Source organism: Wenyingzhuangia heitensis (genome assembly GCF_011762155.1).
GTDB classification, from domain to species: domain Bacteria; phylum Bacteroidota; class Bacteroidia; order Flavobacteriales; family Flavobacteriaceae; genus Wenyingzhuangia; species Wenyingzhuangia heitensis.
On sequence record NZ_JAASQL010000002.1, the window covers coordinates 115,344 to 346,029 of the forward strand.

Here is a 230,686-nt window from a genome sequence, read left to right on the forward strand (position 1 = left end):
CTATATATTCTTGAGCTTCTACTTCGGTAATTACTCCATTTTTTAAGTCTTCTTCTATAAAAATATCTAAAAACGTAGATACGTTTCCTAAAGACATAGCAGCACCATCTTGTTCTTTAACAGCTGCTAAATAAGCCATGTAAGTCCATTGTACAGCTTCTCTTGCATTTTGAGCAGGACGGCTTAAATCTAAATCATAATGATTCCCCATTACAATCATATCCTTTAGAGCTTTAATTTGCTCTGCAACTTCTTCTCTTAAACGAATTGTTGCATCGCACATAGGACCTGTTATGTTCTCTAAATCTAATTTTTTATCGTTAATTAATTTCTCAATTCCAAATAGAGCTACTCTTCGGTAATCTCCAATTACTCTACCACGAGCATAGTTATCAGGTAAACCTGTTAAAAAACCTAAAGATCTAAATTTTTTAATTTCAGCATTATAAGCATCAAACACACCATCGTTATGTGTTTTAACATATTTACTAAATAGGTTTTGTATGTTTTTACTAGGTTCTAAGCCATGTTCTTGTAATGCTTTTAAAACTACTTTATAACCTCCAAAAGGTTTCATAGCTCTTTTTAGTAATTCGTCTGTCTGTAAACCTACAATTACTTCATTTTCTTTATCAATATATCCCGCTTTAAAGTTAGCAATTCCAGATATAGTTTCGGTATCTATAGAACGTACACCGTTATTTTGTCTTTCCTCTTGGGTAGCAATTTTACAAACTTCCCATAGTTTTTTTGTTTTCTTACTCGGTTCAACTAAAAATTCATCAGTTCCATAATAAGGAGTAATGTTTTTGTATACAAATTCTTTTACACTGACGACATTTTTGTCTAGACTTGGTTTTACTTCTAAAGTTTTCATAGTATATATAATTAGTTGATTTCTATACATCAAATATAATAACTATTAGTTTAATAAAATACCTTTTTATCTTTTAATATTGAATTTTTACTAAAATATCAATGTTTTTGAGTCTTATATTATTGATTGTTGATAGATAGCAGTTTTTAATGAGTTATTTTTTAAAAACAACATTTATTATTGATTATTTATAACAATAGGTTATTTTTTGTTTATTTGGAATAAATAAAAATAACTTATATTTGTTGTTTATATTCATAAAAATTAAAAGAATGAACACACCAATTGGATTGTTTTTTGGATCAGATACGGGAATTACCGAAGAGCTTACACAAGATATTGTAGATGCTTTTGATGATGTTGAAGTGAAAGAAATATCAGAGGCATCGGCCAGTGATTTTGATCAATTTAGTTTTATCCTTTTAGGTTTATCTACTTGGTACGATGGAGATTTACAAAGCGATTGGGAAACCTTTTTTGATGAGTTTAAAACCATTGACTTTACAGGAAAAAAAGTGGCTATATATGGTTTAGGAGATCAAATAGGTTATGCAGAGTATTTTATTGATGGAGTAGGGATGTTGGCTGAAGTAATTTTAGAAAACGGAGGAGAGGTTATTGGTAAGTGGCCTGTAGAAGGGTATAGACACACAGAGTCTAAAGCAATAATTCCTAACGATAAAGATTATTTTTATGGTTTGGCTCTAGACAATGATAATGAGTCTGATTTAAATGAGGAAAGAATAGAAAAGTGGATTGCAATTGTAAAGCAGGCTATCTAATTTAGTGTGTTGGTATAGAAAAATAAAAGGTTGTGCCCTTGTTCATTTCACTTTCTACCCATAATTTACCTTTGTGTTTAAGGATCATTTCTTTGGTAACGCACAAGCCTAAACCTGATCCTGTTTCTCCGTTGGTTCCAACGGTACTATGGTTAGATTTAGGATTGACAAGTATTGTTTTTTTTCTTTTTTCAGGAATACCAACTCCATAATCCGCAATAGAAAATATAGTTTCAGTATCTTGATTTTTAACATCAATCTTTATAGTGCTGTTATTGTAAGAAAATTTAATTGCGTTGCTTAGTATGTTTCGCAATGCAATTCCTAAGGCATTTTCATTAAAACTAATTTTTAATGTTGCATTAACGTTTAAAATTATAAGAATATTTTTTTTAATAGCACTTGCTTGTAATTGTTGGGTTATTTTTTGAATGAAACTTAAAACATTTAGTGGTGTTTGATTGTATCTTATTGAAGCTGTGTTAGAAGCCCAATCAATCAAATCATTTGTCATTGTGTAGGCTGTTTTAGCTGAGTTCTTTATGATATGGGCATATTCTTCGGCAGTTTCAAAATCTTTGTTTTTAAGACTGTTTATTAATAATTCAGAAAAACCGATCAATGCATTAAAAGGAGTTTTTAAATCGTGAGCAATAATTCCTAAAATTCTTAATTTATTTCTGTTGGCTTCTTTTAGTTCAGTATTAGAATTGATAATATTTGTTATGTCCGAAAAAATAGCAATTGCAGCAATAATTTTATTGTTTTTAGAAATGGGGTGTGTGTAGGTTAAAGCCCATTTTTTGACAGAGTTATCAAACTCTACTAAAACTTGTTCTCCACAAACAAATTCACCTGTTGTTAGAGATCTAACAATTGGCATTTCGTCAAAACTATATAATTTCCCGTTAGGGTAATATGCCTTACAAGATTCTATCTTCATCTTGTTTGTTAGGGGGGCTTTGTCTCCTGTAAAATTCCAAGCAGCTTTATTTGCATATACAATTTCGACTTTTGGGGCGGTGGCGATAATTATTGCAGTAGGTGACTGTTCTATAATTGCATTATGAATAAAATCAGAATTTAGAAGATTTTGGATATTATTTGTTTCCATCATCTTTCTTTTATATTAAAAATATAATTTACTTACTTATGTGTCTGTAATTTAGCTTTTTATTTTTGGAAACAGATTATTTTAAACCAAAAAAAAGCCTATCAAATTAATGATAGGCTTTTAATTAAACTTTATAGTAAAGGAATCAAATTAGATAACTTGTACGTTTACTGCGTTTAATCCTTTACGACCTTCTTCAACGTCATAAGAAACTTTGTCTCCTTCTGCAATTTCATCAGTTAATCCGTTAATGTGAACAAACACATCTCTACTTCCATCTTCTGGAGTGATAAAACCATAACCTTTTGAATCGTTGAAAAACTTTACTGTACCGTTACTCATAATAATAAATGTATATTTTTAAAGACCGCAAGGTAGTTTAAATTAATTATTCAATACTATAAAATCTTATTTATTTTAAAATATAATTATTTGATAGTCATATGGTTGTTAAGACAACCTACTTTTATAATCGTTATAATTGAATTTACGTAGCGTTTTAAGGGTTTGTTCCTTTGTCCAAATGCAAATATCAGGATGTTTTACACCGTTAAACAGAGTTGTTTTTACCATTGTATAATGAATCATATCTTTAAATATAACAACATCTCCTACATTTAACGGAGTTTCAAAAGCATATTCTTCCATAAAATCTCCTGCCAAACAACTTGTTCCCCCCAATCGATAAACATATTTACTGTTTTCTGTTGGATAAGAAGCTCCTTCAACTTTAGGTCTGTAAGGCATTTCTAAAGTATCTGGCATGTGAGCTGTAAAAGAAATATCTAACAAAGCAGTGGTAACTCCTCTACTAGGTACAATATCTAATACCTGAGAGGTTAACACTCCTGTTTCCCATGCAAAAGCACTACCTGGCTCTAATAAAATATGAATGTTGTATTTTTCTTTAAATGCTCTTAATAGGTTGATTAAATGTTCTGTGTCATAGCCTTTACGAGTCATTAAATGACCACCACCCATATTGATCCATTTGATTTGATGTAAATAGTCACCAAAACGTGTTTCTAATGCAAGTAGCGTTTTTTCTAAACTATAAGAGTCAGACTCACACAACACATGGAAATGTAATCCTTCTACACCTTTAGGTAAAACTTGGGGCATAAAATCTTTTAAGACTCCTAATCTAGATTTTGGAGAACTAGGATTGTATAAATCTACCTCCACGTCACTTTGTTCTGGATTGATTCTGATTCCGCAAGAAATTTTATGACCAGCCGTTAAAGTTTGTTCATAATATTTGTTGAACTGTGCTACAGAGTTGAATACAATATGTGAACTGTAACTCATCAATTCCGCAAACTCCTCAGGAACATAGGCAGCAGCATAAGTATGTGCTTTGGTTTTCATTTCTTCAAAACACAAACGAGCTTCGTATAAAGAGCTTGCGGTTGCTCCTTTAATATATTCACGAACAATAGGAAAAGCTCCCCACATGGCAAAGCCTTTAAAAGCCAATATAATTTCTATTCCAGCCCTATCTTGTACATCTTTTATCAAAGCTAAATTGTTACGTAACAATTGCTCATCTAGTACATATGCAGAGTTGGGGATTTTGTTGTAATCTATCATAAAATTAAAAAAGGTAGTAAGTATCTGTTTAAAGAAGTACTTACTACCTATATATTATAGTGTGTTGAATACTTATTATAATTCTAAATCACCGTTAATTTCTTCTTGCCAAGGCAAACCGTATTGACCAATCAATTCCATAAATGGGTCTGGATTGAATTCTTCTACATTGTAAACTCCTGGTTTTCTCCATTTACCGGTTAAAAACATCATAGCTCCTAACATAGCAGGTACTCCGGTAGTAAATGATACTCCTTGTGAAGAAGTTTCTTCAAAAGCATCTTGATGTTTACAGTTGTTCCAAACGTAATAGGTTTTTTCTTGTCCGTCTTTAATACCTTTAATTCTACAACCAATAGAAGTTTCTCCTGTATAACCATCCGCCAATTCTTCTGGTTTAGGTAAGGTTTCTTTTAAAAACTGTAAAGGAACAATTTCTACTCCTTTATATAGAATAGGCTCAATACTAGCCATACCAATGTTCTGAATGACACGTAAGTGTGTTAAATATTCATCACCAAAAGTCATCCAGAAACGAGCACGTTTTAAGGTTGGAAAGTTTTTAACCAATGATTCTAATTCCTCATGATAAATAACATAAGAATTTTTAGGACCAATGTTTGGATAATTCAACGCTTGTTTAATTTCATGCGGCTGTGTTTCTACCCACTGTCCATTTTCCCAATAACGTCCTTTTTGAGTTACCTCACGGATGTTAATCTCAGGATTAAAGTTGGTCGCAAATGCTTTACCATGATCTCCTGCATTACAATCTACAATATCTAAATAATGAATTTCATCAAAGTGATGTTTTGCAGCATAAGCAGTATATATACTAGTTACACCAGGGTCAAAACCACAACCTAAAATAGCTGTTAATCCCTTTTCTTTAAACTTCTCCTGATAAGCCCACTGCCAGCTATACTCAAACTTAGCCTCATCTTTAGGCTCATAGTTCGCAGTATCTAAATAGTTAACACCTGTTTCTAAACAAGCATCCATAATGGTTAAATCCTGATAAGGCAATGCAACGTTGATTACTAATTCAGGTTGAAACTCATTAAATAACGCAACCAATTCTGGTACGCTATCAGCATCCACTTGTGCGGTTTGTATTGTTCTGTTCTTAATTAAAGCAGCAATTGCATCACATTTAGATTTTGTTCTGCTTGCTAACATAATTTCAGAAAAAACTTCTGGAGAAGCAGCACACTTTTGTGCAACAACGCTACCAACTCCACCAGCACCAATGATTAAAACTTTAGACATTTTTAATGTTGTTAAATTGATTTATAATTTTGCGCAAATGTAATTTTTTTTTCAAACTACGCTTAAAAATAGTCATTTTTTTTTGATGAAAAAACGATTGTTATTTTATTGATAATCAATTGATAATTACTTTAACTGAATAGTTAATTTTTTGTTTCTTTTTTGATAAGTATAAACAGTGTAATCACACAAAAATAAAGCAATGTATTTTGCAATATAAACACCAATTAATAACGGGATAAAAAGAGCAAAACCATTGTCTACAATATTACACGTTAAAAATAATGCTGTTAAAGGTGCGTGTATTGCAGCACTTAGCATAGCGGCAGCTCCTATTAAGGCAAAGTTTAAAACAATTAATTGGCTGTTAAAAAAATGGTTGCAAAATAAGGCAACAAATATTCCTAAAACAGCACCTGTTACAATGCTAGGTGCAAAAACACCACCATCACCACCAGCACCTAAAGTTAAAGAAGCTACAATGGGTTTAAAAAAAACAAAGGCAATTAAGGATAGCATAAAACCAACCGATAGAGTTTTGTATTCTTGATGGGTTAATAGTTCTGGAATTGCATGATAGCTATCTCCATAAAAAGCAGGGAATATAAAAATAGCCAATCCTAATAATAGGGCTCCTGTGTTTACTCGAATAAAATTGTTTTTTATTTTTTCAAATTTAGCTTTGATAAAAATGACAGATTTGGTAAAAAACACAGCAATGATAGCCGCTATAATACTCAATAAAATCATATAAGGGATAGCTTGGTAATTCCATGTAAATACTTCAAAATTAAAAAGTTTTTGACGATCAAATAAGGCAACAAATATTTGTGCGATTGAAATAGAAATGGCACAACTTAAAAATAAGGTTTTATTTATTTTGCGTGAAATTACTTCTATAGCAAATAAAAATCCTGCAATAGGACTTCCAAATAAAGTTGTAATACCCGCTGCAACACCTGCACAAATTAATTCAGTTTTATAAGCATTGGCTACTTTCTCTTTTTTGTAAATAGTACTGCCAACTGCTGCCGTTGCAACTACGGTAGAAACCTCTATTCCTGTAGATCCTCCAAATACTACGGTTAAAAATCCATTTATATAATGTGAGGGTATTTTGTAAAAAGGGAGTTCGTCTTTTCTGTCTTCAAGGGTGTTAAAAATCTCTTTGATTCCTTTGTTTTGTTTTCCTTTAAAAAAATATTTTCTAATAAAGTAAATAAGAGTAATTCCTATAGAGGGTAGAAAAAAATATAAAAAAGAAATGTGTTCTGTTTTTTCAATTATATTTTCTTCAAAATATGCGGTTCCCTTTTTTAGGGTAATCCCTAATAGTGTTGCTAGTATACCTACCCAAAAAGAGTTTAGAATTAAGTTGTAATATCCTTTTCTAATGACTTTTTTTCTCATAATTAAAATAAAATTTTAAGGCTGTAAAGGTATAAGAATTAAAGAATATTAGATAGATATAGTAAAAACTTATATAGTAATATGTAGATTGTTTTAACTGAATTTGGTGTGTTTAAAACGGTTAATACAAGCTTGTTTAGGACTATGTTTTACATTAGATAAGCTCAGTATAAAACTTTCTTGTCAGTCTCTGAGCCTATCTAAGATTAGTTTTTGAAGGAGAAATTAATCAATATATCTTTTGGTTAGATCTCCATAAGCATCAATTCTACGATCTCTAAAGAAAGGCCAAATTCTTCTAACATCTTCTGTTTTTTGCTTGTCAATAGTAATTACTTTATTTATTTCATCTTTTTGATTTGCTTCCCAAAGAATTTCTCCTTGTGGCCCTGTTATAAAACTAGTTCCCCAAAACTCAATTCCTTTGGTAACGTTGGTCCAATCTTTTTCAAAACCAACACGATTCACAGAAATCACAGGCAATCCGTTGGCAACAGAGTGTCCTCTTTGAGAAATCATCCAAGCATCACGTTGACGAGTTTTTTCTTCATCAGTATCAGTACTTTCGTAACCAATAGCGGTTGGGTAAATTAAAACTTCGGCACCTGCCATTGCCATTAATCTAGCAGCTTCTGGATACCATTGATCCCAACAAATTAAAACACCTAATTTACCTACAGATGTTTGTATAGGGGTAAAGCCTAAATCGCCAGGAGTAAAGTAAAATTTTTCGTAATAAGCAGGATCGTCCGGAATGTGCATTTTTCTATATCTACCAGCTTCTGTACCATCTTTTTCAAAAACTACAGCTGTATTATGGTAAATTCCAGGAGCTCTTTTTTCGAACAAAGAGGTTACTAAAACAATATTTAATTCTTTAGCAATAGCAGAAAATTGATTGTAAGAAGAACCAGGAAAAGGTTCTGCCCATTCAAACATTTCTACTTCTTCGGCTTGACAGAAATATATACCTGTGTGTAATTCTTGTAAAACGACTAATTCAGCACCGTTTTTAACACATTGCTTAATTCCTGCAATAGATTTATTGATATTATCTTGTTTGTTTGTTGTGCAAGATTGTTGAACAATTCCAACGTTTAATTTACTCATGATGATATGTTAAATACTAAAATAAAAATACTAAGAAATATTTAATTTTACTTGTTTTGGGTACTGCATACTAATGCAATGTAAAGACCCGTGTTGATCTATTAATGGCTTACAATCTAATCCAATTACTTTTCTAGTTGGAAAAATAGATTGAATAATAGCTAAAGCTTCTTTGTCTTGTGAAACGTTATAGGTAGGAACTAAGACTCCTCCATTTACGATTAAAAAGTTAGCATAGGTTGCGGGTATACGGTCTCCATCACTATCAAAACAAGCATCTGGCCAAGGCAGAGCAATTAATTGATAAGGTTGGTTATTTGCATTGGTGAATGTTTTTAATTGAGTCTCCATTTTTTGCAAAGCTTCAAAATGCTGGTCATTTTGGTCATCGCATTTCACGTAAGCAATAGTGTTTGGATCACATAATCTTGCCAAGGTATCAATATGAGAATCAGTGTCGTCTCCAGCCAAATATCCATGATCTAACCATAGAATTTTTTTGAGTCCTAAAGTTTGTTTTAAAAAAGTTTCAATTTGATTTTTATCAAGGTTTGGATTACGAAATTTAGACAATAAGCATTCGCTTGTTGTTAACAATGTTCCTTCTCCGTCAGATTCTATAGCTCCACCTTCTAAAACAAAATCGAGAGATTGAATCGTTAATTTATTAAAAACAGAATTAGCTAAATTTTGTGTGATTTTGTTGTCTAAATCGGCTCTGAACTTTTGTCCCCAACCGTTAAATGTAAAATCTAACAAGGTAGGTTTATCATCTTCTAAAATAGTAATAGCAGCATGATCTCTTGCCCAAGTATCATTAGACATAATTTCTGCAAAATGAATAGGATATGTTGTCTTTTTATAAAAATGTTTTTGAACAATTTTAGTGTCAAAACAACCTACCAGAACAGGTTGAAAATTAGCTGTAGCTTCAATAATATTTATAAAACAAATAACTACTTTGTTGTACATATAAGCCCAGTCACTCTCTGGGTGTGGAAAGGTAAATTGTACAAAACTTTGTGGTTCCCATTCGGCAGGAAACCGTTTGTTTTTTAGCATGATTTAAAATGAATAATAACCGAGCAAATGTAATTGTTTTTACTAATGATTATTTATTTTTTACATAAATAAGTTTGTGTCTGCTTTTAGGAGTTTCTCGTCTCTCAATTTCAAACTCATCAATAGCATCCATCATTGGAGTCAGTTTTTCAAAACCATAGTTTCTAGAATCAAAACTGGGTCTTTTTTTCTGAATTAAACTTCCTACATCTCCTAAGAAAGCCCAACCATCATCATCAGAAACATCAGAAATAGTACTCTTTATCAATTTGATGATTTTTGGAGTAATAACTTCGTGTTCTTCTTTGTTGCTTTTTGTATTGTTGGTTTCTTTTTTGTCTTTTCTTAAAACTTCTATATAAATAAATTTATCACAGGCAACAATAAACGGAGTGGGGGTCTTTTTTTCACCAATTCCTATTACCAACATAGCTGCTTCTCTAAGTCTGGTTGCTAATTTTGTAAAGTCACTATCGCTAGAAACCAAACAAAATCCATCTACTTTTTCAGAATATAGAATGTCCATAGCATCAATAATCATGGCAGAATCTGTTGCGTTTTTACCAGAAGTATATGCGTATTGTTGAATAGGAGTAATCGCATTTTCTAGTAATACTTCTTTCCAGCTACCTAAATTTGGTTTGGTCCAATCTCCATAAATTCTTTTAATAGTGGGGTTTCCGTACTTGGCCATTTCCTCCATCATTTCTTTAATAGGTGCAGATGGAATATTGTCTCCATCAATTAGTACAGCAAGATTTAAGCTCATTTTTTTTAAGGTTTAATTTTTATGAATTTAAGGATAATCAACGAAAAATAATAACGATTAGGGTTGATTCTTATCAAATAAAAAAGGCTACACAAAAATGTATAGCCTTTAAAATATGTGAGATAAAAAAGTTTATTCTAAACTTCCTAAATATCTTTCAGCATCTAAGGCAGCCATACAGCCTGTACCTGCAGCGGTAACAGCTTGTCTGTATTCGTGATCTTGAACATCACCGGCAGCAAAAACTCCAGGCTTGTTTGTTTTGGTAGATTTTCCTTTGGTTACTAAATATCCAGTTTCGTCCATTTCTAACTGACCGTTAAAAATATCTGTATTTGGAGTGTGACCAATGGCAATAAACACACCTGTAACTTCAATTTCGTGTTTGTTTTGTGTTTGGTTGTTTACCACTCTAACTCCTTCTACAACATTGTCTCCTAAAACTTCGTCTAATTCTGAATTGTATAAAACTTCAATGTTTTCGGTTTTTTCTACTCTATGAATCATGGCTTTAGAGGCTCTCATGTGATCTTTTCTAACCAACATAGTAACTTTGTTACAAATATTGGCTAAGTAAGTAGCTTCTTCTGCAGCGGTATCTCCAGCTCCAACTACAATTACATCTTGTTTGCGGTAAAAGAAACCATCACAAGTAGCACAAGCAGAAACTCCACCACCTTTTAAACGTTCTTCACTTTCTAAACCTAAATATTTTGCAGTAGCACCTGTGGTAATAATTACAGTTTCAGCTTCAATTTCTTTGGTTCCATCAATGGTAATTTTGTGAATTCCACCAACTTTATCACTAAAGTTAACTTCTGTAGCCAAACCAAAGCGAACTTCTGTTCCAAAACGCTCTGCTTGTTTCTTTAAATCTTCCATCATGGCAGTACCATCTGTACCTTCTGGGTACCCTGGAAAATTATCAACTTCGGTAGTTGTTGTTAATTGTCCCCCCATTTGCATACCTGTATACATTACGGGTTTTAAATCTGCTCTAGATGCATATATAGCGGCAGTATATCCTGCAGGACCTGATCCAATGATCAAGCATTTAATTCTTTCAATAGTTTCTGACATATTCCTATGAGTTTTAGAATTTATGAGTCGCTAAAATAATTTATTTTTACAGGTATTTGCATGGAATGTTTATAACTTTTAATAATCCTTTTATTGATTAAATTTATAGGAATAATGATGTTATAAGCTTCCAGAATATTCATTTCTTTTGTTGATAAATAATTCTATTTTTACAGAAATGTTAAAAAAACATTAAGCAGTTGTTTTTCTGTGATCATTTGTTAAATTAATTTATGTCATCATCTTTAAAATTATTTGATTTAGTTATTGTGATTCCATCATATAACGAATCTAAATCTCTTCGTAAAAAAAAGTTCTTTTCTTTTTTAAAGAATCATCCTGATGTTGCTATTTGTTTTGTGAATGATGGATCTACAGACAATACTTTAGAGATTTTAAATAAGTATCAACTTAAAAACCCTTCTCAAATTTTTGTTTTTGATTGTGTGAAAAATCAAGGAAAGGCAGGTGCTACATTAATGGGGATGAATTATTGTGCTAAAAATTTAGAATATACTAAAATAGCCTATTTAGATGCTGATTTGGCAACTCCCTTAAAAGAATGTTATCGAATAAGTAACAAGTTAAAAGGAAAATTAAGTTTTGTTTTTGGTTCCAGAATAAAAAAATTAGGCTCTAGAATAGAACGTAGTTATTTTCGTTTTTTTACAGGTAGAGTTATTGCAACTTTTATATCTAATGTATTAAAATTAGGAGTTTACGACACCCAGTGTGGAATTAAAGTGTTTACAAAAGAGCTAGGAATTAAAGTATTTAACAAGCCTTTTATTTCTAAATGGTTGTTTGATGTAGAAATATTTTTTAGAATTATTAAAATATATAGTAGAGAACAAGCTGTAGAAAAAATGAAAGAAATTCCGTTAAATAAATGGATAGATAAAGGGGATTCTAAAGTGAAGATGAGTTACTTTTTTAAGCTTTGGGTAGATTTATTAAAAATTAATAACGCTTATAAAAAGATATAAATAGATGGGGACTTTTATAAAAAAAAATGCTTTAATGTTATCTGTTTTTGCATTGGTTTTGTTGCGTGCTATAGTAGATGCTTGGTTACCGTTGTTAGATAAAACTGAGGCAAGGTATGCAGAAATAGCAAGAATAATGTATGAAACAGGTAATTGGGTTACTCCACAAATAGATTACGGAGTTCCTTTTTGGGCAAAACCCCCTATGTCTACATGGATTTCGGCTTTAAGTTTTCAGGTGTTTGGAGTAAATGAATTTGCGGCAAGATTCCCTTCTCTTTTAATACACATACTATTAATAGTTTTTGTAGCAAAAGCGTTAAAATATACAAAACAACAAGGTTTTTTATTGGCTTTGGTGTTATTAACTATTCCAGAATATTACATTCATAGTGGTGTGGTGTCTACGGATTCTTCTTTATTAGTTGGGATCACTTTTATAATGATTGGTTTTTGGAAATCTATTCAGGCTGAAAATAATACGATAATTTGGAAGCTGGTAAGTTGGTTAGGTGTTGCTATAGGCTTGTTGTCTAAAGGACCTATTGTTTTAGTATTAACCGTTCCTCCATTATTTATTTGGGCTTGCTTTTATAAGGGTAAATTGGTTGAGTTTTTTAAAAAAGCATTATGGGTTCCTGGTTTGTTATTGGCTTTTGTAATTTCTTTTAGTTGGTATTATTTGGCTGAGATTAGTACTCCTGGTTTTATAGATTACTTTTTTGTAGGAGAACATTACAAACGTTTTTTTGAATCTGGTTGGAAAGGAGATAAATATGGATTTGCCAAACAACAACCTAAAGGAATGATTTGGATATTTTTAATCTTATTTTCTATGCCTTGGATTCAGTTTGTTATAACCAAAGTAATACAAAAAAAGAAAGAGGTTTTTAAAAATGAATGGGTTACCTTTTTATGGCTTTGGATGCTTTGGACTCCTTTCTTTTTTACGGTTTCTAAAAGTTTAATACATACGTACACATTGCCTTGTACTATCCCTTTAGGATTGTTAGTATTTCATTATTTTGAAAGTTTTAAAAAACACAAAAGTTGGTTTGTTACAGCGGCTGTTGTTCCAATAGCTTTAGTAATTGGATTTATAGGAATGAATACTTTATACACAGATAGAAATTGGCAAAATACAGACAAGCATTTGTTAAACAATATAGAAGATAAGTCACTCTCTATTTATGCTTGGGAGTTTAAGTCTTATTCTTCTCAATTTTATACAAACGGAGCTATTAAAATTGTTAAAGATAAAGATGCTTTAGAGTTACTTATTAAAAAAGGAACCCCTTTTTATTTGTTATCTAGAAACTCTCATTATAAATCAATACCAGTTGTGTTAAAAGAAAAATTAAATTATGTAGGCAAGAATAAAAAATCTCAACTGTTTGAGTTTCATAAATAAAAAAATCCAGTTACGTAGTAACTGGATTTTTTTATTATTTAAATTGTCTTTTTTGATGCGCTAATTCTTGTTATAAAGACTAGTGATTAAAAAGTTCATTTTCTATAGAAGTACAAATACTAGCTAACTCTTCAATAACTTCTTGAATGTAATCATTAAAACTAGTTTCTATTTCATCAATAGATTTGTATTTGTATTCTGCTGTAATTTTACCAATTAGAAAAGAAGAAGCTAATTCTTTCTTTTTACTAAGCTTATCAATATTTTCTTTGGCACTGTTTAAACAACTCATTACAGATTTAGGACATTCAGGATTTAGAATTAAAAAATCTAAGGTATCCTTACTTGTTGGTACTTTTTTATAATAACGTTTCATCATATCAAAGGATTGAAGCCCTTTTAACAAAGTTGTCCATTCATAACTGGTTCTATAACCTGTTTCTTGTTTGGTGGCTATTGCATCTTGATGTTTTGTGTCAATTATTCTAATAACATCTGTAGCTCTTTCTAATTGTACTCCCAACATAACAACAGAATAAACTTCGTTATGCATCATGGTTGTTACAATTTTTCCTTTAATGGTAGAAATTGCTTTAGAAATGTTAGAAGTAAATTCGTCCAATCCTCTTTCTAAAAATAAATCAACAGAATAATTACTAATATAATGATGTAGTTTGTTGATGGATTCAAACAATTCACTAGAAATTAAATCTCTTGCTCCAGAAGCGTTTTCACGAGCCATTCTAAAACAGCTTTTAATAGAAAACATTTTTTTTGGATTTAGAACCACGTCATATAAAACAGTTCTTTCGTCTAAAAATTCATTGTCATCTGGATCGTCATCTACCATTCTTAAAATGGAGTTTAATACAAATTGTCTAGATTGAGATGTTTCATTAGGAGCATCTAAAGATGAAAAATAATTAACATTTACAAATCTTGCTATGTGTTCTGTTCTTTCAAGGTATCTTCCCATCCAGAATAAGTTATCGGCTACTCTTGCTAACATTCGCTTATTTTTTTAAAACCCAAGTATCCTTAGATCCACCACCTTGTGATGAGTTTACTACTAAATTTCCTCTTTTTAATGCCACACGGGTTAACCCACCTTTTAGCACAAAACTTTTGTCTTTTCCTAAAAGAGTAAAAGTTCTTAGATCTATATGTCTAGGTTCAAAAGATTTTTCTTCTTCTATGTATGTAGCGTGTGTAGATAATGCCATAATTGGTTGGGCAATGTATTTACGAGGAGATGCTTTTATAACTGTTTTAACCTTTTCAATTTCTTCTTTGGTTAATTTACTTCCAATAGAAATACCATATCCACCAGATTCATCAACAGGCTTTACTACTAATTTATCTATGTTGTTTAAAACATAATCTAGTTCTTTTGGTCTGCTACAATGATAGGTGTGTACGTTGTTTAGAATAGGTTCTTCGTCTAAGTAATATTTAATAATTTGTGGCATATAAGTATATATAGCCTTATCATCTGCCACTCCAGTTCCTGGAGCATTTACTAAGGTTACGTTTCCTTTTCTGTAAGCTTCAAAAATACCAGGTACACCTAAAACAGAATCAGGTTTAAATGCTTTTGGATCTAAAAAAGCATCGTCAATTCTTCTGTAAACCACATCTACTTTTACAGGACCATAGATGGTTTTCATGTATACAAAATCGTTTTCTACAAACAAATCTCTACCTTCAACCAATTCTATTCCCATTGATTTTGCTAAAAAAGAATGTTCGTAGTAGGCTGAATTAAAAATACCAGGAGTAATCACAACACACACAGGAATGTCTACTCCCGCGGGTTTTACAGATTGCATAATGTCTAGTAAATTTTCTGAATAATTAGAAACAGAATGTGTGGGGTAATTGTTAAACACACCAAACAAAGCTCTTTTGGTGGCTACTCTGTTGCTTACTACATAACTAACACCAGAAGGACATCTAATATTGTCTTCTAAAACATAGTATTCTCCATCGGAATGTTTGATGACATCTGTACCAGATATATGATTGTATATTCCACCAGAAGGTTCTATACCTTCCATTTGTTTTAAATAGTTTTCAGAACTATTAATCAAATCAAGAGGAACAATTCCATCTTTAATAATTTGTTTTTTGTGGTATAAATCATGTAAAAATAAGTTTAAAGCTTTACTTCTTTGTAAAGCACCACTTTCTACATGCTCCCATTCATTTGCGGTAATAATTTTAGGGAATAAATCAAAAGGAAAGACTTTTTCGGTAGTTGTCTTGTCATAAACTTGGAAAGTAATTCCTTGGTTTAAAAAAGAAACTTTAGCTTTTTCATTTAATAATTCAAAATCTTCAACTTGATACTCGTTAAATAGTTGAAATAACTTTTTATAAGTATCTCTAATCTCATTTTTACCTTTAAACACTTCATCATAAAAAGTAGACTCCATATGATATGAAGAGAAGATAGGTAAGATGTTCTTCTTATCCATTCATTTTGTTTTAATGATGTTAAATTACATTCTTTTTATTTGCGAAAGAATAACTATAATATTATTTTTTTATGGTTTATCGCAGTTTTTAATTTGATTTATTTTAATAGAACGTTAATTAACAACATGTTGTTGACTCCATGTTAATTTTGTATAAAGAGTCTTTAAAATAAAGATATAGTTAATTGTTTTAAATACATCGGTTTGTAGTGGGTAATATATAACAAAGTGTTTTTATCTACATTTAATACTAGATATATTTTATATATTCGATTTTTATAATCAAAAGAATTCATACCTAATACTATTCATGAAAGTATCCATAGTTATTGTAAACTATAATGTTCGTTATTTTTTACACCAGTGTTTACTGAGTGTTTACAAGGCAATTAAAGATGTTGATGCAGAGGTGATTGTTGTAGACAATATATCTAGAGATGATAGTTGTGAGATGATTGAAAACTTGTTTCCTGAAACCATTTTAATAAAAAACACAAAGAATGTTGGTTTTTCTAAAGCCAACAATCAAGGGGTTGCTATTGCCAAAGGAGAGTATGTTTTAATTCTAAACCCAGACACCGTTGTAGGAGAGCACCTTTTTAAAGAGGTTTTACCTTTTGCAGACAAACAGAAAGATTTAGGGGCCTTGGGAGTACGACTAGTTGATGGTACAGGAGTGTTTTTGTCTGAAAGTAAAAGAGGCTTGCCTACACCAAAAAAATCTTTTGGTAGAATGATAGGTTTAAAAAAATCAGGTTATTATTCTACTTATTTAACAAAGGATGGAATTGGTAAAATAGAAGTTTTAGTAGGTGCGTTTATGTTAATGAAACGTGATCGATATCTTGAAGTTGGTGGTTTTGATGAGGACTATTTTATGTATGGTGAGGATGTTGATTTAAGTTACAAGCTAACTAAAAAAGGATATACTAATTATTATTACGGTAAATCTGTCGTGATTCATTACAAAGGAGAAAGTACAAGAAAAGATGTAAAGTATTTAAGACACTTTTATGGTGCTATGAATATTTTTTATAAAAAACACTTTAAATTTACTGGTATCGATTTCTTAGTCATGAGATTAGGGGTTAAAATGTGGTTTTTGATAAAATATTTTCAATTGTCAAATTCTACAATATTAACAGAAGATACAACCAGAATTTTGTTTGTTGGGAATAGAGACATTAATGTTGATTTACAATTAAACAAAAAAATAAAAAAAATAACGTGTACTGAGTTGATTAAACTAGAGGAGTATATAAGGGAATATGAAATAGAAGAGATTTGGTTTGAAGAAAAATCAATGTCTTATCATGAAATTATCAACCAGATTGCTACACATAGGTTTCATAAAGTATTGTTTAAAATACTGCCTAATTCAACTAACTTTTTAATAGGAAGTAATTCTTCTGATGGAAGAGGAGAGGTTATTTACTTAAAATAAAAAAAGACGATGTGTTTAATATCGTCTTTTTTTATTAATTTTTATCATTTTCATCCCAGCTTTTTTTGGCTCTTAGTTTTTTATAAACCTTAACCATAAGCATTAATATTACAGAAACAAGCAAGATTCCAATTACTCCCCAAACCCAAGTAATTGCATTTTTTAGAACCACTAAAAAGACCACAGCAAATAATATAATAGTAGCTACTTCATTCCACAAGCGCAATTGCATAGTAGAGTATTTGCAAACATTATTTTGTAATTGTTTAAAAATTTTATGACATAAAATTTGATAAATAAACAAAGCAGCTACAAAAGCTAGTTTTACCCACATCCAACTTTGGGTTAAAAAACCAGGAGAGAGATATAATAAGTAACCAGCTGTTAAAGCAGTAATAATAGCAGAAGGCCATGTAATAATATACCAAAGCCTTTTTTCCATTAACTTATATTGTTGCTGTAAAATATATCTAGCAGTTTCTTCTTTGTCTTCTGCCTCTTTATGGTAGATAAATAGTCTAACCATATAAAACAACCCAGCAAACCAAGTAACTACAAAAATAATGTGTAGCGATTTTATGTATAAATATTCCATATTATTTATGTAACCAATTAGTAATCCAGTTGCTAACCACATTTACCCAGTCATCTCTATCGTTTAAACAGGGAATGGTTTTAAAAACTTTACCTGTGTTTTCTTCAAATTCTTCTTTAGCTTCCATTCCAATTTCTTCAATAGTTTCTAAACAATCGGCAACAAAAGCAGGAGTAACAACGGCTAGTTTTTTAATTCCGTTTTGTGCTCTATCGTTAATAGTGGTATCTGTATAAGGTTGTAACCAAGGATCTTTTCCTAGTCTAGATTGAAAAGAGGTGCTATAAAAACCAGGTTGTAAACCAAGTTTGTTAACCACTTGTTTTGTGGTTTCATAACATTGGTGCCTGTAACAAAAAGCATGTGCTTCGGATGTGGTGTTGCAACACTCACCGTTTAAACTACAATGATTTCCTGTAACATCAGAATTTTTAATATGTCTTTCTGGTACTCCGTGGTATGAAAATAACAGGTGATCAAATTCTTCTTTTTTTAATTCTTCCTGAATACTTTTAGAAAGTACATCAATATATTCTGGCTGATTGTAAAAAGCAGGTAAGTCTGTTAGTTTTATATTAGGAAACTTGTCTTTAATAATTTGTTTTGCCAACACAACAATAGTTTCTGTTGTTGCCATAGCAAACTGAGGATACAAAGGAATGATTAAAATATCATCAACTCCTTGATTGACCAATTCTGTAATCCCTGTTTCAATAGAAGGGGTTCCGTATCTCATTGCTAAAGCTACAGGAGCTTCTACATTGGCTTTTACTTTTTTTGTGAATTTTTTAGAAATTACAATTAAAGGAGAACCTTCGTTTGTCCAAACTTTACTATAAGCTTTGGCAGATTGTTTAGGTCTAGTGTTTAGTATAATTCCCTTTACTAATAAGCATCTCGTAATATAAGGAACGTCTATTACACGACTGTCCATTAAAAATTCATCTAAATAGTTGCGAACATCTTTTACTGATGTGCTGTTTGGTGATCCTAAGTTTACTAATAATATTCCTTTCATGTTAATAGGACTTATTTGTTGTTTAATTGTTTGGTTATTTCGTACAAGCTAACACTTAGACTATTCACAACATTCATAGATGAGTTGTTGCCATACATTGGAATATGAACGCTATCATCGCACATTTTTAAGGCTTCTTTATTAATTCCAAATCGTTCTGAACCAATTAGCAAAGCTATTTTAGCATGTGTTGTAAAATTATAATCATGTATGTTTTTACTAGTATCGGTAATTTCTAGGGCGATAATTTGATACTCTTCTTCTTTTAGTTTTGTAAGTAGAGAAATAATATTATCATAACTAAAAATAGTAAGTGTTTTGTCTGTGTTTCTTGCTGTTCTTTGCACCAGTCTGTTACTGGTGTCTGGAGAGTTACTGTTTAGGTAAAAAGCAGAAACACCAAAAGCCTCGGAAGTTCTCATACTCATTCCTACGTTTTGAGGAGTTCTTAATTCCTCTCCAACAACAACTATAGGAAAACTTTTTTGGGTGTTTTTAACTTTAATATGATTTAGTTGTTCCATTTACGCATTGTTTTGTTTGGTAAATTGTTTAGGAGTAATACCAAACTTTCTTTTAAAGGCAGCAATAAAATGACTAGAAGTACTATACCCAACTTTGTTCCCTATTTCGTTAACGTTTAGCTTGTTTTCTAATAATAATTTTTTTGAAAACTCTAATTTATAGTTTAGTAAAAAAGTAAAAACAGGAGTACCATAAACTTCTTTAAAACCCTGTTTCAATTTTTTAATATTTAATCCTACCATTTTAGCTAACTCATCTAAAGAAGGAGGATCAGCCATATTTTCTATAACAATATCTTTGGCTTTTTTTAACTGTGCCATGGTATCTTCGTTAGAAATAAACGGACAATTATCACTACTGTTATCTTCTGTATTGCTAAAATATAAGCTAAACAATTCATAAGCTTTGGCTTTTAAAAACAAATTGTTTAGAGGAGAATTGTCTGGTTTTTTAGATATTTGGTGTAGGACCACTTGCTGAGCAGGAGTAGTTGCTTTGGTTTCTATAATAGGTTTTCCTATTACAAAATTGTCAAAATTTAATAAGTAGTTTTCTTCGGTAGTAAATAACGAATGAAAATACTGTACGGGTATAAGCATGGCTATTATTTCTGAATCTGGAGCTAGGTTAAACAAAATATTAGTTTCCTCTTCGTTAAAATAAACCATTCCAGATTCGTTATTTTTTAATTCAATAGCACAATGTTCCATATTAAATGCAACTGTTGATGTTTCTTTTAAATTAAAAAATAATTGAATGTAATTGTGTTTGGTTTTAAATATAGGGTGTTGATTATCAGTAGTGTTGTTGCTTAATGTTAATAACGAAAATAGATTGTTTTCATCAATAAGTATAGGAGTACTTCTATCGATGTTTTGATATTTTTTTGGGTTGAAAAGTTGCATTTTTTTATCGCTATTTTTTATCAATACTCTTACAAAATTACATTAAAAAGGTAAAAAAACTAGGTTTGGTATGTTTTTTTTAAACCTAGTGATTTAACGATTTATAATATGATTATTGTCATATTTTACTTGATTTCCTCTGTGTTTTAACTTATTTGTAATTAATTTAAATTAGGGTAAAAACCTTAGAGGGTTGTTTATAGTCCTTTAATCGATATTATTAAAAAAATATTGAGAGTACTTTTGCCGATACTTATGGTGTGTGAACATATGAATAATAAACAAATAGGAACGAAACTCTACAATGTTGGAGTGAGTTATAAAAAGGCAGATGTGGAAACACGTAGTGCCTTTAGCTTGTCAAAACAAAAACAAATTACCTTACTTAAAGATGCTAGGTCTAAGGGGATTGATGGAGTAATGGTAGTTTCTACTTGTAACAGAACAGAAATTACAGGATTTGCAAAACATCCGTTTGAATTGATTAGTTTGCTTTGTGAACATTCAAATGGAACAGTAGAAGAGTTTGTAAGGTTTTCTAACATATTTAAAGGTTCAGAAGCAATTCAACACTTGTTTAATATTGGAACAGGATTAGAAAGTCAAATTTTAGGAGATTACGAAATTGTAGGACAATTAAAGCAAGCTTATCAATTAGCTCAAAAATATGGAACCATAAATACCTATTTAGAAAGGTTGATGAATTCTGTATTACAAGCAAGTAAAGATGTTAAAAATAATACGGAGTTAAGTTCTGGAACAACCTCTGTAGCCTATGCCGCCACACAATATATTATTGACAATGTAGATAACTATAACTCTAAAAGAGTGTTGGTATATGGTTTGGGAGAAATTGGTAAAAACGCATGTAAAAACTTACTGAAGTATACCCATAATACAAATATTCATTTAATAAACAGAACCCATTCTAAAGCTTTAGAATTTGCAGATACACATGAAAATGTGGCTATCAATACTTTTGAGAACTTAGAGGTAGAAATAGAAGATGCTGAAATTTTAATAGTATCCACAGGGGCAGAGTTACCAACCATTACCGCTAAAAATATTAAGAAAGATAAAAGGTTATTGATTTTAGATTTATCGATGCCAGAAAACGTTGCTAAAGAAATAAAATCTTTTGACAATGTTACCTTAATTAATGTGGATGAATTGTCTAAAATAACAGACAAAACACTAGAAAGAAGACAAACTGAAATTCCAAAAGCACAAAAAATAATCAATAAGCACAAACAAGATTTTGCCTATTGGTTAGACCATAGAAAATTTACTCCAGCAGTAAATGCATTAAAAATATCCCTACAGTCTATTCAAGAAGATGAAATTAATTTTCATCAAAAAAAGATAGATGGTTTTAATGCAGAACACGCAGAGCAAATCACTTCTAGGATTATTCAAAAAATCACAACACAATTTGTAAAACATCTTAAAGATGAAAATACATCTGTAGACCAGAGTATAGAAATTGTGAGTAAAATTTTTAACTCTACTTTATAAAAACTACATGAGTAAAATCATTAGAATAGGTACAAGAAACAGCGAGTTAGCTTTATGGCAAGCTTACCTAGTCCAAGGTCAATTAGAAAAATTAGATTATCAAACAGAAATTGTAGAATTATCTTCGGTAGGTGATGAAATTTTAGACATACCATTACATCAAATTGGGAGTATGGGAGTGTTTACAAAAACACTAGATGTAGCAATGCTACGCGGACAAATAGATATTGCCGTTCACTCTCTAAAAGATGTTCCTACACAATTGCCAGAAACAATAGTACAAGCTGCTGTTTTAAAAAGAGCCGATGTACACGATGTAATTGTTTATAAAGGAACTGAAGAGGAATTAATAGCAGACAATGCAACCATTGCAACAGGAAGCTTACGAAGAACAGCCCAATGGTTACATAAATATCCTACACATAATTTAACAGATTTACGAGGAAACGTAAATACTAGATTGCAAAAGTTAGAAGACAATAATTGGAACGGAGCTATTTTTGCCAAAGCAGGTTTAGAACGTATTAATTTATTACCTAGCAATCATTTGGTATTAGATTGGATGATTCCTGCACCTGCGCAAGGAGCTATTATGATTACGGCTTTAGATTCTCAACCAGAAGTTTTAGAAGCTTGTGCCCAATTACACCACAAAGAAACTGCTTTGTGTGTAGGTATTGAGCGTGATTTTATGAGTACATTAGAAGGGGGATGTACAGCTCCTATTGGTGGTTATGCAGAAATAATACAAGACAAAGTTGCATTTAAAGGTTTGTTAAGTGCTATTGATGGAGTAGAACAAAAAGGAGTTTTTAGAATAGCCAATATTAAAGATGCTACAGTATTAGGAAAAGAATGTGCTAGAGAAATTTTAGCAAATGGTGGAGATGTTCTAATGAAAGAAATTAAAAAAGTCATTAAAAAGTAACAATTATCGTTGCCTCTAGTAATTTTTAACGTACGAAAAAATTGTATTGACAAGAAATATGAAAATTCTATCAACCAAAATACTAACTCCAAGTCAACGAAATCTATTAAAAGGTTTTGAGATAAAAGAAATTCCAATGATTGATATTTCTTTTGGAAATGGTTTTGTTATTGACGAAATGATAGAAAATGCAGTATTTACAAGTGCAAATAGTGTTCGTTCAGTATTTGAAATTCATCAAAATAAAGCCAATTGGTTTACAACAGTGTACTGTGTTGGAACAAAAACACAATCTTTGCTAGAAAAATATGGAATAGATGTAACGATAGTAGCAGAAAATGCTGTAGAGTTAGCAAACGTATTGACTCAAAAATTTTTAAAAGAAACTAATTTATTAAAACAAATAAGTTGGTTTTGTGGAAATTTAAAAAATGATGATTTGCCTAATATAATGGCAGAAAACGGAGTTTTAGTAACAGAGTATACAGTATACAATACCACGCTAATTCCTAAAAAAATAGAAGAGACTTTTGATGCTATTTTGTTTTATAGCCCATCAGGTATAAAAAGTTATATAAAGGCTAACAAAATAAATGTAACTCCTGTAATTTGCATTGGAGCTACTACAGCAACAGAAGCTGTTGAATATTTTGAGAACGTTTACATCTCAGATACTCAAAATGTAGAAGGAGTTTTAGAAAAAGTGCAAGAAATAATAGAAGATAAATAGATCAATAAAAAGTATTATGGAATTTAAAAATTCAGAAATTTTATACAAAAAAGGATGTGAAAACCTAGTAGGAGCAGTGAACTCTCCAGTAAGAGCCTTTGCATCTGTAGGTGGAAATCCATTGTTTATTGATAAAGCCAAAGGTGCTTATATTAAAGATGTAGATGGTAACAAGTATATTGATCTAGTTCTATCTTATGGTCCTATGATTTTGGGGCACAGAAATAAAAAAGTAGAAAAAGCAGTAACTAGAGCTTTAAAAAAAGGATATTCTTTTGGAGCTTCAACAAATGCAGAAATTAAATTAGCAAAAATAGTTTGTGATGCTTTTCCGGGAATGGATAAAGTTCGTTTTGTAAATTCTGGTACCGAAGCCGTGTTGAGTGCTATTCGATTGGCAAGGGCACATACCGGTTTTGATAAAATTGTAAAATTTTCGGGTTGTTATCACGGGCATATGGATGCTATGTTAGTTGCAGCAGGTTCTGGTTTAGCTACCTTAAGTTTACCAGGGTCTAAAGGAGTTCCGTCACAAGCAGTAGAAAATACTTTAATTTCTGAATACAACAATCTAGAAAGTGTAAAAGCTCATTTAGATAAATACAACGATGTTGCTGCTGTTATTTTAGAACCTGTAACAGGTAATATGGGAGTGGTACAACCCAGTGATGATTTTATCAAAGGATTAAGAAAATTAACCAAAGAAAGAGGAGTGTTGTTAATTTGTGATGAAGTAATGACTGGTTTTCGTTCTCAATTTGGGGGAGCACAAGAGTTAGTAGGAATCCAAGCAGATATTACTTGTTTAGGAAAAGTAATAGGAGGTGGTTTTCCGGTAGGAGCCTATGGAGCTTCTAACAAAATTATGGAAAATGTAGCTCCGCTAGGAGGTATGTACCAAGCAGGAACATTGTCTGGAAACCCAATAGCAATGGCTGCGGGTATTGCTACATTAACCGAATTAGAGAAACAAAACCCATATAAAAAGTTTGATTTAGTAGCTGAGAAAATTGAAGAATTTTTATTGTCATCAGCAAAAAAATATGGGGTAGATTTAACAGTTAACAGATTTGGATCTATGATCAATCCGTTTTTTGCAAGTAATGAAATCAAAAACTTTGCGGATGCACAAAAGTCGGATACTAAAAAGTTTGCTAAATTCTTTTGGGCAATGATTGAAAATGGTGTGTTTTTACCACCTTCACAATTTGAAGCATGGTTTTTATCCTCTTCTTTAACCATTAGAGAATTAAAAAAATTAGAAAAAGCTATTGATGCTTCTATGCAAGTTGTAGGTAGCTTATAAAGTAAAAAGTCTTTAGGTAAAAGGTATAAAAATCTGTATTAAAAGATAGAAATTGAATAAATGCATAATTTTAGAGAATTAAATATTTGGAAAGTTTCAAAATACTTTTGTATAGAAGTGTATACTATTACAAAATTATTCCCAAAGTCTGAAATATATGGATTGACTAGTCAATTGAACAGAGCAGAGGTTTCTATACCCTCTAATATTGCAGAAGGATGTGGTTTAAGAAACGAATAAAGATTTAGCTAGATTCATAACAATTGCTGTAGGTTCTGCTTACAAAATTGAAACACAATTAATTATTGCTTTTGAATTAAAGTATATTAAAGAAGAAGAATTTGAAAAACTGTTGAGTAAGACAAAACAGATTCAAAAAATGTTATATAATTTTAGAAGAACATTAAAATAAGAATTGTACATAAAAGTCTTGTTACTTTTTACCTACAATCATTTTACCAGATATGATTAAAAACGACTTATACCTTAGAGCATTAAAAGGAGAATCTGTAGAAAGACCTCCTGTTTGGATGATGAGACAAGCTGGACGTTATTTGCCAGAGTTTCAGGAAATAAAAAAGAAATACGATTTTTTTACACGTTGTCAAACTCCAGAATTGGCTGCAGAAATTACAGTACAACCTATCCGTAGATACGGAATGGATGCTGCTATTTTATTTTCGGATATTTTGGTGATTCCGCAAGCGATGAACATAGAGGTGGAAATGAAAAATGGAATTGGACCTTGGTTGCCAAATCCTATTCGCACCATGCAAGATGTAGAAAAAGTAATCGTTCCAGATATTGATGAAACGTTAGGTTACGTAATGGATGCTATTAAATTGACCAAACAAATGTTGAATGATGACATTCCGCTAATTGGATTTGCAGGTTCGCCATGGACAATTTTATGTTATTGTATTCAAGGACAAGGGTCAAAGAATTTTGACAAAGCAAAAGAGTTTTGTTTTACACAACCTTTAGCAGCTCATGTATTATTACAAAAAATTACAGATACGACTATTGCTTATCTTAAAAAGAAAGTAGAAGCAGGTGTAAATGCTGTTCAGGTTTTTGATTCTTGGGGAGGAATGTTATCTCCGGTAGATTATCAAGAGTTTTCTTGGCAATACATCAATCAAATTATTGAAGCTTTAAAAGACGATGCTCCGGTAATTGCTTTTGGAAAAGGATGTTGGTTTGCCCTAGAAGAAATGTCTAAATCTAATGCAGCTGCTTTAGGTGTAGATTGGACAATAACTCCAGAGTGGGCACGTAAATTAGCGGGTGATAAAATTACATTACAAGGTAATTTTGATCCTACTCGTTTGTTTTCGCCACCAGCTGAAATTAAAAAGCAAGTAAAAACAATGATTGATGCTTTTGGAAAAGACAAGTACATTGTAAACTTAGGGCACGGAATTTTACCAAATATTGGATTAGAAAATGCAGGTGCATTTATAGATGCAGTTAAGGAATATGGGAATTAGTAGTTAGTACTAAGTACAGAATATTAAGTTTTAATTCTGTACTATATACTTTGTACTTAATACTAGATAGATGAAAGAACAATTTTACAAGTACATACAAAATTTACAAGATACCATCTGTACAGGATTAGAAACTGTAGATGGAGAAGCTAAATTTGTAGAAGATTTATGGGATAGACCAGAAGGTGGTGGAGGTAGAACTCGTGTGATTTCTAACGGAAAAGTATTCGAAAAAGGAGGTGTAAATATATCTTCTGTTCACGGAGAGTTACCATTAGCCTTGCGTAAACAATTTGGAGTAGAAGCTGGTAATTTTTATGCTTGTGGATTGAGTTTGGTTTTACATCCAACAAACCCAATGGTGCCAACAGTTCATGCTAATTGGAGGTATTTTGAAATGTATGATGAAACAGGTGAAATTGTTACACAATGGTTTGGAGGAGGACAAGATTTAACTCCTTATTATTTGTTTGATGAAGATGCAATCCATTTTCATACCGTTTGTAAAAACGCTTGTGATAAACATAACACTGAATTTTATCCTTTATATAAAAAGAAATGTGATGATTATTTTTGGAATGATCACAGAAACGAAGCTAGAGGTATTGGTGGTTTGTTTTTTGACTATTGCAAACCTACAGAAGGGATGTCCTTAGAGCAATGGTACAATTTTGTAACTGAAGTAGGGAATAGCTTTTTAGAAAGTTATGTACCCATTGTAGAAAAACGAAAAAAATTAACATATACCAAAGAACAAAGAGACTGGCAAGAAGTTCGCAGAGGTCGTTATGTAGAATTCAATTTGGTACATGACAGAGGAACTTTGTTTGGATTAAAAACCAACGGTAGAATAGAATCTATTTTAATGAGTTTACCTCCACATGTACAATGGCATTATTGTCACGAACCTAAAAAAAACAGTTGGGAAGAAAAACTCATCAAAGTTTTAATGAAACCAAAAAAATGGATATAAAAAAAGCCTTATCGAAAGATGAGGCTTTTTTTATGAATAAATATAAATTTAAGTCATGGATTGTGTCTTATATGGCGATTTAGTGTTGTTTTTATTGAATAATATATAATATTATTGTGATAATATTAAATTATTATCATTTATGAGGTTTTTAGTTATTATGTTCTCAGTAGTAAAAAACTTAATTTTTCTTTCAATATTTATCATTTTAACATCTTGTACTTCCGAAGAAGCTGATGATCCTATCTTAGATATTATCAATGAAATTCCTTTAGATAAGCCAGAACCCGATATTACAGATAGTGGAGTTTTATATCCGATGTCTGATATAGAAAATAAAGGTAATTGGATTTTAAATAAGGAAATAAGTGATGAATTTAATTTAGATGTTCTAGATGAAGATAGATGGCATATTCAAGGGAAAAATGGAGAGTATGTTTCTAATTTTATAGGTAGAGCACCTTCACAATTTTCTACAGAAAACATTAAAATTGAACAAGGAGTATTAAAGTTAATCTCTAAATGGGAACCAGATTTTAATTTTAATACTGTAAAAACACAAACTGTTGGAAATGTAGTTTATAAATATGAGAATATAACTACAGCAGCTTTAGTAGGAAAAAAGTATTTTAAATATGGTTATATGGAGATTAAAAGTAAATCTGCCAAAGCACCTGTAACTAGCTCTTTTTGGACGACTGGAAATAAGTCAGAATTAGATATGTTTGAAACTTTTGGAGGTCATAAAACAAGTGATACATGGCGTAAAAGATTAAAATACAATGCCATTAGCTGGGATCCTAATAATAAGTATTACTTGCCTGATGGTTTAGGGCCTGCTTATACAACTAATATTCAGGTAGCTCATAACACGGCAGATGAATTTCATGTATATGGTTTTGAGTGGTCATCAGATTATATAAAAATTTATATAGACGGTGTTTTACACGACAAAGGAAACTTAACTAAAGATATCGTAACAAATAATGGGATTGATTTAGAAAGATGGGTAACAGATGTAGGTTATAAAATTTGGGTAGATTCAGAAACATTTCCTTGGCTAGGTATCCCTACAGAAGATGATTTGCCTGCAACTTATCAAATAGACTACATAAGAGTTTGGCAAAAAAAGACTATTTAAACCATTTTTATTGGTGTAAAATCTTAACTAAACTAATCAAAAATGAATACAAATATACAAAGTACGGGAAATGTAATTACAGCAAAAGTTATTAATGTATTTTTAATTTCTATAATTTTATTATTAAATACAGCTAATTTATTTTCACAACAATTACCATCAAGTATTGCAAATAAATACCGAAACACAATTGATTGGAGTATTTCTGATAGTTTTAATAATGATAATATTAATTTAAATAAATGGACCTATGTTAAGGTATATGGAAAAAGTATTGCTACGTCAGAGTATGCTTTTATACCTAAAGGTAAAGGTTATTTAAGTATTAATGCAAAACGATCATCAAAAAGAGGTGGAGGAATATCTACCAAACAAGCTAGACAATATGGTTTTTATACTTTTAAATGGAGAGCTTATGGATTTAATGCATCAAACGCAACTGGATGGATTCCAGCGGTTTGGGGTGCTGGTCAAAATTTTGGAAAAGAGGTAAGAAGAATTAATCCATTTCCTAATAAAAGATTAGAATTAGATGCTATAGAAATTTATGGTCACAATGGAAGGACTCAATGGAGAGCTCAATCTATAGCATGGACAGGTTTTCATCCAAACAATACATTGGTTGAACAAAGATTAATTGCTGGAAAAACAGATTTTACTAATTGGAAAATTCATGGACTTGAATATCATCCTAACTATGTTCGTTTATGGCAAAAAAATAACGGAACTTGGAGGCAAATAAAAACGGTTTGGTTTGTTAATAACTCTACCAACGCTAATAGAATAAATAAAACTCATAATAATAAACTATATTGGATATTATGGAATGTACTTCATAACAAATCAAATAACCTAAATGATTCAGCTCTTCATGTAGATTATTTCTATTACTTTCCATATAAACAGACAAATTCTAATGTTAGTAATAATAATTTAGAGAATACGGTAGATTATTCAGAATCATTAGGTGTTTTAAAAAGTAATGAAGATATAATTAGTAGCAATATAACTTCTGTTAAGAGTTTTCCAAACCCATCGTACGGTTCAAGTATTAGTATTGATTATAATATAGTAGCTGAAGGAAATGTTAATTTAATAGTTTTTGATACGAATGGAAAATTGATTTCAACTTTAGTTAGCAATGAGTTTTTAAAGACAGGAAATTATTCCAATAACATTGAAACATCTAAGTTTCCAAAACCGGGAGTATATTATTGTAGATTAGAAACGAACAAAGGGGTAGAAACACATAAAATAATTATTTCAAAATAATAATGTTATAATTTTAAGTTTTCCAAACGTGTTTTATAATCAAATTGTAAATCTTGATGTAATGTTGTTAGTTTTCTTTCGATAAGTTTTATTTCTCTGTAAAAAAGATTAAGTAATTGTTGATTTTTAGTGATTGAAGGTTGAACTGAGCGTAGTTTCCTACAAAAATAGAGTAGGAGTTCAACTTCAGTTTCTTTTATATTAGAATATCTAATATAGGTTTTCGTAATTTTAAGAGTTTTTCTGATAGTTTTTTTCATATAAAAAAATGAAGAGGTATTCATCCCTTTAAACAATAGATCAATCTCCTTTTTAATTTCGTAAATATAATCTTCCTCATTCTTAGACTCAAATAACAAATAGGTAAGTAGTTCTTTGTTTTCTTTTTTAAACTTAGAAAGTCTTAAAACAACCTCTATAAGCTCAGTTCTATCTAGGGTGTTTAATTCAGTTTTAAGTTGATTAACATTTGCAGTATCCATTGTATTGAGTTGTAAATTGATATACTAAAATAGGAATATTTATAAAAACAAAAACCTCGCAAATAGCGAGGTTTTTGTTTTTATATAAAAGAATATTATTGAATACCTACTAAGTCTCCAGCCATATCTTTAGATGGTAAATCAGATTTACCCATTAAGAAAATATCTACTTGACGAGCAGCTTCACGACCTTCAGAAATTGCCCAAACAATTAATGATTGTCCTCTACGCATATCTCCTGCAGCAAATACATTTGGAATGTTTGTTTGGTAGCTACCATACTCAGCTTTGTAATTAGAACGAGCATCCGTTTCAATTCCTAATTGTTCAGCAATTGTAGCTTCTGGACCTGTAAATCCAAGAGCTAATAAAGCTAAATCACAAGGCCATATTTTCTCAGAACCTTCAATTTCAATTAATTGAGGTCTTTGTCCTGGAACCATTTTCCATTCAACATTAACAGTTTTTAATGCTGTTAATTTTCCGTTTTTATCTTTGATAAATTCCTTCGTATTAATCAACCAGTTTCTTTCACATCCTTCTTTATGAGAAGTAGATGTTTTTAACTGTAATGGCCAATAAGGCCAAGGAGTAGTTGGTGATCTGTGTCCAGGTGGTTTAGGCATAATTTCAAAATTAGCCACAGATGTTGCACCTTGACGGTTAGAAGTACCTACACAGTCAGAACCTGTATCTCCACCTCCAATAACAATTACATTTTTACCTGTTGCTAAAACTTGGTCTTTTACTTCTTTACCAAAAACAACTTTAGTTTGTTGTGTTAAGAAGTCCATAGCTTGTACCACACCGTCAGCATCAATACCAGGAGTTGGTAAAGAACGTCTTTGTGTTGCTCCACCACATAAAGTAATAGCATCAAAAGCTTTTAATTCATCAATAGAAACGTTTACACCTACGTTAGCGTTTACTTTAAAAGTAATTCCTTCAGCTTTTAAAATAGCGACACGACGATCTATAATTCCTTTTTCCATTTTAAAGTTAGGAATACCATAACGTAACAATCCTCCAACTTCATCATCTCTTTCAAAAACAGTAACGGTATGTCCTGCTCTGTTTAATTGTTGCGCTGCAGCTAAACCAGCAGGTCCAGAACCTACAACAGCTACAGTTTTACCTGTTCTAGTTTTAGGTGGTTGTGGTTTAATCCATCCTTCTTTAAAAGCACGCTCTACAATGTTTTTTTCTATATTTTCAATAGAAATAGGATCTTCTATAATACCTAATACACACGCTTTTTCACAAGGTGCTGGACATAAACGTCCTGTAAATTCAGGAAAGTTATTTGTAGAGTGTAATATTAAAGAAGCTTTTTGCCACTCTCCTTGGTGTACCATGTGGTTAAAATCAGGAATTAAATTTCCTAATGGACAACCACTATGACAGAAAGGAATACCACAATCCATACAACGAGATCCTTGTTCTGTAATTTCAGTCTCATTTAAAGGGACTGTAAATTCATTATAATTATGTACGCGCTCTTCAACAGCTTTGTACGATTCGTCTTTTCTTTCGAATTCTTTAAATCCAGTTACTTTTCCCATATTATGATACTGTTAATTCTTCAAACATTGGTTCTTCATTTGCAATACGCTCTAAAGCTACTTTGTATTCTTTAGGCATTACTTTTACAAACTTAGCTAAGTTATTTTCCCAGTCAGCTAACACTTGTTTACCGCGATTACTGTCTGTATAAGCAACGTGCTTTTCAATCAATCCTTTTAATTCAGCTGCATCTTCTGCAGTAATAGGATCAAAGTCTATTGTTTCTTCGTTACACAATCCATCTGTAAATTTACCTGTTGTATTTAATACATAAGCATAACCACCAGACATACCTGCGGCAAAGTTACGACCTGTATCTCCTAATACAACAACTCTACCACCAGTCATGTATTCACAAGCGTGATCACCAACACCCTCTACTACAGTAGTAGCTCCAGAGTTACGAACTGCAAAACGTTCACCAGCAATACCGTTAATATATGCTTGACCTTTAACAGCACCAAACAAACAAACGTTACCTACAATAATATTGTCTTCTGCAATAAAATCAGCTTTGGCTGGTTTCTTTACAATAAGTTTACCACCAGACAATCCTTTACCTAAGTAGTCATTAGTGTTACCCTCTACAGTATAAGTTATTCCTTGTGCTCCAAATACTCCTAAACTTTGTCCGGCAGAACCTGTAAAGTTTAAGTTTAAGGTATCTTCAGGCAAACCTAAATGACCATAAATTTTAGAGATTTCGTTAGAAACAATTGCTCCTACGGAACGATCTGTATTGCTAATAGGATAATTTAATGTAGTTACTTCTTTTCTAAAGATAGCAGCGTGTGCATCTTTTAAAATTTGAAAGTCAATTACATTGTCTAAGTTATGATCTTGTTTTTCAACATTCTTAACTGGTAAATCACTATATCCAGCAGGCTGGTGTAAAATAGCAGATAAATCTAATCCTTTAGCTTTATAATGATCAATAGCATTGTTTGAATTGATCTTTTGAGTTTGCCCCACCATTTCATCCATAGAACGGAATCCTAATTGAGCCATAATTTCTCTTAATTCATTTGCTACATAGTAGAAAAAGTTAATTACGTGTTCAGGAGTTCCCTTAAAGTTTTTACGTAATTCTTTATCCTGAGTAGCAATACCTACAGGGCACGTATTTAAATGACACTTACGCATCATAATACATCCTGAAGCTACTAATGGTGCCGTTGCAAAACCAAATTCTTCTGCACCTAACAAGGCTGCAATAGCAACATCACGACCTGTTTTTAACTGACCATCACATTCTACAACAATACGAGAACGTAGGTTATTTAATACTAAGGTTTGTTGTGCTTCTGCCAAACCAAGTTCCCAAGGTAAACCAGCGTGTTTTAATGATGTTAAAGGAGAGGCTCCAGTACCACCATCGTATCCAGAAATCAAAACAACATCTGCTTTCGCTTTTGCTACACCGGCAGCAATGGTACCTACACCAACTTCTGATACTAATTTTACGTTGATACGAGCCTCACGGTTCGCATTTTTTAAATCGTAAATTAATTGAGCTAAATCCTCAATAGAATAAATATCGTGGTGTGGTGGTGGAGAAATCAATCCTACAAAAGGAGTTGAGTTACGAGCATCAGCAATCCAAGGTAATACTTTAGTACCTGGTAATTGACCACCTTCTCCTGGCTTAGCACCCTGAGCCATTTTAATTTGAATTTCTTTAGCAGAACTTAAATAGTGAGAAGTTACACCAAAACGTCCTGAAGCAACTTGCTTAATAGCAGAGTTTTTATTGTCTCCGTTTGCATCTGGCTGAAAACGTCTTCTGTCTTCACCCCCTTCACCAGAGTTAGATTTAGCACCTAAACGGTTCATGGCAATGGCTAAATTCTCATGAGCTTCACGAGAAATAGATCCGTAGGACATAGCTCCTGTTTTAAAACGCTTTACAATTTCGGTCCAAGGTTCTACTTCATCAACTGGAATTGGGTCAAAGTTGGTAAACTCAAACAATCCACGAATGGTTAATAAACCTTTTGCTTGTTCGTTAATAGCGTTTTTATAAACATCGTAAGAAGCTTGGTCATTTAAACGAACAGCTTGTTGCAATTTAGCAACAGTTGTAGGGTTAAAAATATGACGTTCACCATTACGTCTCCATCTATAATCACCACCAATGTTTAAACCTAAACGCTTGTCAATGTATGTATCAGGATATGCGTATTTATATCTTTCGTTAATTTCTTTTTCAATCTCGTACAATCCAATACCTTCAATTCTTGAAGCAGTGTAAGGGAAGTATTTCTCAACAAATTTAGAATTGAAACCAACAATTTCGAAAATTTGAGAACCTCTATATGAGTGTAATGTAGAGATACCAATTTTGTTCATTACTTTTAAGATTCCTTTACCAATTGCTTTGTTAAAGTTATCTACAGCTTTTTGCTCGTCTAATTTAATAAATCCTTCTGTCACCTGTAAACGGATAATTTCGTTTACCATGTATGGGTTAATTGCAGAAGCACCATATCCAAATAAGGTAGCAAAGTGATGTGGTTCACGAGGTTCTGCAGATTCGATAACAATATCAAAATAAGAACGCTTACGCAAACGGTTCATTTGGTGATGAACATAAGAACAAGCTAATAAAGCTGGAATTGGAGCTTTTTCTTTAGAAGCACCTCTATCTGATAAGATAATAATGTTAACTCCGTTGTCTAAAGCTTTTGTTATTTTAGTGATGATTTCTTCTAGACCATCTTCTAAACCATTCATTCCTTTTACCTTGTCATATAACATTTCGATAGTTTCAGCTTTAAAACCATCGATGTTTATATTTCTAATTTTCTCTAAATCATTATTAGAGATAACTGGGTTTTGAATTCTAAGTTTATGACATTGTTCTGCAGTAATGTCAAAAATGTTTTTGTCGTTTCCTAACGCTAAACTAATATCAGTAACTACTTCTTCACGAATACCATCTAAAGGTGGGTTGGTAACCTGAGCAAATAATTGCTTAAAGTAGTTAGGAACTAATTGAGGTCTGTCTGATAAAACAGCAATAGGAGTATCTATTCCCATAGATCCTAAAGCTTCTTTACCTTCTTGTGCCATTGGTACAATTACTTCTTGAATATCTTCAATTGTATAATTGTACAAACGTTGACGAGTTTTTAAATCCAATGTTTCTATAGGACAATTTTTATTGTCATTAGGAACATCTTTTAATCGTAAACTATTTTTAGCTAACCATTCTTTATAAGGTCTTTCAGAAACAATTTTGTTTTTGATTTCCTCATCTTCAATGATTTTTCCTTTGTTCATGTCTACTAAGAACATTTTACCTGGCTCTAAACGACCATGGCTAACGATATCTTCTGGCTCAATTTTTACTACACCAACTTCTGATGACATAATTAATTTACCACTCTTAGTAACTGTATAACGAGAAGGTCTTAAACCATTACGGTCTAATAACGCTCCTACATAATCTCCATCTGTAAAAGGAACTGAGGCAGGACCATCCCAAGGTTCCATAATACAAGAATTGTATTCGTAAAATGCTTTTCTGTCTTCAGACATGGTAGCATGTTTTTCCCAAGCTTCAGGAATGGTCATCATCATTACTTCTGGTAAAGAACGACCTGTTAAAGTTAACAACTCAACAGACATGTCCATAGAAGCTGAATCTGATTTTCCTGGTAAAATTATTGGGAATAATTTCTCCATGGTAGCAGCATCAAACACATCAGATTTCATGATTTCTTCACGAACACGCATTCTAGATACGTTTCCTCTTAAGGTGTTAATTTCTCCATTCTGACATAAGAATCTAAATGGTTGTGCTAATTCCCAAGCTGGCATAGTGTTGGTAGAGAAACGTTGGTGTACCAATGCTAATCTTGTCACTAAATCTGGTTGCTGTAAATCGGTATAGTAAGGTCCAATATCTTCTGGCATAATAATACCCTTATAAATAAGTGTAGTATTAGATAAAGAAGGTAGGTAGAAGTAACTAGCTTCAGACATTTTAGAGTTACGGATAGTGTGCTCAGTAATTTTACGAGCAGCATATAACTTAGCTCTAAAAATATTTTCTTCTAGCTCTCCTTGAGCAACAAATACTTGCTCAATATTTGGCTCAGATGCCAATGCAATTTCTCCCAATTGAGAAGAGTCCACAGGAACTTCTCTCCAACCTAAAACGGTTAATCCTTGGTTTGAAATTTCTTTTTCAAATACATCTTTACAAAATTTGTGTTGATTCGTGTTTTTGGGTAAAAACACCATTCCTACAGCATATTTACGCTGTTCTGGAATTTCAAAATCACAAACTCTTTTAAAGTAATCGTGAGGGATATCTATTAATAATCCAGCACCATCTCCGGTTCTACCGTCGGCACTAACACCACCACGGTGTTCTAGTTTCACTAAAATTTCTAATGCATCATGAATAATTTGGTTGGTTTTTTCACCTTTTAGGTTACAAATAAAACCGGCACCACAGTTTTCATGTTCAAATTCTGGTAAGTATAGTCCTTGTTTCTGTATCATATTTTATATAAATATAGGCGACAAAATTACGCAAATATTAATCAATATCAAACTATCAGAGTAGTTACATAAGTTTGTTTATTCAATATTGTTGTTTTGTTGCGAATAATTTATTTATGTCGTCTTTTTATTGTTAATGTGTTAATTTTTATCCTTTGTTTTTTTGAGGTTCAAAATATCTAAGTACTAAGATATTAAGTTGCTTTGTAATAAAATCCTGTGTTTTAAATATTTAGCTTATTTAGACTGAGTATGTATTGCGGGTGCTTAAAATTCTTGTTTTTTTAATAACAAATAAAAGCCTGTCTATAAAGGTATAGACAGGCTTTTGTAATAAGTTGATTAACTCTGTAAAAAATATTTTATTTAGCAAATTTTAAAACTCCTTTATCAGTAGTTAAAATATATACTCCATTTGCTAAGTCAGCAATGTTTACTTGGCTGCTTACTTTTCCTGCTTTTATAGACTGTCCAACAATATTGTAAATAGTGTAGCTGTCATTTACGTGCTCTGCATTAAAAGAGATTGAATTGGCATTTACAGAAACACCCTCTAAAGCAAGTTTGTTAGTGGATAATGTAGTTGAGTCTATATTAAATAATTCAGGACTAACATAGCTAAATATAGTGGCATCTGTACTTCCGTTATAACCATATCCTACAACTTGAATTCTTACTCCAGTAAGGCTTTCAGATATATTTGGAACGGTTGCTGTTACTGTTGCAGATTGTTCTGAAGCACTATTGGTTACAATAGTAGTACCTGATATTGCTTCTGGTATAGATGCATAATCGTTTAAGAACCTAACTCTAATGTCTAAGTCGGTTCTGGTAGGGTCTTTTTTTAATGCTGTAAAATTAACACCAAAAGTAAGAGTTTCACCTTCTGTTAATTCACCATTAGTGCTTGCTCCTGAACCACCTATGCTTGTGTGGTACTCTGTAGGTGTAGAGCTGTTAATGCTTGTAATTGAAACAGCCGCACTAACTTCTACACTTTCATCTGCGTTGATAGCAAAAGTTGTAGATGTACTGTTTACAAATCCACCACCTATTTTAGATGCACGAATTTGAATTCTTGCAGGGTCTATTCCAGGGTTAACCGCTGGTATTGTTACTGTAAAAGTTGTAGTAGTTGGTGTAGCGCTATCAGCAACAGTTTGTGTTTGTTTGGTGCCTGCTATTTCAGTCCAGTTGTTTAATAACCTAAGAACAAGGTTGTCAGCTCCTGCTACTACGTTTTCATACTGAACTGTTACTGTTAAAACAGTACCACTATCTAAATTTGGATTAGCTGTAAGATAATCTGCTGCAGTAGAACCATTAATATCGGTTATGCTAATAGTTTGTGCATTTACAAACAATGTTGTTAGTAAAAACGCAATTAATAAAGTAATTTTTTTCATTATAGTTAGTTTTTGATGTTAATAATGATAAAAATAATATTTTTAAAGATGTAAAATTAACATAAGTAATGTTTTGTGAGCTGGGTTAGTGTACTGTAACTGTTGTGTGTTGTGTTTGCTGTGTTTATGGTTAGTTTTGTACAGTTTATATCTAGTTTTTAAACAAATGTAATTGGTGTTTTCCTATGCTTTTTGGAGGTTTGTAATGATGTTATTAAAATTAAAAAGCTTACTAGTTGGTTTTTATAAGAAATAATTGATATGAAAATAAAAACCCCAGCATTTTAAATGCTAGGGTTTTGTATAATATAATTATCGTTATGTGTTTATCCGTTCATAGAAATTAAAAACTCATCATTATTTTTAGAGTTTTTGATACGGTCTTTAATAAATTCCATAGCTTCTACAGGATTCATATCAGCTAAGTATTTACGTAAAACCCACATACGTTGTACTGTTTTTTCGTCTAATAATAAATCATCTCTACGTGTACTCGATTTTATTAAATCAATAGCAGGGTATAAGCGTCTGTTGGCAATATTTCTTTCTAATTGAAGTTCCATGTTACCTGTTCCTTTAAATTCCTCAAAAATTACCTCGTCCATTTTAGAACCAGTTTCGGTAAGTGCAGTAGCAATAATACTTAAAGAACCACCGCCTTCTATGTTACGGGCAGCACCAAAAAAACGTTTTGGTTTGTGTAGTGCGTTGGCATCAATACCACCAGATAATATTTTTCCAGACGCAGGAGCTACAGTGTTGTATGCTCTAGCCAAACGAGTAATAGAATCTAAAAGAATGACTACATCGTGACCGCATTCTACCAATCGTTTTGCTTTTTCTAAAACAATATTGGCAACTTTTACGTGTTTTTCTGCAGGTTCATCAAAAGTGGAAGCAACAACTTCTCCTTTTACATTACGCTGCATGTCTGTAACCTCTTCAGGTCTTTCATCAATTAATAAAACGAGTTGATATACTTCTGGGTGGTTGGTGGCTATAGCGTTGGCAATGTCTTTTAACAACATTGTTTTACCTGTTTTAGGTTGTGCTACAATCATACCACGTTGTCCTTTACCAATAGGAGCAAATAAATCTATAATTCTAGTAGATAGAGAGCTTCTACCTCCAGATAAATTAAATTTTTCTTCTGGGAAAAGGGGAGTAAGGTGTTCAAAAGAAACACGATCTCTTACTTCTTTAGGGTTTAATCCGTTAATTTTAGAAACTCTAATTAAAGGAAAGTATTTTTCACCTTCTTTAGGAGGTCTTACAACACCTTTTACGGTATCTCCTGTTTTTAAACCAAATAATTTAATTTGAGATTGAGATACATAAATATCATCAGGAGAAGATAAGTAGTTGTAATCGGAAGATCTTAAAAATCCATAGCCATCGGGCATCATTTCTAAAACACCTTCACTTTCAATAATTCCATCAAACTCATAGTTAGGGTCTTTAAGACTCTTTCCTTTGTTGTTTTTATTGTTTCTAGGGTTGTTGTTTCTAGGAGTTTTACTATTTGGATTGTTGGGGGTGTTTTGTTGAGGAGTATCATTCTTTTTAGGATGATTTCTTCTAGGAGCAGCTGCAGGTTTTTCTTTAAGAACTTTAGGCTCTTTATTTATTTCTTCTTTTGTAGAACCCTCTTTTGTAGAATCTTCTTGTGTAGGTACACTCGTAACTTCTGTGTTTTTTTCTACTCGTTTTGGTCTAGGTTTCGGAGTTTCTCTATTGTTTATAGGTTTTGCAACTCTAGGTTTTCTTTTGGGTTCTTCGAGTTTTGCTTCTTCTTTTACAGTCTCGGTTTTTTTTGGAGTTTCAGGTTTGTTTGCTGCAATTGCGGCTTGCTCATCTAAAATCCTGTAAACTAAGTCCATTTTTTTTAATTGACTTGTTTTTTTTAATCCAATTGTTTTTGCAATTTCGTGTAAATCCGCAAGTGTTTTTGCTTTTAATTGTGAAATTTCGAACATTTATAAGTATGTATGATGATAGTAATAGATGCAATAGAAGTATAGGTCGAAAGATTATACGGTTGCAATTTGATATTTGACTTTTTTGAAAAAATTAGTTATAGTATATAAGTATTTGTACTATAACAGCTTACTTCGCTAAAACAAATATAGTTTTTTTTTTAATGTAACAAAGTCTTTAATAAATAAAAAGAAAATGTAAATTTGTGATAGTTATTTTAAGAAAAAGCATGATTCAAAGAATTCAAACAGTTTATTTATTCGTAGCATTTATTGTTGCAGGAGTGTTAACCAATTTGTTTTCTTTCTTTCTGCTTTCAGATAATGTATCATTTTATTTAGTAGATACATTTGTAAGTAGCTCCGTTCTTTTAAAATCCGTAGGAGTGTTTTTTGTGCTCTCAGCAATTTTGTCTTTAGTCGCTATTTTTAATTATAAAAAAAGACAAAATCAATTTGTTGTAGGTAGAGTAAATATTCTGATCAACTTCTATTTATTGAGTGTATTGATGTACGTATCTCTAAAATTACCTGGAGAAATGCATATTTCTGAGAAGGGTGTTGGGATTTACTTTCCAATTGTGATTATTGTTTTGCTAGTCATGGCAAACAAAGCAATTAAGAAAGATGAAGATCTCGTAAAATCTGTAGATAGGTTACGATAAACTCAACATCTTAGTTTATTTAGTGCGACTAAAACCCTAAAGTTTTTTCTTTAGGGTTTTTTTATGTTTAAAAAGTACTTTTTTACATTCAGAATATTAATGCTAGAATTCAATTTTAAATTGTAATTTTGCATATTACAAAAAATAGAAGATGTTAGATAAATTAAGAATAGTTAAGCAACGTTTTGATGAAGTTTCGGATTTAATCATCCAGCCAGATATTATTACCGATCAAAAAAGATACGCTAAGCTTAATAAAGAATATAAAGACTTAAGTAAAATAGTTGAGAAAGGTAACGAGTATCAAAACATAGTAGCAAATTTAGAAGAGGCAAAAGAAATTATTGCTGATGGTTCTGATGCAGAAATGGTCGAAATGGCCAAAATGGAGCAAGAAGAAGGAAATGAAAGATTGCCTCAGCTTGAAGAGGAGATTAAATTTATGTTAATCCCTAAAGATCCAGAAGATGCTAAGAATGTAATTGTGGAGATTAGAGCAGGAACAGGAGGAGATGAAGCTAGTATTTTTGCTGGAGATTTATATAGAATGTATACTAAATATGCATCTAGCAGAGGTTGGAAATGTGAGGTAGAGGATATTGCTGATGGTACTTCTGGTGGATTTAAAGAAATTATATTTAGTGTTTCTGGAGATGATGTTTATGGTGATTTAAAATTTGAGTCTGGAGTACACCGTGTACAACGTGTACCACAAACTGAAACTCAAGGTCGTGTGCATACATCTGCGGCAACAGTAATGGTGTTGCCAGAAGCTGAAGAGTTTGATATTGATATGAAACAAAGTGATATACGTGTTGATTATTTTTGTTCATCAGGTCCAGGAGGACAGTCTGTAAACACTACTTATTCAGCGGTCCGTTTAACGCACGTTCCAACAGGTTTGGTAGCTCAATGTCAGGATCAAAAGTCTCAACATAAAAATAAAGACAAAGCTATGAAGGTTTTACGTTCTCGTTTGTATGAGCAAGAATTAGAAAAAAAATTGGCAGCGGATTCTGAAAAAAGAAATTCTTTGGTAGCTAGTGGAGATAGATCTGCTAAGATTAGAACTTATAACTACCCACAAGGACGTGTTACAGAGCACAGAATAGGATTAACACTTTATGATTTAAGTAATATTGTGAATGGAGATATTCATAAAATTATTGACGAATTAAAAGTAACCGAAAACACAGAGAAATTAAAAGAATTAGGAGAAGCTAATTTATAAGTTGCTCTTTTCTAGTTTTTAGATATAAAAAAAGCCCCTTGCTATGTTAGGGGCTTTTTTTACTTTTATTACCATCTGTTGTGGGTCCGGTATTGTTTAAAAATGTTACAGTATAATGTCTTTGGAAAATTTGCTATGAACCTAAACTTTATATGTTGTGTTTGTAATCAAATTTTAAACTTTTATAAAAGTGTAAAAGAAAAAAATGTTGTTAAGTAAATTTAGAAAGGAAATACAAAATAAATCTAATAGTTCGACGAGTGGTTGATTATATATGTTTAATGGTTTGTTTGTGTCGGTTTGTTTTAGTTTTAGCTTATAGTTAATAAGTTGTTGTATTTAGTTTGTATAAATTAAAAAGGATTCTATCTAATTTTTTATTTTTACTTATATATAAAAACTTCATGAAATTAGAATTAACAAGACCTATCGCTTTTTTTGATTTAGAAACAACAGGAATCAACATCGCAAAAGATAGAATCGTAGAAATATCCATTTTAAAAGTATTTCCTAATGGTAATAAAGAAAGTAAAACTTGGTTGGTAAACCCTGAAATGCAGATTCCTGTAGAATCTTCAGAAATTCATGGAATTACAAATGATAAAGTTGCTACAGAGCCTACATTTAAAGAACTAGCTCCACAAGTTTACGAGTTAATTAAAGGTTGTGATTTAGCAGGATTCAACTCAAATAGATTTGATGTTCCTTTGCTGGCAGAAGAAATGTTAAGAGTGGGAGTGGATTTTGATTTAGACAATGTGAATTTTGTTGATGTACAAACTATTTTTCATAAAAAAGAACAAAGAACTTTAACTGCCGGTTATAAATTCTACTGCGATAAAGATTTAGAAGGAGCACACTCTGCAGAGGCAGATACCAATGCAACTTATGAAATATTATTAGCTCAAATAGAGAAATACGATGATATTGGAACGAATGTTGCTGATTTAAGTATGTATTCATCCCATAAAAAAAGAGCAGATTTTGCAGGTTTTATTCAGTTTAACGACAAAGACGAAGAAGTTTTTACGTTTGGAAAATATAAAAATAGAACTGTTTTAGATGTGTTGGCAGAAAATCCAGGATATTATAACTGGATTATGAATGCAGATTTTCCATTGTACACAAAAAAGGTATTAACCAATATTCGACTTAAAACATTGAATAACAAATTAAAATAACTATGTACGTACCCTATCATACATTACCAGATACAGCAAGAGTTTGGATATATCAATCTAATAGAAAATTTACAGAGCAAGAACAATTAAAGGTTGGCGAAATGGCTACTGATTTTGTAGAGCAGTGGACAAGGCACGGTGAGAATGTAAAAGGTAGTTTTACAATACTTTATGACCAGTTTTTAATTATTGCTGTAGACCAAAGTTTTGTAGAGGTTTCGGGTTGTTCTATAGATGCTTCTGTAAAATTAGTACAACAAATACAAGTACAATTTAAAGTAGATATGTTGAATAAATTAGCCGTTGCTTATAAACAAGAAAACGAAGTGTTAATTTCTCCAATGAACGAATTTGCTTCTTTGGCTAAAGAAAATAAAATAACATCAAATACATTGGTTTTTAATAACATGGTAAACACTAAAAAAGGAGTAGAAACACAATGGGAGGTTTCTGCAAAAGAGAGTTGGCATGCCCGTTATTTTAATTAATGTTTAGCGTTGTTTATGAAATATATTTTACTGTTAATTTCTTTTTTTATTTTTCCTAATTGTTTTTCTCAACTGTTAAGTTTTGAAAAAGATCCTTTGTTGTCTAAAGCAAATCCTTTGGGTCAACAAATTTGGGTTGATAGTATTTTAAAGACCTTGTCTTTAGATCAAAAAATAGGACAGTTGTTTATGGTGCAAGCTTATTCTAATAAAGATGAAAAACACCAACAAGAAATAAACAGTTTAATTAAAAATCAACACGTTGGCGGTTTGATTTTTATGCAGGGAACTCCAGAAAAACAAATAGATTTATACAACAAGTATCAGGCTACTAGTAAAACTCCATTATTAATTGGTTTTGATGGGGAATGGGGATTGTCTATGCGAATTAAACCATCATTTGCCTATCCTTGGAACATGACTTTGGGAGCTGTTCAAAATGATTCTTTAGTTTATAGAGTAGGTCAGCAAATAGGAATGCATTGTAAAGAGGTAGGTATTCATATTAATTTTGCTCCCGTAGTAGATATCAATACCAATCCTTTAAATCCTATTATTGGTAATCGATCTTTTGGAGAAAGTAAAGAAAATGTAACAAAAAAATCGATAGCTTTTATAGAAGGAATGCAGAGTGTAGGAGTTTTGGCTAATGCAAAACATTTTCCTGGACATGGAGATACATCCTCAGATTCTCATAAAACATTGCCTGTGGTTCATTTTAATTTGGCCAGGTTAGACAGTTTAGAATTGTATCCTTATAAACAACTGGCACAGTCTAATTTGGCTAGTGTTATGGTAGCTCATTTAGATGTCCCTGCTTTAAAAACTGAAAAAGGACGACCAACTTCAATTTCTAAAAAAGTTGTCACAGATCTTTTAAAACATAAAATTGGTTTTAAAGGATTGGTGTTTACCGATGCCTTAAATATGAAAGGTGTGGCTAATTATACCGCAGCAGATAGCGTTGCGTTAGAAGCTCTTAAAGCTGGGAATGATATGTTACTAATTCCTGTTGATGTTGAGAAAGGAATACAAACTATTAAAAATTCCATTCTTAAAAACGAACTTACAGAAGCTAGATTAGATAGTTCTGTTGTTAAAGTTTTAAAAGCAAAATACTTGGTTGGACTTGCCCATAAAAAAACATTGTTAAAAGAAGGTATTCAATCAAGAATACATACACTGCAAGACGATTTGTTATTTAAAAAAGTAGCAAAAAATGCAGTTACGCTAGTTAAGAACCAAGATAGTTTATTGCCTTTAAAAAGATTAGATACTCTTAAAATTGCTTCGGTTTCTTTGGGAGATGATGATTTTAGCACATTTGTACAAACCTTACAAAAGTATACAGATGTTGATGCTATTAAGCAACTTAGTTTGATAAACTATAAAGAGAAATTAAAAGCGTACAATACCATTGTAATTGGTCTTCATAAATCTGACGAGCATCCTTGGAAATCGTATCAAATTTCTAATTCTGAGTTGGAGTTAATTAAAAAGATAGCTAGTTATAAAAAAGTGATTTTAACAGTGTTTACAAGTCCATATGCTTTGTTAAAATTAGATGATTTTAATACGGTTTCTAATGTAATTGTAGCTTATCAAAATAATGCTATATTTCAATCTGTAGCGGCTCAACAAATATTTGGAGCCTTACCTTTTGTAGGGAAGTTACCTGTGTCTGTATCTACTACTGCTAAAGTTGGTGGTGGTGTTGTTACCAAAGCAATTCAGCGTTTGCAATACGGTTTTCCAGAAGAAGAGGGAATGAATTCTATTCAGTTGCAAAAAATTGATTCTGTGGCTAAATTGGTGATAAAAAAAAAGATGAGCCCGGGATTACAAGTCCTGGTAGCTAGAAAAGGGAAGGTAGTTTTTGAAAAGTCTTATGGATATTATACCTACGACACTTTACATAAAGTACACAATACTTCTATGTACGACTTGGCTTCGTTAACCAAAATATTAGGATCTTTTCCTTTGTATGTAAAAGCTTTTGAAAAAAATATTTACAGATTAGATAGTACAATTGGCGAATTGTTGCCAGAATATAAAGGAACTCCTTTGGAAAATATTTTAGTGATAGATATGTTTGCGCATCAATCGGGATTACAAGCATGGATTCCTTTTTATACCAAAACTTTAGATAGTATTTCTAAAAAACCAATGGACTTATGGTACAAGCACAAACTAGAAAATGGATATAGTTTAAAAGTGGCTAATGATTTGTATTTAAAGGATAGTTATATTGATAGCATATATCAAGATATTAAACTAGCTCCTTTGCGTAAAACTAGAGATTATAAATACAGTGGTTTGCCTTTTTTTTTATTTAAGAAAGTGTTAGAAGAGTATTATAAAAAAACAATGGATGTTTTGTTACAAGATCAGTTTACAATGCATTTGGGTGCTTCCAAATTAAGATACAATCCTTTAGATGTAATAGCTAAAGATAGTATTGTACCTTCGGAACTAGATGCGTATTACCGCTATCAAAAACTACAAGGAACTGTGCACGATATGGCTGCGGCTATGTTTGGAGGTGTGTCTGGTAACGCAGGTTTGTTTGGGAATGCAAATGACGTTGCTAAAATGATGCAGTTGTATTTAAATAAGGGGATTTATGGGGATAAAATATATTTTAGACCCAACACGTTTGATCTTTTTAACAAAGCTTATTTTAAAAATAGAGACAATAGAAGAGGATTGATTTTAGATAAACCTGCTTTGGATAAAGACATTGAGAGTACGTGTAATTGTACTTCTATGGAGAGTTTTGGACATAGTGGTTTTACGGGGACTTTTGCTTGGGCAGATCCTAAAACAGAATTGATATATGTGTTTTTGTCTAACAGAACGTATCCTACTATGGAGAATAATGATTTAGGAAAATACAACATTAGAACTGATATTCAGAAAATAATACAAAATGCAATACTAGAATAAGTTTTGTGTTAGTGATTGACTGGTGTGTTTGAGCTCTTTTAAAAAGGTTGTTAATTGTGAAGATTTACCTTTTAAAAAGCGAGTAAGGAAAGCACGACCTTTAGGGAACCCCCAAGAATTAAAACTCCATACCAACTTTAAAATTTAATATTCTACCTGTTAATACGTTGGGAACTCCGTTGTAACTTTTGCTGTCTACATCGTAAATCCAAGTATTAGTGGTGGTGTTGTTTATGTCAAAAATATTAAATAGCTCTAAACCTAAATCTAGTTCTTTAAAGTGTTTTAAAAAGCCGGATTGATAACTTTTATTTTCGTCTACAATAATATAAGCAACTCCAATATCGGCTCTACGATAAGGTCTTAATCTTGTTTGAAAATCGTATCGGTCTACCTGGCTGTTTGGCTCCGCACTAGCATTTATTGGGGATCCTCCTGGTAAACTAGAATTTAACACCAAGTTTAAATAAGCTTTAAAATTAGGGTTGCTAGGCACGTAATCTTGAAACAACATGGCAAATTTAAAACGTTGATCTGTAGGTCTGGCAATGTAGCCTCTGTTGTTGGTGTTTTCTTCGGTTTTTAAGAATCCTAAACTAATCCAGCTTTCTTTACCAGGTACAAATTCTCCACTTAATTTTAAATCTACTCCTGCAGCGTACCCTTTGGTGTTGTTGTTTGCATCGTAGCGAATTCTAACATTGTCTAGCGAGTATGCATTAATGTTGTTGAGTTGTTTGAAATACACTTCGGAAGTCATTTTAAAAGGACGTTTCCATTTGCTAAAACTGTATTCGTTAGAAAAAACGTAATGAATAGATTCTTGAGCATCAACATTAAATTCTAAGCTACCTTGTGGATTTCTTAATTCTTTGTAAGAAGGGGGTTGATGATAATAACCAGCCGATAGTCTAAAAACCATATCGATGTTATTCCAATCGGGTTTTAAAGAAAGTCTAAATCTTGGACTGATGGTTTGTTTTAGATTAGATTCAGTTCCTGAAAAATTATCTTTTAAATACCAAAGCTGTGTTCTAATTCCTGCATGGTGCCATAGGATATGATTTCCAATCCACCATTTTTTATTCCATTGTGCATAGCCGGAAAAACGAAAAATATCTGCATTGTTTTGTGCTTTTACGCTGTAAAAAGGAGTTATTGGGGCAGTAAAAGGAGTGTTGGGTTGGTTGTTCTCTATATTTTCATTAGGGTTTCTTAGTGTAATTCCGTTGTCATCAATAGTTGTCCATTGGTTAATTCTGTCTCTAATGTTTTCTTGCTGTACTTTAAAACCTGCTTCTAGCTTATGTTCGTTAATGGTGTGTTGAACGGTAACTTTTATGTTTTGGATTAAAATATCTAAATCATTTCTGGCATGATCTAATTGAGAACCGACTCCTGTTGTAAATAATTCTTCTCCGCTTACAGGATCTATTTCTGATATTCTATAGGCTCCATAAATGTCGTAATATTCCTGCTCTTGTGTATTGAATAAAGAAGCTGTTAGGTTGATGTTTGTATTTTTACTAAAATTGTATTTGTAGCTTAAAGCTCCAAAATAGGTTTCAAAGTCGTCTTGTTCGTTACCATCATAAGCAATAACTAGTTCCCTTGGTTCAAATAATCCGCCAAATTTAGTAACTCTAGATATAGGGGTAAAATTGTAATTGTTGATGGCAATATTCCCTAGGAAATCTAAACTGCTTTTGTGGTTTATTTTGTAAGATAAATAAGTTTGTAGGTCTACAAATACAGGCTTAAAGTTGGTTTCTGTGTCTTTGCTATTTACTAATAATTGATTGTTTCTATATCTGGCTCCAATTAAGGTAGAGAGTTTTTTGTTTAAAAATAAATTTTCATAGGTATAACTAGCTCCTAATAAGTTTAGGTTAACAGTAGAAAGTTCTTTAGTTGGTTTTTTATAATGAATGTTTAGTACAGAAGAGAGTCTGTCTCCATATTTAGATTCAAAACCACCTGCAGAAAAATTAATGTTTTCCGTCATGTCTGAGTTTAAAAAACTCAACCCCTCTTGCTGACCAGATCTAATTAAAAAAGGCCTGTAGACTTCTATACCGTTTACATAAACTAAGTTTTCATCAAAACTACCACCTCTAACGCTATATTGTGTACTTAGCTCGTTGCTATTGTTTACTCCGGGCTGAGTCATTAGCAAATTTTCTATTCCTGCATTGGCACCTGGTACACGTTTAAATTTTTTTGCTTTTAATTTTAAAACTCCTTGCTGTGCTGCTTCATAACTTTTTATAGTAATTTCTTCAATTTCTTGAGATTGTTCTTCTAAAGTAGGAGAATACTTAATAGTTTTGTTTTTATATCCTTTAAAAGTTTTGATTATAGAGCCATAGCCAATGTGCGAAAATTTCACCACTGTTTTTTCGTAAGCTACTATTTCTATAGTATAGGTTCCATCACTACTACTAACAGTACCTTTATTGCCAAATGTAATGGTAGCTCCAGCTAAAGGTTCTTTATTTTGATTTGTAATAATACCCGAAACAAAACCTGTTTGAGCAGTAGCTAGATAGCTAAATGATAAGAAAATAAAAAAGAATAAATTTTTCAAACAGATGGTTTTATTTGGTGAAGTTAGCTTCAAAAGTTTTGGTGTTGCTTAACAAATCTTCAATTTTCAACTTAAATATATGTTTTTTACCTGTAGATTCTAGATCATTTAAATTAAATGTAAGTTTATTTTTTTTAGGACTGTACTCCATTAAGATCCATTTGTTGTCTACAGTGGCATAATAGTTTTTAATTCCGGTTTCATTATCTTTTATATGTATACTTAACTCTTTATGCTTGCTAATATTTTGATGATTGTAAAAGTTAGACCTATATATTTTTGGAGGAATGCTATCATATTTTAAATAAAAATCCCCTAAGTATTTTGTATTGGTGTATATTTTGTCTTCTTTTTTATAGGTGGTTACATAATTGTAATAACGACCGCTTTTTTGAGCAAAATAAACAAACTCTTTTTGATGAGTTGTTAAGCTGTCTGTAAAATAAGTAAGAGTATAACTTTTATCTAATGGGAGTTCTGGTTTGTGAACGGTAATTTTATCTTTATTGTATTCATAATCAATATACGTGTCCTGATAAAAGGTGTTTTTAGGAAAACGGATTTCGGATTTTCCTTGTTTAAAAACAGTGTACTTGTTTTTAGAAACAAAATAAGGGGTTGTTGTGTTTTCTTGTACAATAGGTATAATTGTTTTGTTACCTACAATTGGAATTCTAAGAATTGTTTTATTACCTGCTACATCTTTAGCAATAATTTCTACTCTTAGAACATCATCTTTATTAACATTAATATAGCCTTTGTTGTTTGCTTGTTTGTAAATAGATAATTTGTTGGCAGGCTCTATATATGTTTTTTGAAACTTTTTAAATTTTTGTTTGTAATAAGGATAGTCAATAAACAGGTTGATGTATTTACTTTCGTTAAAAGCAAAAGTTTCTAGATTATGATAATAAACCAAACTATCATTTACATGCATTTCAATACTATAGACTCCATTTTTATTAAGTGCGTAGTTTAATAAATCATGTGTTCTGGCAGCGAGTCCAATTTTTCCTATTGCTTTAATTTCATCAGCAACATATAGAGTATTGTTTATTTTTTTAACGTGAATTTCTTGTGCTACAGGAATTTGATTAATGGCAGAGTTTTTACCAAAAGGAGTTGCTCTTAACCCTCTATAGATAGGAGGAATGTTATCCGTAACCTTGTACCCAAAAAGTAGAGGATTGATTATTTTTTCGGTTTTGGTATCTCTAATTTCAAAATGTAAATGAGGAGCAGAAGAACCTCCTGTGTTTCCTGAAAAAGCAATAACTTCATCTGTTAAAATGGGCAATTCACTTTTGCTAGGAAACAATTGTATTTCAAAAGACTCCTTTTTGTATTGCTGTTTTTTTACGTAAGCTTCAATTTTAGGACTAAATTTTTTTAAATGCCCGTATACGGTGGTATATCCGTTAGCGTGGGTTATATAAAGTGCTTTTCCGTAGCCCCAATGAGAAACTTTAATTCTAGACACATAACCATCTTTTGCAGTGTATACTTTTTTACCTTCTACAGCTTGCGTTTTAATATCTATACCAGAATGAAAATGATTGGTTCTTAACTCTCCAAAAGTTCCTGCCAAAATAATAGGAATATCTAGTGGGTTTCTAAAATCGTTCTGAGGATATTTTTGCTGTCCAAATGATAGAATTGTAACTAAAAAGAATAGAATGTAAGTTGTTTTTTTCAAAAAGTATGTTTTTATGAACAAACAAAAATAAAGGAATATCTTAAAAGAGACACATAAAAGTCTGAGAAACAAAACAAATAGTGAATTTTACAAATATCACTTTAAAAAGTTGGAATTCACAATAACAATGCTATTTTTGTAAGTATTGTTTTAGCGATGATAATATGGAAGGTCAACAAGAAATTATAGCCCAGTTAGAGGCTAATATTGAGCAGCTTCTGGAACGCTATGAGTTTTTGCAAAAAGAAAACGAAATTTTATCAAATAGCAATTTTCAATTGCAACAGAGTCAAAAAGGGCTTCAAGATGAAATTACTTTTTACAAAGAGGAGCTTCAATTATTAAAAGTAGCTAAAACATTAGAAGGCAGTGAAGGATATAAAACAGATACGAAAGCTAAAATTGATTTTTTAGTTGCTGAAATAGATAAGTGTATTCATGAATTAAATACATAAGTTCTTTTAAAATGGCTGATAGTTATAAAATTAATGTTGCAATTGGAGGTAGAAATTATCCAATATCAGTTTCTTCTACAGTAGAAGAACAAGGAGTGAGAGCTGCTGCAAGTAAGATTAATAAGTTGATTTCGGATTATGAAAGTAATTACGCAGTAAACGATAAACAAGACGTATTGGCTATGTGTGCACTACAATTTGCATCTTTAATAGAGGTAAATAAAGTGATTAAAGAAGAAGAAATTGGAGCAACTATTACAAAAATATCAAAATTAAATAGTAAATTAGAGTCGTATTTACAGAAATAAAGTTCTTTACATAGAAATAAAAACACTGCCTACTTTGGTTTTCGTTTGATAAACTCAACACTATATCTTTAAAAAGGATGAGTCTATTGTGTTAAAGCGCGCTGTCTTAGAACAGATACTTGATCACATAGTTAGTTCTAAAAAATGTCTTTTGGAGTTTATAAAACTAACCTCAGTAGGTTTTTTTATATATCAAATTTTACTAAAACAAATGAATAGTACAGCTATAATACTAATTGCAATAGGTGCCCTTGTACTAGGGTTTATATTGGCAAAGATGTTAGAGAAGTTTAAAGCTTCTCAGATTATTAAAAATGCAGAAAAAGAAGTTCTTTCCATAGTTAAAGAGGCTAAATTAACTGCAGAGACTCTTAAGAAAGATAAAATTTTACAAGCTAAAGAAAAGTTTATAGAGTTAAAAGCAGAGCATGAAAAAGTAATTTTAACTAGAGATAAAAAAATGTCTGATGCAGAGAAACGCATTAAAGACAAAGAAGGTTCTTTAAATAAAGAAATTGAGAAAACAAAACGATTGAATAAAGCAACCGAAGAAAAGGAAGCGGATTACAATTATAGATTGGAAATTCTTGATAAAAAACAATCGGAAGTAGATAAACTACATAAAAAACAAGTAGAGATTTTAGAATCTGTATCTGGTTTGTCTGTAGAAGATGCCAAAATTCAATTAATAGACTCATTAAAAGCAGAAGCTAAAACAGATGCTATGGGGTATATTCGTGATACCATTGAAGAGGCTAAATTAACTGCGGAACAAGATGCACGAAAAGTTATTTTAAATACGATACAAAGAGTTGGAGTAGAGCAGTCTATAGAAAACTGTGTGTCTGTGTTTAACATAGAGTCAGACGATGTGAAAGGTCGTATTATTGGTCGTGAAGGAAGAAATATTAGAGCAATAGAAGCTGCTACCGGAGTAGAGATTATTGTAGATGACACTCCAGAGGCAATTATTCTGTCTTGTTTTGATCCTGTTCGAAGAGAAATAGCTCGTTTGTCTTTACATAAATTGGTAACAGACGGACGTATTCATCCTGCTAGAATTGAAGAAGTTGTTGAAAAAACAGAAAAACAAATAACCCAAGAGATTATAGAAGTTGGAAAGCGTACTGTAATAGATTTAGGAATTCACGGATTGCATCCAGAGTTGATTAAAACAGTAGGTCGTATGAAATTCCGTTCTTCTTACGGACAAAATTTATTACAACACTCTAGAGAAGTCGCGAATCTTTGTGGATTGATGGCTGCTGAATTAGGATTGAATGTGAAAGCTGCAAAAAGAGCAGGATTGTTACATGATATTGGTAAAGTACCAGATACAGAAAGTGAATTGCCACACGCAATTTTAGGAATGCAATGGGCAGAAAAATATGGTGAAAAACCAGATGTATGCAATGCCATTGGAGCTCACCACGATGAAATTGAAATGAAAACTATGATTGCACCAATTGTTCAGGTGTGTGATGCTATTTCTGGAGCTAGACCTGGAGCAAGACGTCAGGTGTTAGATTCTTATATTCAGAGATTAAAAGATTTAGAAGATTTAGCATTTGGATTTAATGGAGTTCAAAAAGCATATGCTATTCAGGCAGGACGTGAGTTACGTGTCTTGGTAGAAAGTGAAAAAGTAAGTGATGAACAAGCTGCTGATTTATCTTTTAGTATTTCTCAGAAAATACAAACTGAAATGACGTATCCAGGTCAGGTAAAAATTACTGTAATTAGAGAAACTAGAGCTGTAAATGTAGCCAAGTAAACTTATCAACAATCGTAGTATTGTTAATAACATATCAAAAATCCGTACTAATTTTTAGTACGGATTTTTTAGTTTTTAGCTCTAGGGTGGTAAAGATTTACTACCTCTATAAGTTTAGTTTTGTCTATATGTAAATAGATTTCTGTAGTGGTAATACTTTCATGTCCTAATAAAGCTTGAATCACGGTTAAATCTGCACCACCATTTAATAAATGGGTCGCAAAAGAGTGTCTAAAAGTATGTGGACTAATTTTTTTGTTCAGGTTTGTTTTTTCTGCCAGTTGTTTTATGATTGTAAAAATCATTACCCTAGTAAGTTGATTTCCTCGTCTGTTTAAAAACAAAATATCTTCGTTTCCTTTATTAGGAGGTGTTAAATTTCTTTGTGTATTTAAATAATCATTAATAATATTTTCGGTGTATAAGTTGATCGGGACTAAACGTTGTTTGTTTCCTTTTCCTGTAATTTTTATAAATCCTTCCTCAAAATACAAATCTGAAATCTTAAGACTGATCAGTTCACTTACACGCAAACCACAGCCATATAAAGTTTCTAAAATAGCTTTGTTTCTCTCTCCTTGTGGATGAGATAAATCAATAGCGTCAATAATGGTGTTTATTTCATCCTCTGATAAAGTATCGGGTAGTTTTAAACCTGTTTTTGGAGCTTCTATAATATCCATAGGGTTGGTTTCTCTATAATTTTCTACAATCAAATAAGAAAAAAAAGCAGAGAGACCTGATATTAACCTTGCTTGAGATCTTGCTTTGTGTGTTTTTGAGTACTGGTAAAGAAAATTTTGAATATCTGTTGATGAAATATTAAGAGGTGTTAGTATGTCTTTTTGATAAAACGCAGCTAATTTTTCACAATCTTTTTGATAATTTATAATTGTGTTTTCGGTTAAACCTTTCTCTATGAGTAGGTATTGTGTGAAATCTTTAATATAAGGAGTCCAATCCATAGGTAGGTAAAAGTAAGAATAAATTAGAGTTTAAAAATATTCTTTTTTTAACATGATAATTGATGCGAATACTTTGTAGTCACTTGTTTTTTTGCGTAATTTGAAGACTTAGACAATAATACTGATATGAAAATTTTAATCTTAAATGGCCCTAATCTAAATTTGTTAGGAAAACGAGAACCAGAAATATATGGAACCGAAACTTTTGAACAATATTTTGAAACTTTAAAGGCTAAGTATTCGGGAATTGAGTTGATGTATTTTCAGTCTAATAGTGAGGGGACTTTGGTAGATAAAATACACGAAGTTGGTTTTTCTTACGATGGAATTGTTATGAATGCAGGAGCTTATACACATACTTCTGTTGCTATTGCCGATGCAGTTAGTGGGGTTACAACTCCGGTGGTAGAGGTTCATATTTCTAATGTACACAAAAGAGAAGAGTTTAGGCATAAATCTTATTTGTCTCCAGTTTGTAAAGGAGTTATTTTAGGTTTTGGACTAAAGAGTTATGAGTTAGGTGTAGAGAGTTTTACTAAGTAAATAAAAATACATTGGATAAGAATAAAGAATGGTTATTTGAAATAACCCCAAAGAACAATCTGTTTGACTTAAATATAAAAGAAGTTTGGAGATATAGAGATTTATTGTTTCTTTTTGTGAAAAGAGATGTAGTCACTTTGTACAAACAAACTATACTAGGTCCTTTATGGTATTTGATACAGCCTTTGTTCACATCTATTGTGTTTACATTGGTCTTTAATAAAATAGCGAATATTAGTACAGGGGGAATTCCACCTTTTTTATTTAACTTGGCAGGAGTTACTAGCTGGAATTACTTTAGAGATTGTTTAACAGGTACTTCGGATACTTTTAAACAGAACCAATCTATTTTTGGAAAAGTTTATTTTCCAAGAATAATAATGCCAATGTCTGTTGTTGTATCCAATTTATTAAAGTTTGGAATTCAGTTTGGGATTTTTATATGTTTTTATATTTATTTTGTCATAAGTGGAAGTATCATAAAACCTAATATATATCTAATTACTTATCCTATCGTTTTAGTATGTATGGCAATGCTTGGTTTAGGTTTAGGGATGATTATATCATCCATGGTAACTAAATATAGAGATTTATCCTTTTTAGTTTCTTTTGGAGTGCAATTGTTAATGTATGTTTCCTTGGTAAGTTTACCGTATAGTTTGTTTGAAAAAAACAACTTAACATGGGCTGTAGATTACAATCCGGTAGCACATATTATTGAGTATAGTAGGTTTGTAATGTTAGGAGAAGGAACTGTAAGTCAATTTGGAATTATTTACACATTGTTGTTTTCTGTTTTTGTTTTTTTGTTTGGAATTTTAGTATTTAACAAAACAGAAAAAAGTTTTATTGATACAATATAATATGAAAAAGGAGATTATCTTAAAAGTAGAAAATATATCCAAACAATATCGTTTGGGAACTTTAGGAACAGGAACTATTAGTCATGATTTAAATAGATGGTGGGCACAGATAAGAGGAAAAGAAGATCCGTATTTGAAAGTTGGTGAAACAAATGATCGATCTAAAAAAGGAGAATCTGAATATGTTTGGGCTTTAAAAGATATTAATTTTGAAGTTGAAAGAGGAGAGGTTTTAGGGATTATAGGAAAAAATGGAGCAGGTAAATCTACCTTACTTAAAATTTTATCAAAAGTTACAGGACCAAGTACAGGAAGTATAAAATCAAGAGGAAGGATTGCTTCTTTGTTAGAAGTAGGTACAGGATTTCATCCAGAAATGACAGGTCGTGAAAATATATTTTTAAACGGTGCTATTTTAGGAATGACCAAGAAAGAAATCAATGCTAAGATTGATGAAATTATTGAGTTTTCTGGTTGTGAACGTTATATAGATACTCCCACCAAACGTTATTCTAGTGGAATGACGGTTCGTTTGGCATTTGCTGTTGCCGCATTTTTAGAACCAGATATTTTAGTAGTAGATGAAGTCTTAGCAGTAGGTGATGCTGAATTTCAGAAAAAAGCCATTGGTAAAATGCAAGATATTTCTAACACTGATGGTAGAACTGTGTTGTTTGTAAGTCATAATATGTCTGCGGTAAAGAGTTTGTGTACTAGAGGGGTTGTTTTAAACAGTGGTAAGGTTGTGTTTACAGGAAATGTAGGAAAAGCAATTGAATATTATTTAAAAAACAATAAAGTACCACAGTTTTATGTCGCAGAAAGATCATCAAAAACAAATAAGTTTAATAAAATTTATTTAACAGATGAGATGAGTAATAATATAGATACACCAATACAAAGAAAACAAAAAGTGTTTTTAAACTTTGAGGTTAATGCTAATGATATATCCGGATTAAGATTTGGTACAACACTTTTTTCAAATATGAATGAACCAATTATATCTTTTCCCTTCTCCGAAAAAGAGAATTTTAATGAGTTAATATTAAATTATCATTTAAAAATTCAGTTACCAACATCAATTCTTAAAGGAGGAGATTATTTTGTTGAAGCAGCTTTGTGGAAAGTAGGTCAGATTTATGACCAATCAGATGAATATATTTCTTTTAATGTGATTGGGGATAGTACTCAAGAATTATCAGGTGAAGGTATTAAAGGAGTAGTAATAAATAATGAGGAATGGATTGTAAAAGATATTTAGTTGTTGGTGCAGGGTTTAGCGGAGCTGTAATTGCAAGAAAATTAGCAGAACAAGGGTGTAAAGTTGTAGTTGTTGATAAAAGAAATCATATAGCAGGAAATTGTCATACAGAGCGAGAAAATAAAACAAATGTAATGGTACATAAATATGGACCACATATATTTAATACGAATAATAAACGTGTTTGGGACTATGTAAATACATTTGGGAGTTTTATGTCTTATAAAAATAAAGTAATTGCAGATACCGAAAAAGGTGTTTTTTCCATGCCAATGAACTTATTAACAATCAATCAGTTTTTTTATACAAAACTAACACCAAACACAGTTGAAGCATATTTAAAAACAAAGCAATTAAAAATACAAAATCCTCAGAATTTTGAAGAACAGGCTTTGGCTTTTTTAGGAGAAGACTTATATTATAACTTTTTTTACGGGTATACCAAAAAACAATGGGGATGTGAGCCAAAAGAATTACCATCATCTATATTAAAAAGATTACCTATACGGTTTAATTATGATGATAATTATTACAATTCTAAATATCAAGGTATTCCAGAAAAAGGATATACGGGAATTATAAGTAATATTTTAGATCATGAAAATATTGAAGTTAGATTAGATACTGAGTATAGTTCAACAGAAAATTCAAATTATGAGCATGTTTTTTATACTGGAGCAATAGATGCATATCATAATTATAAATACGGTAGATTAGGCTATAGAACCGTATTTTTTAAAGAAGAAATTCATAATGGAGATTACCAAGGAAATGCTGTTATAAATTATTGTGATCAAGATGTAGAACACACGAGAGTACATGAACATAAACACTTTGCTCCTTGGGAAAAACATGACAAAACAATTGTTATAACTGAATATAGTAAAGAGACTACAAAAGAAGACGAGCCATATTACCCTAAAAGACTAGAACAAGATATTAAGATGTTTGAAGATTATAAACTATACACTAACGGATTAAAAGAAAACGTATCTTTTGTTGGTAGGTTGGCAACTTATAGATATTTAGATATGGATAAAGTTATTGAGGAAGCAATAAGTTATGTTGAATATTTTATAAATAATAAAAAAACAAATAGACCTTTTGGTGGTGATTTGTTTTCAAATTTAGATTAAAAAATGATTAAGGATAAGGTTATTGTATTTAGTAATTATCATATTCAAAAAAACTCTGGAGGACCACCGGGGTATATTTATAAGTGTATTATAGATAACTTACCATCTAATGTTGTCTTGTTACAAGATGTTTTAGTTAAAAATAGTAGAACGTTAAAAACAAAATTCAGAAATAAAATTAACTATTTAACGAGTTTGGTGTATGATAACAAAAGAAATAACCATGTAATAAAGTATATAAATGCTAACTGTTTCAATTATAAATATATATATTTTCACGATGTATTTACTTTATACAAGGTGTTACATCTATTAAGCAATAAGCAAGTTGTTATTTTGCAAAGTCACTCCCCAGAGTTACCTTCTGAAGAATTATATGATATAAATAAGGATTTAACTCAGTTAAAAAAGAACCGTCAAATAGAGAAAAAATCTTTTGAGAGGGCTAATGTTTTAGTTTTTCCAAATAAAGAATGTAAAATACTTTACAATAAATTAATAAATGAAAATCACAATATAAAGTATTTGTTAACAGGAATTAAAGAGATAAAATCTAAGATTAATTATCCTATTAGTCAAGATAAGATCAATTTATTATTTATTGGAAGAAGAAACGATGTTAAAGGGTTTAATAGTTTGATAGAAGTATTTAAAAAAGTTACTAAAAAAAGAAAAGATTTACGATTATTTATAGCAGGAGGTGGTGAAAAAATTTATGGTGATAATATTTATGATTTAGGAATGATTACGACAGCTTATGATTGGATTAATTCTGTAGATTTTGTGTTTTCATTAAACCAGCAAAGTTATTTTGATTTAAATGTTATAGAGACAATTTGCTTAGGTACTCCTTTAATTATGACAACAACTGAAGGGCATGAGTTCTTTAAAAATAAGGATGGAATTATAGACGTTACAACTAACTCCCTAGAGGATGTTTTATTAAGTGAAAAAATAATTTCTAAAAATTATAAAAAAGAACATAAACTAATTTTAAAAGCAATGTATGATGAGTTTTTTACAGGCGATAAATTTAAAGATAGATTAGAAAATGTTTGTATGAAGGTAATTAATGAAAAATAATTTTTTTTAAATGATATCTTAGGAAAGATCAAGGAAATGTCAGCTATTGGAACCTCTATGATAAAAAAATATTAGCAAGGAAGTTGATGGTTACGATGAAAATATGAAAAAAGGTTATGAAGAGTGGGAACTTTATATAAGAGAAACACAAATTTGTCTCTATGCGCTTAGATGCGATACATAATAAGGATTTAGTTATTAAAAAATATATTTATACAAAGGATAAAGAATTATATATTCAACATTATGAAAAATTAGTTCCATTTTTATAAGAAAAAAATTAAACATTAATAAAAAATAGAATTTAAAATTGGCTTTTTTATTTTAAAACTTTTAAGGTATTTAAAAAGATTATTTAATAAATGAAAGTAGTTCAAATTTGTACAAACTATAAAGGAGGGGCTGGTAAAGCAGCTTTTAGATTACACAACGCACTTCTGAAAAATGGAGTTGATTCTGTATTTATATCTTTAGGAAAAGTGCCTTTAATAGATATAAAGGGAAACAAAAGTATTTTAATCAATACTAGTACTTCACTGTTTAGAAGAGTTGTTCATAGGATAAAAAAGAAATTAAAATTAGAACATAGGTTCATACTTGAATTAAGGTCAATAAACCCTAATTTAGAGTGTTTATTAACCTCATTACCATTTAGTAAAATCAAACTCCATATTATTAAAGAAATAAAAAATGCGGATATTGTTAATATACATGGAGTTACGCATATTTTAGATTATAAATTTTTTTTTAATAAAATTAAAGCTCCAATTGTATGGACATTACATGATATTAATCCGATTGCTGGGTTATTTCATTTGAGAACAGATGAAGAGAATAATAAAATTGTAGCTAATTCTTTAAATGAAAAGGTCATAGACTATAAAAAATCAATTTATAACAACATTAAAAATGGAGCTATTATCACTCCTTCAAATTGGCTCTATAAAGAATCTATTAAAAGAAATATGTTCAAATGGTTTTTTTATTATGAGATTGCTAATTCTATACCATCGTCTTATTTTAAAACAAAGGATAGAAACGTATTACGGGAAAGACATAATATTGCATCCAATATTATTACATTATTATTTGTCTCATCAGATTTAAAAGACAAAAATAAAGGCTTTGATTTGTTATTAGAGGCCTTAGAGTGTATAAAAAAGGATAATATACAGTTACTTATTGTTGGAGATGGAGATGTTTCAGTTTTTAATAAATACCAAATACTCAACTTTGGATATATATCAAAAGATGAAGAAATGATTAACATTTTTAATATGGCTGATATATTTATATTGCCAAGTAGAGATGAAAATTTACCCAATGTTCTTTTGGAATCATTAGCATGTGGTACACCTGTAGTTTCATTTAATATTGGTGGGATGCCTCAATATATTAAAATAGGAATTAATGGTGAAATAGCAAGCGAAATGACAGGAGAGTCTTTAGGAGAAGCTATTAGTCTATCAATAAAAAACAAGAATAATTATTCAAGAGAATTGATTAAAGATTTTGCCTGTTCTAATTTTAATGAAAATAAGCAAGCTACTGAGTATATTAAGATCTATAACCAACTAAGTGATAAAGTATGAGCAAAATATCTGTAATTACCATAAATTATAACGATGTTGTTGGGTTAGAAAAAACCATTTTGTCCGTTATAAACCAAACTAATGTTTTGTTAGAGTATATTGTTATAGATGGTAATTCATCAGACGGAAGTAAAGAGATAATTAAAAAATACAAAGATAAAATAACCTATAGTGTAAGCGAAGATGATTCGGGTATTTACAATGCCATGAACAAAGGTATTAAAGTTGCTACTGGAGATTATTTGTTGTTTATGAATGGAGGAGATGTTCTAGTTGACGATGATAACATATTAGCGATTTGTAGTAAAAAATTAAAAGAAGATATTGTTGCATTTGATTGTTTCTTAGAAAAGAATGATGAAATTGTAGGTAGAAGAACACATATAAGCAAACCAACATTGTTTTATGTCTATAAAAATGGATTTAAGCACCAAAGTACTTTTATTAAGAAAAGTTTATTTGATAAATTAGGGCATTATAATGAGAGGTATAAAATTGCAGGTGATTATGAATTTTGGATTCGTTGTTTTTTAGATTCTAAAACTACTGCAAAAAGTTATTCAATTCCAATAGCAAAATTTCAGTTAGATGGAATTTCTCAAACAGGAAATTGGGGAGAAGAACACAGATTAATAGAAAAAGAATGGTTAGGTAATTTAATAGAAGACTTTCATTTAATGGAAAAACTATTACCTTATAAAAAATCAAGAGTGTTAAATTTTATCATAAAATTAATTAGATATTGAGATTTGAGATGAATACAAAAAAAATATTAGTCATATCAGAATCTATAAATATAGAAGATAGTAGTGCTTCTAAGGTAAATGTTGCCTTAATTTTAAATTTAGTTAAAATAGGATATAAAGTAAAAGTATTACATTATACCAGAAAAAATATTCAGTTAGAGGGAGTTGAGTGTATTTCTATGCCAGAAATAAAATTTTCAATCAATTATGTTTTAAGCAGAACGCAAAGAGTTTTTCAAAGACTCACAAAAATTAATATATCTAAACCATTAGAAAATATTTTTGGACATTCTTTTACCTTTTTTAACGATTCTAAAAGCATCGCTAAATCAGTTGGTAAACATTATAATAATGAATACTTGGTTATTACTTTAAGTAAAGGAGCTAGTTTTAGACCTCATCATGCTATGTTAAGTTTGCCAAAACTTCATAGTAAGTGGATGGCTTATGTGCATGACCCTTATCCTTTTCATTATTATCCAAGACCTTACAATTGGGTAGAGTCTGGTTATCAATTTAAAGAAGATTTTTTTAGAAAAGTATCTAAAAAAGCTAAGTATAGTGGTTTTCCTAGTTTATTACTAAAAGAGTGGATGGGGAGTTACTTTCCGGATTTTTTAGAGACAGGGGTTGTCATTCCACATCAAAATTTAGAGAGTAATAATAATGATAGTATTAAATTACCAAGCTATTTAGATCCTTTAAAATTTAATGTTTTACACGCAGGGAATTTAATGAAACAACGTTCTCCGATAGGTTTAGTTGAGGGGTATCGATTGTTTTTAGAAAATTTTCCCGAAGTAAAAGACTCCTCAAAATTATTGTTATTAGGAAATGCAGGATATCATCAAGAATATTTAAACAATCAAATGAACAAAAATATTTATTGGAGTCAAGGAAATGTTGCCTATTCTATAGTAGATGTTGTTCAGAGAAATGCAACGGTGAATGTAATATTAGAATCTAAATCAGAAATTAGTCCTTTTTTACCAGGTAAATTTCCAAATTGTGTGGTCGCAAATAAACCTATTTTGTTGTTAAGCCCATATTATAGCGAGACAAAAAGATTATTAGGAAAGGATTATGGTTTTATAACTGAGGTAGATGATGTGCAAGGAATTTGTAATAAGATATCTATTTTATATCAACAGTGGAAAGTAAATCAAAATTTAAAATTAGATAGACCTGATTTACAAGAATATATAGGTGTACCGTATTTACAAAAGACTATAGAGGGAATTATATGATTAAATTTTCAATAGTAATTACTACTAAAAATAGAATTATAGATTTACAGCAAACCATTACATCTTTAAGTAATACTATAAAAAGAAAAGATGTTGAGTTGTTGGTTTGCGATGATGCCTCTACCGATGGAACGGGTGAGTATTTAAAAAAGAATAATTGGATTTCTATTGTAAATAAAAAAAGTGAGGGCTTAATTCATAATAGAAATATACTGAATAACAAGGCAAAAGGAGTGTATATTATTTCCTTAGATGATGATGCTCAATTTTTATCAGAAAATGTTTTAGAAGAGATTGAGAGTTGTTTTATCATGTACCCAAAGTGTGGCGTTCAGAATTTAAGAATATTTTGGGGTAAAGAAAAGCCAAGTACTATAGCAAGTATTGAAAACTATGAGCTAAACAAAGGATTTGTAGGGTGTGGACATGTGTGGAGAAAATCTGCATGGGAGTCTATAGCCCAATATCCAGCATGGTTTATTTTTTATGGAGAAGAAGATTTTGCTGCTTTTCAATTATTTAAACAAGGATGGGATATTTTATACAATCCTAAAGTTTTGGTTCATCATAGAGTAGATGTGAAATCAAGAAAAAAGCAGAAAGATTATAGATTAAGATTAAGAAGATCTTTTAGGTCAGGGTGGTATTTATATTTGTTATTTTATCCCATCAAAGAAATTCCTAGAAGATTGGCCTATACTTTTTGGCAACAAATAAAAAAGAAAACTCTTAAGGGAGATGTAAAAGCAACGATTGCTATTTCTCAAGCCGTTTTTGATGTTATTTATAATTTTCCAAGATTGATGAAAAATAGCAATAGGCTCACCTCTCAAGAGTTTTTAAAATATCAACAATTACCCGATACAAAAATGTATTGGAAACCCAAAGAAAATTAAGAAATTATATAGTACACATGAAAAATTCGACATACAAAGCTAAAACAGCAATATTATCAACAGTCAATAATTTTGACTTGTATAAAAAAAGTTCAGCATTATATCCTGCAGATATTCCGTCGTACGTGATAGACGGAAGAAATGGAATGTTTGGCATTCATAGTATCGTTTATATGATGAAAATATTTAAGAACAAAGATATAGATTGGCTAATCCTTATGGATGAAGATGCTTTGTTTATCAATTCTGATAAAGTATTTCCATTGATTGAATATATGGCCGTTAATGACTACATGATATCTGGTATGCGTGATGGAGGAATGTTACCTGAAAGATCAGGTAGTCCTTATTCTATGAATCCATACTTTTCTGTAATTAACTTAAAAAAATTAAAAGAAATTTGGAATAAAAAAGAGATGTTAGAAAATCATTATATAAAAGATGATGAGTTTGACGACGATTTATCTGGACTAAAATACACATATGATAAAAAAAGTATGAGCGAACCTTATTATGGTTTTTACTTTTGGTTAAAAAGGAAAGGAATGAAATTATTGTATTTAGATATTTCTTTACCATTTAAAGAAGATCAAATTACTAATATTGTACATGATATTGAAGGTGATCCGATACTTTATCATACTTGGTTTTCAAGAGAGTATGGAGATAAAAGAGGTAGACATACAGCTAGAATAAATAAAGTGTTTGAGGAGTTTAAATTAAGAGAAAATACTGGAATAGCTCCAATTATTTATAAGGATTCACTATTTCCTTTAAAAGATAGGTTCAGAAGATTTAAAAAGAATACCAGAAAACGATTCCGTAATTTGGGTATTATCAAATAAAATGATGAATAAATATTTTTCATATAATACATATAAGTATATCTTGTCAAGATTTGAATTAAGATTTTATATATTTCTCACATGTATCCTTTATATACTAATTTAGTAAGGAGTCAATTAAAAAATTTAAAATTATTAGTGGATTACCTTTTAACAAATAATTATAAAAACATTATTATTGATAATAATTCAAGTTATAAGCCTCTTTTAGCATATTATGAATCTTTAAATAACTCTATTAATATAATTAGAAGTAAAAAGAATGATGGACATATGGTGTTTTGGAAACAAGATAAATTATTTAAGAAGTTTGGGAAAGGTTATTATGTTGTAACTGATCCAGATATATTACCAATTGATGAATGCCCAATGGATTTCTTAAGCATTTTTTTAAATTTGCTGATAAAATTAAGAACACTATATAAAGTAGGGTTTAGTTTGAAACTAGATGATATTCCGGAGACCTACCCTTTTAAAAATAAAGTTTTAGAATGGGAAAAACAATTTTGGAAAACAAAAACCAAAGGCGGAAATTTTATAGCAGATATAGATACTACATTTGCTCTATATAGGCCAAAAATTAATATACTAAGGTATTTTTATAAAGGGTTAAGAACAGATTTTCCGTATCAAGCAAGACATTTTGGTTGGTATATTAATCCTCAAAAATTAACTGAGGAGCAGGTTTTTTATAATAAAGAAGCTAATAGTTCAAGTTCTTGGAATATTGATGATAATGCATCTACTAACTTTTAGTAAAAGGTATTTTTTAAACCCTATACAATATGATATTTATTATAGCAGAAATTGCACAAGCACATGATGGAAGTTTAGGAATGGCACATGCTTATATTGATGCTGTAGCCAAAACAGGATGTAATGCCATTAAATTCCAAACTCATATTGCAGAAGCAGAAAGTAGTATTTACGAACCTTTTAGAGTTAAATTTTCTAAACAAGATGCTACCCGTATGGACTATTGGAAACGTATGGAGTTTACTTTAGAACAATGGAAAGAGCTTAAAGCACATTGTGATGAAGTTGGTCTTGAGTTTATGAGTTCTCCGTTTAGCAATGCTGCGGTAGATTTGTTAGAAGAAGTAGGAGTAAAACGCTACAAAGTAGGTTCTGGAGAGGTTAATAATTTTGTGTTGTTAGAAAAAATTGCACAAACAAAGAAGCCGATGATTATATCATCAGGGATGAGTTCTTTTGAGGAATTAGATAAAACCATCGTCTTTTTAAAAAATAGAAATGTAGACTTTTCTATTCTACAATGTACCACCGCATATCCAACACAACCTAAAGAATTTGGACTGAATGTAATTCAGGAATTAAAAAGTAGATATAAAGTACCTGTTGGTTTTTCAGACCATTCATCATCAACAGAAGCTTGTATAGCCGCAACTGCTTTAGGGGCTAAAATTTTAGAATTTCATGTGGTCTTTGATAAAGAAATGTTTGGTCCTGATGCCAAAGCATCTTTAACAATGAAAGAGACTACACAATTAGTAAAAGCTGTTAAAAATATAGAAATAGCTCTTCAGAATCCTGTAGACAAGTCAGATAATTTAAGATTTGATTCTTTAAAATCTATTTTTGAGAAATCATTAGCTATTAACAAAGAACTAAAAGCAGGTCATATCATTAGTTTTTCGGACTTAGAGACTAAAAAACCTAAAGGATTTGGTATCTTGGCTAGTGAATACGAAAAAGTCATTGGTAAAAAAATCAATAAAGATGTAAGTCAATGGGATTTTTTAAATTATGAGGATTTAAGCGAGTAATATGTCAATAAAAAAAATATGTGTAGTAGTCACTGCACGTCCATCCTACAGTAGAATAAAAACAGCTTTAACAGCCATTAAAAATCATCCAGCATTGGAACTGCAACTAGTTATTGCTGGTTCTGCATTGTTGGGGAGATATGGAAATGCTGTGGAGTTTATAGAGAAAGATGGGTTTACCATTGCAGAAAAAGTGTTTATGGTTTTAGAAGGAGAGAATCCTACTTCTATGGCAAAAACAACAGGATTGGGAGTGATGGAACTGGCAAATGTTTTTTATCGTTTACAGCCAGATGCGGTTATTACCATTGCAGATAGATTTGAAACCATAGCAACAAGCATTGCAGCTTCTTATCAAAACATTCCTTTAATCCACATTCAAGGTGGGGAGGTTACAGGGAATATTGATGAAAAAGTAAGACATGCCAATACCAAATTGGCAGATTTACATTTAGTCGCTTCAGAAGATGCTAAACAACGTGTAATTAAAATGGGTGAAAACCCAGACATGGTATTTAATACAGGTTGTCCTTCTATAGATTTAGCTGATGAAATTAAAAACAATCCAACGTTAGATTTTGATCCTATTCAGAAATATGGTGGAGTTGGCGTTGAGATAGATTGGAAACAAGGGTACATAGTAGTGATGCAACACCCTGTAACTACAGAATATGCATCCGCAAGAAAAGATGTGGAAGAAACTTTAAAAGCAGTATATGAATTAGACATGCCCACTTTTTGGTTTTGGCCAAATGTAGATGCGGGGTCTGATGGTACCTCTAGTGGTATTAGAGCCTTTAGAGAAATTCACAAACCTCAAAACATTCATTTCTTTAAAAACATGGAGCCAAATGATTTTTTAAAATTATTGGTCAATAGTAAATGTTTAATTGGGAATTCAAGTGTCGGAATTCGTGAATGTGCTTATTTAGGAGTGCCTGTGGTAAACATAGGGACTCGTCAAAATAAAAGACAAAGAGCTTCTAATGTCATAGATACTGTTTACGATAAAAATGAAATTATAAAAGCCATTCAGAATAGAATGGATGCGAAAGATATTGCATCAGAAAACATCTATGGAGATGGTCAGTCTGGAGATAGAATTGCAGATATTTTAGCAAATACAGAATTGTCATTTCATAAAACAATTATGTATTAATGAAAATATTAGGAATTATACCCGCTAGAGGAGGTTCTAAAGGAGTTCCTAGAAAAAATATTAAATTATTAGGGAACAAACCTTTATTGCAATATACATCAGAAGTAGCTTTACAAAGTTCTTTTGTAGACACGTTAATGTTAACTAGTGATGATGATGAAATTATTGAAGTAGCCAAAGGTTTAGGAATTCAGGTACCTTTTAAAAGACCAGAAAACTTGGCTTTAGATACTACACCTACATTGCCTGTAATAATTCATGCCATAGAATATTATAAAAGTATTGGACAAGAGTTTGATGCTGTTCTATTGTTACAAGCAACAAGTCCTTTTAGAACAACTGAATTTTTAAATAAAGCCATAGAAACTTTTATAGAAAAGGACACAGATTCTTTGGTTTCTGTACAACAAGTACCACATGAATACAATCCGCATTGGGTTTTTGAAGTGAATGAAAACGATACCTTGAATATTGCAACAGGAGAAGAAGAAATTATAAGTAGAAGACAAGAGTTACCTCTTAGTTACCATAGAGATGGAAGTATATACATTACTAAAACATCGGTTCTTCTAGAGCAGCACTCTTTGTATGGAAAATCTATATCATATATAGCATCTCCAGAAGAATGGTATGTAAATATAGATACTATGGAAGATTGGAAAAAAGCAGAAATATTGGTGAAAAATATTTTTTAAGATGAAAAGAATAGGTATTGTAATTACAGATGGAGTTGGGTATAGAAATTTTGTGATGAGTGACTTTTTAGTAGAAATTTCAAAAAAATATGATGAAGTAAATATTTATTCTGGAATACCTGCAAAATGTTATAATGATTCTCTGATTCCTGAAAACATTAAGGTTTTTGATTTAAAACAATATAAGGAAACTAAAAAAGTCTGGTTTTATAGAAAACTGAAAGAAGTAGCTCACATGTTTTTACATAGAACTTCTTACGGGATTAATAGCAACTTAGAAAGAGGTTATCCTGTTTCTAATTCAAATAGAAGTCTAATAATAAAATTAGTTTATAAAATCACATCATTTTTTCATTCAGAGAAAATAATTCAATTTTATGAAAAGCTTCAGTTTAACGCTTTTAAGAATGATAAAACATATATAGAATACAAAAACATATTGGCAGATCATAAGCCAAACCAATTATTTTTCACACATCAAAGACCTCCATATTTAGCTCCTTTTTTAGCAGCAGCTAAAGAATTAAAAATAGAAACTTCTGCATTTATATTTAGTTGGGATAATTTGGCATCAAAAGGAAGAATGTTAGGTTCTTTTGATGGGTATTTAGTATGGAGTAAGCTAATGCAAAAAGAAATGTCTGTTTATTATCCTTATACTGATAAAAATAAAATAAAAGTTGTTGGGACTCCACAATTTGAGCCTTATGTATTAGATAGGTACACTATAACAAAACAAGAATTTCTAGAAAAATTTAAGTTAGATTCTAATAAAAAAATTATATGTTATAGTTGTGCAGATGCAGGTATTGGTAAAAATGATGAGATTCACATTAGAGCTGTTTTAAGTTATTTAAAAAATAGAAGTGATATACAATTATTAATAAGAACATCACCTGCAGAAGATGGAAAGAGATTTGAAAGCTTAAAAAATGAATTTCCAGAAATTGTATGGAATTTTCCTAAATGGTTTTTGTCTAGAGAAGATCATGCAGAAGCATGGTCTCAACGTTTACCCTCTGTAGAAGATGTAAAAGATTTAAAAGCAATATTACTGTATACAGATTTGAATGTAAATATGTTATCTACTATGAGCTTAGACTTTATGTTGTTTGATAAACCTGTGGTGAATACAGTTTTTGGAAATAATGAAAATGGTTTGTATAATGATCAAAAGTTTTTGAATTATATTCATTACAAATATGTTGTATCAAGTAAAGCTGTAACCATTGCTAAAAATGAGGTAGAACTACATCAATTTATACAAGAAGCTATTGAACAACCTAGTTTGAGAAAACAGGAAAGAAAGCAATTATTAGATTTAGAAATAGGAGCTCCTTTACCAGGAACTAGTGAAAGAATTGTAAAAGCGTTAAAGGAACTAGCATGAAAAAAATATTAGTTGTTTTTGGAACAAGACCAGAAGCTATTAAAATGGCTCCTTTGGTAAAGGAATTACAAAAAACGAATGAATTTAATACCAAAGTTTGTGTAACAGCTCAGCATAGAGAAATGTTAGATCAGGTATTGTCTTTTTTTAAAATTACTCCAGATTATGATTTGGATTTAATGAAAGCCAATCAGTCTTTAAATGAATTGAGTTCAAGAATTTTAACAGCTATAGATCTTGTATTGTCAGAGTTTCAACCAAATTTGGTTTTGGTTCATGGAGATACCTCTACAAGTAGTATGGTAGCTTTGGCAGCATTTCACAAAGGAATTAAAGTTGGACATGTAGAAGCAGGTTTAAGAACCTACAATAAATTCGCTCCATTTCCTGAGGAAATTAATAGACAAATTACAGGTAGAATTGCAGATATTCATTTTGCTCCTACCCAACAATCTGCTCAGAACTTGCTGAATGAAAAAGTAAATGAACAGGATATTCATGTAACAGGTAACACGGTGATTGATGCCTTGTTGTGGGGAATAAAACATGTAAATGAAGATAGGGAAGATATTAACGAAATAAAACAATTTGTAGATACATCAAAAAAAATAATTGTAGTAACGGGGCATAGAAGAGAAAATTTTGGAAATAAGTTTTATGAATTCTGTAATGCTTTAAAACAATTAGCAGACCGAGATGATGTTCAAATCATATATCCTGTTCATTTAAATCCAAACGTACAAAAAGCGGTGTATGATACCTTAGGCAATCATAAAAATATATTATTGATTGCTCCTTTAGATTATGAAGCTTTTATTTGGTTGCTAAATCAATCTTACTTAATTATTACAGATAGTGGTGGAGTGCAAGAAGAAGCTCCCTCTTTAAAAAAACCTGTATTAGTAACAAGAGAAGTTACGGAAAGACAAGAAGCTGTATTAGAAGGCACAGTAAAATTAGTAGGAACCAATCAAGAAAAAATAATAAAAGAAGCTGTTGTTTTGTTAGATAATATGAATGCGTACAACACTATGATTGGGAATATAAATCCTTATGGAGATGGAACTGCAGCCGTACAAATTGTAAATGCTTTAAAGTCAATTTAAATGAAAAAAGTAGCGATTGTTTGTAATTATATATTAAAACCCGACCGAATTGGTGGAATGGATCGCTTTTTTAAATTGTTCGATGAACAATTAAAAAAGAAAGGGTATATAGTAGACTGGTTTTTTACAGATTATACTGCTTTTGATTTTTATAAAGAACTTACTATTTATAGCGCAAATAATACATCGGTAGAGAAAAAGTTTATAGAAGTTGTTAGCCATCATAGTTATGATGTAGTGATTACTCATTTTACAGAACTCTGTACTAAATTTTATAAAAATATTTATCTACATAATCCTGATTCATATGTAATTTCGGTAGATCATAACCCAAGACCATTGGATGGGTTTTCTTTAAAAAAGAGAATTAAAAAAAGGTTAGAAGGAGTTTTGTATAGCAAGTTTATTCATCAGTTTATAGGAGTTTCGCAATATACAGTGAATCATATTTTAAATGATTACGGTCAGTTTTTAAAAAAGAAAACCAAAGTTGTTTATAATGGAATTGACACCGATGTTTTTGTGAAAAGAACACAAGAAAATAAAAACAAGTTTATTGTCGCTTCACATTTAAGACCTTCAAAAGGGATTCAAGACTTATTAAAAGCTTTAAGCTATATGAATCCTGAATTGTTAGAAGACGTTGTTGTTGATATATATGGAGAAGGAGCCTCTAAAGAAGAATTGGAAAGACTCACTAAAGAATATAAGTTACAAAAGGTTATTACATTAAAAGGGAGTTCTTCTAAATTAAATGAATTGTTTTGTAACTATCGTTACATGATTCAGCCAACCTATATGGAGTGTTTTAGTTTGTCAATTTTAGAAAGTTTATCTGCTAACATTCCTGTAATTACAACCACAGTTGGAGGAAACTTAGAGGTTGTAGAAAATAATAAAAATGGTTACATATACAATCCTGGAGATTGCAAAGCATTGGCTGCTATTTTAGAGAATATTATTACGGGAGAAAATAACATTACAGAGAATACATCGGATTTAATTGTACAAGAATTTCATTTGACCAAAATGGTAACGAATCATATAAACTTATTGCCATGAGGTTAGCTTTCATCACTCCAGAATATCCTATTGCTAGTTTTAAAGGAAATATTGGTGGTATTGGAACTTTTACTAAAAATATTGCAGAGCAGTTGGTAAAAAATAACTGTGAGGTAACCGTTTTTGTTCATAGTCAATCCACAGAAAATACATTCGTAGAGAACGGAGTAGAAATTCATTTGGTACAAAAGAAAGTTGTTAAAGGGATTACTTGGATTACCAATAGGCGATATTTTAACAACTATGTAAATAAAGTTATTAAGCAAAAAAATATACAAATAATAGAAGCACCAGAATGGACAGGTTTTACTGCTTTTATGACGTTTAAGTGCCTTTTATTAATTAGGTTACATGGTTCTGATACTTATTTTTGTGATTTAGAAAACAGACCTGTAAAAGCTAAAAACAAGTTTTTTGAAAAACGAGCTTTACTAACTGCAGATAAAATTGTTGGAGTTAGCAAATTTGTAGCAGAAAAAACACAAGAGCTGTTTAAGTTAAATAAGAATATTGATGTTGTTCACAATGCAATCGATACAGCATTATTTACTCCAAATCATCAACAAATGAAGCCAAAATCTTTGTTATATTTTGGAACTATAGTTCGTAAAAAAGGAGTTTTAGAAATTGCCAAAGCTTTTAATAATATTGTAAAACAAGATCCAGAGGTAACGTTAACATTTTTAGGAAGAGATAATAAAGATGTGTTCACAAAACAATCAACTATTGATATAATAAAATGTTTGTTGACAGAAAAGGCATTGAATAATACGACTTTTATCAATTCAGTTCCTTATAAACAGGTGATAACTTATTTACAAAAAGCTGAAGTAATTATATTACCAAGCTTTGCAGAGGCTTTTCCTATGACCTGGTTAGAGGCCATGGCCTTAGAAAAAAAGTTGATAACCTCTAATATTGGTTGGGCAAAAGAATTAATGATAGATAATGATACTGGTTACACAGTAAATCCAATAAATACAGAAGATTTTACAACTAAAACTTTAGCTTTGTTACATAATAAAGAAAAAGCGTTGGAGATGGCAAAAGAAGCAAGAAAAAGAATTATAAATGAGTTTGATATGAAAGAGGCTGTTCTAAAAAATATTAAATTATATAGTAATTTATTATGATTGTTCTTCTTCATGACGGGATCAAGCCCGTCAAGTACATAAATACAATTACAAATTCAGAAATTGTTTGTAAAGAAAAAACAGTTCAGGAGTCTTTGTATAAATTGTCAAATGAACACCCTAAAGAATTATTATTGTGGTGTCTTCTAGAATTAAAAAATAATATTAACTATAGAGAGATTAGCTCTGTTTTTCATCATGAACTAATTTTTGCTAGCTATGGTAATAGTTCAGTTTCCGATAATATTGGATATGTAGATCAACACTGTTTTATCAATGTTAAAAAAGACGTTCAATACCCTACTTGGATTATGTCTGGTGATATTGGTGGTGTTTATGCAAGTGTATTACAGCAATCAAAAGATATTGTGAAAATATCTCAGTCTTTTGATATGTTTTTATCTAGTTTTGCAAAATTGAGTATGCCAAAAGGTTTGTTTTGTTACTCAGAACCAAAATTAATAATAGATCAGTTAGCTATTGTTCAATCAGATGATAGAACAACAAATACAGAGCTATTTAAATTTGTAAAAAGACATTATAAGGTTCAGTGGGTTTTTATTTTGTTTTTTCTGTTGATGTATAATCAAAATAAATTTTGTTTAAAAAGTTTGCTAGTTAGTTTTTTTGTAATAAGACCAAAAAGAGCTGGTGTTAATTTTAAAGACATAAAAATTCAGTCTATAAAAGAAAAGGAGAGGAGAGAGCATTTTACGATAGATGTTTTAATACCAACACTTGGTCGTAAAGAGCATTTGTATAATGTTCTGTTAGATTTATCAACACAAATTATTTTACCTAAAAAGGTAATTATTGTTGAACAGAATGGAGAAGAAAATTCAGTGTCTGAATTGGATTATTTGAATAATGATTGGCCTTTTGAAATTGATCATACATTTACGCATCAATTGGGAGCTTGTAACGCCAGAAATATAGCGCTGTCTAGAGTAACTTCTAATTGGGTGTTTTTTGCGGATGATGATATAAGGTTTAAAGAAAATTTATTGGAGAAATCATATCATAAAATAAATGACTTAGGAACTAATTGTATTGTGATGAGTTGTTTACAAGAAAAAGAGGAGCAAAAAAAAATAATGATAATCCAAAGCGAACATTTTGGTTCAGGAACGAGTATTGTAAAAGCAAGTTTATTGAAAGAAGTTAGTTTTAAAAAAGAACACGAATTTGGTTATGGTGAGGATAGTGATTTTGGAATGCAGTTAAGAAATAATGGAGATGAAATAGTAAATGTTCCCCAAATAAGTATGCTACACTTAAAAGCCCCAGTAGGTGGTTTTAGAGCAAAGGTTTCTACTAAATGGGAAAAAGAATTTATACAACCCAAACCATCTCCAACAGTAATGGCTTATAATTTAAAACATTTAACAAAAGAACAATTACAAGGTTATAAGTTTTTGTTAGGTGTGAAATTTTATAATAACCAAACAATTAAAGATCCATATAAGTATTTTAAAAACTTTAAACAACGTTGGGAAATGAGTGTGAAATGGGGAACTAAATTAATGGAACATGAAGTTTAGTCTTATAATTTGTACCTATATGCGACCCACAGCTTTGTTAAAGCTGTTAAAAACGGTTGCAACTCAAAGTTTATATCCGAATGAAATTTTAATAATTGATGGTTCTTCTAATAATTTAACCGAAGAAATATTAGAGGTTAATTTTTTTGAGAATTTAACTTATTATAAAGTGACTCCTGAAGAAAGAGGTTTAACAAGACAACGTAATTTGGGAATTAAACATGTTAATAAAGACATAGATATTGTTTGTTTTTTAGATGATGATACTTTGTTAGAGCAGGATTATTTTAAAAATATAATAAGCACCTATGTAACCTACCCAGAAGCTTTGGCTGTTGGAGGATATATTGTGAATGAAATTGAATGGAAACAAAAAGAGAGCGCTAATACAAGTGAATTTTTTTACGATGGTTGGGTACGAAAAGAAGGTTCTAGATTTAAGTTGCGTAAAAAATTAGGGTTGTTAGATAATACTCCTCCAGGTTGGATGCCCAAATTTTCTAACGGTCGTTCTGTTGGTTTTTTACCACCAAGTAACAAAGTATATCCTGTAGAGCAAATTATGGGAGGAGTAGCATCTTACAGAAAAGAAATTTTTAAAGAATTGTCTTTTTCAAAATATTTTGAAGGTTATGGTTTGTATGAAGATGCAGATTTTTCTTTACGATTGGCAAAAAAAGGAAAAATTTATATAAACACAGCTGCTAGATTAGAACACCATCACGATGCTGCAGGAAGACCCAATAAGTTTAACTACGGAAAAATGGTGACCCGAAATGGTTGGTATGTTTGGATAGTAAAATATGAAAATCCTAGCATAAATGCTCGTATTAAATGGAACGCTATTGCTATTGTATTGATGCTATTACGATTTGTGAATGTTTTTACAACAACTAAAAGAAAAGAAGCTTTTACAGAATCGTTAGGGAGATTTATGGGGCTATTATCTTTAATTTTTAACAAACCAAAAGTAGAACAATAAATGAAAACTATTTTAATTGCCCATAATTATTCTAAGAAATCATTTGCTTATATGAGTTTTGAGTTAGCTAATTATCTCTCAAATAATGGTTTTAAAGTCGTTTTTATTTCTCATAAACCTTATTTCAAAGAAGAAAAAATAATAATAAATAAAAAGGGAGAATTAATTATTACATCTTGGAGCTCTATAGATAGACCAACAGGGTTAAAAGATTTTTTTTGGTTTATTAAAATATATAAAAAGCACCAACCAAATTATGTTATCGGTCATTTTGTAGGAGCAAATATTTCAACTATGGTTTCTAAAATATTATCATTAGGGAAAACCAAATGTTTTGTTTACTACCATACACTTTCATCTCAAATTTTAAGTGATTTACGATCTAATAGTTTAAAGTATAAGTTTAAAAAAACAAGAAAAAAAATATTTTTTAAATTATTTATAGACATATTCATATGTCCATCAGAATTATCAAAAAAAGATATTATTAGAACATTTGGTGTAAATTTAAATAAAACTAAAGTTGTCTTAAATGCAATTGAGGATCGAAAAAATAATAATGTTTCAAGTAATTTACAAAAAGAAGGAATACAAATAAATTACTTAGGTCGTTTGGATCCTTCTAAAAATGTAAAAGTATTAATCGCTTCATTTATAGAATTTAAAAAACGAAATCCAAACAAAATAATGACTTTGTCCATTGCTGGTACAGGACAATTGTCTCAAGAAGTTAAAAAAATAAGTAATCAATTTTCATTTATAAATTTTTTAGGAGGGATATCTTATCATCAAGTAGATGATTTTTTATCAAAAGGTGATTATACAATTATACCATCACTTTCAGATAATTTACCAACCGTTGGTCTTGAATCGTTAATGAATGGTATTCCAATTATTATTTCTAATACGACAGGATTATCTAAATATTGTTTGGATAATGTAAATAGTATTGTCATTTTACCTAACGAAACTAGTTTAATAAAAGCCTTTGAAGAAATTTCTAAAGGAAAACATGATAAAATGAATATTCAAGCAAGAGCTTTATATGAAGAAAAGTTTAGTATAGAAAACTATCATAAAGAAATTATAAAAATAATAAATAGTTTTTAATGAAATTTGGAATCATTACACATGCTGTTCATAAAATAAAAGATGGACAAATTTATGCTTATGAACCCTATGTTCGTGAAATGAATTTGTGGGCAAGCTATGTAGATGAAGTTTTAATTGTTGCTCCAGTTTCTAAAGAGAAAATCACCGACATAGAAGTTTCATATAAGCATACCAAAATAAGAGTAGTTCCAATCCCTAATTTTGATATTACTACTTTTAAGAATTTAATAAGATCTTTGTTTGTTATCCCAAAAATATGTTGGATAATATATAAGGTCATGAAAGAAGTAAATCACATTCATTTACGTTGTCCTGGTAATATTGGTTTGTTAGGGTGTTTGGTACAGATTTTATTTCCCTTAAAACCCAAAACGGCTAAATATGCAGGGAATTGGGATCCAGAAAGTAAACAACCGGTTACTTATAGAGTTCAGAAATGGTTATTAAGTAATACTTATTTAACAAAAAACATTAAAGTATTGGTCTACGGAGATTGGCCAAATCAATCTAAAAACATAATTCCATTTTTTACGGCAAGTTACCATCAAAATGAAATCGTAGAGATCTCTAAAAAAGAGTTAACAGGACAAATTAACTTAATTTTTGTAGGAGGATTAACAGTAGGTAAACAGCCATTAATTAGTGTAAAATCAACTCATCAACTTATACAAAAAGGCTACAATGTTGTCTTGAATATTTATGGAGATGGAATTAAAAGAACTGAGGTAGAAGAATATATAAAAATAAATAAATTAGAAGAGAACGTTATATTACATGGTAATGTTGCTAAAGATGTAGTAAAATCAGCTTTTCAGCAATCTCATTTTCTTATTTTTATATCAAAATCAGAAGGCTGGCCAAAAGTAGTGGCAGAAGCGATGTTTTGGGAATGTTTGCCTATTACAACTAAGGTGTCTTGTGTTCCTTATATGTTGGGGAATAATACTAGAGGACAGGTAGTAAACTCCAAGATTGATGAGGTTGTAAGTGCTATAGAGAGTTACATTAAAAATAAAGACATGTATCTAGACCATACTCAAAATGCAAAAGATTGGTCCAGAGAATATACGTTAGAAAAGTTTGAGAATGAGTTGAAAAAAATCTTAGATGCCTAAAAAATTAAATGTTATACAAATTATAGACTCTCTAGCAGTGGGGGGAGCAGAAATGATGGCGGTTAATATAGCCAATGGGCTTGATGATAAAAGTATAAACTCTCATATTTGTGTGACGAGACAGGAAGGATTGTTAAAGCAAAAAATTAAAGATTCTGTAGGTTATTTATTTCTAAAGAAAAAAGGAAGTGTTGATGTAAGAGCTGTTTTAAATTTAAAAAAATATATTAAAAAACATCACATAGAAATTATTCATGCACATTCTTCTTCTTTTTTTATTGCGATCTTAATTAAGATAATAACTCCTAGTATTCGAGTTATTTGGCACGATCATTATGGGAAAGCCAATGAAATAGAAAAAAGGAAAACATTTTTTTTAAAACTAGGTTCTTTGCTTTTTAAGTCGATACTATCAGTAAATCAAATACTATACAAGTGGGCTAAAGATAATTTACATACAAAAGATGTAAATTATTTAGCTAATTTTTCTGAATTAATAGACATAAATCTCGTAACTCAGCTAAAAGGAGTAGAAGGAAAAAGAATTATATGTTTGGCAGCGTTTAGACCTCAAAAAGATCATTTAAATTTACTGAAATCTTTTGTGTTTATTAAAAATAAATATCCAGACTGGACATTACATTTGATTGGGAATCATCAAAAAGATACTTGTTTTAAAGGGGTTCAGAATTTTATTGAAGACAATAATTTAAAATCATCAGTATTTATTTACAATGCCTGTTTAGATGTGAAAAATGTCTTAACACAAGCAAGTATAGGTGTATTATCATCAAAGTCTGAAGGTTTGCCTTTAAGTTTATTAGAGTATGGTCTAGCGGGCTTGCCTGTGGTAGTAACAAATGTGGGAGAGTGTAAAAATGTAGTTGGAGATAATGGGTTAGTTGTTGAAAAGCAAAATAGCAAAAATCTGTCTTTAGCGTTAGAAAAGTATATCATAAATAATAACTTTAGAAAAGAGGTGGGGCAGAAATTCCAACACCATATTGATGAGAATTACTCTAAAAGTTCTTACTTTACCAATCTATTAAGTGTATACAATCAATGATAAAAAATAGAACCTTACTTGTAGGAATCCATTTGTTTGCAGGTTTTTTCTTAACCATATCTATAGTTCCTAAGTTAGTTGCTATAGGAATTTTAGTATATGCTTTGTTTGATATTTATGCGACTAAAAACAAGAACAATCAATCTTTTTTATGGGCAGCTTATTTTGTAAGTGCAGAAGTATTAATGAGAATGACAGGTGGTGCTGTTTTTTGGGAAATGGGTAAATACGTAACTATGTTACTTCTTTTTTTAGGATTAATAATTGAAGAAAAACACAAAGGAGTTCCCATTGTTTTTTTAATGTATATTTTTTTATTGTTAGTTGGTGTCACTTTTTCTAACATTCCTGTAGGGTACTCTATTAGAAAAGCAGTGGTTTTTAATTTAAGTGGCCCTATTACTTTGGGAGTAGCAGCTATGTATTTTTACAAAAGAGATGTAGATTATGAACGCTTTAAAGAAATATTATTTTTCTCTTTGCTACCAGTATTATCTATGTTGGTTCTATTGTATTTTAGAACACCGAGCCTAAAAGAAATTACGTTTGGTTCTTCAGCTAATTATAGCACTTCTGGTGGTTTTGGACCTAATCAAGTAGCAACTGCTTTAGGTTATGGAATTTTTATATTGGCTACTTTATTGTTAGTAAAAGAAAAAGTATCCGGTTATTTAGCAATTGATATTTTATTATTGTTTTATTTAATTTATAGAGGTTTATTAACTTTTTCTAGAGGAGGTATTTTAACTGGTTTTATTGCTTTTGTATTACTTTCGGTATTTTATTTATATTCAAGAGGTAAAATATCATCTATATTAAAGTACATGGGAATGATGTTGTTTTTTTTGGTGTCTGTATGGATATATAGTACTAATATAACAGGAGGAATGCTAGAGAATAGATATTTAGGTAAAAATGCAAAGGGAGTTCAGAAAGAAGATATATCCTCTGGACGTGTAGATATTTTTGAAAATCAATTAGAAACATTTATGGACAACCCAATTTTTGGAATTGGAGTAGGCTCTGGTAAATATATGCGAATAGAAGAAGAGGGAGGACATGTAACTGCAGCATCTCATAACGAAATGAGTCGACTGTTAGAAGAACATGGGTTGATAGGTTTATTTGCTTTGTTATTACTTTTTTTTGCTTCTACTATTAACTTTTTTGAACAACCACTCTACTTTAAAGGTTTTGTAATAGCGTTTGCTAGTATTTGGTTTTTAACCATCAATCACTCTGCTATGCGGGTTGCTTTTCCCGGATTTATTTATGGGTTAAGTTTGATTAATGTAGTTAAAAGGGATAAATAGACTACTTATGAGAATACTATATTTAGGAAACGACTTGTCTAAAGCATCAAAATACCATAGTGCATATGCAACTTTAAAAATAAATTTACGTAAAGAAGGTTATACTGTTTTTACTGCTTCTACTCAAAAAAAACAGTTGCTTAGGTTATTAGATATGATCTATTATATTTTAAAATACAGACATAAAGTAGACTACGTATTGATTGATACTTTTAGTACCAATGCTTTTTATTTTGCTTTTATTTGTTCGCAAATATCTAGGTTATTTAGATTAAAATATATTCCTATTTTACATGGAGGAAATTTACCTAGTAGACTAGATCGTTCTTTTTTATTGAGTAATTTGATTTTTAAAAATTCAGAATATAACGTTTCACCTTCTAACTATTTAAAGTATGAGTTTGAAAAAAGAAATTTTAAGGTTTTATTAATTCCTAATACTATAGATATTAATGAATACCCTTTTAAAGAAAGAAAAAAAATAGAACCCAAAATATTATATGTGAGAGCTTTTGCAAGTATTTACAATCCTTTAATGGCTATAAAAGTTTTTAAAAAAGTTTTTAGAATATATCCAAACGCAAAACTTTGTATGGTAGGACCCAATAGAGATGGAATTTTGTCAGAGGTTTTAAAGGAAATAGAACTTAATAATTTACAAAATAATGTTAAAATAACAGGGGTTCTACCTAAAGAGGATTGGCACAGCTTGTCAAAAGATTATGATATTTTTATAAATACTACCAATGTAGATAATACACCTGTAAGTTTAATAGAAACGATGGCGTTAGGACTGCCTATTGTATCTACTAACGTTGGGGGAGTTCCTTACTTGGTGTCTGATAAAATAGATGGGTTATTAGTAGACAAAAATGATGTAAATCAAATGTATACACATATAATTGATTTATTAGAAAATGAAGATTTAACCAATCAATTATCAAAAAAAGGTAGAGAAAAAGCAGTGTTGCTAGATTGGGAAAATGTAAAAGAAAAATGGATTAAGATTTTAAAATAATATGTTGCATAAAATTATATACAAAATCGGGGTTAAAACTAGAAATCCATCTTTAAATAAATGGATTTCTTTTTTAAACAAAACACAATCTTGGTCAATTGATGAGTTAGAATCTTATCAATTAAAAAAACTAAAAGAATTGTTGTTGTTTGCTTATCAATATTCTCCTTTTTACAAAGAGTATTTTGATAAAAATAATGTAGATTTAAAAGAAATAAAAAGTTTAGATGATATTACCAAAATTCCTATTTTAGAAAAACAAACGCTACTTAACAATATTAATGAGATACATACAAAATATGTTTTTAAAAAAACATTAAAAGCAATTACATCTGGAACTACAGGTAAATCGTTAAGTTTTTTAAGGGAAGAGAGCGCAGACTCTTTTAATAGGGCCTCTATCTTTAGAGGATATAGTTGGTATGGTATAAAACCATGGGATAGAAATGCTTATTTTTGGGGTTTTAATTTTTCGTTAAAAGATAAAATTAAAACTAGATTTTTAGATTTTATTCAAAATAGATTTCGAGTTTTTAGTTACAATAAAAAATCTTTTTTACCTTTTATTAAGAGATTAAAAAAAGTAAAATACATTCATGGATATTCTTCTATGTTATATCAAACAGCTAAATTAATAAATGAACAAAAGCTAGAGACACCCCAAAAACTAAAAATGATTAAAGGGACTAGCGAAAAAATATTTGAAGTTTATCAAGAAGAAGTTCAAAAAGCGTTTGGGCTAAAGATGATTAGTGAATATGGAGCTACTGAGTCGGGAATTATTGCATTTGAGTGTCCAGAAGGTAATATGCACATAAATATGGAAGGATGTTTGGTAGAAGAGATTGAAGGAGAAGTAATTGTTACTAACTTACAAATGAAATCTTTTCCAATAATAAGATACAAATTAGGGGATTATATAGAATTAGCACCTAAAAACAATACATGTTCTTGTGGAAAAGAACATAGGATATTAAATGATATTACAGGTAGAGTAGGAGAAAATGTTTATGGGAAAAACGAAATATATCCTAGTTTTTCATTTTATTATATTTTTAAAAATATTTTAAAAAATGATAACTTAAAATTAAGTTATCAGGTACTTCAAAATAACAAAGGTTTTTTAGAGTTTAAGATAGGACAAGAATTAACACCAAAGGAATTAACAATTGTAAACAATGAAATTAAAAAATATTTTAAAGAGGATATAGACGTCACTATAAAAGACAAAGTTAAATTTGACAATTCTAAAGGGAAATTTAAAAGTTTTATTTCTACATTGTAAATATGATGCAACAACCCTTAGTTTCTATTATTACACCGTGCTATAATTCTGAAAAATTTATAACAGAAACAATACACAGTGTTCTTAATCAAACGTATCAAAACTGGGAATTGTTAATAACAGATGATGGTTCTATAGACAATTCAATTAGCATAATTCAAAGTTTTGCAGATAAAGATGATAGAATACAGTTGTATACAATTAAAAATGGTGGTGCTGCTGTTGCACGTAATCATTCCATAAAACTATCGAATGGTGATTATATTGCATTTTTAGATAGTGATGATGTTTGGTCTCCACAAAAACTTGAAAAACAGATTGATTTTATGGAAATCAATAATTATCCAATATCTTATACCTCTTATCAAAGAATGACAGAAGATAGCGTTTTATTAAATCAAACTGTAATAGTATTACAACGTGTTAATTATAAAGACATGCTTGGGGCTAATAAAATTGGTTGCTTAACAGCCGTATACAATAAAAATATTCTAGGAAAAATATACATGCCCCTTATTAGAAAAAGACAAGATTATGCATTGTGGTTAAAAATTTTAAAAACAACACCATATGCATACGGTTTAGGTGATGTTTTAGCGGTTTATAGAATAAGAAACACATCGTTATCTGCTAAAAAAACAGAAATGTTAAAATGGAATTGGTTGTTATTCAGACAAGTTGAAAAGAAAAGTATCATCGTATCTATTTATTATGTTTTATATAATGTTTATAATAAATTATTACATAGGTAATTCATTATATTTACAAAAGAACCACATAATATGGCCTTAAAAACAAAATTATATTTATCAGAAAGAATTGTATTACTTAGAATTATAGATGTTTTGTTTATAGGTCTAGGGTTAATGTTTTCAAATCTGTTTTTTAATCTTAAATACTTAAATGTAGTACAGGCTCCAATATCTACAAACACTGGAGTTTTAATAGCTTATTACTTAGTATGGGCTCAAGTGTTTCAATTGTTTAATTTAAGAGATTCTGCCAGTAGATTTCAAACTGTTAGAAACTTATTTATAACCACATGTGTTTGTGTATTACAATACTTGTATACACCTATTTTAACACCAGTACTTCCTGCTAACAGAATAGAAATTCTAATATTTTTTGTGACTATATTTATTTCTGTTTTTATATGGAGAAATATTTACATTTTCACAATTTCTAAAAAACAGTTCTACAAACATATTCTTTTCGTAAGTGGTGAAAAAGAAGTATTATCAGACATGTATTTAAATGCAGGTCTCTACGCTAGAGATAATGCAGTTGTAGGGTATATTTCAGAAAATGAAACACTAGAAAATCAGGTTTTTTTAGATGTTAACAGAACAGATATAAACAAAGTGATAGAGGAAAATGATGTGAAAGAAATTGTAATATCATTAAAGGGATTTTCTAAAGATAGTATAGAGGCGTTAAATCAAAAACTAGTACGTGTTTTTGAGCAAGGAATTAATATTGTAAATTACGAAGATTACATAGAAAAAATAACGCAATGTGTTCCAGAAAACAACTTGACAGAGTATTTTTATAAATACTTCAATTTTAGTGAGAATCATGAAAATAGATTGTATTTAGCGGTATTAAGGTTGTTAGATATTTTTGCAGGTATAGGTGGCTTATTATTTTTAGTATTGTTTTTACCTTTAATTATATTAGGAAATTTAATAGGAAATAGAGGAGCTCTTTTTTACAAACAAGAAAGAGTGGGACGTAAAGGAAAAAACTTTAATATTATCAAACTAAGAAGTATGGTGACCAATGCTGAAAAGAATGGTGCACAGTGGGCGGTACAAAATGATAGTAGAATTACAAAATTTGGTAAGTTTTTAAGAAAAACTAGGTTAGATGAAATTCCTCAGTTTTGGAATATTTTAAACGGAGAAATGAGTTTGATTGGTCCAAGACCTGAACGACCAGAATTTGTTAAAGAACTAGAAAAAGAAATACCTTTATACGGTATAAGAAACGTAGTTAAACCTGGTTTAACAGGTTGGGCACAAGTAATGTTTCCTTATGCAGCAACGATAGAAGAACAACAAAAAAAGTTAAGGTATGATTTGTATTATATAAAGTACAGAAATCTATATTTAGATTTTAAAATAGTGATCAAAACAATCAATACTGTTTTGTACTTTAAAGGGCAGTAGACTTGTTTTTAATCTGTTTGATGTAAATACTCGTTATGGCAATTGACAAAATATAAATAGACACGTTAAATTCTTGAAAACCGATGATTCCAATAACTAAAAAGACGAATAACTGAACGGTTCCCAGGTAGCTAAGTATATTTTTTATTTTTGTTTTTACAAATGGGAAAAGTACTAACAATGGACTAGCCCATAATATGTTCATGTTTATTTTAGTAGTGCTGTGTTCTGTTAAAAACCACAAGCTAAATATTACCAAACCGAGAACTCCGTAGATTATAGTAATAATAGTAATTCCTTTTTTGTTGTTTTTAATAATTGAGAAAACACTAAATAACAATACTAAAATCGATGTAAATAGAGGACTTATAAAAAAGTTGGTTTTAGTAGGTTTTAAATGGTAATCTGGAAGTACATAATTTTCTTTATCAATTATTTTTTTTCCGTTTATAGTACTGTTTTTAAAACCACTATAAATATAATCGGGCAAAAACATATATTGCTTTAAGGTTGCCTTTTTATCAATCACGGATCCTAAAGCCAAGTCAATACCAAACTTAGCCCAAGAATTTTTCACTAAGTATAAGTGAATCAGTTCTCTGTGAGTTAATCCTTTTGGAAAACTACTGTAGTCAAAATCTATATTTCCCACACTTTTTTCAATTACCTCATACATTTTTGTAGCACAATTGTCGTAGAAAAAATCATAATGATAATCTTTGTTTTCTGGCAATGCATTCCACTCTAAATAATTAAAAACTTTTTGATTTTGATCAATCGTAAAATTTAATACTTGTGCCTTCACCCATCTGTTTTCTTTGTAATAGGTGTATGGAAAATATTTAAATTCATAACTACTTACTTGATACAACAATTTACCTTGGCAAAATTTTAAATAAAAATTGGGTGTGTTAAAATCAAACGTACCATAATTGTAAACTCTGTCTAAATTGTTTTGTATATCATGTACTCTTATAGCACTGTGTCCAAATGCAGAATACAATTCGTTTTGCCCAGGAGCACAGGTTAAAATACTAATTTGAGCTTTGTTTGATAACTGAATGTTTTTTTGTGAAAAAATTGAAAAAGTAGTGAGTAAAAATAGGACGTACGTTAATTTCATTATCTCATTTCGTTAAGTTGTACTTTTATAGAAAATACATTTGAATAATTTATTCCAGAACCAGCACCAACATTTGTTAAAGCATAGTCTAAATGAATTCTTTTAAAAACAATTCCCATACCTAAACTTGGCTCTAAACTTACAGATTCAGAAGCATCAAAATCAATTTCTTTTTGAATATTTCCTATACCCGCTCTAAAATAAGTTCTGTTTTTATAACCTAATTCTAATCCTAAGTTGGGAGAAAAACTAGCGTATTTAGAGGAAAATAAATCATTAGTTTCTATAAATCTACCAATCAAATCTATAGAAGTTAATAACGAATATTTTTGATTTAATTGTTTAAAATAAGAAGCTCCAATCTGAAATTTAGGTAAAGTCACTTCGTAGCTTTCTGGTTTTTCTTGGTTTTGACCTTCTTCTGTGGTTTGTGCACTGGCAATGTCATCAAAAATAGAATCATCTACAGTCCAAGCGGTAAATGTTGTTGTTACATCACGAATTACAGCACCAAATTTAATTCCATTCCATGTGTATTGGGCACCCACATCAAAACCAAAACCATTACCTTCTGCAAAACCTCCTATATTTCTTCTAATAATTTTTGCATTTACACCTACGTTTAAATGTAATTTAGGAAAAGATTTAGCCAAACTAAAAATAGCTGCAACATCAGAACTAGAAAATGAATTAATGTTATTATAGTTTATATTTCCGTTACTATCTATAAGATTTGTGGTGTTTAAAATATCATCAACACCTAATCTAATTAAAGAAATACTCATGGCAAGATCGTCTCTTTCTATTGGTAAAGCAGCTCCAAAATAATCGTAACTACCAATTCCGTTGTAAAGCGAGTTATGCATGGCTGCAAACTCAAAATCTTGTACGGTTATTACACCTGCAGGGTTCCAATAACCAGCCTCTACACCAGTAGAAAAAGAAGATACAGATTTACTTAAAGCCATAGCTCTTGCTCCAATACCAATGTTTAAAAACTCATTAGAATAGCTACGAACTAACTGCGCTTGCGAAGTTAGATTAGTGAACACAACTAGGATAAATAAATAGTATTTCTTCAAAAGTAATTTAGTTAGAATAATAACTTAAAAGTATACAAATATATTGTTTCAGTTTTAAGAATGGATGACAAATTTAAATTAACTTATTTTATTTAGTTACACAAAACTATGTTTAGATTTGTAATGTAAAAAAATATGAAAAATATATGAAAATTTTAAAGTTTATTCCTAATCTATTAACCTTATTAAATTTATTATCAGGTTGTTTGGCTGTAGTATATGCGGTTAACAATCAAATTCAGTTTTCTGTGATGTTTGTGATGTTAGGAATCTTTTTTGATTTTTTTGATGGATTTGCTGCTCGCCTATTACACGTACAAAGTGAATTGGGTAAACAATTAGATTCTTTGGCAGATATGGTAACTAGCGGAGTAGTCCCGGGTGTAGTTATGGTGCAAATGTTGTTAAAATCTGGGAATCAAGAACCTTTAAATTATATAAATGGTTTTGAGAGTTTTCCTTTTTTAGCCATGATTGGTTTTTCTATCACTTTAGCATCTTGTTACCGATTGGCTAATTTTAATATTGATGAAAATCAGATAGAAAATTTTGTGGGATTACCAACACCAGCCAATGCTTTGTTTATACTTTCTTTGCCTTTAATGCACATGTATTCAGAGTATCAATACATTAGTTATGTTGTAGATAATCAGTATGTATTGTTGTTAATCACAGTGTTGAGTTGTTATATGTTAAATGCAAAAATAGAGTTGTTTGCTTTAAAGTTTAAAACATTTGGTTTTGTTAAAAATAAATTAAAATATGTGTTTTTAATTTTATCTTTTATTCTGATTGTCTTAATCAAGTTAGCTGCAATTCCTACAATTATTTTAATGTATTTAGCTTTGTCTATGATTAGTAATACTAAAAAGAAGAAGGCATAGGTTTATTAAGTTTAAAAAGGAATAGTATTAATTAATATTTTTTTTCTTAAATCTGTTTTCTTTTAATACAAAACTTTCTCCTAAGTATACTCTACGAACCATTTCATCATCGGCAAGTTCTTGTGGAGTTCCACTTTTTAATATGCTTCCTTGATACATTAAATAGGTTTTATCTGTAATAGCTAATGTTGCTTGTACATCATGATCAGTAATTAAAATACCAATATTTTTGTCTTTTAAAGTGGCTACAATAGATTGTATGTCTTCTACAGCAATAGGGTCTACACCTGCAAAGGGTTCATCTAACAGAATAAATTTGGGATCAGAAGCCAAGCATCTGGCAATTTCGGTTCTACGTCTTTCTCCTCCAGATAATAAATCACCTCTGTTAGTTCTTACATGTCCTAAACTGAATTCTTCTATTAATTCTTCTAGTTTTTGTTTTTGTTCGGCTTTGTTTCTATCTGTAAATTGTAAAACAGAAAGTATGTTTTCTTCAACAGTTAATTTTCTAAAGACAGAGGCTTCTTGAGCTAAATATCCAATTCCGTGTTGTGCACGTTTGTACATTGCGTAATCTGTAATCTCTTTATCATCTAAAAAAATATGACCTTCGTTGGGTTTTACCATTCCAACAATCATGTAAAAAGAAGTTGTTTTACCAGCACCATTGGGACCTAATAAACCAATAATCTCTCCTTGTTCTACTTGTAAAGAAATTCCTTTTACAACTTTTCTACTTCCGTATATTTTCTGAATATTATCAGCTCTTAAAATCATAAACTTACTTTTGATTTTGTTTTTTAACAATTATTCTAGACACCCAAATACTAATTTCATAAAGAATTAAAATAGGAATGGCTACAATAATTTGACTAGCAACATCTGGGGGTGTAATAATAGCAGAAACTATCAAAACCAATACCAAAGCATGTTTTCTGTAAGTTTTTAAAAATTCTGGAGTAATCAATCCAAATTTGGTTAAAAAATAAACAATTAATGGAAGTTCAAAAACAACAGAAACCCCTAGTAATGTGTTGGTAATTAAACCTATATAGCTGTCAAACTGAAAGTTGTTTACAATTAAATCTGTTATTTGATAATTGTAAAAAAAGTAAACAGACATTGGAGCGATTACAAAATAACTAAAAGACAATCCTATAATTAATAACAAGGTGGCAATAACTATAAAACCTTTACTTTTTTGTTGTTCTTTATTTGTTAAACCCGGTGTAATAAAACGCATCATTTCCCAAATAATATAAGGGAAAGATAAAATTAAACCCAAAATAAAGCTAGACCATAAAGCATTCATTAATTGATTTGTAGGAGCTAGACTTTGTAGTTTTGCATTGAACTGAATGTTGCAAAAACTACTTTCTAATCCTATTTTGGTAAATACATCACAAAACCATTGATAGGTAATAAAATCGGGTTGTAAATGTGCTAACAAAAATTGATTGTATACTTGTTTTTGAAATACAAATAAGACAATTGTAAATGCTAAAATACATAAGGTAGATCTTACCAAATGCCATCTTAATTCTTCTAGGTGGTCTAAAAAAGACATTTCTTTATTTTCTTCCATAATTTAGAAAATCCCTTCTTTAATTAAATCGTGAATATGTACTATTCCTTTGTAATTGTCTTGTTTGTCTACCACAATTAATTGAGAAATATTGTTTGTTTCCATAACATCCATGGCTTCTATAGCCATTGCATTAATGTCTATTTTTTTTGGATTTTTAGACATAATATCTAAAGAGGTAAGTGATAAAAAATCATCACTTTTATTTAGCATTCGTCTAATATCCCCATCAGTAATAATTCCAGCCAATTTGTTATTATCTAAAACTGCAGTTGCTCCCAAACGTTTGTTCGAAATTTCTAACAGTGCATTTTTTACACTTGTATCAATATTTACCTTTGGAGCTTCATTATTTTCAACCAAATCGCTAACACGTAAATATAGTTTTTTACCTAACGCTCCACCTGGGTGGTATTTTGCAAAATCTTTACTTGTAAATTGATTCAGTTCTAATAAAGTAACTGCAATAGCATCTCCCATTACTAATTGTGCTGTTGTACTTGTGGTTGGTGCCAAGTTATTAGGACAAGCTTCTTTTTCTACAAATGTATTTAAGGTATAAGTAGCTTGTGTTCCTAAAAAAGAGTCTTTATTACCTGTAATTGCTATAATAGGATTGTTGTTTCTTTTAATAAGAGGAATTAACACTTTTATTTCGGGAGTGTTTCCACTTTTAGAAATACAAATAACCACATCGTTATTTTGTATAATTCCTAAATCTCCATGTATAGCATCGGCTGCATGCATAAATATGGCAGGAGTTCCGGTAGAGTTTAGAGTCGCAACAATTTTAGTGGCTATAGTAGCACTTTTACCAATTCCTGTTATAATTACTCTTCCTTTACTTTTAAGAATACATTTTATAGCATTTTCAAAATTGGAATCAATTAAATTGGTTAAATTAGCAATTGCATTGCTTTCTAGTTCAATAGTTTTCTTGGCAATAGAAAGTATATCGTTATTCAAGGTTGTAATTTTTTACTAAAAAAAAAGTTATATCTTTAATTGCAAATGTATTTAAAATTAGCATACTATTATTATGAATCAAGATAAAATTGATTTGTACGGGCCGCTAAAAAAGTATTTTGGCTTCAACAAATTTAAGGGTTTACAAGAAGATGTGGTAAGAAGCATTGTAGAAGGAAATGATACTTTTGTGATCATGCCTACAGGTGGTGGAAAATCACTTTGTTATCAACTACCAGCATTAATGCAAGAGGGAACAGCTATTGTTGTTTCTCCCTTAATTGCATTGATGAAAAATCAGGTTGATGCCATTAGAGGAATTTCTGAAAACCAAGGAGTAGCACACGTGCTAAACTCATCATTAAACAAAACAGAAATTGCGAAGGTAAAGTCTGACATATCAAACGGAATTACAAAACTATTGTATGTAGCTCCAGAATCTTTAACCAAAGATGAATATGTAGATTTTTTAAAAGAGCAAACTATTTCTTTTTTTGCGATTGATGAGGCTCATTGTATTTCTGAATGGGGACATGATTTTAGGCCAGAGTACAGAAACTTAAGAAAAATTATTCAACGAATAGGAAATGTTCCTATTATTGGTTTAACAGCCACAGCTACACCTAAGGTTCAAGAAGATATTATTAAAACGTTGGCAATGAACAATGCCAATACATTTCAAGCATCTTTTAACAGACCTAATTTGTTTTACGAGGTAAGACCAAAAACAAAAAATGTAGCCAGTGATATTATTCGTTTTATAAAACAGAGACAAGGAAAATCTGGAGTTATTTACTGTTTAAGTAGAAAAAAAGTTGAAGAGTTAGCACAAACACTTCAAGTAAATGGTATTTCGGCTTTGCCTTACCATGCAGGTTTAGATGGTAAAACAAGAGCCAAGCATCAAGACATGTTTTTAATGGAAGATGTAGATGTAATTGTAGCCACCATTGCTTTTGGAATGGGGATAGACAAGCCAGATGTTCGTTTTGTAATCCACCATGATATTCCTAAAAGTTTAGAAAGCTATTATCAAGAAACAGGTAGAGCTGGTCGTGATGATGGTGAAGGTTATTGTTTGGCTTTTTATGCTTATAAAGATATAGAAAAGTTAGAAAAATTTATGGCCAACAAGCCTATTGCAGAGCAAGAATTAGGTCATGCTTTGTTACAAGAAGTGGTTGGCTATGCAGAAACATCTATAAGTAGAAGACAATACTTATTGCATTATTTTGGAGAAGAGTTTGATGCTGTAAATGGTTTAGGTGCTAAAATGGATGACAATACCAAAAATCCTAAAAAACAAACCGAAGCCAAAGAAAGTGTAGTAACGCTTTTAAAAGTGGTAAAAGGTTCTAAAGAAAAGTACAAAACTAAAGACATTGTTGCCACGTTAATGGGAAAAGCCAATGCTATGTTAAGTTCTCATAAAACAGATGAAAGAGACTTTTTTGGACTTGGAAAAGATAAAAACAACGAATATTGGACCGCTTTAATTAGACAAACGTTAGTAGCGGGTTATTTGCGTAAAGAAATTGAGCAATATGGTGTGGTAAAATTAACTCCCAAAGGACTAGAATTTCTAGAAAAACCAGTTTCTTTTATGATGACAGAAGATCATATTTATGTAGATGAAGATGATAGAGCTGTAATTATAGCCAATGCTAAAAATAAAGCTGCGGTAACTACAGATGCTCAGCTAATGAGTTTGTTAAAATCACTTAGAAAAACGGTAGGTAAAAAGAAAGGAATTCCTCCTTATGCAATTTTTCAAGATCCGTCTTTAGAAGACATGACTTTAAAATACCCAACAAGTATAGAAGAGTTGTCTAATATACATGGAGTAGGAGATGGAAAAGCGAAAAAATTTGGTAAAGAATTTATTGAATTAATCGCAAAATATGTTACTGAAAATGAGATAGAAAAACCAGATGATTTGGTTGTGAAAACAACAGGAGAAAAATCGGGGTTAAAGTTGTATATCATTCAGAATACAGATAGAAAATTACCTTTAGAAGATATTGCAAGTGCAAAAGGATTGCAAATGAATGATTTGATTAAAGAGATTGAATCCATTGTATATTCTGGAACAAAACTTAATATAGATTATTATTTAGAAGATATTTTAGATGAAGACCAGCAAGAAGAAATACATGATTATTTTATGGAGGCTGAATCTGATAGTATTAAAGAAGCTTTAGATGAGTTTGATGGAGATTATGATGATGAAGAGTTACGTTTAATGCGTATAAAATTTATTAGTGATATAGCTAATTAAAGTTGATTTTAAAACCCTAAAAAGCCATTTGTATTTTTACAAATGGCTTTTTAGGGTTTAGTTGGGTTTGTATTTGTGTACTAATTTAATAAGAGATTCTTTAGAAATAGGTTTAGATATATACTCGTTAAATTTTAATTTTTGTAATTTTTCTTCATCAGTTCTAAACGTATGTGCGGTTTGCGCAATAATAGGAAGTTTAGGTTTTAGTTTTCTTATTTGTTCTGTTGCCTCCCAACCATTAATAATGGGCATCTTAAGATCCATTAAAACTAAATCTATATTCTTGTTGTCTTTACAAAAAGCAATAGCTTCAGAGCCATTTAAAGCCCAAATAATATGATCTACTTCATTACTTAAAATTTGTTTTAAATAAGTAAAATTACTTTCATTATCCTCTGCAATTAAAACAGTGAATAGTTTATTGTTTGTGTTCTTTTCTGATGATATATTGACAACTTCTTCAATTTTAAATGGGATTGTAAATCTAAATTCGGAGCCTTTTTCTATTTCAGAAGTAAGCTTAATTTCTCCTTTCATTAAATCTAATACCTTAGCTACAATAGACAAACCTAAGCCTGTACCTTGAGAAAAGTCATCAATTTTAAAAAATCTTTCAAAAATCTTAGATTGCTTTTCTAATGAAACACCAATACCTGTGTCATTTACAAAACAAACAATATTGTTGTTTACATCTAATTCATATCCAAATGTAATGTTTCCTTTATGGGTAAATTTAATAGCGTTGGATAGTAAATTGATAAAGATTTGTTTTACTCTGTTTTTGTCAGAATAAATAATCATTTTAGAATAATGAGTTTTTAGAACTAAGTTTACTTTAGAATTGCATTTGTTGTCGTAGGTTTGAAAAATTTCTTCTAACAAGGAGTTGATGTCAAAAGTAGTTTCTTTAATTTCTATAGATTCAGATTCTATTCTTGCAAAATAAATTAAATCATCAACCAATTGCAATAATATTTCACTTTGATTATTGATAATAGTGGTAAACTCTTTAAATTCTGGTCTGGTAGATTCATCTGCAATAACATTAGAAAAACCAACAATAGAATTTAAAGGAGTTCTAATTTCATGACTCATAGAGGTTAAAAAAGCTGTTTTTAGTCTGTCTGATTCTTCTGCTTTGTTTTTGGCTTTTTCTAAATCTTCTAATATTTTTTTCTTTTCTGTTATATCTTCTTTAAGAGCGACAAAGTGAGTAATTTGATTTTCATCATTTTTAATAGGAGCTATGTTTACATTTTCCCAATACAGTTCTCCATTTTTCTTTTTGTTTTTTATTTCTCCTTCCCAAGGTTTTCCATTGTATAAAAAGTTCCACATGGTTTTGTAGTATTCTTTGGGATGATGCCCAGAATTTAGAATTCGTGGATTTTTACCTAAAACTTCTTTATAGCTATAGCCTGTAGTTTTCTCAAAGCAAGGGTTAACATATTCTAGATCGCCATTAAAGTCTGTAATCATTATACAGATAGGACTTTGCTCTAAAGCCTTGGTTAATTTATTTGTTTCTTCTTCTGTTTTTTTTCTATTGGTTAGATCTCTTACAAAGGCTAAAAACATTTTTTCTCCTTTATTAAAAAAAGCACTAAGTTGAATTTCCACAGGAAAAGTACTACCGTCTTTTCTTATGTGAAAGCTAGATATTGAAATTCTTTTATTTGTTTCTAGTTGTTTCCAAGTGTTTATGACTAAATCTTTATCAGATTTATTACTTTTAGCATCAATATCAAAAACAGTTAGAGATTTAATTTCTTTTTTTGTGTAACCCAAATCTTGAGTTGCTTTTACATTTGTGTTGCATATATTACCTGTAATGTCATGAACATACATGGCATCTGGAGCATTGTACATAAAGTTTTTAAATTTTTGCTCACTTTCTCGTAATGCAATTTCTGCTGTTTTTTGATAGGTTATATCTGTATGTGTACCAATAGCTCTTTTAGGTTTTCCATGTTTGTCGGTTTCAAATGTTTTTATTCGTGATCGAATCCACATCCATTCTCCGTTTTTTTGCTTAAACCTAAATTCCTCATCATAACAATTACTTATTCCAGATAAAAAATTTGCTGTTTTTGTCTGTACCCTATCAATATCATCTATATGAACTCTTTTTTCCCACTCTGCAGCATTGCCAGGAAATTCATTTGGTTGGTAGCCAGCCATTGTGTAATAACGAGAATCATAATAAACATTGTTTGATGAAATATCCCAATCGTAATAACCGTCATTGTTTACCGCTAAAGCAAAGTTATTTCTTTCTTCACTTTTTTGAATTTCTTTTTCTGCTTTTATACGATCTGTAATATCTATAGAAGAAACCCAACATCCTTCTATTTCTGTTTCACTTTTATAAAGGCTAACAATGTTGTTTAAAAAAAACTTAACTTCTCCATTGGCTGTAGTCTCCTCGGTGGTAATATTAACCCATTCATATTGACTAGAAATGTATAATTTTATAAGCTCTAAAGCTGTTTCTTCACTTTCCCATAAAACGGTTAAAGGTTTGTTGGTTATTTCTAAAGCACTCTTAAATCCATAAAACTGAGCAAATAAGTCATTACATTCTGCTATATAGGCATTTTTTAAAAAGAAATTAATTTGTTCTTTAACAGGTAAATCTGTTTTTAAAGGAATGGTAGTTGCTATTCTAAATAATCCTTGTATAGAGGAATTGATTAGTTTTTGATGGCTGTTTAACGTTTCTTGTAGTTTAATTTCTGCGTTTCTTTCTGCAGTTACATCTAAAAAGGTTCCTTCTGTTGTTTCTGTATTGTTACTAGGGTTTGTAACTAGTCTAGCGTTAACCATTGCTACAAATGGTGTCTTGTCTAATTTTGTAGCGTTTACAATAAAGTTTTTTACATAACCCTGTTCTTTTATTTTAGAAATAAATAGCTCTCTTTCTTTAGGGTCTTGCCAAAAATTTAGAATAAGAGATCCTTTGTGATTAATAGAAGGGTCTAGTCCTAAAGTTTTTTCAAACTCATTATTATAACTTAATAATTTACCGTCTAGAGTGGCTGTATAGTAACCTTCTAGTAAGTTTGTAATGGTATTTCTAAATTTTTGCTCGGACACTATTAGTTCGGAATTTAACTTTTTTATCCCTTTAAAAGATTTGTATATGTAATACCCTAGTGAGCTAATAATTAAAAGAATAAGAATTCTGGAAAACATAAAATATTTTATGTTTTTTTTTATTGAACTTATTTTAATGCTATTGTCAGTAATTAATTGATTTGTTAAGTTTTGATGATTTAAATAAGCTTTTTCAATATAATTGAATAACTGATTTTTATAATTAAAATAAAGATCACTTTCTAAAATTAGTAGTGCTTGTTTTTTGTTGTGATTAGCATTTGCTAAAAAAGATTGTTGTTCTAGCTTAAATATAGAATCAGAAATACTGTTAGGTATTTGTTTTAAAGTGTTTAGGCCACTTACTTTTTGATTAAAATATTTTTTTGTTTTATAGTACTCTTTTAGCCAAATACTGTCTGATGTTTTTATGAATTTTTTAGCTGTATAACCTAGTTTTTCATTTAAAAATAATAGGTTGTCAAACCTTTTAGGTAGTTGTTGGTTTAATTCAATTTGATCAAAGTGATTGATAATACTTTTTGTGTTTTTAATTAATAGTAAGTTGATACTTATAAAAACAAATAGCATTATAGAATATATAGATATGGTAATCTGTTTAGGGGTTAATTTTTTCATGTTCAATTTTAGGGTATACTACTAGCTATAATATGATAACTGAAATTTAATGAAAAAACAATAGAATAGTTGTTGTAAACTTTAACTTTATTCGTTTAAATTTAAAAAGCACGCTAACTTTTTAAATTAGTGTGCTTTTAGGTATGCAAAAATTGTATTTCTATTTAAAAATTAAACTTTCCGTTGTTGTTTTTCCAGGTATCTTTAGGTGTTATAGGTTCAATAACATCCCAATGTTCTGCAATTTTTCCATTTTCTACTCTAAATAAATCATAGAAAGAATTGTGAATACCTCCAAAATGTCCTTCGCTAACTACTAACACAAAATTTCCTTGTCCTAAAACTTTATGAATGGTGTCAAACTTTAAAAAAATTCCTTTTTTAGCCAAAACACTTAAGGTTGTTCCTAACCCAGAAAGTTGGTCGGGAATGTTTGGGTTGTGTTGAATATAATCGTCACCATGAAAATAACTTGCTAATCTTTCCATTTTCCCGTTTACCAAAATATCAGTAACAAAGTTTGTAACCAATGTTTTGTTTTCTTCGGTTTTGTTAAGATCTTTAATTTGAGTGTTTCCATCAATCATAGTGTGCCCACTTGGGTTTGGAGTTGCTGGAGTTTCTTGTAAATTATCCCAATGTTCTACAATTTGACCTTCTTCAAACTTAAAAATATCAAATCCTATTTTGGGACCAAAAAAATTATATTCAGTATGTGTAAAAACATAATCCCCATCTTTAAAAGTTCTTATGGTATTTACTTTTGCAGAGTTTTTAGGTACTTGTTGTAGTAAAGCTCCAAACCCTGCCAAACCATCTGCAACTCCAGTGTTATGCTGTGTGTACTTGTTTGGGTTAATATAGCTTGTGGGCTCTTGTGCACCTGTTTCTATACTTTTAAGTAGTGCTACTACTTTTTGTTCTTTAGTTTTTTCTGTTTTTTGTTCTTTTTGTGACTGAGTATTCTTTTTGTTTTGGTTATTACAAGCAGTAGTTATTGCTGCAATAATTGATAGACCTACAAATAATTTTTTCATTGTTTTTTGTGTTGATTATTAATGTGCCACAAAGGTGCAATGATTGTAAGTTGATAAAAAGGTGAAAATATTGCTTTACATGATACTTTTAGTCCATTGTAAATTGTTCTCTAAATTCTATGGGAGTTTTTAGAGTTCGTTTTTTAAAATATTTAACAAAGTTTGTGGGTTCTTCAAAACCTAAAGAAAATCCAATTTCTTTAACACTATCATTAGTATGTGCTAGTAGTCTTTTAGCTTCTAATAAAACCCTGTCATTTATAAATTCTTTAGGAGTTTTTCCAAAAACATTAGACGTTGCTAAATTTAATCTTTTTGGAGTTACGTGCATTTGGTCACAATAAAAAGAGACTTGTTTGTGGGAAATAAAATATTGATCTACCAGATCTCTAAAGATTAGAATGTAATCTAAATTGGCATCCTTTTTAAGTTCTGTAAAATTTTGTTTACGTCTTTCTCTTTCTGAGTGGAGTAGTAAATTTTTTAAATAATTTCTTAAAATATCTGCTTGATAATTGTCTTTGGTTAGTGTGGTTTCTTTTTGAATTTGTTGGAATAAAGTAGAAAAGATCACTTCATTGCTTTTTAAAACTATTTGTGATATAGATAATAAATCGTTAAATAAAATACTACTTTTTAAAAATTGGGTATCTGTATCAGTTTTACAAAAGAAATTATCTGTAAATAATAGAATTATACCCTCTACATTTTTAGTGAAAGAAAATTGTTGAACACTATTTTTATTGATGTATAGAAGGCTGTTTTCTGAAATTTTAATACTATTAAAATCTACCATTTGATTAGGTGCTTTGTTTTTAAACCATATTAAATGGTAAAAGTCCGTTCTGTGTGGTTGCGACAGCTCGTCTCCAAAATTATTGTAAAGATCAGATATGTTAAGTACCTCAAACTCTTGAGGCAGTCCTTCTTTAAAATTATATTTCTGGATTACGTTGTTCATTCTAAATCTATATTCTTTAATAAATTTTCAAAAGTATTTAAATTATGTTTAATTAAAAATGTTAATAGATGAATAAAAACTAAAAAAGAATGTTTTGATTTAAATAAAGTGTTTTTTTCTGCTTATCTACATATAAATGTATTATAACTGTTTTAACCGCTTTCTAAGCGATAATAGATGTTTTTAAAATATAGATTTTTGTAACTTAAATAGAAAAAAATGAGAATGTTAACTGTTTTTTAAAAGCTGTACAAATGAAAAAGAAAGTATTATATGTAGAAGACAATTTTGTAAATAGACTGTTGTTAGAAAAATCTTTACATGGTATTGTAAAAATAGATACCGAAGAAAATGGTTTTAAAGGAATAGCGTTGGCAGAAGAAAAAAAATACGATGTGTATATTTTAGATTTAAACTTAGGGGATCCAGAAATTGATGGATTTGGTGTTTTACAATCAATAAAAGTAAACAAACAACTTAAAGGGCTTTATGTAGCTTTAACAGCTTATGATGGTACGGAGTGGAAAAATAAATGTATAGATTCTGGCTTTGATATGTATTTTACCAAACCTGTAAACGCTAAAAGTATGTGGTTAGATATTGAAAATTATCTAAAAATAGGACACTAGTTTTATAGTTTATAACTACAGTATTCTCTGTTAAAAATCAGCTTTTTGTTATTTAAACAAAAAGCTGATTTTTTTTAATTATTAATAGTCAATAATTTCATTTTCGTTAAAATGAAAGGCACATTCTATGTTAGCATTTTCGTCGCTGTCTGATCCGTGAACGGCATTTTGAGTTACAGAACTCGCAAATAAATTTCTTATAGTTCCTTCGGCAGGATCTACGGTAGCACCAATTAAAGCTCTAAAATCGTCAACAGCATTTTTTTTCTCCAAAATAGCAGCAATAATAGGTCCGCTAATCATAAAATCAATCAACTCATCATAAAACTTTTTCCCTTTATGTATACCATAAAATTCGGCAGCCTGTTCAGTTGTTAATTTGGTAAGTTTTAAGGCGATTATTTTAAATCCAGAATTGGTTATTTTCTGAATAATGGCACCTGTGTTTCCCTGCTCAATGGCATCGGGCTTAATCATAGTAAGTGTTCTGTTGTTAGCCATGTTGATTTCTTTAGGTTTGTATAGCTAATATACTTTTTTAGGTAAATATAGACCAATCTTTATTAGGGTAATTAATTATATACTATTTCTAGAAATTCACTAGTTGAGGGAGTTCCTAATTGTTATATTTACAAATTAATTCCAATTGCAAAAAAACTTAATAAAAATGCGTAAGTCGGTAATGCTTGTGGGAGAGGGGAATTATCCTTTTATGGGAGGTGGTGTTTCTACTTGGTGTCATTCTATTTGTACAGAGGTTAGTGAAGTAGATTTTAGTATACTTTCTTTTACTGCAGATGTATCGTTGCCTATATATGAGTTGCCTAAAAACGTAATATCTGTTAAGCAAGTTCCTTTATGGTCTGTAGAAGAACCTATAGAATTATTAAGGTATAACGAAAAGTATTTTGATAGAGTTTTAAAAAAAGAACGTACTAAGTCTAGTGTCGTTCGCAATCAATTTATACCTCTTTTTGATCAGTTTATAAAAGCTATTTTTTCTAAAGAAGAAGATACAGAGTATTTATTAGAGTTATTAATTCAACTTTATACTTATTTTAAAAAATACGACTATAAGGATAGTATGTATAGTATTGAAGTTTGGGATCATTACAAAGGTGTGGTGGGAAATGTTGCAGAAGATGATACTTATATTTCTAAGGTGAAAATATCAGATATTGTTACTTCTTTAAGATGGATTTATCGTTTTTTATTGCCTATTACGGTAGATTTAGATAAAACAGATATCAACCATGTAACCATATCTGGTTTTCCTTTTTTACCTGTAATTATAGCAAAACATAAATATAAAACACCTATAGTGTTAACAGAGCACGGAGTGTTTATGAGAGAGCGACTTATTAATTTAAGTGCATCTCCAATGTCTTATTTTTTAAAATCGTTTTTAATTAACTTTTCAGAGTTGGTCACCAAAATGGCATATAAAAGTGCAGATGTGGTTGTGTCTGTAAATACCTACAATTTAAAATGGGCACAGATGTATGGTGCCGATCCAAAAAAATGTAAGGTCATATATAATGGTGTTGATGAAAATAAATTTGTACCAAAACCTAAGCCCTTAAAACATAAAGACACTAAAGTAGTTGTAGCTGCCGCTAGAATTTTTGAGTTAAAAGATATTTTAACCATGATTAGGTCTTGTGCTGAAGTTAAAAAAGAAATTCCAAACGTAAAATACATCGTATATGGAAATAAAGATGCCGTACCAGAATATACAACTAAATGTGAAGAATTAATCATAGAATTAGAATTAGAGGAATACTTTATATTGGCAGGATTAAACACAGATCCTCCCTCTATTTTTGTAGAAGGAGATATTTCTATTTTAACCTCTATTTCTGAAGGATTTCCCTATACTATTATAGAGTCTATGAGTTGTGGTGTGCCTGTCGTTGCTACAGATGTAGGTGGAGTAAAAGAGGCTATAGATGATGGTGTAGACGGGTTTGTGTGTAAGCCAAAAGATTATAAAGCCATTGCCGAAAAAGTAATTATTTTGTTAAAAAACGAAGATTTACGAAAAGAAATGGCTCAAAAAAGTAGAGAAAAAGTAGTAAATAATTTTACCATTGAAGTTGTTAGAAAAGCATATTCAGAATTGTATAAATCCCTGTAATATTGAAACCAATACCTGAAAATATATCCGTTTTAATTCTAGAAATTAAAAACTTAATAGGAATGCCTGTTAGCGTTAATGCGGTAATGGCAGTTTTGGAGTCTATGGGGATAAGAGAAATAGATGTCAAAGAGGATTATCATTTAGAATCTTTAGCTGTGTTAGCGGCTCTTATATTTAAAGAATTACTAAAAGAAGAATATTCTGATGAGGAAATGAACCCTTCTAGTTCTGAAGCTGAAGCATACATAAAATCTAATCGTGGATTTAATAAATACAAAGATGCTATTAAGTTTTATATAAAAGGGTTAATGAGTGTTTTACCTATATTTATACAGATTGCCTGTGTAGTTATATTTGGATATGCTATTTGGGTAAATGTTGGTTTTAATGATTTGCAAAGTACAGCTGTAGTATTAAGTGTAATTTGGGCACTAATACTTACAGGTGGGTTTATACAAATGATTGGTAGAGTAGGGTCTTATTATTGGTGTTCATTACAAAAAGTAAAAGCTTATATAGCCATGAATAGACTTTTTTTTAAGGCTATAAGATTTGTGTTAACTATTTTGCTATTTATCAACGTAGTTAATTTTTTTCTACATCTTTACCCCTACATAATGATCTTAATATATAGTATTTATACCATCTTAATAAGTATACTTTTATTATGTCTAGCTCTTATGTATCCAATAGAAAAAAGGTGGACTATTATTTTTACAATAACAACAGCTACCGCTATTGGGTTGTTTTTAAAATTCTATACCAATTTACACATTTATCTAACTCATTGGATAGGAATTTCCACCGTAATTCTATTATCATTCTTAGTGTATCAATGGACGTTTAGAGATGTAAAGAAGAATAAAAAAAATGAATACAAGCGATTTATTAGGGATGGAGTTATTATTTACAATAACAATCTATACTTTTTATATGGTACCTTTTTGTACATATTGGTTTTTATGGATCGTTTTTTAGCTTGGTCTGCAGATAGAGGTACTGTGATTCCTTATGTTATTTATTATGAAAAAGATTATGAAATAGGTATGGATTTGTCTATTGTTATTTTCTTTTTAGTGGCAGGAGTTTTAGAGTATAGCATGTTTGTGTTCTCTAAACAATTAAACATTGTTTTACAAAAATTAGATTTTTATAGTATAGCTGTATTTAAAAAAGCATTTGCTTATTTATATTTTAGAAATCTATTATCTTTTTTAATAACCTCTTTAGTCGCTTTTTTATTTGTGTATGGTTTTATGCATTACGATTGGGGGTATAAAAGTGCCTTTGGAGAGGGGTTTCCGGAAAGAAGTTATAATGTGTTAATTTACGGTAGTATAGGGTATTTTTGTCTATCATGGGCAATGTTAAACGTACTGTATATGTTTCGATTAAATCAACCTAAAAATGCAGTTAAAATAGTAGGTATTGCCATTATTATAGATTTTGTAGTAGGGGCTTTTTGTAGTAGATTTATAAGTTATGAATACAGTGTATTAGGAATGTTGGCGGGGATGTTATTTTTCTTATTAGGAAGCCTTTATTACAATTACAAAATTTTTTCAAGAATAGACTATTATGCAGTATTGTAGTAAATTAAATATAATAGTAATGTTAACAATGTTTTCCTCTGTTTTTGGAGTTAATAAGCCAGATTTTTTCATCTCTTATGAAAATATTCCTCCCTATCAAATTAAAGGGTTTGATACCGTGTTTTTAGAGTCCGCTTTTTATAACTCAGAAGATGTGGCATCTTTAAAAAAGGAAAATAAAAACGTATATGCATATATAAGTTTAACAGAAGTTAGTGAGCATAATATAGATTTATACAATAAGTTAAAACCTTATTTATTATCAAAAAATGAAACCTGGAACAGCTATTATATCAACATAGCAGATGCTAGAGCAAGAAAAATAGTCCTTAATGAAATTAAACTTATTTATAAAAAAGGGTTTGATGGACTTTTGTTAGACAATTTAGACAACGTATCTATTCACGGTCCTTACAAAGCGTTACAATCGGCTTTGATAAAGTTGATACTTGAAATTAAAGAGCAATTTTATAACAAAGAATTAATTCAGAATGGTGGCTTGTTTTTGTTAAATAAAACACATGCTTTTTTAAAAGGAATATTGGTAGAATCTGTTTATACCAATTATGATTTTAACTCACAATTGTATCAATTAAGAAATAAAAGAGAAGCATTACAAAAAAAATCAAATTTAGAAAATAGTATAAAACATTATAATTTAAAAGGTTTTGTAATAGAGTATGCTGTAGATAAAAAAATAGCGAACAAAATATACAAACACTACAGGTCTAGTAAACTGGCTGTAGTGGTAACAGATATTAATTTATCAAACAACTTACAGTAACGTATGTTATATATAGGTCCATTAAGAGTACTTTTAGTCATACTTTTTTTTCTGTTTATAGGAAAAAAAGTGTTTAGATACCCTTTGCCTTCAGACAAAATTAATTTTTTTGTTAAGAAATGGCTTAAGTACGGAACCATTATGTATGCTTCTATTTTTGTATTACATCAACTTGGTTTTTACGATTTGTTTGCAGTACTCTTAATTATTATATTTTTAATAATAGCACATGTTTTTGGTATAAAATTTAGAGATCTATTTGCTATTGGAGAAAGGTCTAACATTGTATTGCTATATTGGGTAGAAATTTTAGAAAAAAAGTATTTAGGAACTTTTAAAGAAAAAGAAAAGAAAAAAGCTAAAATAGTAAGAGGAGAGTATATGTTTCTTATCAATGTTTTAATAATAAGCTTTGTACTTTTCTACTTTTTAGGTAATGACTTGTTTACATCTACTTTTGTATGGAACGATGATTTAGCAAAAATAAGGCTGTTCAATAATCAAATGTGGTTTCTAGATAATTTAAATGAAATTGGAGATTATTCTTTAATATCTATTTATGCTAAACTTACGGGGTTAACTAATGAGTTGGCTTTAAAAACATTTGGAGTTATAGAAATTAGTATTCTATCAGTAGTCCTAAGTTGGTTTGCCTATAAATTAACTAAAAGATCTCATATACTAGCAACTTTGTCTATGTTGTCTGTAGTAGTGTTGTTTATGTATGCTCCTACACACACAGGGTATATTGTAGCACATAACTCCATTTATTTAAGTTTAAGTTTTACAATACCTTTAATTGTTTATGCTTTAGAGCAAAAAGAAAAAACGATAAACCATAAGTTGTTTTGGTTTAGAGTTCCCTTTATTTTTTTAACCTTGTTTTTTATAAACTTACATGTTTATATTGTTATTTTACCTTTGTTTTTTGCTTCTTTATTACTGTTTAAAAAAGATAAAAAAGGATCTTTAAAGTTTTTAGGAGCATATGGAATAGCTTTATTTATTGGTTTGGTTTATATTTATTTTGTGTCAGATTTAGACTATTTTATGTCTTACATAAGAACCAATCTAATAGCAGTAAACACTTATACGTATCCTAGAACTTTAAAGTACAATTGGGACGATTATATAAATGTTTATTTAATTATAGGAGCACTATTTAATCTTATTTTACTAGCAGTATTTAAAAAACGTAAAGTAGATACCAAAGTATTGGTCTTTAATATGTTTATGTTTTTCTTGTTTTTACTATTTAAAACCAATACCTATTATATAGATAAAGACGTACTTACTATTATTGTTAGAATGTTTATGCCAGTTACCATTCTAACAGCTGTATATGTTATTTATAGCAATGTTTTAGGATTCACTTTTTTAAAAAAATTAAGAACCAGTATACCTGTAAGTATTTTATGTGTATTAATATTTGTAAGCGGTTCTTATTATTATCAAAAAAATAGAGTTTATAACATTGTTCCGCCAGGAAATTATGCAAACACAGTATTAGAGGCTTATAATAAAATATTAATGAACAACTTACCCTATTCCTATATGTTGGTAAATGATAGTGATCATTTTATTTTAGACAGTGAAAATCATTTTTTAATGAATTACGATGAATTTATTCATAATTATACCAAGCAAGATTCTATCTATAGTAAATACAAAGACAAAAAAGAAGTTTTAAAAAAACATCCAGAATATGTGTTGCCAAATAGTATTTATGTTTTTAAATACGATGATTATGGTAAAAAGAAATCAGATGACCGTGTAAGTAATTTAAAAGAAGAATCTAAAGGTAGTTTAGAAAACAAAGCAATAGACAGTATTGTAATTAAGTTAAAAGATAGAGGTAGAAAGGTAAATGTATTTTATAAAGAAAATAATATTTCGGTATACGAAATAGAAAATATTCCCAATTCTAGTAACGTAATCGATTTAATGTTTCAGTAAATGAAAAAGTATATAAATCTTTTAGTGGTTTTATTATTTTTTATCTCTTGCGATAAAGAAAAAATAAGCAAGAAAAAACAGATTGCCCCTAAGCAAGAGCATGGGGTTTTGTATGTAACAAATCCAACAGATAGTTTGTCTTTGGTGGTAGAGCAAAACTTAAAACATTTATGTGATTATACTAAATTCCCTTTTAAAAGTATTACAAATTCAGAGTTGGACTATCTTACAGAAATTAATGAGAAAACCGCTTTGTTAGTACTTACAGGTTCTGATACATTGCATCAAATAACTATAAGAAAAATTGTAAAATACGTTCAAAACGGAGGAACTCTATTTATTCCTAATCTAACAACAGACCAAAGACTTTCTTATTTGTTAGGTCTTAAAGTAGATGCAGACTTTAGTAAAGATTATACTTCTGGAGGTTTTTCTTTTAACGAGATCTTAATTCCAGGGTATAAAAACATAACGCACAAAACAGAATATTTACACGGAGGATTAACTTTAGATAACTTTAATAATGACGTAAACATATATGCAACAGCAGTAAACAATCCTATGTATCCTGTAATTATAGAAAATTATGTAGGTAAAGGAAAAACCATCTATGTAAACTCTAATTACGAATATGAAAAAAACGATAGAGGATTACTTTTAATGCCTTTATTAAAAGCTATGGAAGGTATTCCGTTTCCTATAGCCAATGTGAGTACTATTTTTTTAGATGATTTTCCATCTCCTGTATACCCTACCAAAACAGAACCTATAAAGTCTGAATTTGGTTTAACCAATGCAGAGTTTGTTAGACAAATATGGTGGCCAGATATGGCAAAATATGCAGACTCTTTGGGATTAAAATATACAGCTCTCTCTATTTATGATTATAGTTTAAATACAGTCCCTCCGTTTTCTTACAGCGAGTGGGAAGAAATAAGCGATTCTTTATTAGTTGGAAATAAAAGTATTGTATCTACTATATCTAAAAATGTGATAAAAGACGGTCATGAATTAGGTTTACATGGTTACAATCACGTATCTCTTTTAAACGATGAATGGTTTAAAAGACCAGACTACATGGCTTTGGCACTAAAAAGTGTTTCTAAAAAATGGAAAACAGAAAATTTAGGAAAATTGCCTATTTCTTATGTACCACCTACAAATTATATAGACAGTGTTGGTATTCAAGCATTGGTAAAAGGAATGCCATCAACCAAATATATGTGTAGTTTGTATTTAGGAGAAAAATATGATGGAGGAGATAGAGAGTTTGATGTGGAGCCTTTTCATAAAAAGTTGTACGATTATCCTAGAATATCTGATGGTTACGAACCTAGCGACAAAATTAAATATTCCTATTATTCATTGTTTTTGTATACTGGTATTTGGACCCATTTTATACATCCAGACGATGTATACCAAATTCCGGACGAAAGTAATTTAGAAAGTAAAGGAGAGTTTGAGTTTAGAAATAAAAATAATTTAGGATGGAGAACTACTCCGTCTAGAGCCGATAAAAAAGGAATGTTGCCTATTTTTATTGACGATGTAGTTATTCCAATAAAAAAAACATATCCTTTTCAGCGTTATAAAACTGTAAAAAATGCGGTACCTATTGTACAAAAATGGAGAAACACATATCCAGAATTTAAAATAACAGATAAAGAATTAACCGTTGTTAGCAACAAAAACAACCAGGACACTTATTGGCGAGTATTTGTCGGAAAAAACTTTACAAAAGAATACGAGCAATCTTTAAAAGAAAATAAAACTATCTATACCAAAACAACTTATTTAGATGGCCATTTGTATTCTCTTCATCTGCAAAATAAATCTATTTCTTTGATAAATGTAAACAACTTAAATCATCAAAAAACAGAATTAAAAACAAGAGATATAGAGTATGAACTTTTTGAATTGTTAAACGGAGAAATTAAAGATTTAGTAAAGCAAAATAGATTAAGAGAAGCTACCAATCTTTTGGAAAACTACATCAATCAAAGACCAACAATTAAAGACAGAGTTTTTAGAATTTATGCAAAATACATGTCTTGGCAAGATAGAAATAACGGAACTTGGAAGTTTTTATATGACTATTGTAATCGTTACAATACCAAAGAAAACTTTGATTATTCTAAAACGTTAAAAACCTATTTAACGCTACCAAGTAACAATGTTTACAATTTGTGGTTATACAAATACATGTTGTTAGAACCTAATAATACAGAGCATTATAAGGATTTTATTACAAATAATTATGAGCCTAGGTTTTATAGTGAGCTAAAAAGAATGTATAAAATCATTCAAAAATTAGAACCTACCAATCAAAATAGAGCCAATCAATTGTTGTTTTTATTTAGCTATTTTCCTGATGAGTTTGTAAACGAATTAAAAATGGAAGAGGTTTGTAGCAATCCTATTTTAAAAGAACAATCATCAGATTTTTCATGGTTTTTTGCTGATAGAAAATTATATAAAAAAGCTTTAGAATGCACAAGTTGCAACAATACAATAGATGATGATACAAAGTACAATTGGTACACAGCATTGGGAGATACTATTGCTGTAAAAAAACTATATTACAACAAGTACTTTGCCGATTTATTATATAACAATCCAGAACAAGCACTGATTGAAATAGAAACCAAAGACGTTTGTGAAGATGAAGTATTTATAAATCATTCTAACGAAATTACATGGTTGTATGCAAGTAAAAAGAACTACAGTAAAGCACTTTCTTGGAGTAAATGCTCCGATAGTATAAAACTTTTAGAAAAGTTTGATTGGATGTATCAAATGAAAGATAAAGAAGCTATCATAACAGCATATCAAGAACATTTGGTGTTACAAAAAGAAGAACAGACTCGTTTGTTATTAGACATAACAGCATTAAGAAAAAGTGCATTTTCCAATAGTATTGATGAGAATCCTAAACTAGAAAAAGCAGAACAAATCTATTTAAATTTTGAAGACTCTAATATAGATAACAATGCTCAGTTAGCCAATTATGTAGCTGATGTTTATTTAGAAGATGATAAATTTAAGGAAGCGTGGCAAGTTGTAAATAACATGCCAGAGGGGGATTTAAAAACGCAGAAACAAAAAACATTAAACGATCAAGTTTTAGAACAAAAAGCAAGTACTCAAAGTTACTTGTTAGCCAATGCAGAAGAGTTGTTTTATCCTAAAATTTTAAACGATATAAAAGCATCTATTATTTTAAGAGAGCATAATTATGCAGAATGGGAAACCATAATTTCTTTAGATAAAACAAGTGTAAATGCAGTTTTAAATAGTCTGTCAGGTGTGGTAATAGATAAATATCAACACAAACACAAAGTAACGGTAAACAATCCTAATATTTATAAAGTTAAAAATCTAAATAGGTTAAATCGTTTTAGAAGAGAAAATATTCAGCACACCTATTTTGGATTAAAATATACTTATATAAATGATAAAGTAATAGAAAACTGGAACTATCAAATAGGAGCAGGAATGGATGTAAGTGCTCAAGGAAATAAATCATTATTTAATTTTATAAGTGGTGTTTCTTACAAAGGAGAAAAATTGTTTTCTAACATCGTATTAACACATCAGGTTCCTTTAACAAGTGTTGCTTACACTATGGGTATATATGATACCAAGTTAAATTGGTATTCGGAATATTTTTACAAGAAAAAACACGAATTTAGATTGACCACAGAAGGGGATTTATATAGTGATGGAAACAATCAAATAGCAGCTGTTATACGTTACTACAGATTGTTTAAAACAAACACAAAAAGTACCTTTTCTCCTTTTGCAGAAACATCGTACAGTCTGGGGAGTGCAGATTTACCAGGAGGTTTGCCCTACTTTGTCTTAAAAAACAGAGCTTATTATGGAGGAGGACTAAGATATCAATACCAAGCAGATCAAAATGAGATATTAAATAAATTTTCGGGTATGATTGAACCTGCTTATTTTGGCGATAGCTATTTTAATTCTTTTGGGAGAATTTACGGAGAGCTTACCTATAGATTTAGAGACTATACCTTTTTCTATTTTTCAGGAGAATATTTTTCACAAGATAATTTTTATTCAAATACATTCAATGTCGGTTTTAAACACATATTTTAAGTACGTATTGCTATTGTTAATAATAGTTGGTTGTAATACCACTAAAAAAACAATTGTTGCTTCTCAAAAAATGCAACAAATGGTTATAGATATATCTAAAACCGCCAAGCAACAAAACACTAATTTTAGTATTATTCCTCAAAATGGATTAGAACTTCTCTATCAAAATATAGATATGGAAAATGGTTTAGATACTAGCTATGTAAATGCCATTAACGGTGTTGGGGTAGAAGCTTTGCATTATAACAAAAATGAAGACACAGATGGATATAGACGTTTGTTATTATCAAAATTACCAAAGAATAAAAAGGTATTATCATCAGAGTTTATTAATAATGATAAAGATCTAGCTAAGGCAAAAGAATTAAATACAAGTAAAGGATACATTCCGTTTGTTCGTACAAAAAACAACTTGTATTATAGAGAAATTCCATCAACCAATAACACAGGAAAAGAAATTAAAGAGCTACAAGATGTTCAAAATTACTTATACCTTATCAATCCAGATGCCTATACAACCAAGCAGGCTTATTTACAAGCCTTGTCTACAACCAATTACGATTTGTTGTTGATAGATTTATTTTATGAGAATACTCCGCTAACCAAAAGCGAAGTCGCTTATTTAAAAATAAAGAAAGACGGAACCCAAAGAAAGGTAATTGCGTACATGAACATTGGAGCTGTAGAAAATTTTAGATATTACTGGAAAGAATCTTGGACAAAAAAACAACCCTCTTGGTTTAAAAAACAATACGCTGGGTATGAAGATGAGTATTGGGTAGAATTCTGGAATAAAGAGTGGCAGCAAATTATTTACAAATCAAAAAAATCTTATCTGTCTAAAATTATAGATCGCAATTTTGATGGTGTATATTTAGATAACGTAGAGGCTTATTATACGTTGTATCACAACTAAGTTTTTGGCAAGGCTAAAAAAAACGAGGAATATATTCAGAATATATTTTTAATTGTATTTTAGCAAACTATGAATATAAAAGACATTAACGTTTTAAAAACATATTTTAATACCCCTAAAAAAATTGTTTTTGTAGCGCATAAAAATCCAGATGGAGATGCTGTTGGTTCAACAACAGCATTGGCTAAATTTTATAAAAAGTTAGGACACGAGGTTCAAGTTGTATTGCCTAACGGAATTCCAGATTTTATTTCTTGGATACCAGGATCTGATGAGGTTTACAGATACGATTTACAAAACATACAATCAAAAAGAGCATTAGATCAAGCAGATGTTGTTTTTTTACTAGACTTTAATGCCTTGCATAGAGTGGGAGATGACATGCAAAATGGATTAGAAGCTTTTAAAGGAGACTTTATTATGATAGATCATCATCAACAGCCTGATGATATTGCCATGGTCACATATTCTGATACTTCTATTTGTTCTACCTGTCAAATGGTATATCACTTTATAGATGCATTGGAATTAACAGATTTAATAGATGCTGATATTGCTACTAGTATTTATACCGGAATTATGACAGATACAGGATCTTTCCGTTTTCCATCTACCACAAGTACTACACATAGAATTATAGCTGATTTAATTGATAAAGGAGCTGAAAACGCGAACATTCACAATCAGGTTTATAGTAATAATTCCTACAGTAGGCTACAGTTGTTAGGTAAATCTTTAACCAATTTAAAGGTGATAGAAGATTGTAAAACAGCATATATTACTTTAACTCAACAAGAGTTAAAAATGTATAATTACCAAAAAGGAGATACAGAAGGAGTCGTAAATTATGCATTGTCTTTAAAAGGAGTTGTGCTTGCAGCTATTTTTATAGAAGATACAGATCAAGGAATTGTAAAAATTTCTTTTCGTTCTAAAGGAAAATTCTCTGTAAACCAATTTGCAAGAAATTATTTTGATGGAGGTGGACACGACAATGCTGCTGGAGCAAGGTCTATAACCTCATTAGAAGAAACGATTGATAAATTTTTATCAATTGTTCCAAAATATAAACAAGAATTATTCGTTTCTTATGAAGCATAGTTGGTTATTTATTTTAGGAATGCTTTTTGTTTCTTGTACACAATCAAAACCTAGAAGGGCTATTAATAAAGTTAAAGCTTCAAAAAAGGTAGAATATTCTATTTTATACAACAAGAAAATTAATAGTATTCAAGAAAAATTAATTAAAGATTATATTCAAAAAGATTCCCTTTTAACTTATGAATATTCTCCATATGGTTTTGCTTATGCAGTTGTAAAATCATCAACAAAACCTAAAAAAGTGATAAAGGAAAGCTCTGTGTTAACGTTTTCTAAATCGGTTTTTTTATTAAACAATAAAGAAGTTTATCCAGAGGAAATTTTAACTGTAAAATTGAATACTTCTAATTTGATAAAGGGAATAATAGAAGGGCTTAAATTAATGCGAGAAGATGAGGAAATTAAATTTATTTTTAGTTCATTTGTAGCCCATGGATTAAATGGAGATAAAAATAAAATTGGGAGTCACACTCCCATAGTAGTAAATATTAAACTTTTAAAAATAAATAATTAAGATGAACATCATTAAAGGATTAGCTTTAGGATTAGCAGTAACAGGTATGGTATCTTGTAACCAACAAGCACCAAAAAAAACAGCTTTAGCAACAGAAATGGATTCTGTAAGTTATGCTTTAGGTGCCTATATTAATGGAAACTTTAAAGTAAGTGAAGATTTTAAAGATTTAGACTTAAACGTTTTTAACCAAGCATTAACAGAATCTCAAGACACTGCAGTTTCATTAATTGCTCAAAAAGATATTGCTCCAATTTTAATTGCTTACACTAAAAAAATAGCTGAAACAAAAGGAGCATCTGCTAAAACAGAAGGAGAAGCTTTTTTAGCTGAAAACAAAAAGAGAGAAGGAATTGTAGTTACAGAAAGCGGGTTACAGTATGAAGTATTAACAGAAGGTTCTGGTGAAAAGCCATTAGCAACTAATACTGTAAAAGTACACTACCACGGAACAACTCCTAGTGGAGAAGTTTTTGATAGTTCTGTAGATAGAGGAACTCCAGCAGAATTCCCATTAAACAGAGTAATTCCAGGATGGACAGAAGGTGTTCAGTTAATGTCTGTAGGTTCTAAATACAAGTTTTATGTACCTCAAGAATTAGCATATGGAGCTAACGCACCTCAAGGTGGTTCAGGACCAATTAAAGCATATATGCCATTGGTATTTGAAGTAGAATTGTTAGAGATTGTTAAGTAATTAGCAATATTTAAATACATATAAAAGCCCAATTAAGAATTTCTTAATTGGGCTTTTTCTTGTTATTATAATACAAGTATAAAGTTTATCTTTACCCTTTAAAATTAAAAATAACTTCATGAGCTTATTTCAAGATCAGCCTTTAAAAATCTACAATTCAATATCAAAAAACAAAGAATTATTTACCACGGTTACCCCAGGTAATGTGGGTATGTATGTGTGTGGACCTACGGTGTATAGCAATGTGCATTTAGGAAACGTTCGTACATTTATGAGTTTTGATATGGTGTTTCGTTATTTACAGCATTTAGAGTATAAAGTACGCTATGTAAGAAACATTACCGATGCAGGTCATATGGAAGATGATGCTGATGAAGGAGAAGATAAAATTGCCAAAAAAGCAAGAATAGAAAAAATAGAACCTATGGAAGTGGTGCAACGTTACACCTTAGACTTTCATAACATTTTAGAAAAATTAAACAATTTACCTCCTAGTATAGAACCTACAGCAACAGGGCATATTATAGAGCAAATTGAATTGATAAAAGGTATTTTAGATAAAGGTTTGGCCTATGAGGTAAACGGTTCTGTTTATTTTGATGTACTTAAATACAACGAAGAAAAAACATACGGAGTTTTATCTGGACGAAAAATAGAAGATGCCATTCATAACACTCGTGTGTTAGATGGTCAGTCCGAAAAGAAAAACCCGCAAGATTTTGCCTTGTGGAAAAAAGCGAGTCCACAACATATTATGCGTTGGCCATCTCCTTGGGGACTTGGTTTTCCGGGTTGGCATTTAGAGTGTACTGCTATGAGTACAAAATATTTAGGCGATAAATTTGACATTCACGGAGGAGGAATGGATTTAAAATTTCCGCACCACGAATGTGAAATTGCACAGGCAGAAGCTTGTAACGGTCATGATCCTGTAAATTATTGGATGCATGCTAACATGTTGACTCTAAATGGACAAAAAATGTCTAAATCTACAGGGAATAACATTTTACCAGGTGAAATTTTTTCGGGAGAAAACAATATTTTATCAAAACCATTTACGCCATCCGTAGTTCGTTTCTTTATGATGCAAGCTCACTATCGTAGTATTTTAGATTTTTCTAGCGAAGCTTTAGAAGCCTCAGAAAAAGGATACAACAAGTTGGTAGAAGCCATTAAAAATTTGGCAAATGTAGAAGCAGGAAAAACATCTACCTTTGCGGTTTCTGGTTGGATAGAACAATGTTACGAAGCTATGAATGATGATTTTAATACACCTATTTTAATTTCTCATTTATTTGATGCTGTAAAACACATCAACCTTTTAAAAGAAGGAAAAGAAACATTAACACAAATAGATTTAGATTTGTTTACAAACACTTTACACGCTTTTGTATATGATGTATTAGGTTTGATAACTGAAGCTACTGAGCAAGGTTCTAATAAATTAGAAGGAGTGGTAAATATGTTAATAGGTATGCGTAAGCAAGCTAGAGATAACAAAAACTGGGCTTTGTCTGATCAAATTCGTGACGAATTAAAAGCGTTGGGAATTCAGTTAAAAGACGGTAAAGACGGAACAGCATTTATTATAGAATAAGAATATGGATAAATTGAAAAAAATAATCATCTTTCCATTTATCCTGTTAATTCGTTTTTATCAAGGAGCCATATCTCCTTTTACACCAGCTACTTGTAGGTATCAACCTACTTGCTCTAGTTATAGTATAGAAGCTTTGCAAAAGCATGGCATTATTTATGGTAGTTGGTTGGCAATAAAACGTATATTTAGCTGTCATCCTTGGGGAGGAAGTGGTTACGACCCTGTTCCCGATAAACAAAATAAAAAAGAAATATGAATTTACTAGCCATTACTTGGGATCCCTCTTTAGGTTTAGATCTTGGTTTTTTTGTAATTAGATATTATAGTTTAATGTTTGTGATTGCCTTTGCTTTAGGATATCAAATCATGAAAAAAATATTTATTTATGAAAATATTGAATTAGAAAAATTAGACAAGCTGTTAATGTATGTTGTTTTTGCAACTATTTTAGGAGCAAGATTAGGACACGTTTTCTTTTACGATTGGGCTTATTTTAGTCAGCATCCCGAAGAAATTTTATTGCCATTTAAATTTAGACCAGAGTTTAGATTTACAGGTTTTGCAGGTTTAGCAAGTCATGGTGCAGCTATAGGTATTATTGCATCATTATGGTATTTCTCTAAAAAAATATTACAAAAACCTTTGCTATATGTTTTAGATAGAGTGAGTTTAACTATTGCTAGTGGTGGTGTTTTTGTTCGTTTAGGAAACTTAATGAATTCCGAAATTATTGGTCACCCAACAGGAACCGATTATGGTTTTATTTTTAAAGCTTTGGGTGAAGATTTTCCTAGACACCCAACTCAATTGTACGAATCTTTTGGATATTTAATGGTATTTGCCATTATCTTTTATATGTTTTGGAAAACAAATGCAAAAGAAAAGTTAGGATTGATTTTTGGAGTTTTCTTTACTCTGTTATGGTCTGTAAGATTTGTAGTAGAATTCTTTAAAGAAGCTCAGGTAGATGATAGAGCTAGTTGGGCATTAAATACCGGACAATGGCTAAGTATACCGCTAATATTAATTGGAATTTACTTTGTAATACAAGCAAAAAAGAAATAACAAAAACCCCTAATCAATTATTGATTAGGGGTTTTTGTTTTAAGACTCTAGTTCTTTTAAATATTGTGTAGAGTTTCATTAATAACATTTTTTTTAAGATAAAATTAGTAACTATCTTTATAAGATATTCGTTTTATTTATTCTGTATGCAATCTCCCAAACATAGAATTACATTTAAAATTTTAACAGGTTACATTATTCTTGGAATTTTGGCAACTATTGCGGGTATTTTGGTTATTTCTGAAATAAAAACCTTTACACAGCTACAAAAACAAGATATTTCTGACGGAAGTAAAATTGTGAAAATAGGAAGTTTAATTGCTAGTATTTACGAAAATGAAAGCTTGTCTAGAGCTGCACTTCAGCTAAATTCAGCCAAAGAATTAAAAGAATATACTGTAGAAAACGAACAATTATTGTTAAAAATAGATTCGCTAAACTTTATTGTAGACAATCCTTTTCAAGAAAGTATTTTAGACAGTATTAAGCTGATTATAGATCAAAAATCAAAGAACATTATTGGTTTAAAAAGGTTAAAATTAAAAGACAATTCCGACAAATCTATACATACAGCAATAAACAAATTAAGTACCATAGATTCTTTGTTAGGAAAAATGTTTGTTGCTGATTTTTATAAAAAAACAAAGCCGTTAGACAAACAAAATTATTGGGATATAGAAGAATATATAAAGGTTTTAAAAGATATAAACCCTAAAAATTCTGATAGTAATATGACACAGCATCAGATTGATTCTTTATTAACCATTTCTAAAAGTAAACTAAGAGAAGCTCAAATAGAAATAGAATATCAGCGTAAAATTTTAGAAAGAAAAGAAAGAGAATTGGTAGAAAATGATGTAGTGGTTTCTAGAAAATTACGTGAGTTATTAAATGCTCTGGAAAAAGATATTATTCAGAATACAAAAACAAGTAATATCCAAAGAGAGAAATCTTTAAACAGAAGTAAAAATATTATTCTGTTCGCTGCCATTATCAGTTTTATTATTATTGTTATTTTCTCTTTTGTGTTTCTAAACGATTTTTGGAAAAGCGAACGCTATCGAAAAAAATTAGAAGAAGCTAATGAGACTAGTTCTTCACTTTTAAAAAGTAGAGAGCAAATAATCTCTATGGTGAGTCACGATTTAAGAACTCCTTTAAATACTATTACAGGATATGGCGAGTTGCTTCAAAAATCTAAAAACACAACAAAAGAAATTAATTATGTAGAGCATATTCAAAGTGCATCTACTTATATGGAACAATTGGTAAACGACCTTTTAGAATTTTCTAACCTAGAAAATAATAATATTTCTATTACTTCTGTTCCTTTTGATTTGGAAAAATTAATGCAGGAAATTGTTAAAAGTACAGAGAGTTTGGCACAAGACAAACCCATTACTTTTAAATTGATATTTGATGAAAATATTAAAAACTTGGTTATTGGAGATCCTTTTAGGATGAAACAAATTTTATACAATTTGGTTATAAATGCCTATAAATTTACAGACAAAGGAACCATTATACTTCAAAGTTTTTTAGACAAAAAGACTAAAACGTTACATCTTTCTGTAAAAGACACAGGAATAGGAATTGGCAAAGAACAACAAAAAAATATTTTTAAAGCCTTTACGCAAGGAGAAAATTCTAAAACGAACAAACAAAATGGTTTTGGTTTGGGACTGACTATTTCTAAAAAAATATCAGAATTATTAGGAGGGGATTTAACCTTAAATAGTGAATTAAATAACGGTAGTACATTTACATTGTCTGTACCTGTAACCATGTCTAATAAAGTGTTAAGTGATGATAAAACCATCAAACCGCAAATAAAATTTGAAATTAAAGTGGTTGTAGTAGAAGATGATGTTTCTATGAGACAACTTTTAAAAGAATTGTTAAAACAGTATGGAATTGAATCTTTTATTTTTGAAAACGCACAAGAAGCATTAACAGCAATCAAGAGTATTCCTTTTGATTTGGTTTTAACCGATATTCAGTTGCCCAAAATGAATGGAATCCATTTTATGGAAGTGCTTAAAAATGATAATTCTTACAAAAATCAGCCAATTATAGCCATGACAGGTAGAACAAATCTATCAGTTACAGACTATTTAGACAGTGGTTTTTCTGCGGTATTAACAAAACCTTTTAGCTCTGATAGATTAGAAACGGTATTGCAACAGTTTTTTAACGTAAGTACATTAGAGGTAAATGCTGAACCAAAACAAGAATTACTAAAAAGCCCAGAAGGTTTTAGTATTCAGACTTTAGGTTTGTTTTTAAATAATGATATTATTGTTATAAAAAACAATTTAAAGGTGTTTTTAGAAGACACCAAAACAAACAAAATGTTGCTAAATAAAGCACAAAAAGAACAAGATGTAGCTACTGTAAATTATGTGAGTCATAAAATGATTAGCATGTTTAAACAGTTAGAAGTAACCTCTGTTGTTCCCTTTTTAGAAATGTTTGAAACCACCAAAAAAATAGACATTCCTCTTTTTACAGCTTTTGAAAATGAACTTTCTAAATTTATAACATCTTTAGAAAACTATCTTAGTTAAGATCGTATAGTTTCATTTTATTGTACAATGTTTTTCGGGTAATGTTTAACAACTTTGCCGCTTGTGTTTTGTTATTGTCAGCCTCGTGTAAAGCACCTATAATCAATTCTTTTTCATTTTCTTTGGTAGAAAAACTCGTGGTAGTTGATTTTGGTTTGGGAGCTAAAAATAACTCGCTAGGCAATGCTGTTTTTTCAATAACGTTGCTAGGAGTAAGCAAGGTTGCTCTTTTAATTACATTAGAAAGTTCTCTTAAATTTCCTGGCCAATTGTAATTCTGAAAAATGGTTAAAACCTCTTTAGAAAAACCAATAATAGATTTGTTTAATTGTTGATTAGCTTTGTTTAAAAAGAAATCAGCATATAGAATTAAATCATCATTTCTGTCTTTTAAACTGGGCACTTTGATAGAAAATTCATTTAAACGATGGTATAAATCTTCTCTAAAACTTCCTTTGTCTACAGCATCTAATAAATCTTCGTTAGTAGCCGTTATTAGTCTTATATCTACTTGTATTTCGGTACTACTACCAATAGGTTTTACTCGTCTTTCTTGCAAAGCTCTAAGAAGTTGAATTTGATTTTCGTAACTTAAATTCCCTACTTCATCTAAAAAAAGAGTTCCACCATTGGCTGCTTCAAAATGTCCAATTTTGTCGTTTATTGCTCCAGTAAAAGACCCTTTTTTATGTCCAAAAAATTCACTAGATGCAATTTCTTTAGGAATTGCACCACAATCTACAGCCACAAAAGGTTGATTGTGCCTTAGGCTTTGTAAATGAATATTTTTAGCCACAACTTCTTTTCCTGTTCCACTTTCTCCGGTAATTAATACAGATATTTCTGTAGGAGCTACCAAATGAATGTATTCTGTTAAAGATTTTGAGGCAGCACTAATACCTGTTACAAAATTGTTGTTAGTTGTTTCCTTTTTTTCGGGTTTATTGGTAGTTGTAGATAATGGTTTCACATCTTTAACTTCTAAGGCATTGTTAATTACTTCTAAAACCTCATTTGGATTAAAGGGTTTAGAAATATAATCAAAAGCTCCTTGTTTCATAGCTCGTACGGCTGTAGAAACTTCTGCGTATCCTGTCATTAGTACTATGGGAGTAGTACTGTTTTTTTCCTTCATTTGTTTTAACAACTCAATACCATCACCATCGGGAAGACGTAAATCAGTAAAAATTAAGTCGTAATCATTCTTTTTTAAAAGCTGTGTAGCATTTAAAAGAGTATAACCTACATCCACTTTATATTGATGACGTTCCATAAAATTTTTTAACATTTTAGAAAAACTTACATCATCTTCTATTAGTAATATTTGCTTCATAAAATTGGGACTTAATAATTACAAAAATATCAAGTTATCTTGATATTTGGTTATAAATAAGAATATAAAAAAAGACGTTTAATTAAAAACGTCTTTTTAAAATAAATAGTAGGTGTTACGCTACATTTATGCTTGCTTATTTAACAGCACTTTCTTCTAGCCAGTTTCCGTCTTTGTCAATATAGACAGCACTTGATGCACCCTCTGCAGTAAGCTCTAATTTGTATTGTCCGTTAGCGTTTACATAAGCCTTGCTAATGGTAGCAGTAGAAAAGTCTTTTTCTACTGCGCTTGTTACTGCTGCAGGTAATTCGTCTAGAGAAACTTCTGTAAATCCATCGTTCATAATAATGTTGATAGAAGTGGCAGGAGTGACGTTGTTTGTCATTGCAAATGTTGACATTCCACTTGCTAAAATTGCGATTGATAAAATGATCTTTTTCATGATATATGGTTTTTAAAATTTATAATTATGTACAAGGTTGTTTACTTATTTAACAGCACTTTCTTCTAACCAGTTTCCGTTTTTGTCAATATAAACAGTGTTGGTAGCACTATCAGCTGTAAGCTCTAATTTGTACTGTCCGTTAGTGTTTGCATACGCTTTGCTAATGGTAGAGGTAGGGAAATCTTTTTCTACTGCGCTTGTTACTGCTGCAGGTAATTCATCTACAGAAACTTCTGTAAACTCATCATTCATAGTTATGGTAATAGAGGTTGCTGGAGTAATGTTGTTAGACATTGCATAAGTTGATACTCCACTTGCTAAAATTGCGATTGATAAAATGATCTTTTTCATGATATATGGTTTTTAAAATTTATAATTATGTACAAGGTTGTTTGCTTATTTAATAGCACTTTCTTCTAACCAGTTTCCGTCTTTGTCTGCATAAACAGTGTTTGATGCATTGTCTGCAGTAAGTTCTAGTTTGTATTGTCCGTTAGCGTTTACATAAGCTTTGCTAATGGTTGCCGTTGTAAAATATTTTTTAACAGCGTTGGTAACTGCTGCAGGTAATTCGTCTACAGAAATTTCTGTAAATTCTTGATTGGCTATAATGCTTACAGTTGTAACAGGAGTAACGTTGTTTGTTATTGCAAATGTTGACATTCCACTTGCTAAAATTGCTACTGATAAAATGAACTTTTTCATAAAATATTTTCTTTTAATGTTATTAATTATTTACAATTAGGATATAGAAAGAAATGTGCCAGCAAGCCACGTGTATATTTAATTAGTAGTTAAAAACCTGTATTTGAGGGGTTTGTGTTTTTTTAGGTTTGGGGACAGGTATAAAAAGCTGAGTAAAGTACGAGTAAACAGGGGAGGACTCCGTGTAAATATTATACAAAAACATGAGTTTTAAAAAAAGTAAAAGTAATTAGAGTTGATAAAAGAAATGTTACTCTAAGAAATTTAACGCATGTAGCAGACAAGTTACATAGAGAAGAGGATAGAATAACTTTATAAATACATTAGTATTTGAAATTATAAGATACTGAATAAAAAATAGCAGATTGAGTTAGGGCTCAATCCGCTATTTTTTATAGGTTGTAACTAGGCTTTGCCAAACAGGTTAAGTGTTGCTTATTAATTGTATATATTAATACATTTTATTTTTGTTGGCAGACTTTTTTGGTATTTGCTGAATAGCATCCCAATGTTCAATAATTTTTTCGTTCTCATCAAATCTAAAAAAATCCATAGTGACGTATTCATCGTTATCTGGCCATACCTGATGCGTATGTAATGCCACCAAATCATTTTCAGAGATTACTCGAACAAACTCAATAGATTTATTTGGATACTCAGTTTTCATTCGCTCAAAATATTCAATAAACCCTTCAATTCCATTTTGTACATCAGGGTTGTGTTGAATGTAGTCTGCTCCAACATACAATTTGGTAGCCTCTTTAGGATTTCCTTCATATGCCATTTTATAAAATTCTACAGCATTTTTTTTTAGGTTTTCATTCATAGTGTATGTTTTTCGATATATTAAAGCTGTTTTTTTTAGTCACTAAGCCATCCCGAAGCTTTGGGACAACAAGATTTGAGGACACTTTAAATATAGACAAAACATTTAGAAAAAACTAAACCCACATTAACTATAGCAGGTGTTGTGTAAAGGTTTTTTCAATTCAGTTTATGATTATTTTCAATAATTTTTAAAGTGAATTAATTTGTTTTAATTACCAAGCATAAATAACAAGCAATACTAGTGATGTTAAAAAAGAGATTAAACAAACTATAAAAGTCAATAAAATTATATAGAAATATGGTTTACCAGTCCTTACGATGTCTTTATCCAAATCCGATGGGTTTTGTTCTTCCGCCATCTTTTGAAGTTTCTTGCCAAGATTGTGGTAATCAATTGTTATTATGGAAATACAAATTACTCCTAAAAAAATGGAGAGTAGAAGAATACAAAGTAAATAACGGTAGATGGAAATGTTGTGATTATCTCTCTAGGATAAAGTTGAAAGAATCACAATTAATGAAACTCCTAAAAGAATAATATGATTTATAGTATTAGTGAGGAGTTTATTCGTAGCTTCAGTTTGAACTTCTATTCCGTTTTTAAGAAAAGTCTGTTTTTTTCTTTCAAGAAGATTTTTTTCAGTTTTTTCAAGAATAGTTTATTTATTTTCTTTTTCCATTTTTTAGGAATGAGTGAGAAATTACTACCAAGGTTGTTGTATAAGATTAGTTGAGTGTTTTAAGCACTAAATTTAGCAAATAAAACACAAATTTAAAGTCCGAGAGGACTTTCGTAAGTAGGCAAGAAGCCAGCAATAAATTATATACGGTGTTGGCAATAGTATTTTTCTATTCAATGATAAATTCCCCCTTCTCTTGAGCTGCAATAATTCCCCATTCAGTGATCATTTCAAGAATTGGTATTAAACCTTTTCCAAATTTTGTAAGAGCATATTCTACTTTTAAAGGAGGTTTTTTATAATACGCCTTTCTAGAAATTATACCATCGGCTTCTAATTGTTTTAATTGCATACTTAATGTACGTTCATTAAGCAGCGGAATTTCTTTTCGTAATTCGTTATACCGTTTTTTACTAGAAATTAGATGAAATAATATGACACCTTTCCATTTTCCTCCTATTAATTCCATTGCCGTACTTGTAGGACAGGAAAAAATTTTGTCATTCAATTTAATTTGGGGCTTTTTTAAGAATAATACTTCTCTATCCAATTCCCCATTTAATTTGTACAATGATTTATCGCTTTTATTTTCCATTTTTCTTAAATTATCCAGTAAATATATTAAAACTTTACTTTTTATAGTAGCTTAATTTTATTTAGTAATTATTTTTTTATTTAACTTACTGGTTTTTAGTTGTTAATTAATAGAAATATAGTGATTTTAGTACTGACCTTTTTGTCCGTTATTGCTTAGTTTTAACAATAGACTTAATTTTGTGCCTTTAAAAATAGTAACTTATGAAAGCAATAACAATAGCACAAGCAGGAGGTGTAGAAAACTTAATTTTAACTACCGTTGAAAAACCTATTTTAAAGGAAAACGAGGTATTGGTTAAAACAAAAGCGATTAGCATTAATCCTGTAGATTATAAAATAAGAAGTGTAGAACCAGGATTGAACATGATGTATGGAGAACAACGTCCAGTTATTTTAGGATGGGATATTTCTGGTACAGTATCGCAAATTGGTAATAAAGTAACAAAATTTAAAGTAGGAGATACCGTTTTTGGAATGGTTAATTTCCCTGGAAACGGAGCTGCATATGCAGAATATGTGGCTTCTCCAGAAGATCATTTAGCAAAAATGCCTAAAAACATTTCTTTTGAGGATGCTGCTGCGGCAACTTTAGCAGCTCTAACAGCTTTACAAGTTTTAGAAACAAGAATAAAAAAAGACGATCGTATTTTAATTCATGCTGGTTCTGGTGGTGTTGGTCATTTTTCCATTCAAATTGCTAAAGCTATGGGAGCTTATGTGATTACAACATCTTCCGCTAAAAACAAAGATTTAGTAATGGGATTTGGAGCAGATGAACATATAGATTACATAAAACAAAAATTTGAAGAAGTTGTGTCAGATTTAGATTTTGTTTTTGATATGTTTAACGGAGATATTCTATTAAAATCTATAGATGTAGTAAAATCAGGAGGTACCATTATGTCTTTACCAGCACCAGATTTTTCAGATGAAATTACAACATTAGCTAAAGAACGAAATGTTAATATCACCAATCTATTAGTGCAATCTAGTGCTAAAGACATGCATACTATAAGTAAAATGTTAGAAGAGGGTACACTTACATCTCATGTATCTGAAACTTTTTCTTTTGAAGATCTTAATAAAGCACATCAACACTTAGAAAGTGGAAGAACTGTGGGAAAAGTAATTGTTAAATTATAATAAAAAATAAAATGGACATCATAGACGCATTAAAAAACCGCTATTCAGTAAAAAAGTTTGACCCTTCAAAAACAATTTCAGAAGAAGATTTCGAAAAAGTAAAAACCCTTTTACGTTTTAGCCCATCAAGTACCAACTTACAACCTTGGCACTTTACAATAGCACATACAAAAGAAGGAAAAGAACGCATTGCAAAAGGAACAGAAGGTTTTTATCATTTTAATACACCTAAAGTAATGGATGCTTCTCATGTAATTGTGTTTTCTGCAAGATTAGATGCAGATGAAAACTATAGGACTAAGGTCTTAAACCAAGAAGACAAAGATGGTCGCTATGCAAAAGAAGAATTTAAAATAGGAGTAAAAGCGGGTAGAAAACTATTTGCAGACCTTCATAGATACGACCTTAAAGACTTACCACATTGGTTAGACAAACAAGTGTATTTAAATATGGGCGTTTTGCTACTTGGTGTTGCTGCTTTAGGTATTGATGCTGTGCCAATGGAAGGTGTAGATGTTAAAGCGTTAGATAAAGAATTTGGATTAAGAGAAAAAGGATACATGCCTTTAGCAGTAGTGTCTTTAGGTTATAAGGCTGAAGATGATTTTAATGCCAAAGTTCCTAAATCACGTTTGCCAGAAGAAGATATTATAACATTCGTATAATTAAGTTTATACATTCTAAAAGTTTAAAAAATGAAAAATATAGTTATTGCACTATGTAGTCTAGTGGCAGTTTTCGGCTGTACTAAAAAAGATGAAACCATTACGCAAATGGTGAAATTTACCGTAAAACCAGCATACGTACAAGAGTTTAGAAAAGCACAAGTTAACAGTTTAAATAACTCTTTAAAGGAAGAAGGGAATTTAGAAATGAAATTATACGGAGACGATAATAATCCAACTGTATTTTATGTGTTTTCTAAATGGAAAAATGAAGAAGTATACGAATTGCATAAAGGTTTGCCGCATAGTAAAGAATTAGCACCTTTATTTAAAAATGCGTTGCAAGGTGCACCAGATATTTTACGATTTAAAGATACAAAACCAGCTCATATAGATTCAAAACCTTTAATTTCTACAGGTAACGAGCAAGCAATCTTTATTTCTTTTAAGGTAAAAGAGGGCTATAGTGATCGTATTATAGCGCAATTTGAAAAACATACTACAAATTCTCGAAAAGAAGCAGGAAATGTATTTTTTGATTTCTATAAAGTAGTTGGACAAGAGAATGTATTTTACGCATATGAGAATTGGAAAAATTCGCCTGAAGTAATGGAGAATCATAGAGGGCAAGCTTATGTAAAAGAAACCATGACATTGTTAAAGGAAGCTGTTGATGGTAAATTAGAAGAAGGTATTGCAATGACAACGGAATATGATGAAAACACTTTGAATGAAAGCTATACGTTAGAAAAACTATGGGAAGTAGAAAATGTAGTTATGCCAGAATCTATGTTGTCTATTCCGAATCATGATTTTATTTATGTTTCTGTCATCAATACCTATCAAAAAGAAGGTTTTATCAGTAGATATACAAAAGAAGGAAAATTAGATACAGAAAAATGGGCAACCGGAATCAATATTCCAACAGGAATGGCTTTTTACAATGGAAACATTTACGTTGTAGATCAATCGCAAGTGCATGTTATAGATTTGGAAACTGGTAAAATGGTGAAAACAATTCCGTCTGAAGCAAAAACATTAAATGATATTACAATTGGTAAAGATGGTGTTGGTTATGTTTCAGATTTAGCAACAGGGCGTATTTTTAAATTGAAAGATGACAAATTAGCTCTTTGGTTACATTCAGGTCAATTTCCGGTACCTAATGGTGTTTTAATAGATGGAAATCATTTAGTTGTAGGAAGTATAGGAGCTGAAATGTCGCCTAATTTAACACCAGCACAATACGGTTCTTTATTTAAAATTAATTTAGTTGATAAATCTGTTGAAGTTATAAAACTAGCTGAAAAAATGGGTGCTTTAGACGGTGTTGTTAAATTTAAAAACGGAATTATAGCAAGTGACCCAATGCACGGAAAAATATTTTATGTAACCAATTATAAAAAAGAATTAATTTGTGATTTTGCAGGTAGTAATGCAGACATAGGGATTGATGCTGATGCTCAAATATTATATGTTCCTAGTTTATTTCACAACAAAATTGGAGCTTATAAAATAGTTAAAAAGTAAGATACTTATTTTTTTAAGACACCAATTGAGTTCATAATTAGTGTGAAATCAATTGGTGTCTTTGCTTTTAAAAGAATGAACGTTTCAAAACAGGAAACAACAATACAGCCTTATGTCAAATAAAAACCCACTAATTTTTAATAAAGAGATTACCAATAAAAACAAAGACCTTTTTTAGTAGATCAAGAAGAATATCCTTTTAAAAGTAATTGGTATGAGAAAGACGGTACTTCTATGCATTATATTGATGAAGGAAAAGGCATACCTATTGTATTAGCACACGGAAACCCAGAATGGTCATTTATATACAGAAATATTATAAAAGAGTTAGCTGGAGAAGCAAGGTTAATAGCTTATGATTTACCAGGTTTTGGATTTTCAGATACACCTAAAGATTTTGATTATACGCTACAAGAACATGCGAAATGGGTAAAATCTTTGGTGCTTGATCATTTAAAACTTGAAAAGTTTATTTTGGTGGTGCAAAATTGGGGAGGACCAACTGCATTGCATCTAGCTACAAACCATCCAAATTGTATTTTAGGAACCGTTATTTCTAATACTTGGGCATGGAAAACGAATGCTGAATCAGAAAAATTTTCTAATTTCTTTAAATCAGAAGAAGCGAAAAGACTTATTTATGAGGAAAATTATTTTGTAAGAACATTGCTTTTAAAAAGTATGAATAAAAAACCGGGTAATAATCAAACAATTATAGATGCTTACGAAATGGCGTTACCAACACCAGAATCTAGAAAAGGAACATTGATTTTTCCACAAAGTTTAAAAGTTTTTAACAAATGTTATTTATTGTCACTTCGAGTGTTTTCGTAATGCAATGGAGAAAAAGTATCGAGAAGTATTTTTAAAGTGAAACCACCTGTTCTCGATACTTATTTTGTTTCTGTTTTACTACAGCAAAAATAAACTCGAACTGACAGGAATTGTCTAATTTGTTATTGTCATTTCGAGTTCATTACGGAATGCAATGGAGTAATGAGTATCGAGAAGTAATTTATACTAGTAAGTCCCGTTCTCGATACCTCTTTTACTTTCGTTTTACTACAGCAAAAAAACTCGAACTGACAGAATAGTTTTTTTAAGTGTAATTGTCGCTTCGAGTGTTTTCGTAATGCAATGGAGAAAAAGTATCGAGAAGTATTTTTAAAGTGAAACCACCTGTTCTCGATACTTATTTTGTTTCTGTTTTACTACGGCAAAAGAAACTTGAACTGACAGGAATTGTCTAATTTGTTATTGTCATTTCGAGTTCATTACGGAATGCAATGGAGTCATGAGTATCGAGAAGTAATTTATACTAGTAAGTCCCGTTCTCGATATTTATTTTGTTTTCGTTTCACTACAGCAAAAAAACTGGAACTGACAAGATGTGTTTTGAATTAAGTATGCTCTTGGTAGTTTTAAACTACTTGCTTAAAAATAAAAAAACACCTATAAACTAAAATATAGTGTATAAGTGTTTTAAAAAGTCAGAATATTAAAAACTGATTATTTTACTAACGTTATTTGATATGTATAAGTTTCCTTTTTAGAAATTTTATGGTCTAATTTTACAAGCTGACTATTGTTTCCAAACCCTGCTAAAACTTTAAAGCTAGTGGTAGAAACTACTTTATTGCTGGCATCTACTACTTTTAAAAGTGCCTTGGTGTTTTTGTTGGCTTTGTAAGTGTAAGATATTTCTATCTTTTTTCTACTCATCACCTTTGGAGTTTCAGTCAACTGAATTTCCTCTTTATAAATAGGAGCGTAGTTACTTGTGTAATTTTTGTCTACAGGTACTAATTCATAAGAACGAATCCAATTGTAATAAGAGGTGTTAATTTTATCATTGTTTAGCTCTTCTATGGTAGGAATAGGCTGTACCCAGTTGTAAGTTTCTGTAACCATATTAATTTTCATAGATCTGTCAAAAGGTTTGTCTACCACTTCGGTACTAACTTTTACATCTCCCACAAAACGATTGTCTGCATAAAAAGAAACTTCGTTTGCATTTTTCCAATAAGCTCCATAGGTATGAAAATCTTGCCAAGATTCTGAACTTAATTTGGCATTGCTCTTTTGCCCATTTCCTTCAATTGCATTGTTTCCTGCCGAATAAAATTTTTCTCTACCACCGTTACAATCAACATATCTGTAGTGGGTGTTAAAGTTCATTTGTGTTCTAAATTTATTAGTTCTGTTAAAAGTACCACCAATACTTTCTACAATGTCTAGTTCTTGACTGTATTTGTCTTTAGCACAATTTTCTCCGTTACTTTTGTTGGTCACAAAATCTACAGGTTGTTTGCTGTTAGACATCCAAAAAGTGGTAGACATGTTTATTTTAGAAGCTTTAAAGTTTACTTCGTAATACCCAAAACTAGCGGTTTCTTTTTTACTTTGTACTGCACCACCTGCAATGGTATAACCATTTTTTTCTTGGGGTAACATTCCGTTTTTAATTTGCATGTTTCCGTTGTTTACAGATACAGTGCTAGGATCAAACATGGCTGGTTTTCTTCCTTTCCATCCGTGAAACGTATTGTTCCATTTGCTACGGTCTAATTCGGTTCCGTTAAATTCATCAGAATATTCTTGATTAATCACCCAACGATATCCTTTTTTAGGAGTAGGAGGGTCTGCAAATAAACTAGTAATGCTAAATAAAGAAAGTGTGATGCTTACAATTTTTTTCATTGTTGATGTTTGTTTTGATTTTTTTACTAAAATATAGATAAGACCATAGGTTTAGGAATACCGTTGTTTTAAAAAGTATTCCAAATGATTATTGATCTTATTATAAACACAAAAACCTCCTAAAATGTGAGTTTTAGGAGGTTTTTGTAAAGTAATAGAAAGTTAGAATTTAATCACTTCTTGCTTTTTGTTAGCAGGGGTAATGTAAAAACTATATTCATAAGTTCCTGGTGTAATTAAATACTCTTTGTGTGGTTCTGCAATAGCAGACCAAGTATTGTCTCCACCAACTCCCATTTGTTTTAAATCTACATTTACTGTAAACACATTACGGTCTTTTAATTCATAAGTATGCGTAGCTTTTTCTAAGTTTTCTAAACTATAAGGAGACACACTAAAGTTTAAAGGTTGTGCTCCAGAAATAAACACACCGTTTTTATCAGTATTGGTTAAGGTAAACCAACGAGTATCCATATGATTTCCATTTTCTTCAGGATATATATACTCGTAATTCATTTTATGTGCATCTGCTTTGTACAATCCTACAAAAGCCCCTGTTGCTCTATCTGCATAATTGGCTTGTGGCCCTTTACCATAGTAAGCTACGTTCTTGTATTTTTTAGAAATATCAAAAGACATTCCTATTCTTGGTACGTTAGGTGCATTTTTATTAATTACTACTTTGTAAGCTACTTTTACATAACCGTTTGCCAAAATAGTGTACGTTAAAGCTACTTCTGTTTTAGGATTTTTAATAATTCCGGCAACAGTAACAATTACTTTTCCTTTGTTAGCCTCATCAATTTTAATAGATGTTGCCTTCATGTTCTTACCAGCAGTCATCCAATCCAACTCATCTTGTTGTTTTTTAGCTTTTCTGTAGGCTTGGTCATTTTCGGTTTGTGCTCTCCAGAAATTTAAAGTCAAAGGAGTTTCAAAATAAGACGTTCCGTTTACAGTATAGTTGCTAATCAATCCTGTTTTTTTGTTGATGATTACCGTATTGTTTTTAGCTGTAATTTTAATTTGCTCATCATCTTGAGTGGTGTTGATCTCTTTTGATGAAACTTTTACTTCTTTTACAGATTTTGTTTCAACATCTAATTTAAATTGTTCAGTAAAAACAACATATCCTTTTTGTTCCCAAAGTGTATTTTCTTTTAAATGACCTTTAATATTGATAAAAAATTCATCACCAGCCTTTGCTTTAGGAGTTTTAAGATTGATGTTTATGTTATCCGTTTGGTTAGGTTGTGTTGTTAAACTTTCTAAAGAACCACGTTTGATAATTTTACCATTTTTAAGCAATTCCCAAGTTAAGTTGTATTTAGATAAACTTACTGCATGATGACGGTTTAGAATTTTAAACTCACCTTTTAACGCATTTACAGCAGTAATAACAACAGGCTGATTTACTTTTTTACATTCATAAATCTCTGGTTTTGGAGTTCTATCTGCAGCAATAATTCCATTGATACAAAAAGTACCATCATTAGGAATGTCTCCAAAATCGCCACCATAAGCTAAATACTCCGTTCCGTTTTTAGTTTTGGTTAAAATCCCTTGATCAATCCAATCCCAAATATAACCACCAATGGCTCTGTCGTTTTTGTAAATAACATCCCAGTATTCCTGCATGTTTCCTACAGAGTTCCCCATTGCATGCGCATATTCACACATAATAACAGCTCTGTTATCTATAGCAGCTGTATCATCTATCAAGCTTTGCAAAGCTGTTGGATTTGGATACATCCTACTAAGCATGTCTACCCATTTAGGATCTGTTGGGTTTCCTTTTCCAATGTTAAAGTATTTCTTTTTGTAGTCTGGGTGTGCAGGTTGTCCTTGTGCACCTTCGTAATGAATGTAACGAGTAGGATCAAATTCTTTAATCCAACTAGCCATAGCAGCGTGATTAGGTCCCATTCCAGATTCGTTTCCTAAAGACCACATCACAATACTTGCATGGTTTTTATCTCTTTTAACCATTCTAATAGCTCTTTCTAAGTAAGCAGATCCCCATTCGGCATCGTTACTTAATTGCCCTCTGGTTCCGTGAGATTCTAAATTTGCCTCGTCCATTACGTAAATTCCGTATTGGTCACACAATTCATAAAAATAAGGGTCGTTAGGGTAGTGCGATGTTCTTACTGCATTAAAGTTAAATTGCTTTAACAATTTAACATCAGCTTCCATGTCTGCTCTAGACAATGCTTTTCCGTTGGTCATGCTATGATCGTGTCTGTTAACACCAATCATTTTTACGGAGTTTCCGTTAACTAAAAATCTTCCTTTTTCGTCAATTTCTACTTCTCTAAAACCAACTTTTGTACTAGAATGTTGTGTTGCATTTCCTTGCTCATCTTTTACCGTTAAAAGTAAAGTATATAAATAAGGTTGATCTGCAGACCATTGTTTAGGTTGTTTTATTTCAGATTCTATCATTCCAAAATAAACGTTGTCTCTTTGCGGGTAAAATTCCCCAAAGTACTTTCCTAATTTCATGTTTTGAGTATCTACTGTATTTCCTTCAGCATCTACCAAAGTGGTTGTTAAGGTCCAATTGTCATAATTGGTTTTTAAAGGAGAAGTTCCAAAATGTCCTACTTTTTCAATGTATTTGTCTTTTACATTGGCTTCAAATATGGGTCTAATTTGTAACAATGCGTTTTTATAATCATTATCAAAATCTGTACGAACGGTAAAGTCAGACAATCTTACTTTAGGTACCGCTTGTAAATATACTTCACGTTCTATACCACTCAATCTCCAGTGATCTTGAGCTTCTAAGTAACTACCATCTGCCCAACGGTATACTTTTACAGCAATTTTATTAGTTCCTTTTTGCAGGTGTTTGGTAATGTTAAATTCTGATGGTAAACGAGTGTCTTCACTATACCCTACAAATTCACCATTTACCCAAACGTAAAAAGCAGAGGATACTCCACCAAAATGAAGAATTACATCTTTTTGTAACCAAGAATCATCAATGGTTACGTTTTTTACATAATGTCCAATAGGGTTGTCGTTGTGATTGATCTTAGGATAATCACTAAAAAATGGATAAGTAGAGTTGGTATAAATTGGAGTTCCGTAACCTCTCATTTCCCAGTTAGAAGGAACATCAATAGTTTTCCAGTTGCTTGTGTTAAAAGATGTTTTTTCAAAATCTTTAATTTCATCAGCAGGTTTTGGTACCCAATTAAATTGCCACGCTCCGTTTAAAGATTTGTACAGGCTAGAAGCTTCTCTTTTAGATTCTAGTGCTTGTTGCTCGTTATCATATACATAAAATGTGCTGCGAGCAGGTAATTTATTAATTTGATTTACGTGTGGGTTTTCCCAATCGTTTTGTTGTGCTTGGCTTGCAAAAGTACTTGCAAAAGCAAATAGTAATGTAAAAAATCTTTTCATTGATTTGATAATATAATTGTCAGGCTAAAATACTATATATATTGGCTCATAATTAAAACTGTTGATTAGATGTCTAGTTCAAATGTTTAATTGATGTCTTTAATTTTATCAAATTAAAAAATCCCTAAGTAATTACACTTAGGGATTGAGTATTTTAGAGAATAATACGATTATAAACTTTTATAAATTTCTGAAATATCTAAAGGATCGTTCATGTTTTTTTGCAACTCTAACAAGTCTTTAAATAGACTATTTACTTTTTCTTTATACTCAGCATTATTAGCTAAGTTGTTCATTTCTTCAGGATCTTTATTCATATCAAAAAGTAAAACCTTTTTAATATCTGGATACACCAATAGTTTGTAACCGTTTTTACGAATCATTCTTTGTACACTTAAATACGCTCCGTAAATTTCTTTGTAATTACTTTCTTTTTTGGTTCCTTCTGCAATGTCTAAAAAGCTGTTAAAATCTATATAAGCAGGCTTTTCTACATTGGCAATGTCTAAAGTTGTAGCCATTACATCTTGTAAATAAACATCGGTATCTACTTTTTTGTTTTTAGGAATATTAGGTCCTAAAATAACCATTGGAGGTCTAATACTATGATCAAATAAATTTTGTTTTCCAATTAAACCATGTCTACCCATAGCCAAACCATGATCTGCTGTAAAAATAATATAGGTGTTGTCTAGCTTTCCAGATTTTTTTAATGCTTCTAGAATTAATCCTATTTGAGCATCGGCATGTGTAATACTAGCATAGTATTCTTTAATATGAGTTTTTACAGCATATTCTGTTCTAGGAAAAGGAGCTAAGGCTTCGTCTCTTAGGTTATTTCCGTTCCCAATAGATTTTCTGTAAGGATATTCTGGTATAAAACTTTCTGGAACAGAAATATCGTTTACATTGTACATTTCTTGGTATTCTTTGGGAGCTTGTCTAGGATCGTGAGGGGCATTAAAAGCCAAATACATAAAGAATGGATTTTCTTTGGTTTTAGCAGTGTTAATAAACGCTATAGCATCATCTTTTACAACTTCACTCCAGTGTTTACCACCTTGCCAATAACCTCCAAATTTTGTGTCTGTTGGATCCCATGAATGATCATTTTCATCTTGTGGTCTATTGTATCCTACAGGCATTAAATCATCTGGGTTTGCTCCTTTTATTTTTGAAATAGAATCAAACTTAGCCACCATTTTAAAGTGATCCCAAGCATCTTTAGGCATTCCAGGACGTTCGTGTTGTACGTGGTTAAATACCTTTTTAGCAGGTGCATGTACGTGCCATTTTCCTGTCATATAGGTTTCATAACCGCCAGACTCTAATAATTTAGCCCATGTTTTTGTAACGTTGTTTTCTTTATTAATTTTTTGGGTAAAGTCTTTAGCGTTCCAAACAAATCTACCTGTATTCATCATAGCTCTAGAAGCTAAACAAACAGCACCACTCCAAGATCCCATGTTGTAGGCATGTGTTAAAGTAGTTCCATTGTGAACCAATTTGTCCATGTTTGGAGTAATAATTTCGTTATTACCTAAAGCGTGAATAGAGGAGTAAGTTTGATCGTCAGTAAAAATAAAAACGATATTAGGTTTTCCTTTCTGTTCTTGTGTTTTTTGAGTTTTAGCACCACAACTAGCTAGTGTAATACTAAGTGTGATGAAAAGAAATCTTTTAAGAAACATAATTTTTTATATAATTAATTGTACAAAAAAATAGAGCATCTTTTTCAATTTAGAATGATGCTCTAAGCATTTTTTTAATGTCCTCCGTTTGGATGACTATCGTTGGTGTATCTATAAACAGAAGGATTACCTGTTCCTCTTGCTTTTGTAATTTCAATTTTCCAAGCTGCTTTTAATTTGTTTAAAATAGCAGAGTGTTCCTTATTGTTGATTAAATTATGCAATTCGTTAGGGTCTTCTTTTAAGTTATACAGTTCTTCATAAACAGGTTGCTCTCCTTGTAAAGATGATTCTGCCAAATGTTTGTAGTATGCAATATCTGGATCGTGAACAGCGTATAACATTTTGTTTACAGGAATTCTCATCGCTTTGGCTGTTTTAATTTCTTGTGTAGCAGAGCGTGTTGTGTTTTTGTAATAACGAATGTATTTCCATTCTTTATCTTGTACGGCTTCACATTTAGGATTTCCAAAATGGGTAGACCATAAGTTTTCTGTATAAACAAAGTCTCTTACGTCTTTTTTACCACCTTTAATTAGGCTAGAAATATCTTTTCCTTGCATTTCTTTAGGAATTTCTATTCCTGCTATAGCTAACATAGTAGGAGCAATGTCTATCGTTTGCACCAAAGCATCACTTTGTATACCTCTAGCTTTTCTTTTTGCTTTAGGGTCTAATACAATAATAGGAACATGCGTTGTTTTTTCGTAACACAATGCTTTTCCTCCCAAACCTTGTTCTCCCATAAATAAACCGTGATCAGAAGTAAATATGATGATGGTTTCTTTGTCGATTTTTAAGTCTTTTAATTTCTTTCTTAAATTTCCAACCAAACGGTCAATTCCAGTCATTGCTTCTAACTGACGAATGTATCTTTCTTTAAAACCTTCAGGGGTGTCAGAATAATTATATCCGGCTTGTCTGTCTTCAGCTCTTAGTAAATCAGCAGGTAATTTAGGGGTTTTAATATCTTTTTTAGCAATATAGTTATCAGGTAACGGAATGTCTATATCTCTATATTTAGTTCTGTACAAAGCATCATCTGTAGGTTTCATTTTCATGGTACTTGTACTTGCACTATGTGGCAAGTTAAAGTTGATAGACAACATAAATGGCTTATTGGCAGGTCTGTCTTCTAAAAATTTAATAGCTCCTTTTAATTTGCGTGCATTAGGATCTAAAAAATCATCCACTCCTTCATTAATAATTTCTGGTTGTGTAAAAGCAATGGCATCGTTAAAAATTTTGTGTCTGTTTTTGGGATAAAAACCTAAATGTCCGTGTCCAGCATACCAATAGTCAAAACTTTTTTCCATAAGTCCACTTTCATAGCCTCCTTGTCCTACAGGAGCATGATTTTTACCAATCCAACCTGTGTGGTAACCAGCTTTGCGCATTACCATAGGGTAAGATTTTTCCCAGGCTTTGTCTGAGACAGAAGTACCAGAGTTAAAATTTACACCGTGTTTACGTTCGTATTGACCTAGTAAAATTGAAATTCTACTAGGAGTACAAATAGCACTAGATACGTGTGCGTTGGTAAACAAGACTCCTTCTTTGGCTAATTTGTCAATGTTGGGAGTTTCTACAATCTCATTTCCCGTACAATGTAATAAGTTGTAAGATTGATCATCTGTAAGAACAAAAACAATATTTGGACGTTCTTGAGCTTTTGCAGCTATAAAAAACAAACTACAACATACAGCAATTATTTTAAATGTATTTTTCATTTTTTGTTATTAATTATTTTATTCTTATTTATAAAACTAGGTTTTATTTTTTGCTACTAATTTTTAATTCATCGCTTTTTAAACCATTAGCTGTTGCGCTAATTGTTATTTTTCCTTCTTTTTTTGATGATTTTAGAATAGCCAAACACAGTCCGTTAAATGCTTTTCTGTTTGTTGCTTGAAAAGATGCCATAGAAGTTTGGTCTCCATTTCCAACAGCAGCTAAACTACCTTCTCCATCAACGTTAAAGGTGATTAAAGTATCTGCATTTGGACATAAATTTCCATCTTTGTCTTCAACTCTAACAGTAACATAAGCTAAATCTACTCCGTTAGCGTTTATATTTTCTCTATCAGTAACTAATTTAATATTAGTAGGTGTACCTGCTGTTTTTATTTCTTTGGATGTAATTGCTTTTCCGTTTTTGTAAGCCACTACTTTTAGGCTTCCTGGCTGATAAGGTACATTCCAACTTAATCGATATTTAGATTTGTACATTCCTTTTTTAAATCCATGATATTCTGATGGAATTTCTGTTAAGTCTTTCCCTTTAATTTTTTTACCGTAGGATTTTCCGTTCACAAATAGTTCAACCTCCTCGCAGTTTGTATAGGCTATTACGGGAATATTTTTTCCTTCTTGTCCTTCCCAATTCCAGTGAGGTAATACGTGTACCATAGGTTCTGTAGTCCACTGACTTTGGTATAAATAATACCTGTCTTTTGGAAAACCACATAAATCTACAGGAGCAAAATATGCTGATCTAGATGGCCAATCATCATTCCAATATCCGTTGGTAGAATTGTCTCGACCACCATAAGGAGTCGGTTCTCCTAAATAATCAAAGCCTGTCCAAATAAACTCCCCCAATGCACGAGGCTCTTTTTCTAAAGCATCAAATTCAATGTCTGGTGCATAAGCCCATGGTGGACCTACAATTACATCGTAACTAGAAACGTGATTGGTTTCGTGTTTTTCATCGTAATCAATAGGTAGGTGGTAAACACCACGACTACTAGTCATAGATGATGTTTCAGAACCATATACAATCATATCTGGATGATCTCTTAAAATATTACTGTATTCTTCTGGCCAATAATTCATACCTACCACATCTACATAATTTGCCAAATTGTTTTTAAAAGGTGCAGGAAAGTAATTAAACCCAACAGTTGTTGGTCTTGTAGGGTCTTCATCGTGACAAATATCGTTTAGTTCTTTGGTAATTTTCCATCCGTCTTTTTTAGATTGTTCTAAAATTTCGTTACCAATACTCCACATAATTACAGAGGGGTGATTTCGATCTCTTTTGATCATATCACGCAAATCTTTTTCATGCCATTTGTCAAAATATAAATGATACCCATTTTCTACTTTTCCTAGTTTCCACTCATCAAAAGCTTCTACAATTACTACAATTCCTAATTCATCACAGACTTTTAAAATTTCTGGAGATGGAGGGTTATGGCTAGTTCTAAGGGCATTTACTCCCATAGACTTCATAATTTGCAATTGTCTTTGTTTGGCTCTATAATTAATAGCTGCTCCTAAAGGCCCTTGATCGTGGTGTAAACAAACTCCTTGAAATTTGATATTTTTACCGTTTAAAGTAAAACCATCTTCTTTTGTAACACGAATAGTACGTATTCCAAAAGTAGTTTCATATTCATCTACAATAATTCCATCAATACTTATTTTATTAACAGCTGTATATAAATTAGGTGTTTTTAAATCCCATAACTCAGGGTTTTCTACCGTAGCTATTGTCTTAGATTTGTGTGATGTTTTTTTGTTAATGGTAATTAACTTTTCTGATGTACTAACAACAGTTCCACTAGAGTTTAGAATAGAGGTTTCTAATAAAATAGAAGCTGGCTTGTTTTGACTGTTTAAGATTTTAGTTTCAATATGTACCTCTGCTTTTTGTTTTGTAACAACTGGAGTAGTTATATAGGTTCCCCATTGCGGAACGTGTGTAGGTTCGTTAATTTTTAAGCGAACATTTCTATAAATTCCAGCTCCAGGATACCATCTTGCAGACAGGTCTTTAGGAGACAATTGTACAGATAAAACATTGTCTTGACCAAATTTTAAAAAAGGAGTTAAATTAAATTCAAAACCAATATATCCGTAAGGTCTTTCCCCTATATAATTTCCATTTAACCAAACTTTGGCATTGTTCATCGCTCCATCAAATTCAACAGAGACTATTTTGTGTTTGTACTGCTCGTCTATGGTAAAGTGTTTTCTGTACCAAGCAGTACCTGTTACAGGCAATCCACCTGTTCTTGCATTATGTTCATTACTAAAAGAACCTTCAATAGCCCAATCGTGGGGTAAATCTAATTTTCTCCAAGTATCATCATTTAAAATAGCTGTTTCACCATTGATACTATCTTTTAAAAACAACCAATTGCTATTAAAATTGAGATCTTTTATAGATACGTTTTCTTCTTTGGAACAAGAAGGGATTAAAAGTGTTATTAAAACTGATAAAACGGCTATTTGAATGATTCTAAACATATATTTTATTTAAATAGTTATAGTTTTTCTATGTATACATAGTAAGCTACGTTTGGTTCTCCGTCTTGATTCACAAAATTAGCGTTAAAGTTAGTTCTCCCTTTGTCTAATTTTAAAGTAAAGTCTACCGATAGAGCATTGTCTTTAACAGGGGCTGTAAGCGAGTTGTTATTTCCAAACTGAATGGTTGCTTTTTTATAATTTAAATTTTTACCAGCAGGAATGTCATTTTCTAATCCTGGTACTTCTTTTTGAGTGATAGCAGGTGTTTCGTCATTAATTTTTAATCCAGACTCTATAGGGTATCTTCTTAAAGAAACTTTGTATTCTGCATCTTCTGTAATATCCACACTCCAATGACCAACACCTCTTTCTCCTAATCTAACATAAACTTGATTCCAAGGATATTTACCTTCTGTAACATGAATATCATGAGCGGTTAATGTAATAGGGTTTTCTTGAGAAAGCCCAACTTTAATATAAACTTCTTCATTAAATTTTACAGAAACTCTTTCCCACCATTGGTTATAAAAAGTTTTCATTTTTTCTAATTGCTCAGGAAACTGTTTTGCTACATTGTTGTTTTGTCCTTTATCACTTTCTACATTAAACAATTGTTTTCCGTTTACCAATCTCCATTTTCCTTGCATTACAGATGAGCTTTTCCATTTTTTTGGATGTTGGATTCTTTGAGAATCTGTGACTAACATTCTGTCCCATTTTGTTTCTGGCTTTTTAATTAAAGGCACTAAGCTTTTTCCAGCTAATGGTAAGTGATCTTTAGGAAGACTAATTCCACACAATTCAGCCAAGGTTGGCATAATGTCTAAGTTTGCCGTCATTTCGTTAATATCTGTTCCTCCAGTAATTTTTCCATCTTTCCAATAAATAAAGAAAGGAACTCTGTGTCCACCCTCAAATTCACTTCCTTTGTGACCTTTCATTCCAGCATTGTATCCTAATTCTTTTCCTTTTTTAGAGACATGTCCTGCTGCAGTTCCGTTGTCAGTCATGTAAATTAGAATGGTATTGTCTGCAATTTTTAATTTTTTTAATGTTTCACGTAGCTTACCAAAGTTGTCATCCATGTTGGTAATCATTCCGTAAAATCTTTTTTGTTTGTCTGTTAATGTATTTTCGTCAATATCTTTGTACATGTTATAATATTCTACAGGAACGTTGTATGGTCCATGTGGAGCATTAGTTGCAATGTAACAAAAGAAAGGTTTGTTTTTATTTTCTGTAATAAAACGAGTAGCCTCGTTAAAGAAAACATCAGTACAGTAACCTTCATATTTTTGAGGTTTTCCGTTGTGAAAATAAGTATCATTAAAATAAGTGTTTCCCCAATAATCTGGAGTTTGGTATACACCACCACCACCATGCATTACAGTTTCTTGAAACCCTCTATTTTCAGGTTTAAAATCATGATTATCTCCTAAGTGCCATTTTCCAAACCCTCCCGTAGCATATCCGTTTTCTGTAAACATATCTGCCATGGTTTTTTCATTTTCTCTTAATAAAGACCATCCACCTACAGTATGCCAAACACCTACTTCATTTGCGTATCTACCAGTCATTAATCCAGAACGAGTAGGAGCACAAGTAGGCCCTACATGAAAGTCAGTAAATCGATAACTTTCGTTGTGAAAAGTATCAATATTGGGGGTTTTAATAACTTTGTTTCCTAAAGCACCTACATCTCCATAACCTTGATCGTCTGTTAATACCAAAATGACATTTGGTTTTTTACTTTCTGTCTTAGTATTACTTTTTGCACAGCTAACAAAAGCAAGACTTACAATAGCAATGTATTTAATGAAATTCATATTTTGTTAAATTAATTCAATGTTATATTTAGTGTAAATATCATCATAATTCTACGATTGTTTAAGTACAAATGATTTTAAGCTTAAAACATATGATTTCTAATAAAATTTAATAAATATAGATGTCTTATAATTAGTGTTTTAGTTTTAGTAGAAACAGATGCTTTTTTATTTTTTTGTTGATAAATAATTCAGTATTTTTAAGTATACATATGTTAATTATGAATTTAGTTTTAGCAAGTTCAGGAACTGTACATGGGTCAGCGTATTTAGAATATCTATTGCCAACCATTGATAAGTTATATAAAGATGTAGAAGAGGTGTTGTTTATCCCTTTTGCTCAGCCGGGTGGAATTTCATTAGATGATTATACCGACAAAGTGCAGTTAGCGTTTAATTCTTTAGGGATTGAGGTGAAAGGACTCCACGAGTTTGACGATTATAGATTGGCTATAAAAAATGCAAAAGGAATTTATGTAGGAGGGGGGAATACCTTTTTATTAGTTTCTAAATTGTATTGTTCTGGTTTGTGGGAAGTTTTAAAAGATGCTATTAAAAGAGGAATTCCTTATTTAGGAACAAGTGCAGGAACAAATATAGTAGGTCGTAGTATGCAAACAACTAATGATATGCCTATTGTATTACCACCAAGCTATACTACTATGGGGGTTTTACCTTTTAACTTTAATGTACATTATTTAGAGCCTAGTAAAAAGTCTAAACACAAAGGGGAGACTAGAGCGGAAAGAATTAAAGAGTTTCAGTGTATAGAGCACACAAAAGTTTTGGGATTAAAAGAGGGAAGTTGGTTAAGGATAAAAGGAGACGACATATTTTTAAGAGGTGGTAAAAAAGCCTTTTGGTTTGAAAAAGGAAATGTAGTACAGTTGGAGCCTAATGCTAATTTAGGACAACAAAAAAGCTGAGCAATTTTGCTCAGCTTTTTAATGTTTAATAGTTTATTCTGTCTACAACTTCTAAACCATAACCTGTAATACCAACACGTTTTTTTTGTGCGGGTGAGTTGGTTAATAATTTTAGTTTGGTAATGTCTATATTGTGTAATATTTGAGCTCCAATCCCAAAATCTTTTTCATCCATTGGAGAAGGAGATTCTGTTTCTGTAGCGATTCCTTTTTGGGTGTTTTTAAAATCAACCAAACGCTTTTTTAAATTAAAGGTTTGTTGTTCTTGATTGATAAAAACTACAGCTCCTTTACCTTCTTGATTGATTTTATCAAAAATTCTAGCTAATTTATCCTCTGGTCCTTTGGTTAATGTGTTTAAAACATCGTTACCAAATGCATTAGGAGTTACTTTGCAAAGTACAGCTTCGTCTTTTTTCCAAGATCCTTTGGTTAGTACCAAGTGAATTTGATTGTTTGTTGTTTGGTTATAGGCTCTTAATCTAAATTTTCCAAAACGAGTATCAATATCAAAATCTTCAATTTTATCAATTAAAGAATCGTGTTGCATTCTATAAGATACTAAATCTTCTATAGAAATTAATTTTAAATCAAACTTATCTGCAACTTCTTTTAATTGAGGCAAACGAGCCATGCTACCGTCTTCGTTTAAAATCTCTACTAAAATTCCAGCAGGTTTTAATCCTGCTAATCTAGCTAAATCTACACTAGCTTCTGTGTGTCCTGTTCTTCTTAAAACACCACCTTCTTTGGCTTTTAAAGGAAAAATGTGTCCTGGTCTACCTAAGTCTTGTGGTTTTGTAGCTTGTTGCGTTAAAGCAAAGATAGTTTTAGATCTATCATGTGCAGATATTCCTGTGGTACATCCGTTTCCAATTAAATCTACAGATACGGTAAATTGAGTGTTGTGTAAAACAGTGTTGTTATTCACCATCATATTTAACCCTAATTGCTCACATCTTTCTTCTATTAAAGGAGCACAAATTAATCCACGACCGTGTTGAGCCATAAAATTAATCATTTCTGGAGTTACTTTTTCAGCAGCAGCTATAAAGTCTCCTTCGTTTTCTCTGTCTTCATCATCTACTACAATTACCATTTTACCATTTCTGATATCTTCAATGGCAGCTTGAATGGTATCTAATTTTATTTTAGAAGTTTTTTCTGTATTACTCATCTCTTTTTTTCAGTCTATTGAATAGTTTCTTAAACGGCAACAAAATTACACCAAATTTAATGAATCCCATGTCTTTTGAAGCGCTTATCGTAAAAATAATTGCTAGTGGTAACATTATCAAAGTACCTAACCAACCTCCTAAAAATGCAGTTAAACTACTTTCTTCGGCAAGGTTTTTTCCAAAGGTATTGGTAAAATGATAGGTTACATAAATAATAATAGCAACAATCATAGGCAAACCAAAACCACCCTTTCTAATAATAGATCCTAAGGAAGCTCCTACAAAAAACAGCAGCAAGCAAGAAAAGGAACTTGTTAGTATTAAATGGTATTGATAATCGTGATTGTTTAAGTCTTTTCGTCTTTTTTTATAATAGTCTTTGTAACTTTTAATATTTTTAATTTTATTAGTTACGTTGTTTTTTGCTTGATTGATAATTGTTATTTGACTATCTAATTCAAAATTTTCTAGAATATCAGAATTTAATTCTTTTTCTTTCGGTTTTAAAGTGTCTGATAAACTTCTAGTATCTATGCTGTTTTCCATAGATTGAAGCTTGATGTCTAAATATTTGTCGTAAGAAATTTTTAAACTATCAGAACTGTTTTGCAATTGTCCTAAGTTTTTCATGGTGTAGTGATGCTTGTATTTTTCTTCTTCTAAATCACTACTTGTCAAGTCAGAAATATCTATGTTAACGGTGTATTTATCAAACTTAGCCATAGAGGCTGGCATTCTAAGTCTGTCTTCTTTCTTTTTTTTATCAGCTGTATGATCCTCAAAATAATAACCGTCTTCTAGAATTAAGGTCATGTATTTACTCCCTTCTTCGGTCGTAATTTTTCCTTTTTTTGCTGTTATTACAGTTTGGTCTTCTTTAACTCCTTTGGTATCTATAATAATAACATCTTTTAGTAAGTTTTTTTCCTCACCATATTTTTTTGCAAATTTAATGCTGTATCCTGGAATTTCATCGTTAAAACTACCTTCTACCAAAGCTAAGGTAGGTTGTGTTTTTTTTATATTTAACAGCAGGTTTTTTTGTTTTAAACTTGCGTAAGGAAAGGTATAATTAATCATTAAAAAACTAATAAAACTTATAATTCCCGCGGTGATGATTAATGGTCTTAAAAATCTATAAAAAGAAACTCCGGAAGATTTTATGGCTGCCAATTCATAGTTTTCTCCAAGATTTCCCATCGTCATAATTGATGACAATAAAACGGATATGGGCAAAGCTTGTGCAGTAACTAATAAACAGGTGTACCACAAAAATTTAAAGATAATAGCAACCTCAATTCCTTTTCCAGCAATGTCATCAAAAACCAACCATAATAATTGCATAACTAGTACAAACATTACAATTAGAAAAGAGGCAAAAAACGGAACTAAAAAGTTCTTAATAAGATATTTGTCTAATGTTTTCAACTATGTATTTATTCGTTTATGTAGTAGTCTAAAGCCTTGTATTTTGCTTTGTTAAAAACAAAAGTAGTAGGAGCTAGGGTTTGGTTTGTTTGATAGTTTGTAATGTCAAATGTAGTATTTGTTCCGTTCTTACCAACCTCTGTTAAAGAACTTATTTGATTTTTAACAGTATTAACACCTAACATAATATGCGAAACTTCTTCAGAATCTTTGGTAGGAATTAATTTTATAAATTGAATATTTCCTGATTTTTTTGCCAATTGATAGGTATATCCTTTCTTGTAAAAAGATAATAATTTTGATGGGGTTAAACTTTCATCATCAATATCATCAGCTTTGGTAATGTTAATTTCTTCGTTTTCTGGAGAAATAACATAATTTTTTTGTTCATCAAATAAAATAATATTGTCTAAGTAGTTTAATACATATTTATCACCTTCTATAATAGCAGATCCTTGGCTAGATTGTTTAATGTTTACTACTTTATTTTCTAAAGTGTGCGTAAATTCTATGGATATGTTTTTTTGAGCTTCTAAAGTTTTTGATACTTTACCTAAAATAGCTTCTGCTTGTGGAGAGTTTTGACTAAAACCTAATGAGGTGATCATTAAGGTTGCAGCAATCATAATTTTAAATTTCATTCTAGTTGTTTTTTTCGTTGGCTAACAGTTGTTCTAAAGCTGTTAAATCGGTAACTAATACTTGTCTGGCTTTGCTTCCTTCAAAAGGACCTACAATTCCTGCAGCTTCTAACTGATCTATTAATCTACCAGCTCTGTTATAGCCTAATTTTAATTTACGTTGTAATAAAGAGGCAGATCCTTGTTGTGCAATTACAATAGTTTCTGCTGCTTGATTGAACAATTTATCTCTATCGCTAATGTCAATATCAAGTTCTGTACCATTTCCTTCTTCACCTACGTATTCTGGTAATTGATACGCTTCTGGATAGGCTCTTTGAGAGCCAATAAAATCAGTAATTTTTTCTACTTCAGGTGTGTCTACAAATGCACATTGTACACGTGTTAAATCGTTACCACTTGAGTATAATAAATCTCCACGACCAATTAATTGATCGGCACCAGGAGCATCTAAAATAGTTCTAGAATCTATTTTAGAGGTTACTCTAAACGCAACACGCGTTGGGAAATTGGCTTTAATAATACCTGTAATTACGTTTACCGATGGACGTTGTGTTGCAACTATTAAATGAATACCAATGGCACGTGCTAACTGAGCCAAACGAGCAATAGGAGTTTCTACTTCTTTACCCGCAGTCATAATTAAATCGGCAAATTCATCAATAACTAAAACAATATAAGGCAAAAACATGTGTCCGTCATTTGGATTTAGTTTTCGAGCCTTAAATTTATCATTGTATTCCTTAATATTACGAACCATTGCATTTTTAAGTAAATCGTAACGGTTGTCCATTTCTATACACAAAGAGTTTAGTGTGTGTACAACTTTGGTGGTGTCTGTAATAATGGCATCATCAGTATCTGGAAGTTTAGCCAAATAGTGACGTTCTATTTTATTAAATAACGTTAATTCTACTTTTTTAGGATCTACCAATACAAACTTAACTTCGGCAGGATGTTTTTTGTAAAGTAAAGAGGTTAGTACCGCATTTAAACCTACAGATTTTCCTTGTCCTGTAGCACCAGCCATTAACATGTGTGGAGCTTTTGCTAAATCAAAAACAAAAGTTTCGTTAGATATGGTTTTACCTAATGCAATTGGTAATTCCATTTTAGATTCTTGAAACTTTTTGGAAGCAATTGCCGAATTCATAGAAACTATGTTCGATTTTTTGTTTGGTACTTCTATACCAATGGTTCCTTTTCCTGGAATAGGAGCAATAATACGAATTCCTAAAGCGGATAAAGACAAAGCAATATCATCTTCTAAATTTTTAATTTTAGAAATTCTAATACCTGCATCGGGTACAATTTCGTAAAGTGTAATGGTAGGTCCTACGGTTGCTTTAATTTGTGCAATTCCAATTTTGTAATTGCTTAAAGTATCTACTATTCTATTTTTATTAGCTTCTAATTCTTCTGCATCTACAGAGATACTTTCATCAAATTCTCTTAATAAATTTAATGTAGGAAATTTAAAGTTTCCTAAATCTAGAGTAGGATCAAACTCTCCAAAATCTTTCACCAATTTATCAGATAAATTACTGGTAGACGTTTCTTCTTTTTTAGATGTTTCTACAGCAATTTTTAGGTCTTCGGTTTTCTTTTGTTCTTTTTGTTGTTCCTCTTTTTTTATACTTGAATGGTTTTGAATGGTAGGAGAAACATCTTTTACATTCAATTCAAAAGAAGATAATGGTTTTTCGGTTTCTTCAAATTCATCTAAAGAGATTATTTTTTCTGTTACAACTGTATTTGTTTTTTCAGAAATAGTTTCGTCTTCTTTTTTTAGAAGAACTTCTTTCTCTATAGTTTGTTTTTTTGTTTTAGGTGTTTCTTCTTCGTCGGTAACCAAATCAGATTTTATATTTTTTAAATCTTCTTTTTTTGGGAACCAACTTTTTATTTTTTCAGGAGTTATTTTAAAACGGATGACTAGATAAGAAATGTATCCAAAAATTAAAATAATAATCAAACCAAAAGGAGCTAAGTAAGGGATTAAAAAGTTATTTAATTCCACACCTACAACACCTGCTATTAATGCGTTTTTACTAGACAGAAAACCTAAAGTGGTTGCAGTCCATATCAATCCTAAAATTCCCCAGTTCCATGACTTTACAATTTTTTTTACGGGAATTTTTAATAAAATATAGACTCCTGTAAAAAACAACAAAATAGGAATAAGCAAGGCTGCAACTCCAAAACCATTGTAAATAAAGAAATGGCTTATGTTAGCTCCAACTTTTCCTAATAAGTTTTTTGCGACCACGGTTTTATCTCCTAATTGAGATAGTGTGCTTTGGTCTTGTTGCCAAGAAAAAAAGAAAGAGATAAATGAAGTGAATAAAAATATTCCTAAAAGAGCGATAAACAGTCCAACAACGGTTTGTGTTTGTCTGTTTTGTACAAACTCTTGAAATTTTTCTTTTCGTTGGTTGGGTTTAGTTGTCTTTGTGTTTGTCTTCTTTGGCATATTTAAATTTTAAATACAGTTAGCAAAGATAGGGAAATACTAAGAGTAGTATTGTATAATTTTAGGGATATAAATAAAGCCAAGAATAATGGCTCCAAATATACCAGAAAAGAGTACTGCTCCTGCACTAATATCTTTAATGGTTCCTATTTTTTTATCAAAATTAGGTTGTACAAAATCGGCAGTTTTTTCTATGCAGGTGTTTAGGGCTTCTACACTAATTACTAGTCCTAATGCTAAAAATTGAAACATCCATTCTGTAGTATTTAATTTTGTAAATAGGCCAAGTGTGGTTAACAGAACTGTACTAAAAGCATGAACTTTAATAGCATTTTCGGTTTTTAATAAATACACAAAACCTTTGTATGCATAACCAAGGCTTTGTATTCTGTCTACTACAATGTTTTTTTCTTCTGTTTTCATGGGGAATAAAAAGGGCTTGTAGTTATACAAGCCCTTAATTTTTTATTACAAAGCAGCTAAAGCTGATTCGTAATTTGGTTCGTTAGTTGTTTCACTTACTTGTTCCGTATAAATTACTTCTCCTTTGGTGTTTACAATCACAATAGATCTAGACAATAAACCTTTTAAAGGTCCATCAGTAAAAGCTACTTGATAGTTTTTACCAAACTCTCCGCTAATGTCCGATAAACTAATAACGTTTTCTATTCCTTCGGCACCACAAAAACGAGCATGTGCAAAAGGTAAATCTTTAGAAATACACAATACTTTAGTATTTTCTAAAGAAGCTGCTTTTTGGTTGAATGTTCTTACAGATGTAGCACAAGTACCTGTGTCTATACTAGGAAAAATATTTAAAATTAAGTTAGATCCAGCTAAGTCTGTTAAAGAAATTTCAGCTAATTCTGTATTTGTCAATGTAAAATCAGGAGCCTGATTACCTACTTTTGGTAATTCACCTACGGTGTTAAAAGGGTTAGATTTTAAGGTTACGTTTGCCATTTTAATTGTTGTTTTATTAGAAAAATAAATATATAAAAAAAGCCTTTAACTTGGGTTAAAGGCTTTAGAACTTAGTGTTATTATTTTTACAACTCTAATAATGAGTTTTCTGTGTTTGCAAATTCGTTAAAAACTAATGCTTCTGGTTCATCATCATTAACGTATTCTCCATCAGCAATAAACTTGTACTCATAAGATTTGTCAACTTCTAAATCAACCACAACCTTAAAAGTTCCGTTTTTTAATTTTTTAAGGGGAGTTGCAGTAACATCCCACTCGTTAAAATCTCCTACTAATGATAATTCTTTAACTTCTGGAGCAGTGTATGCAAAGGTAACTTTACAAACAGGTTTAGATTTCAAAAATTTTTTAGATACAGCCATAATTCAATTTTGTTTTATAGAATGTAAAATTAAGAATATTTATAATACAAAACACTCTTTTTTTATGAAGTACTTGATTTTTAAGGATTTGTTAATTTAGAACTGTTAACATTAGTTTATTGTTAAATAGCTGGAGTTATTGTTGGCTTAACGGTATTAATTAATGTTGATTTAAAGTTGTTAACATATACAATGTAATTTTTTTTATATTTAAACGACCTAGAGAAAGAATACATAAAGTAAAACAACTTGAATGACAGAAGATATTGTAAAAAACTTAGAAAAAGGAAAGTATTTATTAGAACATATTCATCAAGAAAAATATACCGACAAAACTATAGCACCTTATTACTCAAGTATAGGTAGCCATATAAGACATGTTTTAGATATGTTTAATTGCGTTTTTATTGGTTGTGAATCTAGTATTGTAAATTTTACTAAAAGAGAAAGAAATTGTAACGTAGAAAATTATATTAGCTATGGTTTGGATTATTTTGATTCTATAATTAACAAATTAAATAAATTAACGGCTGCTGATTTAGATAAAGAATTAAAAATTGTAGATGATTTAGGTAGTGGTTTATGTTCCGTAAAATCAACATTGGGAGCTGTATTGGCTCAATCACACATTCATGCAATCCACCATTATGCTTCCATAGGCTATATGCTACATAATTTAGAGGTGTGTTTGCCTACAGATAGTTTTGGAATTAACCCAACAACTCCCCAAAAAGTATATGCTGATAAATAATTTTTTATTGAATTCTAACGTAACTTTCTTTTGTTTCTTTATCAGATATTTTTAAAATATCTCCGTATTTTTTTCCTTTAATCATTGTTTTAGAATCAATTAAAAAACGCATAGTTGTGGCAGATTTAAAAGATTTAATTCCATAACTTTTAGATGTTATAATATTATTTGCTTTTATTTTTAGATAACCTTTACCGTATCCTATAGAAATTGCTGTGTCGGTGTTTCCAGATTCTATTACATTGTTGTCTAAAGTTATATTTCCAGATCCCGATGCTTGTTTTTCTTCTTCAGTTAAACGTCTACCTGTTCCGTGTCCAATTTTGTCTGTAGCATATAATAAAATGGCAACATCTGCCATGCATTTGATTTTATTATTTTTAACCCACACATTTTTGGTTCTGTCTTCAAAATGTAGAGCTTGAGAATAAGGACCAGTTCCTCCTTCAAACACGCAATTTTTTATTGTTACATTTTGGGTATTTGCTAGTGCAATATTAAATCGGCTAGTCAATCCAAAAAAAGTGTTTTTAATTTGAATGTTTTTGTGGCTTTTAATTTCTGCATGCGGGTTGTCTAAACTAATTTGATGATCTCCTTTAAAGAATTTACAATCATCAACAATAAAATTTTCTAAAATAGAACAATCCATTGTTTGTAAACTAAATTTTGTGTTTTCAAAAATGGTATTGGTAACGTTTACATTTTTGAAATTTCCCTTAAAATTAACTCCTGTATATTTTCCATTTTTAAAATAACAATCTACCACATTAATATGATGTACTATTTCTTTTTGGTTGATGAAATACAGTTGTTGCATTCCATTTAAAAATAATAAATTTTGAATAGTTATATTGCTTCCTATCACTTTTACAATAAACTCTTTTTGATTGTTTCTTAAAAACTTAAACTTTCCTATTCCTTTGTTTTTACCTTTTATGGTTAAGTTGTTTTTTGATATAACAATAGGGGCTTCATTTTCTTTTAATAAAACATCAACATCTACAATAATAACATCACCAGAAACAGCTTTATTATAGGCATTTATAAATTGTTGACGTGTGTTATTAGTGTCTGTTTGTGATGAAACTAAAATATCTTTAGCAAATGTAATTTGAGAAAGACTTACAAGAAATAAAAATGTGATACTTTTAAAAAAATTCATAGAGGATGTTTGTTGGTTTATAACACCTCAATATTAAAACTCTTAGTACAAAGAGCTAAACACAAAAAGTTAAATATGTTGTTTAAATGATTTTAAAAACTAATCTCTAAACAAGTGTTTTAGTAAAGAACGTATGCCTAAAGCAAAAAGGATTATAGTACCAATAGCCAAAGCAATACCTATGTAAAGAATAAAATTAATGTCTCCTTTTTGTTGTGCTTTAAAACCAATATTAATTACTAGCGGACTAAAAATTAGCATTGTTAAGGTAATTCCCATAAGGTTGATTCCTTTTCTTAAGTTTTTTTTTGGATCTTGGTTTTCCATTATTTGTAGTTGTTAATTGCATTTCTAACGCTTCCGTATTTTAAAAGTAATTCTTTTGCAGTGTTGTAGTCAATATTAATTTCTTCTACAATCATTTTAGTTCCCCTGTCTACTAATTTATCGTTAGATAATTGCATGTCTACCATTTTGTTTCCTTTTACTTTTCCAAGTAAAACCATAACACTTGTACTAATTATGTTCAGTACCATTTTTTGAGCTGTACCTGCTTTCATTCTAGAGCTACCTGTTACAAATTCTGGTCCTACAGTTACAACAACGGGGTGTTGAGCTACTTTGTGTAAAGGACTTTCTAAGTTCATGGTAATGCAACCTGTGGCAATGCCGTTTTTGTTGCAATTTTCTAGTGCTGCAATTACATATGGAGTGGTTCCCGAAGCTGCAATTCCAATGACTACATCTTTTTTGCACACATGATGGTTTAATAAATCTATCCAGCCTTGCATGTCGTTGTCTTCTGCATTTTCAACCGCTTTTCTAATGGCAGTGTCTCCACCTGCAATTAAACCGATTACCATATTTTCATCTACCCCAAAAGTAGGAGGACATTCCGATGCATCTAAAACACCCAAACGACCACTAGTACCGGCTCCCATGTAAAATAATCGTCCGCCAATTTTTAGTTTTTCTACTATTACATTGATCAAAACTTCTATTTGTGGAGTTGCTTTTTCTACAGCAAATGCTACTTTTTTATCTTCGTTGTTAATGTTTTGTATCAACTCTAAAGCAGACATGTTTTCTAAGTGATTGTATAAAGAATCTTGTTCTGTTGTTTTTGTAAAATCCATAGGTTATTCTATGTTGATGTTTCTTTTAATTTGGTTTCCGTTTTGATCTATCACAATAATTTGATGCTGTCCTAGACTAGGAATAATAGCAATTTCGTGGTTGTATGTTGTCGATTTTAGATATGTATCATCTACATACCAAAACAGTTGTTCGTCACTTCTTTGATGACTTACTTTTATTACAATAGGATTTGTTTTTTCATCAAAATCTTTTGTAAGTATAAAACTAGTATTTTCATTTGGACTGATAAAGTCCATGACCGAATTGTTCGCGTTTAAACAATTTTTATCAATAGGAGGCAAGTCTGTATAATTGGCATTTAATTTTTTATAATACCAAGCCTGATTTGCGGGTAACACAAACCAAGTAATAGGAGTTATGTTGTTCCCATCTGCACAGTTTTTAAATACACGGTACTTTTGGTGTTGGTCTACATAAATTTTTTGATGATAAGGACAAGGTAAAGTGGTATTAGTGTTTAATGGAACAAATTCTTTAACAGTAGGGCATAACGGATTTGCTTTGTGTCCGCTTATACTACAAACCTCAATTTCTTGTAGTTCATCCATAGGCTTTTTAAACCAATTATTTTGTGGCAAACTTTCTAAGATATTAAACATTACAGGAGCAGCATAATTAACACCTGTCATGTTTGCAATACCTTCACCATCAGCATTACCTACCCAAACACCAATAGCATATTTTTGTGTAACACCAATGCTCCAAGCATCTTTGTTTCCAAAGCTGGTTCCTGTTTTCCAAGATATTTTGTGAGAAGAGTTATAATGTTTCCATTCTTTATCATCTTCGGGTCTTGTGAGTTCTGTAATGGCATCAAAACCTAAATAAATACTACCTGCATCAAAAATGTTTTTGTAGATGGATTTTTTTCCAAAATCTGTTTTTGTTTTTTGATAAAAACTAGCGGGTTGATGTTCTTTGCTAAAATAATTTCCGTTGTTGCTATTATAATGATTTACAGTTCCTGCTAAATTTGCGTACATATTGGTAATGTCCCATAAAGAACTCTCTGCACCTCCTAAAATTAAAGTCAACCCATAATAGTCTACAGGTTTGTTAACTCCTTTTAAGCCTAAATAATTTAAATCGTTTTTAAAATGATGCAATCCATAGGTTCTTAATAGTCGAACAGCAGGAATGTTTAACGATTTTGCTAATGCTTTTTTTGCAGAAATTGCTCCAGAATAAGTGAAATTAAAATTTTGAGGATTGTATTCTTGTATCTGTGTAGGTACGTCGGGTACCAATAAATTGGGTAGTAGTTCTCCGCTGTTTAACATGCCCATATATAAGACAGGTTTTAATGTGCTACCTGTGCTTCTTTGGGCTTGAATCATATCTACATATTTCTCGTTTTTTATAGTGGTAGGACTATTTCCTACATAGGAAACTACTTTTTTAGTCTCTACATCTAACACTAAAACAGCTAAGTTGTGAATGTTGTTTTTACGGTATTGATGATGAAATTTTTGAACGGTCTTTAATACTTGTTGCTGAATGTTAGCATCTATACTTGTTGTTATTCTTTTTCCTTTGTTGTGTTGTTTTAAATGAGAAATTAAATGAATGTTTTCTTGAGGAATGGCTACAGGTTTTGTAGGAATTTTTTCTTGTATAGAAAGCTCATAAGTAGTAGTGTTTATAATTCCTTTATCCTTTAGTTTTTTTAATAAAAAATCTCTTTTTTGTTTTAATAAATGTTTGTTTTTTCCAGGGAAAATTAAACCTGGAGCATTGGGTAAAACGGCCAATGTAGCGCTTTCTGCCCACGATAATTTTTGGGGTGAGGTTCCAAAATATCGCCAAGATGCCATTTCTAATCCAACAACATTTCCTCCATATGGAGCATGATTGGCATAAAGGTTTAAAATTTCTTCTTTAGATTTAGAAAATTCTAACCTAGTTGCCCAAATAAGTTCTATAAATTTTTCGGTATAGGTCCTTTTTTTGTTTCTACTTAGCCGAATAACTTGTTGCGTTAAAGTACTTGCTCCTCTTTTGTTTTTTCCTGTTTTGTAATTGGTCATTATGGCTTTTCCTATAGCTATTGGGTTAAATCCTAAATGGTACTTAAAATATTCATCTTCATAATACACAATGCAATTTTTAAATTTAAAGGGAATAGAATCGGAGGGAGGAAATCTCCATTGTTCATCATTAGCTATGGTTGCTCCTAAAAGGGAATGATTTTTGCTAAAGATTACTGTAGAATAATCTTTATTAAAAAGAGTAGAGGGTAAAAAGAATCCATACCAAAAGCATAAAATTAAACCTAAGCCAATTTTTATTTTGTGTTTTAAAATATATAATGTGATTTTTTTTTTCAAAATTACAGAGTTGTATTGATCTATTTTTCTTTTTTTTGTGATTTATAAAATTTAGAGAAAACCTAGATTATATATAGGTTCTCTCTAAATTTATTCTTGTTCTCTAATTTATATATTTAATTAGTTGACAACTTGTTTATAACCAATAATATTGAGTTTTTATTTTATCAAATTAAGAGTATGAATTTGTCTAAATGGTTTCAGTTTGTAAAACCAAATTTAAAGTTTTTTCAAGACGGTTTTTTTGAGTTTCCTTTTTTGGCAAATACACCAGAGTTAATGATAGAGTCAACTATTAATACTCCTGGTAGTAAGCACAATGCAGAGGAACAAGTTGTTTATAGAAATAACCCTTTTGTAAAAGGAAGTATGCGTTATCGTGAAATTGATAAAGGATGTTGGCTAACCATAACAAACATAGTTTTTAAACAAAATACATTAATTAAAACGGTATATGATAAAAATATACCTAGCGAACATTATACGCTTACTTTTACTCTTTACGAGAGTCAAATAAAAGGACAAAATACCTTTATAGATAAAGTCCCTTTTCAAAATAAATTTTGGGGGTTTAAAAAGCCAGGAACCGAAATAGGAGCTTATTTTTATAAAGGATCTAAATGTGAGTTTTATATTTATCATTTTCACCCAGATTGGATTAAAAAAAATATTCCCTTTGATAAATTAGAAGATACACTTCCGTTTAAAGAGTTTTATGATTCTGATAAAGGGTTTATATCTTATCAAGATATAGTACCCAATGCCGAAGTGTTGTCTCATGAAATAGAAAATACTTTTAAAACATTTAATCAAGATATTTTTAATGAAACTCATTTAAAAGCTCAAACATTTAGCTTGGTCTCTACTTTTTTTAAAAATGCATTTGCTGATTTACGAAAAGAGAATTATAAGATAAAAGATACCGTTGATTATACTAAAATGGCCAATTGTGAGCGACTTATATCAAGTAATTTAGAACGTCCGTTTATTGGGATTGATGTTATTGCTAAAAAATTAAATATTTCTTCTTCTAAACTAAAAAAAGATTTTAAACTTATTTACGGAACTTCTATGTTGCAATATAATATTGACAGAAAAATGAAGTTTGCGATGCAATTAATTTTAAGTACAGACATGCAAATAAAAAAAATTGCCCAAGAAGTAGGTTATGACAATCATAGTAAATTTAGTGCGGCTTTTAAGAAAAAATTTCAAAAACTGCCTTCAGACATACGTCTTGTAGAGGTGAAGAAATAAATACTAGTTTGTTTTTTATTATAGGATGGTGTTTTTTAGTAAAATACCCGATTGGGCTATTGATTTGTCCTTTTGGTATACTCAAAAATATAAGTATATAATAAATTTGTTTAATTAATAATTATATAAACTTATGAAACTAAAAAACTACTTTTTTTTACTTACTTTCTTGTGCCTTAATAATGCTATTGCACAAAACAATACTTTAACTTCTGCAACTCAAAAAACAAATGCAGTTGAACAAGCCACATATTTAAATTTTGGTTCTCAAAATGATTATGTAAGAATTCCGGGTATTAGTATTAATAATTCATCTTTAACCATTGAGTTTTATGCTAGAATCTACAATCCTTATCAAGCAGGGTATATTTTAAGTCAAGGGGTTGAAGCACAAAATCAGCAATTACAAATTGGTTTTAGAAGTTCTGGTGAGTTTCATTTTTCTTTTTATGGAAATGATATGTTTATACCTAGTTACAATAGAGATAGTAATTGGCATCATTGGGCATGTGTGTACGATATCTCTAGTGGTTTAAGATCTGTATACCAAGATGGAAATTTGGTTGGACAAAGTGGGACGAGTCCTTATGTTGGTACTGGTGATTTATTATTGGGATTAAGAACATTATATAACAATACAGGTTATTATGGAGATTTAGAGGATTTACGCATTTGGAATGTTGTAAGAACATCTGCAGAAATTATTTCTAATAAAGAATGTGAGTTGGTAGGGAATGAAACAGGTTTATTAGCCTATTACAAATTTAATCAAGGAGAATCACGTGGGTATAATAGAGGGATAGCAAGTTTGTTAGACGAAACAGCGAATGCACATAATGGAACTTTCCATAGTTTTCACATGTCAGGATCACAAAGTAATTTTGTAGCAGGTTCACCTGTTAGTAGTTGTACGGTTTTAAGTACTTCTAATATAAATCTTACTTCAGAGTTGCAGTTATCTCCAAACCCAACAACAGGTATTGTTAATGTAAACATTTCTAATTTAACCAATGTTTCAGTTTTGGTTTACAATCTTAATGGTAAAGAAGTATTCAATACTGTTTTATCTAAGGGAGAGAACTCTGTTGATATTTCACACTTTCAATCAGGAATGTATTCTTTTAAAATAACATCTGCGGAAGGAATTGTTGTTAAGAAAGTACTTAAAAAATAAGTTGCTATTTATAAGAAACAAAAAAAAAGACTGTTAAAAACAGTCTTTTTTTGTGCTTTTTTGTTTTCAAATTACGGAATTACATTGATCCATTTTCCTTTGGTGTGGCTCATAAAATTATGATCGTACATAGCCTCTACATGTGTTCCTGGTAAATAATAAGAACCCAAATAAGTAGTGTTTATGTTAACTTGCAACTTTATTTTTTGATTGGCATTGATATCAAAATAATAATGGATGGCATTGTCTCTAATATCAGTATACTCAATATTAGAATTGGTGTTGGTTTCACCTGTTGCGTAACGCGTGTTTAACAATTCCCAACCCGATGGAATTTGATAAGTCATGGCAACATCTTTAACAGCTTTGTTGTAAGTGTTTGTAATTTCTATTTCTGCCGTAAAAGTAGTTCCTTGACTTAGCTTTGTAATGTCTAAAGTTTTTCCATTTGTATCTATATATTTTATAGCGGTTACAAAGTTTTTAGAAATACTTTCTTCTGTGTTAATTTCTGGAATTCCAGCATAAGTTAACATCACATACAAAGGTTGCTTGTGTTTATTTTCAATAGTAAATTTGTTTTCTCCTTTTTTAAGATTTATTTCTTTAGACTGAATTGATTTTTTACTTTCAATAGCTATTTTTTCTTTGTTTATTTTTAGCCAAACATCTAAGCCTTTGTTGTTAATAGCTCTGTAATAATTGGCAACAGCTAGCAAACTCATTGCTGTAGTTTTGGTGTTTAAATAACTGTCTGAATTTAATTCTTTGGCAATGTCATTTAACAATTCTCTAGCTTTTACAGGATCTTTTAAAACTCTATAGGTTTCTAAAGCAATGGCTTTGTTTGCCAATGTAGAACCATGATTTACTTGATATACCTTGCTGTAATCAATTAAAGAAGCACTTTGTGTTAGCTCTAAAGCTGCTTTGTGCTGACCAATAGTTGCATAGGCTAAAGCCAATCTTAATTTGGCTATGTTAGAGAGTTGTGATGTTTCTCTCAATCTGTTCATCATAGATATTTCTGGTTGTTGCGCTAATGCCAATGTATACAATCTGTAAGCTTGTTCTACATAGGTGTTGTATTTTGTTTTTCTCCAACTTCTTGCAGTTTCTTTTTGATAAGCAATCCAATTATTTTTGAAATTATAAGGTAAAGAAAAACCATGTGCTTCTGCTTCTAACAAAAAGTGCCCAGCATAATTAGTTGACCATTCATTTGCTTTGTAATTTCCTGGCCAGTAACTAAAGCCTCCGTTGGTTAGCTGAAAATTATTTAGTTTTTGAATTCCACTATTGATATTATCTGCTATTTTATTCTTCTCAATCAAAGAAGTTTCAAACAGTTCATCTATATACAATTGAGGGAATATTGCCGAAGTCGTTTGCTCCAAACATCCATGAGGATATCTAATTAAATATTTTAACCTGTCAGTAAAATTAATTTGAGGAAAAGTAGACACTTCAATAGTTCCTGTATTGCTGTTTTCTATACCAAATCCATTAATAGAAAATTCCTTTTCGTCATTAGCCTCAATAATAAAGGTTTTGTTTTTAGTGACGTCACTAATCGGGTTGTAAGCATCCAATTCAAGATCATAACTTGCTGAATGTTTTTTGTTGGTTGCCTTAATGGTTATTTTACCCAATCCGGATTTTAGAGCTTTGATGTCAAAATAAGCAATTTCATCACCTGCTTCTGTAAAAGCTACATTTTGAGTTTTAGAGCTCGTAATTGTAAAAACATCATTCGTTTTAATTTCTACTTTTACATTTTGTTTTCCTTTTATAGAATTAAAAACGGTAATAGGAATTTTAATTTTTTCATTCTGACTTACTTTTCTAGGAGCACTAGCCAATAACATTAAAGGTTTTTTAACCAAAATACTTTGCTCCGTTTTACCATAAGCTTCTTTTTTAGGTTGATGAGCAACGACCATGGCTTTAACTGCTCCAATATATTTGGGTAAGGTAATTTTGTGAGTTGCTGTTTTGTTTTTTGCCAGTGTAAAAGGTCCTTTAAAAATAACTACAGGTTTAAATCTATTGGCTTTTTGAGTTTTTGCAGCTCCCAAATCTTGATCTCCACCAATACTAAATACTTGATTTAATTTTCCTCCAAAAGCTCCAATAACATCATCGTACATATCCCATGTTTTAATACCTAAAGCTTGTTTGGCATAAAACGTATCCCAAGGATTGGGAGTGTTAAATCGAGTTAAATCTAACAAACCTTCATCTACTATAGCAATGGTATAGGTTAGGGGCTGTCCGTTTTTTTCGGATACTTTTAACTTAAATTCAGTTTCGGGCTCTACTTCTTTAGCTACGTTTATAATTGGGTAAAGATGAGAGTCAGCGTTTTCTACAGAAATATTTTTTAACCCATACATTCTTATAGGCAAATCGTTTTTGGTATTGTTGTGCGGTTGTAGTGTGTGTATGTTTATGTAAATGTTTGGAGTCATGGTTTTGTCTACCATAAACTTAAAGGTTGTACTTTCTTTAGTTGTTTTAATTCGGTAATGTTTTAAAACCTCTGTGTTGTTTTCTAAGGTAATCAAAGCATTTCCATTTTCTGATGATGGAAAACTCACTGTAACTTCTTCTCCTATTTGATACACTTCTTTATCTGTTGTAAAAATAAGCATGGCAGCTTCCTTCTGATTTCCTTTTTTAGCTTTTCCAGTCCAACCTGGCCAATCTATAAAAACACTTTCTCCTGTACTGTGTCCAGATTTTTTATTAGTTACTTTTACAAAATAACGTCCCCATTCTGGATATTTAATTTCAAACTTAAAATTGGCTTTTCCTTGTGTGTTTGTGGTAACGGTTTTGTTAAAAACAGCAGTTTTATAAGTGGTAGCACTAAACTGAGAATAGTTGCTGTTATTGTTGTACCACCAACTGTTTTTCATTTTATAGATTTTAACATCTAAAGTTTGGTTGGCTACATGTTTCCCTTCTGAGTTTACACTCACCAATTCAAACAAATGTTGTTTGTCTGTTAGTAGCATATTTCTAGTCTTGTCTCCCACAGGTCTTTTAATTCCGGTATAAACGGTAAAAGGTGAATAGGTTTGTGTGTATACATCGGTACTAAAATCACCACCGTTTTCATAAACTCTAGTAGTTAAATACGCTTTTAACATTCCCGGAGCATTGTTATTTGTTTTAGGGTTTAAGGTAAAACTTGTATTTCCTTTAGTATCTAGTTTAGATTTTAAAACATTGGTTTGTTCTGTTTCAAAATGTTTGCTAGGATCGTTAAAAACGTAAGATGTATAATTTTTAAACTCGGTATTTTGATTTTTTAGCATTAAATCTGTTTCCACTTTTAATCCTTTGGCAATGGCTCCGTGTAACCATTTAGCAGATACATCCACTTTGTTTTTTTGGCTTAAAATTTTACGGTCTGTTTTAATGTTAATTTTAAGTCGGTTCGGTTTTATGGTTTCTATTTTTAATGTTTTGTTAAAAACAGCACCTCCTACGGCAATACTTACATTCCAATTACCCGTACCTGCATTGGTTTTGGTGGGTACTTTGTAAGTGTATAAGTTGTTAAGCCCCTCAGTGGTTACTTTTCTGTGTTTTAATACTCCGTTAGGATCTTTTAATTCCAATGTTACAGGATGTCCTTTTGGAATTTTATTTTTAAGATCATTTAACATAAAACCAACAAAAATGGTGTCTCCAGGTCTCCAAACACCTCTTTCTGTATAGATAAAACCTTGTATTCCTTTGGTGGGTTTTACTCCATTGGTATTAAAGTTACTCATAGACAAAACATTTCCATCGTTTACTTTAACGTAGGTGGTTTGTCCATTTTTTTGAGCTGTGACTACAAAAGGAGTTTTGTCTAAATGGCTAATAACAATTCCTTCCGCATTGGTTTTGGCACTGTGTATTTTTTGTTGCTGAAAATTGTAGAAGGTGATATCAACATCTACCAAAGGCTCTGAGCTAACGGTATTGTTAGTCGCTATAAAAAACGAGTTGTTATTTCCTTTTTTTACCGTTAAACCAATATCTGTAGCCAAAATGTTTTTTGCAATAGATTTGTTGGCATAGTAAGAGTCTGTACAAGGATCATCTCTTTCTCTCCAATTGTAACTCTCGTAATTGCTGTAATAGGCATTGTTATCCCAATTGCTAGTTTCTAAATCTTCCTCATCAAAATTAGTTTCTGTAATAGGGTTATTTGTACTAGGAGTTTCTCCTGTACATTTATAAGTTGAATAACTTTTATTGAAGTCTAATTCTACTTTGTAAATAGCTCCTTTGTCTATATTGATTAGTTTGTCTAAAGCCAATCCGTAGGTTTGCCATTTTGAGTATTTAGATGCGTTTTTGGGTTGTAAAGGAATTGTCTTTTTTAAAACAGGTCTACCTACCATTTTAAAATTCTGATTTCCTTGCAAGTTGTTTTGTTGTAAAAACTGTAAAATATTAGATTCAAAAACCTTATAAATTTTAACATCTACAGCTTTTAGGTTGATGGCTTCAAATTGAATGTTTAAGTTTTCTGAATCGGGAAGAATATTTCCTGATTTAGAAAATTTAATATCGGGTTTGGGTTCATCAAAAGAGAGCGTTTTGTATACATCTTCTTTAAATTTATAACCGTAAGTGTTTTTAATTCCTTTTCTAATTATAACATTAAGTTCTCCTTTTAAAGTTTTTTCAGGATAAATTTTTACTAGGTTTCCGTTTTTTACAAACTTTAATTTTCCAGCAGTTGCTATAGAAATCAACCCGTTTAAATATTGATTTTTGTCTATAGGATCGCTAAAGTTAATTTCTACTCTTTGTTCGGCATCATTAATTACTTTTACATTAATGATTTTAAAACTGTTTTTACCGGGAATGTAAATTTCTCTTTGCTGCTTTTTATCAATGTCTAATGCAGAACCGTTGTAATTTAGGTACAGTTTGGAATCCTCAGAACCTCTGTAAATACTATCTATTTTAAATAGAAAAACATTGGTGTCTATGGTTACTTTATCAAACTTGATTTTTTTGGTTTGTTTGTTTTGTGTTGCAGATAAAACTTGTTTTACCTTTTCTAAAGAAGTAACATCGTTAGTGGTAATGTTTCCTAAAATATATTGCCAATCTTGATTATAAGATTGTATTTCTTCTGTGTGAACTTCAAAATTCTGTTTTTTGGTCTTGTAAGTAAAACTGTAAGTTGTTTCTGTTTTTAATGCTTTAGGAAATAGTTTGTTTACACTAAGGTTTATGGTGTAAACCGTGTTGTTATTTAAACTTTTTGTAGGTGTAAAAATTAGTTGTTTTTGGTTGATGATTTCTACAGTTCCATTGACTTTGGGTTGTATAGAAAAAGCTTTTTTTAGTTCTTGATTGCTGATAGATGACTCTTGAGCAAGATAAATTCTTATAGGAGTTTTAACGGAGTTTATACCCGATGTGTGATTGTAAATGTATGTGCTGTAGTCAAAATCAGGATTGTTTTTGGTTTCTTTTTTAGGAGTGCAATTGGTAATTAGAGAGGAAACAACAAGGCACAAGAATGCCAAAAACAGAAAAGACTTTTTCATTGTAAATTTTTTCCTAAAAATAGGGATTTACAATCAAAAAGTCTAAACCTAATAGTTATAGAAAAAATAATTTATTTATAACTATGTTAATTTAATAAGAATTAATATTCTGTCACTACTTCTTCTTCAGATTTTGCTTTAACGGTATATTCTAAATAGGTAAATTGATTGATAGAAAAATAACCAAAAGCACGGTTTTCTTCATCTGTTTCGTTTAAAACATTCCCTCTAATGGTGGCGGGAGTTGTAGAAAAAGGACCACTAGAACCCTCGGCAGTTAATAATAATTTATTCATATAATCATTATAACGTTGGCTAATTCCGTAAGTAGTAATTTTTAACAAATCTCCTGGCTCTAATTCTTCTTCAAGATAAGTGAAATCATAGTTGTTTTTTCCAGGCTCTTCGCTAATTAATTTGTCATCAGCATTAGAATATTCGGGCAAAAGAGTTACTCTTGTTGGAGGCTCAATTTTAAATAAATAGTAATTATCTACTCCAATTTCATTATCAATATTATAATCTACATTTATAATTCCATCAGGATCAAAATCGGTATTTAAACCTTGTCTAATGTAATTAGGATCTACTATAGAAGTATAGGTGTCATTGGCTGTGTAAACCTCTCCGTCAACTTCAATTTTTATAAAATACGTTTCTCCTAAAACAGGTTTGTTAAAATCAGTAGACAGATATACTTCTAAAGTAGGATCATAAGCAAATGTTCCCATAGACTGGTCACTACTGTTAGTTACCGTAATAGTGGCATTGGTTACTACCGGGTAATCTTGGCTATAATAAGAGGTTGATTTTGTTAATTTAATGGTTTGAGTTTTAGAAGTCTCATCATCATTTTTATTCCAATCAATATTAGCTTCTACCACCAGTCTTGGAGTAGAATTTAAAATATCGTCTAACACAATTTCTTCGGTACAAGACCAAGAAATAATAGCAATAAGTATGGTATATATGTATTTTTTCATGGTTTTTAGAATTTAAAGTTAAAGGTTACAGAAGGAATCAATCCAAACATGGTTAAGCGCTCTGTAATGTTTCTAGTCGTTCCTGTTGAGAAATTTTCATCTTGTGTAAAAGAAATTGAAGATGCATTTTGTCTATTGTACAAGTTGTAAACACTAAAAACCCATTCTCCTTTCCATTTTTTAGTCTCATATTTTTTAGGAGAATATGTTGCAGATACATCCACTCTGTGATACATTGGCAATCTGTTTTCATTTCTGGCTCCGTAGTTTGGTATATTTAATCCTAAGTAACTGTAACTAGCATCTGCATAGGTTACAGGTTGTCCTGTTTGTAAAGTAAAGTTGGTATTAAACTTCCATCTTTTAGAGGCATTGTAACTCGCAATTACAGACAAATCGTGTGTTTTGTCATAGCTTGTAGCGTACCAATCTCCGTTGTTAATTCCTACCTCTTCGGCAGTTCTTCCAGTGGTTTGTTGTTCTGATCTAGACAAGGTATAACTAATCCATCCTGTAAATTTTCCTTGCTCTTTTTTAAACATCAACTCTAAACCATAAGCTCTAGCTTTTCCGTTTAAAATAACAGATTCAATCGCTTCTTGTGCTACTAAATCGGCACCATCAATATAATCAATTCTGTTGTCTGTTGTTTTACCAAAAACTTCTGCAGTCAAGCTGTATTTACCATTAAAATCTTGACTATATCCAAAAGCTATTTGATCAGAAAGTTGAGGTTTGATGTGCTCGCCACTTGGAGTCCAAATATCTAGGGGAGTAGGAGATTGTGCGTTGGATAAAATATGAATGTATTGAGCCATTCTTTGGTAGCTCGCTTTAAAAGAGCTTTTGTTGTTAAATGCGTAGGCTATAGAAAAACGAGGTTCTAAGTTGTTGTAGGTTTTTCTAATTTTACTTCTATCCATATTTATTTGTCCAATAGGAGTGGCTTGTTCGTAAATTTTTAAATCACTATCATACAAAACCGGAGAACCATTGTAAATATTAATATCATTTTCACCAAATCTTAAAAAGTTAGACCAACGTAGTCCGTATCTTAAATCAATTTTATCGTTTAGCCTGTGTTCTACATCTATATAAGCTGCAGATTCTAAAGCATATTTTTTAGCTATTTGATCTACAGAAATTCCAGAATCAGGTGAGTTAGGTTGTATTTTACCAGGATTAAACACATAATTAATTCCTTCTACACCATAGTTAAACGTAATTTTCTCGTTATAATATTGAGTAAAATCGTATTTAAGGTTGTAGTTTTCTAAACCAGAATCCCATTTAAATCCTGCTAGGTCAATTTCTAATCCGTAGTAATAATCGCTATAAATTAAAGATAAGTTAGAAAACAACTGACTGTTAAAAACATGATTCCATCTTAGGTTGGCAACTGCATTTCCGTATTCGTTGATAAAAGTATCTCCTAAAGCAAAAATATCACGACCAAAATAACCTGATAAATACAAGTGGTTTTTATCGTCTACATCCCAATTTACTTTGGTGTTTAAGTCATAAAAATAGGCCTTACTTTCGTTGTCTGGCTGAATTAGAGGTAAAAATAAATCGGCATAAGATCTACGTCCACTTAGAAAAAAAGAAGCTTTCTTTTTAACAATAGGTCCTTCTAAAGTTAATCTAGAAGAAAGCAAACCAATCCCTCCATTTCCATGAAATTCATATTTGTTACCATCTTTTTGATGAATGTCTAAAACTGATGAAATTCTACCACCAAACTTTGATGGAATACCACCTTTGTATAGTTTTAAGTTTTTAATAGCATCTGCATTAATTACAGAGAAAAACCCAAATAAATGAGAAGGATTGTACAGCGTAGCTTCATCTAACAAAACTAAATTTTGATCGGCAGCTCCACCACGTACATTAAAACCAGATTGACCTTCACCAGCAGTAGTTACTCCTGGGAGTGTTGTAATTGCTTTTATAACATCTACCTCTCCTAAAACAGCCGGAATGGCTTTAATGGTTTGAACTTCCATTTTGTTAACACTCATTTCTGCTTTTTTAATGCTCACTTTTTCGGTGTAGGCAGAAATGACCACTTCATCTAAACTCTCTAAATTTTCTTTTAGATCTATGTTAAGTGTTGTGTTTTTAGTTAGGTTAATTTTCTTGGTAAAATTGTTATATCCTAAATAAGAAATATCAATGGTGTGTTCTCCTTTGGTTAAAGTAAAAGAGTAAAAACCGTATTCGTTGGTCACGGTTCCTTGTGAGGTGCTTTTTTCGATGATACTCACACCAATTAAAGTTTCTCCGTTACTGGCATCTTTAACCACTCCAGTAATGGTAAATTTTTCTTGTCCAAAACTATAGACACAGCTCAGGAGAAAAATAAAAAGGGTTAATTTTTTCATAGACGTTTTAATTGTTTGTTGTTTGCAAATTAAAGGGAATTAATTATAAAATAGGTATCAAAAGAAGTATTGATACCTATTTTATAGTGTTTTTATGCTTTTTAAGAGATTGGTTGGTTTCTTTAATAAAAATTTGGAGTTGGTAGTTTATAAATTTTTGTTTTTACATTTTTAAGTAAGCTTTTTTTGTGTTAATGTATTTTATATCAATCAAAAATAAGAGTTGTTTTTGGTTAATTAAATATAAAATAGATTAACCTCTAAAAAGCATCTATATAATTAGTTATAAATACGATTAAACAAATTTTTAGCTTTAGAATCTCTTTTAAGGTTTGTTTTATGATCATTTAGCTTTAGAGGTAAAATAAAACTACCATCAACAAATTTAGAGGTTTTAATATTTTTTTAAACTTATGTTTTTGTTAAATATAGGATTACTACTTATCAGTAATAAAAGGTTTTATAGGTTCTTAGTTTAAGAGTTATAGTTTATATATTTCTAACTAACTTTGTAAGCTAATAGCACAGCCAAATGGAAATTAGAAATTATACCCTAAAAGAATATTTTGATGCACATAAATCCCCATGTCTTTCGTTTCATGTTTATGATTTAGAGGATCTTAAAATTAAAAATGAAGAGGTTTTACATAGAAGCGATTATTTTCAGGTATTATTATTAGAACAAGGAACTGTAAAGCAGCAAATAGAACACGAAACGTTAGAATTGTCTAAGAATGAAATCTCGGTAGTTTTTCCTAACCAGATTAATGCTTTAACAAAAAGTGAAGATGCCAAAGGAGTTGTTATTCAGTTTGATGAGGTCTTGTTTTGTTCTGATTTGTTAAAAAATGAATTGATTTCTTATAATAATGATTTGATAAATAAACTAAATCATGTTGTTTTAGAAGAGGTACCATTTGAAAAGATTCATACTTATGGAACACAAATTTTGTCTTTTTTTAAGAGTTTATCACCTATAAAAAAGGAACAAATTAGATTCTATATTAAGATTATGTTGTTAGAGATAATAGAACTTGCTCATCAAAAATACCAAGGGTTCCAAGCCCCCAATCAATTGGATTATTTTGCCAAGTTTAAAACGTTGATAGAAACTAATTTTAAATCAAAAAGAACCGTTACTTATTACAAAGACGAATTAAAAATTACTTCTAAAAAGTTAAATGAGATTTGTAAAAGTAAAACAGGACATACAGCTTTGTATATTATTCACGAACGTATTTTAACAGAAATAAAACGTTTGCTAATTTTCTCTGGTAAAAATCATAAAGAAATTGCTTATGAGTTGGGGTTTGATTCTCCTTCGGCCTTAAATAAGTTTGTATATGCCAAATTAAAAGAGACTCCAACAGAATTAAAATCAGAGTTGTCGCGAATTTATAAGTATTAGGAATTTTTTTATAATCTATAAGCTTTGCTGCTTAAGTAATTTTGTCTCAACAAAAAAAAGTTTAAAATGAGTAAATTATTTATTGCAGGCGAAGTACTGCATAGTGCAGGAAGTTTAGAAGAATTAAAAAATGTAAAAGGTAAAAAAGCTGTTTTAGTAACTGGAGGAAGCTCTATGAGAAAAAGTGGTACTTTAGATAAAGCAGTTGCGTATTTAAAAGAAGCAGGTATTGAAACCAAACTTTTTGAAGGAGTAGAAGAAGATCCATCTTCTGCAACTTGTTTAAAAGGGGCAAAGGTAATGCAAGAGTTTCAACCAGATTGGATTATTGGTTTAGGAGGATGTTCTGCCATTGATGCAGCCAAAATGATGTGGGTTTTTTACGAACACCCAGATGCTGATTTTGAGGCAATGATCAAACCTTTTTCAGTGCCAAAATTAAGAAACAAAGCCAAATTTATTGCCATTCCATCAACAAGTGGAACGGGGACAGAAACTACAGGTCTTGCTGTAATTACAGATCGTGAAAAAGGGGTAAAGTATCCTATTGTTTCTTATGAATTAACTCCAGATATTGCTATTGTTGATGGTGAGATTTGTGCATCTATGCCAGCTCATGTAACATCAAACACAGGATTAGATGCATTGACACATTGTGTAGAAGCGTATGTTTCTAACATTGAAGATAATTATGCAGATGTTTTGGCAAAAGGTGGAATGGAAATTGTTTTTAACAACTTAAAAGAAGCTGTGAACAATCCTACAAACATCAAAGCACGTCAAAACATGCACGATGCTTCTTTTATGGGAGGATTGGCTTTTAACAATGCTTGGTTAGGAATTGTACACTCTTTATCTCACCAAGTTGGAGCTTTGTTTGGTATGCCACACGGTATGTCTAACGCTATTTTCTTACCCAATGTAATTCGTTACAATGCAAAAGTATCAAATCGTTTTCCAGATTTAGCAAAGGTAATTGGTAAAGAAACTACCGAAGAATTAGCCGTAGCTATTGAAGATTTACGTTCTGAAGTAAACAACATTCCAACCATTAAAGATTTTGGAATTTCTCAAGAAGATTGGGAAAAGAACTTAGATTATATGGCTAACAATGCTTTTATTGATCCATGTACAGGTTTTAACCCAAGAAAACCAACCGTACAAGAATTGAAAGATATTTACAATGCTTGTTACTACGGAGAAGTGGTAAACTTCTAAATAACTAAAAGTTAAAACCAAAAAACGCTAACCGTATGGTTAGCGTTTTTAGTTTTATGTAACTCCTATAAATCAACTTCTATTTGATTTTTTAGAATATCTTCAAAAGTTTCTCTTTCTCTAATTAAATAATCCTGACCTTTTACAACTAATACTTCGGCAGGCTTAAATCTAGAATTGTAGTTAGAAGCCATAGAAAAACAATAAGCTCCAGCATTGTCCATACAAATAATATCACCTTCGCTTACTTTTCCTAACTCTCTAGTTTCTGCAAACGTATCCGTTTCACAAATATAACCTACTATATTATACGTTTCTTTTTCTCCGTTTGGGTTAGAAATATTGTGTACTCTGTGGTAAGCATCATACATCATAGGTCTCATTAAATGATTCAAACCACTATCAACTCCAACAAAATTAATATTAGGTGTTTGTTTGATGACATTTACTTTGGCTAAAAATTTTCCAGATTCACTTACTAAGAATTTTCCAGGTTCAAAAATCAATTTTAATTCTTTTCCGTATTCTGTACAAAACTCGTTGAATCTAGCACCTAAAATAGTTCCTAATTCCTCTAAATTTGTTTCAATATCTCCATCTTGATAAGGCACTTTAAATCCACTTCCTAAGTCGATGAATTCAATCGTATCAAATTGTGTTGCAATTCCTAATAAAACTTCCATAGCTTCTACAAACGCACTAGGATCTTTAATATCAGAACCTGTGTGCATGTGTACTCCATTTACAGGAGTTCCTGTTTTAGTAAGTACTTCTTTAATAGCATCAATTTGTGTGTGAGAAATTCCAAATTTAGAATCTACATGTCCCACAGAAATTTTAGCATTTCCACCTGCCATAATATGCGGATTGATACGTAAAGAAACAGGAGCGTTTGGAAATGCGTTTCCAAATTTTTCTAAACTAGATAAATTGTCTAACGTAATTTTTACTCCTAATTCTTTAGCTTCTTTAATTTCCTCAAAAGAAACTCCGTTGGGTGTATAAGAGATATCTGCTACGTTAAAACCAGCAGCCAAACACAATTTAATTTCTTGTACAGATACACAGTCTCCTCCAGATCCTAAATTTTTTAAAAACTTTAAAACATTTAAATTGGTGTTAGATTTTACTGCATAGTTCAATTTTACATTTTTTACAGATGAAAAAGCGTTCATCATACGATTGTATTGACGTTCTATAATGTCTGCATTGTACACGTATAAAGGTGCTCCGTATTTTTCGGTTAACGAAATTAAAAATTGATTGTTCATTATTTATTGTTTTAAACTACTTTATATATTGGTTGTTATCGATACAATTTTTTCATACTTCAAAAATCACTCGAACTGACATTTGTTGTTTTCGATGCAATCTTAATTGCGTTTTTAAAATTAATCGAACTTTATTTGCATTTTGTTCTCGATACATTTTACTCCGTTACACTTTGTAAAACACTCGAACTGGCATTAATTGTTCTCGATGCTTTTACTTGAGTTGACTATTTTGTCACTTCGAGTGAATTAGCGGAATGAAATGCAGCTAATTTGTATCGAGAAGCGTTTTACTTTTTATATTTTTCTGCTGTAATTTCAGCAATATTAACCACTATTTTGGTTGCTTGTACTATAGATTCCAAGGGTACATATTCATATTTACCATGAAAATTATGTCCACCTGCAAAAATATTAGGACAAGGCAATCCCATAAAAGATAATTGAGAACCATCTGTACCACCACGAATGGCTTTAAATAACGGTGTAATATTTTCTCTTTCTAAAGCCTCTGCTGCAATATCAACAATATGCATTACAGGAGCTATTTTTTCTTTCATGTTAAAATATTGGTCCTTTATTTTTATAGAAAAAATTTCTTCTCCAAATTTTTGGTTCAGCGAAGATACTAAAGACTTCATAGTTTCTTTACGCTCTTCAAATTTTTCTAAATCGTGGTCTCTTACAATATACTCTAAGGTTGTTTTTTCTACATCTCCGTTTATGTCATGTAAATGATAAAATCCTTGATAACCTGTTGTTTTTTCTGGAACTTCATCCGAAGGCAATCCGTTTATAAACTGCTGAGAGATCAAAACAGCATTCACCATTTTATTTTTAGCATAACCAGGATGAACGTTTTTTCCCTGAACCGTAATTACAGCACTAGCAGCATTAAAGTTTTCGTACTCTAATTCTCCTATTTGGCTACCGTCCATAGTATAAGCCCATTCAGCTCCAAACGCTTTTACATCAAATTTGTGAGCACCTTTCCCTACTTCTTCATCGGGTGTAAAACAAATACGAATAGTTCCGTGCTTAATTTCTGGATGATTTATTAAATACTCCATAGCAGTTACAATTTCTGTAACTCCGGCTTTGTCATCGGCACCTAAAAGCGTAGTTCCATCTGTTGTAATAATAGTTTGCCCTTTGTATTGTTGAATGTCATCAAAATAAGTAGCATCTAAAATAATGTTTTGTGTTGCGTTTAACACAATATTTCCACCATCGTAATTTTTATGTATTTGTGGATTTACATTCTCTCCACTAAAATCTGGACTGGTATCTATATGGGCAACAAAACCAATTACCGGTACATTATGGTTTACATTGCTGGGTAAGGTTGCTGTTAAATAGCAATTATCATCTAATAGAACATTTGTCAATCCTATTTCTTGCAATTCTTTTTCTAGCATACGAGCTAAAACCCATTGTTTTTCCGTACTAGGAAAATTAGGATTTGTAGGGTCCGATTGTGTATCTACGGTTATATAGCTAATAAATCTATCTAAAATGTGTTGCATGGTGTTTACAATTTTGGGCAAAAATAACTAAGTGTTTACAACAAGCATAAACTTTTACAAAATAAAACCAATTTGCTTTTTATTGTTAAGGCAATATTTTTAAAGAGTTAAAAATTTCTAAAATCTCAGAGCTATTGTGTGATAAGTTTTTACTCCCGTTTATTTGTGCAGAAAGCAAATAATAATAGTCCTTATTAGACATGTAACATTGTATTGTATAAGTTGCGGAATCTGTGTTTTTTTGAAAACTATAAATTGCATAAGCGGGGTTTTGGTTAAAAGTAATAAGACCCTGATTGATAATAAAAGACCTAGGTTTTGCTAATGTTTGCTTACTTATTTTATTTTTAAATGCTTCTTCAATAATAATTTTTCCTTTAAAACGAGTAATGTCAATAATAAAAGAAGATGAAAAACTTCTAGTGGTGTCTGCTGCATAAATTCTAGATTGATAATCATCAAAATACAATTCTCTTTTCCAGTTTTCTCCAATTGTAATTTCAAAACTATTTTTTACATCTCTAATAGTTTTAGAATGGTTAAAATTTGTAGAAGTATTACATTCAATGACATCATAAATAGTAGGTTCTTTTTTGCAAGAAAACAAAAGGATTGTACAGCTTAGGTAAATAAAGTAATGAAGTTTTTTCATTCTGTTTTGTAACTATTAAATATGTATATTTAGTTGACTAAAATAAGTCTAAAATTTTAAATAGTTATGCGTGCATTGGTGATTTCTGGGGGAGGTAGCAAAGGAGCATTTGCAGGAGGAGTGGCAGAGTACTTAATTACCAAATTAAAAAAAGAATACGATATTTTAGTAGGAACGTCTACTGGTAGCTTGTTAATTTCTCATTTGGCTTTGGGGAGAATAGAAATGTTAAAGGATTTGTATACCAACGTAAATCAGTCAACCATTTTTAGTGTAAATCCTTTTGTTATTAAAGGAAGGAGAGGAGCAAAAACAGTTTCTATCAATCATTTTAAGGTTTTGTGGAATTTAATAAGAAAGCAAAAAACATTTGGTGAAAGTAAAAATCTTAGAAAACTATTGCACAATACAATTGATGAAGAGTTTTTTGCAGATTTAAAAGCAACTCATAAAGATATTGTAGTTACCGTTTCTAATTTAACACTAGGAAAAGTAGAGTACAAGTCTATTAAAGATTTTGACAGAAAACAGTTTTGTGATTGGATTTGGGCATCTTGTAACTATGTTCCGTTTATGAGTTTGTATGAAAAAGATAATTTTCAATATGCAGATGGAGGTTTTGGAGCTTTGGTTCCTATTAAAGAAGCCATCAACCGTGGAGCCACAGAAATTGATGTGATTATTTTAGATACCGAAACCAAGTTGATTGCCAATATTCCCGCAAAAAATCCATTCTCCTTAATTTCTGATGTGTTAGATTTTACTCTAGAACAAGTTAGGAATCACAATGTTTCTATTGGTAAATTGGCATCACATTACGGAGACGTACAATTAAATTTATATTATACTCCCACAATTTTAACCACCAATTCTTTAGTTTTTGACAAAGAACTAATGACAGAATGGTGGATAGAGGGATATTCTTATGCAAAAAACAAGCATAAGAATATTAATATGAGCGAACTAAAATTTGCTGATAAATAATAATTTAAAACAAAATACAAGTAGCCCTAGGAGCTTCAATTTCATCTACAAAAGTAAGTTTACCTGTGGTAGTGTTTCTTTTAAAAGAACAAATATTGTTTGTATCTCTATTAGCAACTACTAAAAATTGATTGTCTGTACTTAACGAAAAATTTCTAGGGTGTTTACCGTTTACAGAAACTCTTTCTACAAAATTTAAGGTTCCGTTTTTTGTTACGTTAAAAACAGTAATGCTATCATGACCTCTATTGCTCATGTATAAAAACTTACCGTCTTTGGTAATTTCTATATGTGCAGCTGTATTATTTTCTTTAAAATTTGAAGGTAATGTAGTTACTGTTTCTACAATACTATAAGTATTTTTCTTGGTGTTTTTTTGAACCACCGTAACGGTTGCATTCAGCTCATTAACCACATAAAAAATAGGAAGTGTAGGGTGGAAAGTTAATAACCTAGGTCCACTTTCACTAGGCATTTGTAATTCGCTAAAAGCGTTAGAAACAAACGTATCACTTTGGGTATCAATACTAGAAAACAAGATTTTATTTGCTCCTAAATCAATAGCGATGATGTTGTTAGAGTTGGGTTCAAAGTAGCAAGAATGTGCAAAAGATTTCTTTTGTCTTTTGTGTTTACTAGGAATGTTATAGTTGTGTTGTTCAGTATCTAGAATATCACTTAATTTTCCACTGCTGTCTATTTTATGCAAATTGATAGATCCATCAGCATAATTTGCATTTAACAGATATCCATTTTTGGTAGAAACATAACAGGGAGATTTTCCTGTTTTTGATGTATTGATTTCCTTTAATAGGTTCTCTTCAATTTTAAAACTAGACAAGCCTATATCTCCACCAGAGTTTGTACTAATTAAATACTTTTGATCTTTTGTTATCGTCAAATATGAAGGATTGTCTGTTTTAGCAACCAATTTTATAGCACTCATTTTACCATTTTCATCAATAGTTGATTGATAGATTCCTTCACTTGTAGAAAAATCATTATTAGTAACAGTTCCTATATAGAACGATGTGTTTTTTAATGGTGTGTTAGACATTGATTTAGTTGTTTTACAAGAGACGATAATAAGCGAAAGGATTAGAATTTTTAGTATGTTTTTGTGCATTCTATTTTTTTTGATGAAGATATAATTTTTTTAACACAAAATTAAACGCAACATAGTTGCGTTTGTTTGAATGTTTTATATATTTGCATCAAACATAAAATAAAAATCAAGACTAAAATGAAATTTAAAGCAATTATAGCCGCGTTAGTAATAGCAAGTAGTATTGTTTCTTGTGAAAAAGATGATCCAGTAATACCTAATGAACCAGAATTAATAGCGAATGTAACTTTAACTTTAACACCTGAAGCAGGAGGAGAAGATGTTGTTTTTCATTGGCATGATGAAAATGGAGACGGAGTAGTTGATGATAGTGAAAAAACAGAAGGAAGTTTAGATTCTAACACGGTATACACTACAGTGATTTCTCTAAATGGAGAGGACGAAGACCATCACGAAGAAGAGGAAGAGGAGCATGAAGAAGAAGGTGAAGAGCATGATCATGAACATGGAGATGATATTGATGCTGAAGTTAAAGAAGAAGGGACAGAGCACCAATTTTTCTATACACACCAAATTGATGGATTAACAGTTTTATATACCGATAAGGATGAAAATGGAAAACCAATTGGTCTTGAAACTACTTTTACAACAGGAGAATCTTATACTGGAGGAGCTGTTAAAATTGTTTTACGTCATGAGCCAAACAAATTTGCAGAAGGTGTTGCTAATGGTGATGTTACCAATGCAGGTGGTGAAAATGATGTGGATATCACTTTTGATTTAGGATTAAACAGATAAGAAAATAGACATTGAAATTTAGATATTATTTAACAATAGCTATACTGTTTGTTCAGTATAGCTTTTTTGCACAAAATTGTAGTTATACTATTTCTGGAATTATAAAAAACACCTCTAACAAAACCCCAATTGTTGGAGCTTCTGTATTTATAAAAGAAACGGGTAAAGGAGCAATTAGCAATCAGGATGGGTATTACGAAATCAAAAATATTTGTAAGGGTAATTATCATATAATTGTCCGTCATATGGGCTGCGAAGACAAAGAAAAGTCTATTGCTTTATCTAACCATTTAACGGTAGATGTAGAAATGCCACATTTGGTTAATATGTTGGATGGTATTCATTTACTAAACAAACATCCAAAAAAATCAACTCAAAGTACACAGGTAGTTAAACTTAAAAATATACAGAAAAACACCAATAAAAATTTAGCCAATCAACTAGAAAACTTAACAGGTGTAAGTACAGTTAAAAACGGAAATAGTATTGCAAAGCCTGTAGTGCATGGTCTTTATGGTAGTAGAGTTATGTTGTTAAATAATGGAGTGGTACAAAGTGGTCAGCAATGGGGGAATGACCATGCTCCAGAAATTGATCCATTAATGGCAGGAACTATAAAAGTGACCAAAGGTGTAGGTGCCTTGGAATATCAAGGAAGTAGTTTAGGAGCGGTTATAAATGTAATTCCAAAAGAGATTCAAGAAGATCCTCATTTACATGGAGGTTTGCTTTATTTTACGGAAACAAATGGGAATGGGCATAATGTGAATTTAAGTTTAGAACAAAATAATAAACAAATAGCTTGGAGAGTTACTGGAACTTTAAAAAAATATGGAGATAGAAAAACGTCTGATTATTATTTAAACAATACAGGATATACTGAAGCAAATTTAGCGGTTCAATTAGAAAAAAACATGTCTGATTCTTGGATGTCTAAAGTATATGCAAGTACATTTAATACTACATTGGGAGTCTTAAGAGGTGCTCATGTTACACTTAGTACAGATTCAGAAAATGGAGAGCTCTCAGAATATGCTCAATCGGTTTTGCATGCAGATGAACCTCAATATACAGAGACTGATTTTTCTTATGATATTGATGCTCCTAAGCAAAAAGTATATCATCATTTATTGAAATGGGAAAATGAGGTATTGATAACGGATGATGAAAAATATACATTTAATTATGCAGGTCAAATAGATAAAAGAGAAGAGTATGATGTACGAAGATCTGGAAGATCTGACACTCCTGCATTGGGCTTGTTACAGCAGACTCATTTTTTAGAAGCTACACATCAAAAAAAGTATCAAAATCAATTAGAAGTTAAAAAGGGAATTCAATATACATTTACCGATAATACCAATGATCCTGAAACGGGAATTTTACCTTTAATTCCAGATTATTTATCACATCAAATAGGTGGTTTTGCGTTATTTGATTTGGATTTAGATAAATGGAAGTTTGAGTTTGGAGGACGTTACAATTTTACTTATCAAAATGTTGCTTATATCAATAGAAATGTAAATAGAGATGTTGAAAAATATGATAATTATTTTCACAATTACAGTTTGGCTACAGGAGTAGATTATCATGCAACTCATAATTTATTTTGGTCTTTTAATTTAGGTCTTACTTCTAGAAACCCAGACATAAATGAATTGTATTCTTATGGATTGCATCAAGGAGTTAGTGGTTTTGAAGTAGGAAATCCTGATTTTAAAAAAGAAACAGGTGTAAAAGCTACGTTAGGATTAGAAGGAAATATAGATTTTAAATGGTTTTTTGAAAGTTTAGTGTATGCACAGTATATAGATAATTATATTTATTTACAGTCAGAAAATGAATTTACAACAACCATTAGAGGAACGTTTCCTGTTTTTGAATATCAGCAAGATAATGCTAGAATTTTAGGTTTTGATTTTGGAACAAATTATCTTTTTACGGATAATTTTAAGGTAGGAGCTAAGTATAGTTTTATAAGAGGAGATAATTTATCAGAATCTACACCATTAGTATATATGCCTGCTAACAATGGATTGTTAAATGCAGAATTTAAAGGTTTTAAACAAGGGTTTTTTAGAAATTCGGTTCTAGAAATACAGTACAAATATGTATTTAAACAAAATCATTTGTTAGAAAATCAAGATATTTTACCTCCACCAAATGCTTATCAGCTGGTGAATGTTAATTTTACAAGTGAGTTTTACGTGTCAAAAACAAAAGTAAACTCTTACATTAAGTTAGACAATGCTTTTAACGTTAAGTACCGAGATTATTTAAATAGATTAAGATATTTTTCTGACGATTTAGGAAGAAGTATTGTACTGGGAATAAAAGTAAATTTTTAAAGAGATGGATTTAGAAATAAAATTTACAGATTTATTAAGAGATAGAAACTTAAAAGCAACTCCTAAAAGGTTAGAGTTGCTTACGGTTATTGCGAATTACAATTCGGCCATACCGTATAGTGAGTTGCAAAAAAAGTTAAAACATTTTGATAGAGTTACTCTGTATAGAACGTTAAATGCTTTGTTAGATAGTGGTATTATTCACAAAGCTTCTGTTAGTACAGATGATACTTATTATGCCATGTGTAAAGAGTATTGTACCACAGAATGTCATAACCATAAACACGTACATTTTAAATGTGTAGAATGTTTAGAGGTTTCTTGTGTAGATACTACAAACACAATTCAAATTCAAATCCCCAATGTTAAAATTCAACAAGTAGATATTGAGGTGAGTGGTGTTTGTGAAAAATGCATTTAATGTATTTTACTAACCTTAGTTTTTTGTTAGGATTTGTTTCTTTGTTGTCCACAGAGCCACCCCGAAAATTCCTGACAACAAAATTTGGCTGACTTAGTGTATATAGACCAAACTTTGAGAAAGAACTAAACCCGAATTAAAGATAAGCAGGAGTTGTGTAGTGTTTTTTTAGCGAGGCTTTATTCCTCCATTAGTAGATAATAACCATTCTATTTTAGAGGGAAAGGAAGGGCTTCCTCCATTTCTCCAGCCAGTATTGTTTTGATTATCTCCATAGTAGTAACCATCGGTATGTTTCTTGGGAATTATTCCTGAATATTTATTTGTTTTATTATTTTTCCAGTATCCATTATACCATGTGGTTCTTCCATCTCTATTACCCCAATATGCTTTTGAACTTTTAGGTCTTGGCATGGTGTATTTCCATCCTTGTATTTTTAACTCAATAGCGGTTACAAGTGTTTTTTTATTAACACTTATTCCTTGTCTTAAAAGTTTTGGAATTATATTATCTTTTATTGTAGAAAAATCAAAATTATATTCTATTCCTTTTTGATATTCCCAAGTATAGTCCGAGTGTAGAATTATTTTTTTTCCATTGGAAAGTGTTTCTATTTGATCTTGTGCATATATTTGAAATGCAGAAGTAAATAAAAAAGTAAGTGTAAAAATGAATTTATTCATTGATTTTTTTTAAAAATGTTACCTAACTATTTTACGCGTACAAATTTTGCCAACGGTGCCATTTTGGCTTTGTGTAAAGACAAGGTATCGTTGTGAATTGTGTAGTTGTCAATTTTTTCAATTACTCCTAAAAAAGCAGTTTCATAAGGATTGTTAAAACAGTGTTTTTTAGTGCTTATTGTTTTAGAAAAGGAGAGTCTGTTTCCAAATTTAAGATCATAATTTCCAGAAATACTATTGCATCCCGTAAAACCAGAAACACGGTTGTTGTTGCTATCTAAAGTTAGGTTTGGAATGTTTTTTTGAGCGGCTTTTATTGGTTTTCCAACAAGCTCTATCAAATACCATTTAACTTCTGTAAGCTTTGTATCTGTCGCAATTTTTTGCAATACATATTTGGTTGCCAAAGCCCCGTCAATGGATTCTTTTTGTTTGTTTAGCTGAATTAAAGTGTTTTTACCTACCATATAACTTACATTTTCTATGTTAATGGTATTTTCTAAATCATTCCAAGTAAATTGATCTTTGGTAATAGTTTTATTAGTGTCTTTACCTAAATACTCAACTTGCTTGGTATAAGTTAAATCTTTCTTAATGGTAATTTTTGTTTTAATTCCGCTGCAATCTGCACAAGGAATAGTTCCTACATATGTTCCTGCCCAGTCTAAGTTTTTTTTACTACTATCTTTGTTTAAAATAGAAGCTTCTAAATGATGAGGGTTTTCTTTGTTAGATGTTTTACATCCTATAAATAGTAAAGAAAAAAGAGTGATTTTTAATAAGGTTGATTTCATAAATATTGTTTAAAAGTCAAGTATAAAGATAAAAAAAACACCTTTTATAAGTAAAAGGTGTTTTGTGTTTTATGAAAAAGTAAAACTTAGTTTACTTCAACTAATTCAATATCAAAATTTAAATCTTGACCCGCTAATGGGTGATTTGCATCTAATACAACTTCTTCTTCTTCAAGACCAACAATTACTAACATTTGTGTTTGACCATCTTCACGACTAGCTTCTAATTGCATTCCTACCTGAGGTTCTAACTCAGCCGGTAATTGTGTTTTAGGTAATTTAAACACAGCATCTTCGTTTCTTGCTCCATAAGCTTCTTCTGCAACAATGGTAACCTGTTTGTTGTCTCCAACAGACATTCCGTTTACTGCTTGATCAAAACCTTGAATCATTTGTCCAGCACCTACTGTAAATTCTAAAGGTTCTCTTTCTCTAGAGCTATCAAATACCTGATCGTTATTTAATTTACCTGTGTAATGTACTTTTACTGTGCTTCCTTCTTTTGCTTGAGACATATCTCTGTTTTATAATTTAAAGCCCAAATTTATAGATTTAAATATGGCTCATAGAATGATTTTAAAAAAATATTAAAGGCTTTTTATCTAAATAATAGTTTTTGAATACCATTTTGTTCGCTATTGTTTTTTGAATTAAAACCATATGTAACACTCTTAAGTATACTAATTGGCTAGCTTGAAAATTATAAACTAACCAAACGGCTAAACATAATGATACGTACAAATTTAAGATTGATGGGTTTATTATTTATTTTGATTTTGACATTTGGTTGTCAAAAAGAAAATGAATCTATAGACGGTTCTAAAACAGAAACCAGTGAAGAAATAAAAGAGGATTCCCCAGCGGATGATACGATTAAAGAAGAAGATGAAACTCCTAATGAAGATGTGGAGGAAACTAAAAGTGGAATTCCGGTATGTGATGATGAAAAACAACCTATACCAGAATATATAGATGATTCTATAACTCCTGTAAACAACAAAATAGATATTTTTTTAGAAGAGAATGGTCTTTTAATAATGGAAGCAGAAAGCACAAAATCGGATTACGGAAAGTGGGTTTTTGAAACCACAACTCCAGATTTTAAGGGTACAGGATATCTTAGATACAATGGTCCTTTTTCAGGTAGTTCTCCTTTGTCTTATACCTTTAAAATAAAAAACTCTGGAATATATAGATTAATGATTAGAAATTCTAAACCAGAAGGTGTTGAGTCGGATGCGAATAATGATTGTTTTATTAGAATGGAAGGAGATTTTACAGCAGGTACAATAGATTCTTGTGTCAATAATTCAGAAAAATCATCAAAATCTACTTCTGTTTTAAAACAAGATAAAAAGTTTTTTGGAGTTGGGGGTACAGGTGAATTTAAAAATCCTGCAGGTATTATGGATTTGGGTCATGGTAATGATAAAAAACTTTGGGCAACGTATAATTTTAAGGCAGACAACATATATACTTTGGTGATTACAGGGAGGTCTAGTAAATATTGTATTGATAGAATTTTACTTGTAGATTTACATAAGTATCAATATTCTGAGTTTAGTACTTATATTAAAAAAGCAATTCAAAATAAAAAGAAAGAATAATCTTTGTAAAAAGATAGGCAAAAAAAGAGGGAATGCTTAAAAATAGCATTCCCTCTTTTTTTGTCTATGATAAAATTTTACTCTACGTTAAAGGTTTTAATTCCGTGAATAGGAGTTCCGTTGTCAGAAATACCCTCTACTTCAATAATATAATCACTTCTAATATCACTCGTGTAAAAAGAAACCTCGGTAGCACCATTGTTATTGGTTCTAATTATAGGTTCCCAGTGTAACGTGGTTCTTAAATCCGATTTGTTTAACAATTCAAAATCGTTTACGTGGTCTGGTGCATAAAATTTTCTAGCAGTATAAAAACCTTCCGCCTGAAAATCTATAATCCCAGGTTTTCTTTTAATATTTCTGCTTCCAACGTTTCCTGTGTTAGAGTACAGTGCAATTACACCATTACCTCCATTAGAAAATGTAGCAGCATCAGAACCTTGTAAAACATCAATAAAAGATATTTCATCACCATTAATAGATTGTAAGAAACTTCCGTCTATTTCTAAATTATCTAATACAATTTTAGCGGGATTGCTAGATCTTCTTAAGTAGATACTATCTCCTGTAGTAAAAACACCGTTCATTTGACTTACAATATCAAAAGCAGTATAACTACCAGGGGAGTTAAAATCATTTAATAAGTCTAAACGTTCTCCATTCATAGGCTCTCCATAATCGGTAAGGTTATTCATGTCCTCTTGTCTTTGTTGTTCTTCAGTTTTACGTTTGGCAATTAAAGTAATTTCGTTTAATTTTTCTACTTCTTTGTTGTATCTAAATTTTTCTTCTTTAATATATTTGGTCACTTTCACAAAATTAGCAACCTCTAATTCTTTGTCTTCTTTTTCTATTTTGTTAAAGAAGACATTCTTTTCAATTTTAGGAGTACTTCTATCTTTATCTACAAGAATTACTACGTTTCTAGATTTTCTTCGGGTAGATTTAAAATCCTCCATTCTAGACTCTATAATTACTGGCATAGAATCAAAAAATACATACGGTCCAAATTTAAACTTACCTAAAGTATCTGATTGTCTAATAGGTTCTTGAAAAATATTCTTTGTAAAGAATGTCAATCGGGTAGGAGCTGCAAATGCTTGGTAAGGTTTTTTTAATTGTTTTGTAGTTCCAGCTATAAATAAACCAGTTTCGGGCTTAAATTTAGGAGTGATGGTGTCTTGTTTTGTTAACAGATCTGTCCAAGTAAAACGTCTCCATCCGTGAGTCATTAATAATAAATCTAATAAATATCGTCTCTTTAAATCATTTTCTTTTTCAAAAAAGTACCCTGGGTTTTTAACACTACCTCTTAGGTCTGAGTTTAACAGTAACCATGATTTAATGTTTCCTGATCTGGTGTTGTACGGATACGCTTTTAAATCTCTAACAGCCATAGATAAGTTACCTGCTACACTTTTATTGTCCGTGTTTTTAACGTCTAATTGGATTGTTATTTTCTTACGAGCTTCTACTGATGCTTCTGGAGCATTTATATTTAATGTTAAGTTATTATCTGGGTTGTCTATAAAAATTAATCTTTCTGCTACTGGGTTTCCTTTTGCGTTAAACAAAGTAATGTTTACAACACCATCTGCTAATTCTTTGGTGGCAATTTTAATTACATTGCTCGTTTTGTTTTCTGTTTCAAAATTTTTGTAAAGTAAATGACCTCTTTGATGTGCTACCAAATAGGTGTCTTTTAATCCTGTTTCTGTTGTAGATGAATTTTGAATTATAATATGTTGTCCATTGTTTGTAGCTCCAAGAGTGTATCCGGTAGGTAGTATTTTAGGTAAAAAATATTTTTCTTCTTTTCCGTTTATAAATACACTAGCGTAATAGTTCTTGTTTAATTCAGGAATAAAAATAAAACTACCTAAACCTAATTCTAAAGTTTTAAATTCGACTATTTCATTGTGATTTTGGTCTTTAATAGTTCCGTTTAAGTTTACTTGGCTAAATCTTTTGTCTTTTACTTCAAAGGCAATTTTATTGGCAGTTTCTGCTATTAAATTTCCACCCTCTGGATAAAACCTTATGTTGGGTCTTGTTGGTTTTACTGTTTCTTTAGCTTGTTGTACAGGTGTGGGTGTAGGAGTTACTTCTTTAGTAACAGTGGCAAGATTATCTTGTTCTTCTATATTGTAAATAGGAATTTCTTTTTGAAAAAAGTAATCACTACTTTGGTTTTGCATATATTTTGTATAGGCTCTTAATATATAAGTACCCGGTTTCCAGTTTTTATTTATTTTAAAATCACCAGAAGCAATAGTGTTGTTAAAAAATAATTTTCTTTTAGAAACAATGCTGTCTTTTGCATTGATTAATTCTACATGTACAACTTTACTTTTGTCTGTTTTTTGATGGGTAATTCCATTTACCAAATAAGTAGAAAACCATAAATCCTCATCAGTAGAATAAAAGGGTTTGTCTGTTTGGATGTAAATTTTTTCGGGATGATTTTTTGTGTAATTTCCTAGTTTTTGCTGTACTTTATCTAAGAAGTCTGTAGTCGTAATAATTGTAAACGAGGCTAAGCAAAAGGTAATGCTTATTAATAGAATCTTTTTCATATGTTTTTTATAGAGTTTAACCAACTTTAGTTAGACCACAAAAATCAAATATAGTTTATTTTTTATTTAAAAAAACACAAAAAAAAAGGGAAAGCTTTAAACTTTCCCTTTTATATATGAGTTTTGTTGAGTTTTCTACAAATGAATTACTTCATCGTAAGCAGCAGCAACAGCTTCCATTACAGCTTCAGACATTGTTGGGTGAGGGTGAACAGTTTTTAAAACTTCGTGCCCTGTAGTTTCTAATTTACGACCTAAAACAGCTTCAGCAATCATATCGGTAACACCAGCACCAATCATATGACATCCTAACCATTCTCCGTATTTGGCATCAAAAATTACTTTTACAAATCCTTCTTTAGTACCTGCAGCAGATGCTTTTCCTGAAGCAGAGAAAGGGAATTTTCCAACTTTTAATTCATAACCAGCTTCTTTAGCTGCTTTTTCAGTCAATCCAACAGAAGCAATTTCTGGGTAAGCATACGTACATCCAGGAATGTTTCCGTAATCAATAGGTTCTGTATGTAAACCTGCTATTTTTTCTACACAAGTAATCCCTTCAGCAGAAGCAACGTGTGCCAAAGCTTGACCAGGAACTACATCTCCAATGGCATAGTAACCAGGAATGTTTGTTTGATAAAAATCATTTACAATAATTTTATCTCTATCTACAACAATTCCAACTTCTTCTAAACCAATATTTTCAATATTTGTTTTAATACCCACAGCAGATAATAAAATATCAGCTTCTAGTTTTTCTTCCCCTTTTTTAGTTTTAACGGTAGCAACAACTCCTTCACCAGAAGTGTCTACAGACTCTACAGCAGAGTTTAACATTACTTTAATTCCAGCTTTCTTTAAAGCATTTCCAAAAGCTTTAGAAACCTCTTCATCTTCTACAGGAACTACGTTAGGCATAAATTCTACAATAGTTACTTCTGTACCCATTGAGTTGTAAAAGTGAGCAAATTCAACACCAATTGCACCAGAACCTACTACAATCATTTTCTTTGGTTGCTCAGGTAAGGTCATTGCTTGGCGGTATCCAATTACTTTTTTACCATCTTGTGGCAGGTTTGGTAATTCTCTAGAACGAGCACCTGTTGCAATAATAATATGGTCTGCAGAAAACTCAGTTACAGTACCATCAGCATCAGTAACGTCTACTTTTTTTCCAGCTTTAATTTTACCAGATCCTTTTATAACATCAATCTTGTTCTTTTTCATCAAGAATTGAACACCTTTACTCATTCCTTCTGCTACACCACGAGAACGTTTAATTACTGCTTCAAAGTCTTTATCAATAGCTTCTGCTTTTAAACCATAATCATCAACATGCTTTAAGTAATCGTATACTTGGGCACTTTTTAATAAAGCTTTTGTAGGAATACATCCCCAGTTTAAACAGATACCTCCTAAAGATTCTCTTTCAACAACAGCAGTCTTAAACCCTAATTGTGAAGCTCTAATAGCAGTAACATATCCTCCAGGTCCACTTCCGATAACAATAACGTCGTATTTCATGTGTATATTTTTTAATCTAGTGATTGAAATTTATAATGTATGCAAATGTAACAATTCAAAACTATATTACATAGCAACTATAATCGATTTTATAGGGATTAACAAGGTTAGCTTACTTTGTTTAAAATATAATTTTAACAATTTGAATTCTAGATAAATAGTTTAACTAAAACAAACTTTTATTTAAAACTTAGGTCTAAGTTTCTAATTATTGTGATTTTTAGAAATGAAAAATAGATATCGTTTTACTTTTATTGTTTTTATTGTTTTTTTTAGTTCTTGTACTAAAGAGTCTTATACAGCAGTAGAAGTTGTTTCATTAAAAGAAGAGCTTACCCATCAAAATATAATTGATGAGATCCTAAAGATTGATTTGACGAATTTATTGAATTACGAAAATCAAAATATTCCTAATTACATAATAAAAGACAATACACCTGTAAATAATTCTATAACAAATGCAGGAGCAACTTTAGGTAGGGTTTTGTTTTACGATAAAAAACTATCTAGTAATAATACCATTTCATGTGCAAGTTGTCATCAGCAAGAATTTGCGTTTTCTGATAGAGCACAATTTAGCCAAGGAGTAAATGGGCAAACATTAAGACATTCTACACGTTTAATAAATGCTAGGTTCTCTGATGAGGTAAATTTTTTTTGGGATGAAAGAGCTTCTAGTTTAGAAATGCAAGCAACAATGCCTATTAAGGATCATAGCGAAATGGGATTTAGTGGTTTAAACGGAGCTCCTAATTTTCAAGATTTGATTATTAAACTTTCAGCTACTACTTATTATCCTATTTTATTTAAAAAGGTATATGATGATGTAGCTATTACAGAAGAAAGGATGGGAAAAGCATTGTCACAGTTTATAAGAAGTATTCAGTCTTTTGATTCAAAATATGACATAGGTCTTGCACAGGTAAATTCACATACAGATGATTTTCCAAATTTTACAACGGAAGAAAACAAAGGAAAACGTTTGTTTACCGAGGATTTTAAATATGTGATTGAAAGCGTTACTATAGAAAAATTTGGTGGAGATTTAACAGTGGTAGCAGCACATCGTATAAGTGGTGGATTAAATTGTGCGAGTTGCCATAGAGCACCAGAGTTTGATATTGATCCGTTGTCTTTAAATAACGGATTTGATCGTCCACTAAACGGAAATTCTTTACTAGAACGAGATTTTACTGTTACACGTTCTCCAACACTTAGAGATTTAATTCGTCCTAATGGAGAATTAAATGAACTAAACAGCCCCATGTTTCATGCAGGTACTACCAATGATTTGTTAGGAGGTATTATAGCCAATTATAATTTTAAAGACATTCATACAGATAATCACAATTTAGATGCTCGTTTGACTCCAGAAGGTTATCCTCAATTTTTAGACATGAATACTGAGGAAAGAAATCAATTAATGGCATTTTTAAACACCTTAACCGGTAGTGATGCTTACATAAATACAAAATGGTCTAATCCTTTTAGATAAATTGCATAAACTACTTTTTTAAATAAAGTCTATATGTATTCGCATTATATAGTTAAAATAAAACCTTATTTAGATACTTATAGATTATTAGTATAGTTCTATACTTGTTTGTATTTTTACAGTGAATAAATTTGAACATAACTAAACAAAAACTTTTCTAAGTTTGTTTTGTTCTTATTTTTTTAAGGGAACTAAGTCATTATTAATAATAAATCCATTGTATAAATGAAGATTTCTTCGAAAACAATCAATATTATTCTTTTTGTTTTATTTAGCTTGTTTGCGGTTGTGCAGTTAAACGATCCAGATAGTGCTGTGTGGTTTTCTATATACGCTGCAGTAGCTGTAATATGTGTGTATTCCGCTTTTAAAACACTTCCTAAACTATTTCTAATCGTTGTAATTGCATTATTGTTAGGGTATTCTTTGTTTTATTTTTCCCTTTTTATAGATTATTTACAAATAGATCATAAAGAAGAAATTTTTGGAACTATGGTATATGAAAAACCATATTTAGAAGGATCTAGAGAGTTTATGGGTTTATTAATTGCTGCATTAGGTGTTTTGTATCAATTAAAAAAAAGAAAAGATTAAACAAGGTAGTTTTTAATAGTTAATTTATTTTAATACTATGATTTCAAGAAAAGAACAAGTACAATTTATATCTACCATACAATCACAATTTTCATCAAAAGAATTTGAATGGATTGCTGTAAAAATCAATCAAACTGCATTGGTGGAGAATAGTAAAAAATTCAATATTTTTTTTAGTCTAGTATCTAGATTTATAAGCGATAAAGTTTGTGAATGGAATTCAGATCAAAAAGAAGCATTAGAAAATATATATCCAGGTTTTACTTTAAGTAACTGGAACAAACAAGAATTGGCTCGTGTTCAGTTAATGATGAGTTTGCCTATTTCTGTAAACAAATCTATCATTCTATCTTTTTTTGAAACTGCCGAAATAAAAGAGCAAGTAGCCTTGTATAAAGGATTGTATTTGTTAGAAAATGCACAAGAGTTTACTCATCAATATACAGAAGGAATAAGAACAAATATTGCGGATGTTTTTGATGCCATTGCTTTTGGAAACCCTTTTGCCAAAGCCTATTTAAGTGAAGCAGAATGGAATCAGCTAATTTTAAAATGTTTTTTTATGGATAGAAACATTTCTAAAGTACAAGGATTAGATGATGGAAAGAATAAAGATTTAGCGACCATGTTACAAGAGTTTGTAAAAGAACGCTGGGCAGCAGGTAGACAAATCCCAATAGAAGCTTGGAGAATGATAGAAGGGTACCTTAGAGAAGATGTAAAAGAATTAATTTTAAAAAGAACATCTACAGGAGTAGAAAAAGAAATATTAGATACATTAATAGCAAACAAACCGTTGAGTCCTAATTATTGGAATAACAACGATAAATAATATATAAAATGAATTTTATAGATCCACACATTCACATGGTCTCTCGTACAACAGATGATTATGAAAACATGAGAGCTGCAGGAATTGTAGCTGTTATAGAACCTGCTTTTTGGTTAGGACAACCCCGTACAAACGTAGGATCTTTTAAAGATTATTACAGTACGTTGGTAGGTTGGGAACGTTTTAGGGCTTCTCAATTTGGAATCAAACATTACTGTACTATGGGGTTAAATTCTAAAGAAGCAAACAACGAAGCTTTGGCAGATCAGGTGATTGAATTGTTGCCACAGTTTATAGCCAAAGAAGGAGTGGTTGCTATTGGAGAAATAGGGTATGATGATCAAACAGAATTAGAAGATAAATACTTTAGAATTCAGTTAGAATTAGCCAAAGAATACGATTTACCTGTATTGGTTCACACACCACACAGAGATAAAAAACAAGGAACTTTAAGAAGTATGGATGTGGTAGAGGAACACGGAATCCCACCACATTTGGTATTGATAGATCATAACAACGAGGAAACAGCCAAAGCAGTTTTAGATCGTGGTTTTTGGGCAGGATTTACTATTTACCCAAAAACTAAAATGGGTAAAAAAAGAATGGTAGAAGTAGCAAAACAATATGGTTCTACCAAAGTAATTGTAGATAGTTCTGCAGATTGGGGGGTGAGTGATGCGTTATCGGTTCCTAAAACGGCCGCCTTAATGTTAGAAAGAGGGGTTTCTAAAGAAGATGTTCACAAAATTTGTTATCAAAATGCATTGTCTTTTTATGGTCAAAGTGGACAGTTTAACGAGTCTGATTGGGTACAAGATAACAACGTAAATCAAGCAGATTTATTAGAAGGAAATTCAGTGTTAAGAGGTCAAAATCCTAAAGAAATTAGTTTTAAAGGAATGGCTAAATAATGAAGAACAAAAAGATTGAGGCTTTACTGTTAATTATAAGACCTGCAAATGTGATTACCTCTATTGCAGATGTGTTGGCAGGAATAGCCATTGTAGGTTATTTAAATTATAGTGGTGTAGACAACACATTGTTTTTACACGGAATTTTACTATCTATTGCTACAGCTTGTTTGTATGCAGGGGGAATTATTTTTAACGATGTTTTTGATCTAGAAGCAGATAAAATAAATAGACCAGAGCGTGTAATTCCTAGCGGAAAATTAAGTTTAAAAGAAGCTAAAATAGCAGGAATTGTTCTTTTTTTTATTGCCATAATGGCAACTTTCTTAGTGTCTCTATTTAGTACTTTAGTAGCTCTAGGAGTTGTAGTTTGTGCTTTGAGTTATGACAAATACGCAAAACACAACACTTTTTTAGGGCCTATAAATATGGGGATGTGTAGAGGTTTAAATCTAATTTTAGGGATGAGTATCATTACTAGTTTAGATGCCAAATATTACTTAATTTCTCTATTGCCAATTTTATTTGTTTCTGCCATTACCTTAACGGCTCAAAAAGAAACCAAAGGGAAAAATAAATTAGCCATAGGATTGGCAATGCTTTTAGATTTAAGTATTGTTGTTGGGTTTTTATTTATTGCTCAAAACTTTAACTTTTCTCTACAAAAAGCAGGAGTTTTTCTTGCCTTTTGGTATGGTGTAAATGTAGTAGCTAAAATAAATGCTATTGTAAAAAATCAACCCAAATTAATAATGAAAGCGGTAAAAATAGCAGTATTGTCTTTAATACCGTTAAACGCAAGTTATGTTGCCGGATTTAGTTCTGTAACCAACGCATTATTGGTACTATGTTTGTTACCAATTTCGTTATATCTATCAAAAAAATTCCCTGTTACCTAAGTTTATGAAGGCACCTAAAATTATAAAGCAATCTTTTCAAGTTCACTTTAGTTTCAATTTACTTTTTACAAGTAATTTGTTCAATACCCAAAATACCACTTTAGCCAATACAATTATTGATAAAGATAGAGTAGCCAAGGTATTGGTTATTTTAGACAGTGGAGTTTCTATAGCTCACCCGGACTTAAAAAATAATATACAGCATTATTTTAAACATTACCAAGAACAAATAAGTTTGCAAGGTGATGTGATGGAAATTCCTGGAGGAGAAACCGCAAAAAATAACGATGCACATATCAATTCCGTTCTAGAAAAAGTAAATGCTTACGGTATAGATAGGCATTCTTATATTGTGGTGATTGGAGGTGGAGCAGTGTTAGATGCTATGGGATTTGCTGCTGCAATATCACACAGAGGAGTTCGTTTGGTGAGAATACCAACCACGGTATTATCTCAAAACGATTCTGGAATTGGAGTTAAAAATGGAATCAACTTTTTAGGGAAAAAGAATTTTACAGGAACGTTTGCAGTTCCTTATGCTGTTATTAACGATGATGCTTTTTTAACAACTTTAGATGAACGAGATTGGAGATCTGGAATATCTGAAGCTATAAAAGTAGCATTGATAAAAGATTATGAATTTTTTGAATGGATAGAACAAAATACATCTGCCTTAAATAATAGAAATTTAGAAGTGATGAATGAGTTGATTTATCGTTGTGCAGATTTGCACATGAAACACATTCAGAATTCTGGAGATGCCTTTGAACAAGGTTCTTCTCGGCCTTTAGATTTTGGTCATTGGTCTGCACATAAATTAGAACAATTATCCAATTTTAACATAAGACATGGTGAGGCTGTAGCTATAGGTATTGCTTTAGATAGTGCTTATTCTTATTTACAAGGTCATTTATCAGAAACAGAATTACAACGTATTTTAGACACGACTTTAAATTTAGGTTTTTCTATTTCTTATGATGAAATGGATGCAAACGTAATTAAAGGATTAGAAGAGTTTAGAGAACATTTAGGAGGGAAGTTAACCATTATGTTGTTGTCTGCTTTGGGTACTGGTTTTGAGGTTCATGAAATGGAATCTGACATTGTATTAAAATCCATAGATTATTTAAACAAATACGTGTCTAAAAAATAGATTAGAAAAATGGAAATAAACCAAGGACATTTAACGTATTGTACCAACATACATCCTGGAGAAACTTGGGAGGAAGTTTTTGAGAGTTTAAAGAAATATACATTGGCTGTTAAAAGTAAAGTGTCTTCTAGTAAACCCTTTGGAATAGGCTTGCGTTTGTCTGCAAAAAGTGCCTTTGTTTTATTACAAGATAATCATCTGCAAGAGTTCAAACAATGGTTAGAAGCAAATCAACTATATGTTTATACGATGAATGGTTTTCCGTATGGAGATTTTCACAACGTAGCCATTAAAGATCAAGTACATGTGCCAGATTGGACGACAGAAGATCGGATTGTTTATACTCAGAATTTAATAAAAATATTGGCTTATTTACTGCCAAATAAAATAGATGGTGGAATTTCTACCTCTCCATTGTCTTATAAATATTGGTTTGATTCAACTGATGAAAAACAAAAAGTAACCCGCATTACTTGTGAGTCTATTGCTAAAATAGCCTTGGATTTAATAGATATTAAACAAGCGACAGGAAAAAATATTCACTTGGATATTGAACCAGAACCCGATGGTTTTTTAGAAAACACACAAGAAGTGGTTTCTTTCTATGAAGATTATTTGCTACAAACAGGAGCAAATTTTGTAGCAGAGCATAAAGGTTGTTCTCTAGAAAAGGCAAAGGAACATTTGCTAAATCACATTCAGGTTTGTTACGATGTTTGTCATTTTGCCTTGGCTTATGAAAGTCCAGAACATGTGATTTCTACTTTTTTGAGTAAAAATATTCAGATAGGGAAAATACAAATTAGTTCAGCGATTAAGTGTCAAAAATCAGAAAAGGTATCTATACAAACTCAGCAAGAATGTTTGCAACAATTTGATGAACCAACATATTTACATCAATCTATTGTACAGTTGCAAAACCATAGTTTGGTGCATTTTTCAGATTTATCACAAGGGATTGCATTGATGAGTTCACCAGATTTTAAAGAGATTAGAACCCATTTTCATGTACCCATTTTTACAACAGATTTTAACGTAGTACAATCTACTCAAGATGAAATTGTAAAGGCTTTAGAACTTTGGAAACAGATAAAATATACCCATCATTTAGAAATAGAAACCTATACTTGGGGAGTGTTGCCAAATGATTTACAAACAGATATGACCAGTTCTATAGTTAGAGAATTGAATTGGGTGATTGATCAATTAAAAGAATAAGTTTTTTATGAATAAAACAGTGGTTATTAATATTGTAGGATTGTCTAGTGCATTGCTAAAGCACAAGGAACTTTTTTTAACACAATGGATTAAAAAAAGAAATGTTTCTAAAATAAAACCAGTTTTACCTGCAGTTACCTGTGCTGCACAATCTACTTATTTAACAGGAAAATGGCCTAATGAACATGGTATAATTGCTAACGGATGGTATTTTAAAGAGCAATCTGAGGTGATGTTATGGAAACAATCTAATCACTTGGTAGAAGCTCCTAAAATTTGGGATGTAGCCAAAAGTAAAAATGCAGCATTTACATCTTCTAACATGTTTTGGTGGTACAACATGTATTCTAATGCAGATTACAATGTAACTCCAAGACCACAGTACAGAGCCGATGGTCAAAAAAAACCAGATTGTTATTCCAAGCCAGGAGAGTTAAGAGATCAACTACAAAGTAAATTAGGAACGTTTCCTTTGTTTCATTTTTGGGGACCTAATACGTCTATTAAAGCTACAAAATGGATTGCCGATGCTTCTAAATTAGTTTTTGAATGGCACCAACCAACCCTGCAATTAATCTATTTACCACACCTAGATTATGTATTGCAAAAAACAAATGAGGAACAAACCATTTTAAAAAATTTACAAGAGTTAGATGTTGTTTTTAAAGATTTGGTCGCTTTTTATGAAGCCAATAATGTGGAGATTATAGTCTTGTCAGAATATGGAATTGCTCCTGTAAAAGCACCGTTTCACATCAACCGTTTATTAAGAGAAAACAATTTACTTCAGATTAGAGAAGAAAATGGCTTAGAATTGTTAGATGCAGGGGAGAGTGCAGCTTTTGCAGTGTCCGATCATCAAATAGCGCATGTATATGTAAAAGACAAAAGTAAGATAGATTTTCTGAAAAAACTATTGGCAGATTGTCCAGAAATTGATTTGGTATTGGATTCAAAAGACCAAAAAAAGTATCACATCAACCACAAAAGATCTGGGGATTTGGTTGTGGTGGCAAAACAAGACTATTGGTTTACGTATTACTATTGGCTAGACGATAAAAAAGCACCTGATTTTGCAAGAAATGTAGATATTCATAAAAAACCAGGTTACGACCCAGTAGAGATGTTTACTGATCCTAAGAAAAAAATGATGACTGCTCGAATTATTTTTAAAATTCTAAAGAAAAAGTTAGGTTTTAGATCTATGCTAGACATTATTCCGTTAGATGCAACTTTGGTAAAAGGATCTCATGGAGCTGTAAATATAGAAGAAGATTATTATCCTTTAATTATTCAAAATATTAAAAATGTGTCGACTCAAAAGGATTCTTTTTTACAAGCTACAGATGTTTTTGAACTTATTTTAAACCAAGTGTTTGCTAAGGATTCAGAAGTGTAAAATTAAAGATCTTTACTTAATAATGTTCTAAATTTACTAGGAGTTTGTTGGGTGTGTTTTTTAAACAATCTAGAAAAGTAAGAATAATCTTCATAGCCTAAACTAGTGGCAATTTGGTTGATAGATGCATTGCTAAAAGTGAGCATTCGTTTACTTTCTAACACAATTTTCTGAGAGATTAACTCTGTAATTGTTTTGTTTAACAGCTCTTTACAAATTCTGTTTAAATGTTTTAAGGTAATGTTCATTTTAGAAGCGTAAAAAGAAGGAGATTTTTCTGTAGTATAATAACAATCTAGTAGTTGATTGAAAATTTTTAGTTTTTGATGATATGTTTGATGTGAATAGGTGTTTTCTGATAAAAATTTTCTAGAGATTTCTATGTGAATAACATCAATAATATTTAATAATTTATCTTTTTTTCTAGATTTAAGTTGTTGATTTTCTTTGATTAAGAGTTTGAAATAAAACTCAATATCTAAAAGTTCTTTCTCGTTAAATAGAATTTCAGATATATTTTTAGAAGGTTCATAAAACGGATATTCTTCAATTCTTTTATGACCAAAATACAGGTTGTAAATCTCATCAGAATAAAAAAGAATATAGCCATCAATATCATTAGAAAGCTCCCAGCCATGTGCTTGTCCAGGTTTTAAAACATACAAACTCCCTCTTTTAATACTAAAGGTATTAGAGTCTATATTGTGTGTTCCTGTTCCGTTGGTAAATAATACCAAAAGGTAAAAATTATGACGATGAGACTTTTCTATAAAACTATGTTCTATCAAATGATTTTTAAAAGTATTTATGTACAAATGGTCTTTGTTACTACTATCGTTAAAATTCTGAATAGTATATATAGGCACTTTTTTCATTTTATTTATAATGTCTTTATTATGCTAATATTTGTGGAGATATTAATTATTTTAAAATCTGATAAAATCTATTTTTGACTACTTAAATATAAATAGTTTTTAATTGTTAAATGCAGAATATAATGTTTAAATTAATACAACAGATATTTACAAATAAATGTCCTAACTGTGGTAAAGGAAAAGTGTTTAAAGATAAGAATATTGTGTTTAGTATGAGTGTTCCCAAAATGAATTCTAAATGCCCAACTTGTGATTATAAATATATAAAAGAACCTGGTTTTTTTATTGGAGCGATGTATGTAAGTTATGGTTTGGGTGTTGCAGAAGGATTGATAACTTATTTTTTTGCCAGTCCGTTTTTTGAAAAGTCTTTAGACATGAAAATTATTCCTATTATAATTGGGATAATGTTGTTACTAACATTCTTTAATATTAGAATTTCTAGAATGATTTGGCTCTATATGTTCAGAAGTATAAAATAAGTGTTGACCTGTAATTAGCTACACATAATCAAAGTGTTAGTAAATACTTTACCTATTGATATAGTTAGTTTAATAATAAGGTAATTCACTTTTTAGTAGTAATTAATTATAATGATAGAACTTAGCATTTAAATTATAATTTTATAATGGCTAATGCAGAAAAGGACATTGCAGTTTTACTAAAAAATCTTACCAAAGGAGATGAAAAAGCATACATGTCTTTGATAGATCTTTACTATAAAAAGCTCTTTGGTTATGCATACAGTCTTACTAAAGATGCTATTTTATCTGAAGATATTGTACAAAATGTTTTTATGCGAATTTGGGAAAACCGAAAGAGTTTAAAAATTACAGAATCTATAAAAAGCTTTTTGTACAAATCTGTTTATAACGATTTTATAAATACCTACAGAAAACAGCAATCATCTGTTGTTTTAGATAAAATTTATCACGATACTTTAACTTCTTTTGTAACAGATGAAGAAACTAACTTATTAGAGAGAAAAGTAGCGTTGTTAAAATGTGAAATAGATCTTTTACCTACAAAATGCAAACAAGTTTTTTTATTAAGTAAAGAGGAAGGTTTGACAAATTTAGAAATATCAGAATATTTAACAATTTCTAAAAAAGCAGTAGAATCACATATTACCAATGCGTATACAATTCTTAGAACAAAAGTGGAAAATAAATTAAAAGAGTTTGGGTTATAAATTAAAAAAGCCGTCTAAAAAGACGGCTTTTTGTACAATTTTAACATTGTTAAAATTGAGCTAAAACAAAACAAAATTTAGTTTTTAGGCACAAAATCTTTCTTGTGTCTTATGTTTATGTCAGGTTTATGATTGGTTAATTTCTTCTTTCCATTCGGATATTTTACCAAACTAAAACTGTCATACAACCCTCCTTTAGAAGTGTAGGAGTTGTAGTTTAAAGTATTATTGTCAATCGTTATTATCTGAAAAAGCTGTGTGTATTCCCCACGCTTTACCATCCATTCTTGATTTTGAGATTCGTACATTTTAGGGCCACTCACAGATACTGCATAAATAGCACCAGAATTTTCTACCACAGTTTTACCCAAACCTTCGTTAGATGCATAACCTCTAGCATAAGTATGATCGTGTCCTTGTAGAATTAAGTCTACCCTGTATTTGTCAATTAAAGGCTGTATCATTTCGCGCAATTCTTTATTGTCTCTACCTTTTTTGGTAGAAAAAATAGGGTAGTGCATGGTAATAGTTGTCCACTTTTTGTTGTTGTGAGACAATATAGAATCTAACCATTTTGTTTGTGCATTTCTAGAAACTTTGCTGTTGATAAAACTTTGAGCATCAATAGAAATTAATTTCATATTTTGATAATCGATTGCATAACAAGTTTCTTTTAACTCTTCTAAAGGACCATTTTGAGGCAATGTAAATTGAGGTCTCCACAAAGCAGATAAATTTTTACGTCCTGTGGTTCTATCATATTCATGATTTCCTGGAGTCATAATGCTAGGTACGGTTGCGTGAATAAAACTTCCTGCATAAAACCATTCACCCCATTCTCTGTCCGATTCGCTATGGTTGATTAAATCTCCTGCGTGTAGCATAAAATCAACCTCTGGCATCATTTTATACGATTTACGAATTATTCTAGACCACATAGATTTTACATCATTCTGAGCATCTCCAAAATAGATAAAGCTAAAAGGAGTATTTATATCTTCAGAAGGTGTTTTTATTTGAAACCATTCGCTCCAAGTATCATTGTTATTGGCACCATTTCCCACACGATATACATAGGTAGTACCGGGTTCTAAATTTTTTACAACAACAGAATGATAAGCGGCTTTAACCAAAGGTTCTTGGTCTCTAGTGTTTTCTAACTGTATAAACTGACTAGTTGCTTTGATACGTTTTACTTGGTGGTTTAATAAAAAATCAGGACCATGAGTTTCTTTAGCAATTTCTATATAAGCAGTGTCTATTTGTTGATTTGTTCTCCAGTTTACAGCAAAGCTACGAGCAGGGTTTTGGGTTAAATTAACAATAATTCTGTCTGGGGTAGCAGACGGGAAAATTAATTTATGGGCAGGTACACCTGATTGATAATTGCTGTGATTATGTGTATGTTCCTCATGATGATTGTTGTGAGAATTTTGACGACAAGAGATACATACAAAAACACAGAAAATTAAGAATGCTATTTTTTTCATTGTAAATATATTTTGATGAAAGAGGTTGTTAAAAAAAACAGGAGTTATAAACTCCTGTTTTTAGAATTGTTTACTTATTGTAACAGCCAAGTTTTAGACCACTGATCGTTAACAGCAGGGACTAGTTTTTCTATAGCTTGTAACATGTTATCTTCGTTATAAGAGTCTGTGTAAATAAATCTTATAGGAGTTTGTTGACCATTGGTTCCTGAAATAATATTTTTGTTTAAATCTGGAAATCCTGTTCTTATCCAATCAAACCAAGATTCGCTTGTAAGCCACAATGCAATCCATTTTTGATGTAGGATAGGCTCTAATTTATTAGTGGCACCGTCATAGATACTTTTGATTGTTGAGATGTAGGCTGTTTTATCAAAATTTACAAGTGTGTTGTTGTTTTTATCATAAACAGCATTTGTATCACCATCAGCAATTTCATATTGTTCTAAAGACAATTCAACCCCTTTTTTGTAATACTCATATGCATTGGTTGTAATGTAACTACGTACGCTTGCTTCTGCTAAAATAAACTGTACTTCGGCAGCATTCATCAATGTAGCTTTTACCAAAGGATTGCTATTATCAGCATACATATCAGTAAGATAAGATGTGTGTGGGTTAGATCCTTCATTTAAATAAATACTTCCATCTAGCTCGGTAATTTTACTTTTAAAATCGCTAACAGTTCCCCCCAAGTTAAAATCGTTAGGAGCACTTAATGCTATAGATACTCCTACAAATAAATCTGTATTGATATCGTTTTCTTTGTCACCATCTGTATTAATGGCATTGATATCTTCGGTTATATAACGTTTTACTTTACCGTTTTCTAAAACAACTTGATTGGTAGCTCCTTGTGCCAATTGTACATCTACAGGTTTTATCCATTTTGTTAAACGTGGATCTTTTAACTCTGTCAAATCATTTACAATAGTTGCGGATGGTTTTCTACGATAAAATTCAGAACGATTGCTGTAGTTTAAAGCACCACCTGACCAGCTATTATTGCTGTCTGTACCTATAAAACCAATTACAGCATTGTCGCTATTGTTTTGTAGAATAGGAAATTCACTAGGATTATTTACTATGTTAGAAATTTCTGAAGCTACATTAATACCAGAGTCTCCTTTTTCTGACAATCTCATGCAGAATCTTAATTTTAAAGAGTTGGCTAATTTTCTCCATTTTTGACCATCTCCATTGTACATTACATCTGCACCTGTAGCTTCTTCACAAATTCCTGTATTTTTTAACAAGGTATTTGCTGTTTCTAAATCTTTTAGTATTCCTGCAAATACATCTTTTTGAGAATCATATACAGGTTTAAAAAATTCATCACCTCCTTTTTCTCCTTGTAAAGCTTTGCTATAAGGAATGTCTCCAAAGGCAGAAGTTAAAAAACCAAATTCATAAGATTTTACAATCAAAGCCACTGCTTGATAATAATTTTTTACTTCGTCTTGCTTTTCTGTTTCAGCACGTTCATAAATGTATTGACTATCTTTTAAGGGTTCATAATAATTGCTAAAATCATTAGCACCCCACTGGTAGTTGTTTTCTTCGTAGCTGGTAAAATCTCTTTGTAAATATTGAGTTGCAGCAGACAATTCTCCTGCTTCATAAGAAAGTCTAGTTCTTATTTGTGCAGATTTGGTAATAATACCTGTTAATACATATTTAATATCTACTTCGGTATCTGGAAGTGTATTTGGGCTTGTATTTATTTCGTCTAAAGATTCACTACATGCTGAAGTTATAAGTGCTAACAGCGATAATGATATTGTGATTATTTTATGTTTTATTTGAGTCATCTTGATTTTATTTAAAAAGTAACATTAAGTCTGAATCCCATAGGTATTGACCAAGGAGCTAGGTTCCATTTTTCAAAACCTTGATTTCCGTTGTCATGAGCCAATTCTGGGTCTATTCCTATACCTGCTGCTGTCCATAACATAACGTTTTTAGCATATACAGATAAAGACACATTTTGAGCAGAAATATAGTTTGCTATGTCTTTTGAGAATTTATAAGTAAGAGTAATATCTCTCATTTTAACAAAAGAAGCATCGTACATAAATGCGTATCCTGTTCTCCAAAAACTTCCGCTAGACTCTACCACTCTATACGCATCAAAGAATTTTGTATCAGCTCCTCCAAAATTTTCGGTATAAGTTCCGTCTCCATTGTCTATAACACCAGGAAAAAAGGCACCGTTATGGTTTCCGTTGTATTCAAAACCACCCAAAGCTTGGTTTCTACCACCAACCCAAACATCGTTATCTCTGTAGCGAGGGTTGTTTTTAATTTCTTCTGCAAGAGCATCTCTATCTCCGTTGAAAGAATTTGCATTTAAGACTCCAGAAAATGTACTTGAACTAATTCCGTTTTTCCAATTTTCAATTTTACCAGATCTCGCCATTCTTTTCATAGATTCTGAAAAGAATTCTCCACCTTGTCTCCAGTCAAAACTAGTAGAAAGAGTAAAGTTTTTATAAGTAACTGCAGTATTAAAACCAACAGTAAAATCGTTGTTAAAGTTTCCTACCTTAATTTGGTTTTCTTTGTTTCTATCTACTTCCCATCGTCCGTTAGAGTCTAGTATGTTCCATCCTTTGTATTCTCCTTCTTCAACTTTTTTAATGTAAGGAGAATATAAATCACCTATAATACCTCCAACTCTAGTAAAAGCCCCCATGTCTGTACCTCCTCCAAAAGAAACTCTATCAATACCGTCTACCAATTCTACCAACTTACTTTGTTGTTTGGTAAAGTTTGCATTAATACTCCATTCAAAATCTTTAAATTTAACAGGAATGGCATTAACACCTAATTCGATACCATAATTTTCTACATTACCTGCATTAATGGTTGTACTTGTGTAACCCGCTAAAGGAGAAACATCCACATTTAAAATTTGGTTTTTGTTTTGAGTTTTGTAGTACGTAGCATCAAACCCTAAACGACCGTGAAATAATTTTAAATCGGTACCAATTTCATAAGAGGTAGCAATTTCTGGTTTTAAGTTAGTGTTTGGCATACTAGTAGGTAGCGAGTATGTAAAATCATCACCCCAGTACCCTTGAGATAATGTTGGACTAATCATATAAGGAGAAGTGTCTTTACCTACTTGTGCCCAACTAGATCTTAATTTTACTAAAGAAACCCACTCTGGCATGTCTATAAATTCTGAAAACAATACACTTGTAGAAACTGAAGGGTAAAAATAAGAACGGTTTTCTTTAGGTAAGGTACTAGACCAATCGTTACGTGCAGTAATATCTACAAAAGCATAGTCTTTGTAACTAAGCGAAACCAAACCATAAACACTGTAAATAGCCTTTTTATAGCTAGCACTCTCATAACTTAATCCCCCTCTAGATACGTTAGACAATGTATATAGACCAGGCAATACCAAATTGTCTCCACCACTGTTAATAGAGTAACCGTTTTGGTTCATTAAATTGGCACCTACAGAAGGAGCAATGTGAAAATTATTGATCTTCTTTTTGTATGAAAAAAGCACATCTATGTTAGATTCTCTAGAGGTACTGTTGCTAATATTATAAGAACCTTTAGGCTTGCTACTTCCAAAACCATCATAAGACCAAGGTTTTATAATTTCTGTTTTGTTGGTGTTACTACTGTGAGAAACTCTAGCCATTGCATTAAAATCTGGAGTAATTTTCCAATCTAATTTTATGTTTCCAAAACCTCTTGTTTTGTCAAACTTGTTCTTTCTTTCGTGTGCAGAAAACCAAGGATTGTTGTACCCTTCGGTAACTTTATTTTGTTGTGCATTTTTAACCTCCCAGTAATTCCCTTTTAAATCGTTTACATTAATATGAGGTGCAATGTTATAAATATCAAAATACTGATCGTTACCTCCAATAGATTTTACAGGATAATTGTCTGATTTTGGATTGGAAAGATTAATGTTGGTAGATAATTTTACTTTATCAGTTATTTTAAAGGTCGTAGCCAAATTAAATCCAATTTTATTTAATTCTGTACCAGGAGAATATCCTTCTCCTTTTAAATGTGATAAAGAAAGACGAAAATCTCCTTTGTCATAAGCACCAGAAACACTTACGTCGTTAATTTTTGTAATTCCTGTTTTAAAATAATCTTTTAAACTATTGTCATAAAAATTTAAAGGCTTTTCTTCACCATTGGTGTTCCATTGTACAGCAGAAGTTCCTTTTTCTGCTCCGTACCAATGTTGCCAAGTAGCTTCATCAAACTGCCCTTTTTTACCGTTTGTAAATCTATTTTGTAAATCAAAAAACTTGTAAGGAGTGTTAAATGTTGTTGTTGTGTTAAACGAAACACCAATACCTCTTTTAGGGCTTTTCCCAGATTTTGTAGTAATTAAAATAACTCCGTTACCTGCTCTAGAACCGTACAAAGCAGCTGCACTAGCTCCTTTTAATACAGAAATATTTTCTATATCCATAGCACTAATGTCTCCCATTACATTTGTGTCTCCAATAGGAGAACCGTCAATCACTACTAATGGTTGATCGTTTCCTGTTAAAGAAGTTTTACCTCTTATGTATACAAAAGTTTCGTTGTTTAAGTCGTTTCCTCCTCTACGAATATCTACTCCAGAAATTTTGGCAGACATTCCTCCCAAAACGTTTTCTTGAGGAACTAAATTTATTTTTTCTGTATTTATTTCCCCAACAGAATACCCCAAAGCTTTTTTCTCTCTTTTCATTCCCAAAGCAGTAATCACCACTTCGTTCATGTTTTCTACAGAGGCTTCTAAAGTAATATCTAAATTGGTTTGATTGCCAACAACAATTTCTTGAGGAAGCATTCCTACATGAGAAATAACTAAAACAGTTTGCTTGTTGGGTACTGTAATATTAAAAACACCATCAAAATTAGTTAACACTCCTGTGCTACTATTTTTAATGATAATATTAGCACCTGGCAATAACATTCCGTTAGTATCTTTAACAGTTCCTGTAACTTCTACAGGTTGCTGTTGTTGTTTTTGTGTAAGTGGAGCAGGAGCTGTTTTTAGAATTATATGCTTGTCTGCTATTTCGTATACTTTATTGGTGTTTTTAAAAAGTTGATTTAAAACGATTTCTACTTTTTTATTAACAACATTAATACTCACAACCTTTTGGACATCTATGTCTTTAGTATTGTATAAAAATTTATATTCTGTACGAGCTTCTATTTCGTCCAAAACCTTTTCTACGGTTACTTTGTTAAGATTTAAAGTAATTTTTATATTCTGGTTGTTGTTGCTGTTTGCCTGTATTGTAAACATGCTAGCAACTAAAAATAAAGTGGTTAACTTAGTTTTTAAGTTAAATTTTAGAGCGTGTAAAGACAAGCTCTTGATTTGTGTAAAAAATTTCATATTTTTGTTTAAAGTTTTTTTAGTGGTAATTTTATATCACTTTCTTATAATGGAAGATGTTAGAGCATCTTCCGTTTTTTTTTGCTCTTTTTTTATGTCATACAGATTGCTTTTTAATGAATAGTAATTTGATTATTTTTAGTTGTATACGTAAAATTGTAACTTTTTTTAAATGTGTTTAGTATTTTATAAATGTCATCTTCATGGGTGTCAAAACTGGCATTAAAATATTCTAGGTTTAATTCTTTATTGTTGTTTGTTATTTGAATATTGTAGGTGCGTTCTAGTCTTTTTAAAATATTTTGAAAAGGAATATTTCTAAAAATAAGTAGACCTGTTTTCCAACCAGTATAAATTCTAGTATCTACTTTTTGTTTGGATATGTTTCTGCTTTGCTCGTTATAAATTCCTTTAAAACCAGGAGTTAATAGGGTTGCTGTTTTTGGGTGATATTGTTCTTGATCATACAAACCCACCAAACCTTCTACCAGTACAGTTGCTATATTTTGTTCTTCGGGGTATGCAGATATATTAAACTGTGTTCCCAAAACACGAACTTTTAAATTGTTGGCCGTTACTACAAAAGGATGTGCAGAATCTTTGGCTACATTAAAATAAGCTTCTCCTTTTAACTTTACTTTTCTTTTTTGATTTGTTGCTAACTGCGTAGGATACTCTATAGTTGTTCCAGAGTTAACGGTAATACAAGTTCCATCAGACAAGACCAACTCAAATTGTTTTCCGTAGGGAACGCTTAATTGATTGTATACAGGTTTTTTTGCTGCTGTGGTGTGGTAAACAATTCGGTTTGCCTGTTGTGTTCCTATTTTATGTCCATGAATGTCTAGAATTTCCCTAGAGCTATTTTCATTAAGAACTTCAATTTCTCCGTTTGCTAGTTGAAGTGTAATTTGATCGACATTAGCCATCAATGTATTTTTGGTAATATTTGTTTGATACAGGAAATACCCAGATGTTAAAAACAAAATTAATATAGCAGCGTATTTAAAACTTAGGTAAATAAGTGTGTTTCGTTTTTTAGTTTTTGTAATTCTAACTGTTTCTTTATTGATAAAATCTTGATAGTTGTTTTGTGTAGAAATACTATTTGCTGCATGGTGTATTTGCACATATTCTTTAAATAGTTCTTTATGGTTGTTTACTACTATCCAATTTTCTAATAGTTTTATTTCCTGTTCGGTAGCATTGCCATTTAGGTAGTTAATAATACTGTTTTTTATTTCTGATGAAATCATACTTTTTCTTTTATATAGTTATGACATTGCCAAAAATAAAAACCCTAGAAATAGAGTGTTATCAGTATGTTATTAGAACGTTGGTAAATTGTTTCTTAAGTGTTTTAGGCTTGTAAACACTGGGGTTTTGAGCAAAAATAATGTTTTTTTAAATCTTGTTTTTTTTATAAAATTTAAAAAAAGGATTGATATAATTAAAAATCCGCTCAAACAATTTAACAGAATTGTTTGAGCGGATTTACATAAATCTTGTAAAAAAATAAAAAGTTACATTCTTTCTGGAACTTCAATTCCTAATAGATTAAAGGCAGATTTTATAGTGGTTCCTACTTTGTAAGACAATTGAGTTCTGAATACTTTAACAGACTCGTCTTCACAACCTAAAATGTAAGAGCTTTGGTAAAATGAATTGTATTCTTTTACCAAATCATATGTATAGTTGGCAATTAAAGCTGGACTGTGGTTTTTTGCAGCCAATTGTACGGTTTCTGGATACAACTGTAAAGTTTTAACAACCGCTAACTCTTTGTCAGAAATTTCTATGTTTTGTTTTTGAGTATAGTCAAAATCAGCTTTTCTTAAAATAGACTGAATTCTAGCGTAGGTATACTGAATAAATGGTCCTGTGTTTCCGTTAAAATCTATAGATTCTTTAGGATCAAACAAAATACGTTTTTTAGGATCTACTTTAAGAATGTAATATTTTAAAGCTCCCATACCAATAGTTTTGTACAATTCCTCTTTTTTGTCATCAGAATAACCTTCTAGTTTTCCTAATTCTTGAGAGATTTCACGAGCTGTGTTTACCATTTCATCCATTAAATCATCCGCATCTACAACGGTTCCTTCTCTAGATTTCATTTTACCCGATGGTAAATCTACCATTCCGTAAGACAAATGATACATATTATCTGCCCAAGAAAATCCTAGTTTTTTTAAGATTAAGAACAACACTTTAAAGTGATAATCTTGCTCGTTACCAACAGTATAAGTTAATGCATTAATATCAAACTCTTGAAAACGTTGTATGGCTGTTCCTAAATCTTGTGTTATATAAACCGAAGTACCATCACCACGTAACACTAATTTTTCATCCAAGCCTTCATCTGTCAAATCTATCCAAACAGAACCGTCTTCTTTTTTATAAAAAACACCACTGTCTAAACCATCTTGTACACAATCTTTTCCTAAAAGATAGGTTTCACTTTCGTAATAGTTTTTATCAAAAGTAACCCCTAAGTTTTTGTAAGAAACTGCAAAACCATCATATACCCATTGGTTCATCGTTTTCCAAAGGTTTACTACTTCTGTATCTCCAGCTTCCCATTTACGAAGCATATCTTGTGCTTCTAGTAAAAGAGGGGCTTGTTTTTTAGCTTCTTCTTCTGTTTTTCCTTGCGCAATTAAAGCGTTTATTTCTTCTTTATAAGCTTTGTCAAAAGCCACATAGTAGTTACCTACCAATTTGTCTCCTTTTAATCCAGTGTTTTCTGGAGTTTCTCCATTCCCAAATTTTTGCCATGCCAACATACTTTTACAAATATGAATACCACGATCGTTAATAATTTGAGTTTTGTATACTTTTTTACCAGAAGCAGCAATAATTTCTGCCACAGAAAAACCTAATAAGTTGTTACGTACGTGTCCTAAGTGCAAAGGTTTGTTGGTATTTGGAGAAGAGTATTCTACCATAACAGCTTTGTCTGTAGGAGCAGGAGTAAGGGTTCCATAATTTTCAGTAGCATAGATTTCATAAAAACTATCTACAAAGTAACTAGGGTTTATAGAAATGTTTAAAAATCCTTTTACCACGTTAAAATCGGTCACTAAATCGATATTGGTTTTAAGGTATTCACCAATTTGAGTTCCTATTTGAACCGGATTTCCTTTTACAAATCTTAAAAAAGCAAAAACAACAATGGTAATGTCTCCATCAAACTCTTTACGTGTTGCTTGGAATTCTACCGTTGGAATTTCAGTTTCAAAAATTTCTACAAATGCTTTTTTAACAGCCGTTTCTAAATGGTTTTGGATACTCATTTTTGTTTATTTCTATTGAACGGCAAAAGTACGGAAATAATTAATTTTTGACTACTTGTTAAATTTAAAATTATATAGGCTTTTAAAAAAAAGGAAAGTCTTATAAATTATGTCTTTTGTTTACCAATTTTTATTTAATTTTTTGGTACAAGTGCCTTTGTCAGAGGTAAGTTTTACCCAATACATTCCTGTTGATAAATTACCAATATTAATGCTGTTTTGAGAATTATTTATAGATTTTTGAATTAAAAGTTATCCGTTTTCGGTAAAAAGTTCTAATGTAGCTTCTGTAGAATCATTTAAGTCTATAGATAAGTTATTTTGTGCTAAATTAGAATCTATAGGTGTTTTGTCAGTAGTGATGAAATTTGAGGAATTGGCTATTATAGAGCCAAACCCTTGCCATATATAAGCTTCTTTATAAGCCTCTAAACTATTTGTAGGAACGTGCAAGGTGCAAGCATCAAGATTTGTGTTTCCTGCAAACACGTTTGAGGGAAGTGTTAATGGAGATTGAATACTACAAATTATAGACGTTAGTTTTGGACACCAAGCAAAGGCAGACTCATCAATAGAAATTACTGAATTTGGAATAACAATGGTGCTTAAATTAGAACAGCCATCAAAAACAGATTCTTTAATAAATGTAATAGAATTTGGAATGTTAATAGAGGTTAAACTTTCACAATCATTAAAAGCAAATTCACCAATAGAGCTTATAGAATCTGGAAGGGTTACAGAAACTAAATTGGAACAATTGGTAAAAGTAGAATCTTCAATAGTTGTAATATTATTTCCTATGTTTAGGGTTGTAATATCTCTGTTGTATTGAAAAGCGGTTTCGCTAATTTGGGTAACATTGTAACTTTTTTGTTTGTATTCAACAATTTCAGGAATTGTAATAGAACCAAAATAGGTATTACTTCTAATAACTTTTACAGTTGATGGCGATGTTATTTCGTAAGAAATACCAGCTAGTGTAAAAGGAAAAATATCGGTTATATGGTTAAATTTCGCCCAGGTTTTAGAAGCTTTATATATTGAAATATTTTTTGTAGGAACGATTAACTTACAAGAGTTTAATGGAACGTTTTCAAAAACATTTTCAGAAATTACTATAGGAGATTTACTATTACAAACAACTTGAGCTAAATTGTAATTATTAGCAAAAGCCTTTTCTTCAATAACCACAATAGAGTCTGGAATACTCAGATTCATTAAATCGTAATAATTTATAAAAGCAAAAGCACCAATAGCAGTAACATTGTAATTAATGTTATTATACAATACTGTTTTGGGAATTGTTATAGAAATAGCATCAAACTTGTTTTTGTGTGAAATTACTTTTACTGTTGAGGCTGAGGTTACTAAATAGGTAATTCCTTCAGTATTAAAAACGGTAGCGTTTATTGGTGTATTTGTATTCATAAACATGAATTTTAATCCGTATTTACTAGTTTTTTATTCAACTCTTTTTATTAGAGGTTTGTGTAACTAAGTAAATTGTCTTTGTTGGAATACAAATTTATTGCATAGAAAAAAAAACGACTACCCAATTAAGACAAATCAGTAGCCCAATCGGGTAAATGTTAGTTAAAAACCACACATTTTTTTATTTTAAATGTTTTTTATAAACTAGCAAAGCTTTTAAAGGACAAGGTTTTGGTTAAAACTTAATTATCTATATTGTTTTTATTTTATCCTAATTACAAATTGTATTTAATTCTTGATATTCAGATATTGATACAGTTGAAATTTCCTGATTACTTGAAATTTTAATACAGGTTAAATTTGAGTTTCTATCTACCCTTAAATCTATTAATTTTTGATTGTTACTAACATCAAGACTAGTAAGCAAATTATTAGAGCTATAAAGGTGTGTTAAACTATTGTTATTTTCAATATTTATGTATTGAAGCTTGTTGCCAGAAATTAACAAAGTTTCTAACAGTTTATTAGAGCTAAAGTCTACAGTTGTGAGCTGATTATGTGTTAATAACACATTTTTAAGATTTAAAGCATCATTGGTGTCAATAGATTTTAATAGGTTATCACTAATAAGTAAATCTTCAATAGATTTATTTTTAATACTAATTCCTTCAAAGTTATTGTAGGATACATTTATCTTTTTTAAATGTAATAATTTTGATAAGCCATTAATAGAACTCAGTTCATTTGACTGAATATCCAATAAAATTAGGTTTAAGTTGTTGCCAATATTAATATTGGTAAGATGGTTTCCATAAAGTAATAAAGTATCTAATTTAGTGTTAAAACTTAAGTCAACACTTTTAATTTTCTGTCTAGCCGCAGACAATAATGTTATGTTTACAAATCCTTCAATTCCTGTCAAATCGATTATTTCACCAAAATCGGCAGAAAGGTTTAAATTTAATTTACTTACTCCTTCAGCATCTGATTTTAATATTTGTTGGTTAATGATACCGTCTGAATCTATACCTTGTTCAATTAATTTTGTTTCAAAATGAATATCAGGAATCTTTAAGTAAATATCATTTATCGGATTTTGGGTTTCATCGTCATTTGAACATGATACAATGTGAAATAGTGCTAGGATAATAATTGTGTAAGCTTTATTACTATAGGTAATTTTCATTTTTTGATAGGAGTCTACAAGACGATATTATAGTTAGAATGTTGCAAAAGAATATCAGGTTTAACGTTTTTTAGAATTATTGCCTAACGTATTTTGCTTGTTATTAAAAACCCCGCTATGTTTTATGAGCAGTTGTTGGCTAAAGTACTTTTTGTGTTAAAATAGTATATAATTTTTCATTTACATAGTAATTTCCCGTACCCAATTTTTGTTTTGTTAGAATTCCATCTTCCGCAAGTTTATTTAAGTAATTCGCTGCTGTAATTCTAGATACACCTAAATCTCTTTCAATAAATTCAATTTTTGTATAAGGGTGCTGAAATAAATTATTTAATAAATCTTGACTATAAAACTTATAATTATCTCTAATTAAATGTTTATACTCTAACATTAATTTTTGAATGTCTTTTATTAAAATTATGGTTTGTTTAGAAGTTTGCTCAACAGCTTGAATAATATAGATTAACCAATTTTCCCAATTATCTGTAATTCTAACTTCTTGTAATAATTCATAATATTTAGCTTTGTTTTCAATGATGAATCTACTTAAATATAAAATAGGTAAGTCAAGCAAATCTTTCATTACTAAATAAAGTACATTTATAATTCTTCCAGTTCTACCATTACCATCATAAAAAGGGTGTATGCTTTCAAATTGATAATGAATAATAGCCATTTTTACAATTGGGTCAAAATCTGATAAGGTATCGTCATTTATAAACTGCTCTAAATTTGACATTAAATCTTTGATTGTATCATAATCTTGTGGCGGAGTATATACAGTTTCACCTGTTTTGGCATTTTTCAAAGCAGTTCCTGAAACTTTCCTAAAACCAGCATTGTTTTTTTCTAATTCAGATTGTATTTCGATAATGTCATTATTTGTTAAAATATTCCTTTTTGAAATTAATGAATATCCAATTTTTAATGCAGAAATATAATTTTGAACTTCTTTAGCATCTAATGATTTTAGTCCGTCTAAATTTAATTCGGCTTTGTAAAGGTCATCGTGAGTTGTAATGATATTTTCAATTTCAGAACTGTCCTTTGCTTCTTGTAACCCTAAAGTATTTATTAGGATATTTTCATTAGGAATACTAGACACCAAACCTTTTAATTCGGCTAAAGCTCTATGTGCTTCATTCAGTTTTTTAAGAACATTTTTAGTTTCAATGTCTTTTTTTAAAGGAAGTTTTTCAAGTTTGAAATCATTCATATGATAAGAAATTCTATTTTTCTTTACAAAGATAGTTTGTAATGATAAGAAAATCCATTTTTCTATACATAATAATTTAGAATAATAAGTTTATTGACTTTTTGATACATTAAAATTCTAGCGTACTGAGGTATTTTTGCCAACGTTTAGTATATGGAAAGTAGGGCAGTTGATAAGCACTATATTTCGGGTTTAACACTTAGCTAAATATAAATATTTTGTTTTTAATTTTCGTTTAAATACCAAATTTTATATTTAGCGGACTTTGTAAATAAACACAGAACTTTGGAGTTAGAACAAAAGCCCTATTTTTTATATACATTGTTGGGCACAGTTATTTTAATTTATCACATATAATTTTCAATGTTTCAATTAAACTGTCTACAAGGAATTTTTGAGGTTGTTTTTCGATTTTCTTTATTTTCTTTTCAAGAATGTTTTTTAATTGACTTAGGAATATAATATCTGCAGATAGAAAATCTTTAATATTTCCTGCATTATATCTTCCATTCATAAGTTCCTCAAAATTAAAAAGCTGTTTATTATCAGTCTTTAATAGAGCTATCGATAATTTTTTTGAATCAATATTTTTAAAAATCTCATTTGAAAAATTATTCTTTTTAAAAAATAAATTTAGTTCTTCTGTATTGTTATTATTTAATAGTAGAATTAATTCATTTGCTTCTATTATATTGAACTCACTTTTTATTTCATCGTGTATTTCTTTTATTTTACGTTTAAACTTATTAATTCTCTCATCTTCATCTGCAAAGTGCATTAAATTTCTAATAGTATTTTCTTCTATGTTTTTTTTGTTTTTAGCAATTTCTAATCCAGTGTTAAGTAGTTCTGAAACTTTATCTACAGTTATTTCTAAAAGGTTGTTTTCAGAGAAGAAATAGAAAAATTTTGTAATTGCTACATACTGATAAATTGTATATTTTCCTTCTGTAGCAAATTTTAATACACTTGAAGATAATTCAAGAAATTCGTCATTAGATAATTCCCTAAACTTATAATTTAGTAGTTTATTGAAAGAGTTTTCTTCAATACTTATAATTTCTGGATAACGATTAGATATTTCTTCTTTTAATTGTACTTTATCTAAATATCCCGTCAATATAAAAGTGAAAATTGATGGATAAAAATAGTATTCATTAATTCTATCAATTAAATAAGTATCATATAAAATTTCAGCATATGATTTTGAATTGTCTTTATTCTCATTATTCTTTTTCTTAATTTCAAATAGATGAGGGAAATTTTTATCTATTTTTTCAAGACCTTTAGAATCACTATATTCATTAGATTTTAATTTCCCAAGTTTAAATTCAGTAGTAATTATTGCTGAAAAAATTAATATTTCTCTAATAAATTGGTCGTTTATATCTTTGATATATGGAAATAAATATTGAATCTCTTTAATATAAAAAGATACTATTCTTAGATTAGATATATTCCACTCTTTAAAAACATCAATGATTATTTTTTTGTATTTAATTAAGAAATTATGGAAATCTGAATTTTTAGTTTTTTCAAATTCTATGAATGTTGAAATTGATAGTTCAATATTTAACTCAAAGTTTAAAGTTCTTCCAATAACTTTTTCTTTTATATTACTATATCCTTCTTGAGATTTATTAATGTTTTTTTCATCAGCAAATATTATGGTTTTGAGATATTTGTGTTCAGTGTAATTATTAATAAAGCCTAAAATTTCTTGAATAGGTATTTGGCATCTTTCTAAGTCATCAAAGCAAATGACATATTTACTAAAATCAAAAAAATCTAAAAAACCAATTCCTTTGAATAAATCAGTGAAATTTGACTTTGTGAAAAATTTTGCTAAAATATTGGCTGAATTTCCAAATATTTTAAGTCCATTATTAAGTTTCTTATTTTCTTTTTTTTCTATAAAAGGAATAATTTTTTGAAATAATTTTTTCTCTATTTCTTGTATTTCAGCTATACCGTTTAAAGAGATATAGATAGTTTTATATTTTTTATTTTCAGCTACTTTGGATAATTCATTTTTCCAAAAAAATGTTTTACCACTTCCCCAATTACCGTTAATTAAAATCGCGTATTGAGTATTCTGTTCTTCAAAATAATTTTTTATAATTACCTTGATGTTTTCAGTATTCATAGATTTTTTTTGTAATTGTGCCCAACACCTGATAACGCTACCAAAAGTATGTATATTTTTAAATATAGCGTAGATGTTGTTTTTAGGTAAAGCTAAGTATAAATAGTAATTAGTTAAAAGTTTACTTTTCCACAAACCTTAAAAGTTTTTAACAAATGTTATTTTACTGTCACTTCGAGTTCATTACGGAATGTAATGGAGTAATGAGTATCGAGAAGTATTTTATACAAGTAAGTCCTGTTCTCGATACTTTTTTTACTTCCGTTTTACTATAGCAAAAGAAACTCGAACTGAAAGAATGTGTTTTGAATTAAGCATGTTATTACAAGTAAGTCCTGTTCTCGATACTTTTTTTACTTCCGTTTTACTACAGTAAAAGAAACTCGAACTGACAGAAAGTTTATAACTACTTGAGTTGATAATAAGTTTTAAAACACAAAAAAGCGACTTAGAAAAAATCTAAATCGCTTTTTACAAAAGGTTTTAAACAGTTGCGATTACTTTAATCTTTTTAAAAGAATTTCGGCAACCAATTCAGACGATGCAGGGTTTTGTCCTGTAATTAGCAATCCATCTTCTACTGCATAAGATGCCCAATCTTCTTTTTTAGAGTAAATACCTCCGTTATCTTTTAGCATATCTTCTACCAAAAACGGAACAATGTTGGTTAATTGCACGGCTTCTTCTTCACCATTTGTAAATCCGGTTACTTTTTTCCCGCTTACTAGCGGAGCACCTTCCTGGTTTTTGGTGTGTTTAAAAATGGCCGGTGCATGGCATACCGCTGCTACAGGTTTGTTGTTTTTATAAAAATCTTCTATCAGAGTAATAGAGTTGTTGTCCTCTGCCAAATCCCATAAAGGACCATGACCTCCTGGATAAAATACGGCATCATAATCGTTGTGATTAATGTCTACTAGTTTTAATGTTTTAGATAAAATTTCTTGTGTTTCTTTATCTTTATTAAAACGAACCGTTGCTGGGGTTTGAAAATCGGCTTCATTACTTTTAGGGTCAATAGGTGGCTGACCTCCTTTAGGTGAAGCTACAGTAATTGCAATTCCATGATCTTTTAATAAATAATAAGGAGCTGCAAATTCTTCTATCCAAAAACCTGTTTTATGTCCTGTGTTTCCTAAATCTTCGTGACTTGTTAATACAAATAATACTTTTTTCATTTGAATGTTGTTTTTAATGTTGGTACTTACTTTTTTGGCAGTTTTATGCTCTTTTGTGCTGTTGTTACAAGAAGAAAATAAAGCGATTGCCATTGCTAATAATGCTATTTTTTTCATTTAAAAAATAATTTGTTTTGTAAGTACAAGATTAGGATGTATTAAAATTTAAAAAATTGACCTATGGTAATAAAATTAGTCTTGTGTTAATTCTTTTCTAATTCTACTTAAACTCTCTGTAGTAATTCCTAAGTAAGATGCAATGTGATAGTTTTTTACATTTTGTTCTATATTTGGATATGTAGTTCTAAAAGAAACATATCTTTCTTTAGCAGATGCTGCTAAGTTTGACAAAATCCTTTTTTGAAAACTAGCAAAAGCCTTTTCCATTTTTTTTCTAAAAAAAGTTTCTAATTGAGTAGTTTCAGTAAATAGTATCTCCATATCTTTTTTAGATATTCTATACAGTTCTGCATCTTGAAGAACTTCAATGTGCATAATAGCTTTTTCGGTGCTAAAAAAAGCAGTATAATCACTAATCCACCAATCATTAATAGCAAATTGCAAAGTATGTTCTTTGCCATATTTGTCTATGTAATAGGTTCTTATGCACCCCTTATAAACATAATATTGATAGAGTACCGTTTCATCAGCCCTTAACAAAGTATCTCCTTTTTTTAGATTTATGGTTTCAAGTTTACTTTCTATTAGGTCTATTTCATTGTTAGGAAAAGAGATTCCTTTAAATATTTCTGATAATATTGAATTATTTTGATCCATTTATTTTAATGTAATAGTGTGGGTAAATACAAAGACGTGTTTGTTAAAAAATATAATTCATAACCAATTGATATTGAGTTGTAAAAAGCATAATAAAATAGTTCTTTTTGTTTTTTAAAGACTATATTAAATTAGAGGGTATATATCAATCCAATTTTATTTTTTCTTTTTGTAATACTCTTCTATAACCGTTTTTCTACCCATTGTTTTGGTGATGATATCTTTGTCTAAATCCCACCCTCTGGCAGGTGAATATTCACGTCCATAATAAATAATTTGCAAATGTAATTTGTTCCAGGTATGTTCTGGAAACAAACGTTTGGCATCTTTTTCTGTCTGTTCTACATTTTTACCATTGGTCAACCCCCAACGATACATAAGTCTATGAATGTGTGTGTCTACCGCAAAAGCAGGAATGTTAAAAGCTTGACTCATTACCACACTTGCTGTTTTGTGTCCTACTGCTGGCAATGCCTCCAAATCTTTAAAATTAGCAGGAACTTCTCCGTTGTGTTTGTCTATTAATATATGAGATAAACCGTGAATTCCTTTAGATTTCATAGGAGATAATCCTACAGGTTTAATAATTTCTCTAATTTCATCAACTGTTAATTTTATCATATCATATGGATTGTCTGCTTTTGCAAACAACTTAGGTGTATAAATATTAACACGTTCATCGGTGCTTTGTGCAGACATTAACACAGCAATTAAAAGGGTGTATGGATCTTTATGATTTAATGGGATTGGAGTCTCTGGATATAGCTTTTCTAAAGTATCTAATACAAATTGTACTTTTTCTTGTTTGTTCATTTATTTAAGAATAACGATAGGTTTTGTTTTTTGATTTACCTTGATATAGTAAATTCCTGATGTTAAATTATCTGGTAAAGCTAAGATAGTACTATTGTTCGTTTTGTTAAATGTAATTTTGGTGGTTTTTTGTTGCAATCCATGAATACTGATTAGATAAAACTGATCCGTTTCTTTTGTATTAGATACGGTTATTTTATTTGAGGTAACAGGGTTAGGGTATATGTTAAATTTATGAGTAGGTTCTATTTCTGTTCCAAAATAAGAAAGCGCAAAATCATAAGCATCAATACCAATTTTTTCTCCAATTAATCGACCAGGTATATCATCAACAGGAGGGTGTATACCACCCCAAATTCTTGATAAACTTGTTTGGTCAGAAGCATCTCTATAAGTTGCCCATTGTAAAGTTACGTCTACAGATGGACCTTTTTCAAAAACTAAAAATTCATTCTTTAATGCTTTAAACTCTCCCATTCCTCCGGGAAAATATTCGTCTCCAGTGACTAAAGTCATTACTTCTGCAGCAGCTCTAGAAAACGTGGAGTGTCCAGAAATAAACCCTGCAAAAGGAGGAGTTACAAAAGAAGGTCTTTGGTAAGGCCACCAGTTTCTTGCTAAAATCCATCCAACACCTGCAACATCTTCTTTGGGATTTTTAATATAATCATGACCTCTCCAAGATTTTAGTTTAATTTTTCCTACATTTTGGTTGTTGGTGCCTCTAAGTTCATCTCCTTCTTTTATAGTTTCTATAAATCCTGGTTTAAGAGGAATTCCTCCAGGATGATAATTGTCTAATTCTTTATGGGTGCTTTGTCCTAATTTGGCCATGTATCTAATGGCAGAAATGGGTCTAATATAATCTGCCCACCCCTTAATACTCCATGCAGATATTGCTGCATCGTGCATAGCACCTGCAAGAATAAAATATGTTTTTATGTCCCATTCTAAATCAGATAAGGTATCACCTTTACCATTAAATTTTTTAACCATTAATGGGTGGTCACTAACATAGTTTAAAATGGTAAACCAGTGTCCGGGTGGGGTTTCAGAATCAGGTCCATCTGCCCAAAATTCTGCTAAAACCCTTGCATAATCTGCTTTAGGAACTATTTGTGGTTCATAAGCTTGTTTTGTTATAGGGTTTATTGTGTGTCCTTTGCTAATATCACCCCCTTTTTCAGCTTTGTAAAAATGAGTGTATTCAGCATAACTATTAGGTAATTCATCAAGATCTATGTTTCCCATTGAGGCAGGAGAAATGTCTAGTTTTTCACCGTCATTAGGATCTAATTGAGCGCTCCATAGCGCTACCAAAGAAAAATTCCATTTGTAAAGTTCACTACTTTCATTAATGTTGATAGTATCTAACTGAGGAGGAAACTTAGGCAGGTGATAAACAGGATAATTTTTATTATCACGTTTCATCATATTTTTATCAGATTCTGAAAGTGAAAAAGGAAGAACATTTCCCCATTCTGGACTTAAAAAATTAGGAGTGCTCTTGGCTAGGTTCCCACTTTGATCAATAAATTTAGTAAACGCTAACGGTTGCCATCTGTTAGGGTCTTTAACTTTAACAGTGTCTTTTTTTAAGCTTAGTGTTAGTGCTTTGTTTTTAGGCTTGTAATATAGATTTTTATAATCATTTTGTTCGTTGGAGCCATCTGTCAATCCATAATTAATTATTTCAGAGGCAATATAATTTCCTAAACTAGCAGGATCTCCACTTTCATAATCTATAGAAGTATTATTTGTGTTGTATCCTAGTTGTTCCATAATCAAATCAAATTTTTTTAAACTGATTTTTGCTCCAGGAGAATTTTTAAACCTATGCGATAATAGTTTATAAGCAGCGTAGGAAATAGCTTTATCTCTATCTTTTGGGTTTAAGTTGGTCTGTGGAAAACTAGTAAAAGCACTGGTGTAATTGTGAACTGTATTTCCAATTAAATAAGAACTAGCCTTTTGATTGTATATAGCCCAGGTATCATAAATTGCAATAGCAAAATGAAATAGGTTTCTGGCATGTACTGTGGGTCTTGCATAATCTTTTCTAATAGCTTCTAAAAGAGCTTCGTTCCAAATTCTAGCAATGGATGAATTTTTAGTACTTGTGTTTAAAGAGAGCTGAATGTTTATTTTTTGCTCGGTAGATTTACAATCATTGCTGTTTTCTGTTACAGAAATTTCTCCGTGTTTTTCTAGTCCCCACTTTACGGTGATACTATTTGTATTGTTTCCTTTAGTAATTATTCCTCCGGTAACATTCCATAACAAAGAGGTGTTTTCTTTTTGATTGTAGGTGTATGTTTCTTCTTGTAAAGCAACAGCTGTAGTATTTCCTATAATTTTAGCAGGGTCAAGATAACTACAGGTACCATTGTCTTCTGTGGCTAAAGGATTGTAAGTACATGAATTTGGATCGGTACATCCTTTTATTTTGTTGCTAGGTTGTATAGAAAGGTTGGTAAAACCGTTGGCTTCTGTAAACTTTAATTCAACATTGGTTGCTAAATTGTTATAGGTATCGATGGTTCCAGATGGCCACTTTATTTGTAGTTCTAAAATTTCTTGTTCTTTATCTAATCCAAAATGTACAGGTTTGTCACTTTGAGAAATAAAACTTACTCCGTTGTAGTAACGTTTATAAGTTTGGTTTTTGGTTGTAAGTGTAATTTCGGTTCCATAAGCACTTTTGTTAGATAGTGTTCCTTCTAAATGTAGTTTTAGCCAAGTGTTATTTTGATGGGTTGCTGAATTTGTTTTGTTTTCAAAAAAGAAGGGTTTGTTGTAGCTGTTGGTAATAAATATGTCTAAATCTCCATCATTATCATAATCAAAACTTAATACTTCAGAGCTTATAGAAGCTTCACCAAAATTTAGAGTTTCTGTTCGGTTAGAAAAAAGTGAAAATTTTTGTTTGTATTCATTTCTAAAATAGGTGTTTTTTTGAGGGGTCCCAAAAGAAGAGCCGTTGGTAATAATTAAATCTTCATCTCCGTCTAAATCAAAATCATCCATAGTGCTTCCCCATGCCCAATATTCTGGCCATTTTGCACCTTCGGGAATTAAAACACGATTCTCTATAGTAACATCAGAAAATTGATGGATTCCATTGTTTTTAAAAAGGGAATTTTCATTAATACCGGTAATAAAAAAATCAAAATTACCATCTAAATTAAAATCATTTATCACAAGAGACATGTCATCAATCTTATTGTCTAAGCCATACTCACTCGCTTTTTCGGTAAAACTATTTCCGCTGTTATTTATATAAAGTCCGTTTTGTTTTTTTAGATCGTTAGAAATATATAGGTCCATCCATCCATCTTGATTAAAATCGAAAGGGAACATGGTATAACTTGCATTTTTGTCTGTTAATAGATGGTTTATTTTATTGGAAATGTTTTTAAAAGTACCATCTCCATTGTTTTCGTACAAAGTATTTTGTTTACAGCCGTTCCAATCATTTATAAAAAGATCTAGAAAACCATCGTTATTATAATCAAACCAAGTAGCACCAGTATTATTACATAGGTTATTTTTTAGAATTCCGGCAGCCTCGGTTACTTCTAAAAACGTTCCGTCTTGTTGGTTTTTATAGAGCAATACATTTTTGTGGTTTGTTAAAAATAAATCAGGATAACCATCGTTATTATAATCTCCCCAAAAAGAACCGTATTTATAGCCTTCTAATCCAGCGGTTCCTAATTCTTGATCATCAATACCATCGGTTGGTAATATATTGTTTAGTCCAGCAGAAATGGTTACATCTGTAAAACGACCATTGTTTTCATTTCTAAAAAGTTTGCTGTGTGTTTTTTCATCCCCATTAACGTCTTTGTGTTTAGAAACAATAAAAAGGTCTAAATCATAATCTTTGTCAAAATCAACAGTAGAGACACTATTGTTGTCTTTTAAATTTTCTAAGCCTGTAATATTTTCTATTCTAACTAGTTCTTGAGAGAAAACGATAGAATTAATAAGTAGAATAAGAAATAGAAAAAATAGGTGTTTATTAGGGTTGTTAAACATTATTTTAAGTAATATGATAAATTATTTGGGTAAAAATTATCAAATTACGAAAAAATACGAGTTTTTAAAGAGAATAAAAGAAAGGTTTACTTTAAATGATTAATTAATAAGGATTAAAAATAACAGCAGTTAGCTTATGGAGGAGTAATTGCTTAATACATTGTGAATAAAATTTAATTTTTTATAGACCGCTTTAGGAATTACAAAGGGATAAATGTCTGACAAGCCCATAGCTCTATTTAAGCTGTTAGCCATGCAGGTTAAAGCTACGCTAGAATCAAAAATAGTTTTAAAGCTAGTAGTTTCATACGGGTTTGGACAAATTGCTTTGGTAAGATTTTTTAAAGGATATTTTTTTAGTTTAAAAGAAACACCAAAAGCGTTTGCAGTTTCTAGGGTATCCATTAAGTGTAAATAATGTGCCCAAGATTCTGCCCAGTCTTCCCAAGGATGAGAACTTGCATATTCGCTAATATAATTTTCATTCCACTTAGTTGGAGCTCCATTTTTATAGTGGTTTTGTAAAGCTTCTCCATAGTTTATTCTCTCATCTCCAAAAATAGCTCTGCACTTGTCTATATTGTTTTCATCAAATAAAAGATCCCAGTAATAATGACCAACTTCGTGTCTAAAATGGCCCAACAAAGTTCTGTAAGGTTCATTCATTTGTTTTCTTAGTACTTCTCTATGAACAGAGTCTGCTTCGGATAGTAAAATGGTAATGACTCCATTGGCATGACCTGTAACTGCTTTTTGTTTGTTGTTTTCTGATAAAAAATCAAAGGCAATTCCGTTTTCTTTTTCAAGTTTAGAAAAAATAGGTAGTTTTAATTTTAGCAATTGATAGATTAAACGGTGTTTGGCAGGTTCTAAGTTTTCCCATTTGTCAAATCCATTTAGGTCTTTAGGGTTGGGAACTTCTCTATTAAGAGAGCAAGCAAGACAAAAATTCTCTTGATGACTACCTGCAACAGACCAATTACAAATGTTTAACGATTGATTTTTACACAAATCATTAGGCTGTAATTGTTCATTTGCTTCAAAACTTTCGGTCATTGGATTGTAAGAAACATGTGTAAAACATTTTTCACATTGGGTATTTTCAAAAAAAATAGGATTTTGACAATTTGGGCAGTTAAAAGTTTTCATGTTTTTTATATAAATAGCCTAAGGTTAAAACGATAAAGGGTTGATTAACAAGGCTAACTTACTAAATAAATTAGTGGTAAATCCCTTTGCTTTTAAATTAATTTTATACTTAAATTTTAAGGTAGATAAACTACTTTTGAAGTATGGAAAAAAAGTTTATCCCTGCTTATTTGTTAACCTTTGTAAACGTATTAGGTTTTAGTATTTTAATGCCAATTTTACCTTTTGTGGTAAATAGTTATGGTGCCCCAAAATGGGTTTTTGGATTGTTAATTACTTTGTACAGTGCTTTTCAGTTTATAGGTGCACCATTGTTGGGAGCCATGTCTGATAATAAAGGAAGAAAACCAATTTTGTTAATTAGCCAAGCAGGAACTTTATTAAGCTGGATTATTTTTGTCATTGCTCTAACATTGCCAGAATATCCGTTGTTAGGTTTTGCTTTACCATTATGGATTGTTGCTTTATCTAGAATTTTAGATGGAATTACAGGAGGGAACGCATCTGTTACCAATGCCTATGTAAGTGATGTTACTACCCCAAAAGAGAAATCTTATATTTTTGGATATTTGGGAGGAATTGCGGGGATAGGAATGATTATTGGTCCAGGATTGGGAGGGATTACAGCTGCCACTTCTTTAGGTTATATGGGAACCTTGCTAACCTCTATAGTAATATCTACCATTACGTTAATAGCAGTGTTTAAATGGTTAAAAGAATCTCATCCTGAGGATAAAAGAACCCCTAAAGATAAAACCAATATTTTGGAAGTCTTAATAATTCCGCTTAGAGTAAAAAGAGTCAATCCATCACCGTTTATTAAAGTGCTGTTTACCATGAAATTTTTCTTTTCTGCTATGATGGGGTTTTACATAGGAACCATGGCTTTGTTTTTGGTAGATTTGTTTGATTTTAACGTAAAAGAATTAGGTTTTTTTATGTTTGTAATCGGGTTGTTTTTAGCGTTAAACCAAGCATTTGTTTCTAAGTTTTTTGTGAAAAAAATAGGAGCTTTTAAAACATTAATTTTAGGTTTAATCCTAAGTGCTCTAGGGTTAATAGCGATTACCTTAACAAAAGATTTAGCCTGGTATATTGCTTATTACTATATTTTAAACCTTGGTCTATCTTTGTGTTTTCCTGTTTTTAATTCGTTAATATCTGTAAATGCCAATCCAAAAAAATTAGGAGAAATTATGGGGATTAGTGAAGGAATCAACTCATTTTGTATGGCTTGTTTTCCTGTAATCGCAGCCATTATCTATTCAGCCATTGGTAGTGATTTGTATAGATACATGGTCTTATTACCCGTGTTAGGACTTGTATTTGCTTTTATTGGTATTAAAAAGTACGGAAATAAGCTCTCATAACTTTTTTTTAATAAAGATAAGGTCGTCTGTTTGGTGTTTATGGTATATTTTTGAAGTTTAAAAAAATATACTATGAAACAAAACTACACATTCCCAAAAACCTTTATTCTTCTCTTTTTTCTGTTTTCAACAACCATTTTCGCACAATCACATGATGATCATAATGACGAAGATGATACGAGAGGTGCAGTAACGTTTCAGAATTTATTCAATAACAATAGAGATGAAATTACTCTTTATGAAAATGAATTCAAACAAAAAAAATCTAAAGATAGAGCACCCAAAGTAAATGGAGTTCAAACTGTAGAGCCTCAAAAAACATCAGTTCCTATTCATGTAATCATGATTAAAAAAGCAGATGGGACAGGAAACGATTTAACCGAAGCAGATATAGATTATTCCATAGGAACCATAAACACCTATTTTAACGAGGTTTCATTAGACTTTTTTAGGTGTGATGAGATTACTTATATTTTAGATGACGATTTGTTTCTTTTTGGAGACAGCGGTGATCCCGATGATGATGAAGATTACTTGGTAAATAATGGATACATAAAAAGCCAAATGGTAAACTTAATTGTTACAGATTTAGCATCTGGTAACGGATATGCTTATTATCCTGGAGGTAGAGATATTATAGCAATGGATAGGAATGTTTTAACCAACGGAACTACTATTTCTCATGAAATGGGACACTTTTTTGGATTGCAGCATACTCATAACAACCATGATCATGAGGATGTAAGCAAAAGAGAATTGATAGATGGATCTAACTGTAGCAGTGCAGGTGATGGATTTTGCGATACTCCAGCAGATCCTAACGTACAAGAAAATGGAAATGTAGATGCAAATTGTATGTATACAGGTACTATTACAGATGCTAATGGAGCTACATTTAACCCAGATACAAGAAACTTAATGTCTTATTCAAGAAGAATTTGTAGGGATCATTTTAGTGCTGAACAACAAGCTAGAATGTATGCTATTTTTACCTCTAATGTAAGAGGTGATTTTGTGTGTCCTTCTTTAAGTATAGATTATACAACCGATACCACTGCATCTTGTAACACATCGCTTACTGTTCAATTTACAGATGCTAGCACAGGAGCAACTTCATGGGCTTGGGATTTTAATAATGATGGAATTACAGATAGTACTTTGCAAAATCCATCTTATACTTTTTCAGAAGGTGAGCATACGGTTGCTTTAAGTATTTCTGATGGAAGTGAAACTATAACAAAGGTTTTTTACAATAGAAAAATATATGTAGGAGGTAAGTCTTTACCTTACACTCAAGATTTTGATACGTTTGTTAAAAATGAAGATCCTGTAGATAATTGGACTGTAATAGCTGCAGCTTCTAATTTTAAATGGTACGTACATAGTGGTGCAACACCAACTAATGGTACAGGTCCAAAGACAGATGCCTCGGGAACTTCTAGTGGTGTTTATATGTATACCAAATCTTATTCTTTTTCTGGTGAAACCTATGCTGCAGGTGATGTAACTCAGTTAATATCTCCTTGTTTTCAAACAGGAGTGAGTCCTGTACTTTCTTTTAAATACCATATGTATTCATCTACAGCAGCCTCTAAATTTGGAGAGTTTTATGTAGACGTTAGTGCTGATGGAGGAGCAACCTGGGAAAAAACAGTAGCTTCCTTTTTAGATCCTACACAAGATAGCGATACAGATGCTTATTCTACAGCTTCTATCTTTTTGCCTGAATATGCAAATCAAATTGTGAAAATTAGATTTAGAGTGGTAAGAGGAAATACATCTTATAACGATGTTGCGATAGACGATGTAAAGTTTGAAAATAAATCTACAGTAGATTTTACGGCTGATAAAACGGAAGGTATTTGTTTAAATTCATTAGATGTAAGTTTTACGAACAACAGTATCTTGACCACGGGAGCAATAACCTCTTGGACTTGGGATTTTAATAATGATGGAACAGTAGACAGCACAGAACAAAACCCTATACATACTTTTTCGGTAGGAACTTTCAACGTGAAATTAACGGTATCTAATGGATCGGAGACTTTATCAAAAATATTTACAGATACGTCAATTCTTGTTGGAGCAGAAAAAACAGTAGGTTATACAGAAAACTTTAACGGTTTTACAGAAAATCAAGCATTAGATTCTGATGGATGGACAACTATAGCAGATGCTTCTGGTTATACCTGGGAAACAGAAATAGGAACTACAGTCTCGGGTAATACGGGGCCTACGGCTGATGGAGATGGAGATGCAACTACCAATTATATGTTTACTGAAGCAAGTGGGTTTAGCAATACCAATGAAGCTCAATTGATTTCACCATGTGTGTTATTGGGAGACAATACTTTGTTAAAATTTAAATATCACCTTTATAGCACCGCTGCTAGTTTTGGAGCCTTGCATGTAGATATTAGTACAGATGGTGGAACTACGTTTTCTAATACACTAATCAGTTATGAAAATTCCGTGCAAACCGCCAATGCAGACCCTTTTATAGAGGAAGTTATCAACTTATCGGCTTATGCAAATCAAATGGTAAAGATTAGATTTAGAGCAGTTAGAGGAAATACATTTAATAATGATATTGCTATAGATAATGTTTCCTTTACCAATGATGCTGTTTTAAGTACTGATGTTGTTACGAATAAAAATATAACGATCAGTCCTAACCCAGTAAGCTCGGTATTGTCAGTTAATTATCCAGAAGGTAAAGAAGTTGCTTACCATATTCAAGATATGTTAGGACAAAGAGTTTTAGTGGGACAAGTAATTCATCAACAAATAAATGTAGCGCTGTTACAAAATGGAGTTTATTTTTTAACCATTGCTGTTGATAATAAACAAATAGTAAAAAAGTTTGTTAAAGAATAAGAGCTTTAAGTTTTTGAAAATTAAAACCTGTGAGAAGTCTCTTACAGGTTTTTTTATGCATTAGTTTTTTACAAGTCTAAATAACAAGTTTCTGTTTATCTATTTAGCTATCCTATATGCTTTCTCTATATTTGTGTTTCTTTAAAAAATAATAAATTATGGAGATGTTAAAAGTAGGAGATAAAGCTCCTGATTTTGTTGCGGTAGATCAAAATGAAAAAACAGTAAAACTAAGTGATTTTGCAGGAAAAAAACTAGTTGTTTTCTTTTATCCTAAAGCAAGTACTCCTGGTTGTACCGTAGAAGCATGTAATTTAAGAGACAATTACCAAACATTTTTAGCTCAGAATTATGAAGTTGTGGGAGTAAGTGCAGATTCTGTAAAAAGACAATCTAATTTTGCCAACAAACAAGAATTACCCTTTTCTTTATTAGCCGATGAAGACAAAAAAGTGATAGAAGCTTTTGGTGTTTGGGGACCTAAAAAGTTTATGGGTAAAGAATATGACGGAATTCATAGAACTACTTTTGTGATTGATGAAAATGGTATCATCATTGAAGTAATTGCCAAAGTAAAAACTAAAGAGCATACGGCTCAAATTTTAAAATAAATATATGGAGCAAGTGATTATTGTAAACGAGCAAGACGAACAAATTGGAATCATGGAAAAAATAGAAGCACACGAAAAAGCTTTGTTACACAGAGCCTTTTCTGTTTTTGTTTTTAATGATGCAGGAGAACTAATGCTACAACAACGTGCTGCAGGTAAATACCATTCCCCTTTATTGTGGACTAATACCTGTTGTAGCCATCAAAAAGTAGGAGAGAGTAATGTAGAAGCTGGTAAACGTAGATTGCAGGAAGAAATGGGCTTTAGCACAGATTTAAAAGATGTGTGTTCTTTTATATACAAAGCTCCTTTTGACAATGGTTTAACAGAGCACGAATTTGACCATGTATTAACAGGTACTTATAACAAAGAACCTAATTTAAACCCAGACGAAGCCGAAGCTTACAAGTGGATTTCTTTAGAAGATGTAAAAAAAGATATGGAAGTACATCCCGAAATTTATACAGCTTGGTTTTTGATTATTTTTGAAAAGTTTTACGATTTTATCAAACAATAAATGGAAAAAGTTAAAAACAAATTGCTCATCGGATTTTTGTTTTCTGTGATTACAACTTTGGCAAATAGTTTGTTTAAATATCATTCAGATTTTTTTAATTTGGTGTCAGGAAATATCAAATCAATAGGATTTAATTTTATCATTTTCTTTTTGATAGGGTATGTTGTTTTAGGAAATATTTTAGTTGCAAAAAAAGAATCATAAATGGAAATAACCGTACATAGAGTAGCATATTTTAATGCTGCACATCGTTTGTTTAGACCCGATTGGGACGATGCTAAGAACTTTGAAGTTTTTGGAAAATGTAGCAATCCTAATTACCACGGTCATAATTACGAATTGGTCGTGTCTGTTACAGGTCCTGTAGATCCTGAAACAGGTTTTGTGATGGATTTAAAAATTTTAAAAAGATTGATTAGAGCTGAAGTAGAAGATACTTTAGATCATAAAAATTTAAATTTAGAAATTCCTGAGTTTAAAAACACCAATCCCACAGCAGAAAATATATCGATTTATATTTGGCATCAATTAAGAGCCCATATTCCAACTCATTTAAAGTTGGCAATAACTTTATATGAAACCCCAAGAAATTACGTAACTTATTCTGGTAAATAAAACACTTTTATGAAAGTAATAGCTATGATTCCTGCTCGCTTGCAAGCATCAAGATTCCCTAAAAAATTATTAAGTGATTTGTGTGGACAAACTGTAATTACCAGAACTTACCAAGCTACGGTAAACACAGGTTTGTTTGATGCCGTTTATGTGGTGACAGACAGTGCCGAAATAAAAGCAGAAATTGAAGCCAATAATGGTAATGTTATTATGAGTTTACAGGAGCATGAATGTGGTTCTGATAGAATTGCAGAAGCTGCTGATATGGTTCCAGGTGATATTATTATCAATGTACAAGGAGATGAGCCTTTTACTAGAAAAGAGCCTTTAGAAGATTTAATAGAAGTTTTTAAAAAAGACATTCACGGAGAAATAGCTGTAGCTTCTTTAGTGCATACCATGGATGATTGGGAAGAAATAGAAAATCCAAACAATGTAAAAGTGGTTTTAGACAATAAAAAATGCGTAATGTATTTTTCTAGAGCACCCATTCCACATCCAAGAGACAAAAGTGTAGACACTACTTATTATAAGCACATAGGAATTTATGCATTTAGAAGATATGCCTTGTTAAATTTTCCTAAAATGAAAATGTGTCAGAACGAAGCTACCGAAAAGTTAGAAGGAATTCGTTTTTTAGAACACGGGATGAAAATGAAAATGGTAGAAACACCGTTTAAAGTAATTGGAATTGATGTTCCTGAAGATTTAGAAAAAGCAAAACAGATGATTCAGCATGGCTAAGTATAAGATTATAGCTTTTGATGCAGACGATACACTTTGGGTAAACGAACCTTATTTTAGAGAAGCCGAAGATCAATTTGCCAAGCTATTATCTATTTATGAAACTGAGAATAAAATTCAGCAAGAATTATACAAAGTAATTACAGGAAATATTCCTTTGTACGGTTACGGAGTAAAAAGCTGTATTTTATCTATGATACAGTGTGCTACAGAATTGTCTAATAATACACTACCTGCCAAAATTACACAGCAAATATTAGCAATAGGAAAGGAGATGTTAACCAAACCTATTGAGTTGTTACCAGGTATTGTGGAAGTGTTAGAAGAGCTTTCTAAAACATATACGTTAATCGTATTAACCAAAGGAGATTTATTAGATCAAGAAAAAAAATTAGAACGTTCAGGTTTGTTAAAATACTTTCACCATGTAGAGGTCATGAGCGAAAAGAACCCTGAAGGTTATCAAAGAATATTAAATCATTTAGATATTGCTTCCAAAGATTTTTTAATGATAGGAAACTCTTTAAAGTCTGATGTATTACCTGTTCTAAAAATTGGAGCAAATGCCATTCATATTCCTTTTCATTCTATTTGGCAGTTCGAGACTGTAGCTCAAGATGTTATAGATACACATGAGTATCCAATACTTACATCTGCTAAAAAAATTATTGAATTTTTACAATAAAGGTATGTTTTTTGCGATTTAATAGAGAATAAACAAATGTTATCTATTATATTAGCAAAAAAAAAAGAAAAAGATGGCGAGAGAAATGTACTCTTATACCTTGACCATACTAGAAAAAGTTAGTTTTGATTTGGACTTGTTTGTTAATGAGTTAAACAAAGCAACCAAGCGATTGTTACCACACGAAGTAGGAGAATTGCAGTTATGGTTAAACCGATTTGTATTTATGCATCCGCATTTAGAACCTGCTAGGAAATTAATAACTTCTTAATAGAATAAAAAAATCTAAGCTAAAATTAGCTTAGATTTTTTTATTCTATTTATCTTTGCATTCAATGTTTAAAAAATTCATCATTATAACTCTTTTAACAGCCCTGTCTGTTAGACCTGCATTTTATGTGGGAAATGTGTTGTATTATGAAACGCATTTAAGCGAAATTATAGAAAAGTACTGTGTTAACAAAGACAAGCCAGAGCTACAATGTAACGGACAATGTCATTTAGCAAAGCAATTAAATCCTGTTGTAGAGCATGGTTCTTCAAAAGCTACAGTAGATATTAGTACGGCTTTTTTTCCTGTGTTTTATCAAGAAATAAAACAGGATACAGCTACTTTTATACCTACACATTTAACTACTTCTCATTTTAAAAATCAGTATTCGTATTATTTTTTAATGAGTAAAGATATGTTAAAACCTCCTATTGTATAAGTTTTAAATTCAGGGCATAACTATGCCTTTTTGGTACTTTTTGTTTTATAAAGAAACAAAGAGTTAACCACTAGTTATTATTTAAAATTTATACAAAACATAAAATGAAAAATTTAAGAAAATGGGCTTTTTTAGCCTTAACGACTACTGCATTAATTTCTTGTAACAACGATGATGATTCTATGGGAAATGAAAACGAAGGAACACATGTTTCTGCCGTTTTAAAATTTGAGCATTCTTTGGGATTAGGAGATGAATTTACCTTAACAGATTCTGAGGATAATCAACAAAATTTAGAGTTGACCAAATTTAAGTTCATAGTGTCTGACGTTAAAGTAACAACGACCAATGATGAGGTAGTAGCCTTGTCTAACAACGATGCTGCTGAATTAATAGATTTAGCTAATGCTGATGAAACGGATGTTGTAAGAATGTATTTAACAGGTATACCAGAAGGAAGCTATAAAAGTATTTCTTTTGGTGTAGGAGTAAGCCAAGAAGTTGCAAGCGGAAGTACTGAAAATCAAATAAAATTAATGGAATTGGCAGAGCAAGATAGTGAAGACATGGTATGGTCTTGGAATCCTAATTCTTACATTTTTTCTAAAATAGAAGCAACTAATTTAGACGTAACAACAACTGCTCCAACAAATTTACAAATACATGTTGGTAATAAAGGAGGAGTTGATGGATTTAGAACAGTTGAATTAATTTTTCCGGAAACTTTAACAATTGCTTCTAAAATATCTCCAAGTATACATACAAATGTGTCAATAGAAAAATTATTTACACCAGATGCTCCTGGAATAGAAGTTGCTTATGATGCCATTGGTGCACATGGAGGTACAGATGATGCTTCTATCAATTTTTCAGACAATTATGCAAATATTTTTGAAATTGAACATTTACACCCAAACGAAGCAGCAATCAATTTGGAAGATGTAGAAATGGACAATCACGCTCATGATGATGAGGATTCTGAAGACTCACATTCTCACTAACAACATCACAATTACAGCTATTTTTTAATAGCTGTAATTGTATTATTATCTAAGGATATGAAATACAATACAATTTTATTTGTGTTTTTGCTTGTTATGGTAAGTTGTGGACAAGATGAGGAAGAGGTCTATACTGATTTTGAGATTTCGTTTGAACAACCTGCTAATTTTCCTGCAACTACTTATGACTTTGAGGACAATCCTATTACTACAGATGGATTTATATTAGGTCGAAAGTTGTTTTATGACAATAGATTGTCTTTAAACAACGGAATTAGTTGTGCAGAATGTCACAATCAATCACATGCATTTACACACCACGGACATGATTTAAGTGAAGGTGTGCATGCAGGTGTTGTGGGAACAAGAAATTCACAACCCATACAAAATCTAGCTTTTTTAGAGGACTTTACTTGGGATGGAGCTAAGGAAATGTTATTTGACCAACCACTCATCCCCATTACAGAAGAAGTAGAAATGGATGAAACGATGGAGAATGTAATTGCCAAATTAAAAGAAGACTCAGTATATCAAGAATTGTTTACAGCCGTATTTCAATCAGAAGATGCCATTAACAGTGTTAATCTATTAAATGCACTATCTCAGTTTATGGGAGCTATGGTGTCATCAAATTCTAAATATGACAAATATGTACGAGGAGAAGTAGGAGGATCCTTTACAGATTTAGAAAAAGAAGGTTTGGCTTTGTTTCAACAAAAATGTGCCAATTGCCATAGTGGAGAATTGTTTACCAATCAAGAATTTATCAACAACGGAATAGGAGAAAACTCTAGTCTACCTGATGAAACAGGAAGAGCAAGAATTAATTCACCAAATCCTTTTGCTACCGTAGAAGAATTAAAAACTAGAGACGATTATTATCAATTTAGAGTGCCTAGTTTAAGAAATGTAATAAAAACATACCCATATATGCACGATGGTCGATTTGTTATGCTTTCTAAAGTATTAGATTTTTATGATGATGATACGTATCCCTTAATTACAAAAATGGATAATTTAGATAGTAGATTGATTCAGACCAACTCGAACGGAGAGGAGATCTTAGGAATCCCAATGACAGAAGGTGAAAAAGTTGCCATTTTAGCTTTTTTAGAAACCTTAACAGATAACGAATTTATAAACGATGAACGTTTTGCAAAACCTAATTAAAATAATATTTACCTTATTAATACTAATATCTACAAACACTTACGCATGCGATGTTTGTGGTTGTGGATCTTCTAACAGCAGCAGTTTTGCCAACGTTTTAGGAGGGAATTATATAGGTTTTAGTTATAATTATATGTATTTTCAATACATACAAAAGACTGCGGATCCAGACTTTCCTTTGGCAGAAGATCATGTAAATACAGTAAGTGTTTCGGGTCAATATCATATTACCGATAAAATACAAATTAATGCCACCATTCCTTACCGATTTAATAATAGGTACAAAGCCTCTGGAAATATAAGCAACAGTGGTATGGGAGATATAAGTGTTTATGGATTGATTAATGTATTGCACTCAGAAAGTAATCATAGTTTAAAGTTAGGAGCGGGATTAAAATTACCTACAGGTAAATTTGATTTGCAAAATTCTAGCTTAAACCAAACATCAGCAGCACAGTTGGGAACAGGGAGTTTAGACATACTCTTGCCAGTTCAATATTATTATACTAACAATCAATGGTCTTTTAATGCTAGTGCTATGTATTTTATAAAAGGGACTAATGATGATGAATTTAAATATGGAGATCAAACCCAAGTAAACGTAAGTACATCTTATGTTTTTCCTGTGGCTACTAATATAAGTTTAGCACCTAGTGTAGGAGTTAGTTATGACCATTTTTTAGCATCAGAAAGGTTTGATATTGTAGATTCTAGAACCAAAGGATACATGACCAATGCGAGTATTGGAGTACAAATGGAAACAGCACATTTAATTTTGGGAGTCAATACACAATTGCCAATTGCTCAAAACTTAATAGATAATGAGGTTACTTTCAATCAGTCTGTAGGAGTATATACCTATTTTAAGTTCTAAATAATTTTATAGACAAAACAAACTCCTTTTTAACATATAATGTGTGTTGCTACCTCTTTTAGAAGGTATCAATACACGTTGTGATGTAATTTTCTGTGAAAAAAGCAATTTTATTATTAACCTTATTTATAATATTCAAACCAGTATTTCCTGTGTTTGAGTACATAACTTGTTACGATTATATTGTAAACGAGTTGTGTGTGAATAAAGACAAACCAGAGTTGCAATGTAACGGAAAGTGTTACTTAATGAAAGAACTTTCTAAAACCTCAGAAAGCGAAAAGAACAAAGGAGACACCACAAAAAAAACGGTTTATGAATTTCCAGTCTTATTTTGTCAAACCATAGAAAACACAAGACTTCCGTTTCCTATCTCAGGAGTAATTTTAAATGTAGTTTATAAAAATTTGTATAGTTATTTAATTTCAAGCTCTCTTTTTAGACCACCAAATTTAAAGTGGTAAAGAGTCAATAAGCTGTTTTATTGACTTTGTAAAAAGGATAAGATTAAAAATAAATTATATAAAAATAAAGATGTTCAGATCTCTATAACTAAAAAGAGGAACATTTAAAAAATTACAAAAAATGAAAAATTTTAACAAAGGATTGGCAATCATTTTTGCAGCAGTATTGACTTTAACTTCTTGTACAGAAGATGAAGCAGAAGCAATACCTACGGTACCAACGACTAACAATGTAACTTTAGAATTTAACAACACTTTTGGAGAGGATGCTATTGTTTTAGGAGATGCAACATCAGCAGAAGCTACAGTAAACACTTCTACAGAAGGACAGATTCACCATTTTTCTGAATTAAAATATGTGATTAGCAACATTAGATTGATTAATGAAGAAGATATTGAAATTCATTATAATATCAACGATTTAGATAACGGAGCCACAGTTGTAAATCAAGCTAAAGAAGAAACATTACAGTATGTGTTAAATAACATTCCATCTGCAACGTATACTAAAATCCAATTTGGATTGGGTGTAAAGTCAAATTTAAACACTTTAGATCAAGAGGCTTTTCCAATTTTTTATGCAGCAGCTGGTAAAAACGATACTGAAATGCACTGGGAATGGGGAACAGGTTACCGTTTTACTAAAATTGAAGGTTTTTATGGGGAAGATAACACAGAATTATCCATCCATACCGGAAGTACAGATGATGGAGGTCAAGGTGTAGATGCTTATAGAGACATTACATTAGAATTGCCTACAAATTTAGTGGTTGGAATTAATGCTCCAAAAATTGTAATTAAAGCAGATTTTAATACGTTGTTAAGCGGAGCTACTACAATTACTTTGGGAGAAGATAATGCAACTCCAAGTATTCACACCTCTGTAAATATGATGCAGTTTGTTGATAATTTAGGAGGAAATGGAGATGATAATATAACAGGAATGTTTTCTGTAACAAGTGTAGAAAACTAAAATTAAATTTTAGAGCCAGTGGACTTTTAAAAAAAGTGCTGGCTCTTTTGTTTTGATAAAACTGAAACACTTAGTATGCTAAAAACAATAAGAAATATCTCTATAATACTATTATTGGTATCTTGTAATCATGATGATTCTGAAATTATTTCTTATAACAATCCAGAACTAGAATTACACCTTCCAGAAGGTTTTCCGGAGCTCAACAATTCGTTTTTTGACAATAAACCCACAAAATATGGTGTGGAATTAGGAGAAAAGCTATTCTTTGAAAAAAAACTAAGTGCAGATAATAGTATTTCCTGTGCTAGTTGTCACATAAAAGCTCATGCCTTTGCAGATACACATGCACAAGCTATTGGAATTAAAGGGAGAATAGGATTTAGGAACACACCACCAATTCAGAATTTGGCTTTTGTAAAATTTTACAATTGGGACGGAAACAAACGTAGGTTAGAA

192 protein-coding genes and 1 other RNA gene (2 of these 193 only partly in view) are annotated in these 230,686 nt (G+C 30.7%); 109 read left to right on the plus strand and 84 right to left on the minus strand.

Annotated features, from left to right (window positions below):
* A protein-coding gene (gene pflB, locus FHR24_RS09145; protein WP_167187320.1) for a formate C-acetyltransferase crosses the window boundary here: on the minus strand, nt 1–877 show its 5' portion. It extends 1,349 nt beyond the left edge of the window; 877 of the gene's 2,226 nt are visible here — the first part of the coding sequence; it begins with the start codon at nt 875–877; its stop codon lies beyond the left edge, outside the window.
* 272 nt (nt 878–1,149) lie between these two features.
* Between pflB and FHR24_RS09150 the strand changes: the two genes are divergently transcribed.
* On the plus strand, nt 1,150–1,659 hold the full coding sequence (locus FHR24_RS09150) for a flavodoxin (RefSeq protein WP_167187323.1): 510 nt from the start codon (nt 1,150–1,152) through the stop codon (nt 1,657–1,659).
* 1 nt (nt 1,660) lies between these two features.
* Here FHR24_RS09150 and FHR24_RS09155 read toward each other — a convergent pair whose 3' ends face one another.
* The 9 genes from FHR24_RS09155 to trxB all read right to left on the minus strand — a co-directional run bounded on the left by FHR24_RS09155 (nt 1,661) and on the right by trxB (nt 11,063).
* Nucleotides 1,661–2,773 carry a PAS domain-containing sensor histidine kinase gene (locus tag FHR24_RS09155; RefSeq protein ID WP_167187326.1) on the minus strand — a complete coding sequence of 371 codons (1,113 nt, stop codon included), beginning with the start codon at nt 2,771–2,773 and terminating at the stop codon, nt 1,661–1,663.
* Between the two features lie 150 nt (nt 2,774–2,923).
* Nucleotides 2,924–3,115 (minus strand): cold-shock protein, encoded by a 192-nt coding sequence (locus FHR24_RS09160; RefSeq protein WP_167187329.1) that lies wholly within the window; start codon nt 3,113–3,115, stop codon nt 2,924–2,926.
* Between the two features lie 108 nt (nt 3,116–3,223).
* Nucleotides 3,224–4,363 carry a carboxynorspermidine decarboxylase gene (gene nspC / locus FHR24_RS09165; protein WP_167187332.1) on the minus strand — a complete coding sequence of 380 codons (1,140 nt, stop codon included), beginning with the start codon at nt 4,361–4,363 and terminating at the stop codon, nt 3,224–3,226.
* A 75-nt stretch (nt 4,364–4,438) separates the two neighbouring features.
* A complete protein-coding gene (locus FHR24_RS09170) occupies nt 4,439–5,632 on the minus strand; it encodes a saccharopine dehydrogenase family protein (protein WP_167187334.1) in 1,194 nt (397 codons plus the stop codon).
* A 126-nt stretch (nt 5,633–5,758) separates the two neighbouring features.
* Complete coding sequence (locus FHR24_RS09175; RefSeq protein ID WP_208412322.1) at nt 5,759–7,042, minus strand: chloride channel protein; 1,284 nt, start codon at nt 7,040–7,042, stop codon at nt 5,759–5,761.
* A 225-nt stretch (nt 7,043–7,267) separates the two neighbouring features.
* Complete coding sequence (locus FHR24_RS09180; RefSeq protein ID WP_167187337.1) at nt 7,268–8,152, minus strand: carbon-nitrogen hydrolase; 885 nt, start codon at nt 8,150–8,152, stop codon at nt 7,268–7,270.
* 30 nt (nt 8,153–8,182) lie between these two features.
* Nucleotides 8,183–9,214: an agmatine deiminase family protein gene (locus tag FHR24_RS09185; protein ID WP_167187340.1), complete on the minus strand. Its 1,032-nt coding sequence runs from the start codon at nt 9,212–9,214 to the stop codon at nt 8,183–8,185.
* Nucleotides 9,215–9,263: 49 nt separating this feature from the next.
* Nucleotides 9,264–9,983, minus strand: coding sequence for an NYN domain-containing protein (locus FHR24_RS09190; protein ID WP_167187343.1), 720 nt, complete (start codon nt 9,981–9,983; stop codon nt 9,264–9,266).
* 132 nt (nt 9,984–10,115) lie between these two features.
* Entirely contained in the window at nt 10,116–11,063 is a 948-nt protein-coding gene (trxB, locus tag FHR24_RS09195; RefSeq protein WP_167187346.1) for a thioredoxin-disulfide reductase, read from the minus strand.
* Between the two features lie 233 nt (nt 11,064–11,296).
* Here trxB and FHR24_RS09200 point away from each other — a divergent pair, with 233 nt between their 5' ends.
* Nucleotides 11,297–12,049, plus strand: a complete 753-nt coding sequence (locus FHR24_RS09200; protein WP_167187349.1) for a glycosyltransferase — start codon at nt 11,297–11,299, stop codon at nt 12,047–12,049.
* A 4-nt stretch (nt 12,050–12,053) separates the two neighbouring features.
* Nucleotides 12,054–13,460 carry an ArnT family glycosyltransferase gene (locus FHR24_RS09205; protein WP_167187353.1) on the plus strand — a complete coding sequence of 469 codons (1,407 nt, stop codon included), beginning with the start codon at nt 12,054–12,056 and terminating at the stop codon, nt 13,458–13,460.
* 79 nt (nt 13,461–13,539) lie between these two features.
* Here FHR24_RS09205 and FHR24_RS09210 read toward each other — a convergent pair whose 3' ends face one another.
* Together FHR24_RS09210 and FHR24_RS09215 are read right to left on the minus strand one after the other, a co-directional pair.
* Nucleotides 13,540–14,469 (minus strand): alpha-E domain-containing protein, encoded by a 930-nt coding sequence (locus FHR24_RS09210; protein ID WP_167187356.1) that lies wholly within the window; start codon nt 14,467–14,469, stop codon nt 13,540–13,542.
* 4 nt (nt 14,470–14,473) lie between these two features.
* Nucleotides 14,474–15,937, minus strand: a complete 1,464-nt coding sequence (locus FHR24_RS09215; protein WP_167187359.1) for a circularly permuted type 2 ATP-grasp protein — start codon at nt 15,935–15,937, stop codon at nt 14,474–14,476.
* 310 nt (nt 15,938–16,247) lie between these two features.
* Here FHR24_RS09215 and FHR24_RS09220 point away from each other — a divergent pair, with 310 nt between their 5' ends.
* A complete protein-coding gene (locus FHR24_RS09220; protein WP_167187361.1) occupies nt 16,248–17,381 on the plus strand; it encodes a glycosyltransferase family 2 protein in 1,134 nt (377 codons plus the stop codon).
* Between the two features lie 34 nt (nt 17,382–17,415).
* Here FHR24_RS09220 and FHR24_RS09225 read toward each other — a convergent pair whose 3' ends face one another.
* The 4 genes from FHR24_RS09225 to FHR24_RS09240 are packed head-to-tail and all read right to left on the minus strand — an operon-like array spanning nt 17,416 to nt 20,424.
* Nucleotides 17,416–17,976: a CopD family protein gene (locus tag FHR24_RS09225; protein ID WP_167187364.1), complete on the minus strand. Its 561-nt coding sequence runs from the start codon at nt 17,974–17,976 to the stop codon at nt 17,416–17,418.
* A gap of 1 nt (nt 17,977) precedes the next feature.
* Nucleotides 17,978–18,994: a ferrochelatase gene (hemH, locus tag FHR24_RS09230; protein WP_167187367.1), complete on the minus strand. Its 1,017-nt coding sequence runs from the start codon at nt 18,992–18,994 to the stop codon at nt 17,978–17,980.
* A gap of 11 nt (nt 18,995–19,005) precedes the next feature.
* Entirely contained in the window at nt 19,006–19,518 is a 513-nt protein-coding gene (locus tag FHR24_RS09235) for a TrmH family RNA methyltransferase (RefSeq protein WP_167187369.1), read from the minus strand.
* Entirely contained in the window at nt 19,519–20,424 is a 906-nt protein-coding gene (locus FHR24_RS09240) for a helix-turn-helix domain-containing protein (RefSeq protein ID WP_167187372.1), read from the minus strand.
* A 270-nt stretch (nt 20,425–20,694) separates the two neighbouring features.
* Between FHR24_RS09240 and hemA the strand changes: the two genes are divergently transcribed.
* From hemA to FHR24_RS09285, 10 genes are all read left to right on the plus strand, one after another.
* A complete protein-coding gene (hemA, locus tag FHR24_RS09245; protein WP_167187376.1) occupies nt 20,695–21,939 on the plus strand; it encodes a glutamyl-tRNA reductase in 1,245 nt (414 codons plus the stop codon).
* Between the two features lie 7 nt (nt 21,940–21,946).
* Entirely contained in the window at nt 21,947–22,867 is a 921-nt protein-coding gene (gene hemC / locus FHR24_RS09250) for a hydroxymethylbilane synthase (protein ID WP_167187379.1), read from the plus strand.
* Between the two features lie 58 nt (nt 22,868–22,925).
* Nucleotides 22,926–23,597 (plus strand): uroporphyrinogen-III synthase, encoded by a 672-nt coding sequence (locus tag FHR24_RS09255; protein WP_167187382.1) that lies wholly within the window; start codon nt 22,926–22,928, stop codon nt 23,595–23,597.
* 16 nt (nt 23,598–23,613) lie between these two features.
* Entirely contained in the window at nt 23,614–24,903 is a 1,290-nt protein-coding gene (hemL, locus tag FHR24_RS09260) for a glutamate-1-semialdehyde 2,1-aminomutase (RefSeq protein WP_167187385.1), read from the plus strand.
* A 60-nt stretch (nt 24,904–24,963) separates the two neighbouring features.
* Complete coding sequence (locus tag FHR24_RS15720) at nt 24,964–25,143, plus strand: four helix bundle protein (protein ID WP_262886527.1); 180 nt, start codon at nt 24,964–24,966, stop codon at nt 25,141–25,143.
* A gap of 46 nt (nt 25,144–25,189) precedes the next feature.
* On the plus strand, nt 25,190–25,315 hold the full coding sequence (locus FHR24_RS15725) for a four helix bundle protein (RefSeq protein WP_317166199.1): 126 nt from the start codon (nt 25,190–25,192) through the stop codon (nt 25,313–25,315).
* Nucleotides 25,316–25,367: 52 nt separating this feature from the next.
* On the plus strand, nt 25,368–26,393 hold the full coding sequence (gene hemE / locus FHR24_RS09270; RefSeq protein ID WP_167187390.1) for a uroporphyrinogen decarboxylase: 1,026 nt from the start codon (nt 25,368–25,370) through the stop codon (nt 26,391–26,393).
* Nucleotides 26,394–26,463: 70 nt separating this feature from the next.
* Nucleotides 26,464–27,366, plus strand: coding sequence for an oxygen-dependent coproporphyrinogen oxidase (gene hemF / locus FHR24_RS09275; protein ID WP_167187393.1), 903 nt, complete (start codon nt 26,464–26,466; stop codon nt 27,364–27,366).
* Nucleotides 27,367–27,508: 142 nt separating this feature from the next.
* Nucleotides 27,509–28,507, plus strand: a complete 999-nt coding sequence (locus FHR24_RS09280) for a family 16 glycosylhydrolase (RefSeq protein WP_167187395.1) — start codon at nt 27,509–27,511, stop codon at nt 28,505–28,507.
* Between the two features lie 42 nt (nt 28,508–28,549).
* Entirely contained in the window at nt 28,550–29,779 is a 1,230-nt protein-coding gene (locus tag FHR24_RS09285; protein ID WP_167187400.1) for a T9SS type A sorting domain-containing protein, read from the plus strand.
* 5 nt (nt 29,780–29,784) lie between these two features.
* Here FHR24_RS09285 and FHR24_RS09290 read toward each other — a convergent pair whose 3' ends face one another.
* The 5 genes from FHR24_RS09290 to rho all read right to left on the minus strand — a co-directional run bounded on the left by FHR24_RS09290 (nt 29,785) and on the right by rho (nt 39,718).
* The gene (locus tag FHR24_RS09290) at nt 29,785–30,261 is read right to left on the minus strand and encodes a hypothetical protein (RefSeq protein WP_167187403.1); all 477 of its coding nucleotides are present in this window, start codon (nt 30,259–30,261) and stop codon (nt 29,785–29,787) included.
* A gap of 95 nt (nt 30,262–30,356) precedes the next feature.
* A complete protein-coding gene (locus FHR24_RS09295) occupies nt 30,357–31,823 on the minus strand; it encodes a glutamate synthase subunit beta (protein WP_167187405.1) in 1,467 nt (488 codons plus the stop codon).
* Nucleotide 31,824: 1 nt separating this feature from the next.
* Nucleotides 31,825–36,336 carry a glutamate synthase large subunit gene (gltB, locus tag FHR24_RS09300; protein ID WP_208412323.1) on the minus strand — a complete coding sequence of 1,504 codons (4,512 nt, stop codon included), beginning with the start codon at nt 36,334–36,336 and terminating at the stop codon, nt 31,825–31,827.
* A 362-nt stretch (nt 36,337–36,698) separates the two neighbouring features.
* A complete protein-coding gene (locus tag FHR24_RS09305; protein ID WP_167187408.1) occupies nt 36,699–37,742 on the minus strand; it encodes a hypothetical protein in 1,044 nt (347 codons plus the stop codon).
* A gap of 326 nt (nt 37,743–38,068) precedes the next feature.
* On the minus strand, nt 38,069–39,718 hold the full coding sequence (rho, locus tag FHR24_RS09310; protein WP_167187410.1) for a transcription termination factor Rho: 1,650 nt from the start codon (nt 39,716–39,718) through the stop codon (nt 38,069–38,071).
* 230 nt (nt 39,719–39,948) lie between these two features.
* On the opposite strand from rho, the gene FHR24_RS09315 reads away from it, so the two are divergent.
* From FHR24_RS09315 to FHR24_RS09335, 5 genes are all read left to right on the plus strand, one after another.
* Nucleotides 39,949–40,383, plus strand: coding sequence for a DUF4293 domain-containing protein (locus tag FHR24_RS09315; protein WP_167187413.1), 435 nt, complete (start codon nt 39,949–39,951; stop codon nt 40,381–40,383).
* A 151-nt stretch (nt 40,384–40,534) separates the two neighbouring features.
* The gene (gene prfA, locus FHR24_RS09320; RefSeq protein WP_167187416.1) at nt 40,535–41,614 is read left to right on the plus strand and encodes a peptide chain release factor 1; all 1,080 of its coding nucleotides are present in this window, start codon (nt 40,535–40,537) and stop codon (nt 41,612–41,614) included.
* A gap of 404 nt (nt 41,615–42,018) precedes the next feature.
* The gene (locus tag FHR24_RS09325) at nt 42,019–42,795 is read left to right on the plus strand and encodes a 3'-5' exonuclease (protein ID WP_167187420.1); all 777 of its coding nucleotides are present in this window, start codon (nt 42,019–42,021) and stop codon (nt 42,793–42,795) included.
* A gap of 2 nt (nt 42,796–42,797) precedes the next feature.
* Nucleotides 42,798–43,283, plus strand: coding sequence for an ABC transporter ATPase (locus FHR24_RS09330; RefSeq protein ID WP_167187422.1), 486 nt, complete (start codon nt 42,798–42,800; stop codon nt 43,281–43,283).
* 15 nt (nt 43,284–43,298) lie between these two features.
* Nucleotides 43,299–46,229: a glycoside hydrolase family 3 N-terminal domain-containing protein gene (locus FHR24_RS09335; protein WP_167187424.1), complete on the plus strand. Its 2,931-nt coding sequence runs from the start codon at nt 43,299–43,301 to the stop codon at nt 46,227–46,229.
* A gap of 118 nt (nt 46,230–46,347) precedes the next feature.
* On the opposite strand, the gene FHR24_RS09340 is transcribed toward FHR24_RS09335, so the two are convergent.
* Together FHR24_RS09340 and FHR24_RS09345 are read right to left on the minus strand one after the other, a co-directional pair.
* Nucleotides 46,348–48,816: a TonB-dependent receptor gene (locus FHR24_RS09340; protein ID WP_167187426.1), complete on the minus strand. Its 2,469-nt coding sequence runs from the start codon at nt 48,814–48,816 to the stop codon at nt 46,348–46,350.
* 10 nt (nt 48,817–48,826) lie between these two features.
* Complete coding sequence (locus FHR24_RS09345; protein WP_167187428.1) at nt 48,827–50,512, minus strand: M23 family metallopeptidase; 1,686 nt, start codon at nt 50,510–50,512, stop codon at nt 48,827–48,829.
* A gap of 164 nt (nt 50,513–50,676) precedes the next feature.
* Here FHR24_RS09345 and FHR24_RS09350 point away from each other — a divergent pair, with 164 nt between their 5' ends.
* The 4 genes from FHR24_RS09350 to rny all read left to right on the plus strand — a co-directional run bounded on the left by FHR24_RS09350 (nt 50,677) and on the right by rny (nt 53,049).
* The gene (locus tag FHR24_RS09350; RefSeq protein WP_167187430.1) at nt 50,677–50,967 is read left to right on the plus strand and encodes an efflux RND transporter permease subunit; all 291 of its coding nucleotides are present in this window, start codon (nt 50,677–50,679) and stop codon (nt 50,965–50,967) included.
* 11 nt (nt 50,968–50,978) lie between these two features.
* Entirely contained in the window at nt 50,979–51,275 is a 297-nt protein-coding gene (locus tag FHR24_RS09355) for a cell division protein ZapA (protein ID WP_167187432.1), read from the plus strand.
* Nucleotides 51,276–51,327: 52 nt separating this feature from the next.
* A non-coding RNA gene (gene ssrS, locus FHR24_RS09360) (6S RNA) lies at nt 51,328–51,435 on the plus strand.
* Nucleotides 51,436–51,486: 51 nt separating this feature from the next.
* Nucleotides 51,487–53,049, plus strand: a complete 1,563-nt coding sequence (rny, locus tag FHR24_RS09365; RefSeq protein ID WP_167187434.1) for a ribonuclease Y — start codon at nt 51,487–51,489, stop codon at nt 53,047–53,049.
* Between the two features lie 68 nt (nt 53,050–53,117).
* On the opposite strand, the gene xerD is transcribed toward rny, so the two are convergent.
* Nucleotides 53,118–54,014 (minus strand): site-specific tyrosine recombinase XerD, encoded by an 897-nt coding sequence (gene xerD, locus FHR24_RS09370; RefSeq protein ID WP_167187436.1) that lies wholly within the window; start codon nt 54,012–54,014, stop codon nt 53,118–53,120.
* A 126-nt stretch (nt 54,015–54,140) separates the two neighbouring features.
* On the opposite strand from xerD, the gene aroQ reads away from it, so the two are divergent.
* The 28 genes from aroQ (at nt 54,141) to FHR24_RS09510 (ending at nt 84,159) form a co-directional block, all read left to right on the plus strand.
* Nucleotides 54,141–54,557: a type II 3-dehydroquinate dehydratase gene (gene aroQ / locus FHR24_RS09375; protein WP_167187438.1), complete on the plus strand. Its 417-nt coding sequence runs from the start codon at nt 54,141–54,143 to the stop codon at nt 54,555–54,557.
* Nucleotides 54,558–54,568: 11 nt separating this feature from the next.
* The gene (locus FHR24_RS09380) at nt 54,569–55,420 is read left to right on the plus strand and encodes an ABC transporter permease (protein WP_167187440.1); all 852 of its coding nucleotides are present in this window, start codon (nt 54,569–54,571) and stop codon (nt 55,418–55,420) included.
* Nucleotide 55,421: 1 nt separating this feature from the next.
* The gene (locus tag FHR24_RS09385) at nt 55,422–56,681 is read left to right on the plus strand and encodes an ABC transporter ATP-binding protein (RefSeq protein WP_167187442.1); all 1,260 of its coding nucleotides are present in this window, start codon (nt 55,422–55,424) and stop codon (nt 56,679–56,681) included.
* A complete protein-coding gene (gene glf / locus FHR24_RS09390; protein ID WP_167187444.1) occupies nt 56,660–57,817 on the plus strand; it encodes a UDP-galactopyranose mutase in 1,158 nt (385 codons plus the stop codon). Before FHR24_RS09385 ends, glf begins: the two co-directional genes overlap by 22 nt.
* A 3-nt stretch (nt 57,818–57,820) precedes the next feature.
* Nucleotides 57,821–58,900 (plus strand): glycosyltransferase, encoded by a 1,080-nt coding sequence (locus FHR24_RS09395; RefSeq protein WP_167187446.1) that lies wholly within the window; start codon nt 57,821–57,823, stop codon nt 58,898–58,900.
* Between the two features lie 362 nt (nt 58,901–59,262).
* Entirely contained in the window at nt 59,263–60,492 is a 1,230-nt protein-coding gene (locus FHR24_RS09400; protein WP_167187448.1) for a glycosyltransferase, read from the plus strand.
* Entirely contained in the window at nt 60,489–61,238 is a 750-nt protein-coding gene (locus FHR24_RS09405; RefSeq protein ID WP_167187450.1) for a glycosyltransferase family 2 protein, read from the plus strand. The genes FHR24_RS09400 and FHR24_RS09405 overlap by 4 nt, the downstream gene beginning before the upstream one ends.
* Before the next feature lie 8 nt (nt 61,239–61,246).
* On the plus strand, nt 61,247–62,485 hold the full coding sequence (locus FHR24_RS09410) for a glycosyltransferase family 4 protein (RefSeq protein ID WP_167187452.1): 1,239 nt from the start codon (nt 61,247–61,249) through the stop codon (nt 62,483–62,485).
* Nucleotides 62,482–63,381 carry a glycosyltransferase family 2 protein gene (locus tag FHR24_RS09415; RefSeq protein ID WP_167187454.1) on the plus strand — a complete coding sequence of 300 codons (900 nt, stop codon included), beginning with the start codon at nt 62,482–62,484 and terminating at the stop codon, nt 63,379–63,381. The genes FHR24_RS09410 and FHR24_RS09415 overlap by 4 nt, the downstream gene beginning before the upstream one ends.
* Before the next feature lie 17 nt (nt 63,382–63,398).
* A complete protein-coding gene (locus tag FHR24_RS09420) occupies nt 63,399–64,226 on the plus strand; it encodes a hypothetical protein (RefSeq protein WP_167187456.1) in 828 nt (275 codons plus the stop codon).
* Nucleotides 64,227–64,307: 81 nt separating this feature from the next.
* The gene (locus tag FHR24_RS09425) at nt 64,308–64,982 is read left to right on the plus strand and encodes a glycosyltransferase family 2 protein (RefSeq protein WP_167187458.1); all 675 of its coding nucleotides are present in this window, start codon (nt 64,308–64,310) and stop codon (nt 64,980–64,982) included.
* A gap of 29 nt (nt 64,983–65,011) precedes the next feature.
* Nucleotides 65,012–66,013, plus strand: coding sequence for an N-acetylneuraminate synthase family protein (locus FHR24_RS09430; protein ID WP_167187461.1), 1,002 nt, complete (start codon nt 65,012–65,014; stop codon nt 66,011–66,013).
* A 1-nt stretch (nt 66,014) separates the two neighbouring features.
* The gene (gene neuC / locus FHR24_RS09435) at nt 66,015–67,172 is read left to right on the plus strand and encodes a UDP-N-acetylglucosamine 2-epimerase (protein ID WP_167187464.1); all 1,158 of its coding nucleotides are present in this window, start codon (nt 66,015–66,017) and stop codon (nt 67,170–67,172) included.
* Nucleotides 67,172–67,867, plus strand: coding sequence for an acylneuraminate cytidylyltransferase family protein (locus tag FHR24_RS09440; protein ID WP_167187467.1), 696 nt, complete (start codon nt 67,172–67,174; stop codon nt 67,865–67,867). Before neuC ends, FHR24_RS09440 begins: the two co-directional genes overlap by 1 nt.
* Nucleotide 67,868: 1 nt before the next feature.
* The gene (locus FHR24_RS09445) at nt 67,869–69,257 is read left to right on the plus strand and encodes a hypothetical protein (RefSeq protein ID WP_167187470.1); all 1,389 of its coding nucleotides are present in this window, start codon (nt 67,869–67,871) and stop codon (nt 69,255–69,257) included.
* Entirely contained in the window at nt 69,254–70,363 is a 1,110-nt protein-coding gene (wecB, locus tag FHR24_RS09450; RefSeq protein WP_167187473.1) for a non-hydrolyzing UDP-N-acetylglucosamine 2-epimerase, read from the plus strand. The genes FHR24_RS09445 and wecB overlap by 4 nt, the downstream gene beginning before the upstream one ends.
* The gene (locus tag FHR24_RS09455) at nt 70,364–71,425 is read left to right on the plus strand and encodes a glycosyltransferase family 4 protein (protein WP_167187476.1); all 1,062 of its coding nucleotides are present in this window, start codon (nt 70,364–70,366) and stop codon (nt 71,423–71,425) included.
* Nucleotides 71,422–72,558, plus strand: coding sequence for a glycosyltransferase family 4 protein (locus FHR24_RS09460; RefSeq protein WP_167187479.1), 1,137 nt, complete (start codon nt 71,422–71,424; stop codon nt 72,556–72,558). The genes FHR24_RS09455 and FHR24_RS09460 overlap by 4 nt, the downstream gene beginning before the upstream one ends.
* Nucleotides 72,555–74,099: a glycosyltransferase family 2 protein gene (locus FHR24_RS09465; RefSeq protein ID WP_167187481.1), complete on the plus strand. Its 1,545-nt coding sequence runs from the start codon at nt 72,555–72,557 to the stop codon at nt 74,097–74,099. Before FHR24_RS09460 ends, FHR24_RS09465 begins: the two co-directional genes overlap by 4 nt.
* Nucleotides 74,089–75,081: a glycosyltransferase family 2 protein gene (locus FHR24_RS09470; protein WP_167187484.1), complete on the plus strand. Its 993-nt coding sequence runs from the start codon at nt 74,089–74,091 to the stop codon at nt 75,079–75,081. Before FHR24_RS09465 ends, FHR24_RS09470 begins: the two co-directional genes overlap by 11 nt.
* Entirely contained in the window at nt 75,082–76,191 is a 1,110-nt protein-coding gene (locus tag FHR24_RS09475) for a glycosyltransferase family 4 protein (RefSeq protein WP_167187487.1), read from the plus strand. It abuts the gene before it with no gap.
* Nucleotides 76,191–77,309, plus strand: coding sequence for a glycosyltransferase (locus FHR24_RS09480; protein WP_167187490.1), 1,119 nt, complete (start codon nt 76,191–76,193; stop codon nt 77,307–77,309). The genes FHR24_RS09475 and FHR24_RS09480 overlap by 1 nt, the downstream gene beginning before the upstream one ends.
* Nucleotides 77,302–78,375, plus strand: coding sequence for a glycosyltransferase (locus tag FHR24_RS09485; protein ID WP_167187493.1), 1,074 nt, complete (start codon nt 77,302–77,304; stop codon nt 78,373–78,375). The genes FHR24_RS09480 and FHR24_RS09485 overlap by 8 nt, the downstream gene beginning before the upstream one ends.
* A complete protein-coding gene (locus FHR24_RS09490) occupies nt 78,372–79,688 on the plus strand; it encodes an O-antigen ligase family protein (protein WP_167187496.1) in 1,317 nt (438 codons plus the stop codon). The genes FHR24_RS09485 and FHR24_RS09490 overlap by 4 nt, the downstream gene beginning before the upstream one ends.
* A gap of 7 nt (nt 79,689–79,695) precedes the next feature.
* On the plus strand, nt 79,696–80,706 hold the full coding sequence (locus FHR24_RS09495) for a glycosyltransferase family 4 protein (protein WP_167187499.1): 1,011 nt from the start codon (nt 79,696–79,698) through the stop codon (nt 80,704–80,706).
* A gap of 1 nt (nt 80,707) precedes the next feature.
* On the plus strand, nt 80,708–81,991 hold the full coding sequence (locus FHR24_RS09500; RefSeq protein ID WP_167187503.1) for a phenylacetate--CoA ligase family protein: 1,284 nt from the start codon (nt 80,708–80,710) through the stop codon (nt 81,989–81,991).
* Between the two features lie 5 nt (nt 81,992–81,996).
* Entirely contained in the window at nt 81,997–82,743 is a 747-nt protein-coding gene (locus tag FHR24_RS09505) for a glycosyltransferase family 2 protein (RefSeq protein ID WP_167187506.1), read from the plus strand.
* Nucleotides 82,744–82,773: 30 nt separating this feature from the next.
* A complete protein-coding gene (locus FHR24_RS09510; RefSeq protein ID WP_167187509.1) occupies nt 82,774–84,159 on the plus strand; it encodes an exopolysaccharide biosynthesis polyprenyl glycosylphosphotransferase in 1,386 nt (461 codons plus the stop codon).
* On the opposite strand, the gene FHR24_RS09515 is transcribed toward FHR24_RS09510, so the two are convergent.
* Together FHR24_RS09515 and FHR24_RS09520 are read right to left on the minus strand one after the other, a co-directional pair.
* Nucleotides 84,146–85,282, minus strand: a complete 1,137-nt coding sequence (locus FHR24_RS09515; protein WP_167187512.1) for a lipoprotein N-acyltransferase Lnb domain-containing protein — start codon at nt 85,280–85,282, stop codon at nt 84,146–84,148. The two genes, FHR24_RS09510 and FHR24_RS09515, sit on opposite strands and share 14 nt — an antisense overlap.
* A complete protein-coding gene (locus FHR24_RS09520; RefSeq protein ID WP_317166194.1) occupies nt 85,282–86,334 on the minus strand; it encodes a putative type IX sorting system protein PorV2 in 1,053 nt (350 codons plus the stop codon). Before FHR24_RS09520 ends, FHR24_RS09515 begins: the two co-directional genes overlap by 1 nt.
* 176 nt (nt 86,335–86,510) lie before the next feature.
* Here FHR24_RS09520 and FHR24_RS09525 point away from each other — a divergent pair, with 176 nt between their 5' ends.
* A complete protein-coding gene (locus tag FHR24_RS09525) occupies nt 86,511–87,248 on the plus strand; it encodes a CDP-alcohol phosphatidyltransferase family protein (RefSeq protein ID WP_167187518.1) in 738 nt (245 codons plus the stop codon).
* Between the two features lie 27 nt (nt 87,249–87,275).
* On the opposite strand, the gene lptB is transcribed toward FHR24_RS09525, so the two are convergent.
* The 3 genes from lptB to FHR24_RS09540 are packed head-to-tail and all read right to left on the minus strand — an operon-like array spanning nt 87,276 to nt 89,802.
* On the minus strand, nt 87,276–88,028 hold the full coding sequence (lptB, locus tag FHR24_RS09530; RefSeq protein ID WP_167187520.1) for an LPS export ABC transporter ATP-binding protein: 753 nt from the start codon (nt 88,026–88,028) through the stop codon (nt 87,276–87,278).
* 4 nt (nt 88,029–88,032) lie between these two features.
* A complete protein-coding gene (gene tatC / locus FHR24_RS09535) occupies nt 88,033–88,836 on the minus strand; it encodes a twin-arginine translocase subunit TatC (protein ID WP_208412324.1) in 804 nt (267 codons plus the stop codon).
* Nucleotides 88,837–88,839: 3 nt separating this feature from the next.
* On the minus strand, nt 88,840–89,802 hold the full coding sequence (locus FHR24_RS09540) for a KpsF/GutQ family sugar-phosphate isomerase (RefSeq protein WP_167187523.1): 963 nt from the start codon (nt 89,800–89,802) through the stop codon (nt 88,840–88,842).
* A 73-nt stretch (nt 89,803–89,875) separates the two neighbouring features.
* Here FHR24_RS09540 and FHR24_RS09545 point away from each other — a divergent pair, with 73 nt between their 5' ends.
* A complete protein-coding gene (locus tag FHR24_RS09545; protein WP_208412325.1) occupies nt 89,876–92,080 on the plus strand; it encodes an ATP-dependent DNA helicase RecQ in 2,205 nt (734 codons plus the stop codon).
* Nucleotides 92,081–92,137: 57 nt separating this feature from the next.
* Here FHR24_RS09545 and FHR24_RS09550 read toward each other — a convergent pair whose 3' ends face one another.
* From FHR24_RS09550 to FHR24_RS09560, 3 genes are all read right to left on the minus strand, one after another.
* Nucleotides 92,138–95,818, minus strand: a complete 3,681-nt coding sequence (locus FHR24_RS09550; protein WP_167187526.1) for a hybrid sensor histidine kinase/response regulator — start codon at nt 95,816–95,818, stop codon at nt 92,138–92,140.
* A gap of 164 nt (nt 95,819–95,982) precedes the next feature.
* Nucleotides 95,983–96,855, minus strand: a complete 873-nt coding sequence (locus FHR24_RS09555; RefSeq protein ID WP_167187529.1) for a nuclear transport factor 2 family protein — start codon at nt 96,853–96,855, stop codon at nt 95,983–95,985.
* A gap of 88 nt (nt 96,856–96,943) precedes the next feature.
* The gene (locus FHR24_RS09560) at nt 96,944–97,816 is read right to left on the minus strand and encodes a helix-turn-helix domain-containing protein (RefSeq protein WP_167187533.1); all 873 of its coding nucleotides are present in this window, start codon (nt 97,814–97,816) and stop codon (nt 96,944–96,946) included.
* 254 nt (nt 97,817–98,070) lie between these two features.
* On the opposite strand from FHR24_RS09560, the gene FHR24_RS09565 reads away from it, so the two are divergent.
* The gene (locus FHR24_RS09565) at nt 98,071–98,445 is read left to right on the plus strand and encodes a response regulator (protein WP_167187536.1); all 375 of its coding nucleotides are present in this window, start codon (nt 98,071–98,073) and stop codon (nt 98,443–98,445) included.
* A gap of 81 nt (nt 98,446–98,526) precedes the next feature.
* On the opposite strand, the gene ndk is transcribed toward FHR24_RS09565, so the two are convergent.
* Nucleotides 98,527–98,946: a nucleoside-diphosphate kinase gene (ndk, locus tag FHR24_RS09570; RefSeq protein ID WP_167187539.1), complete on the minus strand. Its 420-nt coding sequence runs from the start codon at nt 98,944–98,946 to the stop codon at nt 98,527–98,529.
* A gap of 166 nt (nt 98,947–99,112) precedes the next feature.
* Here ndk and pelF point away from each other — a divergent pair, with 166 nt between their 5' ends.
* The 13 genes from pelF to FHR24_RS09635 all read left to right on the plus strand — a co-directional run bounded on the left by pelF (nt 99,113) and on the right by FHR24_RS09635 (nt 117,496).
* Nucleotides 99,113–100,582 carry a GT4 family glycosyltransferase PelF gene (pelF, locus tag FHR24_RS09575; protein ID WP_167187542.1) on the plus strand — a complete coding sequence of 490 codons (1,470 nt, stop codon included), beginning with the start codon at nt 99,113–99,115 and terminating at the stop codon, nt 100,580–100,582.
* A 2-nt stretch (nt 100,583–100,584) separates the two neighbouring features.
* The gene (locus FHR24_RS09580) at nt 100,585–102,177 is read left to right on the plus strand and encodes a hypothetical protein (RefSeq protein WP_167187545.1); all 1,593 of its coding nucleotides are present in this window, start codon (nt 100,585–100,587) and stop codon (nt 102,175–102,177) included.
* A 19-nt stretch (nt 102,178–102,196) separates the two neighbouring features.
* Nucleotides 102,197–102,961: an endo alpha-1,4 polygalactosaminidase gene (locus FHR24_RS09585; protein ID WP_167187547.1), complete on the plus strand. Its 765-nt coding sequence runs from the start codon at nt 102,197–102,199 to the stop codon at nt 102,959–102,961.
* Nucleotides 102,962–102,964: 3 nt separating this feature from the next.
* Nucleotides 102,965–104,917 (plus strand): hypothetical protein, encoded by a 1,953-nt coding sequence (locus FHR24_RS09590; RefSeq protein ID WP_167187551.1) that lies wholly within the window; start codon nt 102,965–102,967, stop codon nt 104,915–104,917.
* Nucleotides 104,918–109,036: a DUF2194 domain-containing protein gene (locus FHR24_RS09595; RefSeq protein ID WP_167187554.1), complete on the plus strand. Its 4,119-nt coding sequence runs from the start codon at nt 104,918–104,920 to the stop codon at nt 109,034–109,036. It abuts the gene before it with no gap.
* Nucleotides 109,011–109,952, plus strand: a complete 942-nt coding sequence (locus FHR24_RS09600; RefSeq protein ID WP_167187557.1) for an endo alpha-1,4 polygalactosaminidase — start codon at nt 109,011–109,013, stop codon at nt 109,950–109,952. The genes FHR24_RS09595 and FHR24_RS09600 overlap by 26 nt, the downstream gene beginning before the upstream one ends.
* A 69-nt stretch (nt 109,953–110,021) precedes the next feature.
* A complete protein-coding gene (locus tag FHR24_RS09605; protein ID WP_167187560.1) occupies nt 110,022–111,053 on the plus strand; it encodes a DHH family phosphoesterase in 1,032 nt (343 codons plus the stop codon).
* Nucleotides 111,043–111,567, plus strand: coding sequence for an FKBP-type peptidyl-prolyl cis-trans isomerase (locus FHR24_RS09610; protein WP_167187563.1), 525 nt, complete (start codon nt 111,043–111,045; stop codon nt 111,565–111,567). The genes FHR24_RS09605 and FHR24_RS09610 overlap by 11 nt, the downstream gene beginning before the upstream one ends.
* A gap of 1 nt (nt 111,568) precedes the next feature.
* Nucleotides 111,569–112,264, plus strand: coding sequence for an FKBP-type peptidyl-prolyl cis-trans isomerase (locus FHR24_RS09615; protein ID WP_167187566.1), 696 nt, complete (start codon nt 111,569–111,571; stop codon nt 112,262–112,264).
* 118 nt (nt 112,265–112,382) lie between these two features.
* Nucleotides 112,383–113,861, plus strand: coding sequence for a cysteine--tRNA ligase (cysS, locus tag FHR24_RS09620; RefSeq protein ID WP_167187569.1), 1,479 nt, complete (start codon nt 112,383–112,385; stop codon nt 113,859–113,861).
* 4 nt (nt 113,862–113,865) lie between these two features.
* Nucleotides 113,866–114,120, plus strand: coding sequence for a membrane protein insertion efficiency factor YidD (gene yidD, locus FHR24_RS09625; protein WP_208412326.1), 255 nt, complete (start codon nt 113,866–113,868; stop codon nt 114,118–114,120).
* Nucleotides 114,117–114,929 (plus strand): prolipoprotein diacylglyceryl transferase, encoded by an 813-nt coding sequence (gene lgt / locus FHR24_RS09630; protein WP_167187572.1) that lies wholly within the window; start codon nt 114,117–114,119, stop codon nt 114,927–114,929. The genes yidD and lgt overlap by 4 nt, the downstream gene beginning before the upstream one ends.
* 146 nt (nt 114,930–115,075) lie before the next feature.
* On the plus strand, nt 115,076–117,496 hold the full coding sequence (locus FHR24_RS09635; protein ID WP_167187575.1) for an ATP-binding protein: 2,421 nt from the start codon (nt 115,076–115,078) through the stop codon (nt 117,494–117,496).
* Here the strand turns inward: FHR24_RS09635 and FHR24_RS09640 are convergent.
* From FHR24_RS09640 to FHR24_RS09660, 5 genes are all read right to left on the minus strand, one after another.
* Nucleotides 117,489–118,829 carry a sigma-54-dependent transcriptional regulator gene (locus FHR24_RS09640; RefSeq protein WP_167187578.1) on the minus strand — a complete coding sequence of 447 codons (1,341 nt, stop codon included), beginning with the start codon at nt 118,827–118,829 and terminating at the stop codon, nt 117,489–117,491. The two genes, FHR24_RS09635 and FHR24_RS09640, sit on opposite strands and share 8 nt — an antisense overlap.
* Before the next feature lie 136 nt (nt 118,830–118,965).
* Nucleotides 118,966–119,274, minus strand: a complete 309-nt coding sequence (locus tag FHR24_RS09645) for a hypothetical protein (protein WP_167187581.1) — start codon at nt 119,272–119,274, stop codon at nt 118,966–118,968.
* A gap of 45 nt (nt 119,275–119,319) precedes the next feature.
* A complete protein-coding gene (locus tag FHR24_RS09650; protein WP_167187584.1) occupies nt 119,320–119,628 on the minus strand; it encodes a hypothetical protein in 309 nt (102 codons plus the stop codon).
* Nucleotides 119,629–119,673: 45 nt separating this feature from the next.
* A complete protein-coding gene (locus tag FHR24_RS09655; protein ID WP_167187587.1) occupies nt 119,674–119,982 on the minus strand; it encodes a hypothetical protein in 309 nt (102 codons plus the stop codon).
* A gap of 451 nt (nt 119,983–120,433) precedes the next feature.
* Nucleotides 120,434–120,808 carry a nuclear transport factor 2 family protein gene (locus FHR24_RS09660; RefSeq protein ID WP_167187590.1) on the minus strand — a complete coding sequence of 125 codons (375 nt, stop codon included), beginning with the start codon at nt 120,806–120,808 and terminating at the stop codon, nt 120,434–120,436.
* Nucleotides 120,809–121,147: 339 nt separating this feature from the next.
* Between FHR24_RS09660 and FHR24_RS09665 the strand changes: the two genes are divergently transcribed.
* A complete protein-coding gene (locus tag FHR24_RS09665) occupies nt 121,148–121,348 on the plus strand; it encodes a hypothetical protein (protein WP_167187594.1) in 201 nt (66 codons plus the stop codon).
* Nucleotides 121,349–121,659: 311 nt separating this feature from the next.
* On the opposite strand, the gene FHR24_RS09670 is transcribed toward FHR24_RS09665, so the two are convergent.
* A complete protein-coding gene (locus FHR24_RS09670) occupies nt 121,660–121,959 on the minus strand; it encodes a winged helix-turn-helix transcriptional regulator (RefSeq protein ID WP_243846542.1) in 300 nt (99 codons plus the stop codon).
* A gap of 329 nt (nt 121,960–122,288) precedes the next feature.
* On the opposite strand from FHR24_RS09670, the gene FHR24_RS09675 reads away from it, so the two are divergent.
* From FHR24_RS09675 to FHR24_RS09690, 4 genes are all read left to right on the plus strand, one after another.
* A complete protein-coding gene (locus tag FHR24_RS09675; RefSeq protein ID WP_167187600.1) occupies nt 122,289–123,230 on the plus strand; it encodes an NADP-dependent oxidoreductase in 942 nt (313 codons plus the stop codon).
* Nucleotides 123,231–123,241: 11 nt separating this feature from the next.
* On the plus strand, nt 123,242–123,895 hold the full coding sequence (gene nfsB / locus FHR24_RS09680; RefSeq protein ID WP_167187603.1) for an oxygen-insensitive NAD(P)H nitroreductase: 654 nt from the start codon (nt 123,242–123,244) through the stop codon (nt 123,893–123,895).
* A gap of 30 nt (nt 123,896–123,925) precedes the next feature.
* Nucleotides 123,926–125,425, plus strand: a complete 1,500-nt coding sequence (locus FHR24_RS09685) for an antibiotic biosynthesis monooxygenase (protein ID WP_167187605.1) — start codon at nt 123,926–123,928, stop codon at nt 125,423–125,425.
* Nucleotides 125,426–125,659: 234 nt separating this feature from the next.
* Nucleotides 125,660–126,259 (plus strand): alpha/beta fold hydrolase, encoded by a 600-nt coding sequence (locus tag FHR24_RS09690; RefSeq protein ID WP_167187608.1) that lies wholly within the window; start codon nt 125,660–125,662, stop codon nt 126,257–126,259.
* 675 nt (nt 126,260–126,934) lie between these two features.
* Here the strand turns inward: FHR24_RS09690 and FHR24_RS09695 are convergent.
* The 6 genes from FHR24_RS09695 to FHR24_RS09720 all read right to left on the minus strand — a co-directional run bounded on the left by FHR24_RS09695 (nt 126,935) and on the right by FHR24_RS09720 (nt 139,313).
* Nucleotides 126,935–128,125 (minus strand): family 16 glycosylhydrolase, encoded by a 1,191-nt coding sequence (locus FHR24_RS09695; RefSeq protein ID WP_167187611.1) that lies wholly within the window; start codon nt 128,123–128,125, stop codon nt 126,935–126,937.
* A gap of 162 nt (nt 128,126–128,287) precedes the next feature.
* The gene (locus FHR24_RS09700) at nt 128,288–131,539 is read right to left on the minus strand and encodes a glycoside hydrolase family 2 TIM barrel-domain containing protein (RefSeq protein WP_167187614.1); all 3,252 of its coding nucleotides are present in this window, start codon (nt 131,537–131,539) and stop codon (nt 128,288–128,290) included.
* A 170-nt stretch (nt 131,540–131,709) separates the two neighbouring features.
* Nucleotides 131,710–133,230 carry a sulfatase-like hydrolase/transferase gene (locus tag FHR24_RS09705; RefSeq protein WP_167187617.1) on the minus strand — a complete coding sequence of 507 codons (1,521 nt, stop codon included), beginning with the start codon at nt 133,228–133,230 and terminating at the stop codon, nt 131,710–131,712.
* 74 nt (nt 133,231–133,304) lie between these two features.
* On the minus strand, nt 133,305–134,960 hold the full coding sequence (locus tag FHR24_RS09710; RefSeq protein ID WP_167187620.1) for a sulfatase-like hydrolase/transferase: 1,656 nt from the start codon (nt 134,958–134,960) through the stop codon (nt 133,305–133,307).
* 43 nt (nt 134,961–135,003) lie between these two features.
* A complete protein-coding gene (galB, locus tag FHR24_RS09715; RefSeq protein WP_167187622.1) occupies nt 135,004–137,484 on the minus strand; it encodes a beta-galactosidase GalB in 2,481 nt (826 codons plus the stop codon).
* 17 nt (nt 137,485–137,501) lie between these two features.
* The gene (locus FHR24_RS09720; RefSeq protein ID WP_167187625.1) at nt 137,502–139,313 is read right to left on the minus strand and encodes an arylsulfatase; all 1,812 of its coding nucleotides are present in this window, start codon (nt 139,311–139,313) and stop codon (nt 137,502–137,504) included.
* A 221-nt stretch (nt 139,314–139,534) separates the two neighbouring features.
* Between FHR24_RS09720 and pepE the strand changes: the two genes are divergently transcribed.
* Entirely contained in the window at nt 139,535–140,239 is a 705-nt protein-coding gene (pepE, locus tag FHR24_RS09725) for a dipeptidase PepE (protein ID WP_243846539.1), read from the plus strand.
* Nucleotides 140,240–140,264: 25 nt separating this feature from the next.
* Here pepE and ribB read toward each other — a convergent pair whose 3' ends face one another.
* From ribB to FHR24_RS09760, 7 genes are all read right to left on the minus strand, one after another.
* Nucleotides 140,265–141,416: a 3,4-dihydroxy-2-butanone-4-phosphate synthase gene (gene ribB, locus FHR24_RS09730; protein ID WP_167187628.1), complete on the minus strand. Its 1,152-nt coding sequence runs from the start codon at nt 141,414–141,416 to the stop codon at nt 140,265–140,267.
* Nucleotides 141,409–142,845 (minus strand): LptF/LptG family permease, encoded by a 1,437-nt coding sequence (locus FHR24_RS09735; RefSeq protein WP_167187631.1) that lies wholly within the window; start codon nt 142,843–142,845, stop codon nt 141,409–141,411. Before FHR24_RS09735 ends, ribB begins: the two co-directional genes overlap by 8 nt.
* 8 nt (nt 142,846–142,853) lie before the next feature.
* Nucleotides 142,854–143,486, minus strand: a complete 633-nt coding sequence (locus tag FHR24_RS09740) for a LolA family protein (RefSeq protein ID WP_167187634.1) — start codon at nt 143,484–143,486, stop codon at nt 142,854–142,856.
* Between the two features lies 1 nt (nt 143,487).
* On the minus strand, nt 143,488–145,959 hold the full coding sequence (locus FHR24_RS09745) for an FtsK/SpoIIIE family DNA translocase (protein WP_167187637.1): 2,472 nt from the start codon (nt 145,957–145,959) through the stop codon (nt 143,488–143,490).
* A 39-nt stretch (nt 145,960–145,998) separates the two neighbouring features.
* Nucleotides 145,999–146,382 carry a diacylglycerol kinase gene (locus tag FHR24_RS09750; protein ID WP_167187640.1) on the minus strand — a complete coding sequence of 128 codons (384 nt, stop codon included), beginning with the start codon at nt 146,380–146,382 and terminating at the stop codon, nt 145,999–146,001.
* 45 nt (nt 146,383–146,427) lie between these two features.
* On the minus strand, nt 146,428–146,922 hold the full coding sequence (gene tpx / locus FHR24_RS09755; protein ID WP_167187643.1) for a thiol peroxidase: 495 nt from the start codon (nt 146,920–146,922) through the stop codon (nt 146,428–146,430).
* Between the two features lie 86 nt (nt 146,923–147,008).
* On the minus strand, nt 147,009–147,305 hold the full coding sequence (locus FHR24_RS09760) for an isoamylase early set domain-containing protein (RefSeq protein ID WP_167187646.1): 297 nt from the start codon (nt 147,303–147,305) through the stop codon (nt 147,009–147,011).
* A 253-nt stretch (nt 147,306–147,558) separates the two neighbouring features.
* On the opposite strand from FHR24_RS09760, the gene FHR24_RS09765 reads away from it, so the two are divergent.
* The gene (locus FHR24_RS09765; protein ID WP_167187649.1) at nt 147,559–148,056 is read left to right on the plus strand and encodes a DinB family protein; all 498 of its coding nucleotides are present in this window, start codon (nt 147,559–147,561) and stop codon (nt 148,054–148,056) included.
* 4 nt (nt 148,057–148,060) lie between these two features.
* On the opposite strand, the gene FHR24_RS09770 is transcribed toward FHR24_RS09765, so the two are convergent.
* The 4 genes from FHR24_RS09770 to pbpC all read right to left on the minus strand — a co-directional run bounded on the left by FHR24_RS09770 (nt 148,061) and on the right by pbpC (nt 152,706).
* Nucleotides 148,061–149,221, minus strand: a complete 1,161-nt coding sequence (locus FHR24_RS09770; RefSeq protein ID WP_167187652.1) for a right-handed parallel beta-helix repeat-containing protein — start codon at nt 149,219–149,221, stop codon at nt 148,061–148,063.
* A 99-nt stretch (nt 149,222–149,320) separates the two neighbouring features.
* Nucleotides 149,321–149,548: a DUF6095 family protein gene (locus FHR24_RS09775; RefSeq protein WP_167187655.1), complete on the minus strand. Its 228-nt coding sequence runs from the start codon at nt 149,546–149,548 to the stop codon at nt 149,321–149,323.
* Complete coding sequence (gene murQ / locus FHR24_RS09780) at nt 149,548–150,357, minus strand: N-acetylmuramic acid 6-phosphate etherase (RefSeq protein WP_167187659.1); 810 nt, start codon at nt 150,355–150,357, stop codon at nt 149,548–149,550. Before murQ ends, FHR24_RS09775 begins: the two co-directional genes overlap by 1 nt.
* Before the next feature lie 3 nt (nt 150,358–150,360).
* A complete protein-coding gene (gene pbpC, locus FHR24_RS09785) occupies nt 150,361–152,706 on the minus strand; it encodes a penicillin-binding protein 1C (RefSeq protein WP_167187663.1) in 2,346 nt (781 codons plus the stop codon).
* A gap of 180 nt (nt 152,707–152,886) precedes the next feature.
* On the opposite strand from pbpC, the gene FHR24_RS09790 reads away from it, so the two are divergent.
* On the plus strand, nt 152,887–153,963 hold the full coding sequence (locus FHR24_RS09790) for a helix-turn-helix domain-containing protein (protein WP_167187666.1): 1,077 nt from the start codon (nt 152,887–152,889) through the stop codon (nt 153,961–153,963).
* A 133-nt stretch (nt 153,964–154,096) separates the two neighbouring features.
* Nucleotides 154,097–155,137, plus strand: a complete 1,041-nt coding sequence (locus tag FHR24_RS09795) for a LamG-like jellyroll fold domain-containing protein (RefSeq protein ID WP_167187669.1) — start codon at nt 154,097–154,099, stop codon at nt 155,135–155,137.
* A 71-nt stretch (nt 155,138–155,208) separates the two neighbouring features.
* Here FHR24_RS09795 and FHR24_RS09800 read toward each other — a convergent pair whose 3' ends face one another.
* From FHR24_RS09800 to FHR24_RS09810, 3 genes are all read right to left on the minus strand, one after another.
* Nucleotides 155,209–160,704: an MG2 domain-containing protein gene (locus FHR24_RS09800; RefSeq protein WP_167187672.1), complete on the minus strand. Its 5,496-nt coding sequence runs from the start codon at nt 160,702–160,704 to the stop codon at nt 155,209–155,211.
* A 101-nt stretch (nt 160,705–160,805) separates the two neighbouring features.
* The gene (locus FHR24_RS09805; protein WP_167187675.1) at nt 160,806–161,687 is read right to left on the minus strand and encodes a DUF4249 domain-containing protein; all 882 of its coding nucleotides are present in this window, start codon (nt 161,685–161,687) and stop codon (nt 160,806–160,808) included.
* A 5-nt stretch (nt 161,688–161,692) separates the two neighbouring features.
* The gene (locus tag FHR24_RS09810) at nt 161,693–164,071 is read right to left on the minus strand and encodes a TonB-dependent receptor (protein ID WP_167187678.1); all 2,379 of its coding nucleotides are present in this window, start codon (nt 164,069–164,071) and stop codon (nt 161,693–161,695) included.
* 532 nt (nt 164,072–164,603) lie between these two features.
* Here FHR24_RS09810 and FHR24_RS09815 point away from each other — a divergent pair.
* On the plus strand, nt 164,604–165,479 hold the full coding sequence (locus FHR24_RS09815) for an AraC family transcriptional regulator (RefSeq protein WP_167187681.1): 876 nt from the start codon (nt 164,604–164,606) through the stop codon (nt 165,477–165,479).
* Between the two features lie 66 nt (nt 165,480–165,545).
* Entirely contained in the window at nt 165,546–166,697 is a 1,152-nt protein-coding gene (locus tag FHR24_RS09820; RefSeq protein ID WP_167187684.1) for an iron-containing alcohol dehydrogenase, read from the plus strand.
* Between the two features lie 65 nt (nt 166,698–166,762).
* Here the strand turns inward: FHR24_RS09820 and lysA are convergent, their stop codons facing one another.
* The 3 genes from lysA to FHR24_RS09835 all read right to left on the minus strand — a co-directional run bounded on the left by lysA (nt 166,763) and on the right by FHR24_RS09835 (nt 170,146).
* Complete coding sequence (gene lysA, locus FHR24_RS09825) at nt 166,763–167,968, minus strand: diaminopimelate decarboxylase (RefSeq protein WP_167187687.1); 1,206 nt, start codon at nt 167,966–167,968, stop codon at nt 166,763–166,765.
* 290 nt (nt 167,969–168,258) lie between these two features.
* The gene (gene pepT, locus FHR24_RS09830; protein WP_167187690.1) at nt 168,259–169,494 is read right to left on the minus strand and encodes a peptidase T; all 1,236 of its coding nucleotides are present in this window, start codon (nt 169,492–169,494) and stop codon (nt 168,259–168,261) included.
* A gap of 85 nt (nt 169,495–169,579) precedes the next feature.
* A complete protein-coding gene (locus FHR24_RS09835; protein ID WP_167187693.1) occupies nt 169,580–170,146 on the minus strand; it encodes a hypothetical protein in 567 nt (188 codons plus the stop codon).
* A 66-nt stretch (nt 170,147–170,212) separates the two neighbouring features.
* On the opposite strand from FHR24_RS09835, the gene FHR24_RS09840 reads away from it, so the two are divergent.
* Entirely contained in the window at nt 170,213–171,130 is a 918-nt protein-coding gene (locus FHR24_RS09840) for a patatin-like phospholipase family protein (RefSeq protein ID WP_167187696.1), read from the plus strand.
* A 4-nt stretch (nt 171,131–171,134) separates the two neighbouring features.
* On the opposite strand, the gene FHR24_RS09845 is transcribed toward FHR24_RS09840, so the two are convergent.
* Nucleotides 171,135–172,187, minus strand: coding sequence for a lactonase family protein (locus FHR24_RS09845; protein WP_167187699.1), 1,053 nt, complete (start codon nt 172,185–172,187; stop codon nt 171,135–171,137).
* A gap of 186 nt (nt 172,188–172,373) precedes the next feature.
* On the opposite strand from FHR24_RS09845, the gene FHR24_RS09850 reads away from it, so the two are divergent.
* The 3 genes from FHR24_RS09850 to FHR24_RS09860 are packed head-to-tail and all read left to right on the plus strand — an operon-like array spanning nt 172,374 to nt 175,763.
* A complete protein-coding gene (locus FHR24_RS09850) occupies nt 172,374–172,994 on the plus strand; it encodes a hypothetical protein (RefSeq protein WP_167187702.1) in 621 nt (206 codons plus the stop codon).
* 11 nt (nt 172,995–173,005) lie between these two features.
* The gene (locus FHR24_RS09855) at nt 173,006–175,342 is read left to right on the plus strand and encodes a TonB-dependent receptor (RefSeq protein ID WP_167187706.1); all 2,337 of its coding nucleotides are present in this window, start codon (nt 173,006–173,008) and stop codon (nt 175,340–175,342) included.
* 4 nt (nt 175,343–175,346) lie between these two features.
* On the plus strand, nt 175,347–175,763 hold the full coding sequence (locus FHR24_RS09860; protein ID WP_167187709.1) for a Fur family transcriptional regulator: 417 nt from the start codon (nt 175,347–175,349) through the stop codon (nt 175,761–175,763).
* A 168-nt stretch (nt 175,764–175,931) separates the two neighbouring features.
* Here the strand turns inward: FHR24_RS09860 and FHR24_RS09865 are convergent, their stop codons facing one another.
* The 3 genes from FHR24_RS09865 to FHR24_RS09875 all read right to left on the minus strand — a co-directional run bounded on the left by FHR24_RS09865 (nt 175,932) and on the right by FHR24_RS09875 (nt 177,756).
* Nucleotides 175,932–176,447: a hypothetical protein gene (locus FHR24_RS09865; RefSeq protein ID WP_167187713.1), complete on the minus strand. Its 516-nt coding sequence runs from the start codon at nt 176,445–176,447 to the stop codon at nt 175,932–175,934.
* 26 nt (nt 176,448–176,473) lie between these two features.
* A complete protein-coding gene (locus tag FHR24_RS09870; RefSeq protein WP_167187716.1) occupies nt 176,474–177,241 on the minus strand; it encodes a copper resistance protein NlpE N-terminal domain-containing protein in 768 nt (255 codons plus the stop codon).
* A gap of 86 nt (nt 177,242–177,327) precedes the next feature.
* Nucleotides 177,328–177,756 (minus strand): FKBP-type peptidyl-prolyl cis-trans isomerase, encoded by a 429-nt coding sequence (locus FHR24_RS09875; protein ID WP_167187719.1) that lies wholly within the window; start codon nt 177,754–177,756, stop codon nt 177,328–177,330.
* A gap of 213 nt (nt 177,757–177,969) precedes the next feature.
* Here FHR24_RS09875 and FHR24_RS09880 point away from each other — a divergent pair, with 213 nt between their 5' ends.
* The gene (locus FHR24_RS09880; RefSeq protein ID WP_167187722.1) at nt 177,970–178,848 is read left to right on the plus strand and encodes a carbohydrate-binding protein; all 879 of its coding nucleotides are present in this window, start codon (nt 177,970–177,972) and stop codon (nt 178,846–178,848) included.
* Between the two features lie 77 nt (nt 178,849–178,925).
* Here FHR24_RS09880 and FHR24_RS09885 read toward each other — a convergent pair whose 3' ends face one another.
* Both FHR24_RS09885 and lpdA read right to left on the minus strand, forming a co-directional pair.
* The gene (locus tag FHR24_RS09885; protein WP_167187725.1) at nt 178,926–181,424 is read right to left on the minus strand and encodes a hypothetical protein; all 2,499 of its coding nucleotides are present in this window, start codon (nt 181,422–181,424) and stop codon (nt 178,926–178,928) included.
* 135 nt (nt 181,425–181,559) lie between these two features.
* Nucleotides 181,560–182,948: a dihydrolipoyl dehydrogenase gene (gene lpdA, locus FHR24_RS09890; RefSeq protein WP_167187728.1), complete on the minus strand. Its 1,389-nt coding sequence runs from the start codon at nt 182,946–182,948 to the stop codon at nt 181,560–181,562.
* Nucleotides 182,949–183,174: 226 nt separating this feature from the next.
* Here lpdA and FHR24_RS09895 point away from each other — a divergent pair, with 226 nt between their 5' ends.
* The 8 genes from FHR24_RS09895 to FHR24_RS09930 all read left to right on the plus strand — a co-directional run bounded on the left by FHR24_RS09895 (nt 183,175) and on the right by FHR24_RS09930 (nt 191,449).
* Nucleotides 183,175–184,443, plus strand: a complete 1,269-nt coding sequence (locus tag FHR24_RS09895; RefSeq protein ID WP_167187731.1) for a cytochrome-c peroxidase — start codon at nt 183,175–183,177, stop codon at nt 184,441–184,443.
* 225 nt (nt 184,444–184,668) lie between these two features.
* Nucleotides 184,669–185,037 (plus strand): transmembrane 220 family protein, encoded by a 369-nt coding sequence (locus tag FHR24_RS09900; RefSeq protein WP_167187734.1) that lies wholly within the window; start codon nt 184,669–184,671, stop codon nt 185,035–185,037.
* Nucleotides 185,038–185,074: 37 nt separating this feature from the next.
* Nucleotides 185,075–185,869 (plus strand): EboA domain-containing protein, encoded by a 795-nt coding sequence (locus FHR24_RS09905; protein ID WP_167187737.1) that lies wholly within the window; start codon nt 185,075–185,077, stop codon nt 185,867–185,869.
* 8 nt (nt 185,870–185,877) lie between these two features.
* Entirely contained in the window at nt 185,878–186,780 is a 903-nt protein-coding gene (locus FHR24_RS09910; RefSeq protein WP_167187740.1) for a TatD family hydrolase, read from the plus strand.
* On the plus strand, nt 186,780–187,679 hold the full coding sequence (gene eboC / locus FHR24_RS09915) for a UbiA-like protein EboC (protein WP_167187743.1): 900 nt from the start codon (nt 186,780–186,782) through the stop codon (nt 187,677–187,679). Before FHR24_RS09910 ends, eboC begins: the two co-directional genes overlap by 1 nt.
* Before the next feature lie 4 nt (nt 187,680–187,683).
* Entirely contained in the window at nt 187,684–188,832 is a 1,149-nt protein-coding gene (locus FHR24_RS09920) for a 3-dehydroquinate synthase (protein ID WP_167187746.1), read from the plus strand.
* Nucleotides 188,833–188,841: 9 nt separating this feature from the next.
* Nucleotides 188,842–190,050, plus strand: a complete 1,209-nt coding sequence (gene eboE / locus FHR24_RS09925; RefSeq protein WP_167187749.1) for a metabolite traffic protein EboE — start codon at nt 188,842–188,844, stop codon at nt 190,048–190,050.
* A gap of 7 nt (nt 190,051–190,057) precedes the next feature.
* Nucleotides 190,058–191,449 (plus strand): alkaline phosphatase family protein, encoded by a 1,392-nt coding sequence (locus tag FHR24_RS09930; RefSeq protein WP_167187752.1) that lies wholly within the window; start codon nt 190,058–190,060, stop codon nt 191,447–191,449.
* A gap of 2 nt (nt 191,450–191,451) precedes the next feature.
* Here the strand turns inward: FHR24_RS09930 and FHR24_RS09935 are convergent, their stop codons facing one another.
* Entirely contained in the window at nt 191,452–192,324 is an 873-nt protein-coding gene (locus FHR24_RS09935) for an AraC family transcriptional regulator (protein WP_167187755.1), read from the minus strand.
* 122 nt (nt 192,325–192,446) lie between these two features.
* Here FHR24_RS09935 and FHR24_RS09940 point away from each other — a divergent pair, with 122 nt between their 5' ends.
* Together FHR24_RS09940 and FHR24_RS09945 are read left to right on the plus strand one after the other, a co-directional pair.
* Nucleotides 192,447–192,806, plus strand: a complete 360-nt coding sequence (locus tag FHR24_RS09940) for a DUF983 domain-containing protein (RefSeq protein ID WP_167187758.1) — start codon at nt 192,447–192,449, stop codon at nt 192,804–192,806.
* 146 nt (nt 192,807–192,952) lie between these two features.
* Complete coding sequence (locus tag FHR24_RS09945; protein ID WP_167187761.1) at nt 192,953–193,516, plus strand: RNA polymerase sigma factor; 564 nt, start codon at nt 192,953–192,955, stop codon at nt 193,514–193,516.
* Between the two features lie 77 nt (nt 193,517–193,593).
* Here FHR24_RS09945 and FHR24_RS09950 read toward each other — a convergent pair whose 3' ends face one another.
* The 15 genes from FHR24_RS09950 to FHR24_RS10020 form a co-directional block, all read right to left on the minus strand.
* A complete protein-coding gene (locus tag FHR24_RS09950) occupies nt 193,594–195,006 on the minus strand; it encodes a purple acid phosphatase family protein (protein WP_167187764.1) in 1,413 nt (470 codons plus the stop codon).
* Between the two features lie 74 nt (nt 195,007–195,080).
* Nucleotides 195,081–196,817, minus strand: coding sequence for a SusD/RagB family nutrient-binding outer membrane lipoprotein (locus tag FHR24_RS09955; RefSeq protein WP_167187767.1), 1,737 nt, complete (start codon nt 196,815–196,817; stop codon nt 195,081–195,083).
* A gap of 11 nt (nt 196,818–196,828) precedes the next feature.
* Nucleotides 196,829–200,383, minus strand: a complete 3,555-nt coding sequence (locus FHR24_RS09960) for a SusC/RagA family TonB-linked outer membrane protein (RefSeq protein ID WP_167187770.1) — start codon at nt 200,381–200,383, stop codon at nt 196,829–196,831.
* A gap of 113 nt (nt 200,384–200,496) precedes the next feature.
* The gene (locus FHR24_RS09965; RefSeq protein ID WP_167187773.1) at nt 200,497–201,639 is read right to left on the minus strand and encodes a FecR family protein; all 1,143 of its coding nucleotides are present in this window, start codon (nt 201,637–201,639) and stop codon (nt 200,497–200,499) included.
* A gap of 267 nt (nt 201,640–201,906) precedes the next feature.
* Complete coding sequence (gene argS, locus FHR24_RS09970) at nt 201,907–203,679, minus strand: arginine--tRNA ligase (RefSeq protein WP_167187776.1); 1,773 nt, start codon at nt 203,677–203,679, stop codon at nt 201,907–201,909.
* Between the two features lie 120 nt (nt 203,680–203,799).
* On the minus strand, nt 203,800–203,925 hold the full coding sequence (locus FHR24_RS15780) for a T9SS type A sorting domain-containing protein (RefSeq protein ID WP_167188319.1): 126 nt from the start codon (nt 203,923–203,925) through the stop codon (nt 203,800–203,802).
* Nucleotides 203,926–203,931: 6 nt separating this feature from the next.
* Complete coding sequence (locus FHR24_RS09980) at nt 203,932–205,107, minus strand: leucine-rich repeat domain-containing protein (protein ID WP_167187780.1); 1,176 nt, start codon at nt 205,105–205,107, stop codon at nt 203,932–203,934.
* Nucleotides 205,108–205,381: 274 nt separating this feature from the next.
* Nucleotides 205,382–206,296: a hypothetical protein gene (locus FHR24_RS09985; RefSeq protein WP_167187783.1), complete on the minus strand. Its 915-nt coding sequence runs from the start codon at nt 206,294–206,296 to the stop codon at nt 205,382–205,384.
* Between the two features lie 139 nt (nt 206,297–206,435).
* Nucleotides 206,436–207,512 (minus strand): Fic family protein, encoded by a 1,077-nt coding sequence (locus tag FHR24_RS09990; protein ID WP_167187786.1) that lies wholly within the window; start codon nt 207,510–207,512, stop codon nt 206,436–206,438.
* 334 nt (nt 207,513–207,846) lie between these two features.
* Nucleotides 207,847–209,658: a P-loop NTPase fold protein gene (locus FHR24_RS09995; protein WP_167187793.1), complete on the minus strand. Its 1,812-nt coding sequence runs from the start codon at nt 209,656–209,658 to the stop codon at nt 207,847–207,849.
* A 497-nt stretch (nt 209,659–210,155) separates the two neighbouring features.
* Nucleotides 210,156–210,953 (minus strand): type 1 glutamine amidotransferase domain-containing protein, encoded by a 798-nt coding sequence (locus FHR24_RS10000; RefSeq protein ID WP_167187797.1) that lies wholly within the window; start codon nt 210,951–210,953, stop codon nt 210,156–210,158.
* Nucleotides 210,954–211,028: 75 nt separating this feature from the next.
* On the minus strand, nt 211,029–211,613 hold the full coding sequence (locus FHR24_RS10005) for a Crp/Fnr family transcriptional regulator (RefSeq protein WP_167187800.1): 585 nt from the start codon (nt 211,611–211,613) through the stop codon (nt 211,029–211,031).
* A gap of 156 nt (nt 211,614–211,769) precedes the next feature.
* Nucleotides 211,770–212,426 (minus strand): endonuclease III domain-containing protein, encoded by a 657-nt coding sequence (locus FHR24_RS10010; protein WP_167187803.1) that lies wholly within the window; start codon nt 212,424–212,426, stop codon nt 211,770–211,772.
* Nucleotides 212,427–216,467, minus strand: a complete 4,041-nt coding sequence (locus tag FHR24_RS10015; protein ID WP_167187806.1) for an FG-GAP-like repeat-containing protein — start codon at nt 216,465–216,467, stop codon at nt 212,427–212,429. It lies immediately after the preceding gene.
* 129 nt (nt 216,468–216,596) lie between these two features.
* On the minus strand, nt 216,597–217,616 hold the full coding sequence (locus tag FHR24_RS10020) for a zinc-binding metallopeptidase family protein (protein WP_167187809.1): 1,020 nt from the start codon (nt 217,614–217,616) through the stop codon (nt 216,597–216,599).
* Between the two features lie 143 nt (nt 217,617–217,759).
* On the opposite strand from FHR24_RS10020, the gene FHR24_RS10025 reads away from it, so the two are divergent.
* From FHR24_RS10025 to FHR24_RS10100, 16 genes are all read left to right on the plus strand, one after another.
* On the plus strand, nt 217,760–218,986 hold the full coding sequence (locus tag FHR24_RS10025; protein ID WP_167187812.1) for an MFS transporter: 1,227 nt from the start codon (nt 217,760–217,762) through the stop codon (nt 218,984–218,986).
* Between the two features lie 72 nt (nt 218,987–219,058).
* A complete protein-coding gene (locus tag FHR24_RS10030) occupies nt 219,059–221,863 on the plus strand; it encodes a T9SS-dependent choice-of-anchor J family protein (protein WP_167187816.1) in 2,805 nt (934 codons plus the stop codon).
* Between the two features lie 158 nt (nt 221,864–222,021).
* Nucleotides 222,022–222,474 carry a thioredoxin-dependent thiol peroxidase gene (bcp, locus tag FHR24_RS10035; protein WP_167187821.1) on the plus strand — a complete coding sequence of 151 codons (453 nt, stop codon included), beginning with the start codon at nt 222,022–222,024 and terminating at the stop codon, nt 222,472–222,474.
* Between the two features lie 4 nt (nt 222,475–222,478).
* The gene (idi, locus tag FHR24_RS10040; RefSeq protein ID WP_167187824.1) at nt 222,479–222,991 is read left to right on the plus strand and encodes an isopentenyl-diphosphate Delta-isomerase; all 513 of its coding nucleotides are present in this window, start codon (nt 222,479–222,481) and stop codon (nt 222,989–222,991) included.
* Entirely contained in the window at nt 222,992–223,195 is a 204-nt protein-coding gene (locus FHR24_RS10045) for a hypothetical protein (protein WP_167187827.1), read from the plus strand. It abuts the gene before it with no gap.
* On the plus strand, nt 223,196–223,606 hold the full coding sequence (locus tag FHR24_RS10050) for a 6-pyruvoyl trahydropterin synthase family protein (RefSeq protein ID WP_167187830.1): 411 nt from the start codon (nt 223,196–223,198) through the stop codon (nt 223,604–223,606).
* Nucleotides 223,607–223,615: 9 nt separating this feature from the next.
* On the plus strand, nt 223,616–224,350 hold the full coding sequence (gene kdsB / locus FHR24_RS10055; RefSeq protein ID WP_167187833.1) for a 3-deoxy-manno-octulosonate cytidylyltransferase: 735 nt from the start codon (nt 223,616–223,618) through the stop codon (nt 224,348–224,350).
* Nucleotides 224,343–225,035, plus strand: coding sequence for an HAD family hydrolase (locus FHR24_RS10060; protein ID WP_167187836.1), 693 nt, complete (start codon nt 224,343–224,345; stop codon nt 225,033–225,035). Before kdsB ends, FHR24_RS10060 begins: the two co-directional genes overlap by 8 nt.
* Nucleotides 225,036–225,108: 73 nt before the next feature.
* Complete coding sequence (locus FHR24_RS10065) at nt 225,109–225,306, plus strand: hypothetical protein (RefSeq protein WP_167187840.1); 198 nt, start codon at nt 225,109–225,111, stop codon at nt 225,304–225,306.
* Nucleotides 225,307–225,370: 64 nt separating this feature from the next.
* Nucleotides 225,371–225,745, plus strand: coding sequence for a hypothetical protein (locus FHR24_RS10070; RefSeq protein WP_167187843.1), 375 nt, complete (start codon nt 225,371–225,373; stop codon nt 225,743–225,745).
* Between the two features lie 104 nt (nt 225,746–225,849).
* The gene (locus FHR24_RS10075) at nt 225,850–226,746 is read left to right on the plus strand and encodes an MbnP family protein (protein ID WP_167187846.1); all 897 of its coding nucleotides are present in this window, start codon (nt 225,850–225,852) and stop codon (nt 226,744–226,746) included.
* A gap of 57 nt (nt 226,747–226,803) precedes the next feature.
* Entirely contained in the window at nt 226,804–227,916 is a 1,113-nt protein-coding gene (locus FHR24_RS10080) for a cytochrome-c peroxidase (protein ID WP_167187849.1), read from the plus strand.
* Complete coding sequence (locus FHR24_RS10085; protein ID WP_167187852.1) at nt 227,891–228,790, plus strand: transporter; 900 nt, start codon at nt 227,891–227,893, stop codon at nt 228,788–228,790. Before FHR24_RS10080 ends, FHR24_RS10085 begins: the two co-directional genes overlap by 26 nt.
* 152 nt (nt 228,791–228,942) lie before the next feature.
* Nucleotides 228,943–229,254, plus strand: coding sequence for a hypothetical protein (locus FHR24_RS10090; protein WP_208412328.1), 312 nt, complete (start codon nt 228,943–228,945; stop codon nt 229,252–229,254).
* Between the two features lie 121 nt (nt 229,255–229,375).
* Nucleotides 229,376–230,227 (plus strand): MbnP family protein, encoded by an 852-nt coding sequence (locus tag FHR24_RS10095; RefSeq protein WP_167187855.1) that lies wholly within the window; start codon nt 229,376–229,378, stop codon nt 230,225–230,227.
* Nucleotides 230,228–230,302: 75 nt separating this feature from the next.
* Nucleotides 230,303–230,686: the beginning of a cytochrome-c peroxidase gene (locus tag FHR24_RS10100; RefSeq protein WP_167187857.1), read on the plus strand. Its footprint extends 642 nt past the window's final position; only the first 384 of its 1,026 coding nucleotides appear in the window; it begins with the start codon at nt 230,303–230,305; its stop codon lies off the right edge, out of view.

What these genes read in the sequence shown, in the direction of transcription:
- FHR24_RS09870 (WP_167187716.1), bottom strand. Translation starts at nt 177,241, where the DNA reads ATGAAATCAACCTTATTAAAAATCACTCTTTTTTCTTTACTATTTATA.
- FHR24_RS09675 (WP_167187600.1), top strand. Translation starts at nt 122,289, where the DNA reads ATGAAAGCAATAACAATAGCACAAGCAGGAGGTGTAGAAAACTTAATT.
- FHR24_RS10015 (WP_167187806.1), bottom strand. Translation starts at nt 216,467, where the DNA reads ATGTTTAACAACCCTAATAAACACCTATTTTTTCTATTTCTTATTCTA.
- eboE (WP_167187749.1), top strand. Translation starts at nt 188,842, where the DNA reads ATGGAAATAAACCAAGGACATTTAACGTATTGTACCAACATACATCCT.
- FHR24_RS09995 (WP_167187793.1), bottom strand. Translation starts at nt 209,658, where the DNA reads ATGAATACTGAAAACATCAAGGTAATTATAAAAAATTATTTTGAAGAA.
- nfsB (WP_167187603.1), top strand. Translation starts at nt 123,242, where the DNA reads ATGGACATCATAGACGCATTAAAAAACCGCTATTCAGTAAAAAAGTTT.
- FHR24_RS09840 (WP_167187696.1), top strand. Translation starts at nt 170,213, where the DNA reads ATGCGTGCATTGGTGATTTCTGGGGGAGGTAGCAAAGGAGCATTTGCA.
- FHR24_RS09920 (WP_167187746.1), top strand. Translation starts at nt 187,684, where the DNA reads ATGAAGGCACCTAAAATTATAAAGCAATCTTTTCAAGTTCACTTTAGT.
- FHR24_RS09350 (WP_167187430.1), top strand. Translation starts at nt 50,677, where the DNA reads ATGGAAGGTCAACAAGAAATTATAGCCCAGTTAGAGGCTAATATTGAG.
- nspC (WP_167187332.1), bottom strand. Translation starts at nt 4,363, where the DNA reads ATGATAGATTACAACAAAATCCCCAACTCTGCATATGTACTAGATGAG.
- FHR24_RS09220 (WP_167187361.1), top strand. Translation starts at nt 16,248, where the DNA reads ATGAAAGTATCCATAGTTATTGTAAACTATAATGTTCGTTATTTTTTA.
- hemL (WP_167187385.1), top strand. Translation starts at nt 23,614, where the DNA reads ATGGAATTTAAAAATTCAGAAATTTTATACAAAAAAGGATGTGAAAAC.
- hemA (WP_167187376.1), top strand. Translation starts at nt 20,695, where the DNA reads ATGAATAATAAACAAATAGGAACGAAACTCTACAATGTTGGAGTGAGT.
- FHR24_RS09325 (WP_167187420.1), top strand. Translation starts at nt 42,019, where the DNA reads ATGAAATTAGAATTAACAAGACCTATCGCTTTTTTTGATTTAGAAACA.
- FHR24_RS09665 (WP_167187594.1), top strand. Translation starts at nt 121,148, where the DNA reads ATGGGTTTTGTTCTTCCGCCATCTTTTGAAGTTTCTTGCCAAGATTGT.
- FHR24_RS10025 (WP_167187812.1), top strand. Translation starts at nt 217,760, where the DNA reads ATGGAAAAAAAGTTTATCCCTGCTTATTTGTTAACCTTTGTAAACGTA.
- xerD (WP_167187436.1), bottom strand. Translation starts at nt 54,014, where the DNA reads ATGGATTGGACTCCTTATATTAAAGATTTCACACAATACCTACTCATA.
- FHR24_RS09810 (WP_167187678.1), bottom strand. Translation starts at nt 164,071, where the DNA reads ATGAAAAAATTAACCCTTTTTATTTTTCTCCTGAGCTGTGTCTATAGT.
- FHR24_RS09465 (WP_167187481.1), top strand. Translation starts at nt 72,555, where the DNA reads ATGATTGTTCTTCTTCATGACGGGATCAAGCCCGTCAAGTACATAAAT.
- FHR24_RS09405 (WP_167187450.1), top strand. Translation starts at nt 60,489, where the DNA reads ATGAGCAAAATATCTGTAATTACCATAAATTATAACGATGTTGTTGGG.
- FHR24_RS09760 (WP_167187646.1), bottom strand. Translation starts at nt 147,305, where the DNA reads ATGGCTGTATCTAAAAAATTTTTGAAATCTAAACCTGTTTGTAAAGTT.
- FHR24_RS09410 (WP_167187452.1), top strand. Translation starts at nt 61,247, where the DNA reads ATGAATACAAAAAAAATATTAGTCATATCAGAATCTATAAATATAGAA.
- FHR24_RS09930 (WP_167187752.1), top strand. Translation starts at nt 190,058, where the DNA reads ATGAATAAAACAGTGGTTATTAATATTGTAGGATTGTCTAGTGCATTG.
- FHR24_RS09445 (WP_167187470.1), top strand. Translation starts at nt 67,869, where the DNA reads ATGAAAAGAATAGGTATTGTAATTACAGATGGAGTTGGGTATAGAAAT.
- FHR24_RS09615 (WP_167187566.1), top strand. Translation starts at nt 111,569, where the DNA reads ATGAACATCATTAAAGGATTAGCTTTAGGATTAGCAGTAACAGGTATG.
- FHR24_RS09335 (WP_167187424.1), top strand. Translation starts at nt 43,299, where the DNA reads ATGAAATATATTTTACTGTTAATTTCTTTTTTTATTTTTCCTAATTGT.
- FHR24_RS09185 (WP_167187340.1), bottom strand. Translation starts at nt 9,214, where the DNA reads ATGCTAAAAAACAAACGGTTTCCTGCCGAATGGGAACCACAAAGTTTT.
- FHR24_RS09280 (WP_167187395.1), top strand. Translation starts at nt 27,509, where the DNA reads ATGAGGTTTTTAGTTATTATGTTCTCAGTAGTAAAAAACTTAATTTTT.
- tatC (WP_208412324.1), bottom strand. Translation starts at nt 88,836, where the DNA reads ATGGAAGAAAATAAAGAAATGTCTTTTTTAGACCACCTAGAAGAATTA.
- FHR24_RS09470 (WP_167187484.1), top strand. Translation starts at nt 74,089, where the DNA reads ATGAAGTTTAGTCTTATAATTTGTACCTATATGCGACCCACAGCTTTG.
- FHR24_RS09645 (WP_167187581.1), bottom strand. Translation starts at nt 119,274, where the DNA reads ATGAAAAAGATCATTTTATCAATCGCAATTTTAGCAAGTGGAATGTCA.
- FHR24_RS09880 (WP_167187722.1), top strand. Translation starts at nt 177,970, where the DNA reads ATGATACGTACAAATTTAAGATTGATGGGTTTATTATTTATTTTGATT.
- FHR24_RS09550 (WP_167187526.1), bottom strand. Translation starts at nt 95,818, where the DNA reads ATGAAAAAATTAACCCCTAAACAGATTACCATATCTATATATTCTATA.
- FHR24_RS09175 (WP_208412322.1), bottom strand. Translation starts at nt 7,042, where the DNA reads ATGAGAAAAAAAGTCATTAGAAAAGGATATTACAACTTAATTCTAAAC.
- FHR24_RS09510 (WP_167187509.1), top strand. Translation starts at nt 82,774, where the DNA reads ATGGCCTTAAAAACAAAATTATATTTATCAGAAAGAATTGTATTACTT.
- FHR24_RS09845 (WP_167187699.1), bottom strand. Translation starts at nt 172,187, where the DNA reads ATGTCTAACACACCATTAAAAAACACATCGTTCTATATAGGAACTGTT.
- FHR24_RS09940 (WP_167187758.1), top strand. Translation starts at nt 192,447, where the DNA reads ATGTTTAAATTAATACAACAGATATTTACAAATAAATGTCCTAACTGT.
- FHR24_RS10000 (WP_167187797.1), bottom strand. Translation starts at nt 210,953, where the DNA reads ATGAAAAAAATAGCATTATTAGCAATGGCAATCGCTTTATTTTCTTCT.
- FHR24_RS09655 (WP_167187587.1), bottom strand. Translation starts at nt 119,982, where the DNA reads ATGAAAAAGTTCATTTTATCAGTAGCAATTTTAGCAAGTGGAATGTCA.
- FHR24_RS10075 (WP_167187846.1), top strand. Translation starts at nt 225,850, where the DNA reads ATGAAAAATTTAAGAAAATGGGCTTTTTTAGCCTTAACGACTACTGCA.
- FHR24_RS09565 (WP_167187536.1), top strand. Translation starts at nt 98,071, where the DNA reads ATGAAAAAGAAAGTATTATATGTAGAAGACAATTTTGTAAATAGACTG.
- FHR24_RS09490 (WP_167187496.1), top strand. Translation starts at nt 78,372, where the DNA reads ATGATAAAAAATAGAACCTTACTTGTAGGAATCCATTTGTTTGCAGGT.
- FHR24_RS09585 (WP_167187547.1), top strand. Translation starts at nt 102,197, where the DNA reads ATGTTAACAATGTTTTCCTCTGTTTTTGGAGTTAATAAGCCAGATTTT.
- FHR24_RS09215 (WP_167187359.1), bottom strand. Translation starts at nt 15,937, where the DNA reads ATGGATAAGAAGAACATCTTACCTATCTTCTCTTCATATCATATGGAG.
- FHR24_RS09795 (WP_167187669.1), top strand. Translation starts at nt 154,097, where the DNA reads ATGAAACTAAAAAACTACTTTTTTTTACTTACTTTCTTGTGCCTTAAT.
- FHR24_RS09400 (WP_167187448.1), top strand. Translation starts at nt 59,263, where the DNA reads ATGAAAGTAGTTCAAATTTGTACAAACTATAAAGGAGGGGCTGGTAAA.
- FHR24_RS15720 (WP_262886527.1), top strand. Translation starts at nt 24,964, where the DNA reads ATGCATAATTTTAGAGAATTAAATATTTGGAAAGTTTCAAAATACTTT.
- FHR24_RS09950 (WP_167187764.1), bottom strand. Translation starts at nt 195,006, where the DNA reads ATGAAAAAAATAGCATTCTTAATTTTCTGTGTTTTTGTATGTATCTCT.
- FHR24_RS09395 (WP_167187446.1), top strand. Translation starts at nt 57,821, where the DNA reads ATGATTAAGGATAAGGTTATTGTATTTAGTAATTATCATATTCAAAAA.
- trxB (WP_167187346.1), bottom strand. Translation starts at nt 11,063, where the DNA reads ATGTCAGAAACTATTGAAAGAATTAAATGCTTGATCATTGGATCAGGT.
- FHR24_RS09235 (WP_167187369.1), bottom strand. Translation starts at nt 19,518, where the DNA reads ATGGAACAACTAAATCATATTAAAGTTAAAAACACCCAAAAAAGTTTT.
- ndk (WP_167187539.1), bottom strand. Translation starts at nt 98,946, where the DNA reads ATGGCTAACAACAGAACACTTACTATGATTAAGCCCGATGCCATTGAG.
- neuC (WP_167187464.1), top strand. Translation starts at nt 66,015, where the DNA reads ATGTCAATAAAAAAAATATGTGTAGTAGTCACTGCACGTCCATCCTAC.
- FHR24_RS09600 (WP_167187557.1), top strand. Translation starts at nt 109,011, where the DNA reads ATGTCGGTTTTAAACACATATTTTAAGTACGTATTGCTATTGTTAATA.
- FHR24_RS09155 (WP_167187326.1), bottom strand. Translation starts at nt 2,773, where the DNA reads ATGGAAACAAATAATATCCAAAATCTTCTAAATTCTGATTTTATTCAT.
- FHR24_RS09505 (WP_167187506.1), top strand. Translation starts at nt 81,997, where the DNA reads ATGCAACAACCCTTAGTTTCTATTATTACACCGTGCTATAATTCTGAA.
- kdsB (WP_167187833.1), top strand. Translation starts at nt 223,616, where the DNA reads ATGAAAGTAATAGCTATGATTCCTGCTCGCTTGCAAGCATCAAGATTC.
- bcp (WP_167187821.1), top strand. Translation starts at nt 222,022, where the DNA reads ATGGAGATGTTAAAAGTAGGAGATAAAGCTCCTGATTTTGTTGCGGTA.
- tpx (WP_167187643.1), bottom strand. Translation starts at nt 146,922, where the DNA reads ATGGCAAACGTAACCTTAAAATCTAACCCTTTTAACACCGTAGGTGAA.
- FHR24_RS10080 (WP_167187849.1), top strand. Translation starts at nt 226,804, where the DNA reads ATGAAATACAATACAATTTTATTTGTGTTTTTGCTTGTTATGGTAAGT.
- FHR24_RS09610 (WP_167187563.1), top strand. Translation starts at nt 111,043, where the DNA reads ATGAAGCATAGTTGGTTATTTATTTTAGGAATGCTTTTTGTTTCTTGT.
- cysS (WP_167187569.1), top strand. Translation starts at nt 112,383, where the DNA reads ATGAGCTTATTTCAAGATCAGCCTTTAAAAATCTACAATTCAATATCA.
- FHR24_RS10020 (WP_167187809.1), bottom strand. Translation starts at nt 217,616, where the DNA reads ATGAAAACTTTTAACTGCCCAAATTGTCAAAATCCTATTTTTTTTGAA.
- FHR24_RS09815 (WP_167187681.1), top strand. Translation starts at nt 164,604, where the DNA reads ATGGAAATTAGAAATTATACCCTAAAAGAATATTTTGATGCACATAAA.
- murQ (WP_167187659.1), bottom strand. Translation starts at nt 150,357, where the DNA reads ATGGATTTTACAAAAACAACAGAACAAGATTCTTTATACAATCACTTA.
- idi (WP_167187824.1), top strand. Translation starts at nt 222,479, where the DNA reads ATGGAGCAAGTGATTATTGTAAACGAGCAAGACGAACAAATTGGAATC.
- ribB (WP_167187628.1), bottom strand. Translation starts at nt 141,416, where the DNA reads ATGAGTAATACAGAAAAAACTTCTAAAATAAAATTAGATACCATTCAA.
- FHR24_RS09745 (WP_167187637.1), bottom strand. Translation starts at nt 145,959, where the DNA reads ATGCCAAAGAAGACAAACACAAAGACAACTAAACCCAACCAACGAAAA.
- FHR24_RS09455 (WP_167187476.1), top strand. Translation starts at nt 70,364, where the DNA reads ATGAAAAAAGTAGCGATTGTTTGTAATTATATATTAAAACCCGACCGA.
- FHR24_RS10085 (WP_167187852.1), top strand. Translation starts at nt 227,891, where the DNA reads ATGAACGTTTTGCAAAACCTAATTAAAATAATATTTACCTTATTAATA.
- FHR24_RS09985 (WP_167187783.1), bottom strand. Translation starts at nt 206,296, where the DNA reads ATGAAAATTACCTATAGTAATAAAGCTTACACAATTATTATCCTAGCA.
- FHR24_RS09875 (WP_167187719.1), bottom strand. Translation starts at nt 177,756, where the DNA reads ATGTCTCAAGCAAAAGAAGGAAGCACAGTAAAAGTACATTACACAGGT.
- hemE (WP_167187390.1), top strand. Translation starts at nt 25,368, where the DNA reads ATGATTAAAAACGACTTATACCTTAGAGCATTAAAAGGAGAATCTGTA.
- pepT (WP_167187690.1), bottom strand. Translation starts at nt 169,494, where the DNA reads ATGCAACACATTTTAGATAGATTTATTAGCTATATAACCGTAGATACA.
- FHR24_RS09740 (WP_167187634.1), bottom strand. Translation starts at nt 143,486, where the DNA reads ATGAAATTTAAAATTATGATTGCTGCAACCTTAATGATCACCTCATTA.
- FHR24_RS09315 (WP_167187413.1), top strand. Translation starts at nt 39,949, where the DNA reads ATGATTCAAAGAATTCAAACAGTTTATTTATTCGTAGCATTTATTGTT.
- rho (WP_167187410.1), bottom strand. Translation starts at nt 39,718, where the DNA reads ATGTTCGAAATTTCACAATTAAAAGCAAAAACACTTGCGGATTTACAC.
- FHR24_RS09180 (WP_167187337.1), bottom strand. Translation starts at nt 8,152, where the DNA reads ATGAGTAAATTAAACGTTGGAATTGTTCAACAATCTTGCACAACAAAC.
- FHR24_RS10030 (WP_167187816.1), top strand. Translation starts at nt 219,059, where the DNA reads ATGAAACAAAACTACACATTCCCAAAAACCTTTATTCTTCTCTTTTTT.
- wecB (WP_167187473.1), top strand. Translation starts at nt 69,254, where the DNA reads ATGAAAAAAATATTAGTTGTTTTTGGAACAAGACCAGAAGCTATTAAA.
- FHR24_RS09160 (WP_167187329.1), bottom strand. Translation starts at nt 3,115, where the DNA reads ATGAGTAACGGTACAGTAAAGTTTTTCAACGATTCAAAAGGTTATGGT.
- lysA (WP_167187687.1), bottom strand. Translation starts at nt 167,968, where the DNA reads ATGAACAATCAATTTTTAATTTCGTTAACCGAAAAATACGGAGCACCT.
- aroQ (WP_167187438.1), top strand. Translation starts at nt 54,141, where the DNA reads ATGAAAATTTTAATCTTAAATGGCCCTAATCTAAATTTGTTAGGAAAA.
- lptB (WP_167187520.1), bottom strand. Translation starts at nt 88,028, where the DNA reads ATGATTTTAAGAGCTGATAATATTCAGAAAATATACGGAAGTAGAAAA.
- FHR24_RS09200 (WP_167187349.1), top strand. Translation starts at nt 11,297, where the DNA reads ATGTCATCATCTTTAAAATTATTTGATTTAGTTATTGTGATTCCATCA.
- FHR24_RS09865 (WP_167187713.1), bottom strand. Translation starts at nt 176,447, where the DNA reads ATGAATAAATTCATTTTTACACTTACTTTTTTATTTACTTCTGCATTT.
- FHR24_RS09690 (WP_167187608.1), top strand. Translation starts at nt 125,660, where the DNA reads ATGCATTATATTGATGAAGGAAAAGGCATACCTATTGTATTAGCACAC.
- FHR24_RS09835 (WP_167187693.1), bottom strand. Translation starts at nt 170,146, where the DNA reads ATGAAAAAACTTCATTACTTTATTTACCTAAGCTGTACAATCCTTTTG.
- argS (WP_167187776.1), bottom strand. Translation starts at nt 203,679, where the DNA reads ATGAGTATCCAAAACCATTTAGAAACGGCTGTTAAAAAAGCATTTGTA.
- FHR24_RS09960 (WP_167187770.1), bottom strand. Translation starts at nt 200,383, where the DNA reads ATGAAATTTTTTACACAAATCAAGAGCTTGTCTTTACACGCTCTAAAA.
- FHR24_RS09485 (WP_167187493.1), top strand. Translation starts at nt 77,302, where the DNA reads ATGCCTAAAAAATTAAATGTTATACAAATTATAGACTCTCTAGCAGTG.
- FHR24_RS09205 (WP_167187353.1), top strand. Translation starts at nt 12,054, where the DNA reads ATGGGGACTTTTATAAAAAAAAATGCTTTAATGTTATCTGTTTTTGCA.
- FHR24_RS09240 (WP_167187372.1), bottom strand. Translation starts at nt 20,424, where the DNA reads ATGCAACTTTTCAACCCAAAAAAATATCAAAACATCGATAGAAGTACT.
- pelF (WP_167187542.1), top strand. Translation starts at nt 99,113, where the DNA reads ATGCGTAAGTCGGTAATGCTTGTGGGAGAGGGGAATTATCCTTTTATG.
- hemH (WP_167187367.1), bottom strand. Translation starts at nt 18,994, where the DNA reads ATGAAAGGAATATTATTAGTAAACTTAGGATCACCAAACAGCACATCA.
- FHR24_RS09635 (WP_167187575.1), top strand. Translation starts at nt 115,076, where the DNA reads ATGCAATCTCCCAAACATAGAATTACATTTAAAATTTTAACAGGTTAC.
- FHR24_RS09660 (WP_167187590.1), bottom strand. Translation starts at nt 120,808, where the DNA reads ATGAATGAAAACCTAAAAAAAAATGCTGTAGAATTTTATAAAATGGCA.
- FHR24_RS09650 (WP_167187584.1), bottom strand. Translation starts at nt 119,628, where the DNA reads ATGAAAAAGATCATTTTATCAATCGCAATTTTAGCAAGTGGAGTATCA.
- FHR24_RS09640 (WP_167187578.1), bottom strand. Translation starts at nt 118,829, where the DNA reads ATGAAGCAAATATTACTAATAGAAGATGATGTAAGTTTTTCTAAAATG.
- FHR24_RS09850 (WP_167187702.1), top strand. Translation starts at nt 172,374, where the DNA reads ATGAAATTTAAAGCAATTATAGCCGCGTTAGTAATAGCAAGTAGTATT.
- FHR24_RS09750 (WP_167187640.1), bottom strand. Translation starts at nt 146,382, where the DNA reads ATGAAAACAGAAGAAAAAAACATTGTAGTAGACAGAATACAAAGCCTT.
- FHR24_RS09295 (WP_167187405.1), bottom strand. Translation starts at nt 31,823, where the DNA reads ATGGGAAAAGTAACTGGATTTAAAGAATTCGAAAGAAAAGACGAATCG.
- FHR24_RS09150 (WP_167187323.1), top strand. Translation starts at nt 1,150, where the DNA reads ATGAACACACCAATTGGATTGTTTTTTGGATCAGATACGGGAATTACC.
- FHR24_RS09290 (WP_167187403.1), bottom strand. Translation starts at nt 30,261, where the DNA reads ATGGATACTGCAAATGTTAATCAACTTAAAACTGAATTAAACACCCTA.
- FHR24_RS09710 (WP_167187620.1), bottom strand. Translation starts at nt 134,960, where the DNA reads ATGAAAAATACATTTAAAATAATTGCTGTATGTTGTAGTTTGTTTTTT.
- prfA (WP_167187416.1), top strand. Translation starts at nt 40,535, where the DNA reads ATGTTAGATAAATTAAGAATAGTTAAGCAACGTTTTGATGAAGTTTCG.
- eboC (WP_167187743.1), top strand. Translation starts at nt 186,780, where the DNA reads ATGAAGAACAAAAAGATTGAGGCTTTACTGTTAATTATAAGACCTGCA.
- FHR24_RS09895 (WP_167187731.1), top strand. Translation starts at nt 183,175, where the DNA reads ATGAAAAATAGATATCGTTTTACTTTTATTGTTTTTATTGTTTTTTTT.
- FHR24_RS09425 (WP_167187458.1), top strand. Translation starts at nt 64,308, where the DNA reads ATGTATCCTTTATATACTAATTTAGTAAGGAGTCAATTAAAAAATTTA.
- FHR24_RS09515 (WP_167187512.1), bottom strand. Translation starts at nt 85,282, where the DNA reads ATGAAATTAACGTACGTCCTATTTTTACTCACTACTTTTTCAATTTTT.
- FHR24_RS09225 (WP_167187364.1), bottom strand. Translation starts at nt 17,976, where the DNA reads ATGGAATATTTATACATAAAATCGCTACACATTATTTTTGTAGTTACT.
- pepE (WP_243846539.1), top strand. Translation starts at nt 139,535, where the DNA reads ATGAATTTAGTTTTAGCAAGTTCAGGAACTGTACATGGGTCAGCGTAT.
- hemC (WP_167187379.1), top strand. Translation starts at nt 21,947, where the DNA reads ATGAGTAAAATCATTAGAATAGGTACAAGAAACAGCGAGTTAGCTTTA.
- FHR24_RS09500 (WP_167187503.1), top strand. Translation starts at nt 80,708, where the DNA reads ATGTTGCATAAAATTATATACAAAATCGGGGTTAAAACTAGAAATCCA.
- FHR24_RS09765 (WP_167187649.1), top strand. Translation starts at nt 147,559, where the DNA reads ATGACAGAAGATATTGTAAAAAACTTAGAAAAAGGAAAGTATTTATTA.
- FHR24_RS09305 (WP_167187408.1), bottom strand. Translation starts at nt 37,742, where the DNA reads ATGAAAAAAATTACTTTATTAATTGCGTTTTTACTAACAACATTGTTT.
- FHR24_RS09545 (WP_208412325.1), top strand. Translation starts at nt 89,876, where the DNA reads ATGAATCAAGATAAAATTGATTTGTACGGGCCGCTAAAAAAGTATTTT.
- FHR24_RS10065 (WP_167187840.1), top strand. Translation starts at nt 225,109, where the DNA reads ATGGCGAGAGAAATGTACTCTTATACCTTGACCATACTAGAAAAAGTT.
- FHR24_RS09420 (WP_167187456.1), top strand. Translation starts at nt 63,399, where the DNA reads ATGAAAAATTCGACATACAAAGCTAAAACAGCAATATTATCAACAGTC.
- FHR24_RS09595 (WP_167187554.1), top strand. Translation starts at nt 104,918, where the DNA reads ATGAAAAAGTATATAAATCTTTTAGTGGTTTTATTATTTTTTATCTCT.
- FHR24_RS09800 (WP_167187672.1), bottom strand. Translation starts at nt 160,704, where the DNA reads ATGAAAAAGTCTTTTCTGTTTTTGGCATTCTTGTGCCTTGTTGTTTCC.
- FHR24_RS09955 (WP_167187767.1), bottom strand. Translation starts at nt 196,817, where the DNA reads ATGACTCAAATAAAACATAAAATAATCACAATATCATTATCGCTGTTA.
- FHR24_RS09685 (WP_167187605.1), top strand. Translation starts at nt 123,926, where the DNA reads ATGAAAAATATAGTTATTGCACTATGTAGTCTAGTGGCAGTTTTCGGC.
- FHR24_RS10010 (WP_167187803.1), bottom strand. Translation starts at nt 212,426, where the DNA reads ATGAACAAACAAGAAAAAGTACAATTTGTATTAGATACTTTAGAAAAG.
- FHR24_RS09285 (WP_167187400.1), top strand. Translation starts at nt 28,550, where the DNA reads ATGAATACAAATATACAAAGTACGGGAAATGTAATTACAGCAAAAGTT.
- hemF (WP_167187393.1), top strand. Translation starts at nt 26,464, where the DNA reads ATGAAAGAACAATTTTACAAGTACATACAAAATTTACAAGATACCATC.
- FHR24_RS09355 (WP_167187432.1), top strand. Translation starts at nt 50,979, where the DNA reads ATGGCTGATAGTTATAAAATTAATGTTGCAATTGGAGGTAGAAATTAT.
- FHR24_RS10060 (WP_167187836.1), top strand. Translation starts at nt 224,343, where the DNA reads ATGGCTAAGTATAAGATTATAGCTTTTGATGCAGACGATACACTTTGG.
- FHR24_RS09885 (WP_167187725.1), bottom strand. Translation starts at nt 181,424, where the DNA reads ATGAAAAAGATTCTATTAATAAGCATTACCTTTTGCTTAGCCTCGTTT.
- lgt (WP_167187572.1), top strand. Translation starts at nt 114,117, where the DNA reads ATGAATTTACTAGCCATTACTTGGGATCCCTCTTTAGGTTTAGATCTT.
- FHR24_RS09475 (WP_167187487.1), top strand. Translation starts at nt 75,082, where the DNA reads ATGAAAACTATTTTAATTGCCCATAATTATTCTAAGAAATCATTTGCT.
- gltB (WP_208412323.1), bottom strand. Translation starts at nt 36,336, where the DNA reads ATGATACAGAAACAAGGACTATACTTACCAGAATTTGAACATGAAAAC.
- FHR24_RS09720 (WP_167187625.1), bottom strand. Translation starts at nt 139,313, where the DNA reads ATGAATTTCATTAAATACATTGCTATTGTAAGTCTTGCTTTTGTTAGC.
- FHR24_RS09605 (WP_167187560.1), top strand. Translation starts at nt 110,022, where the DNA reads ATGAATATAAAAGACATTAACGTTTTAAAAACATATTTTAATACCCCT.
- FHR24_RS09965 (WP_167187773.1), bottom strand. Translation starts at nt 201,639, where the DNA reads ATGATTTCATCAGAAATAAAAAACAGTATTATTAACTACCTAAATGGC.
- FHR24_RS09560 (WP_167187533.1), bottom strand. Translation starts at nt 97,816, where the DNA reads ATGAACAACGTAATCCAGAAATATAATTTTAAAGAAGGACTGCCTCAA.
- FHR24_RS09480 (WP_167187490.1), top strand. Translation starts at nt 76,191, where the DNA reads ATGAAATTTGGAATCATTACACATGCTGTTCATAAAATAAAAGATGGA.
- galB (WP_167187622.1), bottom strand. Translation starts at nt 137,484, where the DNA reads ATGTTTAGAATCATTCAAATAGCCGTTTTATCAGTTTTAATAACACTT.
- FHR24_RS09210 (WP_167187356.1), bottom strand. Translation starts at nt 14,469, where the DNA reads ATGTTAGCAAGAGTAGCCGATAACTTATTCTGGATGGGAAGATACCTT.
- FHR24_RS10005 (WP_167187800.1), bottom strand. Translation starts at nt 211,613, where the DNA reads ATGGATCAAAATAATTCAATATTATCAGAAATATTTAAAGGAATCTCT.
- FHR24_RS09980 (WP_167187780.1), bottom strand. Translation starts at nt 205,107, where the DNA reads ATGAATACAAATACACCAATAAACGCTACCGTTTTTAATACTGAAGGA.
- FHR24_RS09430 (WP_167187461.1), top strand. Translation starts at nt 65,012, where the DNA reads ATGATATTTATTATAGCAGAAATTGCACAAGCACATGATGGAAGTTTA.
- FHR24_RS09460 (WP_167187479.1), top strand. Translation starts at nt 71,422, where the DNA reads ATGAGGTTAGCTTTCATCACTCCAGAATATCCTATTGCTAGTTTTAAA.
- FHR24_RS09770 (WP_167187652.1), bottom strand. Translation starts at nt 149,221, where the DNA reads ATGAATTTTTTTAAAAGTATCACATTTTTATTTCTTGTAAGTCTTTCT.
- FHR24_RS09705 (WP_167187617.1), bottom strand. Translation starts at nt 133,230, where the DNA reads ATGTTTCTTAAAAGATTTCTTTTCATCACACTTAGTATTACACTAGCT.
- FHR24_RS09945 (WP_167187761.1), top strand. Translation starts at nt 192,953, where the DNA reads ATGGCTAATGCAGAAAAGGACATTGCAGTTTTACTAAAAAATCTTACC.
- rny (WP_167187434.1), top strand. Translation starts at nt 51,487, where the DNA reads ATGAATAGTACAGCTATAATACTAATTGCAATAGGTGCCCTTGTACTA.
- FHR24_RS09700 (WP_167187614.1), bottom strand. Translation starts at nt 131,539, where the DNA reads ATGAAAAGATTTTTTACATTACTATTTGCTTTTGCAAGTACTTTTGCA.
- FHR24_RS09440 (WP_167187467.1), top strand. Translation starts at nt 67,172, where the DNA reads ATGAAAATATTAGGAATTATACCCGCTAGAGGAGGTTCTAAAGGAGTT.
- FHR24_RS10045 (WP_167187827.1), top strand. Translation starts at nt 222,992, where the DNA reads ATGGAAAAAGTTAAAAACAAATTGCTCATCGGATTTTTGTTTTCTGTG.
- FHR24_RS09695 (WP_167187611.1), bottom strand. Translation starts at nt 128,125, where the DNA reads ATGAAAAAAATTGTAAGCATCACACTTTCTTTATTTAGCATTACTAGT.
- FHR24_RS09910 (WP_167187740.1), top strand. Translation starts at nt 185,878, where the DNA reads ATGAATTTTATAGATCCACACATTCACATGGTCTCTCGTACAACAGAT.
- FHR24_RS09805 (WP_167187675.1), bottom strand. Translation starts at nt 161,687, where the DNA reads ATGAAAAAATACATATATACCATACTTATTGCTATTATTTCTTGGTCT.
- FHR24_RS10050 (WP_167187830.1), top strand. Translation starts at nt 223,196, where the DNA reads ATGGAAATAACCGTACATAGAGTAGCATATTTTAATGCTGCACATCGT.
- FHR24_RS09935 (WP_167187755.1), bottom strand. Translation starts at nt 192,324, where the DNA reads ATGAAAAAAGTGCCTATATATACTATTCAGAATTTTAACGATAGTAGT.
- FHR24_RS09820 (WP_167187684.1), top strand. Translation starts at nt 165,546, where the DNA reads ATGAGTAAATTATTTATTGCAGGCGAAGTACTGCATAGTGCAGGAAGT.
- FHR24_RS10095 (WP_167187855.1), top strand. Translation starts at nt 229,376, where the DNA reads ATGAAAAATTTTAACAAAGGATTGGCAATCATTTTTGCAGCAGTATTG.
- FHR24_RS09790 (WP_167187666.1), top strand. Translation starts at nt 152,887, where the DNA reads ATGAATTTGTCTAAATGGTTTCAGTTTGTAAAACCAAATTTAAAGTTT.
- FHR24_RS09900 (WP_167187734.1), top strand. Translation starts at nt 184,669, where the DNA reads ATGAAGATTTCTTCGAAAACAATCAATATTATTCTTTTTGTTTTATTT.
- FHR24_RS09555 (WP_167187529.1), bottom strand. Translation starts at nt 96,855, where the DNA reads ATGAAAAAATTATTTGTAGGTCTATCAATTATTGCAGCAATAACTACT.
- FHR24_RS09590 (WP_167187551.1), top strand. Translation starts at nt 102,965, where the DNA reads ATGTTATATATAGGTCCATTAAGAGTACTTTTAGTCATACTTTTTTTT.
- FHR24_RS09775 (WP_167187655.1), bottom strand. Translation starts at nt 149,548, where the DNA reads ATGGAAAACCAAGATCCAAAAAAAAACTTAAGAAAAGGAATCAACCTT.
- FHR24_RS09330 (WP_167187422.1), top strand. Translation starts at nt 42,798, where the DNA reads ATGTACGTACCCTATCATACATTACCAGATACAGCAAGAGTTTGGATA.
- lpdA (WP_167187728.1), bottom strand. Translation starts at nt 182,948, where the DNA reads ATGAAATACGACGTTATTGTTATCGGAAGTGGACCTGGAGGATATGTT.
- FHR24_RS09860 (WP_167187709.1), top strand. Translation starts at nt 175,347, where the DNA reads ATGGATTTAGAAATAAAATTTACAGATTTATTAAGAGATAGAAACTTA.
- FHR24_RS09385 (WP_167187442.1), top strand. Translation starts at nt 55,422, where the DNA reads ATGAAAAAGGAGATTATCTTAAAAGTAGAAAATATATCCAAACAATAT.
- glf (WP_167187444.1), top strand. Translation starts at nt 56,660, where the DNA reads ATGGATTGTAAAAGATATTTAGTTGTTGGTGCAGGGTTTAGCGGAGCT.
- FHR24_RS09170 (WP_167187334.1), bottom strand. Translation starts at nt 5,632, where the DNA reads ATGTCTAAAGTTTTAATCATTGGTGCTGGTGGAGTTGGTAGCGTTGTT.
- FHR24_RS10070 (WP_167187843.1), top strand. Translation starts at nt 225,371, where the DNA reads ATGTTTAAAAAATTCATCATTATAACTCTTTTAACAGCCCTGTCTGTT.
- FHR24_RS09415 (WP_167187454.1), top strand. Translation starts at nt 62,482, where the DNA reads ATGATTAAATTTTCAATAGTAATTACTACTAAAAATAGAATTATAGAT.
- yidD (WP_208412326.1), top strand. Translation starts at nt 113,866, where the DNA reads ATGGATAAATTGAAAAAAATAATCATCTTTCCATTTATCCTGTTAATT.
- FHR24_RS09670 (WP_243846542.1), bottom strand. Translation starts at nt 121,959, where the DNA reads ATGGAATTAATAGGAGGAAAATGGAAAGGTGTCATATTATTTCATCTA.
- FHR24_RS09190 (WP_167187343.1), bottom strand. Translation starts at nt 9,983, where the DNA reads ATGAGCTTAAATCTTGCTGTACTAATTGATGGAGACAATATTCCATCT.
- FHR24_RS09495 (WP_167187499.1), top strand. Translation starts at nt 79,696, where the DNA reads ATGAGAATACTATATTTAGGAAACGACTTGTCTAAAGCATCAAAATAC.
- FHR24_RS09990 (WP_167187786.1), bottom strand. Translation starts at nt 207,512, where the DNA reads ATGAATGATTTCAAACTTGAAAAACTTCCTTTAAAAAAAGACATTGAA.
- FHR24_RS09255 (WP_167187382.1), top strand. Translation starts at nt 22,926, where the DNA reads ATGAAAATTCTATCAACCAAAATACTAACTCCAAGTCAACGAAATCTA.
- FHR24_RS09525 (WP_167187518.1), top strand. Translation starts at nt 86,511, where the DNA reads ATGAAAATTTTAAAGTTTATTCCTAATCTATTAACCTTATTAAATTTA.
- FHR24_RS09905 (WP_167187737.1), top strand. Translation starts at nt 185,075, where the DNA reads ATGATTTCAAGAAAAGAACAAGTACAATTTATATCTACCATACAATCA.